A 230,686-nucleotide genomic window follows, 5' to 3' on the forward strand; every position below is an offset into this window, starting at 1 on the left:
CGCCGGGCCCCGGAACGTCTCCTTCGCCGAAGCTGCCATCGTAGTCGCCGCCGGCGCCGGTGCCGGTGCCGGTGCCGGTGCCGTTCTGCGAGCCGCCGCCGCCCGCGGTGCCCTCCGGAGCCCCGCTGCAGGCGGCGCTGGCCAAATTCACCATTGACAAGGCAATGGCCATCGTAGGCAATCTCATAAGTCGACTCCTCTTCGAGCGCGTGTCAGGCGCGGTACGCCGGCACGACGCACATAGAAACGAGAGGCCACCTGAGGCGGAATTTTTTAGAGCCGCGCCTCGCTGAAACCCCGTGATCGGCGAGGAGTATAATCGATGACGCTGCTCTTTGCGCGGTATACGGTCCGAAAAGCGGCCGCATCATAGTGGGACCATCACGGCGCAATGCGGCGAGCGTACAAGGTACTTGTAGTCCACCCGGGCCGTACGCGCTGGATGACCGATAGGGCCGTGGCGATCCGCCCTCGTGGGAAGGCGACGCTCTATCAATAATCAATCTACGCATCGAGGGCACGATCCGACCGAGGTTGACGTAGCTGAGGTAGCTCAGTATTGGGAGGGCCGGCTACGCCGGAGGGCCCAGTCCGGTCGGGGCACGCGACAGCGAGACGAGCAGGAGCCGGCGCCGACGTCGGCGCGCCGTCGTGGGAGTGTGCGTTTGCGTACCGGCAGGCGAGCCCGGCTCGACCGGCCGACCCGGGCTGCGTTGGGGGCTAATCGCAGGTGTTGGCGCGCGTGTTCACCAGCGTGAGATTGCTGAAGGTGCTGTTCGTGGCGCAGGGATTTTCGTTGACGGCGGTGTTCGTGAGCGTGAGGTTCTGAATCGTGATGTCGGAGGAGTTCGCGAACTCGTCGCGTGCGGCGAGCCGGATGTCGCCGCCGCCGGTGACGGTCCCGGACTCAGCGGCGACGTTCACGTTGTGACAGTTCTCGATCAGGATCGAGTTACTGCCCGTGTCGGCGACGTCGATGCGGTCGATCGTGAAGCCCCCGCTCTCGGACACGCAGAAGATCCCGCGCCCGCCGCCGCGGGCGATGACCTCGCCGACGCGGATGTTGGTGGGGTAGCTGCTGCCGATGCGTCCTGCGCGGTTGGCGAGGCGGAACGCCGCGTAGCCGGTGCCCGCGCCCGCGTTCACGGCGTCGACCGTCCCGATCTCGGCGTTGACCGTGTCGTTCAGGAGGAGACCACATTCCCCGGTGTCGCGCGCGATGACGGTGCCGATGCGGAGGCCGTCGACGCCGTAGGTCTCCACGCCGTGTGAGCTGGTCCCCTCGGCGTACACATGGTCGATGTCGATGTTCGTCACCTTGTCGGCGCGGTCCGAGCGACCATGATTGTCGATCCGGATCCCGAGGCCGCTCGAGACGCGCAGCTCGACGTGGCCGAGGCGCAGGTTCTCGACGTCGCGGAAGAACATGGCGTAGAGCGGGGTGCCGCTGATCGTGACGTTCGGGATCTCGATGTCGGTCCGGCCGCGCGCATAGAGGGGTGCCATGTCGCCGGACCCGCTGCCGGTGACGTCGATCGTGCCGCAGATGTTGAGCACGGTGTAGCTGGGGACGCTCAGTCGCGAGCTCGCGCTCATGGTTCCCGAGCCCTGAACCAGGACGCTCTCCTTGCTGGTACGGCCGGAGCTGAGGCTATCGAGCGCCGCCTGGATCGCGGATCGCATGTCATCACCGCTGTAGACGTTACGGCTGCCGTTCTGCGCGACCCAGCTGGATCCCGATCTCGTCGCCACGGCGTTGTAGCCGCTCGCGTCCCCATCGCAGGGATACGCCGCATCGCCACCGCCGCTGCCGCCGGCTCCCGCTCCACCGGTGCCCGTTTCGCCAGCACCCGCTCCACCGGTGCCCGCATCGCCAGCGCCCGCTCCACCGGTGCCCGCTTCGCCAGCCCCCGACCCTCCGGTGCCCGTTCCGCCCGAGGCGTCGAATCCACCCGAACCAGGCGCGCCAGCTCCCGATGTGCCGCCGATCGTGACTCCCCCGCCCGCGCCCGAGCCCCCGCTCGAGGTCGCGCCCGTCGAGGCCGAGCTGTCATCGTCTCCCTCGGGGTCGCTGCCAGCGCCCGATCCGCAGCCTGCTGCCACGAGCAGCCCGACGAGGGTTGACATCACCGAAATTGTGCGTGTTCGAGTGTTCATCATCGGCTCCGAACGGTGAGAGGGACCTGCGGTCCCCTGGTCGACGCTCGCGCTGGGGCTTGACGCCCGGGCCCCTGATGGGCAGCGCTGAGCGACTATAGACCTACGGTCACCGTGACGGTGTCGACGTGAGGACGAGCGCCAATGTCAGCTCGTGGTTCAGCGTGCCCGCTGCCTGCGCGCCGGCGGCGGCGGCCAGGATCGCGCTCTGCGCGGGCGTCGTCAGGTCTCCTGCGGCGTAGATCCCGGGCCGCGAGGTCTGCTTGTGGCCGTCGACGACGACGAATCCCTGATCATCCAGCGTGAGCCCCAGCGCGCCGACGAGCGGCCCTTGTCGCTGCGGTGGCCTGGCGAAGAGCACATCTCGATGGACCTCTGCGCCTCCTTCGAGCTGCACGGCCGCGAGGTGTCCTTGGCGCGCGCGGAGCCCGGCGAGGCGCCGCTCTTCGATGCGCACCTGCGCCCGATCGAGCTTCCGACGCGCCTCGTCGGGAACTGCGAACGCGCCGTCGGTGAAGGCGACAACGTCGCCCGTCCACCCCTTCAAGAACATCGACCACTCCAGCCACTCGGCTGCGGGCACGAGATAGCCGAACGCGCTGCCGCGCACCTCCCAGGCGTGGCAGTACGGACACTGGAAGACGCTCCGGCCCCAGAGCTCACGGTACCCCGGAAGGGAGGGGAGCTCGTCGACCATTCCAGTGCAGAGGAGGACGCGGCGGGCTTCCACGGAGCCCGCTGAGGTCCTCACGACGAACCGCCCTGCATCGCCGTCGATGCCCTCGACCCGCACGTCGCGCGCGTCGACCGAGTCGTAGGGCGCGAGCTGCTCACGCGCGATGCGGCGAAATTCGGACGGCGGCGTTCCATCGCGCGTGGCGAAGCCGTGGACGAGGGCCGCCGCGGCGTTGCGGGGGGGACCGGCGTCGCACAGAAGGACGCGCTTCCGGGCTCGACCGAGGGTGAGCGCTGCGGACAGGCCCGCGGGCCCTCCTCCCACGATCACGACGTCATACGGCATGAGTTCTCTCCTTTGCACTGGTGTAACAACGGGGTTGGGCACAGCGGTCGAAGCGCGGGAGCATCCAAGCGCGAGGAGCGCCAGACCGAGAGGTGCGCCCGTCTCGAGCCATTCGCGGCGGGTCAGCTCAACGCTCATGTCGGGATCCTCATCGAGCCAGGATGTAGCTTCCGACGCCCGCCCTCGTAAGAGGCGGTGTTTCGGCAGGATGGGCGGTTCTTTCGATGCGCGATGGCACGAGGGGCGTGAGCGGGAAAGGGGGGCTTCTTCCGTGATGGCTCGGAAGGTGCATCCGGTCACAGTCCGCCGTCGTCACGCGATGGGGGGGCATGCCGTACCGCCGCTTGCCCCCCGGAACTCGTCACCTGCTCGCGCTCGCGCTCGCGTTCACGTTCGTCGCGACGCTCGCCGCTCCCGCCGCTCCCGCTCACGCCGAGACCTGCACCTCGACCGAGCGCAAGGCGCTTCCCGACGCGCTGCCGATGCGCGACTTCGCCACGCGCCTCGGCGCACGCATCGACGCGTGCGCCACGGAGGCGCGCCGCCCTGATGCGGAGCGCTTCTGCGCGGAGCACAGGATCGAATGCAGCGCCGCGCGTGTCCGCGACTTCGTGCGCGTCCGGACGCTGTTCGAGATGACGCGCGACGGTGGCCCCTTTCGGTTGCGCTGGAGCATCACGGATCGCGACCCGACCGCCAGGCACATCTGGGCCGCGTGGAGGCAGAAGCCGCCGCTGGCGTCGTCAGATGCATCCTCGGCGACCGCGGAGTGCGACGAGCTCTCTGCGCTCTTCGCGGGGCTCGCGCGCCGGCTCGACGTCCGAGGCGTCGGCCTTTTCTGGCCGACGAGCAATCACACGATCGCCGCGTGGGACGTGACGCCGGCAGTACGCGTGCTGGTCCCGACGTCGCAGATCTTCCTCGCGTGCGACGCGACGTTCGACCGAACCACGTTCTTGCCGTCGAAGCAGCGTGTCGTCTACGAGCTCCGTGCGACCGACGTGCCCGACGCGGTCCCCGTACCGCGAGCGTTGGCGACGTTCCTGCTCGATCAGATCGCGCATTACGCGGGCGCGTCGCTCGACGTGCTCGCGATGCTCCGGACGCACCGGGCGCTGCGCTTCGACTCGAGCGTCCCCGCAGCATGCGGCGCCGACGCCGCCGCGGCGGCGAAGTCGCTTCGCGCGCGGCCGCTCTCCCCATCGGACCGCCGGGCGCTCATGCGCTACGGGTCGACGGAGCTCGGGCTCGCCGCACCATCGGTCGAGGAGACGCTCGAGCGGCTCGCGCGGTAGCACCTCGGACGGGCGGCTTCGCCCCGCGAACCCAACCTCGCGAACCCAACCTCGCGAACCCAACCTCGGTCGGCGCAGCGCCGCGCCGCAGCCGCGCAGCGCGGCGCGGCGCGGCGCGAACCCAACCTCGGTCGGCGCCGGTCCCGGTCGGCGCAACCTCGGTCGGGGGAGGGCCAACCTCGGCGCGGCGCGAACCCAACCTCGGTTGGCGCAGCCTCGGTCCGGGGGGGCAACCTCGGTCGGGGGTATACGTGCCCCAGGTTGGCAGCGCAGCGCAGCGCCGCAGGGCGGGTTGGGGCAGCGCCGGGTACATAGGACGAGCGTGGCGGGCACTGGCGGAAATCGGCCGCCGCCACCCGCCCCGCGGGGCAAGTCCTTGAAATAATTGCCACTGACTCGCGGCACGGCGCTTGTTTCTGCGCTCCGGCCATGAGCCAGCCTCGTGAGATCGCTCCCGGCGCGACGTACCTGCTGACCCGTCGGGTCCTTCGGCGGCACTTTCTGTTGCGGCCCGATGTGGCCATCAACCAGCTGTTGATCTACGCCCTCGCAGTCTCGGCCCGCCGCTTCGGCGTCGAAGTTCACGCGCTTTGCGCGATGTCGACGCACCTGCACCTCATTGTGACCGATGTGCAGGGCGTGCTGCCGCGCTTCCTGCAGTTCTTTCATCGCCTGGTCGCGCTGGGCACGAAGGTGCTGCGCAAGTGGGAAGGGCCAGTATGGGACCACGAGGCCACGAGCGTGGTACGGCTCGCGACGCCGGCGGCGGTGGTGGAGAAGATGGCCTACGTGCTCGCGAACCCAGTGGCCGCTGGCCTGGTCCGGCATGCGAGGGAATGGCCGGGCGTCAAGGTGGACGTGGGGGAGCTCGGCCGAGGGGCGCTGCACGCGAGGCGCCCCTCGGCGTATCTCGACCCGGAGAATCCGCAGTGGGTCGAGGACGCGACGCTGCCGCTGGCGCTGCCGCCAGGCATCGAACAGGAGAGCGCGGAGGGCTTTCGGCAGCAGGTCGCTGCCGAGCTCGAGCGTCAGGAAGCGCAGGCCCGTGCGGAGGTGGAGCGGCGAGGGCTGCGCGTCTTGGGCGCCGAGCGGGTCAGCAAGGTCTCCCCCTACGACCGAGCGAAGAGCTCCGAGGGACTGCGCGAGCGCAATCCGACCTTCGCCGTCGGCCATGAGCAGGGTGAGGCATGGCGAACCGCTGCGGCCGCTGTGCGAGCGTTTCGCGCGTCATACCGCGCCGCGCTCGGACGATGGTGCGTCGGCGTGCGCAGCGTCATTTTCCCGGCGGGGACGTGGTGGATGCGCACGTTTCATGGCGCCAGCGTGACGGATGTGGCGCTCGCAGTGTAGAGCGGCCCACGGGAGCGCGACAGCGAGGCGGACGGGAGCAGGCCATGGCTTCGACGCGTCGTTGGGAGGGAATGTACGTTTGGATGCGGCGGAGCGAGTGGCGCATCCTTGAGGCAGGATGCGAGATTGAATGCGCATCCGTCATGTCGCGCCGGGAGCGCATGAAGCGGCGCGAAGGTAAGGCCGTCGGAGGCGCTGCTGGGCCGAATGGGCCGGATAGAATTGTTTTGTACCGGATGACGGACGTGGATTGATGGGGCAGCCCGGGTTCGTCGATTCGGCGATCGATCAACCGGGCGACCGGCCAACCCGGGTCCGTTGATCTTCAACCCGGGTCCGTTGATCTTCAACCCGGGTCCGTTGATCTTCAACCCGGGTCCGTTGATCTTCAACCCGGGTCCGTTGATCTTTGCGACCACCGCCATTGCTTTTCCAGATAAAACGGAGCATGTTCCGGGGGCTACGGGCGGACAGCAAGGCTCTCCCACGACGGCGCGGCAGCCGGTCGGCTCTCGAACCAGCCGCAAGCGGCCGTACGCGGTGGAGCGGAGATTCCGATGACGATCCACTGCGAGGCAGAGAGTCCAGGCGAGCTCGTCCAGTATCTTCATGTTAGCGGGCACACATTTCACGTCGACGTCCCGGAGGCGGCCGGGAGGCGCGACTTTGGGCTGGGACCGCACGACTACTTCGACGCGGCGCTCGCCGCGTGCAAGACGCTGACGGCGACGCTGTACGCGGAGCAGAAGGGGATCGCGCTTGAGCGCGTCGAGGCCCACGTCGAGCGCGACGATAACGAGGAGCGCCGTGGGAAGTCTGTGCTCAAGATCCGCCTCGCGTCTCACGGCCCGCTGGCGGAGGCCGCTCGGTCGCGGCTCCACGCCATGGTCGCTCGCTGCCTGATCCACAAGCTGATGACCACGGCGGACGTGGTGATCGAGACCGCACACCTTGAGGGCTCCTCTGGAGCCAGCGTCGATCCGGGGGAGCCGTGAGAACCAGGAGATCTCGATGAGCCGATATCCCGACAAGGAGCCGGAGTGCCTGTACGCAGACAGCTCGGTCATCGAGCTCGTGATCGAATCGCGCCCGCGGGATCTGGGCGGCTTCGCGGTGCGACGCACGCTCCCATCGACGCAGCGAAGGCAGGTCGGGCCGTTTCTTTTCTTCGATCACATGGGGCCGGTCGATTTCGGGCCGGGTCAGGGGATCGACGTTCGACCGCACCCGCACATCGCGCTCGCGACCATCACCTATCTCCTTGACGGGGAGTTCGTGCATCGCGACAGCGTCGGCTCGGAGCAGCCGATCCGGCCGGGCGACGTGAACTGGATGGTCGCGGGGCGCGGCGTGGTCCACTCGGAGCGGACGGCGCCCGAGGTGCGGGCGCGCGGCGCACGGATGCACGGGATCCAGACGTGGGTCGCGCTCCCGCAGCGTGACGAGGAGATCGAGCCGCGCTTCGAGCATCACCCGCGCCTGACGATGCCCGTCGTGAGCCGCCACGGCGCGGAGCTGCACGTCATCGCCGGGACCGCGTACGGCGCGGAGGCGCCCACAGGGGTCCTGTCGCCGACGCTCTACGTGCATGCGCAGCTCGACGCCAGCGCGACGCTGCCGATCGACGACGAGCACGAGGAGCGCGCCATCTACGTGATTGACGGGGCCATCGACTGCGACGGCAAGCGCTTCGGCGAGGGCGCGATGGTCGTGATCCGTCCGCGCGCGCACGTCGCCGTGCAGGCCATCAGCAAGACGAACCTCATGCTCATCGGCGGCGCCCCGCTCGACGGACCGCGCCACATCTACTGGAATTTTGTGGCAAGCTCGAAGGAACGCATCGAGCGAGCGAAGGCCGACTGGCGCGAGGGCCGTTTCCCCAAGATCCCCGGCGATGACACCGAGTTCATCCCCCTCCCGGAGGGCGGCTGACGTGAGCATGCGGCCGGCTCCGGGATCACGGGGATACGAGCTGGCGGCGTCCTTGGCCGCCTTTTCGATGGCCTTGGCCTCGTTTCGGTCGCCGCACCACTCGCGCAGCCAGGCCCACGAAGAGGTGGTACGCTCCGCCGATGAGCCACGATGATCTCGGCCCCATGCCGATCCGGTTCATGCGGCATGCGGGCTCCGGCGACACCACGCTACCGATGCGGCGCCCGGCGGTCCACACCTACGTCGCCCTCGCCCTGCACGTCGGAGGCCGTATGCGGGTCGAGCATCGCGGCGAATTCGAGCTGCGGGCCGGACATCTCCACCTCATTCCCGCAGGCGACGCGCACCGCGTCCTGTCCGCGAGCCGCCCGGATGTGTGGGGGATCGGCTTCTGCCGGACGTGTCTCGACCCGGCGCGCTATGGCGGCCTGCTCGCCCCGCTCGACCGCGTCCGCCACGGGGCATCTCCTGTGGTCGAGCTGCCGGGGGCGCGGCAGGCGTACGTGCTCGATCTGCTCCGGGAGCTCGAGCGCGAGCAGCAAGCTGCGGTCGCGCTGCCGGTCGTCGCCGAGAGCCTGCTCGCCCTGGTGCTCGCGGAGGTCGTGCGCGCGAGCGGCACTGCCCGGGCCGCCCCGACGCCGCGTCCTTCGATCGTGGCCGAGGCTCTGGCCGTGATCGAGGCCCGGTGCCTCGGACCGCTCTCCTTGAAGGAGGTCGCGGCGGCGGTGCGCCGGACGCCTGCCCACGTCACGACCGCGGTCAAGCAGGCCACTGGGCGCACGGTGGTCGCGTGGATCGTGGAGGGACGTCTGGCCGAGGCGCGGCGCAGGCTTCTCGCGACCGACGAGTATGTCGACGTGATCTCCGAGCGCGTCGGCTATGCCGACCCGAGCCACTTCGTGCGGCTGTTCCGGCGCCACCACGGCGTCACCCCCGCCGCCTGGCGTGCCCAGCACCGCCGACCTCAGCTGACCCGGGTTGAGCGAGCCAGCGACGCATCCAGGTAGCAATCCGACCCAGCAATCCGACCCAGGTTCGGGTTGGTTGCTCCCAACCTGGGTCGGGTTGAGCTTCTTCTAACCTGGGTCGGGTCGCAGGGACCCAGCCTGAGTCGGGTCGCAGCGCAGGGCCCCCAACCTGGGCCGGGTCGCAGCGCAGGGCCCCCAACCTGGGTCGGGTTGGGCTGGGCAGCGGCCGCGCCCGCGCCACTGACGTGCAGCCGCAACTTAGCCGCGAGGTGGACGCAGATCCTGGTAACATCTGCTCAATGCAAGAAGAGAGAAAGGAAGCAGCTGAGCCCATCCATCTCGCGCCTTTGCCGATGTCGCTCCGCTGGGAGCCGCCGCCGAAGAGCTGGAGCGCCGGGGACGGATCGAGCCTGACGATCACGGCAGGCAGCAAGACCGACCTGTTCATCGATCCGGAAGGCACGGCCGAGGCGCTGACCGCGCCGCGCTTGCTCGGCACCCCGCAGGGGGACTTCATCGTCAGCGCCCGGGTGACCGTCGGCTTCTCGGCGGTCTACGACGCTGGCGTGCTGCTCCTCTGGGCGCACGAGCGCGCGTGGGCCAAGCTCTGCTTCGAGCTCTCGCCGCAACGCGAGCCGACGATCGTCTCCGTCGTCACACGCGGCCTGTCGGACGACTGCAACGCGTTCGCCGTCGGCAGCGACCACGTCTGGTTGCGCGTGGCGCGGCTCGGTCGAGCCTACGCGTTTCACGCCTCCGTCGACGGGACGGCGTGGCGGCTCATCCGCTATTTCGCCTTCGACAGCGCCGGGGACGCCGCTGTCGGCTTCTCGGCGCAGTCGCCGACGGGCGGTGAATGTACGGCGGTCTTCGAGGATATCCGCTTCGCGCCGCGGAGGCTCGGCGATATCCGCAGCGGAGAGTGACGCCGCGAGCGCCGGCGCCATGGCCCCTGGTCAGCCCGCCGTCGACCGGCTTTCGCATGCGCTCGCGCACATGTCGTCAACGGCGCATCACGCGCTGGCGCGCGCGGCTTCCCCACACCCGCGGAGGACCGGGGCGCATGAGGGGTACCGCGTCTTCGGCGCAGCGCGCGGCGGCCCTCACCGGGTCGTGAGCGCCAGCCATCGGCAGCCGTCGGCGCGTGCTGCAAAGGTGCACCTCGCGACGCTGTACGTGTGGGTTTGCAGGTACCCATGCGCGACCGATCCCGGGTGTTCGCGATTCAAAGGCCACCGCGTTCGCGATACGCTGCGGACATGTCCCGGCCTCTCGCCTCAGGTCGTCCCTCTTTGGGCACACTCACCGGTTTGGGACACGGGGGCGGTACGAAGGTCACGGGCGTGCTGCAGCCGCCCGCTCTGGGTCAACAGCCCGATGCCCCGGCGACGGACGTCGCGCGCGACGCTGCCACGCTCAGCGAGCAGGCGGTGCCGTCGTCGCAGCTGCGTCCCGCCGCTCCGCGCGGCGCCGGACAGGACGAGACCCGAGCGGTGCTCCGGCCAGACCGCATCGTCGCCGGACGGTACAAGCTCGTGCATCCGCTCGGCCACGGCGCCATGGGCGAGGTCTGGCGCGCACACGACCGCGTCCGGCGCTTCGATGTCGCGCTCAAATTCCTCGTGCTTCCTCGCCAGAACCTGGCCATCGACTTCATGGAGCGCTTCCGCTTCGAGGCGCAGGTCGCGGCGCAGCTCGGGCGGAAGACCGACCTCATCGTTACCGTGCACGACGCCGGCGAGGATCCTGAGACAGGCCCGTACCTCGTCATGGAGTACGTGCGCGGCCGGTCCCTCCGGCAGTTGATCCAGGAGCGAGGGCCGGTGCCGGCGGTCGAGCTCGCTGCGCTCCTCTGCCAGATCGGAGAGGCCCTCTCGGTGGCGCACGGCCTCGGGATCGTGCATCGCGACATCAAGCCATCGAACATCCTGCTCCGCAACGGACGCGACGGCCGCCTGCGGGCCAAGGTCGCCGACTTCGGGATCGCCAAGTGGATCCGCCAGGATCTGGCGGCCGACTTCCCCCGCCAGACCGCCGAGGGCGTGGTGCTGGGCACGCCGGCCTACCTCAGCCCCGAGCACACGTGCGACGGGCACGCGGATCCGCAGCTCGACATGTGGGCCCTCGCGGTGGTCGCGCACGTGGCGCTCACCGGTCAGCAGCCCTTCGCCGGCCGCAACATCGCCGATGTGCTCGCCTCCATCCTCTCCAGCGGGCGACCCCCGCTGTCGACGCTGTCCCCGGGGGCGCCGCCGCAGCTGGAGAGCTGGTTCGCGCGCGCCTTCGCCCTGGATCCTGCAGAGCGATTCCCGTCCATCAAGCCGATGATCGCCTCCTTCGTTGCCGCGGTCGGGGCGCCGGACGCGCCTGGCACGCTGGCGCTTGCTGCGCCGGCGCTCGCTGCGCCGCCGCGGCGGACCAGGGTGCACCTCGCGGCGGCTGGCCTCTTCGTCGCGCTCGGGCTGGGGATGGCGATCGCGGCCGCGCTGCCCCGGCACCGTCCAGAGGGCACCTCCGCCGCGCTGCGGGCGGTCGGCGACGAGGTGCGCGCCGTGGTCCGCCACGCTCCCGCGGCGCAGACGCCGAGGGCGCCCCCGGCGAGCGCGCGCTCGACGGTCCCGACGGCCGGACCCACGGCAGCGCCGCTCGCGACGACGGCGCCCCTGACAGCGCCGCTCCCCGCCACGACGCCGGTGGAGCCCGCGCCGCGGCTCGCCGCGACGCCGCCGGAGCCTGCGCCGCGACCCGCCGCGGCGCGTCCCGTCCGCGCGTCCGAGGCGCCGCGGAGCACGGGCGGAGCGCCCCCGCGACAACGCTCGACCGACGCAGGTGTGCGGAAAAGCGCGATTTTCTGAGCAGCGACGGCGAGCCATCCCGCTCGTCGGCCTGAAGTCGAGCGCGCCCGAGGTGCTGGTATCGACGTTCTTGAAGGACACGATCCTGCCGCGCCATGCCGCAACCTGGGTCGGGGCATCGCCAACCTGGGTCGGGGCATCGCCAACCTGGGTCGGGGCATCGCCAACCTGGGTCGGGGCATCGCCAACCTGGGTCGGGGCATCGCCAACCTGGGTCGGGTCATCGCCAACCTGGGTCGGCTATCCCGCCAACCTGGGTCGGGTCATCGGGGTCGGGTCATCGCCCCAGGTTGGGTCCGGCCACGCTTTGGCCCACGACGAGCGCCGGTGCGCTCAGCGCGGTCGCGTCCGTCATGCCGGCCTGGACGCGCGCGTAGATGCCGCACGCCTCGCCGGCGATGAGGTAAATGCCGTAATTGACCGACTCCCGCCGCTCGTTCTCCAGGGCCGCGAAGTACCGCTGCGCGATCCACCGGCCCTCGCGGGCCTTGGCCAGAGAAGCGCGCCAGACGTCGTCGGACGTGTGGCGCCCGAGGATCACCTCTTCCCCCTCGGCGCCGTAATCGCTCTTCAGGACCCAGTCCTCGCGCTGCGCGCGGAGCAGCTCGGGGTGCACCGTCTCCAGCCGCGACGTCACCGGCACGTGGCGCTGGATCACCGACTGCGCCTGCGGCGAGAAGCGGTGGAGGTGCTCCCACATGAACGCCATCGAGCGCTTGTTCTGCGGCAGCACCGCGCCGAGCGGGTTCAGGATCGCGGCGCGCCCGTCGGCCGCCGCCGAGAGCACGGCGCCGAGCGGGCCGGCGAGCGGCTCGGCGTCGGGGATCTGCTCGTCGGTCCACACGCTCGATCGCTCCCCCCACCAGTCCGTCTTGTAATGGCGGAGCAGGATCGAGAACGGGACGTCGAACAGGGACAGGCCCCGATCGTCGTGACCGAGGTTGTACGGCGAGCCGAGGAATACCGCGTAACCGCGCTCCTCGAGCCAGCACCGGTAAAGGCGGATCACCGAGAGATCCTCGGTGAACTCCGTGGGATAAACGAAGCCGAGGCGCCGCGTCGCGGCCTCGCCGAGGAGCGCGCGGGCGACCTCGTCCACCATCGCGCAGAACCGGGCGCCGAGCTCGCGGTTGGGGTCGAGCGCGCCCGGGTGGTCCGCCGCCGCGAGCGCGCTCAGCACGACCGCCTCCGCCTCGCCCGTCGGCGTGTCGCAGTTCAGCTCGGCGATCGCGGGGCCCTCGTCCGTCAGGAAGACGTCGGCGCGCGCGATGCCGTGCCACAGCGGCTGCGACGAGAGCCACATCGCCTTCTGGCAGGGCGTCAGACAGAAGAAGTCGTCGAGCAGCGACGGCTCGTCCGCGACGAGCAGGCACAGCTCGTTGTACACCGCCGCGACCTCCTCGGCGGCCCGGTACAGGGCGCGCTGCTCCGCCGCCGTGACGAGCACCGGCTCCTCGCGGAAGCGCGGCGCGCCGTCGATCCAGGGGTCGGTGATGAGGCCTGTCTCGACGATCCTGGCGGCGAAGGCGTCGTAGGCCCGGACAGCGTCGCTCATAGGAGGCGCGCGATGGCGATCGAGGTCGCGAGGTAGGTCGCCGCCTCGAGGGCGCCCATGCCCTCGTTGCGGTCGGCCGCGATGCCCGCGTCGAGGCGGCCGCCGCGCAGCGCGAGCGGCGCGCCGAGCAGCAGGCTCTGCACGAGGAGCTGCCGGACAGGGTAGAGCGCGAACAGATAGAGCAGCACGCCGCCATAGCCCTTCAACGAGACGAAGAGGCCCTCGAAGTCGCCCTCGAGCGCCCGCGCGATGATGATCGCCACGGCGATCGAGACGCCGGCGTAGCTCAGCGCGGCGGCGAGGTTCTCGCCCTGGATCTGCTCGGCGTCGTCGTAGGTGGTGAGCGCCCGGAAGAGGGTGATGAACACGTGCAGCGTGATCTGCGCGAGCAGGAAGAAGCCGAGAGAGATCGCGAGATCGCCGAGATCCTTGCCCGCTATCGCGCGCGAGGTGATGAGCCCGGTCGCCACGTAGTGCGCGCCCGCCGCGAGCCCCGCGGCCGCGTTGCCGCGCTCGATTTCGGCCGGGAGCCGCGCCTTGAGCAGGAGCCGGATCCCGAGCTGGCCGGTCGCGATCACGAGGAGCAGGCCCACGACCGCGAACGCGCTCACCCAGAGCAGATCGCGCGCGAAGCCCGACCCGTCGAGGCAGTTCTTGACGGCGTTCGCGGCGACGAGGAACACCGCGAGGACCTGGCCCACCGTGAGCAGCCGGCGCGCGACGTTGCTCTCCGTGAGATCGCGGGCGACCGTGTGCGCCGGCGAGAAGATCCTCTGCCCGATGCGCAGGAGGGCGAGCAGAGCGAGCGTCGTGCCCAGCCCGAACCCCATGACGTAGGACAGATCCATGGGACGCACGCTACAGAACGCGCAGCGCCGTCACAAGCCCCAGCGCGCGCCGCGAAAGGCCCGCGCGAGGCGCTTTCCGGCCCGCGGGTTTGCGGGGCGGCCCGCCCTTTGTGATATGGGTAGGTCCACCGGCCGGCGACGGCCCGGCTTCCGCGACGGACCATGGTCGAACCTCCTTGCGACTCCGGCACTCAGGGCATCCAGGGCATCTTCGCGCGGCCCTATATCGACCTCGAGCCGTACCTCGATCTCGCCCCGCTCGGCGAGATCCACGAGGAGATCTGCCTCGGGCTCACGCAGGTGCCGATCGATTACACGGGCGGCAGCCACCGCACGATGGGCATCATGCCGCCGTCGCGCCTCGGCGAGGCGCTCGGCGACTACGGCGAGGTGATCCGCGGCCTCAAGGACGAGGAGTTCGCCACGTTCCAGCGCCTCTCGGACGACCCCTCGGCCATCGACCGCTCGACGCGCGACGCCCTCGAGTTCGGCGAGGAGCGCGACATCCCGCTCTCGCGGCGGCAGATGCTCTGGCTCAAGTTCCGCCATGGGGTCTACTTCCCCTGGAAGGTCTATGTCGAGCTGATCCCGAACCGCCTCTGGAGCGACAAGAGCCGGAGCGAAGGCAAGGACTTCACCCGGCTCGCGCGGTCGTTCTTCCCGAAGACGATCGACTACGTGAAGCGCTTGCCGTTCTCGTCGATCGGGCGCTGCAACATCATGGGTCTCGAGGCGAACGATCACGGCACGGTGCACCGCGACGGGGACGGCGTGGCAGGGGAGGGGCAGAGCGTCGAGCGCGAGCCCGATCACTTCATCACCCTCTGTCCCGCGGGCAACAAGCGCCTGTTCCTGTGGGACGAGCGGGCGCGGCGGAGGACGCCTGTCGCCGGCCGGGCTTACTGGTTCAACGATCACGATTACCATGGTGTCGAGGCGGATCCGTTCTTCAGGTACTCGGTGCGCATCGACGGCACGTTCACCCCGGAGCTCATCGAGGCGCTCCGGCGCGACCACGGCCGGGCGCCGGGGGCCGCCGCGCGGGCGGCTGACGCGGGCGCGCCGCGCGACGCCGGGGAGGCCGCCGCGTGAGCCGGCTGGACGAGCCGTTCGAGCGGGCCGAGGTGCTCGACAAGCCGGGAATCGTCGGCGCGCGCTGGTGGCACAAGGGCCTCACCGAGGCGCCGAAGGACGCCTCGCGGAGGAGCGCCATCATGGTCGCGCTCGGCGTGGTCGGGCTCGCCGGGTTCGCGGCGGCGATCGCCGTGGCCGCCGACGGGTGCTCCGACGACGAGCACGAGGTCCAGAGGAAGCGGGCGCTCGACATGCAGCGGACCTTCGGCTGGAGCTTCGGCGCCGCGCAGGAGAGCGTGACGTTCGACGGCGAGTCGAAGAAGCCGTTCGACCAGGCGGCGATCGCGAGGATGGCGACGGACCTCAGGCCCGGAGACGAGGCCCTGCGCGCCTACTACGTGCCCGCGCTGTTCGAGTCGCCCTCCGCCGTGCCCACGCTCGTCGCTCAGGGAGATCCGGCGCCGATCACGCCGCTCGGCAACGTGCTCCGGCCGATCTTCACGGCGGCGATGGAGCGCGCCTACCGGAGCGGCAAGGCGCTCGCGTCGCTGCTCCTCGCCGCCCGGACGGCCAGCGGCCTGCGCCGGGACATCGCGGTCATCGTGGATCTGGACGGCCCCGAGTCGGTGGCCTTCGCCGCCGGCGCGGCGGAGGCGTTCGATCCGGTGTTCACCTTCGACAACTGGCCGCACCCGCGCGGCGTCGTCAAGGCGCACCAGACGCTCGCCGCGGCGGCGTACTATCAGCCGCTCTTCGCCCGCCCGCACCCCGGCCCGCGCGCGACGATGTTCGTCCTCGATCGCCAGCGGCTCTCGCCGTATTCGGACGACGCGACGCAGTTCGACAACCGGCATGTCGCGCGGCTGCCGTCCGCCGACGCGCTCTGGGACCGCGGGGTCCGACATGTGCTGTACGTCGTGCCCACGGAGGCGGATACGACCGAGTCCGACGATCTCAACGACGATCTCGTGGCCTACCGGATGCGCCAGCTCCGCGTGGGCATGATGGCCGCGAGCGCCTTCGCGCCTGACCTGACGGAGGCGAAGCCCGCGGACGCCACCGAGGACTGGCCTCCGTACTACTACGGTGGCAGCGCAAGGTCGCACGGCTGGTTCTGGGTGGACTATCCGTGGGGGCCGCCCCCCAAGCCGGCGCCGGTCGAGCCCGCCGTGCGGCGGCCGGGCAGGAGCTATGCGCCGGCGGCGCGCGCGACGCCGTTCTCGACCAGCAGCGCCGCAGGCGCGACGCCGCCGAGCCCGGACGGGTTCGGGACGGTGCCCGTCGTCGTGGCGCTCGGCACCGGCGCGATCCTCGGGGCGGCGCTCAGCCGGAGCGGCTCGTGGAACCGGGCCTCGGGCGGGTACGGAGGCTAGGCGTGGAGCACTCGATTTTCGCGATGGAGGTGTGCGCGCGCCTGGACCCCGGGAGCGCACTGCAGCGCACGCTGCACGAGTCCATCCAGGGTCATTGCGAGACGATGAGCCTGAACCAGAAGTGGCACCAGTACCGCCGCGCGCAGGTGGCGCTGCTGTCCAACCTGCCTGTCCTCGAGAAGGGGTGCTGGGACTATTTCGACGACGACTCCCGCGCGCTCAACGACTACGGCATGTGGGCCCGCGGCATGATCACCGAGGAGGGGGCGCGCAAGGGGCCGTCGGGGACGGCGGACCCGTACCGCGGCCAGCCGCGCTACCTGACCTTCACGATGGCGTTCCTCCTGCTCCACGGCTCGCCCACCGATCGGATGATCCGCACCATCTGCGACGTCCCCAAGGACCGCCTCTGGCGTCGCGACGTGTTCGGCCACATCCTCCAGAACCTCGGGCACGTGAGCTTCGCCAGCGTCAAGTCGGACGTCATCTACCTGATCCCGCGCGACGAGGGCTGGGCGCTCACCGCCGAGGATCTGACCGATCCCAAGTTCCACTACCTGCGGAAGATCGTATAGAGCGGCGCTCGCCCGCGCCTGGCGGATAAGAAAACCGCCAAGGACGCCAAGGACGCCGAGGACGCCGAGGACGCGAGGGGGCAGAGAACAGAGGGTCTTATCCTGGCGTCTTGATTTTTATATAAATTTATACATCGCGTTGGAGCGGCGCCTCAGAACCACGTTTCCCACCGGCCGCGGTCGATCTCTGCGGCATGCACCGTCGCGGAGATGCGGTCTCGGTCGCCGCGAAACGGCTGTATCTGGTGCAGGCGATAGCTGTCGATGACGAGCGCGCCGCCGGGGCTGTAGCCGGCGATGAGGCTCCGCGTGGAGAGCGCCTCGTCGCCCGGGTCGTCCCGCCCGTCGTAGAGGACGTCCCACAGCTTGAGCCCGCCGTCCGCGTCGGGGAGATCCAGCATCACGACGACGGTGATCGCGCGGAGCCGCCGGGAAAGGTGGTAGTCGGAGAGCCCTTCCGTGTCGAAGTGGACGACGCCGCCCTCGCGCGCGACCTTCTCCCCCGCGGGGAAGATGTGCACCCCGGGCCCGCAGAAGCCGCGCCGGGGCTGCGCGAGCCCGCCCGTGAGCGCCGCGACGAGCTCGCGCATCCGGCGCTGGAGCCCGGGGAGGCGGCGCTCGACGCGGGCGTCGGAGGCGGCCGCGTCGGCGAAGTACAACCGGGAGCGCCCCTGCTCCAGGTGCGTGTAGAAGGCGCGCCCCAGCGAGAACTGCTCGCCGCCGAAGTCGGCAGTCCACTCGTCGCGGGCGGCCTCGACCCCCGCGACGAGCGCCGCGCGCTCCGCCTCGGAGAACACCCGGGGTATCTCCAGGGCGAAGTGGCGATCGAGCGCGTCGACGGGCGGATCCCCCGCGCGCGGGCAGGAGGAGGAGGACGAGGAGGCCGACGAGCCGAGATGAGGGTCGAGCCGCCGTACGGAGGCGCGGCGCGCGGTGGGCATGGCCAAACCACCGTTAGCATCGTCCGCGGCGACCAGCCAACCGGCGACCCGCCGGCCCGCCGGCCCGCCGGCCGTGACGGCGGCGGTGACGGCCGGAGAGCCCGCCGGTTTTTCCGGCGCGCGCCGCCGGATCCGGGGTACAGTGACGCGGCGGAAGCACCTTTTTGCGAGCGAGGACAGCGATGGTGTCGGGCAGGCGAGGGGAGAAGCGGCAGGAGCAGCAGGCATTTGCGCTCAAGGGCACGATGCCCGCGATGACGATGCTCTGTCTGCGGACGGCGGATGTCTCGGCCATCGAGCGTCAGCTCGAAGGCCACATCTCGCAGATGCCGCACTTCTTCCTGCACCTGCCGATCCTGCTCGATCTCGACGCCCTCGGCGACGAGCCCGTCGACCTCGGCGCGCTCGCCGGGCTGCTGCGCAAGCACAACCTCGTGCCCATCGCCGTGCGCAACCCGACGGACGCCCAGCGCGAGCGGGCCGTCGCCGCCGGCCTCGGCGTGCTGCGGACGCCGCTCACGCGCTCGCCGCGAAAGGACGCGCCGGCCGAGGGGAACACCCCCACGCCGGGGCCCGTGGCGGTAGGGCCTGCGGGGGCGGACCGCGGAGCGGCAGGGGCGGCCGCGGACCGCGGCGCGGCCGGGCCCGCCCGGCGCTCGAGGGACGCCGCGCCGGCGCCGGACGCGGCCGGCGAGCCGCCGCCCGCGGGCCTCACCGTGCGGCAGCCGGTGCGCAGCGGGCAGGTCATCTACGTCCCCCACGGCGACCTCGTGGTCCTCTCGCCGGTCAGCTCGGGCGCGGAGCTCATCGCCAACGACAACATCCACGTCTACGCGCCGCTCCGCGGCCGCGCCATGGCCGGCGCCCACAACAACGCGGACGCGAGCATCTTCTGCATGAGCCTCGAGGCGGAGTTCGTCTCGATCGCCGGCCGCTACCTCATGGCCGACGAGATCCCCGACGAGCACCGCGGCAAGCCCGCCCGCATCTCGGTGCAGAACGACGGGCTCGTGATCACGCGGCTGTAGCGCTGAGGCGCCCTCCGGCGGGGATCCCAGCGCCGACGGCGTTCCGTCGAGCCCGTCGAGCCGTTCGGGACGCCGCGGCTCGCCATCCGGGGCGATATGCCCGCCGGGGCCTCGCCGTCATGGGCTCTCGAGCCTCCTCCACGGAGGTCCACCCGGGACGAGCGCGTTCGTACTGGCAGCCTTCGCCCCAGATCCGCCGCTCACACACGGCGGCTGACGTTCGGCTCGAACGCCCTCTGCCGGACCAGAGACGGTCGACATCTCGCGTCCGGACCACCGCGGAGGCACCGGTGACAGATCTCGACAGGCGCGATGGTGCGAGGACAAACCCCGTGTTCCCGCAAGCTGGCGACGCTGGAACAAACAGTTATCGTCCAGCGCGACTACCCTGAAACAAAACCACCAGCTGAAAAAGCTCTTGCACCGGCGCAGTCGTGGAATAGCTTACCGCTCGCTGTCACGCAGAGCTCAACGGAGCGCGTGACCGCCTTCGGGCCCGCAAGAGGCAGGTGAGCTGGCGACAGACGTCCCTGAAGCTTATCGGCCGATGCGGAGCCGTGCGCCGGGAGAGCTTTCCCGGCGCGGGATCGTTCATCTGTGGTGATGATTGGAGGGGTTCCATGCAGAAGATGCTCGTTTCGTCTCTCGTCCTCGTTGCCGCGACGCTCTCCGCCAGCGCGATGGCGCTGGACATCAAGAACAACAAGTTCGATGTGAAGCTCGACGTCGGCGGCGATCTCATCGACGGAGGCACGCTGAAGTGCGATTCCTTCTGGACCGAGTACAGGGAGGATGTCACCGGTTACCCGGCCGACTTCTGTGCGTACGAGTGCACGCTCAGGTTCGATTGGGGATGGCTCGAGAGAACAAACGTCAACCTCTTGGAACTGGCGACGCGCGGCCACAAGGATTGCGACAAGAACCGCAAGGAAGGGTTCCTTACCAACGTCTTCAATGATCCTGAGAAGGACAGCAAGCTCATCGTCAAGAAGGACAAGAAGAAGGTCAAGGCGCTCGTGCTGGGCGAGAGCAGGGACAGCAACATGTACGGCACGGTCGTCTTCAAGGAGCACAGTTACTATCCCACCGGCATCGAGTTTACAGCGGTGCCGGACGGCGACGACCATTACGATGACGAGGACGAGGGCGACGACGACGTGGACGGGGAGCCGGCGGAGTCGGAAGAGGGAACCTGATCCTCGACGCATGACCCGGAGCGCCGCTGAGCGGCAGCCGGCCGGAGCTCCCGGGTGCACACGGGAGCTCCGGTGACCGACTGCAGCACGCTCCGGTCTGCAGCGGAGAGAAAGAGCCGCCGGCACTCACCGGCGGCTCTCCCATTTTGTGCCAGGCGTCTGTCGCGCGACCATGCGCTCGCCGGGGTACGCCACCTGGAGACACGACGATGCAACAGCACAGCTCACGAACACGCTCCCTCTACCGGTTCAGGCTCTTCCTGCTCGCCCTGCTCGCCCTTGCGATCGCGGCCACGGTGCTGATGCTCGCCCGCCCGAGGGCCGAAGAGAGCCCCGCCGCGAGCCGCGAGGAGGCTCCAGGCGAGACGCGGAAGGGAGCGCCCACCTACCGGAACCGGGCCGTCCTGAGGGGCCCCGCGCCGTCCGGGCCGCGCGAGCCCGAGGGCACGCGGATCGTCGGCGAGGTCTACGACACGGACGGCAACACGCTCGCGGGCGCGACCGTCATCGCAACGACGTTCGAGGTCGCCGGCAACATTCCCTCGACCGCGAGCGCCATGAAGAGCGACGAGCTAGGGCGCTTCGAGCTCAGCCTGCCGGACGGGACGTACCAGCTCAACGCCGATCTGGCCGGTTACGGCCCGACCAACGCGGTCGCGCACAGCGGCGACACGGTGAGCCTCGTCCTCTCGCGGAGCGGCGTCATCACCGGGCGCGTCGTCGACGAGCGCAAGGAGCCGGTGCGCCGCTTCACCATCGACGTCCTGTCCGCCGCTCCCGACGACGTGCCGGCGGCGCCGCCGATGTACTCGAGGACGTTCGATAGCCCCGATGGGACCTTCCGTATCGACCAGATCCCCGCCTGGAGCGTGATCCTCAAGGCAACGGCCGAGGAGCGCGCGCCGGCGTTCTCTGACGCGCTCTCCGTGGAGGCCGGCGATACGAGCTCGGTGGAGCTCGCGCTGTCCCGTGGGTGCGCCCTCTCGGGGAGGGTGGAGGACCCGCAGGGCACCCCGCTGCCGGGCGTGTTCGTCGACGCCGAGTCGCGCCTCGCCGTCGGCTCCCTGAGCGAGATGGCCATGAAGTCCTCGGCCGACGTGCAGCAAACGCAGACAGGGGACGACGGCACCTTCCGGCTCGACCATGTGCCCACGGGCGACGTCCAGGTGCGCGCCTACGACGGGAGCCACGCGGTGACCACGGTGGCCATGATCCTCTCCGACTGTGGCAGGGTGGATCCGGTCAAGGTGGTCATGTCCCCGGGCGGCAGCCTCCGCGGCGTGGCGCGCCGGGATGACGGCTCGCCGATCCCGCACGCAAAGCTCACGCTCCTCTCCCGATCCGTCGGCTTCGTGAACGTGATGGCCGATGCCGAAGGGCGCTTTCAGATCGACGACCTGCCCGCCGGGAGCGTGCGCCTCGAGCTGCGCGAGGGGAGCCGGGCGACCATGATGTCCGTGAACGTCAAGGAGGCCAAGGTGGTGAACCGCGACATCTCCCTCTTCGGCGAGGGGACCGGCGAGATCCGCGGGCGCGTCACCGCCGGCGACAAGCCCCTCGCCGGGATTCGCCTCCTGATCGCCACCAACCACGGCCGCAAGCGGGGCTTCGAGCGCCACACGCCGGTGACCGACAAGGACGGCAGCTTCCGTGTGCCCTCCCTCGCCGCGGGGGCCTACGTGGTCACCGCCCTGGCCACCGCGGTGGGCCAGGGCACCCACGTCGAGGAGGGCGGCGTCACGACCGTGAACCTCGACGTGACGCCGAGGCCCGCCTCCGAGGACACGAATTGAGCCGCCGACCCCGGCCCGGCCGGGGCCTTCACCTCGGCCGGAGCTCGGTCAGGACGAGCAGGTACTCCGGCGGGTTGTTCGGCGTCAGCTTGGCGTACGGGTTCTCCGTGGTGGGAAAGCCGGTGAACCGCTTCGTGCTGTACTCGCCCCACGACGGGTTCTTGAAGAGCGGTATCACCGGCGCGGCCTGCACGAAGATCATCTGCAGCGCGTCCAGGATGCGCTTCTGCTCGGCAGGGTCCGTCGCGGACTCGAACGCATGGAAGAGCCCGTCGGCCTCCCTGGCGCCGAAGCGGTGCCAGTTGCGCGCCGAGATCTCGCCGACCGGCTTCACGAGCTCCGCGCTCATCAGGTCGCGGTAGAAGTTGTACGGCGTCGGCTCGACCGTGGTCCACCCCATCGACATGTCGAACGTGCCCTTCTGCAGCGCCGCGAAGAACGCGCTGAAGTCGTACGTCTTCATCGTCGCGTCGATACCGATGCTCTGCAGGTTCTGCGTGATGATCTGCACCGCGCGGACCCAGTCGGACCAGCCGCTGACCACGTTGATCTCGAAGCGCAGCGGCTTGCCGTTCCTCGTTCGGATCCCGTCGGCGCCCCGCGGGTAGCCCGCCTCGTCGAGGATCTGGTTCGCCCGCTGCGGGTCGAGCTTCACCCAGTCGCCCGCCGCCACCGCCTTATCGCTCCGGAACCGCTCGTACGAGTCGTCGAGCCCCGTCGCGTCCGCGCCGTGCGTGTAGTTGTCGGCCGCGAGTTTGACGATCTGGTCCCGGTCGATGGCCATGCTGATCGCCTTGCGCACGCGCACGTCGTCGAACGGCTTCCTCGTCGAGTTCGGGTACAGCGTGGCCGTGCCGCCGACGAGCGGGAACCAGTAATGATGGTTCGCCGGATCCTTGGCGACGAAGACCCGCTCGATGTCGGGCACGAACGCGCCCGCCCAGTCGATCTCGCCGTTGACGAGCGCCAGGGTGACCTGATCGTTGCCCGGGTACGCCGGGAAGCGCAGCCCCTCGACCGCCGGCTTGCCCTCCTGCCAGTAGTGCGGGTTCTTGCCGAGCTCGTACACCTGGTTCTGGAAGACCTTCACCTCGGTGAAGGGCCCTGTCGCCACGGGGTTCTCGTTCGCGAACGTGACCGGGTCGGCGACGTCCTTCCAGATGTGCTCCGGCACGATCGGCTGGTGGCCGATGTAGCTGAGCCCAGGGACATACGGCCGCCTCAGGATGAACTCGACGGTGGTCTCGTCCTCCGCGGTCACCGCGCCGAGGAACCTCCATACACCCGCGAGATCGAGCGCCGGATGCTTCTTGATCAGCGCGAACGTGAACGAGACGTCCTTCGCCGAGAAGGGCTTTCCGTCCGACCACTTGACGCCGGTGCGGGTCGTGAACGTGAGCTTCCTGTTCCCGTCGCTCCACGCATACCTGGTCGCGAGCCACGGCGTGTAGTCGGTCCTCATCGTGTTGTAGACGAGGAGCGGCTCGTAGATGCCGGCGACCGTCGGAAAGCGCACGTTCCCCTCGGCGAGCAGAGGGTTGAAGTTGCGCACCCAGGTGGCCTGCTGCTCCCGCGCGATCGTGACCATCGTCGCGCCCTTCGCGGGCTTCGGCGTGGGCGCCGCCGGCGCCGGCGTCGCCGCCTGCTCCGGAGCGGCGGAGGTGCTCTGCGTCCCTCCCTTGGAGCGACAGCCCGCCGTGGCACCACCCGACAGGACCAGCGCCGACAGGATGAAAGCATGGCGCGGCATGGCTCGACTCATCCCAGGCATCAAGTTCTCCACGCGGGCGATCTCGGTCTCCCCGCGACGCTCCATTTCAATGACAGCACCCGATCCCGCGCCCGCTGAGGCACCAATACATCACGCTCGCCCGAGGACCCCCGGGGCAGTGCGCGACGCCCCCGTGGTCACACTCTATCGGTGCGTGTGGGCGCGTGTCAACTTACGCGCCTTGCCTGATTTCTGGATCTCCTCGCGTCCTTTCGCGAAACTGGCGGCGGCTCGGGGACCCGACCGGGCGGACAGGAGGCCCCGTACGCGTGGAGGCCCTCCCAAGGAGCGGACCGTGACCACCCCCGTCTCGCGACTCTTCGTCGACCTGAGCCACGCCGTCGAGGACGGCATGATCACGTACAAGGGCGTGCCGGCGCCCGTCCTCTGCGATTTCCTCTCGCACGAGCAGTCGCGCGGCGTCTACGCGGAAGGCGTCGAATTCCACATCGGCCGCATCGACATGGTCGCGAACACGGGCACCTACGTGGACAGCCCGTTCCATCGCTATGCAGAGGGCAAGGACCTCGCCGGCCTGCCGCTCGAATCGCTGGCCGATCTGGAGAGCGTGGTCATCGAGGCGCGCGGCCGGTCCGGGCGCGCCATCGACGCCGACGCCTTCGAGGGGCTCGATCTCGCCGGGAAGGCCGTCCTCGTGCGCACGGGGTGGAGCGCCCACTGGCGCACCGACCGCTATTTCGAGGGGCACCCGTTCCTCACGCGGGACGCGGCGCAGCTCCTCGCCGGCGCCGGCGTCGCGTTCGTGGGCGTCGACACCTACAACATCGATGACACGGCCGATCCCGCGCGGCCGGTCCACTCCGTCCTGCTCGGCGCGGACATCCCGATCTGCGAGCACATGACCGGGCTCGAAGCGCTCCCCGCCGCCGGGGCCCGCTTCTTCGCCGTTCCGGTGAAGGTCCGCGCCCTCGGCACGTTTCCGGTGCGCGCGTTCGCCATCGTGTGAATCGCACCGGCCGCGCGCGCCGTGCGGCCGACTGCGATAGACGCACGGCGCACCGCGGAAGCGGCCGTGAGCGGCTCAGTCGCCGTCGAGCGGGAAGAGCTGCAGATTCACGACGACCACGCGCTCGGGCGGCCGTGACTCGGCGATCACCGCGCGCATGTTCTGAAAATAGCTCACGTGGAGCTCGGAGAGCTTCACGAGGTCGGCCGCGGAGACGGTGAAGACGTTGAACGAGAAGCGCCCCTCGGCCTTGCGCGTGAGCCGCGAGAGCCCGACGCCGGCCCAGAAGGACTTGAGCCGGTGCTCTGCGTCCGGGTCGGGGCGCGTGTCCACCGTCCGGATCGGCGCGACGGTCCACCGCCCGCGGCTCTTCCGGATCTGGCCGGCGTCGGCGAGCCGTTCGAGGCAGCGCGCCTCGTCCTCGACGGGGAACCCGAGCCGCCGCGCGATCCAGCCCGGCTCGTGGCGCGGCAGCGCGCGGTACGACGGCATCTCCAGGGCGAGCAGCACGGCGGGGAGCAGCGGCTCCTCGTAGACGGCGCGGCGCTGGGCCTCGAGCGTGCGCCACGCCGCGCTCGCGGCCGGGAGCGCCGCCGGATCGGCGAAGAGCGCCACGAAGTCGAGCAGGCGCAGCGAGCAGGCCTCGACCATCCGCAGGAAGTCCGGGAGCCGCGGCTCGGCCTCGCCCGAGAGCCAGCGCGCGACCGCATAGCGGCTCCTGTCCGCGCGCCGCGCCACGTCGACGATGGGCGAGATCGAGCGCATCTCCGAGAGGAGCGCCGCGACGCCCTCGGCGGACGCCGGGTCGGTGTGCGCGAGCCAGGCGGGCATCGAGGGAAAGAAGCGCCCCACCGCCCCCGCGACGTCGACACCAGCGCGTCGCGCCGCGACGAGGAACGTGGCCGCGGTCGGCCAGCGCCTGCCGGACTCCCACGTGTAGACGACGTTGGTGCGGAAGCCGAGCCGGCGGCTGAAGCCGAGCTGCGAGCGCCGTCCGCGGAGCGCGCGGATCAGCTCTTTTGCGAGGGATTCATGGTCCACATATCGCAGTTTCGCACATCTGAAGGCCTGTTTGCGGTATGAAATGTGCGAAGCTGAGCTGGCGTCTCCTCGAGAGCGAACGCAAGGTAGCCCGCAGGAGGTCATGAACATGAGCGAGCGGCGTTGGCTTTCTTTGGCTTTTGCGGCGGCGACGGGCGTCGGGCTCCTCGGGTGCGTCGACGGCGCGGGCGGCGGCCCCCAGGGCGGCCAGATCGGTGGAGTCCAGGTCGAGGAGGGCGGGTGTGACGAGGAGAGGGAGGACATCGGCGCAGACGACGTCTCCCCGCTGGGCTTCTCGGCGCGAGAGGCGCTGTCTGCCATCTCCGGAGAGCGCTCCGCCCCGCTCACGTGGGCGAAGGGCGGCAGCACGACGGCGACCGTCTCCGTGGGCGAGCTCGTCGCCTCGCGCTTCGTGCGATCCACGCTGGCGGACAGCGAACCGGGCGGCGCCGAGACAACGCTCGCCGTGGACTGCTCGGATCACCTGCAGATCGATGTCCCGCTGGCCTTCTCGACCGAGGATGGCGCGTTCGACGAGTCGTTCGCGGTCACGCTCAGGATCTCGCAGATCGACGACGTCAGCTTCTATCACAAGATCGATCTCGCCGCGCTCCAGGGCTCGTACGAGGTGACCGAGGTCGATCCCGCGGAGTTCAGGAAGGTCATCGTGTACCTGAGCGGCACGCTGAGCAGCAGCGCCGTCTCCGGCATGATCAGCGGGATCGCCGAGAGCCACCCGACCGGGAGCGGACCGGACTCGTCGGTCTCGGCGCGGCCGTTCAGCGTGGCGGAGTTCTGAGCGCCGCGCCGCGCCCGGGCCCCGCGTCACGCGTCACGCGGAGCGGCGCAGCTGCTCGCGGATCTCCATCAGGATCTTTCCCAGCATGTTCCGCCCGCTCCCGTCGCCGCCGTCGGCCCAGTAGGCGTCGTTCTTCGTGTGCTCGACCAGCTCGGCGTCCCCGGTGTCGAGCAGGGCGCGCCGGAGATCCTCGTGCTGGGTGAACTTCGCCAGCACCACCTCGCGCATGATGTCGTCCTTCACCTGCTCCCAGTCGGGGCGCAGCGGGCGGCTCCGCTGGCGGCCCATGCGGGCCGCCTCGCCGGGGCCGGGGGCGTTGCGGATCACCTCCTCGTGCTCCGTGCCGGCGAACTTCTGGGCCTGGAAGTAGTGCTCGGTCGTGGGCCACACCTTGCCTTGCAGCGAGATCGGGTGGCGCGAGAAATTGGAGAAGGCCCCGTGGGCGTCGCCGGCGCGATAGAAGCGGATGACCGTCATGGCCCCAGTCTATCCCACGGCGCCCGCGACGCCGGGCGGGAACCGCGCGGGGCGGCCCCTGCCCGGCGGGCTGCGCGAGCCGCTCGCGGGGCGCGCGGTGGGGCCCCCTGCGCCTCCTCGGCGCTGCCGGGCCGGACCCAGGATCCTCGGGCTTCGAGCTGCTGACGGCGCCGCACGAGGCCTTTCGCGAGCTGCGACCCCGCTACTGAATCACGCCGATCGTGTAGAGGAAGTCGTTGTAGGCGTCGATCTTGTCCGACGGGACCACGTCGAAGCCGGTGTTGACTTTATTCTCCTCGTCCATCAGCGGCGCGAGGATCGCCTTCGTCGCGTCGAGGCCGATGGTCTTGATGCCGTAGAGGATATAAGGCACGAGGTAACCCTCGTAGTACTGCCGCTGGGTATGTGTGGCCTTGATGCGCTCCTGGCGCATGTAGTCGACGGTCTTCGGGTCAAAGTCGAACGCGACGATGGGGACATCCGGTATGCCCGCGGCGTCGGCGGCCATCACGCACCGGTACGAGATGTTGAACAGGCCGAGGAGCCCGATGACGGGCGGGTCCGCGGTCTCGATCTGGGACTTCATCCAGTCGACGTCGAAGGCCTCGTAGTCGGGGATGAAGACGGCCTGGGTCACCAGGGGCGTGTAGCCGGCGTTCGCGAACACCGCCTGGGCGGCCTGCGTTCGTTCGTATCCGTCGATCCAGTCCGCTCCGACGTTGCCGTGGATCATCACCGTGCCTGGCGGCGGGGGCAGCATCGCGAGCAGGGTGTTCCCGGCCGTGGCTCCCGCGGAGCTGTTGAGGCTCCCGACGAAGAGCGAGCGCTTCGAGGCCGCCACGTCGCTGTCGAGCGTCACCACGTGGACCCCCTCCGCGACCGCCGCATCGACGGCGGCTGCGTTGCCGTCGCTCAAGGGCGACACGGCGATCCCCTCGGCGCCGTCCGCCACCGCCTGTGCGATCTGCTGGTTCTGGAGCTCCAGCGACGCCTCGACATTGTCCGTCGAGGTAGTGAGCCCGGTCACGTTCCCCGTGACCTCGAGCTCCCCCACGGCTCGGTTCGCCCCCGTGGCCATCGGCTCGAAGAAGTCGGAGAGTCTCTTCAGCAGAACCACCATCTGCATCGGCTCGCGCGCGCCCTTGTTCATCTCGGCGACGAGGCTGTCGACGGTCGCCTCGAGCTCCACGGGAGTGAACTCGCTGGCCGGCGTCTGCGCTCGCGTGATGGGTGTGACGTCCGTGCCCTCGTCGGCGACATCGCTCGATCCGCACGCCGCCGTGGTCAGCGTCAGCCCGAAGGCTGCCATCCAGCATCGTCCAATCGTCGTCATGAGATCCCTCCTCGTCCGTGAGCACGCTCGGTCGCGGGCGGTGTCCCAGCGTGCCTGCTCGATCTTTCTTGTTACGAGGTCCGGGAACCGGCCGTCAAGGGGCATGAAAACAATCATGCGAGCAGCGAAATGAAGATCGCAGCGGGCTTCAAGTTGTTGATGTAATTCGGGCCACGATGGCGGGCATTCGTCTTCGGAAAGCGCGCTCCATGTCCATGTCCGTGGATCACGGTTGTTAGGCCGAAATGTGAGCATGGGGGCGAGAGGAGAGGGACCCCTGGGCGGCCGTACGTCTCTTACGGTCTCTCTCGCCTGCTCAGCATGGCCGTCGACGGGATGCCGGCGCAGTAGTGCTAGGGCGCGTTGACGAACGGGTCGATGAAGTCGAGGTAGAGGTCGACCCGTGTATGCCAGCCGTCGGTACAGATGCTGGGGGGGCTCGCGTTGCCGAACGACGTCACACCGACGATCGTGGGGACGCCGTTCACGTCCATCAGCGCAGGCCCGCCCGAGTCTCCCTGGCATGTGTGGTGATCCGCGTCGCCGAGACCGAGAAGAAGCGGGGTGACGGTGCTGACGATGGTGGACACGTGGAGCTTGACGCCGCTCCACCCGAAGATCTCGTGATCATCGCCGAAGCCGATCAGCCGGACCGGCTCGCCGACCCTGTCCTCAGTCATGGGCGCCCGGTTGTAGGGCAGCGGCTGGATGGCGACGGGCTCCTCGAGAATGGCCACCGCGATGTCGTGCCCCGCGTGGGTGGCTTCGTGGTCGTACTCGGGGTGGAAGTGGGTCTCTGCCACGTTCACCCAGGTCTCCTCCTCACTCCGGGAGTCGGTGCCGAAGAAGGCCCTGACGGTCGCGCCTTCCACCATGTCCGGTTGCACACAGTGGGCTGCAGTCAGAAGCACCTTCGGAGCGATGACCGAAGCGGTGCAGATGGTCGAAGAGTCCCCATGGGTGATCTGCAGCATCGCCACGGCCGGATCGCCCTCGTCGATGGTGCCCCCGATGATGCCTGCGGGCGTGGCGTCCGTCTCGGTCAGGGGTAGGTCGTCCACCTCACCCGTGCACGCTGAAAGGATTGCTGCCGCCACGAAGATGATGCCTTTTCTCATGATAAGCTCCGCTTGGTTGTTGAGCTGGGCGAGAGGGGTCCAGGAATGGACGTGAGCTGCCCCGAGAGCTCCCCGAGGGCCGGAAAATGACGCTCCTCCGGCAACCCCGGCGGCCTCGGTTCTCGAGGCTCGGCTGGATCCTGCGCCGCCGCTCGATCGTTACCTTGTGGATGCCGGCGACCCCGGTCGTCCTTCGCTCGAATCGCACAGGCGGTTATCTTTCTGCGGTGCGCATCACGACGATCCTATCGATCGGAAGCGCGGGGCGCCCTGGATGAGCACGCTGGGCGCCAGCGGGGGACCGCGCTCCGGCACGGCGAGACGCGCGGCGGATGCGCGGCGGACGCGTGCACAGAGGCCTCGCGATACCGCCGTGGACGGACGCACGCGGAGCCGGGCAATCATCGAGCAGACGAGCACCTCATGAACGGCCACATGCGACGGCGACCTTGACGCTCGTCGCGAAGCACGCTCATACTCGGCCGTGCTTCGCTCCGGTGCTCAGCGATCCCGAGACGCGATGTAGCGCCCATGCGTGATGCGAACGAGCACAGCGCCTTCGTCGATGCATGGATGCAGCGGGCCACCGAGGGCTTGCCAGCCGAGCGTCTCGTCCAGGTCTTCGAACGCGCCTTCGCCTCCCTGTGGCGGCGCGCTCTGGTCACCCTCGGAGAGGTCACGCTCGGCGCCATCTTGAATCGCGTGCTTTACAACGCCTCCGAGCGATACACGATGCTCTCGTCTCTACGTGTGGAGTCGACCGGGCTCTGCTGCGAGAAGCTCCACGAGCGCGCGGGCGGCCTGCGCCGCGACCAGCTCGCGGCGGGGATCCGGTTCATCCTGATCGAGTTCCTCGTCGTCCTCGGAAACCTGACGGCGGAGATCCTCACGCCGGCGCTTCACGCGGAGCTCTCGAATTTCACGCGGCACGAGGAGGCGGGCGGGACCGAGCGAGGGACGGCGAGCGCGCCCGGGCCCCACGAGGGCGAGGACGGCGAGGGAGCTGAGTCATGACGAAGAAGACGGCCATCGCGCGCATCGAGACGGGAGTGCGAAATCTGGACACGCTGATCGACGGTGGGCTGCCGAAGGGCTCGGTCATCGTGATCGCCGGCCCGCCGGGCGCGGGCAAGACGATCCTCACCCAGCAGATCTGCTTCCACAACGCCTCGGCCACGGCACGGGTCCTCTACTTCAACACGCTCTCGGAGCCCACGGCGAAGACACTGCGCTTCCTGAGCCAGTTCGACTTCTTCGACGCCAAGCAGCTCGACGAGGCCATCCAGTTCGTGGACCTCGGCGCCATCTTTCGGACGGAGGGCCTCGACGGGACCTCGGCGCTCATTATGGAGCACGTCAAGAAGGTCAAGCCGGCCATGGTCGTCATCGACAGCTTCAAGGTCTTCGACGACCTCGCGAGGTCGAAGGAAGAGCTCCGGAAGTTCGGCTACGAGCTCGCGATCAGCCTCATGGCGTGGGAGACCACCACGTTCCTCATCGGAGAGTTCGGGCAGAGCGAGATCGAGACGAACCCCCTGTTCTCGATCGTCGACGGGCTGATCCTGGCCCACCAGCGCCAGGAGTCCGGCGAGCACCGGCGGGTCCTCCAGATCGTCAAGATGCGCGGCACCGACCACAGCCGTGACGAGCACTCGTTCATCATCACGCAGGCCGGCATCGACGTGTTCGCGCCTCGCCTCACCATCCACCGGGAGGACGTCGGGGGCAACGAGCCGCGCCTCAAGACCGGCATCTCGCGGCTCGACGACCTCCTCGGAGAGGGGATCCCGCGCGGCTCCAGCCTCCTCATCGCCGGCGTGGCGGGGACCGGCAAGACGGTGCTCTCGCTCGAGTTCATCTACAGGGGCGCGAAGGCCGGCGAGAGAGGGATCTTCTTCTCCTTCGAGGAGAGCGAGGCGCGGCTGCTCGCGACCGCCCGCGGCCTCGGCTGGGACATCGACGCCGAGATCGAGCGCGGGATGCTCGAGATCGTGTTCATCCCGCAGCCCAACATCATGGTGGAGGCGCACCTGCTCATGATGAACGAGCGGATCGTCGGCATGAAGGCGAGGCGCGTGGCGGTCGATTCGGTCTCGGTCTTCCTGCACAAGGTCAAGGACCCGCAGATCGACCGGGAGAAGATCTTCCAGCTCGCGAGCGTCGTCCACAACGCGCAGGCGGTCGGCTTCTTCGCCACCGACATCCCCTACGGCGCCAACCAGATCAGCCGCTTCGGCGTCGAGGAGACCGTGGTCGACGGGGTCGTCCTCCTCTCCTCGACGGAGGAAGGGCTCGAGCGCCAGCGCTACATCGAGATTTACAAGCTGAGGAACACCGCCCACCTCAAGGGTCGACACAGCATCATGATCGGCCCGAGCGGGATCATCATTTATCCCCGATACAGCGCGGAGGCGGCGTTCGCCGAGCCGCCGCTACCCCTGGTGACGGAGCTGCGCCTGCCCTCCGGGGTACCCGGGTTCGACGCGCTGCTCGGCGGAGGGCTGCTCGCGCGCAGCGTCACCCTCCTCTCCGGGAGCGCGGGCATCGGGAAGAGCACCCTGTCGCTGCAGTTCATCCTCGAAGGCTGCAAGCGCGGGGAGCCGGGGCTCTACGTGGCGCTCGAGGAGGGGCCCGCACAGATCATCCGTGGCGCGGGCGCCCTGGGGCTGCCCCTCCAGGAGGCGACCGAGCAGGGGCTCGCCGAGGTCATCTATCTCTCGCGGGAGCGTGTCCGCCCGAGTCAGCTCCTCTCGCTCCTGACCGACAAGATCCGCGCGCAGAAGACGCGTAGGTTCGTCCTCGACAGCGTGAGCCAGCTCGAGACCGAGGGCATCGCGGAGGATGAGCTGCGGCAACTCCTCTACGCGCTGGTCACGCGGTTCAAGGCGCTCGACGTGACCTGCCTGCTCACGCTCGAGTCGAGCGCGATGTACTCCAGCGAGACCGTCACCGACCGCCATTTCTCTCCGGTGGCCGACAATCTCGTCGTGCTCCGGTATACGCGCCTGCCAGGAGAGATCCGGCCGACCCTGGTGGTCGTGAAGACGCGCGGCAGCGAGCACGACTTCGGCGCCTACTACTTCTCCGTCGGGAAGGGAGGCGTCCGGATCGGAGAGCGCGCCGGCGAGTCCTCTCCCTTGCTCGAGAAGAGCAAGGCCTAGGGGGCGGGGATGAGCGCCGGTCGTCGGACGAACGAGCCGCCAAGATCTCCCCAGGAGGAGCGGAGGCGCGGCGACCAGCGCACGGAGGAGCAGCCGGAGCGGCGCGGCGACGACAGCTCGGCCTCCGGAGGTCTCGATCGCGCGTATCCTCGCGTCCAGTACCTCTACGAGATCAGCAAGCAGCTCACGCAATTCGAAGGCGCCCGACGGACCGTCCCGGCGATCCTCGCGATCGTCGCGCGGGCGCTCCCCCTCCGCACCGCGCTCCTCATCCTGGAGATCCCAGGCCGCCCTCAGCCAGAGACCATTGTCTGGAACGCCGAAGAGGTCAGCGCCGATCGACTCGACGCCGCGAAGTCTCATGCCAGGACCTCGTACGCCTATCTCGCCGGATCGGATGCCGCGCGGTCGGTCGATCTGGAGGGCGAGCCGACCACGACGACCGTGCCTTTCGGAGAGCCTGCCAGGGGCCAGCGGGCGGAGGCAGGGGAGCGCGGGTACTTCGTCCTCCTCCCTCTCGTCGTCGAGCGGCGGCCGATCTTCGGCGCTCTCCAAGTCGAGGGTGCTGCCCGTCTGGGGGAGCCGGACCTCGTGTTCGTGAACGCGGTGGTCAACCAGCTCGCGATCGCGCTCGATCGCCAGGCGGCCATCGACGCCAAGCAAGCGGCCGCGGAGGCGGAGCGTGAGCTCGCCCAGCGGAGACAGGCCGAGTCCGACGGGCACCGGGCCGCCGCCGAGGCGCTGCGGCAGCGCTACGAGGCGCTGGTGGACAACCTCGATCGCTCGTTCGTGTGGGAGGCCGACGCGCGCACGTTTCAGGTCTCCTACGTGAGCGCGCGCGCCGAGGAGCTCCTCGGCCATCCGCGCGGGCGGTGGCTCGCGGAGCCCGACTTCTGGAGCCGCTGCGTCCACCCGGACGATCGCGGCGCGCTCGAGCAGACGTTTCGAAGGACGCTGGCCTCCGAGCGGGACCAGCGCTGCGACCATCGCTGTCGGACGGCGGACGGCGGCGTGCTCTGGCTCCACACCCGCGTGCACCTGGAGAAGGACGGCGCCGGCGGGCCTCGCCTTCAAGGCGTCTCGATGGATGTCACCGCCGCGAGGGGGGCGGAGGAGCGGGTCCGTGACCAGCTCGAGTTCACGCGCGCGGTGACCGGCAGCATCGTCGAGGGCGTGCTCGCGATCGATCTCGAAGGGCGGATCACCTTCTTCAACCCCGCCGCCGAGCGCCTGCTCGGCTGGACAGAGGAGGAGGTCCTGGGGCGAGGCGTTCAGGAGGTCATCCGGATTCAACACGCGACCGGGACGTCCATACCTGACGAAGAGCACCCTGCGCTGCGAGCGATCCGGACGGGCGAGCCGGCCCGGGACGACGAGGACCTGTTCCTACGCCGGGATCGAGCGGCCTTCCACGTCAGCTGCACGTTCGCCCCTCTGAAGCGAGAAGGGCAGGTGTCGGGGGCGGTGCTCGTCTTCCAGAACATCATGGAGGTGAGGCGCGCAGAGAAGGCGCAGCGATTGTTCGCGGAGGTCAGCTCGGTCCTCGCCTCGTCGCTCGACTACGCAGAGACGGTCGCCGCGATATCGCGTCTGCTCGTGCCCGCCCTCTCCGATCTCTACTTCGTCGATCTGATCGAGGAGGACGGCCGCGTCGAGCGCTTCCAGCAGACCTCCGTCGACCCCGCGAAGCAGGGGATGGCCGAGCGGATGGAGCCGATCGGCGGACGGCCGGGCCGGGAGACGCCGCAGGCAAGGGTGCTGCGGACGGGCGAGCCGCTCCTCATCCTCTCCGCGAGCACCGAGTTCGCCCTGAAGAGCATCGCCGGCGACCAGGGCCATCAGGAGGCCCTGCACGCAGGAAGCTCGGGAACGGTCATGGTGGTGCCGCTCCTGGCCCGCGGGCGGACCATCGGCGCGCTCACGTTCGTGGGGACGGAGTCGGGCCGCCGCTACTCCATCGCCGATCTGGCGGTGGCCGAAGAGGTGGCGCGCCGGACCGCCATGGCCCTGGAGAACGCGCGCATGTACCAGAAGGCGCGGCGGGCCATTCGCACGCGGGACGATCTCCTCGCCATCGTCTCTCACGACCTGAGAAACCCGTTGAGCACCGTCCTGGTGGCCTCGGCTCTCCTCATGCAGACGTTGCCAGCCAGCGAGTCGGGAGCGCAACACAGGAAGAAGGCCGAGATCATTCGCGCCGCTGCGCAGCACATGCTCCGGCTGATCGGCGACCTGCTCGACGTCGCCGCCATCGAGGCGGGCCGGCTGTCGATGGTGATGCAGAGGCACGCGGCGGACGCCCTCGTCCACGACGCTCTCGCGATGCAGCAGACGCTGGCGACGGAGAAGCACGTGGTGCTCGAGGGCGAGCTCCCGGGCGGGGGCAGCTTCGAGGTGCTGTGCGATCGCGAGAGGGTCCTCCAGGTCCTGGCGAACCTGATCGGCAATGCCATCAAGTTCACGACGGCGGGAGGGATCATCACCGTTCGAGCGGAGCCACGCGGTAACGAGTCGCTCTTCGCCGTGGCGGACACAGGGCCGGGGATCCCTCCGGAACAGCTCCCTCACATCTTCGACGAGTTCTGGCAGGCGGCGGAGACGGCGCGTCTGGGGACCGGGCTGGGGCTCACGATCGCGAAGGGCTTCGTGGAGGCCCACGGCGGGAGGATCTGGGCGGAGAGTCGGCCCGGAGTTGGCACCACGTTCTTCTTCACGCTCCCGCTGGCCCCGCCGGAGCAAGCCGCAGGGGGCGCCGCCCCATGCGATCGACGCTGACCAGCGCGAAGGACGATCCTCATTGCATGAGGGGCGCGTCACCGGGCGCGCGCAGGGGCAGCGGGGAGACGGAGCCCGAGATCCAGGCGTCCAGGCCGCCTCAGCATCGCGAAAATCCCGCAAGATCCGCGGGATCTAGCGCGTGCCTACATGTAGGGAATTTGGGTCCAGGTTGCCGGTCGGGGTACGCTGCAAGTTTCGCCGCAAAAAAGTTGTTCGTTCGGCGCGCCATGACGTACCCAGTCGAGCGCGCCCCCGGCCTCGATGGAATCGGGTGGGCGCCGAGCTCTCACCACGTCGACGGCGCCTCCTCAGCGCCGGAGAGACGGGCATCCGAGCGGGCTCGGCCGTCGGATAGCCACGTCTTTCGAACCATTATCCAAGGAGGTTTCTGGTGTCAAAGGTAGTCGTCGTCACCTCGGGCAAGGGCGGAGTCGGCAAGACCACCACGACCGCAAACCTCGCGTCCGGTATCGCGGCTCTCGGTTACAAGACGATTGCCATCGATTTCGATGTGGGGTTGCGCAACCTCGACCTCGTGATGGGGTGCGAGCGCCGCGTGGTCTACGATCTGGTCAACGCGATCCGTGGCGAGGCGACGCTCCGCCAGGCGGTGATCAAGGACAAGCGGATCGAGACCCTCTACGTGCTCCCCGCCTCGCAGACGCGGGACAAGGACGCCCTGACGCTCGACGGCGTCGGGCGCATCCTGGACGAGCTGCGCGCCGCGGGCTTCGAGTACATCTTCTGCGACTCGCCGGCGGGCATCGAGTGGGGCGCCCAGATGGCGATGTATTTCGCCGACGAGGCGATCGTGGTGACGAACCCCGAGGTCTCCTCGGTGCGCGACTCGGACCGCGTGCTCGGCCTGCTCGACGCGAAGACGCGCAGGGCGGAGCTCGGCGAGGAGGCGATCAAGACGCACCTCCTGCTCACGCGGTACGCGCCGGCGCGCGTCGCCAAGGGCGAGATGCTGGCGTACCAGGACGTGCTGGAGCTCCTCGGCATCCCGCTGCTCGGCGTGATCCCGGAGTCGACGGCGGTGCTCCAGGCGTCGAACGCCGGGACGCCCGTGGTGCTCGATCCGACGAGCGACGCGGCGCAGGCCTACCTCGACGTGGTCCAGCGCTTCCTCGGCGAGGAGCGCCCGCACCGCTTCCTGGAGTCGGCCAAGAAGGGGTTCTTCAGCCGAATTTTCGGCGGCCAGGCGGCGACCGCCTAGGGGGATCTGCCATGTCGATCATGGATTATTTCCGGAGGACGCAGCCGAAGTCGGCGACCCTGGCGAAGGAACGCCTGCAGATCATCGTGGCGCGCGAGCGCGTGCGCACGACGGGCGAGCCGGACTACCTGCCACGGCTCAAGCAGGAGCTGCTCCAGGTCATCTCGAAGTACGAGCGGATCGATCTGGATCAGGTGAGCGTGAACGTGGAGCGGAGCGGCGATTGCGACGTGCTCGAGCTGAACGTCGTGCTCTCCGAGTCGGAGCGGGCCGCCGTGCGCGCCGCCGTGTCCCGCGGGGGCGCCCCCGCCTCGCGGAACTGCTGACGCGAGGCGCGCCGGGCGCGCCTCGACCCGGCTCCAGTGCTCCACAGAAGATCGGCGAATAGCGCCGTCATTCTAGCGTCGGAGCTTCCCAGTCTACCCAGTCCGACATGCTGAGCGAGCCGCCCGAGCCCACGACGAGCTCTCCGGCGGCCTCGCCCTCGTGCTTCAGGAACTTTGCAATATTGCTGACGAGGAGATCGGTGTATTCGCTCTTGTACGAGCAATGCGCCGTGTCGGCGACCTTCGAGTGGTAGCTGATATTCTTCTCCACGCCCAGCGCCTTGTAGACCTCTGCTCCGGCCACGGTGGCTGTATGGCCCGCCGGGGCGCCCATCTGAGCCTGATGCGGATTCTCGAGGACGAGCAGGCCGCGCGGCGCGATCATGGCGATCAGGGCATGCGTGTCAATGGGGAGCTTGACGGCGTTCGAGACGTTGTTCCTGAAGACAAATGGATCGAAGTCGTTGCTGAGCCAGTTTAGTCCGAAGTAGTTGTGGTCCGTCCGCTCCCTGCCCAGCACGTCGGCGATGCGGTAGGCCGGAACTCCGGCGGTGCTCGTTTCGTGGGGGATCGTCAGCGCGATTCGATCGTCGAGGACGCCGATGGCAAATGCGCCCTTGCCGTTGCGCGAGCATCCCGTGACACCGATGCCGGTTGGATCGATGATGTCGCCCCCCGACGTCTGGAGGACGTCGAGGATTCGACTGGCCCCCCAGGCCCATGCCATCAAGAGGCCTGCGGAGTGGTCGCCGCCGTAGATGTCATAGAACTTCCCCGGGTTGGGTTTGCCTCTGGATTGCTCCGGCGTGCCCTCCCTGCCGAGCTCATTGTGGTTGTAGTAGATGACGGCGACGCCTTGATCCAGGATGCGGCCTTCGCCCAGCGTGATGCCGCCGAACCCGCCTTTCGTGCCCACGTTGATGATCGCGGGGAAGGGGGCTTGTCCCTTCGAGGGCAACACGATGTCGGCGCTGAAGTCGATCTCCTTGCCCTGGGCCTCGACGTGTACAGAGACTCTGTTCTCGGTGACGGTGCCGGTCACCACGTCGGGCGTCGGCTTCTCGCCGTAGATATACTTCTCAGCTTGCTTGCGTATCTCCTGCCTTCGGCAGTGCCATTCTGCTTTTGTGGATATGCGATTTCCGTCGAGCTTCGTGAACGGGTCGGGTAATTTGGGGATCTGATTCAGGGCGCTTGCTTCCGGCAGGGCAGCAACTTCGCAATCGGCGCTCTCGTTCTCGACAGCGGTTTCGCCCGAGCCCGAGCCCGAGCTGGAGCTGGAGCTGGAGCTGGAGATCGAGCTCGACGTCATGTCGCCGCCCGAGCCGGAGCTCGACGTCATGTCGCCGCTGCTTGTCGCGCTCTCGCCGCCCGAGCCGCCCGCACCTCCTTGCCCGGGCGGGCTCGATTCGGACTGCCCGCAGGCAGCGGCTGTGAGGCAAAGACCGAGGGCAACGCCGGTGGTTCGAGGGGCAAACGTTCGCATGGATGGACCTTCTGGAGTGGGCATAATCAATGTTCATCGGCTGGACTTGCACTCGCCGGAGCGGCGGCAAGCATCGCTGCGCGATACGACATTCAAGCGTGTTTCGATGTCAAGCACAACGTGATGCCTTCATTCGGCTCACGGCGCGACGGGACGACCGTCGTGCGATCCTGAACGGTGAGTCCCGGTCGAATGACAGCGCCGGAAGATTCAGTGAGAATGGTGAACTCCAGTCCAGATACAGCGCCGCGTGGCCTGAGTTCGTCCCTGGTTGCACGCGCTCGTGCGGTGCTTGTCGCGGGGGGGACACCCTGGCGGCGGACACGGCGACGACAGCGGCGAACGAGGCGCCGCAGCAGGCGTGGGTACGCCCAGATCACTCGGTGATTTCTCTGCCCTCCGCCATCGCGATCTCCCGCGCCCGCTCGGACGCCGCCCGGATCAGCGGGCCGAGGAGCTCCGCGGGCGATCGCTCCTCGGTCCAGCCCGGCGGCGCGCCGAGCTGGGTCAGGAGCGCCGCATGGGCGGAAGGCGGATCGAGCGTCACGTCGAGCGCCGGCGGCGCCTCGCGCCAGGCGTCGAAGTCCTTCGCCTCCATGGGGCCGAGCGTCACCGTCGCCACGGGCGGCGCCTCGGCGGCGCAGGGAGCGCCCTTCCGGCCTCCACGCGCTCTCTTGCCGCCCGGCGCGCTGCCCCGGGCGGCGCGGAGCGCCTCGATCACCTGCTCGCGCGTGCGCCCGCGGAGCTCGAACAGCAGGAACGGGTCCTTGTCGAGGGCCTCTCCGAGCACGTAGTGGGTCGCGGCGACGTGCTTGCAGGGGTTCGCCCAGTCGGGGCACGAGCAGGCCGTGGTGAGGTCCTCGGACCGCTCCGGGAACAGGCTCGCCCCGGCGCTCCGGAACGCCTCGTCGATCTCCTCCGGCATCCGGCCCGCGAGCAGGTCCGCCGCGAACTTCGCCCGCTCGGCCATGGCGGCGATCGCCTTCGCCCACGTGGCGTCGTCGAGCCGCGCGAGCGTGAGGATCACCTTGTACGGCTGCGGCCGCGAGCCGGTCACGCGCGCGGTCACGAGGCCCGGCTTCACCGTGAGGTCGTGCGTCCGCCCGGCGCGCGCGTACGTGCGCCCGCGCGCGAGGCGGGCCGCGTCGTCCGGCGACATCCGCTCGAGCGCCTCCACCCAGCGCTTGCCCCACCAGGTCGCGCCGGCCCGCTTCATCCGGATGCCCCGCGCGGGCGGCGGCGGCTTCGGGCCGGCCTCGCGGTGGAACGGCACCCAGCGCGCCGGCGGGCTCATGTCTGCGCTTCTCCTCGCGCACGCGGCACGCGGCGCACGGCACCCCGCCCCCGGGCACCGCGTGGCCCGCGCCGCTCCTCCGGCTCGCCGTCCGGCGTGTCGTCATCGCCCCGCTCGCCCCGCTCGCCCCGCTCGCCCTCCGGCTCGTCGCGGTCGTCCAGCTCGCCCGCGATCGCCACGGCGTCCCGCGACAGCGCGAACAGCTCGCGCAGCGATGCGTTGTCGAGCTCGGTGATCCACGCCTCGCCCTGGCCCACGACCTGCGCCGCCAGATCGCGCTTCTGCTCCAGCATCCGGTCGACCTTCTCCTCCACGGTGCCCGCGCACACGAGCTTGTGGACCTGCACCGCGCTCCGCTGCCCGATCCGGTGCGCGCGATCCGTCGCCTGGTCCTCCACCGCGGGGTTCCACCAGCGATCGAAGTGGAACACGTGGCTCGCCGCCGTCAGGTTGAGCCCCGTGCCGCCGGCCTTGACCGAGAGGACGAAGACGCGCGGCCCCCGCGGATCGCCCTGGAACCGCCGCACCATCTCGTCGCGCGCGAGCCTCGGCGTGCCGCCGTGCAGGAAGAGGACCTCCGTGTCGAGCGACGACGCGAGGTGCCGGACCAGCCGGTCGCCCATCTCGCGGAACTGCGTGAACACGAGCGCGCGATCCCCTCCCGCGAGCGCCTCCTCGAGCATCTCCGTGAGGCGCGCGAGCTTGCCCGACCGGCCCGCGAGCGGCCCCGCTTCCCCGAGGCACTGCGCGGGGTGGTTGCAGATCTGCTTGAGCATCGTCAGGAGCGCGAGCACGAGCCCGCGCCGGGCGATGCCCTCGGCCTCCTCGATGCGGCGCATCGCCTCGTCGAGCGCCGCCTGGTAGAGGGTCACCTGCTCGCGCGTGAGCGTGCAGAAGACCCGCGCCTCGATCTTCGGCGGGAGGTCCGGAACCACGGCCGGATCGGTCTTGACCCGTCGCAGCAAGAACGGCCCGACGATGCGCCGGAGCCGCTCTGCGGCGTCCCGGTTGCCGTAGCGCTCGATGGGCACCGCGTAGGTGCGCCGGAACGCCTCGAGCGGGCCGAGCAGGCCGGGGTTCGCGAACTCGAGGATCGACCAGAGCTCGGCGAGGCGGTTCTCGACGGGCGTGCCGGTCAGCGCGATGCGGTGCGGGGCGCGGAGGGCGCGCGCGGCGCGGGCCGTGCGCGAAGCGGCGTTCTTGATGTTCTGCGCCTCGTCCAGCACGACCGCGGCCCAGTCCACGCCGGCGAGCATCGCGGCGTCCCTGCGGAGGAGGCCGTACGTGGTCACGACGAGCCCGCCGCCCGTGTCGCGGGCGCCCTGAGCGCCGCCCGCGCGCTGCGCGCCATCTGCGCCGGAGGCCGCGCCGGAGGCCCGCGCCGCGAGCTCCTCGGCGGAGCGGGCGCGCCCCTCGCCGTAGTGGCGCACGAGGGGCAGGGCAGGGGCGAAGCGCGCCGCCTCCCGCTCCCAGTTGCCGACCACCGACGTGGGCGCGACGAGCAGCGCCGGGCGCGCGTCCTCGGGCGCAGCCGCCCGCCGGCCCGCCAGGAACGCGAGCAGCTGGACCGTCTTGCCGAGGCCCATGTCGTCGGCCAGGCAGGCGCCCAGGCCGAGGGTCGCCATCGTCTGCAGCCAGGCGACGCCGCGCGCCTGGTACGGGCGCAGCGTCCCCGCGAACCCCTCCGGCGGCGCGGCGGCGCGCTCCGCGCCCGAGCGCAGCCGCGCGATCGCCTGCGCGAGCGCCCCCTCGGCGACCACGGAGACCGAGAGGCCGTCGACCTGAGCCTCGCCCGCGAGCGCGACCTCGAGCGCCTCGCGCGTCGAGAGGCGCCCGCCGCCGGCCTCGAGGCGCCGCTTGATCTCGGCGAGCTCCTCGGGCACCACGACGACCCAGGCCCCGCGATGCCGGACGAGCGGCGACTTCTGCCGCGCGAGCGCGGCGAGCTCGCGCGCCGAGAGCGGCTCGTCGCCGAGCGCCGCTTCCCACGCGAAATCGAGCGCCTCGTCGAGGCCGAGCCCGGCGCCGCCCGCGACCACGCCGGCCGTGCGGCCCGTCGCGCCGACGCGCATGCGGAGGCGCAGGCGGCGCTGCCCCGAGGCGAGGAGCTCGCCCGGCACGACCACGCCGAACCCGGCTTCGCCCAGCGCCGGGGCGGCCTGCGCGAGGAACGCCCATGCCTCCGCGGGATCGAGGTCCACGCGCTCCGGCCGCGCTTCGCCGAGGGCCCGCGCGATCGGCGCGAACAGCCGCGCCGCGGCGCCGAGCGCAGCGAGGAGCGCCTCTTGCGGCTCGGAGAACGCGCGCCCGAGCGCCTTCAGCGTGCGCCCTCGGGCCTTCCACACGTCGGCGGCGGGGACGAGGAGGCTCGGATCGTCGGTGGCCTGCAGCAGGAAGCGGAGCACGAAGCCGCGGTCGCCCTCGGGCAGCTCCAGCCGGAAGCAGGCGCGCAGCGCGTCGCAGGCCCCGAGCGCGGGCCGGACCCAGGCGTCGAGGTCGGCGACGAGCGCGCGCTCGGCGAGCCCCTCCGTGGCGAGGGCGGGCTGCGCGCCCGTCAGCGCGAGGACCAGCCGGTGCTCCCAGGGCGCGTGCGCCCGCCGCGGCGGCGCCTTCGGGCGGTTCGTCGCGCTGCCGCGCGCGAGCGCGTCCGCCACGGCGTCCAGGAAAGCGCGCAGCAGGGCCTCGGCGGACCAGACCTCCGGGGCGCCGGCCGCGCGGGGGCGCCCGCGGCCTTCGCGGCGGCCTTCGCGATCGACCGCGGCCTGCGCGCCCGCCGGCACCGCGTGCGCCGCCGGCGGCATGGCGCGGGCGAGCGCCGCGACGCGCGCGGCGTCCTCCGGGGCGGCGAGCGACGCCGCCCAGCGGGCCTCCGCGCTGCCGCCGGTGGCGCCTGCGGGCGTGACGCGAGGCACGACCCGCTCGCGCACCACGAGGTCGAGCGCGAGCTTGCTCGCCAGGCTCCACGCGGCGACGGACGGCGGCGCTCGGCCGAGGTCGTCCTGGGCCATGCGGGCGAGGGCGGACACGCCGTCAAGGAGCGGCGCGGCCTCTCCAGCCTTCCTCACGGCGCGGCCCGCCTCGGAGACCACGACCGCCTCCGCCGGGGTCGTCGCGCCGAGCGACCGGGCCGCAAGCCGCTCAGGGGCCGTGTCGTCCCACAGGAAGAAGCGGAGATCGTCGGGCAGAAAGACGAGCGGCATCGACGCGCAGATTCATTGCACAACCGGGCAGGACGAAAAGGGGCTTCGCGCGTCGCGAGGTGAAAAATAGCGGTTGGCCGGGCGGGAGCGCACCCGCGGAACCCAGGATGTGACCCATTCCGTCATGAACCAGTAAATTGCCAGAATTTGTTTGGAACCTCCGATTAGCGGGGTCGGAGAACCTATCGTGGAAAAAGAACATGGCTTGATGGAATGAGCGCCGTGGCGCGCTGGGCTGCATGCACGACGAGCTCGATCGGCTGGCAGGCGAGGCGCGCGGCGTCACGTGGTCCGCATCCGGCGCCCGCGCCACCGGCCGTTCCTTTCGCGCCGATTTCTTTCACCCACACCATACGTGTGCGTCTCTGCGCCCAAGGCGCCGCGCGGAGGGCTCGCGCGGCTGGGGGTCGAGGCGCCTGTAGCGCCTGCGGCCTGTAGCGCCTGCGGGTGGAGAGCTTCCTCAGCATTTTAGACCTCGAACGATGCGCGGGGAGTGATAGTCTCATGGATCATGACAAGACATCATTGGGCGACTCGCTTCTGCGCTGGGCTCGCATCCTTCTGGCTGCCCGTCATCGCTTGTTCGGCGGGCGCCGGTGGCGGCGAGGGCAACACCACGGGAAATGGCGGTGGCGGCCAGAGCACGAGCGGCGCCGGTAGCAGCAGCAGCACCAGCAGCGACGATTTTGGCGACGATTTCGGGCTGACGACCTCGGGCTCGGGCAGCACGTCGCCGGCTGACGCCGGTCACCAGACGACCTGCGATGACGCAGGCAACTGCTCCTGCATCAACATCGCGTCGATCGGCCACGAAGGTGTCTGGGGTCCGTGCAGCAGTGACAGCACCACGGCGCTTCAGAATTGGTTGAACACGCAGAGCACGGCCCAGGTCGACAACTACAACACGGAGAAGCCCACGCTCACGCCGGAGTTTCTCGCCAAGTACGACGTGATACTCCTTCAGTGGATGGTGACGAAGGGCGTACAAAACGACGACGGGGCGCCCTGGCAGTTCACGGCTGACGAGGTGAACGCGCTCAAGGACTGGGTCAATAGCGGCGGTGGTCTCATCGCGCTGAGCGGTTATCAGTGCAATGGACAGGGATGCACCGTCCACGACGTCACGGCGACCAACCAGCTCCTCTCGTTCACGGACATCCAGTTCAACGCCAACGGCGTGCTGGACCCTGCGCAGAACGGCTGCCCGAATTGCAACTGCTGGGGCGGCCCGGTGCCGGTCGGCGGACCCCTCCCCGGGAGCGTGGGCACCTGGAACCAGGACACCCCGATCGGCAAGGACATCCAGAGCGTAGGCGCCTACGTCGCGCGCTCGATCAAGTCGACGACCGCGATCGTCGATTGCACCGACGGCACGAACAATTTCGCGGTGCATGAGGAGGTCGGCAAAGGCCGTGTCGTCGCGTATGGCGATGAGTGGGTGACCTACTCGGGCCAATGGCTCGGGACGGCGTCGTGCCTCAACCCCCAGATGTTCACGGACCCGAACAGCCCCTGCTATCAGAGATCAGCGGCGCAGGTCTTTCAGATCCCGCAGTTCTGGTACAACGCGGTAAAATACGCGGCGTCGTCGGTCGAGTGTTTCACGATCGAGGATCCGGCCATCATCAAGTAATGCCGGGTGATCGGACGGCAAAGCACGCGCCTTCTGCGAGCGCGAACGCTCCGCGAGTTCCATCCTTGCTCTCAGGCACGGTTGGCGCGATCGGACTGGTCGTGATCCCGATGCCATCATATCAGCGAGAGTCGTCTCGCCTGCGGCTTCGCCTCCGTGGGCCTCGTCGCCTCCGTCTCGCGGCTCGCCGCTGCTACGTAGTGATTTCGGAGCAATTCATCCCTTGGCCTCAGCGCCAGGGAGATGAAGTGGCCTTCCACCTCGAGCGCGAGGCGCCGCTCGACGAGCTCACCAAGCAGCCGCAGGACCTTCTCCTGCTGGAGCCCGGCGGCCGCTGCCGCTCGCCCTGGCTCCATGCCGGCGTGGCACAGATCATAGATGCACGCCAGCTCTCCCTCAAGAACCGTCTCGACGAGATCCCCGGAGCGCTCGTCCCTGATGAGAAGCTCGCCCGGGCTCACCCTGTGAACTTCCATGGCCGGTATCCCGCGCTTCCACTGGACGAGCTCCTCGTACCACCCGGCAAAGCTACGCCAGCCTTCCATCACGCCGGGCTCGAACCACTCCTCGGGCGCCGAGTAGCCGTAGTACGGCACGAGGAATCGCTCGACGCCCTCCAGTCCTTCCAGATAGGTATCGGGCCTGAGCCGCGCCATTTCATCAGGACCGAGCTGGTTGAAGAGCGGGCTTCCATAAGATAACGTATAATCCGACAGGCTGTAGCTCCCCAGGTGAGGCGTCTCCTTGATGATCCGCCGTGTCTCGGCGATGTCATCCATCGTCGAGCGGGGGTGCCCGATGATCAGATTCGAGAGCGAGCGGATGCCCAGCTCCTTCAACCACTTTTGAACGAGGATGTTTTGCCGCGCCCTGGTCCCCTTGTTCATTCGTCGGATCAGGGACGAGGACAGGGACTCGATCCCGACCTGAGCAGCATCGACCCCGGCCAGGACCAGCTTTGTCCAGAACCTCTCAGGGTGGTGCGCCCGGAGCTCCATCGTCGCCGGAATCTGGATATTGAGCCGTATCAGCTCATCGGCATAGCCCTCCGCCCACGTGTCGCAGACGTTGTCCATGAACAGGATACGCCGCACCCCGTAGCGCTTGACGATGGACAGCACGTCCTTGACGATGTCCGCCGCGAGTCGCTTTCTGAAGCCCTCCCAGTTGACGTTGATGCCGCAAAAATCGCACTTGGCGAAGCATCCCCGGCTCCCCTCGACGGGGACCATCACGTTCTTGCTGAACGGCCGGATCGCCTCCGCACCCCGGAACACTCTCCTGATGGCCCGGAAATACTCCTCCAGATCCGGGACGCCGAGGTCTCGGATGGATGCGAGCTGCGAAGCGAAGTTCGCCGGATCTCTCCTGAAGAGATCCATCTGGTTGGTCTGGATGTCATAGATGCCCTGCACCTCGCCGGGGATGCTTTCGTGGAGACGATCCATCTCGCTCAGGGGGGTCCGCAGGTAGGCCCCCGCGAGCCGCTCGAGCTTCTTTTCCCCCTCTCCGAGCACACCAAACCCGCGAATACCTAGCCGTTTCAGCACGTCGGCGACGCTGGTCGCTGCCGCGCTCGCTCCCCCGAACATGAAGACGCACCTGTGATCCGGGTACCTCTGGGTCAGGTAGAGGGCGCAGTAAATGGATGAATAGACCTGATTGTAATTGAGCGTGAAGCCGATCAGGTTCACGCCATTCCGGATGAGCTCCGGCCCCAGCGCTGCGTCGATGTACCTGTGCGTCGCGCTCCTCAGGCGGGTCAGTGAGCGCTTCGTGAGCTTGACGCGGCCGCGCTTCGGAGCGTTCACGATCGAGAGCAGCTCGTCGAGAGAGGGGGCTCCCTCGACGGACGCGCGCGGCCGGATGAACCGCTCCAGAGCGAGGAGGAAGTACGGGAACTCCCTGAACTCCGAGAGCTCCGAGTACAGGTCCGACTCGCCGGCGTCGAGGAACACCGAGCAGAATGCAGAGTACGTATGGGTCGTGAAACGGCCAGGGAACGCGACATCAAGATGCGCCTTCAGCGCGCCGAGCTGGACCGAGGGGACATAAACATCGGCCCACGGCATCGACACCAGGTGTATCTTGATCCTCATGGCGATCACCCAATCGATTGAATGCGTATTTTCGTGTCGCGAATCGCCGCTCTGTCCCTGAGCACGGAGCCTCGATCACGCATCTCGCGGCCTGATCGAGCGGTACTCCCGCGCGTCCTTCGCGGACAGCGTATACTTCATGGCCAGCGTGAACCGCGACACGGGGCACACTCTGCTCGGAATGCCCGCGCAGTGCCATGTCGCGCCCGGGAAGATCAAGACGCGCCCAGGAGCCGGCAAGACGGCCAGGTTGAAGGCCCCCGAGTCGTCGTAGAGCATCGTCTCTCCTCCCCATTCGCGGTCCCAGCGCGGATTTGCGTAGTAGAGCACCGTCATGTCTCGGCGACGCGGCTTGCAGTCGACGTGCGGGTAGTTGACGTCGCCGTAGCACGTCTGATTGACGTACGCCTTGTAGAGGTGGAGGGGCACGTCCGCGTAGCACCGCTTCATGAGACCGAAGACCTCCTCGTAGAAGAAGAGCATCTGAAACGCCTCGAGGTCCACGAAGTGCGCCACCATCTTCGGGAAATGATCCGCGCTCGAGCTGAGCTGCCCTCGGTAGTAGACGTAGGACTCCGAGAGGGTCCGGTAGACCTGCTCGATCTTCTTCTTGCGGAAGAGGTGATCCACGAGGATGACCTTGCGTCCGTTGACCGTCGTCTCTTGTATCTTCATCGCCAGCGATACCTCAGGGAGCAGCGGCGAGCATCCGGGAGGGGAGGGGAACGCGGTGGAGCCCTATGCGCTGACGAATCCATGGAACATGGTATGTAGATCCTCGATGTACTCGTCGAAATCTTCCCACATGCGCGAGAGGAGGAGACCACGACGCCCGAGCTTCTCCGCCTCCCCGGGGTTCTGCGCGACCCATTCGAGCTTGCTGGCCAGCGCTTCGTGGTCCCTGGGATCCGGCACGAGGAGGCAGTTCTCCTCGTCGACGAGGCCCTCCTTGTAACCTCGTTTCTTGTGGATATCGCCCGACAGGATGAGGCAGTTGCCGCACGCGAGCACCTCTCTCGGTACGCCCGGCGTGTGGTAATCGATGAAGAAGTCTCGCTCCAGGAAGCACGTCGCTGTGGTGGCGTTGATGAAGCTCGGGATCACCCAGTTCGGCATGAACGGGAGCAACCAGACGTTCTCCTCCACCCGGTTTTCGCGGATGAACGCGGCGAGCTCGCGGCAGCTCCTCTCGGCGCCGCCGCACATCATGATCGCCTGAACGTCGACGCGCCGACGCTTCACGATTCCGAGCGCTCGGATGAAGTCGAACATGCCCTTCGCATGATCGATCTTGCCGTACATCCCGAGCGTGGGGACACGGGGATCGAAGGTCTTCGGGGCGGATTCGCGGAAGCACGCATGGAGCCAGTCATCGCTGGCGAGCGCCTGCGCCAGGCGCTCGTTCACGTCGAGCCTCGGCGCGCCGGGGCGGAAGCAGTGCGTGGGGAGGGAGTCGGAGCCGAGGTGGTAGAGCCGCCTCTTCTTCACTCCGAGCCCCACGAAGAGGTCATCGAAGTGCTTCGCCGTCACGACCCTGTGCGCCCGCTTCAGGATCTCGGCGTAGGAGGTCCTCAGCCACGGCCTCGTCATCAGGACCGATATGTCGCTCCCCGCGTGCGCCAGGACGCAGGGGACCCCCGTCCATTGCGCCGCGAGAGATGCAGCCATCCCGTACGGTTCCAGGTAGTAGGCGTAGATCAGATCGCAGGAATGTTCCCTGACGGTGTCCGTCGCCATGGAGGCCAGCTTGGTCACGTACGGGTTCGCCCAGGGGACGTAGAGGTCGTACGCAGGGCGCTCCGACGAGACGCAGCGGACGGAGCCACCATTCGCGAAGCGGACGTGTAGCCGCCGCCTGTCGGATGGGGTCATGACCATCCGGTAATCTGCCTCTGCTTCGTCGGCGTTCGTGACGACCCAGACCTGATCGCCGCGCTTGGCGAGCGCATACGCCATCCAGTAGGTCCGGGTGCTGACGCCCCCTTGAATGGGTGGGAACTTGCTGATGATGCAGATCTTCATCGCGCAAATCTCCTCGATGCAGGCGCAGGCGCAGGCGTGCCCGGCGTCCGCCTCAGCTCAACTCACCTCTCAACAGATTGCCGGGATCCTCGGCCGCTTGCCGCGAAAGCCGGTGCGTCATCACGCTCTGCCGGTCGCGCGAGTAGTAGATCGCGTAGATGGATTCTTCGCTGCCCTGTAGGACGCTGATGCGATCGATGGCTGGATACAGGTCCATGACGTTCGATGCGAGCTTCATGCAGTAGAGGTGGCCGCTGTCATGGATCCCGAAGCGGGAGGTGTCTATCTTGAAGCGCCCCGTGATCCGGGGCCGCGCCTGATGAAACTGCGCGAGGGCGACCGCCCGCTCCACCCTCAGGAGGTCTCTGTAGAGACATGCGCTGTCCAGGCGCTCCGCCCATGAATACAGGACGCCGAAGATCTTCTTGATCATGGCTCCTCGATCGGTATCCATGCTGACTTGAGAAGTGACGCAGTCCCAGAGCCGCCGCCTCCTCGCCGTGAGGCCGCAGAACACCGGGTAGTGGCTCTTGACCGAGTGCTGTATCGAAGCCCTGAATGACGTCGCGATGCTCGCCAGGCACGATTCGCTGTACCGGGATAGCTCGCCCCTGAGATCAGCTCCTTCGACAGGCCCACCATGGACGAGGCTCTTCAGGTACCGCTCCTGCCAGCGGGCGACGCTCGCGCGATTCATCGCTGGCACATCCCTCGAATCCGGACGAGATCATCCCACACCCTGGGGAGGTCCTTGAAGCGCGCCTCACGCTCCAGGATCACGGCCTCCGGGGTCACCCGGGCCAGGAGGTACTCCAGCAGCTCGAAGACGACCTCGGGGACCGAGTGATCGTGGCCATCATAATAGTAACCGTCGTGCGAGGAGCCTCCGGCGAGGTGGAGCTGCCTTATACGGCGCGCCGGCATGCGATCGATGAACGCTCTCGGGTCCAGCCCGTGGTTGAGCTGGTCGGCGTACAGGTTGTGGAGGTCGAGCAAGATGCCGCAGTCGGCCATCTCGACGGCCCGGGCAAAGAAGTCGTCGTAGGCGATCGTCGATCGCTTCAGCTCCCACATCAGGGCGATGTTTTCGAGCAGGAACGGCGCCGCGAGGCCCTCCTGAAAGAGCTTTATGTTCTCCACGAGGATCTGCAGCGTCTCGTCGGTCCGCAGCAGGGGTAGGTTCTTCTCGAGGTCAAAGTCGCCGATGCGGCACGACGTCAGGTGATCCGAGCACCACCTCGGGGCCAACCGATTGACGATGCTTCGACGCTGCCGCGCGTTGCGATCGAGGCGATAGTCGGCGCTGCCCAGCGAGTTGCAGGCGAAATGAAAGCAGTACGACGTGCCGAAGTCGGAGAGTAGCCGCTTCATCTGGCCCCTCTCGAAGTGACTGTAGATGTATCGCTCCGGCTGTATTTCCAGGAAGTCGACGAGCCCCTCGTCCCTGGCTCGCCACAGCAGGTCGTGAAGAGCCGGATGGTAGCTCATGCCGATGTGAACAGCCATCGGATCACTCCCGTGAGGAGGCCGCCGCCGCGGGCGATGAGACGTTCCGGGGGTCTACAACGTGTGCACGTGAATCGGTGAATCCGGCTCGCCCGTCGCCGTGCGACGACATGGGCCGGAACGGGCGAGCTCGCGCGAGCTGCAGGAGGAGTCCCTGCAGGCGGTCGTCCCCTCCGGGGCGTGTCGTGTCACCCAGCGGCCGGAGGGAATGGCGACTCACCTCCAGCACTACGGCGAAATTTTGGTCTTCTTGCTCGGCGTCGGGTCGTGCCGGCAAACGTGGGCGCTGGCGGCGGGCTTGGGGACGTTGATCTTCCGCGTGACAGGCGTCGGATCATGTCGGCAAACGTGCGCGCTGGCGGCGGGCTTGGGGACGTTCACCTTTCTGGATCGGTTCGTTGTAGACATCTGTGGTCTCCTTGGAGCAGTGGGCCATGACCAGTACGCGGCGTTGCAGCGGCCGCAGGGGAGATAGCCCTTACAGATTACCGAGGGTTCGCACCCAGCCGCAAGAAAAAGCGCCCCGCGCGAGCGGATCCGGGGCTCGCTCTCTAGCTCTCTAGCTCTCTAGCTCAGATCGCTCCCATCCCCGTCGGCCGGCTCGGTGAGGGACTGGAGCACCTCCGCTGCATCGATCGCGCGGAGCCGCTTCACCAGCGCCTCGACGCGGGGCGCGATCCCCTCTCGGACCGTTGCTGCGAGGTGCGCGCCGCCCGCGGGGCAGTCTCCCCGGAAGGTCAAGTCCTCGGCGCACTCGCGCAGCGCGTCAGCCACCATCACCTCCACGAGGCGGTGCCAGGTGATCCGGTGGATCCCGGAGGAAATGTGGAGGGAGGGGCCCCCGACAGCCGTGGCCTCGTGGAGATAGCCGCGGGGGATGTACAGCGCTCCACCCGGCTGCATTTCGATCTCGCCCCAGCGCGGGGTCATCTCGCGGAGCTCGGCGGTGCGGCAGGCGTGGTGGCGGTGCAGCGGCGCCTCGAGGAGGGGCTCGTAGAGGATCCACCGCTTGCGTCCCTCGAGCTGGAGCACCACCACGTCGTGGGTATCCCAGTGGCGGGGGAAGGTCTGCGCCCCGCCCGGCGTGAGGTAAAGGTTCGTGTTGGCCTGGGCCAAGAGCGCTCCGGACAGGGCGCTGGTGAGCGCACCGACGGCCGGGAAGCAGTCCTGCACCCCCGTGAGGAGCAGGCTACCCCCCTCCGCCTCGAAGAAGCGCCGCACCGCCTCACCGTCGAGCTCCGCATCGGGCTCCGCCCGGAGGAAGCGCTTGGCGTCCACGTACTCCGACGTCGCGTCGATGAAGAACACTTCCCCGGAATGCACCCGGCCTTCCGCTATCGCCTCCAGCACCGCCTCGACGGTGGGCAGGCCGGCGAGCCCATCCACGCCCTTCGGCGGTGAGGCGAGGGGCCGGCTCGGCGAGCGCCCGGAGGTACGAGCGCCGCTGAGGAGGTCGTCGAGCGAGCCGGGGATCAGCAACTCCATGGGGCTGGGCATGAAAAACGCCGCGGAGGACAGGAGACGCCAGGGCTCTCGCTCCTGTCAAGCATGGCCTGCCCGTGGGACCTCGGGGCGACTGCCCCCGGGCGATGGATTCGAGGCCAGGGCGCTCTTCGACGGCTATCGCGCCGCGGGCGATAATTGAATCCCGGTGCATGGAGGTCCCAAATCCCTTGCGTCGCGCGTGGCTCGCCTCTACGCAGGCGCGACTTTGGGTGCTCTCCGCGGCAAGCTCACCTTCTCCCGGTTCTTCGTGCTCGGCGATCCGCCCGACAACCTCGCCGGCACGTCGATGAGGCGCGTCCGCGCCGCCGCCTCGCAGCCGCTCGTCCCGGAGGAAGACGAGAGCGAGCGCCACGGGTGGTGCTCGATCGAGGACCCGATGGATGTGGACCTCGACCACGAGAAGGTCTTCTTCAACGAGTACGTCTGCCTCGGCCTGCGCGTCGACCGCTGGGTCGTGCCCAAGCCGCTGCTGCAGGCCCACCTCCGGGACGCGGAGGCGGCGCTGCTCGAGAGAAAGGGCCTGGAGCGGCTCGGGAAGAAGGCGCGCGCCGATCTCAAGCTCTTCGTGCTGAAGAAGCTCCGGCGGCAGCTCATCCCGGTCACCAGGAGCACCGACCTCGTCTGGAACACGGGGACCGGCATGGCGCGCTTCTTCAGCCAGTCGCCGCGCGTGCACCTCCTCGTCCAGGATCTCTTCGAGAAGACGTTCCGCCTCAAGCTGGTCCCGGAGAGCCCCGGCACCGCGGCGGAACGGCGCCAGCTGGACGCGCGCGCGGAGAAGCTCTGGGAGGCGCTCGAGCCGACCTCGCTCGCGCGGGCCGGAGCTGCGGAGTGACGGATCTCGTCGAGCGCATCGAGCGCAATCGCTTCGTCGGGCGCGAGTTTCTGCTCTGGCTCTGGTTCGAGAGCATGCTCTTCGAGACGAACCTCGCTCCGACGGGCGAGCCAGCGTGCGCGCTCTGGCTGGAGGCGCGCCTCACGCTCGCCTTCGAGAAGGATGAGAGCGTGCTCAAGACCGCGGCGCCGGGCGCGGCGCCCGAGGCGAAGGAGGCGCTGCGCCAGGGCAAGCTCCCGCGCGAGGCGCGCCTGCGGCTGGTGTCCGGCGAGCGCGAGTATGCGTGGCTCTTCAAGGGGGACACGCTCGGTCTCGCGAACCTGTCGATCCCGGCGGAGCTCACGAAGAAGGACGACGAGGTCCACGAGGTGCTCTACGAGCGGATGCGCCTGGTCGAGGCGCTCGAGGCGACGCTCGACGCGCTCTTCAGCGACTTCCTCGCGCTCCGCCTCACGGAGGCGTGGGAGGCCGCGGTCGTGCCCGCGCTGGTCCGCTTCGCGCACGACGAGGCGGTCGACGAGGCGGCGTACCTGAAGGCGAAGCAGCGGGCCCAGTCGGCCGGCGGAGGCGGCGCGGGCCGCGGGCGCGCGGTCCGCTCGCGGCCATGAGGCGCGCCGCCCGGTGCGCCGCTCACCGCCCCGGGCCGTCGTCGCGGATGAGCAGCGCGACCGCGTTCTGCTCGATCTCCGCCGCGGTGAGCGCCTTCGCGTAGAGCGCCGCATAGTACATCGCGCCCGAATACGACCGTCCGCCGAGCTCGCGGTTGCCGAGGACGAGGTGCCTTCCCTCGGCGAGATCGAGCGTCGTGTCCACCCCGGGCACGCGTTTGTGCATCGCGCAATAGCCGACTACCGGGTTGCTCCGCGGGGCCGTTGCGCCGTTGATGTAGAGTCGGACCCGATCTTCCGCGGGCTCCTGGACGGTCGTGTCGAGCACGACGTGCACCACCGCGCGCGCCGGGAGCTGGGCGTCCCACGCGCCGCCGCAGTTGTTGCCGTTCCACCAGAGCTCGATCTGGCCAAGCTGCTCCGAGCGGAGCGTGAAGCGACCGGACTCCGTGCCGCTGCCGATATGGAGGATGCGCGAGCCGTCGACGACCACCTCGGCGATGCTGAGCACAGCCTCCATCGTGCCGGTCCGGGACCCGTGCAGCGCGGTATGGATCTTCGTGCCGTCGATCGCCGCGGAGGCCCGGCTGTCGGCCGCGACCGCCGTCCAGGAGAGCCCGCTGTGCGCCGCGCCGTCCGCCGCGAAGCCCATCTCCTCCCCGTACGTCAGCGCGAGCGGCATCGGCGCTCCGGCGGCGTCCTCGACCTGCGTGGGCGCAGGCCCGTTCGCCGCCTCGTCGAGGAAATACCGCGCGACGAGGCCATCGCCGCTGAGGCAGGACGAATCGCTCGCGCAATCGCGCCCTCCGGCACCTCCGCCCCCCGAGCCGCCTTCCCCCTCGCCGGCTCCCGCGCCGGGCTCCGCGGTGCCGCCGCCCGCCGCGCTGCTCGACCCATCGCCCGTCGTTGAGCCGGAGGCGGCGGTCCCCCCGCCGTCGGCGCCGCCGGCGCCGCCGGCCGCTCCAGAACCGGAGCCAGGGAGTTCACCGAGCCGCAACTCGGGGGCACATGCGACGAAGAGCTGGAGCGAGACAATCAGCAGGGACATCCGCATAGGCCACATCCTACCGCTGCGCGCTCACCGGGAGAAGGCAGCGCGCCGCGCCGGCGCTGGAGGCGCCGCCGGCCGACGACCCCGAGGAGCATTGGCTCGCGCCGACCCGAGCGGCCCCGTCTCCGGGCATCGCCGGCTGGCGCTGCTGACCTCGCGAGGCCGCAGCGCGGTTTCCTTCTTCGCGCCGGCTGGTATTCTGGCGGCGTACCGTGGACAACCTCGACATCATCCGCCAGCGGCTCCACAACGAGCGCCTCGTGGGGCCCCCGTGCGAGCGGCCCGAGGACGTGGTTCAATGGCTATGCGCGGTGCAGGCCCAGGACTACGCCGGGGCGAAATGGGCCATCGCGCAGCGGACCACCGGCGTCACTGACGCCGAGCTCGACCGGCTGTTCGACGACGGCAAGATCCTCCGCACCCATGTCCTGCGGCCCACATGGCATCTGGTGATGCCGCAGGACATCCGCTGGATGCTCGGCCTCACGGCCCCGCGCGTGAACGCCGCGAACGCCTACCCGTATCGACAGCTGGAGCTCGACGATGCGGTGTTCGCGAGGAGCAACGACGCGCTCGTGAGGGCCTTGCAGGGGGGTGCCCAGCTCACACGGACGGAGATCGCGCGGGTGTACGAGGAGGCCGGCATCCGCGCGAGCGGCCTGCGGCTCGCCTACCTCCTGATGCGCGCCGAGCTGGACGCGATCCTCTGCAGCGGCCCGCTCCGCGGCAAGCAGTTCACCTATGCCCTGCTCGACGAGCGAGCCCCGAGGGCGAAGGCGCAGGGGCGCGACGAGGCGCTGGCCGAGCTCACGAGACGGTACTTCGCGAGCCACGGGCCAGCGCTGGTGAAGGACTTCGCCTGGTGGTCGGGGCTCACCCTGACCGAGGCCAGGGCCGGCATCGAGATGGCCAGCGCACACCTTCAGCACGAGACGGTCGACGGCAAGGTCCACTGGTTCGCGGCCAAGCAGGCGCGCTGCGGCGAGCTCGAGACACCGCTCGTTCACCTCCTGCCCAACTACGACGAATACGTCATCGCCTACAAGGACCACAGCGCGACGCTCGACCCCGCGCTGCTGCGCGCTGCCGGCGACGCGCTCATGGCGCACATCGTCGTGCTCGACGGCCGGGTCGTCGGCGGCTGGCGCCGCACGATCCAGAGAAGAGCGGTCACGGTCACGATGAATCTCCCGCTGCGGCCAAGGAAGAGCGAGAAGGCCGCCCTGCAAAGGGCGATCGAGCGGTACAGCCGGTTCCTGGGGATGCCTGTCACGGTCGCGAGCTAGCGCTACAGCGAGAATTTGCCCACCTCCGGGCCACCATAAACGTCCGAGTCCCGCACCTGAGCTGGGCTGGCCCGAGCTCCATCCCGACCTCGCTACCAGGGCGTCCCCGTGGTCAGCGCGAAGAAGATCCCCCTCGTGAACGGGACGGGGATGTTATGCTCGCCCGCGTCGAGCGCGCGCGGCGAGGCGCCGTGCCGGGAGGTCAATTCATGTCATCTGTGAGGGGCTTCACCCTCGATCCGTCGCGGATCGAGCACGTTGGGCAGGGGCTTGTCCGGCCGGAGTGTGTGATTGCAGAGGCCGACGGCACCCTCTGGAGCTCGGACGCCCGCGGCATCGCGACGCGCATCGATCCGGACGGCAGGCAGGCGACCCTCGGCCCGGACGTGGGCGAGCCGAACGGCATGGCGATGGACCGGCAGGGGAACCTCATCGTCGCCGCCCTGTCCGGCGGCAAGGTCTACAAGCTCCACCGCGACGGCCGGTCCGAGGTCCTCCTCGACTCCATCGACGGCAAGCCGCTCGGCGCCGTGAACTTCTGCTTCATCGACTCGCGGGACCGCCTCTGGATCTCCGTCTTGACACGGCAGCTCCCGTGGTGGAACGCCGTCGCGGGCAACCTCCGCGACGGGTACATCGTGCTCGTCGACGAGAAGGGCCCGCGCATCGTGGCCGACAACCTCAGCATGACCAACGAGGTGCGCCTCGACGCCGCCGAGGAGTTCCTCTACGCCGTCGAGACCATCCCCGGCCGCCTCCTCCGCTTCCCGGTGCGAGACGACGGCAGCCTGGGCGATCCCGAGCAGTTCGGCCCGGACAGCCTCGGCGTGGGCGGGTACATGGACGGCTTTGCCTTCGACGCCGAGGGCAACCTCTGGGTGGCGGCCGTCTGCCGCAACGGCCTCGCCGTGATCTTCCCCGACGGCAGCTACCAGACCGTCTTCGAGGACCCGCGCCCCGCGGTCCTGGAGGCGATGACCGTGAAGCAGCGGAGCGGCACCATCGAGCCGGCCGATCTCGGCGCCTGCGCCGGAGACACCGTGCAGCTGCCCACGAGCATCACGTTCGGCGGGCCCGATCTCCGCACCTGCTACATGGGGTCGCTGGCGATGCCGCGGCTCCTCACGTTCCGCGCGCCCGTCGCGGGGCTCCCGCTCGCGCACCTGCGGTGATCCGCGCCGTCCGGCTCGCCGCCGCTCGCCGCGGCGGCCGGCCGGGGGGGACGACAGCGGACGTCGTCGAGGCTACGCGCTGACTTCGACCGGTTTGCCGGGGGAGCCCTCGCTCCGGGCGCCGGGCTGCGGGCCGCGCCGCTCGTCGCCGGCGCCTCTCGCCGACGCCTGCCGCTTCAGCTTCTCCTCGACCCGCGTGCCCTTGAAGAAGCTCGCGTTGGCCTCGGTGTAGAGCTTGTACGGGTTCTCGAAGACATACGCCTTGAAGTCCTCGGCGCTGATGACGCCCTCTTCCACGAGGCTCCAGCTCTCCGCGAGCGCCTCGGTCAGGTCGGGGACGTCCCAGTGGCCGACGTCCGACGAGTAGATGGCGTTGATCTTCGCGCCGAGCGGGTTCGCCTTGTCGTTGAACGCGGCGGCGAGGGTGCGGTCGTCCGACTCGGACCCGAAGAAGAAGTTGTTCACCCAGCGATCGCGGATGTCCTCCACCTTCTCGATGCCCGCCGCCGCGAAGTCGTTGCGGTGCTCCGGCCCAGGCTGGCGCGCGTCGCTCGTGTAGTTGGCCCCGAGCGTGTCGGCGATCAGCTGCTCGCCCTCGATGGAGCGCCCCTTCACGAGATCCGCGCCGTGCCGCCGGAACAGCTCGGCCAGGAGCGCGCGATCGGTCGCCGCCGGGTCGTAGTGCTTCAACCCCTCGGGGCCGCGCTTGTGGAACCGGTCGACCAGGTGGATGTAGACCCGCGCGCCCCAGTCCGCCCCGCCCTCGAGCATGCCGATGCGCAGCCCCGGGAAGCGGCGGGTGACGCCGCCGAAGAACAGGGCCTTGGCGAACGCCTCCGAGCCGTCGGCGAAATGGCCGATGTGGTTGTTCATGTAGTTGCTGATCGACGAGCGCCCCGTCCAGCCCTGGCTGCCATAGTGGGTGAGCACGGGCACCCCGAGCTCGACCACCTTCGCCCAGAAAGGATCGTAGTTGTGCTCGCTGTCCAGACCGTAGAAGTCGATGTAAGTCGCGTACTTCGCGATCTCCGGGTGCTGGTCCGCCGGGTACTTCTCGGCGATCGCCTTGATCGGACGGCGCACGCCGCCGGCGATGTTGATCGCCTTGAGCCCGAGCTTCTTGACGGCGAACTCCAGCTCTTCGATCCCCTCCTGCGGCGTGTTCAGCGGGATGCCCGCCACCGGGGTGAGGCGGTCGCTGTACTTGCGGAACAGCTCGGCGTGATAGTGGTTGATCGCGCGCTGCAGCGCCTGCCGCGCGCTCGGGTCCTTCACGGCCAGCGGCGCGAGGGTATTGTTCGGGAACAGCACCGAGTAGTCGGAGCCCTGCTCCTCCAGGCGCTCGGCGAGCAGCGACGGGAGGTGGTACGTGGCCACGTCCAGCGTGTTGCGCGTCACCCGCGCCCACCACGGGGACCTGACCGTGCGGTGATGCTGCCGCTCCTCGGGCGTCTGGCTGTACCAGTCCTTGCCGCTGCTGTTCTCGGCGTTGCGGCGCCGGGAGCTCAGCGCCTTGCGCAGATCGTCGACGAGCTTGGCGCCGCCGTACGTGGCGACGAAATCCTCGAGCGCCGGCGAGTAATCGTTGGTGTGGATGTCCGTGTCGATGACGGGGTAGTCGAGCTTTTCCTTGACCGCCACGGAGCGGGAGGCCTTGAGACGAGCGATACGGTCGGTCATGAAGACTCCGGAGAAGGGTAGAGGCGCGCCGACGTCGCCGGTGAGGGACGATGGCCGCGCCGGAGCGCCGTCAGCTGCGCCGTCAGCTGCCAAACGTTGGGTGCAACGCGCGTGCCTCGGCACCGGCCCCGGTGGGTCTTGCCCTCCTGGCCGCAGATCTCGGCGCCCCTCCGGCGCGCTCGCCCCGCGCGCTGCTCGGATCCGAGCAGCGGTTCAGCGGCGCTGCTTCCTCAGCAACAGCCCCCGCGCGCAGAGGCCCGGGGGCGAGCCCGCCAGTCCCGAGCGCGCTACGCCTGGCCGAACAGCGCGAGGCACTGATCGTCGAGGACGCCGCCGACCAGAGCGACGGGCGCGCCGGAGTTCTCGTTCATCCAGCGCGCCGGGACGGCCAGCTCGCGCTGCGCGCCGCCCGTCGCCGCCGTGACCTCCCGCATCGTGCAGCCGAAGACGACGCGGCTGATCCGGGCGAGCCAGGCCGCGGTGAAGCACATCGGGCAGGGCTCCACGGTCGTGTACAGCGTGTATCCCTGCAAATCCGGCCCGACGGCCGCGCACGCGCGGCGAACGGCGCCCACCTCGGCGTGGTACGTGAGGTCGCGCTGGCCGTTCACCTCGTCGGTCGCCTCCGCCACGATCGTGCCGTCCGGGGCGACCACCAGGGCGCCGAACGGCGGCTCGCCCGCGCGCTGCGCGCCGCGCGCGAGCTCCAGCGCCCGCGCCATGAGCTCCTCGTCGCGGCTCATCGGATGAGCCTCGGGTCGAGCAGCGACTCGGGCGCCGGCGCCTTCTTGACGAGCTTGGACTGGACGGTGAAGTCGACCACCGACTTCAACGATGCATAGACGGGACCGGCCTTGTCCGCGGTGCCGAAGAGCTGCTTGTTGTCGGCCAGGTCGTAGATCTTGTCGCCGCTCAGCATGCCCTTCACGTCCTCGGGCGGAGCGTTCAAGTACTTGCCGATGATGGGATATGCCTTGTCGGGCTCGCTCCGCAGCGTCCGGACCCCCTGATCGATGGCGCCGAGCAGCCGGGTGTAGGCCTCGCTCCCCGACGCGAGCTTGGACCTCTGGACGACCACAGAGTTCGTGATCGTGTCGGGCATGCTGGCGCTCGTGAAGATCACGTGGCCTCCGTGCTTGGTCGCCTTGGTGATCCACGGCTCCCAGGTGACCGCGGCGTCGACCTTCCCGGCGACGAACGCGGCGCCGGCGTCGTCGGCGCTCATGCTGGTGATCTTCACGTCGCCGGGGCCGATACCGCTCTTCTCGAGCCCGAAGAGGAACAGCATGTGGTTGACCTCGCCGAGCGTGAGGGCGACCGTCTTGCCCTTGAGATCGGCCATGGTCGCGATACCCTCCTTCGCCACCACGGCGTCCGCGCCGTTCGAGCTGTCGACCAGGGCGATGGCCACCACGTCGGTCTCGCTGTTGCCGTTCAGCACCGCGAGGTTCTGCAGGGTGGTGAGGCCGACGTCGAGCTGGCCCGAGGCCAGCGCCGCGAGCGTGTCGCCGGGGTTCGAGAACGGCTTGAGCTCGACGCTCAACCCGGCCTTCTTGAAGAGCTCGAGCTCGTTCGCGAGGAAGACGCCCGAGTAGCCGATCCACAGGTCGTGACCGACGGTGAGCTTGATCTGCGCGGGAGGCGGCGCCGCGGCCCCGGCGCGCGCGCTCGACCCGGCGGCGGCGCCCGGGTCGCTCGGCGCCGCGTCCTTGTTCGAGCAGCCCACGGACAGGACGAGGCAGGCCAGCGCTGCCCCGAGCTCTTGCAAGACGGTCCTTCGTTTCATGATCCCCCTTCTCCCTGTTCCAGTTGCGTGTTGGTGAGCCCGAACAGCAGGCGGTCGCGCTGGGTCTCGGAACGAGGGCGCCCGCGCAGCAACGCCATGATCTCCCGCTTCTGGTGCAGGAAGGCCTCGTCGAGCTTGAGCTCCGACGAGCGGGCCGCCCGCGCGAAGGTCACGTCGAGCGTGGCCAGGACGCGGCCCGGCCGCTCGGAGAAGACGACGATGCGATCGGCGAGGAGCAGGGCCTCGTCCACGTCGTGCGTGACGAACAGCGTCGTGATGCGGTGGTGCTGGATGAGGTGGAGCAAGAGCTCCTGCATCTGCTCGCGCGTCTGGGCGTCGAGCGCGCCGAACGGCTCGTCCATCAGCAGCACCTCGGGCTGCACGACGAGCGCCCGCGCGAGGGCGGCGCGCTGCTGCATGCCGCCGCTCAGCTCCGCGGGGTAGCCGTCGCGGAAGTCCCAGAGCCCCACCAGGCGCAGCAGGCTCTCGACCCGGGCCGCCTGCCGGTCGCGAGCGCCCCCGGGCGCGCGCGCGCGGTTGCGGGCGAGGGTCAGGGGAAAGCGGACGTTCTCCCGCACGCTCAGCCAGGGGAACAGCGTCTGCTGCTGGAACATGAGGCCGATCTCGGCGCCGGGGCCGAGGACGCGCTCGCCGTCGAGCTCGATGGCGCCGGCGGTCGCCGGCTCGAGCCCGGCGACGATGTGCAGGAGCGTCGATTTGCCGCACCCGGAGGGGCCCACCAGGCTGATGAACTCGCCCTCGCGGACGTCCATGTCGAGCGGCGCGAGGGCGTTCGTCTCGCCGCGGCGACCGGAGTACGTCTTGCCGACGCCGCGCAGCGACAGCTTCATGCCCCGCCCCCCGGCGTCCAGCGGAAGAGACGGCGCGAGGTCGCGCGGAACACCCAGTCGAGCCCGAGGCCGAGGAGCCCGAGCACCAGCAGGTAGGCGTAGATGCTCGGCGTCTGGAGGAAGCGATAGAAGCGCAGGATGCGAAAGCCGAGGCCCTCGGTCGCCGCCACGAGCTCGGCGACGACGACGTAGCTCCACGCCCAGCCGTTGCACATGCGCAGCGCGCTCCAGATCCCGGGGAGGGCGGCCGGGGTCAGGACGCGCCAGACGATCTCGCGCCGGTTCGCTCCCAGGCTCCGGCTGACGTGGAGCAGGGGCGCCGGGACCCGCCGCACCTCGCCGGCGGTCATGAGCAGCAGCTGAAAGAAGGTGCCCAGAAACACAAGGAGGACCTTCGCGCCCTCGCCGATGCCCGCCACGATCATGACCAGCGGGATCAGCGCCGGCACCGGGACGTAGCGGAGAAACTCGGTCGGCGGCTCGAGCAGCGCGGCGATCGACCGGAACGCGCCGGCGAGCACGCCGAGGGGGACCGCGAGGATCGCGGCGGCGGCGAACCCGGCCGTGACGCGCAGGAAGCTGTGCTGGACGTCGATCCAGAGCTCCTTCGCGACGAGCGCGTCGGCCGTGGCGCGCGCGATGCTCGCGAGCGTCGGCACGATGGCGGCTCTCGCCCCGTCGCGATCCGGGAGCCAGGCGTAGACCGCGATCATCAGCAGAAAGCCCGCCGCCCCGAGCGGCAGGCGAGCCCGGCCCGGGAGAGCGCGGCCCAGCGCGAGCCAGCGGGGCGGCGCCTGTCCGCACTGTCGCGACGGCGCGCGCAGCTTCGGGTCGACAAGCATCCTCGTGAAGGCCTCCGTGCCTCGCATCGTGACGTTCATTCGATGCAGATCGAGCCCAGCCAGGAGGCGATTCAGCCCCGAAGACGAGCTCTGGTCCGCGCCTGTGCGCCAGGCGATCAACCGACCTTCCAAACGACCTTCGTGAGGATGATCCCGAAGCGATGTCACCAGTCCGGCGGCAGACCGTCAAGTGAGATCTGGCGCATCGACGCGTCGTTGAGCCACGCCGCCACGCGGCCGCGCGCCGGTGGACTCCGCCGCGGCGTGGGCTCGCGTCCAAAGTCGCGCACGCTGGGTGGAGGTGCGAGGAGAGAGGTTGAGTCCCACCGATGGCCTCCCGACGAGCGGGTGAGCGGGAGAGCGGGGCGGCGTGGCTCGCCGTTTACCGGTGCGTCATCGGAGGGGGGTGGGCCATGGCCCTCCGCCGCGCCATCGCGTAGCGCACGCCGGCCCGGAGGTCTCTCAGGAGGATGAGCTCGTCGAGCGCCTCGCCGGTCTGCACGAGCGAGCCGGCGGTGCTCGCGGACATGCCGACCAGGACGCACTGCGCGCCGAGCAGGTACACGGCCTGCACCGCGCGCAGGAGGTGATCCGCGACGTCGCTGTCGATGAGCGGAACGCCGGTGAGATCGAGGATCACGAGCTCGGCGTCATGGCGCTCCACGCCTTGCAGCAGCGCTGTCATGAGCTGGCGGCACCGCGCCCTGTCGAGGTGGCCGACGAGCGGCAGGACGAGGACACCCTCGTCGATCGGCAGGAGCGGCGTCGAGAGGGCGGCTATCGTCTCGAGCAGCCGCGACTGGCTGGCGAGGAGGTCGGACTCGATCTGCCGCAGCGCATCTTCCGTCCTCTTTCGCGCGGTCATGTCGACCACGACCCCGACCATCCCGATCACGCGGCCGCTGGCGTCGCGGAAGGGGACGTTGTTCTCCAGCGTCCAGCCGTCGCTCCCGTCCTCGAGCTTCCACCGGAGCTCCACGTTCAGCCGCGGGACTCCGTCCGACATGATGATCTCGTCGTTCTCGCGGTAGCTGCGCGCGACCTCCGGGACGAAGATCTCCTCGTCGCGCTTCCCGACGATCTTCTCGGCCGAGAGGCGATAGTGATCGGCGTAGGCCTTGTTGACAGCGAGGTAGCGGTGCTCTCGATCCTTGAAGAACACCATCGCCGGGATCGCGTCGAGAAGCGCGGCGTGGCCGGAGGCGTCCACCGAGAAGAACTGGGCCAGCAGCCCATGCGGCTGCTCGGAAGGCCTCTGCGCGCGCGGCCGTCGCGCCTCGGCCAGCTCCTCCTCCAGCTCCGCGACGCGCCTCCGAAGCGCGGCTACCTGTTCGTCAAGCGCCGTATCGTTGTCTGGCTCGGACTGCATTCAGGGCACCACGTGCTGACCGCCACATTTAGCGCATGATTGTCTGAAGCGCAACGCCTGTCAAGCGTGGTCGATGTCCCGTGTCGGCGCTCTCAGTCGGCGCTTGTTCATCACCGGAGCGCATCACCGGAGCGCATCACCGGATGCGCATCACCGGAGCGGGTGGGCGGAATCTGTGGATCTCGACCAAGACGTTCCTCGCCCTCGTGGAGATCCGACCCTCGCGGTGCGCGATGTTCAAGCTGTAGCTTGAGCACATCTACCAGAGCCGGAACCGCGGAGTACTACGGCTATTGTTTCGCGGAGCCCGTGAGATCCAGAGCGGTGCTCAGAAGATAAGGAGCCAACCGCCGACTCGCCGCGGTTCACACTACGGCACCTGCTCACCCATTCTTCGGGGCTGCCGCGGCTCGGTCGGCTCGTCGGTTCGATTGCTCGGATTCGACACGCGAGGTCACCGCCGCCGAGGTGCGCGCGGCGGTGACCGGCGCGGTCCTCGAGTACGTCCCCGGGACGAAGAGTACGTCCCCGGGACGAAGGACGTCTATCAGAGCTTCGGGGTCCGCGGCGCCCGCTCCGGACGGCGCTCAGGGAGCGCCGCCGGTGGGGCTCGCGCCGGCGAGGGTCATCCAGCCTTGTCGATGCGCCCGTCGGGGTACCGCGCGAACCGGCCGGCCGCGCGCGCGTGAACAGGGTCGTCGCTCGGCCACGGCCACCCGCCGAAGCCGGTCCGCCGGTAGTCGATGAAGGCCTGCTGGACCTCGGCCATCGAGGTCATCACGAAGGGGCCCTGCTGCGCGACGGGCTCGCCGATGGGTCGGCCCTGGAGGAGCAGGATCTCGGCCTCGTCGGGGCCGTTCTCGAGGAGCGCTGAGGCGCCGTCGCGGAGCGTGATCCTGTGGCCCGCGGGGACGCGGCGGGCGCCGACGCGCAGCTCGGTGCCGCGGAAGAAGTAGAGCGCGCGGCCCGCGCCGGGCGAGGCGGCCGGCAGCGCGAACCGCGCGCCCGGCGCCATCGTGAGCGTCCAGATCGCGACGTCGGCGTCCGCGCGCGCCGCCCACGACCTCGGCGGCGGCGCCGGCGGGCGGAGCTCGCCGAAGTTGCCGGCGACGACGGTGATCTCGGTCGCCCTGCCCGCGGCGTCGCGCACGAGCTGCTTCGGGATCGTGTCGCCCCACATCATCACGAACTGCGGGTCGGCGAGCTTGTCGGCGCGCGGGAGGTTGAGCCAGATCTGGAAGAGCTCGAGCGGGTTGGGCCCGTCCTTCTCGATGAGCGGGAACATCTCCGCGTGGACGACGCCGCTCCCCGCCGTGAGCCACTGGACGTCGCCGCGGCCGTAGCGCGCGGCCGCGCCGAGCGAGTCCGAGTGATCGATGAGCCCGCGCCGCACGACCGTCACCGTCTCGAAGCCGCGGTGCGGGTGCTGCGGGAAGCCGGGGACCCCGCCGCCGTGGTACATGCGCCAGCCGTCCTTGCCCGCGAAATCGCGGCCGATGGCGCGGCCCGCGAGCGAGGCGGCCGGCCCCATCCGCTCGTTGCCGGCCGGGTACGCGTCGTGGTGGTGGACGCAGAACAGGAACGGGTCGAGCGTCTCCCAGGGGGACCCGAGCCCGAGCGGCGCGACGTCGCGGACCACGTCCTCCGCGGCGAGCGCGGCTTCATCGGTGCGGCTGGGCGAGGGCTCGGTGCGGGCGCACGCGGCGACCACGGGCGTCGCGGCGAGGGCACCGAGGGCAGTGCGGCGATCCATGGCAGCCATTGTAAAGTGCCCCACGGGGAGGGACAACGGTGCGCGCGCGCAACCTGGCGTTGCCCCGGGGGCAACCACCGGCGCCGCCCGCGCCCCGAACGATCCTGGCGCCTCGGCGGCTCGTATCCTCTCGTCCGAGCGTCGCTCTGACGTTAGAGTGGATCCTTGTGTCCACACGTCGCTCCGAGCGGAGCATCATCTTTCTCGTCGCTGCGGTCCAGTTCATCAACGTCCTCGACTTCGTGATGGTGATGCCGCTCGGGCCCGACTTCGCGGTCGCCCTCGGCATCTCGATGTCGGATATCGGCCTCATCGGCGGTAGCTACACGGCGGCGGCCGCGCTCTCGGGCCTCGCCGGCGCGTTCTTCCTCGACCGGTTCGACCGGCGCAGCGCGCTCGCGGTGGCGATGCTCGGCCTCGTCGTCGGCACCGCGGCCGGCGGCTTCGCGACCGGATTGCCGAGCCTCATGGCGGCGCGCGTGCTCGCCGGGGCGTTCGGCGGGCCCGCGACCTCCGTCGCGTTCTCCATCGTCGCCGACGTCATCCCGCCCGAGCGGCGCGGCAAGGCGATGGGCGTCGTGATGGGCTCGTTCTCGGTCGCCTCGGTGCTCGGCATCCCGGCCGGGCTGGAGCTCGCCCGGCGCGGCGGCTTCCAGCTGCCGTTCTTCGCCGTCGCGGCGCTCGGGCTGCTCGTCGCCGGGCTCGCGATCTTCCTGCTGCCCTCGATGCGAGATCACCTCGCCGGCGCGCGGTCATCGGGCAGCGCCCCCAGGGAGCTCCGCGCCCTCCTCGGCCGGCCGCTCGTGATGCTCTCGTACGCGACGACGGCGATCGTGACGATGGCGTCGTTCCTGGTGATCCCCAACATCTCCGCCTACGTGCAGTACAACCTCGGGTACCCGCGCGAGCGGCTCGGGCTGCTCTACTTCGTGGGGGGCCTGGTCAGCTTCGTCGCGATGCGCGCCGTGGGCCCGCTGGTCGATCGCTTCGGCGCGTTCCAGACGGGCTCCGTGGGAGCGGCGGTGCTCGTGGGCGTCCTCTACGCCGGGTTCTTCTCGTACGTGCCGGGGCTGCCGGTGCTCGGCATCTTCATCGTCTTCATGCTCGGCATGACGTTCCGCAACGTCTCGTACAACACGCTCACGTCGAAGGTGCCGCGCCCCGCCGAGCGGGCGCGCTTCACCTCGATGCAGTCGGCCGTGCAGCACATGGCGGCCGCGATCGCGGCGTTCTGGTCGGCCAGGTTGCTCCACGAGCTCCCGGACAGGCGCCTCGACGGCATGCCGGTCGTCGCCGCCCTCTCGATCGCGTTCACGCTCGCGATCCCGCTCCTGTTCCTCGGGATCGAGCGGCGCGTCGCCATTGCCGCGGCCCAGCGCACATAGCCCTGCCGCCGCGTCCCCCGGCGCCCGGCGGCGGCGCGCCGGGGTGGGCTCGGGGCGCGGGCGTCAGCGGGCGGGATTCATCTGCGAGAGGCGATAAGCCCCCACGGTGGCGGCGAGGGACGAGAGGATGAGGAGCGCGAGCGCCAGCGCGACGTTGTTGAGCGACTCGCCGAGGCCGACGATCCAGAGCCAGCGCGAATCGGGCGGCACCGCGCCGATGAACGTGAGCGACTTGATGGTGCCGCTGATGAACCCGAGGCCGCCGGACACCAGCGTCAGAATACCGAGGCTGATCTGGAGCGGCACGAACCGCCGCTCGGGCGAGAGGGCATAACGGACGGATGCGGCGAGGAGCAGGAGCCCGAAGACGAGCGTGGGGTACATGCCCCAGCCGCCCATATGGAAAGCTTCAGCCATGACGAGTGCCTCCTTGGATAGCGCTCTTGACAGGCGCCGGCAGCGAAGGTTCCGGGGCGGGGAGAGAGAATTCCTTCGAAACGTCGCGGTCATATCATCGGCGCTTGAGCTGCTGAAAGCGCTGTAGCCCGGCGCTGACCCGAGAGGCCCGCAGCTTGCATGCGCAAGGGCTTCGACTATAGCTTCGGGCTGATGATCGGCCCCGCGAGCTCGCCGTTGACGACGCAGACCTTCGAGCTGCGGGAGTCCCCGGACAGCCCAGGGATCTACTCCTACCTCCTCGTCATCGGCGCTTCCTCGTCGTACCGGCGCGCCCTGCCCGACGACGGCGTGCTCATCGTGGGGCGCAGCGACGAGGCAGACGTGAGGCTCGACACCGCCGCTGTGTCCCGGCGGCACGCCGAGCTCGCCTTCTCCAGAGGCGAGATCCGGATCGCGGATCTCGGCAGCCACAATGGGACGCTCGTCAACGGCGAGCGCATCGAGGGCTCGCGCACGCTCGGCTCCGGCGACGTCATCACCATCGGCGATACCACGCTGATCTTCCGGCGCGAGCTGCCGTCGAGGGGCAGCGCTCTCATCGAGATGGGCCGGCTGCGCCGGCGCGTCGAGGAGGAGATCGAGCGCGCCGCCGACTCGGCGCGGCCGTTCGGCCTGGCGGTGGTGTCCCTCGGGCCCGTGCAGATGCGCACGACGCTCGAGCAGCGGGCGCTCTCGGCGCTCCGGTTGATGGACATCGTCGCCTGGGACGGGGCCTCTCACCTGGCCATCGGGTTCCCCGAGCTCGGCGGAGCGCTGGCGCGCGGCGCGGTGCTCCAGGTGCTCGAGGCGATCGCGCCGCTGGCCCCCGAGGCGCGCGGCGGACTGGCGTGCTACCCGTTCGACGGCGGCGACACCGAGACGCTCCTCGCGGGCGCGCGGACCGCCGCGTCGATCGCCGCTCCAGGGGCGATCGCCTCCGCCTCGGAGACGGCCGTCCGGCACGTCATCGGCGAGCGCACCGTCGTGGTGGCCGATTCGGCCATGATCCGGCTGTTCGAGCTGATCCGGCGCCTCGCGGCGAGCGATCTGCCGGTCCTCGTCCTTGGCGAGACGGGTGCGGGCAAGGAGAACGCCGCCGCCGCCATGCACCACTGGTCTGCGCGGGCCCAGAAGCCGCTGATCACGCTCAACTGCGCCGCGCTCCCGGAGACGCTGGTGGAGAGCGAGCTCTTCGGCTACGAGAGGGGCGCGTTCTCGGAGGCGCGGGCGCCCAAGCCCGGCCTGCTGGAGCGGGCGCACGGCGGCACCGTCTTCTTCGACGAGGTCGGCGAGCTGCCCCTCGGCGTGCAGGCCAAGCTGCTCCGCGCGCTCGAGGCGAAGCGGATCACGCGCCTCGGCGACGTGCGCGAGCGCGAGGTGGACATCCGGATCGTCGCCGCCACGAACCGCGATCTGGAGGCCGAGGTCCGCGCCGGCCGCTTCCGTCAAGACCTGCTCTTCCGCCTGAGCGCCGCCGTCGTCGAGCTGCCCCCGCTCCGGCACCGGCCGCGCGAGCTGCCGATCCTGGCCCGCCTGTTCCTCGCCGAGGCGCGCGCCCGGACCGGGCGGCCCGCGCTCGATCTCTCGGAAGCCGCGCTCGCCGCGCTCTTCGCGCACCCGTTCCCCGGCAACGTGCGTGAGCTCAAGAACGCCATGGAGTACGCCGCCGCCACGGCGGACGGCCCCGTGATCGAGCCATGGAGTCTGCCGGAGCGCATCGCCGGCATCGATGTCCCGCCGCGCCCCGCGGCGGACACCGCTGCGCCGCCCGCCGCGGGTCCTCCCCGCTTCACGCCCATCGCCGAGGAGCTCCGAGAAATCGAGTGCACGCGCATGCGTCAGGCGCTCGACGCCGCGGACGGGGTCCAGAAACGGGCGGCGGCGCTCCTCGGGATGCCTGTCCGCACCTTCACCTTCAAGCTCAAGCAATTCGGTATCCTCGCGCGGGAGGGGAAGCGGAGCCCGTGATGGGGCTCGGCTGCCCGCCCGTGCGGGGCTGATCACTGGGCCTCGTGTTGCGTACAGCGCCGGGGAACGAGCGATCGGAGCATCGCCCAGGGCGAGTTTCGTCGATGCTTCAGGGATCTGGAGCCCTGATGGTAGTCTGTCGCCGACCGGCCTCGCCGTGGCCGCGCGATCAGAACACGAGCCGAGCCGACAGCGCCGCAGTATCGGGCGACGCGGCGGGCCGGATCTCGATCTTCACGCCGCCGCGATCCTCGGTGCGGTCGTGTTGCGTGTTCATGAAGAGCAGGGCCGTCCCCGTGATCGCGGCGGCTCCGCTGGCGACGAGGGCGCCGATCGCCAGCCGGTTCTCGAGGACGCTGCGATCGTACGCGTCACGGGCGAGCGCCTCGCACCACGGAGCGCAGCCGTTCCGAAGGCGCCGGTCTGTCGCTTCGTGGTCCGCGTAGGCATGCAACATCAGCCCGCCGCCTGCGATGCCCAGGGCCGCGCCTGCACCGAGCGTGGCCCACGGGAGCCACGTGGCCCACCGCTGCCTGGTGACGACGGTATCGACGCTCAGGGCGATCTGTCCCGAGGCCTCTTTGCCGGCGAAGACGAGGATGGGCTTGACGACCGTGAAGTGGCCGTTCTTTCTCGCCGTGATGACATGCTCTCCCGGCATGACCATCCGGCGCTCGGCGCCGGGGCCGTCGAACCAGGGCTGGCCATCCATCAGCACGACGGCGCCCGGCTCGTCACAGCGGATCTCGATGGCGGCGAGCTCCCGCTCGACGAGCGCTCGCATCGCCGCGCGCGCCTCCTGCTCCTTCTCGGCATCGAGCGAGCCGGGCCCCCAGCGGAGGGAGAGGCGCAGGTTCTCGTGGGCCAGGAGAGGCAGGCCAATGAGCTTCAACACCCGCCCAAGATAAAGCCGGAGCTCGGGGTGCTCCCAGGCAGCCAGCGCCTCCTCGTACTGGGCCCGCGCCTCGGCGAGCATCCCGCGCCGGTGCAGCTCGCGCGCCTCGGCGAAGAGCGCCTGCGCCCGCTGCCGTCGCTCCTCGGAGACCCCCTGGTGCCATGGCGGCAGCGGCGTCTGGGCTCGCGCGGGCGCAGCGCACAGGCCCGCGAGGGCGATGGGCAGGAGGAGCTGCGCTGTCGAGAGCGCGATTCGAGCGGATCGATTGCGGGTCGTCGTCATGACAGCCGAGCGCCTCTCCTTCGGGGCGTCCGTGGGACCTCCGCTCGCGCACCCGTCCAGCGCGCGCCCAGGCTCGCCGTGCACGTCGCGCGCACATCGTGTTCGACACATCGAGCACAAACGTAGGATAGGGCGACGATCGCACGGGGGCTCCTGCCAGGCAAGCCGGCGCCCGGCTGTGCCGTCGGGGGTCTGGGCCGCTCGGAGCCGGGGGATCTATCCGGAGGCCGTGTGGCAGGGACGCGGATGGGCTCCGCCGGGTGAAAGGAGTACAGGCGCGCGCTGGAACGGCTATATCTCCCGGCGTGGTCGCCGGGGCTCGCGAGATGATGAGGACCCAGACGATGCGCGCGACGGTCGACCCGCCGTCATCGTCGGAGCCGGCCAGGTCGCCGCCGTCGGCCGGCGGCCGCATAGGCCATTACGAGCTCCTGCGCGAGCTCGGCCGGGGGGGTATGGGGGTCGTCTTCCTGGCGCGTGACCTCCGGCTCGCGCGCCTCGTCGCGATCAAGCTCCTCACGAAGCTGAGCAGCACCGGAGTCCAGCGCTTCCTGGCCGAAGCGCAGGTCACCGCGCGCTGCAAGCACGAGCATATCGTGACGATCCACGAGGTGAACGAGCACGACGGATTCCCGTACATGGTGCTCGAGTACATCGAGGGGCAGAGCTTCCGTGCCTGGATGAAGCAGCGCAAGCCCGCCGATGCCCCCAGCCGGGCGTCGACGGTGCCGGTCCCGCCCGGCCTGGCCGTCGAGATGATGGTCCCCGTCGTGCGCGCGCTCGCGAGCGCGCACGCTTCCGGCATCGTTCATCGCGATCTCAAGCCGGAGAACGTCATGCTGGACGCATCGGGCGCGATCAAGGTGGTCGATTTCGGCATCGCCAAGCTGCGCGATGACGAGGCGAGCCTCGTCGCCGAGCCCCCTGTCGCCGGGGACATGGGCCTGACGCACCCGGGAGCGCTGGTCGGCACGCTGCCTTACATGTCCCCCGAGCAGTGGCAAGCCCAGGAGGTCGGCCCGTCGAGCGATGTCTGGGCCGTGGGCATCCTGCTCCACGAGCTCGTGCTCGGCGCGCATCCGCTCGCGCCGTGCAGGATGCCCGACCTCGTCGCGGTGCCGCGCCTCGACGAGCCGATGCCCGAGGTCAGCGCGCGCCACCCGGAGGTCGGCGCGCTCGGCGCGATCATCGATCGCTGCCTGCGCAAGCGCAAGGCCGAGCGGTTCGCCTCGGCGCAGGAGCTCCTGGCCGAGCTGTTGCCCCTCCTGCCCGGACGCCGGGAGATCCATCTCGGCGCCGACGAGAGCCCGTTCGCCGGCCTCTCGTCCTTCCAGGAGGCCGACGCCGACCGCTTCTTCGGCCGCGCGCAGGACCTCGCGGGCGTGGTCGCGCGCCTCCGCAGCCAGCCGCTGCTCGCGATCGCGGGCGCGTCGGGCGTGGGGAAGTCGTCGCTCGTGCGGGCCGGGGTGATCCCGGCGCTCAAGCGCTCCGGCGAGGGCTGGGAGGCGCTCGTCCTCCGGCCCGGGCGCGAGCCGCTGGCGGCGCTCGCGGAGCTCTTCATCAGCCCTGCCGTGACCCTGAGCACCGACTTGCTGGCGCTCGCTCCCGACAGCGGCGCGGCGACGCGCGCGGCCCTGAACGAGCGGCTGCGCGCCGAGCCCGGCGTGCTCGGCGCCGCGCTGCGCGGGTGGGCGGGCCGCGCGCAGCGGCGCCTCTTGCTGTTCATCGATCAGTTCGAGGAGCTCATCACGCTCGGCGCCCCGGCCGGCGAGCGCGCGGCGTTCCTCGCGTGCCTCGAGGGCATCGCCGACGACGCGTCCTCTCCGCTCCGGGTCGTCCTGTCGGTGCGCTCGGATTTCCTCGAGCGGATGGCCGAGCACGAGCATTTCATGGCGGCGATGACCCGAGGCCTCGTGTTCCTCCGGCCGATGGGGCGCGAGGGGCTGCGTGAGGCGCTGGTGAGGCCGGTCGAGGCGGCCCGGCACGAGATCGAGGATCCGGCGATGGTCGAGGGCATCCTCGACGCGCTGGAGACCACGCGCGGGGCCCTGCCGCTGCTCCAGTTCACCGCGGCGAGGCTCTGGGAGATGCGCGATCGGGGGCGCCGGCTGCTCACGCGGGCGAGCTACGAGGCGCTCGGCGGCGTGGCGGGCGCCCTGGCGAGCCACGCCGACACGCTGCTGGCCGGGATGAGCGAGCGACAGGCGAAGCTCGCGCGGGCGGTCCTGGAGCGCCTTGTGACGCCGGAGCGGACGCGGGCCGTGGCCAGCCTGGGCGAGCTCTGCGAGCTGCCGGGGGACCCGGGCGAGATCGAGCGGGTGGTGGGGCGGCTCGCCGACGGGCGGCTCCTGGCGATCGAGAAGGGGAGCGACCGCGCGGGCAGCACGGTGGAGCTCGTCCACGAGTCGCTCATCGAGCGGTGGCCGACGCTCAAGCGCTGGCTCGACGAGAGCCAGGAAGACGCCGTGTTCCTCGACCGGCTGCGCGCCGCGGCCCGGCTCTGGGACGCGAGCGGTCGCGCCGCGGACACGCTCTGGCGGGGCAAGGTCGCCGCGGGGGCGCGCGGCTTTCGCGAGCGCTACCGGGGCGCGCTGCCGGAGCGCGAGCGGCTCTTCCTCGAGGCGGTGCTCCGGCTGGCCGACCACACGCAGCGAAGGCGACGCCGGCTCGTCACCGGGGTCATCGCGGCGCTGTCGATCCTGGTCGGCGTGGCGGGGGCGGGGATCGTGAAGCTGACCCGCCAGAACGGGGTGATCTCGGCGCAGCTCGACGAGATCCGGAGGAAGGAGGACACGCTGAAGGAGGCGCTCGCGAGCGAGGAGGCGCAGCGGAGCGCGGCCGAGAGGGCGCGGCAGGACAGCGAGGCGGAGCGGCGGCGGGCCGAGCGGATGCAGCGCGAGGCGGAGGAGGCCCGGGAGCGCGCCGAGGCCGAGGCCGCGCGGGCCCGCGTCGCGGCGGGCGAGGCGCGGGCGGCGCGGGACACCGCGCAGCAGTCCGAGACCGAGGCGCGCGAGGCCGAGGGAAAGGCCACCGAGCAGGAGCGGAAGGCGAGGGCGGCGGCGGAGGCCGCGCTGCGGAGCAAGCGCGAGCAGGAGGAGCTGATCGAGCGGACGGTGGGGAAGGTCGGGGCGAGGTTGAAGTAGCGGGCGCCACCGGAGGCGCGCCGCGGGCAGGTGGGTGACGGGCCTCGGCAGGTCGCGAATGTCGTTTCGAGGCTGTGCGGCTACCGCGGCAGTACCGTTCGGGTGTGACGGTAGATGGCGCCGCCCTCGCCGACTACAAAGGACGATTTCCCGGCGCCCCACACCGCGAAAAGGATGCGATCCGTCGTGGAATTGAGCTTGAGCCAGGAGACTCCGTCGTAGTGCAGGAGCTGGCCGAACTCACCCACAGCAAAGACATCCTTCGGCCCGCTCCCCCACACGCCATTCAACGTTGTCAATGTGGTCGAGCTCATGGCCTGCCAGTCCTGGCCGTCGTAGTGCAGGATCGTGCCGTTAACACCCACGGCAAAGACATCCTTCGGCCCGCTCCCCCACACGCCGCTCAACGGTACCTCCATTGGGGGCGAGGTCATGGCCTGCCAGTCCTGACCGTCGTAGTGCAGGATCGTGCCGAAATCACCCACGGCAAAGACATCCTTCGGCCCGCTCCCCCAGACGCCATTCAGAGTTGTCAATGTGGTCGAGCTCATGGCCTGCCAGTCCTGGCCGTCGTAGCGCAGGATCGTGCCGAAATCACCCACGGCAAAGACATCCTTCGGCCCGCTCCCCCAGACGCTATTCAGTGTCAATGTGGTCGAGCTCATGGCCTGCCAGTCCTCGCCGTTGTAGCGCAGGATCGTGCCGTTCGTACCCACGGCAAAGACATCCTTCGGCCCGCTCCCCCACACGCCACGCAAAAGTGCCGACGTGGTCGAGTCCATGGCCTGCCAGCCCTGATCGTTGTAGTGCTGGATCGTGCCGTTAGCACCGACGGCAAAGACATCCTTCGGCCCGCTCCCCCAGGCGCCGTTCAACCATTCCACCGATGTGGACGATGTGAGCAAGGTCATGTTCTGCCAGTCCTGGCCGTTGTAGTGCAGCGTGTTGCCTTGGTCAGCCACGGCAAAGACATCCTGCGGCCCGCTGCCCCACACGCCACGCAACGGTACACCCTCTGTGGACAACGGTACCTCCGCTGCGGAGAACGTCGTGGGCAAGGTCATGGGCTGCCAGCTCTGGCCGTCGTAGTGCAGCATCGTGCCCTCGACACCCACGGCATAGACATTCTGCGGCCCGCTCCCCCACACGCCGGACAGCGCTTCCGACGTGGGCGAGGCCATGGCCTGCCAGCCCTGGCCGTCGTAGTGCAGCACCATGCCCCCGTCACCCACGGCAAAGACATCCTGCGGCCCGCTCCCCCACACGCCACGCAAATCTGCCGACGTGGTCGAGGTCATGGCCTGCCAAGAATCGCCGTTATAGCGCAGGATCGTGCCGTTCGTACCGACGGCAAAGACATCCCGCGGCCCGCTCCCCCACACGTCAGCAAGCCCTTCCGCCGATGTGGGCGAGGCCATGGACTGCCAATCATGGCCGTTGTAGCGCAGGATCGTGCCGAGAGTACCCACGGCAAAGACATCCTGCGGCCCGCTCCCCCACACGCCATGCAACGTTGTCAACGTGGTCGAGCTCATGGCCCGCCAGTCCTGGCCGTCGTAGCGCAGAATCGTGCCGAGCGTACCCACAGCAAAGACGTCCTTCGGCCCGCTCCCCCACACGCCGGACAACCTTTTCGATGTGGGCGAGGGCATGGCCTGCCAGTCCTGGCCGTTGTAGCGCGTGATCGCGCCGTTATCGCCCACGGCGAAGGCATCCTGCGGCCCGCTTCCCCACACGCCCCTCAACGTTTCCAGTGTGGCGCGCTCCTGCCGACGCCAGTTCCAGCTTCCGCACGGAATGGCGGACAGGTCATCGCAGGAGCTGATGCACCCCGGGCGGCCGAAATCGTAGTTCATGGCGATGCAGGATATCGTGACTGGCAATCCGGGGTCGCAGATTTCGTCCTTTGCCAGAACCCCGTCGCCGCAATGTACGCAATCGCTGCCGCAGCCATCGCCGCCTTCCCGGTTGCCGTCATCGCAGTCTTCGCCGTCATCCACGATGCTGTTGCCGCAGGTGTTGACGCTGGTTGGGACGACGCACGCAGGGGCATCGTCCTTCTCGACGACGCAGATGAGGCCGGACGGGCAAAACCCCTCGCCGCACGCGATCGCACCCTGGAGGCAGGCACCCGAGATGTAGATCAACGCCAGCACGAACGCCGCCGCCGCTGCATGACGGATCGCTCCTCCGCCTCGCCGTCGACCCGAGAGCGCTGGGCTCGGCTCCGTGTCCCGCCTTCGCATTCTACTCTCGCCTTTCCCTCGCCCAGCGGCCGTGCACCTCGCTCCGGCGAGCGCCCTGCTGGGGCTTGTTCGATGCCATCGATGACACCTCAGGATCCAAGGAGTCGGTTGCCCCGTTCGTGACTGGAACGACGTCCTCGCCTCGCCGGGGGCACCCCGAGCGGCGCACGCAACGAGCGTACCACGGAGATCTCATCGGTCGCGATCCGGCTCAACGAGGGGCGCCCGTCCCGGCGGAGGGCGGGAACGGTCGCCTCGGCGTGTCCGGGGCGCGGGCATCGGCGCGCCATGGCAATTCTTGCCGCACCTTCGGCTCCCGGGGCTGGCAAGCTTTGCCACGACGGCAAAGCTTGCCATACGCGCACGCCGGTTTGGCTGCCTCCTCGGCGTTGCATTGGGCAGGGTGGGCGCGACGGCTCCGCCACCCGGCTCGGAGTGAACGACGGCTGAAGACCGCCCGGAGATCCAATGTCCGGGCGTCCTTGGTACGGGCTCTGGTTGCTTGAACGGAAGACGACGCGTGCGAGTGAGCGCGAAGCTCGAGCCCGCCGTGGCGGGGCGCGCTCCCGCGTGATCTGGATGAGCCTCAGGCCAGCGCAGGTCCGAGCTCAGCAAGCCTGAGCTCGGACGCCGGTGCCCGCCTCAGCGCTGCTGCGCCCCGAACCGCGCCTTCACCGCGTCCACGGCGGCCTTCGTCCACCGATCGACCTCGTCGTCCGTCAAGGTCCGCTCGGGCGACCTGAACCACAGCGCGAACCCCAGCGAGTGCGTCCCCGGCGGGAGCTCGCTGCCGCGGTACCGGTCGAACAGCTCGACCTTCTCGCAGCGCTCCCCGGCGGTCGCCCGCAGCAGCTCGAGCACCTGGCCCGCCGGCACGTCGAGCGGCAGCAGCAGCGCCACGTCGTGCCGCATCGCCGGGAACCGGCTCGGCTTCGCGGCCGCCGGCGCCTTGTACGCCGCCGCCACCGCCGCGAGGTCGAGCTCCGCCACAACGGCCCCGGTCGTGATCTCCAGCGCGTCGCGGACGTCCGGGTGGAGCTCCGCCACGTACCCGACCGCGCGACCGTCGAGCGTGACGCGGGCGCCCTTGCGCGGGTGCGCCCACGGCGGGGGCTCGCCCCCGAGGTCGAACTCGGGCGCCACGCTGCCCGCGAGCTCCGCCAGCACCGCCTCGACCACGCCCTTGCCGTCGTAAAAATCGACGTCCTCGGGCCGCGTGAGGTAGCTGTCGCGCGGCCCCGCGAGGAGCACCGTCAGCCGGGTCGGCTCGTCGACCGGCGGTCGCTCGACCCGCGCCGGCTGGCCCGCGCCGCCCGCTTCGCCCTGGCGCGGCAGGAACACCTGGCTCACCTCGAACAGCCGCACCCGCGGCACGTTGTACCGCTGCGAGCGCTGCGCGACCGTCAGCAGCCCCGGCACGAGCGACGGCCGCATCACCGACTTCTCCTCGGAGAGCGGATTGACCAGCCGGAGGAGCGACGCGCTGTCGTAGCGCGCCGCCTTCAGCTCCTGCGGCGACAGGAACGAGTACGTCACCGCCTCGTGCAGGCCGATGCCGGTGCAGATCTGGCGCACCCTGCGCCGGAGCCGGTAATCGCCCTTCGCGCCGGCGGGCGCCGCGCCCACGCGCGGGAGCCGGCTCGGGATCTGATCGTAGCCGGCGACGCGCGCGACCTCCTCGATGAGGTCGATCTCCTCCGCGATGTCGGGCCGGTGCGCGGGCACATCGACGAGCAGCCGATCCGCCTGCTGCTCCACGATCGAGATCCCCAGCGTCTCCAGGATCTCGCGCGTCCGCGCCGGGGCCTCGGCCCCGATGATGCGCTGGTACCGCGGCAGCCGCAGCGTCAGGCGGCGCAGGGCGCGGGGCGCGACGTACGCGTCGATCGGCTCGCCCGCCGCCTCGCCGCCGGCGAGCTCGCAGATCAGCGCGCTGCCGCGATCGCGCGACAGCGGGACCCCGGAGAGGTCCACCTCGCGCTCGAAGCGGTGCGACGCCTCGGTGTGGAAGCCGTACCGGCGCGCCGACCTGCGGATCCCGCGCGGCTCGAAATACGCCGACTCGAGGAACACCCGCCGCGTCGTCGCGGTGACGCCGCTGTCCGCGCCCCCGATCACGCCGGCCAGGGCCACGGCGCGCTCCGCGTCGGCGATCACGAGGTCGTCCTCGTTCAGGGACAGCGTCTGCCCGTCGAGCGCGACGAACGTCTCGCCCGGCCGGGCCTTGCGGATCTCGATCGGCAGCCGCAATTTGTCGAGATCGAAGGCGTGGAGCGGCTGCCCCCGCTCGAGCATCACCAGGTTGGTCGCGTCGACGATGTTGCTGATCGGCCGGACCCCGAGGCGGCTCAGCCGCACCCGCGTCCAGAGCGGCGAGGGGCCCACGCGGATGCCCTCGATCACCTGGCCGGCATACCGGGGGCACCGCTCCTTGTCGCGCACCTCGACCGACGCCCGCGCCCCGCCGCCGCTCGCCTGCGCCGGCGTCGCGACGGCCGGCGGCTGGAAGGGGATGCCGAGCACCGCGGCCACGTCCCTGGCGACGCCCAGGTGGCCCAGCGCGTCGGGCCGGTTCGGGGTGACGCTGAGCTCGATGATCCAGTCCTCGAGGCGCGGCTCCCAGTCGAGCAGCGATTGCCCCGGGCGCCCGCCCTCGACGGTCAGGAGGCCCTCGTGGCTCGACCCGAGCCCGAGCTCGTCCTCGGCGCAGAGCATGCCGGCCGAGGTGAAGCCGGCGACCGCCTTCTCGGTCAGCGTGACGAGCGCGCCGCTGCGATCGACGACCTGCGCGCCCACGGGCGCATAGCAGACGAGCGCGGGCGCGGCCGGGATGACCGGCGCGCCGCACGCCACCTCGACGCCTTCGCTCCCTGCGCCGCCGCCGACGACGACGTCCACGCGGACCAGGGTGAGGCCCTTCTTGCTGGGGTGCGGCCGCGTCGCCACGACGCTCGCGAGGACCACCGGGCGCAGCGCGGCGCCGACGTGCGTCACGCGATCGACCTCGAGCCCGCCGCGGCCGAGCGCCGACGTCACCGCGTCGACACCGGGATCGGCGCCGAGGATCTCTTGAAGCCACTTGTAGGATATCAACATGGGGAGTCAGCGCTGCAGCGAGGGGAGAGCCGCCTAGAGGCTTCCGAGGAAGCGGACGTCGTTCTCGTAGAAGGCGCGGATATCGTCGACGGCGAACTTCATGTTGGCCGTGCGATCGACGCCGATGCCGAACGCCAGCCCCGTGTAGATCTCCGGGTCGATTCCGACGTTCCGGAGCACGGTCGGGTGCACCATGCCGCACCCGAGCACCTCCAGCCAGCCGGTCCCCTTGCACTGCGGACAGGCGCGGTTCGCGCCGAAACAGACGAGGCACGACACGTCGAGCTCGGCGCTGGGCTCGGTGAAGGGGAAGTAGCTCGGCCGGAAGCGCGTCCTCGTGTTCTCACCGAACATCCGGCGGCTGTAGACCTCGAGCAGGCCCTTGAGGTCGGCGAGGGACACGTCGCGGTCGACGACGAGCCCCTCGATCTGCACGAACATGGGGCTGTGGCTCGCGTCGTCGTCGCGCCGGTACACGACGCCGGGCGCGACGATCATGACCGGCGGAGGGTGGGAGAGCATCTCGCGCACCTGCACCGGGCTCGTGTGCGTGCGGAGGAGCACGTTCTGGGCCGGATCGCCCGCCACGTAGAACGTGTCGTGCATGTCCATGGCCGGGTGATCCGCCGGGAAGCCGAGGAGATCGAAGTTGTAGCGCGCGAGCTCGATCTGCGGCCCCTCGGCCACGTCGAACCCGAGCCCGACGAAGATATCCACGATCTCGTCGAGGGTCCGCATGATGGGGTGCGGCCGGCCGGGCGCGCGCCAGCGGCCGGGCAGGGTGATATCGAGGGGCGGCGCGGAGAGCTCGCGATCGCGCGCGGTCCGCTTGATCCGAGCCGTCGCCTCCTCGCGGGCGCGCTCCACGCGGCCCTTGACCGCGTTGAGGCGCTGGCCGAGGAGCTTGCGCTCCTCGGGGGCCGCCCCGGGCAGCTGCTTCATCAAGGCATTGAGCGAGCCGCGGCGCCCAAGCAGGCTGGCATACAGGCGGTTCAGCTCATCGAGATCGCCGACGGCGGCGAACTGGACGTCCACCGTGCGATCGACCTCGTCGATGAGGCGGCCGAGTTCGGGACCACTCATTGCCGCCCCCCTTACCTCAGAGGCCATGGCAACGCAAGACCGTGACCTCCCGCCCTGCGCCAGCCCGCGCGGGACGTCCGGGGCTCGGGCGGCGGCGACGGAGCGCGCCTCGTCACGAGGCGCGGGCCGCCGGCGCACGAGGAGCCGGCCCGATCGGCGCCACGCCCCACGCGCAACAACGGATGTCCACTCAGTCAACTCGAGGTTGACGGCGCTCCGCCAGCGTCGGCACAGCCTGCATGGGGCTCTCCGCCGTGCCGCTCTCCCGCCGGCGCCGGCGACGAGCGATGACGCCGCGTCGCGCCGCCGACTCTGGTGGTGCTCATCGAGCCAGGTCAGGCGGCCGAAGCGAGAGGACCCGCGAAGCGCTCGGAGAGCGCGGGAGAGCGCAGCTCCCTTGAGGCGCGGCCCTGCGCCCGCGACGCTCAGCGCACCACGTCGACAGGGTGGGAAGAAGAGATCAAGGATCTTCCCGCCTTCATGTGAACTCTCTCCACGCAAATGTGAGCACCACCCGCGCGTCAACCACGGCTGTCGCCCGTGTCAACCCGGGGTTTACGGCGTTCCGGGGGAAACTGCCTCTCGTCCAGCGTGAGCATGCCAGAACGTTGCCGGGGCGCCTCAGGGCACGTCGCGCGCTCGGGTCGGATCCGGCGCAAAGCCGGCTGCGGACGAGCCTGGTCTGGAATTCGACCAAGGCGCGCGCCATGGCGTCGCGAACACCCTGTGTGCCCTTGGCTCGTCGTTTGCACTCAAGCGTCGACGGCGTGGACGGCGTGGACGCTACCAGCGCACCACACGCTGAGCGAGCCACAGGACGTGCTGTCGGGTCTCGCTCGCCGCGACGACAGCCCCGCTGCTCGCGCTGGCGTAGCTCCAACCCTCCACGAGATCGGCGCACCCTTGAATTCGATCGTCAATCCCTGTTGCCACCCTGGGCATGATGTTCAGCGCGATCCACAGCGCGGCTCGTGCTCGACAGACGCAGACGCGTCCGTGCCGTCTACCCGCCTCGCGGGCGGGAGAGGATGGGCGAGCGCGCGCAACCTGGTCTGTGCCCTGCTCGGCGCGGCCCTCTGCGTGGCTCCAGCGGTCGTCCATGGACAGCCGCTGCCTACTCCCGCGACGCCGACGCCCTCGCCGGGCGAGGCTCCCGCCGACGCGACGGCTCCGCCGTCGGAGGCGCCGGCCGCGGCTCCGGCCCCCGACGCCGGGGGCGCGGGGTACGCCGCCGCGGCCATCGCCTCCTCTCAGCAGCCGCAGCAGAAAGAAGACCCCTCAACGCCACCGGCGCCGGCGGAGAGCGGGTTCTTCTTCGGCGGCGTCGGCCGCGCCGTGGCGGCCACCGACGGCGAGCTGGGGCCGGGGCGCGACGCGGACATCGTCTGGAGAGGCTCGCGCCTCGACGAGTCCACGTTCGTCCAGATGGACCTGGAGCGTCAGGATTACTGGGAGTCCACCGGCGCCACCACGCGCGTCGCCGTTCGTCTGGTCGTGGACGCCCCGGTCCTCCACTACAACAACGCGAGGCCGTGGAACATCAACATGTCGCTCCGCAACGCCTTCGTCGAGGAGCGAGATCTCGGCGTCAAGGGGCTGTCCGTGTGGATCGGCTCGCGCCTGTACCGCGGTGACAACTCCGAGCTGCTCGACTTCTGGCCGCTCGACTGGCTGAACACGCTGGGCGGAGGCGTCCGCTACGATCTGCCCTCGAAGCGCACGTACTTCGCGGCGCACGCCGGCATCAACCGGCCGCTCACGCCGTATTACCTTCAGACGGTAGATCGCGCGCCGGCGCTCAACCAGCCCGGCACGGCGACCGTCAATCTCCTCGATCGCCAGCGGCTCATCACGAGCTTCAAGGCGAGCCACACCGTTCCGGTCGGGGAAAAAGGCGGCGTCAAGGGCGTGCTCTACGGCGAGCTGCACCAGATGCCGTCGGGCACGCGCGAGACCGCGGAGGCCGGCGTGTCCGAGAGCCTGCCGCGCGACTCCGGGTACGTCATCGGCGCGCAGGTCAGCCCGTTCACCGGCGTGAACAACGGGCACCTGCACCTCTTCCTCCGCTATGCGGGCGATCTCGCGGCGCACGGCGAGTTCGGCTCCCCCTCCCAGCCCGCGCCGGACGGCACCGCGAGCGGCGCGCACGAGCTCATGTTCACCATGAGCGCCAACTACGAGACGGGGCCACTCGGGCTGATGGCCTCGGGGTACGTGCGCTCGTTCCGCAACGCCAGCGAGCCGTTCGACTTCGCCGATCTGGACGAAGGTATTCTCGTCGTGCGGCCGCATTACTTCCTGCGCGACTGGGGCGGTATCGCCGTCGAGGCCTCTTACCAGGCGCAGCGGCGCGGGAGGGTCCCGCCCCCCGCCGATCCCGCGGCGCCGGGCGCGCGCGCCGCAGCCAGCCACCACAGCGCGAGCCTCGTGCGCTTCGGGCTCGTGCCGTTCCTGAACGCGGCGGGCAGGGGCGACTTCAAGCGCCCGCAGTTTCGCTTCATCTGGCTCGTGACCCGGCGCGACGAGGGCGCGAAGGCGCTCTATCCGCAGGACGACGTGTTCAGCCAGCGCACGTGGGAGCACTTCATAGGCTTGAACGTCGAGTGGAACATCAAGGCGAGCCCGGCCTTCTGACGGAAATACGCAGTTTCGGAGCTTCGCCGCGCGAGCGCGCCGCTGCCCTCGAGGGCCCGGCGCCATCGCGCGCGCTCCCTCTCGGGCACGGCAGTCGACGTGACACGCAAGCGAACTCATTGGGTCTGAGCAAAAGAAAGAAGATCTTGAAGCGATGAAACCAGTCAATCCTCAGCAGGTCGTGGTCCGCGCAACCGCGTCGCACAAGGGGCGGAGGCTCTCCGTGACGCCGGCCGATAGCCCCATGAAGCGCCTGTATTACGGTCGGATCCTGCTCGACGGGACCGCGCCGACGGTGCGCTTCGAGACCTCCGGGCGCGAGGTGGGGCTCCTCTGCATGGCCGGCGAGTGCGCCGTGCAGGTGAACGGCGGGGAGACGATCGCGCTCGGGCGGTACGACGCCATCTACGTGCCTCGCGGGTCGACCGTCGAGGTGAGCACGAGCGCGTCGGTCGACCTCGTCGAGTGCGGCGCCGAGGTGGAGGGGGACTACCCCCTTCAGGTCGTGCGCTACAGGGACGTCGAGGAGGACCCGGCGCTCAAGTTCACGGCGGGCGGCGACGCCACGACGCGCGAGCTCAGCATCCTGCTCGGCAAGAACGTGCAGGCGGGCCGCATCGTCGCGGGGTTCACGCGATCGGCCCCCGGACACTGGACCAGCTGGCCGCCGCACGAGCACACCGACATCCTCGAGGAGATGTACGTCTATTTCGATATGCCGCCTCCGGCGTTCGGCGTGCAGCTCGTCTACACATCTCCGGAGACGCCCGAGGTGGTCACCGTGGTGCGGGACGGCGACGCCGTGCTGATGCCGGCCGGCTACCATCCGAACGTCGCGGCGCCCGGGCACCCGATCAACTTCGTCTGGCTCATGGCTGCGCACCGCGAGCGGGAAGATCGGGTGTTCGGCGTGGTCAATGTCCAGCCGGAGTTCAGCCAGCGCGGCTCCGGCCTCGAAGCGAGCCTCAAGTAGCGATTGCCGGAGCGAGCCAGCGTCACGCCGGCTCCAGTGAGGAGAATAGCTTCATGGTCATGAAATCGGAGCCCACGATGGGCATCGCTGACGTACCTGCGGAGGCGCCGCGCGGCGCGGGCGCCGGCATCGGGCGATACCGCTGGCTGATCTGCTTCCTCCTGTTCACCGCCGCGACGATCAATTACGTCGATCGCCAGGTGCTGGGCGTCCTGAAGACGACGCTCCAGAAGGAGCTCGGCTTCAACGATATCGATTACGGCAACATCGTCACGGCGTTCCAGGCCGCTTACGCCATCGGGATGCTGACGATGGGCCGCCTCATGGATCGCATCGGGACGCGGCGCGGGTTTTCGTTCGCCGTCGGGTTCTGGAGTCTGGCGGCGGCGGCGCACGCGCTCGTGGGCAGCGTCGGTGGGCTCTCCGCGGCCCGCTTCGCCCTCGGTATCGGCGAGGCCGGGATGTTCCCGGGCGCCCTCAAGACGATCGCGGAGTGGTTCCCGAAGAAGGAGCGCGCGCTCGCGACCGGGCTGTTCAACTCCGGGACCAACATCGGCGCGATCGTGTGTCCCCTCGTGGTGCCATGGATCGCGGTGACCTGGGGCTGGCGCGCGGCCTTCGCGCTGACCGGCGCGCTAGGGGCGCTGTGGATCATCGCCTGGATGATCTTCTACACCCCCCTCGCGGAGAACCCGCGCGTCACGCCGGCGGAGCGGGCGTACATCACGAGCGAGCCGTCGCCGGAGCCGGGCAAGATCGGATGGCTCACCCTCATCCCGCACCGCCAGACGTGGGCGTTCGCGATCGGCAAGTTCATGACCGACCCGTTCTGGTGGCTGTACCTGTTCTGGGTCCCCGACTTCCTCAACCGCAAGCACGGGCTGAACCTCCTCCAGATCGGGCCGCCGCTCGTCACGATCTACCTGCTCTCCGACGTGGGCAGCATCGCCGGGGGCTGGTTCTCCTCGATGCTGATGCGCCGCGGCTGGACGGCGAACGCGGCGCGCAAGACAGCGATGCTCGTGTGCGCGCTCGGCGTCGCGCCCGTCTTCCTCGCGACGCGGACCGACTCGCTGTGGGTCGCGGTGCTCCTCCTGGGCCTCGCCACCGCCGCGCACCAGGGCTTCTCGGCGAACCTGTTCACGCTCACCACGGACATGTTCCCGTCCCAGGCCGTGGGGTCGGCCGTCGGGTTCGGCGGCATGGCCGGGGCCATCGGCGGGATGCTCATCGCGCAGATCGCCGGCCGCGTCCTGCAGCTCACCGGGAGCTACTCGACGCTGTTCCTCATGGCGGCGTCTGCCTACATCCTGGCGCTCGCCATCATTCACATGCTCGTGCCGCGGCTCGAGGCCGCGCGATTGAAGAAGGCATAGGACAACGATGAACGATCCGTTTCGTTTGGACGGCAAGGTCGCGCTCGTGACGGGCTCGGCCGTGGGGATCGGCGCGGCCATCGCGACGGCGCTCGCGGCCGCCGGGGCAGACATCGCCTGTCACGGGAAGGACGAGCCGGGCGAGGCCACGATGGCCGCGGTGCGGAGGCTCGGGCGGCGCGCCACCGGGATGGCCGCGGATCTGGCCGATCGCGCGGCGCACGAGGAGCTCGTCCGGAGGACGAAGGCGGAGCTCGGGCGTATCGACATCCTGGTGAACAACGCGGGGCTGATCCGCCGGTCGCCGGCCGTCGCGTACTCGGACGAGGACTGGGACCTCCTGATCGAGGTCAACCTTACGTCCGCGTTCCGGCTGTCGCGGCTTACCGGGGAGCTCATGCTCGAGCAGGGGTCGGGCAAGATCGTCAACATCGCCTCGCTGCTCTCGTTCCAGGGCGGGATCCTGGTCCCCGCCTACGCGGCGTCCAAGGGCGGGATCGCCCAGCTGACCAAGGCGCTCGCGAATGAGTGGGCGGTCAAGGGCGTCAACGTGAACGCCATCGCGCCCGGATACATCGCGACGGACAACACGGCCGCGCTCAGGGCCGACGAGGCGCGCAGCCGCCAGATCCTCGAGCGCATCCCCGCGGGCCGCTGGGGCGAAGCCAGCGACATCGCGGGAGCGGCGCTCTTCCTGTGCGCGGAGGCGAGCAAGTACATCCACGGCCACGTGCTGGTCGTCGACGGCGGCTGGATGAGCCGTTGAGGAGTATGAATATGCAAATTCGCAGCGCAAAAGGGTGTCAGTGGGACGAGGTGAGCCTCGGGGAGGTGATGCTGCGCCTCGACCCGGGAGAGCGCCGCGTCCACACGGCGCGGACGTTCGACGTCGGTGAGGGCGGGGGGGAGTACAACGTGGCGCGGGGGCTCCGGCGCTGCTTCGGGCTCCGGACCGCCGTCGTCACGGCGCTCGCGGACAACGCCGTCGGGCGCCTCATCGAGGACCTGATGCTCCAGGGCGGGGTCGACACGTCGAACCTGCGCTGGGTCGATTACGACGGCGTGGGCCGGGAGGTGCGGAACGGCCTTAACTTCACCGAGCGCGGCTTCGGTCCGCGCGCCGCCGCCGGGTGCTCGGACCGCGGCCACAGCGCGGCGTCCCAGCTGAAGCCCGGCGATCTCCCGTGGAAGGCCATCTTCGGCGAGCGCGGCGCGCGCTGGTTCCACACGGGCGGCATCTTCTGCGCCCTGTCGGAGACGACCGCCGCCGTGGCGCGCGAGGCCATGGAGGCCGCGCGCGAGCACGACGTGCGGATCTCCTACGACTTCAACTACCGGCCCTCGCTGTGGAAGAACTTCGGCGGCCAGCAGAGGGCGCGCGAGCTCAACCGCTCCCTCATGCCGTACGTCGACTGCGTGTTCGGGAACGAGGAGGACTTCGTCGCGGGCCTCGGCTTCGAGGTCTCCGGCGTGGACAGCAGCTACAGCCAGCTCGACACGAACGGGTTCCGCCGGATGATCTCGGAGGTCGTCTCGGCGTACCCCAACATCTCGGTCGTCGCCACGAGCCTCCGGACGGCCAGGACCGCCAGCGTGAACGGCTGGGGCGGCATCCTGTACACCAAGGGCGAGTTCTACGAGGTCCCCCAGCGAGACATCGAGATCATGGACCGCGTCGGAGGCGGCGACTCCTTCGCGTCGGGGATCATCTACGGCCTCCTGGCCGAGCAGAGCCCGCAGTGGGCGCTCGAGTGCGGCGTCGCGCACGGAGCGCTGGCGATGTCGACCCCGGGGGACACCTCGATGGCCTCGCTCGCCGAGGTGCGGAGGGCCATGAACGGCGCCGGCGCGAGGATCGAGCGATGAACAGGGAGCAAGTCGTCCGCCGTATCGAGGAGATAGGCGTCGTCCCCGTGGTGCGCGCGCCGAGCGGGGCGCTCGCCGTGCGGGCCGCTCGCGCCCTGCGCGCGGGCGGCATCGAGGTTATCGAGATCACGATGACGGTGCCGGACGCCCTCTCCGTCATGCACGAGATCGCCTCGCGGATGGGGGGCCATGTCCTCGTCGGCGCGGGCACCGTGCTCACCGCGGACGCCGCCCGCGGGTGCATCGAGGCCGGCGCTCAATTCATCGTGAGCCCGGGGCTCAACCTGGAGGTCATCCGCGCGGCGCACGATCTCGGGAAGGCGGTCTTCCCCGGGGCGCTCACGCCCACCGAGGTGATCGCCGCGTGGAGCGCCGGCGCCGACGCGGTGAAGGTGTTCCCGTGCTCCGCGATGGGGGGCGCGAAGTACCTGCGCGCCCTGCGCGCGCCGCTCCCGGACGTGAAGATGCTCCCGACCGGCGGGGTCAACCTGACGACGGCCAGAGATTTCATCGAGGCCGGCGCCGTGGCGCTCGGGGTCGGCGGCGAGCTCGTCGACGCCGCGGCGCTCGCGGCCGGCAAGGACGAGGTCCTCACGGAGCGCGCGCGTGAGTTCATGTCCGTGGTCAGGTCCGCGCGGGCCGAGCTCAAGAACGGCGCACAGGCGTAGTCGTCCCGAGGAGCCAGAAGACGCATGATCCACGTTCAAAAGAGAGATGTTCCGGACCTTGTGCGCGTGTCCAGCCGCGAGGTCGTGTTCTTCACGCCGGAGCCGGGGCTCAAGCGGCGCATCCTCGCCCAGAACCCGAACATGATGCTCGTCGAGCACCACATGGAGCTCGGCTGGGCCGGCGCGCGCCACAGCCACCCGCACGACCAGCTGGTCTACGTCATCTCCGGACGCCTCAAGTTCTCGTGCGGAGACGAGGAGTTCGAGGCGCGCGCCGGAGACAGCTTCGTGGTGCGCGGGGGCGTCGAGCACCAGGCCTGGGCGTTCGAGCCGAGCGTCGTGCTCGACGTGTTCACGCCGGCGCGCGAGGACTACAGACCCTGAACGCCGGGGACCGGCCGGCGTCTCCAGCTCACCATTCACAATGACGTCTTATCGACGGTCCCTGCGGCCGACGCAGGGGATCCGTGCGACCGAGGAGCCTATGAAACGCAGAACGTTCGCGATGTCGATTCTCTTGCCCGTCGTGCTGGCCGCCTGCGGCGGGGACAGCGACCCGGAGCCCGGTCCAGGTCCAGGTCCCGGCCCGGACGTGCCCCCGGAGATGGTGCCGTTCTTCGACGCGATGAGGCGCGCGGCCACCTTCATGAGCGAGAAGGTCGCGTACAAGGGCGGTTACGTGTGGAGCTACCTCCCCGATCTCTCCCAGAGCTGGGGCGAGATGGAGGCGAAGCGCACCATGCTGTGGGTGCAGCCGCCCGGCACGCCGTCGATGGGTCACCTCTACCTGGACGCCTACCACGCGACCGGCGACGAGCTCTATTACAAGGCCGCCGAGCAGGTCACCCTCGCCCTGATCGAGGCCCAGCACGAGGCTGGCGGCTGGAACTACATCCACGACTTCGAGGGCGAGGAGTCGCTCAAGGACTGGTACGAGACCATCGGCAAGAACGGCTGGCGGCTCGAGGAGTTCCAGCACTACTACGGCAACGCGACGTTCGACGACGCCGGCACCGCCGTGGCCTCGCAGCTCCTCCTGCGCATGTACCTCGAGAAGAAGGACGAGCGGTTCCGCGATCCTCTCTACAAGGCGATCAGCTTCGTCACCACGAGCCAGTACCCGGAGGGCGGCTGGCCGCAGCGCTTCCCGCTGATGGGCAAGGACGACAAGCCCGACTACACGAGCCTCATCACCTTCAACGACGACGTGGCCGGAGAGAACATCAAGTTCCTCATCATGTGCCACCTCTCGCTGGGCGAATCGCAGCTGCTCGAGAACGTCGAGCTCGCCATGAACAGCTTCGTCGCCCTGCAGCAGCCCGCGCCGCAGGCCGCGTGGGGCTTGCAGTTCACGCGCGACGGCATGCCGGTCGGCGCGCGCACGTACGAGCCCACGGCGCTGACCACGCACACGACGACCAACAACATCCAGCAGCTCCTCAATTTCTACAACCTGACCGGGAACGAGAAATTCATCGCCCGCGTGCCCGAGGCGCTGGACTGGCTGGACAAGGTCAAGCTGCCGCCGGAGGCCGCGGCGATCTTCCCCGACTTCACGCATCCCACGTACATCGAGATCGGGACCGACGTTCCGCTCTACGTCCACCGGCGCGGCTCGAACGTCGTCAACGGCGAGTATTACTTCGACAAGAACCCCGAGAAGCCCATCGGCCACTACGGGCAGGCGCGCAAGCTCGACGTGGCGGCCATGCGCACCCGCTACGAGGAGCTGAAGGCCATGTCGCCCGACGAGCTGACGGCGGGCTCGCCCCTCACGATCACGGGGCCGGTGGAGCTCCCGCGGTACTTCTCGCTGCGCGAGGTGAAGCTCGACGACCTCTACGCCGGCCGCGCCATGACGACCCCGGCGGTGACCGAGGAGGAGGCACAGAAGCTCGTCACCGAGCTCAATGCAGAGGGCTACTGGCCGACCACGATCAAGATGCTCACGAACCCCTATATCGGCGCTGGCAGCGCCGAGCCTTACCTCGAGGACACCTACGCCAAGACGCACGTCGGCGACCGGAACGACACCTCGCCCTACGATCCGGTCAAGGCGCCGGCGACGTACGAGGCCGAGGTGTCGCCGACGGGCATCTCGGTGGAGAGCTTCATCAAGAACATGGGCGTCCTCATCTCCTACGTCTCGCCGGTGCAGTGAGCATCAAGGACCAGGGATGGACCTGGAGATGCGGCATCGGCCCTAGCCATGGAGACATCGGAATGCGTTCTTTCATCTTTGCCGCGCTCGGCGCCGGCTTCCTGCTCGCATCGACAGCCTCTTGCGGCGAGGTCGGCGACCCCGGCGGCCAGCCCGATGGATCCTCCGGCGGCACCGGGGGCGCGGGCGCCGGCGCGGCAGGCGCAGGCGCAGGCCACACGGCCACCAGCGCAGGACAGGGCGGCTCGACCGCCACCACCGGAGGCCCGGGCGGGCCGGGCGGCTCGACGGCCGTCTCCTCCGGCACCGGCCCGTCCGCGGGCGCGGGCGGCATGGAGCAGCCGCCCTCGGAGGACGACCTCTACGTCGCCCCCGACGGGGCGGACGACAACCCCGGAACCATCGACTCGCCCACCACGCTCTACAAGGCGGTCACCGTGGTGCAGCCAGGCCAGACCATCTACCTGCGCGGGGGCGAGTACCTCTACGTCCCGACGGTGGAGATCGCCCACGGGAACGACGGGACCCCGGAGCAGACGAAGCGGCTGTACGCCTATCCGGGCGAGAAGCCCGTGCTCGAGTTCAAGGACCAGTACTACAAGAAGGGCGACCCGGCCAGCCCGCGCGGGGTCGAGCTACACGGCAGCTACTGGCACATCAAGGGGATCGAGATCGCCAACGCGGGCGACAACGGCATCTTCATCTCGGGGCACCACAACGTCATCGAGCGCTGCGTCTTTCACAACAACCGGGACTCGGGCCTCCAGCTCGGCGGCCGGCTGGGCGAGCTGGATACCCCGGTCGAGGAGTGGCCCTCCTACAACAAGATCATCCACTGCGACTCCTACAACAACTTCGACCCTCCCGACGGCGGCGACGCGGACGGCTTCGCGCCGAAGCTGAACGTCGGCGAGGGGAACGCGTTCCACGGCTGCCGCGCCTGGAACAACTCGGACGACGGCTGGGACATGTTCAACCGCAACGGCAAGCCGCTGAAGCCGGTGCTCCTGGACCAGTGCTGGGCCTTCGACAACGGCTACGAGGAAGGCGGGTACATGAGCACGCCGCCGCCGGTCCCGTACATGGGCAACGGGAACGGCTTCAAGATGGGCGGGAGCAACGGCCTCGCGTCCGAGCACGTGATCACGCGCTCGGTCGCGTTCGGCAACAAGGTTCGCGGCTTCGACGAGAACAACAACGTCGGCAACATCACGGTGAAGAACTGCACGGGGTGGCTGAACGGATCCATGAACTTCGCGTTCGGTGAGGGCGGGCACCACACGTTCATCAACAACATCTCGCACGCGAGGAAATCCGGCGACGAGCCGGTCGGCACGACAATCTCGAACGCGTTCGAGGGCGCCACCGACGCCGACTTCCTCAGCTTCGATCGCGCGCTGGCCAAGGCCCCCCGCAACCCCGACGGCAGCCTGCCCGCGACCGACTTCCTGCGGCTCGCCCCGGCGAGCCAGCTCGTCGACGCGGGCTCGACCGAGGGCCCCGCGTTCCCGTATTCCGGCGCCGCGCCCGACCTCGGCGCCTTCGAGGTCGAGTGAGGCTCCGCGCAGGCGCGCGTGAGGGTGGATCGCGTCACGTTCAGCACAGGAGTCAGGAGACCGCCATGGGGTATGAGACGTCGAATCGGTTCAAGCCGTGGATTGCAGCCCTCGTCGCGTTGAACGGGGCGCTCGGCTGCGCGGCTGCAGGGGACGGCGACGAGGCCTCCGGGGGGAGCGGCGCGACGTCGGCCGGGCCCGGGGCGAGCGGGCCGTCGTCGACGTCGAGCAGCGCTGGGCCGAGCGGCACCGGGGGTGGCGCGAGCGGCGCGGGAGGCGGGGGCGCCGGAGGGAGCGGCGGCGGGCAGGGCTCGGGCGGCGAGGGCACCGGCGCCGGCGCGGGCTCCGGCGGCGGCACCGCCTCCGGCTGCCCGGCCAGCGCGCTGATCGGCTGGGGGGGTGAGAGCGGCCACGGCGTGGCGACCACGACGGGCGGCCTCGGCGGGATGACCGTCACGGCGACCACGACCGAGCAGCTCGTCGAGTACGCCGAGAGCCCCGACCCGCTGGTCATCCAGATCTCCGGCGACATCGACATCAGCGGCGTGGACATCGACGTGGCGTCGAACAAGACGCTGATCGGGATGGGCCCCGGCGCGACCCTCCGGGGCCGCCTCCAGGTCCGGGGGAAATCGATCGACGCGCCGATCCAGAACGTCATCCTCCGGAACCTCAAGCTCGACGCCAGCTCGACCGAAGATGACGGGATCCAGATCCACTTCGCCCATCACGTCTGGGTCGATCACGTGGAGATCTGGGACGGGCTCGACGGCAATCTCGACGTCGTCCACGGCTCGGACCTGGTGACCGTCTCGTGGTGCAAGTTCCACTACACGAGCAACGCGCCGGATCCCGCGCACCGCTTCTCGAACCTGGTCGGCCACAGCGACAACAACAGCGGCGAGGATACGGGTCGGCTCCGCGTCTCGTTTCATCACAACTGGTGGGCCGACGGCGTGATCGAGCGCATGCCGCGCGTCCGCTTCGGCGAGGTCCACGTCTTCAACAACTACTACTCGGCGGCCGGAAACAACTACGCCATCGGGGGCGGTCTTCAGGCCAGGCTCCGGGTCGAGAGCAATTACTTCGACGGGGTGAAGGACCCGCACGTCTTCTACGACGGCGAGCCGACCGCCCAGATCGTGGCGAGCGGGAATGCCTACATCGGGAGGTCGGACACCACCCGGAAGGACACAGGGCAGGGGAGCGCGTTCACCCCGCCTTACACGGTCACGCTGGATACGGCCGACGCCTCGCTGAAGGACGTCGTGACACGGTGCACTGGCCCGAGATAGCGGCGCCTGCGCCCCGCACACCCCATCGACGACGGAGCCTCACGCGCCCTGGCACCCCGTGTGCTTTGGAGGCCTGGGACCACGCGCAATCCCGGTGACTCGTTGCTGGCGGCACGACCCCGGCACGCGGTGGTGCAAGGAGCCGACGACATATGAGAGTGCTTACAGTTGCCATGGCGATGCTGAGCGTGGCTGCGGTCGGGCTCGGGTGCGGCAGCAGCCCGAGCGATGGGGGAGAAGAAGGTGAAGGGACGAGCTCCGGCGGCACCTCTGGCGAGGGGGGCTCGCTCGATATCGGCGGCGCGGCCGGCCCCGGATCGAGCGGCGCGGGCAGCGGCAGCCCCACGGGCGGAGATGGAACGTGCGCCACCCAGACGGCGGCGGCTTCCCTTCAGCCGGTGTATCTGGCCTTCGCGTTCGATGTGTCGGGGAGCATGGGCAAGGGTGACAAGGACTGGCACGACAAGTCGCTCAAGTGGGATCCCGTGGTCGCGGCGACCAAGCAATTCTTCGCGGATGCCGGGGCCGAAGGGCTCACGGCGTCACTCACGTTCTTCCCCGCCCAGGATGACAAGTGCGAGACCGGGATCTACACGACGCCGGACGTGCCGCTCACGCCGCTCCCCTCTCCGGCGTTCGGCGCGGCGCTCGACCAGATCGAGCCGATGACCTCGAGCGACTGGCGCGGCGGCACGCCGACCGCGTGGGTGATGCGGGGCACGAGCGCGTTCATCGGGGCGCAGCGACAGCAAAACCCCGGGAAATACGCGATCGTGCTCGTGACGGACGGCTACCCGCAGGGCTGCGACGAGGCCTCCGACACGATCGACGCCGTCGTGGCCGACGCTCAGGCGGCGCTCGCGGCCAATATCCTCACCTACGTCATCGGGGTCGAGAACCCGCCGATCCCGGGCGCGCCGGATACCCTCGACGACCTGCACAAGATCGCCGCCGCCGGCGGCACGGAGAGCGCCGTTCTCATCGACACCGGCGATCCCTCGCAGACCACGGCCGCGTTCAAGGCGGCCGTCGAACGGATCCGCAGCGCCGCGGTCTCGTGCACGATGGCGATCCCGCTTTCCCCCGACGGGAGCAGCTTCGACAAGGAGAAGGTCCGTGTGGTCTACACGGACGGCTCGAATGCGACCACGGAGCTCGTGTACGATCAGAGCTGCGCGACCGAGGACGCCTGGCGCTACGACGAGCCCGCGAGCCCGACGCAGATCGTGCTCTGCGTCGACACGTGCACGACGGTCCAGGCGGACGTGGCGGCGGAGCTGAGCGTCGACTTCACGTGCGAGAGCGTGATCGAGGTTCCCCTGTAACCGGAGGCCGCCGCGCTCGCGCGCACCGCTCAGCCCGCCGCCGGCCCGACCCGTGTCAACCGGGAGTTGACACTGTGGACACGCGCAGTTGCACCTCCACCGACCGCGCACCTCGGCAGGGTGGCCGAGCACCGATCGCTCGCGCCGCGCGCCCGCCGCGCTGCTCGGCGCCCTCTGCCGCCGGACGCGCGCGCGTAGGTTACCGTCCAGCAACGCTGCCGAGATGTTGTAGAACAGGGCAATCATGGCAACTGCTCAGGAGCGCGAGCGGCGGACCCTTGATCGATACACGCTCCACGGCGTGATCGCCTCCGGGGGAATGGCGTCCGTCCACTTCGGGCGGCTCGTCGGTGCCCATGGCTTTGCCCGTACCGTCGCGATCAAGCGCTTGCACCCGCAGTTCGCCAGGGACCCCGAGTTCTCCTCGATGCTCCTCGACGAGGCGCGGCTCGCGGTGCGCATCCGCCACCCGAACGTCGTCGCCACGCTCGACAGCGTGCAGGCCGACGGCGAGCTCTTCGTGGTCATGGAGTACATCGCGGGCGAGGCGCTCTCGAGCCTGCTGCGCGAGGCCGGCAGGCGAGGGGTCCAGGTGCCGCAGCCGGTCGGATCGGCCATCCTCGCCGGCGCGCTCGCGGGCCTGCACGCGGCGCACGAGGCGACCGACGAGGACGGCGCCGCGCTCCAGATCGTCCACCGCGACGTGTCGCCGCAGAACATCCTGGTCGGCGAGGACGGGACCTCGCGCGTGCTCGATTTCGGCATCGCGCGCGCGGCGGTGCGGAGCCAGGTGAGCCGCGCCGGGCAGCTCAAGGGCAAGCTCTGCTACATGGCGCCCGAGCAGCTGCGCGGAGCACCCCTGACCCGCCGCGCCGACATCTACGCCGCCTCGGTGGTCCTGTGGGAGGTGCTCACCGGGCGGCGGCTGTTCACGGGAGAGTGCGACGCGGAGATCTTCGGGCGGGTCCTCGAGGGGGTCGTCCAGCCGCCGAGCGTGTACGGCGACGTGCCGAAGGCGCTCGACGAGGTGGTGCTCCGGGGCCTCGACAGGGATCCCGAGCGGCGTTACGCGACCGCGCTGGAGATGGCGGCTGCCCTGGAGGAGGCGCTGCCGCCGGCGAGCCCGCGCGCGGTCGGGGCGTGGGTCGAGGCGACGGCGGGGACGCTCCTCGAGGCGCGGGCGAGGAGCCTCGGCGCCATCGAGACGTCGCAGCGGAGCGCGGCCCCGGTGCCGCCGCCGTCGAACCCCGCCGCCGTGGAGCATGAGCCGCTGCGGGAGGTCGACACGCGCCCGGCGCTGCCGTCCAGCAACCGCGCGCGCGCGCGGCGGGTCTCGGTGACGGTTGCGACGATGACGAGGACGGTCGAGGACATGGCGCGGCCCGTGGCGTCCGCGCTCGCGACGCCGATCGTCGCGGCGGCGCCGGCGCGGCGGGCGAGCGCGCAGCTCGTCCGCGCCTCCACGCTGGCGATCGGGGCCGCCGCGCTCGCGCTCTCGCTGGCCGTCGGCAGGGGCTGCGGCGCGCCTCCGGAGCTCGCGCCGGCCGAGCACGCCAGCGTCAGCGAGTCCTCGCCGCCCGCCGTCGCCTCGGCGCCGGGGAGGCCCGCCGCGGGCGCGGCCGTTCAGGAAGGCTCCACGGCCGTTCAGGAAGGCTCCACGGCCGTCCAGGAAGGCTCCACGGCCGTCCAGGAAGGCTCCACGGCCGTCCAGGAGGCGCCCGCCGCGAGCGCGTCCGCGCGGGTGCCTGCGGCCTCCTTGAACGCCGCCGCGGCGCCGAAGTCGGTCGCGCGCGGGGCTGCGCCGGAGCGCGCTGCGGGCGTGCGCGCCGCGCCCGCAGCGCGCAGCGCGCGGCCACGCTCGCGCTGCGTGCCCCCCTACTACCTGGACGGCAAGGGCATCCGTCGGATCAAGCGTGAGTGCTTGTGAACGACGGAAGCGTGTAGCTTACGCGACGATGAAACGGGGCCTCCTCGTCGCCTTCGCCGCGGCGGTCACGCTGCTCACGAGCGCGCGCGCGCGCGCTCAGGGCGTGGGCGAGACGTGCGCTGCGTCGTACGAGCAAGCGCAGCAGCTCTTGCGCGACCGCGCGCTGCTGCGCGCCCGGTCCGAGCTCCGCGTCTGCGTGAGCTCGTGCCCGGCGATGCTCGCCCGCGACTGCCAGAGCTGGAGCGAGGGGGTCGAGCGCGACATGCCCAGCGTCGCGCTGTCGGCCACGTCCGCCGAGGGCCGCGCGCCGAGCCGCGTGCGCGTGCTCCTCGACGGCGCGCCGCTCGTCGAGGCGCTCCCGAAGGATCCCATCGAGGTCGATCCCGGGCGCCACACGCTGACCTTCGAGGACGCGGCCGGGACGCGCGTCGCCACCGTGGTCACGGTGTCGCCGGGCGACAAGGCGCTGCCGATCGCGGTGCGCTTCCCCGCGGCGGCGCCGCCGCGCCCCGCGGCTGGCACCGCCGCCGCGCCGGTGCGGCAGCGCTGGCCGCTCGTGCTCGCCGGCGCCGGCGCGGTGGGGCTCGGCGTGGGCGCGTTCCTCGGCGTCAAGGGGCACCTCGACCGGAGCGAGCTCCGCAGCAGGTGCGCGCCCGGGTGCACGGCGGAGGAGGTCGAGGCGATCGATCTCGCGTGGAAGGCCGGCGGGATCTCCGCGGGCGTAGGCCTCCTCGCGGCCTCCGTGGGCGCGATGCTGTACTTCCAGCTCGACCCGGTCGTCCCCGCCGCGCCGGTCGCGGGCTTCTCCTTCTCGCCCGAGGGCCCCGGGCTCTCGCTCCGCGGCTCGTTCTGACGCCGCGCCGCGCGCCCTGAGCGCCGCGCCGTGTGCGCGCGCCGCCCGGCCTGTCAGCCCTTGCTGCGGATGCCGTAGCGCTCCATCAGCCGGTGGACGAGCTGCCGGGAGACGCCCATCGACGCGGCGGCCCGCGCGACGTTGCCGCCGTTGTCCCGGAGCTTCATGGCGATGAAGGTCCGCTCGAGCTGCTCGACGACCATGTCGCGCGCCTCGCGGAGCGGCAGCGCGGCGAACTGGCCGACGCCCGTGTCGGTGGGCCGCGGCGCCACCTTCACGATCGCCTCCTCGGCGAGGTGCGGGAAGAGCACGAGGCGCGCGACCGTGTTGCGGAGCTCGCGCACGTTGCCCGGCCAGTGGTGCCCGCGGAGGAGCTCCAGCGCGTTGGGGGGAAGGTCGGCGAGCGAGCGCGGGGGCACCTGCGCCGCGAGGAAGCGCTCGACGAGCAGCGGGATGTCCTCCTTGCGCTCGCGCAGCGGGGGCACGACGGACTCGACGACAGCGAGCCGGTAGTAGAGGTCCTCACGGAACGTGCCCGACGCGATGCGGCCCTGGAGGTCGCGGTGCGTGGCGGCGATGACGCGGGCGTCGAAGGACGTGTACGCGGCGGCGCCGATGCGGCGCACCTGGCGGGCCTCGAGGGCGCGCAGGAGCTTCGGCTGGAGATCGAGCGGGAGCTCGCCGATCTCGTCGAGGAAGAGCGTGCCGCCGCTCGCCTCCTCGATCAGGCCGGCGCGCGCGGTCTGGGCGCCCGTGAAGGCGCCCTTCATGTAGCCGAACAGCTCGGCCTCGATGAGGTTGGGGGCGACCGCGCTGCAGTCGAACACGACGAACGGGCCGCCGCCGCGCGGGCTCGCCTCGTGGATCGCGCGGGCGAGGACCTCCTTGCCGGTGCCGGACTCGCCGAGGAGGAGGAGGGTCTCCGACGTGGCCGCGGCGCGCTCCAGGCGGGCGAAGAGCGCGCGCATGGGGACGCTGCTGCCGAGGGCCTCGCCGAAGCTGGCCGAGGTGGAGAGCGGGACGACGACCGGGGCGCCGCCGACGCGCACGGTGAGGGGGACGCCGCCCAGCGAGGCGACGGCGCTCGGGGTGAGGAAGCCCTCGATGATCAGCACGTCGTTGATGAACGTGCCGTTCTTGCTGCCGAGGTCGGTGAGGACGACGCCGCGCGGCGTGAACCGGAGCTGGCCATGGCGGCGCGACACCCGGGAGTCGGGGATGACGACATCGCACTCGCCGCTCGTGCCGAGGACGAGCGGCGCGACGCCGAGGGTCGCCTCGATCGGGGGGCTCTTCTGTGGGGTGACGAGGACGCGCAGGTCCGGGAGCTCGACCGCGTCGCTGCGGAGGGTCGTGATCGTCCGGGTGAGGTCGTGCATTGAACGGGCGGGGAGGGAGAGGGGCAGCATCTCCGAATTCAGCGCGGATTTCCAGCGCGCGGTGCGTCCCGGGCGCTGGACGGCTCCGCTGCCGGGCTATCCTCACGGGGATGCCCGAGTTCACGCCGTCGGAGGCCAAGACCCTGTCCCAGTGCGTCGCCCGCTTCACGGACGCGTTCCGCCGCGACGTCGCCGACGTGATCCGGCAGGAGTTCCGCGGCTACGAGCCGCCGGAGGTGACGGAGCTCATCGGGCAGCTGAGCCTCCTCGGCCGGCAGCTCGAGCTGCGCCAGCCGCAGGTGCAGATCCACGACACGCAGGGCCCGCTGCTCAAGCGCATCCTGATAAGCCTCCGGCGCGACAGCGCCACGGCGATCGAGGAGCCGCTGCAGAAGGCCGTGAACGCCGACACGATCCGGCACCTCAGGCGCGAGGTCCACGGGCTGGAGCAGCTGATGGCCGCGCCGTGGTTCGCGGCCACGCGCGCGCTCCAGGTGCCGCAGCTGACGGACTACATGTCGATCCGGCACGCCGAGGCCGTGCTGCCGGAGGCGCCGCCGCTGCGGCCGCGCGAGTACGACGAGAAGTTCCACATCCTCGAGGCGCCCGGGCTCTTCCTGCCGGATCTGTCGCACTACCGGGCGCGCTGCGCGCTGCGCGGCGCCGCGATCGCCGTGGCGTTCATCGACATCGACGACTTCAAGGCGTTCAACGTGCAGCACACCGAGACCGCGGTCGATCTGCACGTGCTCCCGCCCTTGATGGAGAGCATCGAGGCGCAGGTCTTCGCGCACGGGCACGCGTACCGGTTCGGCGGCGACGAGTACATGATCACGCTGCCGAACGCGACGCGCGCGTGGGCGGTGGAGTTCCTGCGCGCGCTGCAGGAGCGGCTCGCCCGCCGTCGCTACCGCCGCATCGAGCGGTCGCTGACGGTCTCGGCCGGGCTGTGCGTCGCCGACGTCGACTGCTTCCTGACGGATCGCGAGATCCAGGGGCGCGCCAACCTGGCCAAGAACCACGCGAAGGTCGTCGAGAAGGGGCGCATCGCGACGTACGACGGGGAGCGGTTCCGCCCCGAGGACCTGGTGCTCGTGTGAGGCCGGACGGCGCTTCCGGGGAGGGCGAGGCGCGCGCCGACGGGGACGCGGTGGATGCGCCGCCGGAGGCGCCGGGCGGGCTGGTCCTGCCCGAGCCGCTGTGGAGCGCGGTGCGCGCGGCGTACGGCGAGACAGGGCGCGCGTACCACGACCTCGACCACGTGCGCGAGGTGCTCCGCCGGGTGGACGAGGTCGGCCGCGACGTCGGCTGGGGGAGGCCGCGCGAGGTGTTCCTGGCCGCGCTCTTCCACGACGCCGTGTACGCGCCCGGCCGCCGCGACAACGAGGCGCGCAGCGCCGAGCTGGCGCGCGACGCGGTGGCGCGGTGGTTGCCGGGCGAGGGGCTCGACGAGGGCCTCATCGCGCGGCTCATTCTGCTCACCGCGCGCCACGGATCGCTCGGGCCGGCCGACGTCGGCGAGGACGAGGCGCTGTTCCTCGACTGCGACATGGCGATCCTGGGCAGCGACGCGGCGGCGTTCGACGCGTACGACCGGGCGATCGCCGCGGAGTACAGCGCCGTTCCGCCCGAGCTCTACGCCGCGGGCCGGCGGAGCTTCTTCGAGAGGCTGCTCGCGGCGGAGCACATCTTCCTCTCGCCGTATTTCCGGGAGCGCCTCGAGGCGCGCGCCCGCGACAACCTGCGCCGGAAGCTCGGCGCGGGCGCGTAGCGGGGCGGAGCGGGCTCGGCGCTCACCAGCTCTTGATGTCGCTCTTGCTCACGCGGCACGTGTCGGTGTTCCACTGGCTCGCGCCGCCGTGGAGCTTCTCCGACTCGCCCATGTGATCGGTGACGGCCCGGTACTCCTGGCAGATCTTCGGCTTGTCGTCCTCCTCGTCGTATCCCCCCTTGACGTAGAGGTTCGTGATCGTGACCGTGTCTCTGTAGTTCTGGTTCGCGCCCGCGATCGTCGTCTTCACGCCGTCCACCCGGACGTTGTCGATGATCAGGTTGCGCGGGCCGCCGTTGGCGGTGCAATCGCCGCAGGAGCGCCAGAGCTTCCCGAAATCGGCGATGTACGAGTTCGTGACGATGGTCGTGGAGCCGCCCTTGGCGTTGTGCTGGAAGATCTTGTCGGCGGAGTGCAGGGCGATCGAGCTGTTGATGCGCATCGTCGCGCCGTCGACGCTGTTGGTCGCCGCGTCCTCGCAGACGTCCTCCCAGTAGACGTGATCGAGCGTGCAGTCGCCCTTGCAGACGATGCCGTTGCCGCCGGGGAGGCCGCCCGCGATGATGAGGTTCTTGACGGTGACGCCGTCCTCGACCTCGAACACCGTCTTCTGGCCCTCTCCGTCGTCGCAGTCGGCGGTGTTGTTCACGCCGATCTTCTGGTTGTTGAAGTCGTGGACGTTCTGGCCGCCGTTGGCGGCGTTCTTCAGCACCGTCGTCGAGGTCCTGATCTCGCCGTCGCCGTTCGTGGGCGTCGGGATCTCCGTCGGGATCTCGTTGCCGAGCGGCTCCTCGCCGCCCGCGCCGCCCGTGCCGCTGCTCGTGCTGCTCGTGCTGCTCGCGGCCGTGCTGCTCGTGGTGCCGCCGCCGGTGCCGCTCGCGGCGCTCGTGCTCGTGGTCGTGGTCGTGGTCGTGCTGCTCGAGCTGCCGCCGCCGGCGCCGGTCGCGGCGCTCGTGCTTCCGCTGGTCGCGACGGTGCTGCTGCTCGAGCTGCTGCCCCCCTCGCCGCCGTCGTCCGGCGTCCCCGCGTCGTCCGAACAGCCGAGCTGGGAAGCTCCGGCGGCGCCGATCACGAGCAGCAAAGTGAAAGCTGACTTCATTCCGAATCTCATCTCGCTACCTCTCGTTCTGGATTCACGATGGACGACCCGCGGCCCGGAAGCGCCTGCACGACGCCTGCCGGCGCCGTCGATTCCTCGACGCAACCCCGTCGAGGGGGCAACCACGAACCCACGCTTCACGTCGTTCAGCTGGCCTCTGCGTCGAGGTGAATGCAAGCGGCGATCCAGGACGCGCGGCGGCACGTCGGGCCGCCGCGCGGACGTGTGCTGCGGTCGACGTGTCAACGCGAGGTCGACACCGGTTGACGATCGCGGTTGACGCGCAGGGGCTCCGCGCACGGGCCGATCGCGCTCGCGCCGCACGGGAACAGCGCGCCGTGACGCGCCGGCAGGAGACGCGCATCGGCCGGCTTTGTGCACGAGAGCTCCGCGCCATGAACAAGGATCAAACCATGAATCGGAGAGACCCCAACTACCCCTGTACCGCAGCGGAGGAAGGGACGTCGTGTATCGGGAACGAGACGGGCAGCGCCCGGGGCTGTGTCTGCTGGGATCTCGGGGCCGGCTCTCCGTGGGAGTGCGGCTCGGTTAACAAGTGGTTTGCCAAGTAGTCACGGGCAGGCGCGGATGACTCCTTGAATGAGCGCGGAGCTCCGGGGGAGGGCGCCCCCAGGGCGACGGCGATTTCCCCCATCGGATCCGCGCGCCGGCCGAGGACGGCGCCCGGCCGGCGCGCGTACGGCAGCTCAGAAGATCGGGTCGTCCTTGCAGCCGAAGATCACCTTGACGGAGCCGGCGCCGCTGCTCGCCACCTGCTCGCACGCGGAGCCATACAGCTTGATCGTCATCATGTCGGGCCCCGTATAGTTCCAGCCGTCCGCGCCCGTGGTGTCCTGCGCGACCGCTTGTTCCCCCACGAACACGCCGACGTGGTCCGGGTTCGGCGGCGGCGCGCTCAGCGGGAACAGGCAGGTCGAGACCTCTCCGGTGATCGTCATCAGCGACGTCACGAGCTGGTCCTTCGTGGCCGCGAGGTAGAACTTGGGCGCGAGCGGATCCGGGTCCTGGCGCGGCTCGAGCCCCGCGACGGCGAGGCCGTTGAGGGCCTCGATCTTGCTCGCGCTTGCTGCGATCCCGACCACGAACGTGTGGAAGCCGGCGGCGGCCGCGTTCGTTATCGCCTGCACGGCGAACTCGTCCGAGTCGCTCTTGGGGCACGACGGGTCTCCGTCCGTCGCGAGCAGGATGTACTTGGGGTCGTCGCTCTGGATCGACCGCAAGTACTCGACCGCCGTGTTGATGGCATCCCCTGTCGGCGTGCCGTCGCCTTCGGCGGTTGTGCTGGAGATCGCCTGGTTCACCGTGGACGCGTTGTTCATCGCGATCGGGATCAGGATGTCGCTCGGGAAGCTCTCCGCGCTGCAGCTGCCCGCCCTGTCTCCCTGGGGAAACACCTTCAGGCCCCAGGAGGCGGACGGGTTGGTCGCCGTGATGACCTCCTGCAAGGCGGGCACGACGATGTCCCATTTCGACGGTGTCCCCTCGTCTCCGTTCGGATCGTCCAGCATCGACGCCGAGCGGTCGAGGACCAGCAGGAGGCTGGCCGGTTTGCGCTCGACGTTGAAGTTCTGCCGCCCGCAGTCCACGTTTTCGCCGGTACCGCCGTCGGGGCTGCTGAAGTCTCCGGGCACGCCGCCCGGGTCCTCCGTCCCGTCGCCGTACCCGGGACCGCTGCCGGCGCCCGGCCCGCCGGCGCCCGGCTCGCCGCTGCTGCCGCCGCCTTCGTTGCTCGACGCACAGCCTGATAGCGCTGCCAACATGACGACGGAACAGATCAATGATGCTTTCAGCATGCTGCCTCCTGTAAGCGGAATCCTGGTGATGTCATCGCGAGCACCGCGCCGGCGCCTGCTCTCCACGAGCAGCGGCCTCGCCCAGCGGGCCTCGGCGACAGGGCGGGCGACGCCCGCTACTCGATCTCGTCGGCGAGACGCTCGAGCCATCCTTCGATGTCCTCGGCCGGGACCTCCAGCGACCGCGAGGTCGGCTCTGCCGTCGGGTAGCCCCCCACCTCGTCCTGGCTGTTCACGAACATGCCGCCCCCGGACAGGACGTCTGCGGCGATGCGCAGATCGACCTCGTCGCGATCTCTGGGCCTCGCGCCCGCGTTCGCGAGCACCGAGTCCAGGACCGACGCAGCGGGGAGCGCCACGAGGCCCTCGGGCCACACGGGCTTCTCGGGGAGGATGACGATCGCCGGGGAGGCGATGGGCACCGCTGCGCCGAGGGCATCCACGGCGAGGTTGTCCTCGAGGTAGGCGGATCCCAGCGAGTTGGTGTCCACGAGCGGGAGTCCAGGCTTCGTGTTGACGCCGTGCCGCATGTAGTTGCCGACGATGCTGACCCTGGGGGGCTCCGGCGTGACGCCCGAGCTCTCCCACTCCCGGAGGACGGGGCCGAGCCGCATGGCCCACTTGCCGGGGTTGTAGACGACGTTGTTCACGATCGCCCCGGTTGCGAACCCCTTGTACCAGGGGTTTCGCTCGTTGTTGTGGGCGTAGAGATTGCCGACGACGGTGACGTCGGTGCAGTGGTCGTGCACCAGGGTGCCCATGGAGTGGGAGCCCTTCTCGTGGACGGATTCGAGGAGCCCCTCGGCGATGATGTTGTTGCTGAGGGTGACGCGGCGCGATGTGCCGGTGGGGCCGTCGAAGCGAGGGCCCGAGACCGACAGGTTCTCGTCAACGCCCCACGCCACCGAGCAGTGGTCAATCACGATGTTGTACGCCGAGGCGCCGTCCGTCGTGACGTCGGGCTCGAACCCCGACGCCGGCGCAGCCCCGGCGTCGCCCATCCGGAAGCGGAGGTGCTGGATCCGCACGTCGTGCGTGCTGATCCTCATCCCGCCGCGGATCAGCGTGATGCCCGGCGAGGGCGCCGTCTGGCCGGCGATCGTGACGAACGGCTCGGTGATGTTGAGGCGGGCCTTGTTCAGATCGATGATCCCGCCGACCTCGAACACGACAGTGCGCGGCCCCGGCGTCTCGATCGCCTCGCGCAGCGAGCCCGGGCCGTCCGCGTCGAGGGTCGTCACCTTGAGGACCGTGCCCACCTCCCCGACGGGCCCCGAGCCGCCGGAGCCGCCGGAGCCGCCGGAGCCTGTGGTGGCCGAGCCGCCGGAGCCGCCGGAGCCTGTGGTGGCCGAGCCGCCGGAGCCGCCGGAGCCCGTGGTGGCCGAGCCGCCAGCGCCCCCCGAGCCACCGGCGCCGCCCGAGCCACCGGCGCCGCCAGCGCCCCCTCCTCCCGCGGAGCCTGTGGTGGCCGAACCGCTCGTGCCGCTCGCCGAGCCTGTGGTGGCCGAGCTGCCGGCGCCGCTCGTCGAGCCGGTGGTCGCCGTTCCGTCATCGGGGTCGGTCGAGCATGCCGCGAGGAGCATGAGCATCGCGAGGGCGGCCGCGTCGGACGCCCTGCGAGCGCGGAGGAATCGAATGTGCACTGGTATCTCCGTTGTTGAGGCGGGTCCTGCTCCGAGAGGTCCGCCTGTGAAGGGAAGCGTCAAAGGTCGATCTTGCCCACGCCCGCGCCGGCCATCACGAGCGCCGGGACATCCACGCTGCTGTCCAGCGTGTAGTCGTAGTAGGTGCTCGGCTCGACGACTGGGCCGGCCACCTCGATCTCGTGGTTGCATTCGATGAGGGTGTTGTCGCGGGCGAGCATGCGGCCAGGGTTGTTGTCCTCGAAGATCACCCGGCCGGGGTTGTTGACGCTGAAGAAGTAGTTGCCCTCGGCGACCACCCCGGCGTTCCAGGTGGAGGCGATTCCATAGCTGTTGTCGTTGTAATAGTTGTTGTAGACGTGCACGGGGTCGCCGAAGCGGACCCGCGGGTTGCGCTGATCCGAGCGATCGAAGAAATTGTGGTGGTAGGTGACCCGGAGCCGCCCGATGTCCTGAGAGGCGCCGAGCTCGTCGTGCCCGAGCAGGCAGGTCTTCGTGTGGTCGTAGAAGTGGTTCCAGGACACGGTGACGAGGTCCGAGCCTCGCTTGATATCGAGCGCCCCGTCGCCCCCGTTCGAGAGATCGCAGTGATCGATCCAGATGTGGTGGGAGAACATCTGGATGTTGATGAGATCGTCCGACGCCTCGGTGATCTTGATGTTGCGGATGATGATGTTGTGGACCGCGTCCGGCGGGGTCGAGGTGATCGCGTCGTCCACGGGCAAACCGATCTTGAGGCCGCCGCCGGTGAGCGTCGCGTCCGCGCCGAGGCCGAGGATCGTCTTGTGCGACGTCACGTCGTGCATGCCGTCGGTGGTGCCGGTCGGCAGCGTGATCGTCCCGGCGACCTGGATGACGTACGGCCCCGGGCGCGCGATGTAATCGAGGAACTCCTCGGTCGTGGTGACCGTGACGACCGGACCGCCCGCGCCGCCGGTGGTGGTCCTGACCCCGTACCCCTCGACGGCAGCGAACCCGTCCGGCCCGTCCCCGAGCACCGGAGGCGCGCCGCCGGCCCCGCCCTGGCCGCCCGAGGTCGCGCCGCCGCCCTGGCCGCCCGCACCTGCGCCAGCGGCGCCGCCGTGAGCACCCGCTCCCACTGAGCTGCCGTGGCTGCCCGAGCCCGGAGCGCCGCCTCCGGCGCCGCCCTGTCCGGCCGTCTCATCGCTCGGCCCCGGCGAGCTCGCTGCGCCCGAGCAGCCGGCCAGGACCGTGCAACCGAGGAAGACGAACGAGAGAACAGCGGCTTTCATGCAACAACTCCTTTCGAATCGAACCACTCCGCTCGCGCGCTCAGGCGCCGAGCTCGCGCAGTCGACAACAGCGCACCGCAGATGACCGTCGCTGCGCGATGCACGCGCGCCCCGGCGTGGCGCCCTGTGCATCGCGTGGTCCGGGCAACGCGTGAGGTGCCGGCCGACGAACCGGGCCGGCGCCGCGCCTCATCCGCGAGCCGCGAGACAAGCAACTACGATGCCGCCCTCTCGAAGCCGCCTGCCGGCGGTCACTCTCCCCTGCAGGAAGCCGCGTTGCGCTCGTGTCGTGAAGACCCTTGTCGCAGCGCGCCGTGGCGACGCCGAGTCAACCACCGGTTGACGTGCTTGACGAATCCGACGCACCACGTGTCAACAGCACGTTGACCGGCGGGAGCTCCAGTGGCGCCTCGTGGACAGTCCGTGACGCCTTCGCCACCGCGCCACCGCGCCACCGCGCCAGCGAGCGCCGGTCGCAGCCACTTCCACGGAATATTACAGAAAATCGAGCAGTCGGGCCGGCATGGCGGCGAGGACGGTCCCGTCGGGTTCGCGTCGCTGAACGGCGGAACGACCGGCGGCGAAGGTGGAATGGTGGTGACGGTCTCGGACGCGGAGTCGCTCACGGCGGCCATGGTGGGCTCCGGCGACGCCGGTCTGCGAGACGCGCGGCGCGGCGTTCGACCCTGCCGCGATGTACTCCTACACCGCGGACCCGGCGGAGAACGTTCCGGCGCTGGTCATGTGTCCGGCGCTCACCCCTTCCAGCCGGGCGGCGGCTTGGCGAAGCCGGTCTCGGCGGGGAAGGGGCTGGCGGTCTCGCGCTGGTGGAGCCCGTCCACGTCGATCCCGAGCGCCCGCAGCCCCTCGCGCTGCTCGTAGCGGATCACCAGCACGGCGGCGGGCTTCGGGGTCGCCCGGTCGAACTGCGTCGACGTGATGCGCGACTCACGCCGCTCGCCGAAGGTCGTGCCGAGCCCCTTCGGCGCCGCGGGCGCCGGCACGAATCCCGGGGCCGGGGCCGGCGGAACAGCGGGCGCCGGCGGGCCGAACCCCCCCGGAAGCGGCGCCGGCGCGCGCACCGCGGCCGGCGGCGGCGGCCCGCCGAACGCCGGCGGCGGGGCCGCGCGGGAGACCGTCCCCAAATCGAACGGCGGAGGCGGCGGCGTGAAGGGGGGTGGAGGAGGCGGGGGCGGGGGCGCCAGCTCCTCGAACACCGCCAGGCCGATGACACCCACGTTGCGGGGCTTGCCGATCTTCGTGGCGTACGACTGCTCGATGCTCCCGAACCGGAACGTCGCGACGTCGGTGTCGCTGATGCGGAACCCGGTGAACTCGAACGAGTCGTGCGGCCTGATCACGATGCCTCGCAGGTCGAACGAGGCGTCCTTGCCGCTCTGCACGTCGAGCCCGTCGACCGAGGGCAACACCTCCACGCGCCCGCCCGTCAGGTTCCGCACGCGCAGCGCATAGCGCTGGCCCGAGCGCCCCTCGACGTACGTCGTGTCGCGGTGACCGTACTCCCGCGCCGGCGTGAGCGCGCCGTTCTCCTCGACGAGCAGCTCCACGTCGACGATCCCCTTCAAATCCCGCATCGCGATGCCCCTCTCTTCCTATCGCCGCGCTCCCCGGCGCGGCGCCATGCGTCCGGGAAATACGTGAACCCGCGCGGCGCGCGTGTGTCAAGGCGACGACACGAATCGACCGTTTCCAGCGAGCCCGCTCAGCTCGCGGCGGACGCCGCGTCGCGCGCCAGCAGGCTGATGGCCGCGATGCCGCGCTCGGAGTCCTCCTCGCTCAGGAACATGCGCAACGTCTCGTGGATGGCGGGCAGCGCGCGGTGGAGTTCCTCGGGCGACATCGACCACGGCTCGATGCCCGCGCGCCGGCACGCCCTCACCATGGTGCTCGGCCCGATCACGCTCGAGAGCCCGCTCACGGCGACCACCCGCTCGAACAGCGAGCCGGCCGCCGGGATCACGCTGCGCGCGCCCGTGCCGGCGCGAGAGCTCGGCGGCGCCTGGTCCGGGCTGCTCCCCGCGCGCCGCGGGGGCGCCCCACCGCCCGCCCCGCCCGTGGCCGGAGCAGGCCTGTTCCGGAATAAGCCCCGCAGCCGCGCCCGCAGCATCGTCAGCTCGGGCGCCTTCAGCACGAAGTCCTCGACGCCGATGCGCGCGCCCTCCGCCCGGGTCGCGGGGTCGTCGTGCCCGGTCAGGATGACCACGGGGATGTGGCTCGTGCCAACGGATTGCTTGATCCGCCGCGCGGCCTCCAGGCCGCCCATCCCCGGCATCAGGAGGTCCATGATCACGCAGTCGACCCCCTCGACGGAGAGCAGGCTCAGCGCCTCCTCGCCCGACTGCGCCGGGATGACGTCGCAGCCGTCGTGCCGAAGGAGCTGCGCGAGCGAGGTGCGGTACGTGGGGCTGTCGTCCACGACGAGGATCTTCTTGCCGATCAGCGCCGAGCCGCTGCCCTCCGCCGCGCGGCGCGCGGTGCTGTGCTGGCTCGCGAGCTCCGTCGCCCGGAGCACCAGATAGCTCCCGTCGTACGGCTTCCCGACATACTCGTCGGCGCCCATGCTCAGGCCCTGGATCCGGTGCCTCACCTCGACCTCGGTGGACAGGAGGATGACCGGAGTCTGCGCGAGCTCGGCCGACGATCGGAGCTCCCGCAGGATGTCGAGCCCATCGCCGTCCGGCAGGATCACGTCGAGGATCACCAGGGAGAACGCCCTCGTCCTCAGGACCTTCTGGGCAAGCGCCTTGCTCTCGCACGCCGTCACCACGAACCCAGCGCCGCGGAGCAGGCTCCGGAGGTCCATGCGTATCGTGAGGCTGTCGTCGACGATCAGGACGTGCGGCTTCATGGCGATTCCCTTCTGCTCCTGGACAGCGCCAGCAAGGTAGGGCCGATAACTCCTGCGGATAAGATGCGCTGCGCCGCGCCCCGCGCGATGGCCTCTCGCGGCATCCCGAACACGGTGGACGAGGACTCGTCCTGGGCGAGGGTCATCGCCCCCGCGCGCTTCATGGCGAGCATCCCCTCGGCGCCGTCGCGGCCCATGCCCGTGAGCAGGCAGCCGACGGCGCGCTCGCCGATCTCGACGGCCACCGACTCGAACAGCGCGTCGACCGACGGGCGGCACGAGTGCCGCTCCGGACCGGTGGTCAGGCGGAGCCGCCCCTGCTGCACAACGAGGTGCCGGTCCGGCAGCGCCAGCCTCACGCCGGGCTGGCCGGCGCGCGGGAGCGGCTCCCCGTCGGTCGCGATCGAGACCGGGATCGAGAGCCGCCCGGCCAGCCACTCCGCGAACGCGGCCGCGAACGGCGCGCCGATGTGCAGGACGAGCAGGATGGGCACGGGGAACGACGGCGGCAGCGGGCTCAGCGCCTCGACGATGGCGGACGGCCCCCCGGTCGAGGCGCCCATCGCGATGAGCCTGTACCAGCCGTCGTCCGCGCGGGGCTCGCGCGGCGCCTCCGCGGCGGGCGTCGGGCGCGCGGGCCGCAGCTTCTTGCGCAGGTGCGTGATCACCTTGATGCGGGCGACGAGCTTCACCGCCGTCACGAGCCGCAGATCCCAGGCGCCGCCCTCGTCGCCGGCCGCCGGCTTGTCGAGCACGTCCACGGCGCCCGCGGCCAGCGCATCGAACGTCCCGAGCGCCTCCCCGCGCTCGAGCGAGGCCGAGACGATGAGGATCGGCGTGGGGCAGTAGGCCATCACGTGCTCGGTCACCGCGACCCCGCTCGCCTTCGGCATCATCATGTCGAGCGTGATCACGTCGGGCCGCAGCTGCTCGCACAGCGCGATCGCGGCCTCCCCGTCGGCGGCCTCGCCGACGACCTCGATCTCCGGGTCCGCCTCGAGCGCGACGACGATGCGCCTGCGGACCGTCCGCGAGTCGTCGGCGACCAGCACGCGGATCTTCCGCGAGGGGAGGCGGGGCTCGGCCTTCGGCGCGCCGCTCATGCCGGGGCCCCCCGCGCGCGAAAGAGGAGCCCGGCCACGGTGTCGAGCAGCCGCCGCTGGTCGAACTCGCCCTTCACGATGTAGTCGTCCGCGCCCGCCTCCCTGGCGCGGCGGCGATCGGCCGCCGACGACAGCGACGTCACGATGACGAGCGGCGTCTCGCGCAGCGTCGGATCGGCGCGGACGCGCTCGGTGAACTGGAAGCCGTTCATGCCCGGCATCTCCACGTCCACCAGGAACAGGCCGTAAGGCCGCTCGGCCGCCTTCCGCAGCCCCTCCTCGCCCGAGGACGCGAGATCGACCTCGTACCCGCCGGACTCGAGGATGCTCTGCTCGAGCATCCGGGTCGTGAGCGAGTCGTCCACGACGAGGATCGGCGGCGGCGGGCGCCGCTCCCGCCGGGGCGCCGCGCCCGGCCTGGCGGCGCGCACCAGCTCGACCACGCCCCGCGGATCGAGGACCAGCACCGGGTTGCCGCGCACGTCGAAGCTCGCCCCCGACACCGCGGGCGGCGCCCCCGCCGCCGCGGGGAGCGGCTTCACGATCACGGGCACGGCGCCGAGGAGGCGATCGGCCCCGAGCACCGCCTGCGACAGGCCCGCGCCGACGACCACGGCGCAGCGCGGCTCGCCGTCCGGCTCCGTCGCGCCGAGCACCGAGGCGAGGCGCGCGAACGGCACGACGCGATCCTCGACCACGATCGCGTCGCGCTCCGGGCCGCGGACGATCGCGTCCGCCCCGAGCCGGAGCGCGCACCGCACCGAGTCGAGCGGCAGCAGCGCCGTGTGGCCGCCGTCCTCGATCCGCAGCGCGGTCACCGACGAGAGCGAGATCGGGACCACGAGCTCGATCGTGGTCCCGCGCCCGGGCTGGCTCTGCGCGCAGGCCGTGCCGCCCAGCTTCGCCGCGGTCTCGCGCACCACGTCGAGGCCGACGCCGCGGCCCGAGAGCGAGGTGATCGCCTCGCACGTGCTCACCCCCGGCCCGAAGATGAGCTCCAGCGCGTCCTCCGCGGTGAGGTCGTACGCCTCCTCCTCGCGGCGGAGCCCCGCGCGGACGACCGCCCTCCGGACCGCGGCCACGTCGACGCCGCGGCCGTCGTCGCTGCAGATCAGGGCGACCCGGCTGCCCCGCTGCTCGACCCGGAGCCGGATCTGGCCAGCGGCCGGCTTCCCGGCGGCGCGGCGCGCGGCCTCGGGCTCGATCCCGTGGCCGACCGCGTTCCTCGCCATGTGCAGCGCGGCGTCTCGCAGCGCGGAGATCACCGCGTTGTCCAGCCGGATGTCGCCGCCGCTCGCCTGGAAATCGATGCGCTTGCCGAGCGACTCCGCCGCCTCGCGGACCGCGAGCTCGACCGCCTCGAGCGCGCCGGCGCATGGCAAGAGCTGCAGCTCGCGCGTGCGCGCCTGCGCCTGCCGGAGCTCGGCAGAGAGCCGGTCGATTCCCCCCGCGAGCTCGACGCGGGCGAGCCCGAGCGCCGCGCGCAGCTCGCGGTACAGCGAGCCCGCCCGCCTCGCGCCGAGCTCCCCGAGGCCACGCGCGGCGTCCTCCGGCGAGCCCACGGCCCCCAGCGCCGCCGCGGCGCGCTCGGCCCGAACGAGCGCCTCCGCGCTGCTCCGCAGCGACTCGAGCTGCACGATCGCCTCGCCGATCTCGTCCGCCAGCGCGCTCACGTGGGCGAGATCGACGCGCGCCACCTCGTCGTGCGCGCTGCGCCGGGACGGGCGGCCGCGCTCGGGCTCGCCGGGCTCCTCCGTGGCGAGGCGGGACACCTCGTCGCGGATGAGCCCGATGAGCCGCATGAGCTCGCTCATGTGCTCGGCCGGGATCGGCTGGTGATCCCGGCGGAACGGCGTGAGCACGTCCTCGACCGTGTGGGCGAGCTCGGCGACCTTGAGCTGCCTGGCCGCGCCGGCGGCCCCCTTGAGCGTGTGCGCCAGCCGGAAGCACTGGTCGAGCGACTCGCCCTCGCCGCCCTGCTGCTTGAGATCGAGCAACCTCCACGCGAGCCCGTCCGCGAGCTCCTGGGCCTCCATCCGGAAGTATTTGTAAAGATCGCTTACCAACGCTCGCTCCTACGCCCCGGCTGGCCGCTGGATGAGGCGGACGAGGTCCTTCGAGAGCGTCGCGAGCTCGGAGGACGTCTTGAGCGTGACCGACGAGCTCGCCTCCGACTCGCGCGCGGTGCGCGCCACGTCGAGCAGCGCCGCGTTGACCTGCTCGACCGCCGTGGCCTGCTGCTTTGTGCTGAGCTCGATCTCGCGCGACGCCTCGGCGGTGCTGCTGACGAGCTCCGAGATCTGCCGGAAGCTCGTGGCGACCTCGCCGAACTGGCGCGCGCTCGCGTCGACCGCCTTCGAGCCGCTCTCCGTCGCGATCACGGTCGTGTTCGCGGATGCGCGGATCTCCTCGATGAGCGCGCGGATCTCCTTGGTCGAGCCGCCCACGCGGTCGGCGAGCTTGCGGATCTCGTCGGCGACCACCCCGAAGCGCCGGCCCGCGTCCCCGGCGCCCGCCGCCTCGATGGTCGCGTTGATCGCGAGGATGTTCGTCTGCTCGGCGAGCTCGTTGATGATCTGGAGGATCCCGCCTATCTCCTGGGATTTTTTGCCGAAATCGAGCATGTGCAGGACGATCTGCTCGACCTGCCGCTGGACCCCGTCGATGCCCTCGTGCGCCCGCTTCACGGTCTCGTCGCCGGCGCGCGCGGCCGCGGCGGTGTCGGCGGCGATCTGCGTCACCCGCTGCGTGCTCTCGGCGATCTGGTGGGACGTCGAGAGCAGCTCCCGCATGGTGGCGGAGACCTCGCTCGAGGTGGTCGCCTGCTCCTTGGAGCCCTGCGCTTGCTGCGTGGCGGCGGTCTGGAGCTCCGTCGCGGAGCTCTCGATGCGGCGGGTCGCCGCGTGGATCCGGCGGTTGATGCCGCGGATGATCAGGAAGCCGACCGCGGCGACGGCGAGGACGGTGAGCGTGGATCCGGCGGTGAGGGTGACGAGCAGGCGCCGCTCGCTCTCCGTGGCCTGCTGCTCCCGGGCCTCGAGGACGCGCGTCTCCTCGGCGCGGAGCTCGCCGGCGACGGCGCGGAGGTCATCCATGGTCCGCCGGCCCCGGCCGCTCGCGATCGTCGCCGCGGCGGCCTCGGCGCCCTCGCGGCGGCGCTGCTCGACCGAGAGGCGCATCTCCTCGAGCTTGTCCCGCATGAGCGGCCGGAGCCGCTCGAGCCGCTCCTGCGCGCCCAGGTTGCCCTCGGTCATCCTGCGCAGCTCCTCGTAGTCGGCGTCGATCGAGTGCAGCGCGATCTCGTAGGGCTCCAGGAACGCGTCGTCGCCGGTGATGATGAACCCCCGCTGCCCCGTCTCCGCGTCGAGGAAGTGGGCGTGGAGCTCGTCGAGCTCGGTGAGCACCCGGTAGGTCTGCTTCAGCTCCTGGCTGATCTCGACCAGGCTCGCTGTCTTGTGGACGGAGACGACGCCCAGCAAGATCAGCACGACGAGGGGGAAGAGCAGGCTGGCGGCGATCTGCTGCGGGATGGTCCACGTGGTCTTCATCGATCTTCCTCGAGACGTTCTGCCCCTCGCTGGGCCCTGCGCAGGACGGTGGCCGCGACGGCGGCGACGCGGAGGAGGCCCCGGGGCGCGCCGTCGATCTCGACGGCCTCCGTGACGTGCTCGCCAGCGCCTTCGCCGCGCTCGTCGTCGGCCGAGCGCACGTCGGCGAGCGAGAAGCTTTCGTGGCTCTCGATCTCGTCGATCGCGAGCGCGATCTCGGGGTTCTCGGCGCAGACGAGGAGCCAGCGCAACGCCGGCCCCGCGGCCGCCCCGTCCACGCCGGCGCGCGGCCGGCCGGAGACGAGCGCGGCGAGGTCGTATGCCGCGACGAGCCGGCCGCGCAGGCCGGCGAGCCCGAGCAGCCCCGGTGGGCCGCCCGCGAGCGGCACGATCCGGCGGCACGGCTCGACGGCGGCGAGCTCCTCGATGCGCACGAGGAGCCTGCGGTCGCCGGCGCGGATCGCGAGCGCGCGCGCCGGCTCCTCGGCGCGCGTCCGCGCGGGCTCGGCGAAGGAGGCGTCGAAGGCGCCCCGCAGCGCGGCGAGGCGCTCGGCGAGGAGGGCGCGGCTCATCCGGCGCGCCCTCCTCGGGCTTCCAGCTCGGCCTGGCAGAGGCCGATCAGGGTCGACCTCGGGAAGCCGCCGCCGAACAGCACGAGGCGCTCCTGCCGCTCCGAGGCGAGCAGCGCCGCGGCGCGGCCGAGCTCGTCCCGCGTGGTCGCGAGGTCGCCGGCGCGCTTCGCGAGCAGCCCGAGCCGGAGGTGTGGCATGGCGAAGCCGGGATCGCGCGACGCCGCGGCCCTGTAGTGCTGCGCGGCGCCCGCGGCGTCGCCCGCCTGCTCCTGGCAGAGGCCGAGCACGTAGTGAGCCGCCCCGCTGTCGCTGGCGTCGCCGGCGTCGCCCGCGTCGAGCGCGCGCTGGCAGGCGCGCTCGGCGGGCGCCAGGTCGCCCTGCTGGCAGAGGATCACGGCGCGCAGGAGCTCGACCCGGGCGCTCGACGCGGCCCGCTGGGGCAGCGCCGCGAGCGCCGCCATCGCGTCGGTGAACCGCTCGCCGCCGATGAGCGTGAGCGCCCTGTCGATCGCCGCGAGCTCGGCCGCCGCCGGGGGCCTCGTCGAGGGGGACGAGCGCGGCGCGGGCGGCACGGCCGGCGCGGCGCGCCGCGGGGGCGGCGACACGCGCCGGGCCACCTCGGCGACGCGCGCGGAGGCCTCGTGGATGCTCGCGACCCACCGGCTCGCGCGCGGGGCGTCGCCGGGCGCGGGGTGGCGGGGCGCGGCGCTCCGCCGGTAATAGAAGATGCCGTGCGAGTGCGCGGCCTCGAACGCCGCGTTCGCGGCGCGGAGCGACTCGCTCGAGGCGAGGAACAGGAAGCCGCGCGGCGCGAGCGCGCCGGCGAAGCGGCCGAGCACCTCGGCCATCTTCTGCGGCGCGAAGTACATGAGGACGTTGCGGCAGAAGATCGCGTCGAACGCGCCCGGCCTCCAGAAGGCGGGGTCGTCGTCGAGGAGGTTCCTGACCTCGAACGCGACGAGCCTGGCGATCTCCTTGCGCAGCGCGACCTCTTCCCCGGCGCGCACGAAGAAGCGCTTGCGCATGTCGTCCGGGACCGCCCGCAGGGCCCACTCCGAGTACCGCGCCCGCTGCGCCTTCTGGATGGCGCCCGGGTTGACGTCGACGCCGACGACCTTGATCCGGTGCGGCAGGAGCCCCGGATAGGCCGTGTGGAGCGCGATCGCGAGCGTGTACACCTCCTCGCCCGAGGCGCAGCCCGCCGAGAGCACGGTGATCGGCTCGCCGTCGGGGCGCGCGGCGAAGCGCTCCGGCAGGGCGATCTCGACGCAGGCCTCGATTTGCTGCCATTCCCGGAAGAAGTACGTCTCCCCGACCGTGAGCTGGCCGGCGAGGACGTGGAGCTCCTCGCGGGCGAACTCGGGCCGGTCGAGCGCTCGCCGGTAGTCGCCGAGGTCGGAGCAGCCCCGGGCGCGCATCCGCTCGCGCAGGACGGCCTCGAGGTCGGCGCCGAGGTGCAGGGACCCGCGCGAGAGCCCGAGGCGCTGTTCCAGGAGCTCTTCCAGCGGGCCGAGGTCGTGCTTCATACCGCGCCTCGGAGGGCGGACCACGCGGCCTCCGGCAGGAGCCGCGCTGTCTCGAGCAGCGCCATCGACTGTCCGTCGAGCGTGCCGAGGCTGTCCACGCACTCGGGCAGGGCCCTGGAGAGGAGCGGCGGAGTCCGCTCGAGGGCGGCCGGGTCGAGCTCCCTGATGCCGAGCACCTCGTCGACCTCGAGCGCCAGCGGCCGTGCCCCGGCGCGGACCGAGACGAGGCGAGCCCCGCGCTGTCCGTCCGTGACGCCGAGCAGCGCCGCGAGGTCGACCACGGGCACGTGCGCGCCGCGGAGGACGGCCAGCCCGCGCACGAACCGCGGCGCGCCGGGGACGCTCCGGACGTCGAGGGCGCGCAGGGTCTCGGCCACGGCGGTGAGCGGGAGCGCGCAAACCCACGAGCGGACGCGGACGACCAGGGCTCTCAACCGCCTCTCCCAATCCTACGCGCAGGTCTCGGCGGCGCGGTGTGGGCTCCTGCAACTTGCCTCATGAGGGACCTGCCGTGCGCGGGCGCGGCGTCTCATGATGTTACCCAATTCCCGAATGCTTTTGAAGATGTAGACGAAGCCTGGCGCCTTTCGCGGACGGGCCTGCGCGAGCCACGACTCGTGGATTTCCGTCGTCGCGGTGGGCACGGCGCGCTAGTTTCTGTTCGGTTTCTGTTCCTTGTATTCGTTCCATATCTGCGGGTTTCGTCCGCGTCCCGTGCTCCCCGTGAGCCTCTCGCGGGTCGCTCGATGATGTGGCGTGAGGCGACGTCACGGCGCGGTGGCCCGCTGCGCCGGCGCGGGGTGGACCTTGAGATCGTCGAGCTGCCTCACATCGCCTTTCCGTTCGCGAGCCCAGGTCTCTGCGTAGTCTTTGGACAGGAAGGCGTCGAGGTCACCGTCCGGCGCTTCCGCGTACCACGCCTGCTCGGCCAGGAGCTTCAGCCCCGTGTGCCGGTCGTGCACGAACATGGCGCGTATCCGCTTTCCCTGGGCTCCCAGCTCCTGGCGCGCCGCGAGCGCGGAGGCCGCGTTCTCGTACGCTCGGACCTTGCTCTCGCCGTGCGCCCAGATCTGCGCTGCGCGCTTCGGCTCCGCGATCGGCGCCCCGGTGCGCGCGTCGCGCTCCGCGAGGGGCACCTTGGTGTAGCGTCCGACCCGCTCCTCGTAGCTCACGCCGGACGCCGCGCAGGCCTGCCGGATATAGCGATCGTCCACGAACCGGTCGACGTCGAGCGAGGCGTTCGTGCGCTTGAGGAGCACCAGCGTGTCCGCCGCGACCCGCAGCCCGCGCAGGAACTGGGGCTTGAGCGTGAAGTCGCGCGTCTGGATGCCGAGGGGGCCGTGGAACATATAGGCCACCTCGGCGTCGACCCCGGTCGCGTGCTCGATGAGCTCGCTGTACCGCTCGGGGTCGCGCTCGAAGATGCGGTCTGCCTCGATGATCGCGCGGAGGAGCCCGACGACGACCTCGGGGTGCTCCTCCGCGTACGCGGCGCGCACCAGCATGCCGTGCGAGGTGGGGATCTGCGTGGTGGCGCCGTCGTAGATCTTGCGCGCGGCGCCGCGGAAGGGGAACAGCTCGGCGAAGGGGACGAAGCCGGCATGGGCGTCGATGATGTTCTCTCTCAGCGCGGCCTCGGCCTCGGCGGGCTGCTGCGGGACGAGCGTGACGTCCAGCTCCGGGTCGAGGCGGATGTCGCTCAGCGCGCGCAGCAGCATCCCGTGGGCGGTCGAGCCGAACGGCACGGAGACGCGCTTGCCCTTGAGATCGGCCACGCTGTGCACAGGGGAGTCGATCGGGACCACGATCCCGTTCCCGGCGCCGGCGGCGCTGCCCGACAGCGTCGCGATGTAGAGGTTGCGCTTGCCCGCCTGCTCCGACGCGATGCCGTTCAGGACCGCGGGAAAATCGGCCATCATGCCGAAATCGAGGTTGCCCGCGATCATCTCGGCCGTGATCGGGGGCCCCGACGAGAAGTCCCTCCATACGATGTCGTAACGGATGTCCTCGTAGGGGCCCTCCCTGGGGAGATATCGCTTGAGCAGGTCGAGCTCGCGGAGGAGCAGCCCGCCCGTGGCGCAGTTGATCGTCGCGTTCTGCGTGCCGATCGCGATGCGGATCGCCTTCTTTTCGGACGGGGTGCACGAGGCGCCGACCACGGCGATGACGAGGCAGAGCACCCACCGCCACGAGCAGAGCTTCGTCATAGGCAGGGTGGCCAATCCTTGCAGAGCGTCGATGGTTGCAGCGGGGGCGAGCGGCTGTCAAGCGCGGACAGGAGATCTGGAGTCGACCGATGTGTGGAGTGTCAGGCGCGCGGATGACGTCGTGGTCACTGTCGTCATTCGAGAACGACCCGTGTCCACACGCGATGCGCGACGCGCGATGTGTCACGACGGTGCGCAATCGATGTCGACCGCGTTTCGAGCGGCGGTCGGAGGCCGCGTGGGATGTGCGCTGGCCGTGCTGTCATCGGGGCATGGAGGCGGGAAGGGGAGCACCCCGAGCCTCATGCTGCCTTCCCGCCGTCGTGCGAGATCTCTCCGGGCGAATGACGGCGCCACCTGCATGAGCCCGGCGCCGCTCGCGGCCGCCCGGCCCGGCCGGTGATCGCCCGGCGCGGCGCATGGCCGCCGGAGCGCAGGCCTCGCCGTCGGCGCGCTTCTCCATACCGCCCGGGCGCGGCACGCGCTATCAACGCCCCGCGGGAGGCGCGGCGATGCCCGTCGCCCCCGGGTCGTCGCATGGTTGCCGCATGATCGCCGTGGTCGCAGAGAAGCCCGCCGTCGCCCGCGACATCGCCGCGGTGCTCGGGGCCTCGCGGCGCGCCGAGGGCTTCCTCGAGGGCGGCGGCTATGTCGTCACGTGGGCGGTGGGGCACCTCGTCGCCATCGCCGAGCCGCACCAGATCGACCCCGCCTGGAAGCGCTGGCGCCTCGACCTCCTGCCGATGCTGCCCGCACAGTTTCCGCTCGTCGTCCTCCCCGGGACGCGGGCGCAGTTCGAGATCGTCCGGAAGATCCTGGGCCGGCGCGACGTCGAGCGCGTCGTCTGCGCGACCGACGCGGGCCGCGAGGGCGAGCTCATCTTCCGTTACCTCTACGAGGCAGCCGCCTGCAAGAAGCCGGTCGAGCGGCTCTGGATCTCGTCGCTCACCCCCGACGCCATCCGCGACGGGCTCCGGCGGCTGCGCGACGCGCGCAGCTACGACGGCCTCGCCGACGCCGCGCGCGGGCGCAGCCGGGCGGACTGGCTCGTCGGCATGAACCTCTCGCGCGCCTACAGCCTCGTCTTCGACCAGGATCTCTCGGTCGGCCGCGTGCAGACGCCCACGCTGTCCATGGTCGTCGAGCGCGAGCTCGCGATCCGGCGGTTCGTTCCGGAGCCGTACCTCGAGGTCGTCGCGACCTTCTGCCCGCTCCGGGAGGACGGCGCGGGCGCGGCGGACGCGTCGTACAAGGGCACGTATTTCCGCGACAGGCCGCCCCCAGGCGAGGCGCCGGGCCCCGCGGGCGGCGACGAGAAGGGCGAGACGGCGCCGTCGCGGAGGCGCCTGCCGCCGGACGGCGAGGAGGCGCGGCGCATCGTCGAGCGGGCCCGGCGCGGCGAGGCGCGCATCGACGCGGTGAGGTCCGAGTCTCGCCGCCTCCCGCCGCCGCTGCTCTACGACCTGACCGAGCTCCAGCGGCACGCCAATCGCCTTTACGGCTTCTCCGCGCAGAAGACGCTCGAGGTGGCCCAGGCCCTGTACGAGCGCAGGAAGCTCATCAGTTATCCGCGCACCGACAGCCGGCACCTCTCGACGGAGATCGCCTCCACGCTTGGCGCCGCGGTGCAGGCGATCGAGGGCTCGTACCGGGGCATGCTCGCCCCGGGGACGGGGGCCCGGCCGCTCGGCAAGCGCTTCGTCGACGACGGCAAGGTCGGCGATCACCACGCCATCATCCCCACGGGCGCACGGTCCTCGCGCGCGGAGCTCTCGTCGGACGAGCAGAAGATCTTCGATCTCATCTGCCGGCGCCTGCTCTCGGCGTGGCACGAGGATCACGTCACCTCGATCACCACGGTCATCACCGCGATCACCACGCGCGCCCGGGGCGAAGGCGCCGGCGCGCCGATCGTGGACCGCTACCACAGCGCGGGCAGCGTCGTGGAGAAGGTCGGGTGGAAGGTGCTCGACATCGGCTTCGGCAAGCAGCCGGCGAGGCCGCGCAGGAAGGCGGAATCGAGCGGCGCGGGGCACGAGGAGCGCGAAGGGGGCGAGGGGGAAGGCGAGCGCGAGACCGCGGATCAGGTGCTCCCGCCGGGCCTCGCGCGGGGGCAGGTGCAGCTCGTGCTCGACGCGCAGGCGCAGTCCAAGAAGACGCGCCCACCTCCGCGCTTCACCGAGGCCACGCTGCTCACTGCGATGGAGACCGCGGGCAGCAGCCTCGACGAGAAGGAGCTCTCCGAGGCGATGAAGGACTCGGGCCTCGGCACCCCGGCCACGCGGGCTGCGATCATCGAGACGCTCCTCCGGCGCGAGTACATGGTGCGCCAGGGCAAGCTGCTGCACGCGACCGACAAGGGCGTCGGGCTGATCGAGGTCGTCCACGCGGACGTGAAGAGCCCCGCGATGACGGGCGCCTGGGAGGCGAAGCTCGCCCGCATGGCCCGGGGCGGCGGCGATCTGCCCTCGTTCATGGAGGGCATCGAGTCGTACGTGCGCCATGTGGTGGAGGAGGTGAGCGCCGGGCGGCGCCCGGCAGGCGGCGCTGCGCCTCGGCCGGAAGAGCGGGCGTCTCCGTTTCCGGAGCGCGGCGAGCCGCGGGCCTTCGGGAGCGGCCGCGGCGCTGCGTCCGCGGCGCCGGATGTCCGTCGAGACCGCGAGGCGCCGAGCGCGACGCCCCGCCGCGCTCCAGGTGGCAGCGCGGTGAGCGCGGCGGGCAGCGCGTCGCGCGGCGTCCTTCAGACGGCCGCGGCGGCGGCCGTCGCACCGATGCCGGCTCGGGCGCCGGCGCGCGCGGCGGCGGTGGCATCGACTCCGGCGCGCGCGGCTGCCGTGGCATCGACTCCGGCGCGCGCCGCTGCGGTGGTGTCGACTCCGGCGCGCGCAGCGGCGGCGGTGGCATCGACTCCGGCGCGCGCCGCTGCGGCCGCCGCGCCTTCCGCGGCGCGCGTGGCGGCCGTCGCATCTCCTTCGCCGCGCGCCGTGCTCGCCGCGCCGTCGCCGGCGCGCCGGCCGGCGGATCTCCTCGAGCTGCTCCAGCAGTGCTTCGGCTTTCGCGCGTTCCGCCGCTACCAGGAGGCCGTCTGCCGGACGGCGGCCGCGGGGAGCGACGTGCTCCTCGTCATGCCCACCGGCGCCGGTAAATCGCTCTGCTACCAGCTCCCCGGGATCGCCCGCGGCGGCACGACGCTCGTCGTGAGCCCGCTCATCGCCCTCATGGAGGATCAGGCCACGAAGCTCCGGGCGTGGGGGTTTGCCGCCGAGCGGATCCACTCCGGCCGGAGCCGGGCCGAGTCCCGGAAGGTCTGTATCGATTACCTGGACGGCGCGCTCGACTTCCTGTTCATCGCCCCCGAGCGGCTCCGTGTGCCCGGCTTCCCCGAGCTGCTCGCCCGCAGAAAGCCGGTGCTCGTCGCCGTCGACGAGGCCCATTGCATCTCCAAGTGGGGCCATGACTTCCGCCCTGATTACCGCATGCTCGGCCAGCGGCTCCCGGCGCTCCGTCCAGCGCCCGTCATCGCGCTCACCGCGACAGCGACGCCGGTCGTGCAGGACGATATCGTCGAGCAGCTCGGGCTCGCGTCCGCGGCGCGCTTCATTCACGGCTTCCGGCGGAGCAACCTGGGTATTGAGATCCTCGAGGTCAGCCCGGGAGAGCGCCCCGCCCGGGTGCGCGCGCTGCTCGGGCAGGAGGGCCGGACGCCCGCGATCGTCTATGCGCCGACCCGGAAGGACGCCGAGGCGCTCGCCGCCGGCCTCGCGGAGGACCTCCCGGCCGAGGCGTACCACGCGGGCCTCGCCGCCCCGGTGCGCGACCGGATCCAGACAGCGTTCCTCGACGGCAGCACCGAGGTGATCGTCGCCACGGTCGCGTTCGGCATGGGCATCGACAAGCCCGATGTCCGCACGGTCATCCACGCTGGGCTGCCCGGGAGCCTGGAGGGCTATTACCAGGAGATCGGCCGCGCCGGCCGCGATGGGCTCCCGTCGCGGGCCGTGCTGATGCACTCGTATGTCGACCGGCGAATGCACGAGTTCTTCCACGAGCGCGACTACCCCGATCCGGCGATCTTGCAGCGGATCGAGGGGACCCTCTCCGCGGAGCCGCGCCCGCGGGAGGCGGTCCTGGGCGATCTCGACATGGATCCCGAGGTCGCGGACAAGGCCCTGGAGAAGCTCTGGATCCACGGCGGCGCGCGCGTGGATGTGGACGGGGGCGTGGCCCTGGGCGAGCCGGGGTGGCGCGGGCCTTACGAGGCGCAGCGGCGCCACAAGCTCGCCGAGCTCGTGCAGATGGCGCGGTTCACCGAGAGCCACGGCTGCCGCATGCTCCACCTGGTCCGCCATTTCGGCGACCAGGAGGACACCGGCGAGCCCTGCGGCCTGTGCGACGCCTGCGCGCCGGCCGCGTGCGCGGCGCGGGAGTTCCGGGCGCCGAGCCGCGACGAGGCGCAGGCGATCGCGAGGATCCTCGCGGCGCTGCGCGACGGCGAGCAGCCGACCGGCCGGCTCCACCGCGAGGCGTTCGCCGACGGGTCGCTCGAGCGGCGCGACTTCGAGCACCTCCTCGGCGGCCTCGTGCGCGCGGGCCTTGTCGAGGTGCGCGACGAGTCGTTCGAAAAGGCGGGCGAGCGCATCGCCTACCAGCGCGCATCGCTGACGCCGCGCGGCCGCCTCGGCGAGCCGCGCGGCGTCAGCGATGTCCCGCTCGCGAAGATCCCGCCGAAGGTGAAGAAGCGGCAAGGCGCGAAATCGTCGGACCCGCGGCGGGCGTTCTTCGCTCGCAAGGCGCAGCGGAAGAAGGGCCGGTCGAGCTGAGCGACGCGGGGGCGGCGCTCAGCGGAAGATGCCGAAGTGGCCGAGCACCCACCAGAGCAGGACGAAGATGAGGATGGTGCTGAAGCACCCGCCTCCGAGCTTCTTCGCGCCATAACCCGCCGCAATCCCACGCAGAATCTTGCTCATCGATGGACCTCCGGCCCCGTGTCGGGGTGCTCGACGAGCGAAGCAACGCGGGTGCCACCTCGCGCAGGGTGCGCTGTTCCCGCGTCCGGGCGATGGTTCCGATCGCTCGTGGGTGCGCACCTGGGTGCGCGCGCCACACTGGGGCGTTTCGCTACGAGCTCACCTGCGCGACGTCCTGCGATTGCAGCGGCGTGAGGCGGCGAGCCCGATCGCGGCGAGGGCCGCGGCGACGCCGGTCGTGGCGAACGGCGAGGTCCGCCCCGGCTCGGCGGTGCAGCCGGACAGGGCCTTGCCCGCGCCCGGCACGACCTCGACGTCTCCCGAGCAGCCCGAGAGATCGCAGGACACGTCGCCGCGCGCCTCGACGTTCACCTCCGGCGGGTTCAGGTTGGTCAAGCCCGATATGCCGCGGTCCCCGTGAGCCAGCTGGCGTTTCTGAGATATGACCTGCTACCGGCCGAGCTTGGCGATGAAGACGCGCGTCCGATCCCCGTCGCTGGTGCCGGGTAGCGGTCCCGTGCCGAAGTCGGCGTCCGGAGCCGTCGTCGCGCCCGAGACGAGCGTCTCGCCGTCCTGTGAGGCGGCGACCGCACGCAGGTCGTCTTGGCCTGTAGTGCCCATGAGGTGGCTCCAGACGAGCTCTGCGTCGGGCGTGAGCTTGGCGACGAAGCCGTTCGGACGGCCCTTCGCTTTCATGGGACCGTTGCCGAAGTCGATATGTCCTTCGACCACGCCGACGACGACGAGGTTGCCAGATGGATCCCGAGTGACTCCATATGCCTCCTGCCGCTCGACGGCATCCCCGAATGCACGCATCCATCGGGGCGTCCCGTCTGCCTCGAGCTGCACAACGAAGGCATCCTTGTTGCCGCCGCTTCCAATCAACGTGCGTTCATCAACATGCATCTCACCCGTAAAAGAACCTACCACCACAGGGCGGCTCGCCAGGTCCACGGTGATGCCCATCGGTTGCCCGCCGAACCCCCTGGCCCACACCGACTCCCCGGCCGGTGTTATCTTCAGGAGAAACTGGCCCGCATCAACTCGGATCGGCGTCTCGCCGGTGCTTAGGTTGATCGTCTGCGTGGACCAGCCGAGTACGAAGATGTTCTTCGAGCTATCTACCGCGGCCGCAGTGGCAGCTTCGTACGATGACGTGCCGTTGAACGTGCGTACCCAGCCGCCTGGCTCGATCACGCGCCCGGTGGCACCGTCGAGCTTCGCCACGAGGATGTCCTCGCCGTCAGGCGTGATCGGCCCCTCGCCAAAGTTGATGGTCTGGCTGAATCTTCCCACGACCACGATGTCATCGCTTGCATCGATCGCGACGTCAGTGAATGCGCCGCGACCCCCCAGGCCTGTGCTCCAGACATGATCGCCCGATGCGCTGAATCGAGCGATGAACGGACCTGCGGGGAGTGGCCCATCGCCGAAGTCGATGCCTCCTTGAGCGCTCTCGCCGGCCAGCACCGGACTTCCCTCGGAGCCGACGGCGAGGCTCGTTGCATAATCTGCGCCGAGGTCACCGAACTTCTTGGCCCAGATGGGATCGCCGGCCGGGCTCAGCTTGACGAGCAGCACGTCGGATACGTCGCTGGCCGAAGAGAAGGATTTGCCTCCGATCGCGATCGTCCCCGAAAAGTTGGCGGCGACGAACACGTTCCCCTCAGCGTCACTCGCAATGGTGAAAGCCCAGGCGCTGCCATTTTGCTCGAACCCGGTCGCCCAGACAATGCATTGGAACCCGTCGCAGTTCTCGTCGTCCGCTGCATCGCAGCGCTCCACCGCGGGGAGGACCTCACCATCGCAGGCACCCCAGGTCCCGTCGGCGCCGCATGTGCGCATTCCTTCCCGGCACGCGCCCCTATTCCTGGTGCCCAGTGGGCCGGCGTAGCACACCTCCGACACGTCCGGCGTGCATGCGGGGGCCTCATCCTCAGTGCCTCCCGCGCCGCCGGTACCCGTGCGGCCAGAACCCCCCATACCTTCGGCACCCCCCGTGCCGCCTGGAGCCTGGTCGGAGAACTCGTCGAGACCGAGAACTAGCGCGCACCCGCTGGCGCACAGGCCCAGGCCGAGGAGGGAACCGAGCGCGTAAGGTCGTGCTTGTCGTTGCATGGGCTCGTGCGCGCCCGGAAGCCGCAAGGAGAGGGCGCCGACGCTGGCGCGGAGGCTATCACGCCCACGGGGCGTGCAGGGGCCTGGTTCCGATGCCTCGGCCGGGACGAGCCGGCGCTCTCGTCCTAGCCTCGGGCACCTCGCGGCAGACCGCCATAGCCGAGGATCGAGAGCCCTATCCGCGCCGAGAGCCGGCGTATCACCGCACGAGGGAGGACGCGGGAGAGCTGGGCCGTGGCCTTGCTCAACGCGGTCGGGACGGCGACCACGTCACCCCGATCGGCCGCCGCGATCCCGTACGCGGCGCATTCCTCGGCGGAGATCTCGAACGGCGGCTTCTTGCGCGGCACGCCGGGCGCGCCCGCGTCGAAGATCTCCGTGGTCACCGGCCCCGGGCACAGGGCCGTCACGGTGACGCCGGTCCTGTCGAGCTCCACGGCCAGGCTCTCGGAAAACGAGAGCACGAACGCCTTGGTGGCCCCGTAGACCGCATGCCCCGGGGTCGGCTGGAACGCGGCGAGCGACGCGACGTTGAGCACGCGCCCACCGCCGCGCGTCACGAGATCGGGGACGATCGCCGCGCACAGCGCGACGACGCTCTCGCAGTTGAGCCGCACCAGCATGGCCTGCTCAGCGGGATCGCCTTCCAGAAAGGGCCCGAACCGCGTCGTGCCGGCGTTGTTGACCAGCCAGGCTGCCCCGCCCAGCTCGCGCGCCCGATCCCGCACCAGGACGCCCGCGCCCTCTGCGGTGACGTCGAGCTCGAGAGGGTGGATGGGCGCGTGCGAGGCGGCGCGTGCCCGCGCGGAGAGCTCTTCCAGGCGGTGCGCTCGCCGGCCGATGGCGAGCACCGGCTGCCCGCGCGCCGAGAGTTGCCGTGCGATCTCCGCGCCGATGCCGGACGAGGCGCCTGTGACGATGGCGATGCCCGAGGTAGTCGTCATGAAGCGATCCTTTAGGCGGCTTCGTCCAGGATCGCGAGCGGGCCGTGCCGCTGACCAGCGGGTGCCCCGGCCAGCGCTCTTTCCGCACAATCTTGCCGCAACGCAGCAAGAACGCGCGGGTGCCCCGTGCGCGTCATCGGCTCAGGGGAGCCGCAGGTCGCGCGTGGGTGTCGATCTCGTGCCGTTCCCGTCACCAGACCATCCGCTCCAGGCGTGTGCGGCCGATCGCCCGTGCTGTTGGCCAGCCGTCTCGCGCGTATGGCAGCATCGCACCATGGGGCGGTAGAGGACCGTCGCCTACATGCGGAGCGGGCTTTCGCAGCCTTCCTCTTGCAGATCGCGGCGCGGAGCGGCTAGCCTTGGTCTCGTGCTTCAGACTTCGGGTGCAGAGGACTCGCGGGCGACGCAGCGGACCCGCGAGCGAGCCGTGCGTATTCGAGGCATCGCTCTGGCGACTGTGGCCCTGTCTGCGGCGCTGTCGTCGCCCCTGCGCGCGCAGGAGGAGCCGCCGCAACCGGTCACCGTTTCAGAGCCCGCCATCGAGCAGTTGCCTGAGGTCGAGGGCACCGGTCTCTGCGCCGCGTCGGTCATCCCGAAAGACAGGCCGGCGCAAGTCTTCCTGCCCGACTTCGTCGGCGGGACCAACGGGCTTATCGATGATCCCACGAAGCACAGGGACGGGGAGCCACGTCTCGACTACGTCATTCGAAGCCTCCTGGATCTGAGCAACAACAACATCGCTGGCGACGTGAACAACCCGCGGAGCTACGGCGACTTCAGGGAACTGTCGCCGGCCTGCGAGGTCGGCGGTTGCAGCTTCCCGTGGGACGATCGTGACAACGACACGGAGATTCCCTTTGGCTCCCGCCTCCGCGGGTTCCTGGCCGTCACGGAGGCTCTCGCGCGCCAGCCCGTCCATATCGGCTTCTACGCCGATGATGCCGTGAGCCTCACGTTCTACGACGGCGTCACGACCGTGAAGACGGTCATGACCCGGCCGCCGGAGCTCGGCCTGCCGACCTGGCGCCTCACGAACACCGTCACGTTCGAGAAGCCAGGCCTGTACCCGATCGAGATCCACCACGCGGAGGTCGCCGAGCACGCGGCGCTCGAGATGTCCTATTTCGTCGGCGAGTTCCAGGACTTCCACCGCGCAGCGGACGAGCCGCCCGTCGTGAAGCTGAACGAGAACGGCTTCACCGTCTTCCAGCCGACGCAGTTCTTCCAGACGCTCTTCGGCTCGCCGTCGTTCCCCGATCTCGATCAGTGCTTGCAGTGCGAGCGCAGGTTCGTCGGTCACGGCGGGAACAACGGCTGTCCTGGGAGCTACTACTGCAACGAGGCCGCCCTCTGCGCCCCGTGCGACACGGCGTTCTATTGCGGCGAGGAGTGCTCGCCCTGCAAGGGTGACACGCCGTTCTGCATCAACACCAACGCGGGTCGTGAGTGCGGCCAGTGCCGCACCAGCGCCGACTGCCGCGACGGCTTCGTCTGCGACCCCGAGACGCACGAGTGCAAGGAGGAGTACGAGTGCGACGAGGACCCGGACTGCGCGCGCGGCGAGATCTGCGTCGAGCGCACCTGCGTCCCTTGCGACACGGCCGACCAGTGCGCGGGCAACTCCTGCAACTGCTGCCCTAACGGGATCAACGGCACGCAGATGAACTGCGCCGCGGTCGAGCCGGGCGGCGTCACGATGTGCGTCGAGTGCCTCGTCGACGCGGAGTGCCCCGACGGCAAGAAGTGCCACACGCCGACGGGCCACTGCGTCGACGAGATCCCGACGAACGCGCAGCCGAACTGCTGCGGCGAAGGGTGCGTCGACTGCATGCGCCCCGAGGACCCGAACGACCCGGAGACGCCCCCGGTGCCGTTCTGCCTCCCCGGGCCCGTCGGGACGGCGTGCGCCGCGTGCCGCAACGACATGGACTGCGCCGCGGGGCAGTACTGCCTGAGCGGCGAGTGCAAGACGTGCGTCGAGGACCGACGCTGCGGGCTGCGCTGCGAGAGCTGCGGCGGCGACACGCCGTTCTGCATGGGCGATTTCCCCGAGACCGCCGCCTGCGTGCGCTGCACCTCGGACGAGCAGTGCGCCGGCACGACGTGCAACGCCGAGACCCACGAGTGCGACCCCGGGTGCATGGCGACCTGCGCCGAGGACACCCCCTACTGCGACGGCCAGGCGTGCGTCGAGTGCTACGCCGACACCCAGTGTCCCTGCGGCAACACCTGCGACCTCTCGACGAACACCTGCGACATCTCCTGCAAGTCGAACGTGGACTGCCTCGGCAACGAGCACTGCCGCTGGACCGACGAGGCCGACGCCAAGGAGTGCGCGCTCGGTCCGATGCCGGACAACGTCGCGTGCGGCGGCACCCTCGCCGACATCTGCAGCGTCTCGGTCGTCGGCGACAGGAACGCCGATCCGCGGCCGTTCGGGATCATCGCCCTGGCGATGCTCGCGTTGCTCGAACGCCAGCGCCGGCGGTACGGCGGAGGTGCCTCGTGAAAAGGCGCCCGCACCTCCTCGCGCTCTCCGCGGCCCTCACGCTCTCCGCCACCGTCACCGCGCGCCCCGCGCTCGCCGAGGAGGGGCGCTTCGACGCCCAGGTCTTCCGACCGGCGGCCGCCCCGCGCGACCTCGTGATGGTCCAGAAGTCCGAGGTCATCGGCAACCTGTCCCCGACCATCGGCCTCTACAGCGACATCGCGGCCGACCCGCTCGTGCTCTTCCTTGCGGGCGACGACACGAACAAGGCCGTCAACGCCATCACCGGGCGTCTCGAGCTCGCCTTGCTCGCGGGCATCGGCTTCTTCGACGTGTTCGACGTCACGATGGCCATGCCGCTCATCCTCTTCCAGGAGGGCGGCAACATGCGCCGGTTCGGCACCGAGGGGTCGGTCAAGAGCACCACCGTCGGCGATCTCCGCCTCTCCACCAAGATCTCGCTCCCGTACCTGAACCGGAAGGAGCAGGTCAAGGAGGGGTTCGGGATGGCGATCTCGGGCAACCTCAACTTCCCCACGGGCGACCAGAACGCGTTCGCCAGCGACGGCGCGCTGAGCGGCGGCGCGACGCTCATCGCCGACTACCGGTTCAACTTCGGGCTGCTCCTCGCCGCGAACGCCGGCATCTGGCTGCGGCCCGACAACCAGTTCGCCGGCGTGCGCGTCGGCGACATGGCGCAGTTCGGCGTGGCGGCCGAGCAGTACGTCGTGCAGCGCTGGGGCCTGTCGGTCATCGGCGAGGTGTACGGCTACCCGTCGCTCACGAGCTACCCCGACGACCCCGGGCAGGTCCCCGCCGAGGCGCTCCTCGGCCTGCGCTGGCAGACCAAGCACGGCATCACGATCACCTTCGGCGGGAGCTTCGGCGCGGCGTGCGGCTTCGGCGCGCCCGCGGTCCGCTTCTTCAACGTCATCACGTGGCAGCCGAAGACCTCCCAGGAGCAGGAGGAGATCAACCGCCTGCAGCAGCGCGACAACGACGATCCGGATCGCGACGGCCTCATCGGCGCGGCCGACCGCTGCCCCGACGTGCCCGGGAGCCCCGAGAACTTCGGCTGTCCGGACCTGGACACCGACGGCGACGGCGTCTTCGATCGCGACGACCAGTGCCCCGACAAGCCCGCCGGCCCGCACGGCAAGAACGGCTGCCCGCTCGCCTTCATCAAGGGCGACGAGATCGTGATCACCGAGCAGGTCCACTTCGCGACCGACAGGGACATCATCCTCGAGGACTCGAACCCGACCCTCGAAGCGGTCGCGCAGGTGCTGGTCGACAACCCGGACATCCGCGAGGTGCGGATCGAGGGCCACACCGACGTGCGCGCGACCGACCTGTACAACATGGCCCTGTCGCAGCGCCGCGTGGCGAGCGTCATGGCGTACCTGATCGCGAAGGGCGTCGATCCTTCGCGGCTCCAGGCGGTCGGCTACGGGCACACGCAGCCGATCTACGACGACGCCGGCTGCGTCGGGCCCGACGACCGGCTGACGCCAGACTGCCAGTTCATGACGTCGAAGAACCGGCGCGTGGTCTTCCGCATCCTGCGCTACGGCAACGCGGGGCCGAAGCCGCTCACCGGCTCGCCCGAGGGGAGCGAGCAGATCTTGCCGTCGGGCGGCCTGCTGCCGCAGAAATCGCAGGGCACGCTGCCGACCCAGGGGACGCTGCCTGGCCAGGGGGTCCTCAAGTCGAACGTGCTGCCGAGCGGCGGCTCCGCGCTTCCGCCGGCAGGCGGGGTGCCCGGCGGCGCAGGGCCGCTGCCCAACCGCGGCGATGCGGGGGGGCTCCCGAGCAACTCGGGCGTGCTGCCGCGCTCCGGAAGCCCCGCGCCGCCGGCGCCCTCGTCGTCGAGCCAGCCGCCGGCGGCGCCGCCGAAAGGCACCGCGCCTGCGCCGGCTCCCGGGGCTCGTTAGCCAGGAGAGCGTCGACCCAGGGGGGGCGAGCGCGCCAGATTGCCCGGCCCACGGGGACCGTGTTCTTCGCGCGGCGCGGGGGCCCCGCCGGACTCGCCTGAGACAACGCTCCTCCGGCTGCGCCGGAGGAGCGTTGTCAATTGGGCTCGGACATCGGCCCTCCCCGCGCCGCGCGAAGAACACGGTCCCCGTGGGCCTACGGACGTCGACGGGGCTGTTCTCCAGCTACCTTGTCTACACCGGCGAAGAACACTGCCTCTGTAAGGTCGCAGAGGTCGATGGGGCTGTTTGGATAGAAGCCCTGTCCACGCGAGACGCACGGCCTACCACCCTCAGCGCGTCTCGCAGAGGACAGGGCAGATCGAGCGCCGAGCCGCGGCGGTGCGAAGAGCGCAGCGGCTCTTGCTGCGCTGTGTCGCGCTACTTCTTCGGCGCGGGCAGCGACGAGGGCTTGGCCGACGAGGGCGGGGTGGGCGACGAGGGCGGGGTGAGCGAGGAAGGCTTGGCCGACGAGGCCGCGGCGGCGGCCGGCGACGAGGGCTTCGCACCTGGCTTGGCCGGCTGTCCAGGCTTGCCCGGAGGAGCCGAGGCCGCAGGCGCAGGGGCGTCCTCGTACGGCTCTTCCGAGGGAGGCGCAGCCTGATCCGGGGGCGGCGCCTCCGGCTCGGCGGGCGCCGCCGACTCGGCGGGCTTCGTCGCCGGATGGAACGTCAGCGGCTTCGCCTCGCCGTCCGTGCGGCGGACCCAGATCACCGCGGTCCCGCTCGCGACGCTGGCATAACGGCCGTCCTCGGTGCGGATCTCCTCGTTGACCGCCTCGATGACCGCATCGCCGCCGACCATGCACGCGGCCTTGCGGAGCGACTCGAGGCGCTCTGCCTCCGTCCGGGCCTCGGGATCGCTCGCGATGGGCTGAAGGCGATGGTACTCGCGATCGGGCAGCTGACCTGCCGGTACCACGTGCATGTCGCTGCAGAACTCGCCGGAAGGCGTGCGTTTGTCCCGAAAGGGGGTGCTGCAACCGGCGATCAGCGCGGCACCCAGTGCCGCCGAGAGGAGGAGGCGCTGCATGATGCCTTCTTACCAGCGATGCGACGCGCGATGCAAACCCCGCGCATCACGACCGATGCTGATCCGCAGGACAGCCGCTCCCTGGCAGGAAGACCCCCCCGCGGGTCGCCGCGTACGCCCCATGTTCCGATCTCGTGAACGCCTGGCTATGCTCGCGGACGATGCGCCCGCCCGAACGACGCTCTCCTCTCGCCCTTTTTCTCGGCGCGGCGCTCGCCGCCGCGTGCGGCGCGCCCCAGGCCGCTCCGGGCGCCGCTCCGGGCGAGGCCGCCCCCGCCGAGGTGAGCGCCCCGAGCGCCGCAGCATGCCTCGCGGCCGCCAACGCGAAGCGGCAAGCCCGCGCCGACGAGCCATCGCGCATCGGCGTGAAGCACGTCCTCGTCCGCTACGCCGGCGCCGACCGCGCCGAGGGCGCGACGCGCACGCGCGAGGAGGCATGCCTGCGCGCGATGGAGGCGCGCGACAAGATCCGCGGCGGCGCCGACCTCGACGTGGTGGTGGCGGAGTACAGCGAGGAGGCGGGCGCTGCGTCGCGCGGCGGCTCGCTCGGCACCGTGGAGCGCGCCGACGTCCTGCCGCCCTTCGCCGACGCCGCGTTCGATCTCGACCTCCATCAGCTCAGCGACGTCGTGGAGACCCGCTATGGATTCCACGTGATCTTCAGGACCGAATAGCCCTCCTGCCGAGAGCTGGGCCCTGTCGATACCCCTTTGCGCGCGCCTCGATCTCGCGCCGCAACACGCTACCTCTGGAGCCAGCCGGCCGACGGGGTGAATCACGCGCCGGCCCGGGACGTCCTCCAGCTCCCGCACGTCGACTGGAGCGCCGCGCGCGAGGGTTGCCTTCTCGGCGGAGGCGCAGCATGAAGCACCCATGCGTGCCCACAAGCTCGTCGTTGCCCTCGCCGTGATGATCGCCTCGCCAGCGCTGCTGATCGCGGCATGCAAGTCGAGCGACGACCCCGAGGAGGTGGCCCCGGCGCCGACCGACGTCCCCGCGCCGACCGCGACGGCGCCGCTGCCAGCGGCGACCGGGACCGTGCCCGCCGCGACGCCGACCCCGATCGCGCCCCCGGCGACCGCGAAGGCCCCCCCGGCGCAGCCTGCCGCGCCGGGCACCAAGACGGACGCGGGCGCGCCTCTGGACGGCGGCGACGGCGGCGCGCCGAAGGACGCGGGCGCGACCGCCACGCCCGACGCGGGGGCGCTCTCGGGCAAGCTCGCGGCGTGCGCCACAAAGTGCCAGTCGATCCTCCAGACCTGCCTCACGCCGCAGTTCCCCGCGGACGGCGGCCTGCCGAAGCTCGCCGATCCGGCGGCGTGCCAGAAGTCGTTCGACGACTGCCGCACCGCCTGCGCGCCGTGAGCGCCCGCCCCGCCGCGCGAGGCCGGCAGCGCGGCGCCCGGGCTACCTCTGGGCGCCGTCCGCCGCGCTCGGCAACGTCACCCGGAAGAGCGCGCCGCCCGCGTCGCCGGTCGCCACCGTGATGTCGCCGCTCATCGCCTCGACGAGGTGCTTCGCGATCGACAGGCCGAGCCCGCTGCCGCCCGAGGCGCGGGAGCGCCCCGGATCCACGCGGTAGAACCGCTCGAAGACGCGACCCTGGTGCACCGCGGGGATGCCCGGGCCGTCGTCCTCGACCTCCACGATGACGCGCCCGTTCACGGACCTCGCGCGCACCTCCACGCGCGAGCCCTCCGGCGTGTGGTGGATCGCGTTGTCGACGAGGTTCGTCAGGACCTGGTCGAGCGCGCGCGGATCCGCCGCGACGAGCGTGCCCGGCGCGACGTCCACGATCACCTCGCTCCGTTTCTCCAGGGCGCGCCCGCGCAGGAGCGCCACCGCCGTCTCGGCCTGCACCGCGAGATCGAGCGTGCCCGGCGACAGCGGCCGCTCGCGGCCCTCGATGCGCGACAGGTCGAGCAGATCGTTCACGAGCCGGTGCAGCCGGGCCGCGTTCCGCTCGATCACCTCCACGAAATCCCGCGCGGCCCCCGCGTCGTCCAGCGCGCCGCCGAGCAGCGTCTCGCTGCTCGCGCGGATCGACGCGACCGGCGTGCGCAGCTCGTGCGACGCGTTGGCGATGAAGTTGCGCTGCAGCCCCTCGATGCGCCGCAGCTCCGTCACGTCGAAGAAGACGGCGACGACCCCCGCCGCGCCGCGGCCCTGCGCCGGCAGCGCGAGCGGCGCCGCGTTCACGAGGAGGATCCGGCGCCCCGGCGGCCCCGCCGCGCCCGGCGCCGCGGGCGCGATCTGGATCTCGCGCGTCGCCGCCGCGCGCGCGAGCGAGACCTCCTCGATGAGCTCGTGCAGGCTCGCGGAGCGGAGCACCTCGATCGGCGGGCGCCCGACCGGGTCCCCGCGGATGCCGAGCAGCTGCGAGAGCGACGGGTTGACCAGCGTGATGTCGCCCCGCTCGTCCGTGACGAGCACGCCCTCGCGCATCGACTCGAGCACCGCGCCGAACCGCTCGCCCTCGCCCCCGAGCTCGCGCCGCGAGCGCTCCAGGCTCTCGGCGAGGTCGTCCAGCGCGCCGCCGAGCGCGGCGATCTCGTCGCGCCCCTGCACGCGCGCGCGCCGGCTCAGGTCGGCGCGCATCTCCCGCGCGATGCCTGTCAGGTAGACGAGCCGCCCGGAGAGAGCGCGCGCCCCGACGAGCGCCGCGCCCACGGCGAGCACGAGGGCCAGGATCGTGCCCTCCACGACGCGCGTGTGGGCGGCGGACAGGCTGCGATCGATCGCGATCGGCTCGAACGCGAGCCGCACGACCCACGGCCCGTCCGGCCGGTCGAGCCGCCGCGCCGCGTAGAGCATCCGCATCCGCGTCGTCTTGCTCACGCGCTCGCTGCGCCCCGCGCCGTGGTGCCGCGCGTCGGCGACCTCGTCGCGCGTCGCGTGGGCCTCGAGCTCGCCGAGCCGCTCCGGCGCGACCGACGAGTCGCCCCGCACCGCGCCGCTCGGATCGATGAACGTGACGCGCGCCCCCGCGCTCGCCGACAGCGCCTCCGCGAGCGCGGGCGCCTCGGCCGCGAGGTCGACCGTCCTCGCGGCGCTCTCGGTGACGATCGCCGTCCGCGCGGCCAGATCGGCCTCCGTGTGCTCCCCGAGCTCCGCGCCGAGCGTCTTCACGACGTAGACGTCGAACACCACCGCCGCGAGGACCGCGATCCCCACGGCGAACGCGATGAGCTTGCTCCGAATACCCATGTCACCCGCGTGCCGAGCGCCCGGCGCGCGCCTCGTGCGCGACGGGGGCGAAGAGGATGATGTTACCTGGTTTTGTCTGCTTCGTGACGACTCGTTGACGTGATGCGCGGAGACGGGTAAACGCCCCGCTGCATGGGACTGACCCGTGATGCCGTCTTCTTTGACGCGCTGGCCAACCACGCGCAGCGGAGCGTCGCGGCGAGCGAGCTCCTCCTGGAGATGCTCGACCGGCCCGCCGACGCACCGGCGCTGGCGAAGCGTATCTCCGACCTCGAGGACGAAGGCGACAAGATCACCCACGGATGTCTGGCCGCCCTCCACCAGACCTGGATCACCCCGCTCGATCGCGAGGAGATCCACGCGCTCATCACGAGGCTCGACGACGTGCTCGACTGCATCGACGCGGCGAGCGTGCGGCTCGTGCTCTTCGAGGTCGGCGACACGCTGCCAGAGGCGCGGCAGCTCGCGCAGGCGGTGGTCGACTCGTGCACCGTCACGAGCGCGGCGGTCCAGTCGCTCCGGGACCTGAAGCGGCAGCCGCACCTCCTCGAGCTCTGCGTCGAGATCAACAAGCTCGAGAACACGGCCGACGGGCACTATCGCACGGCCCTGGCGGCGCTCTTCAAGAAGGGGAACGACCCGCTCCTCGTGATGAAGTGGCGCGACATCTACGACCTCCTGGAGAGCGCGACCGACCGCTGCGAGGACGTCGCGAACATCATCGAGGGCATCGTGCTCGAGCACGCATGACGACCTATATCCTCGCCATCCTCGTGATCGCGCTGGTGTTTGATTACATCAACGGCTTTCACGACGCCGCCAACTCGATCGCGACGATCGTCTCGACGCGCGTCCTGTCGCCCCGCACCGCGGTGATCTGGGCCGCCACCTTCAACTTCATCGCGTTCGCCCTGTTCGAGCCCACGGTCGCGCGCAACATCGCGAAGGGCGTCGAGCCGGCGTTCATCACCCCGAACGTCATCCTGGGCGGCCTGCTCGGCGCGATCATCTGGAACCTGCTCACATGGTGGTGGGGGCTGCCGTCGTCGTCGTCGCACGCGCTCATGGGCGGCTTCGCCGGGGCCGCGGTGAAGAGCGCGGAGCGGCTGTCGGTGCTCGACGCGACGGTCTTCGGCAAGACGGCGGCGTTCATCCTGGTGTCGCCGCTGCTCGGCGCGATCATCGGGTTCGCGCTCATGCACGCCATCCGGCTGCTCGCGCGGGGCTGGACGCCCGGCAAGGTGGGGTCCCGCTTCCGCCGGCTGCAGCTGGTCTCCGCCGCCGCCTACTCGCTCGGGCATGGCGGCAACGACGCCCAGAAGACGATGGGCATCATCACGGCGCTCCTCATCTCCACCGGGATCCAGCAGGGCGGCGACAACCCGGAGCCGATGCTCTGGGTCGTGCTCGTCTGCCACGCCGCGATGGGCCTCGGCACGCTCTCCGGCGGCTGGCGCATCGTGAGGACGATGGGCATGAAGATCACGAAGCTGAAGCCGGTGGGCGGCTTCGCGGCCGAGACGGCCGGCGCGGCGACGCTGTTCAGCGCCACGGCGCTCGGCATCCCCGTGAGCACGACGCACACGATCACGGGCGCGATCGTCGGGGTCGGCGCCACGAGCGGGCGCCTCTCCACCGTCCGCTGGGGCGTCGCCGGCCGCATCGTCTGGGCCTGGATCTTCACGATCCCCGCCTCGGCCATCCTCTCCGCGACCGTCTACACCATCGCGCGCATGATCAGCGGCGAGCCCTGACCGCCCGGCCGAGCGCCACGCCGAGCGCGTGGCGGCCGGCGATGTGAGCACGACCCGCGGTCGCCTGAGCCGCGCCGCTCAGCCGAGCGGCGCGGGCGCGCGGCTCGGGCGGCTGGCCCCGAGGCTGACGAAGTGGTCGAGGATCCAGGTCTTGAAGCGCTGCAGGTCGAGCCGGTCGAGCAGCGGCAGGAAGGCGCGCTCGACCCCGTCCTCGCGGCGTATGGAGGCGAAATCCAGCACGCCGACGTCGTTCGCGGCGAGCACGTACGGCATCACCTCGGTGCGCCCCTCATCGAACGCCGAGAGGAGCAGCGACGCCTTGAGGAAGGCGGCCGACACGTCGAGGAAGGCGGGGCGGATGCCGCGGATGTAGCGGCTGAACGGCTCGGCGATGACGCGCTTGTCCGAGGAGTCGCGGAGCCCCGCGCCCTCGAGCTGCTGCTTCAGGAACACGCTCGCCGACACGCCGGGGTGCTCCTTGCGGCGGCGCTCGGCCTCGTAGCCCTCCGCGACGATCACGAGCGCGTAGTCGGCGCGCCCGAGGCTCTCGGCGAGCTCGCTCAGCACGTCCTGGGGGAAGCGGAAGAAGGGGAGCACGATGAGGTGCGCCCGGGCCGCCACCGCGCAGTGCAGCGCGTGCCGCCCGCTGCGGTTGCCCATCATCTCGAGGAGGTAGATGCGCTTGTGCGTGTACGCGTCCTCGTAGAGCCCGCGCGCGATGTTGGCGCCCGTCTCCACGCCGGACAGGAAGCCGATCGCGCGATCTCCCTCCAGGTCGTTGTCGATGGAGACGTTGACGAAGCCGGATTGCGGGCGGACATCGAACTCGTCGAGCCACGCCTTGATGCCCTCGAACGTGCCGTTGCCGCCGACGCAGATGAGGTGCGTGAACCCCTGCTCCTTGAACGTCACGGCGGCCTGCTTGCGCCGCGCGCGATCGAGGAAGCCGCTGTAGCGCTCGCTCCGGAAATCGCTGCCGGCGTCGAGCACGCGGCGCCCCATCGAGCGCGCCGGGATGCCTTGCGCGAGCAAGGAGTAGCGCTGGCGGCGGCTCATGATGAGGCGCTCGAACTGGGGCTGAGTGCGCGCGTCCGCGGTCAGGGAGCGGAAGCCCTCGGTCGCGGCCCACACCTCGAAGCCTCGTCGCGCCGCCTCCTCGGTCAGCGCGACAGCGACCGAGGAGTAGCCGGGGGCATTGCCGCCGTCGAAGACGAGCAGCAGGCGCTTGTCCGATGCCGGGAGGGTGTCGGGACGTCCGAACTCGACGATGCTGGTCATGGCGCCGGCCTTCTACCACGCGGCGCCAGCGTTGGCCGAGCGATTGTCACGCGTTCGATGCAGTCGCCCGACGACGCCCGGCGTTGAACGATCGTGCCGCGCCGCGTGGCGCTCGACGAGCGTGCCGCGTCGCGCGACGACGCGGCCTGGACGAGCGCGCCGCGTCGCGCGGCGACGATTACCCCGTGTTCCGCATGCCGGCGGCGATGCCGTTCAGCGTGAGCAGGAGCGAGCGATCGCACCCGGAGTCCCCGCCGCGGCTCGCCCGCAGGAGCTCGACTTGCAGGAATGAAAGAGGGTCGACGTATGGATTGCGCAGCGAGATGGACCGCTGGAGCGTCGGGTTGCCCTCGAGCAGCCGCCGGTTGCCCGTGAGCCGCTTGAGCCACGACCGCGTCAGCCGGTACTCCGCGATGATCCGCGGCGCGACCGCCTTCCGCGCCGCGGCCGGCGCGAGCTCGGCGTAGCCCGCGAAGATCGTCATGTCCGCCTTCGCGAGCACCATCTCCACGTTGTCGATGACCGCCCGGAAGAACGGCCACGACGCCATCATCTCCTTCAGCAGCTCCGCGCCCTCGGGGCGCTGGCCCATCGCCTCCAGGCCGCTGCCGACGCCGTACCACCCCGGGAGGATGGCGCGGTTCTGCGTCCACGCGAAGACCCACGGGATCGCGCGCAGCGACTCCAGGCCGCCCGCGCGCCGCTTGCTCGGGCGCGAGCCGAGCGGCAGGCGCGCGATCTCGTCGATCGGGGTCACCGCCGTGAAGAACTCCACGAACCTGGGCTCCTCCCAGACGAGCGCGCGGTAGACGCGCCGGCCCGACTCGGCGAGCTCGTCGAACGCGGCGGCGTAGCGCAGCTCGGACGCGGTGGGCGGCCGCGGCTGCGCGCCCAGCGTGTGCAGGATGACGCCGCTCAGCATGAGCTCCAGCGTGCGCATCGCGAGCTCGGGGCGGGCGTACTTGTGGTCGAGCGCCTCGCCCTGCTCCGTCGCCTTGTACCGGCCGCCGACGCTGCCGGCCGGCAGGGCGAGCAGCGCCTGGTGCGCCGGACCGCCGCCGCGCGCCACCGACTCGCCGCGGCCGTGGAAGACGCGCAGCGGCAGCTCGGCCTCCGCGGCGATCTTCGGCAGCGTCTCCTGCACGCGCCGGAGCGCCGCGCTCGCCGCGAGCAGGCCGACCTCCTTGCCGGAGTCGCTGTAGCCGATCATCACCTCTTGCACGCCGCGGGCGAGGACGTGCGGGCGGTATTCCGGGTGCGCGAGCAGCGCGCGCAGGATCCGCGCGCTGTCGTTCAGCGCGCCGAGCGACTCGAACAGCGGGACGACGTCGATGCGCGCGCACGACCGGGCCTCGTCCCACAGGCCGGCGGCCTTCGCGCACGCGAGCGCGGCGAGGATGTCGTTCTCGCTCTGGGTCATCGACAGGACGAGCGTGCGGCAGGCCGACTCGCCGCCGTCGCGCTGCGCGGCGGCGATGCGCTGGAGCGCCTCGAAGACGCGGCGCGCCTCCGGCCCCATCTGCGCCGGCTCGACGCGGCCCGCCGCGACGTCGGCCGCCGCGGCGCGCGCGTCCTCGGCGGGGGCGCGCATCTCGAGCTCCGCGAGCGCGAACCCGAGCGCGCGCACCTGCGAGAGCAGCGCCCGCGCGCGGCGCTCGCCGGAGTGCGCGCAGCGCGCGCCCTTCAGGCTGTCGGCGACGAGCGCGAGGTCGCGCTCGAGCTCCGCGGGCTCGCGGTAGGGGACGGCGAGCGTCGGCTCCTCCGGGCGCACGAACGCGCGCCCCTCGCGCGCGGGGCCCTGGCCCGAGCGCGCGCGGGCCTCGGCGCGACCGTGCTCGGCGTGCTCGAGCGTGGCGGTGAGGCGCGCCTCGATGAACCGCAGCTTGCGGCGCCACGGCTCGCCCTCGGTGCGGGGCCCGAAGTGCGCGGCCGCCTCGGGCATCGCGGCGGCGTCTTCCTCGATGGAGGCGAGCAGCCAGGGCGGCGGCGTGACGTGGCGGAGCGACTGCGAGAGCGCGCCGCCGAGCTCGCGCGCCGCCCGGATGAGCCGGCGCAGGCCGCGGACGCGGTAGGCGAACAGCGCGTCCTCGAGCACGGCGGGCACGACGAGCGGGTTGCCGTCCATGTCGGCGCCGACCCACGAGTGGATGCGGAGCGGCACGATCTCGGCGGCGAGCGGCTCGCCGTACGCGGCCTCGAACGCGCGCCCGATCGCGGCGGGGAGATCGGGGAGCAGATCCCAGAGGATCTCCTCGATGTACCAGGCGACGTTCTTCACCTCGTCGCCCACGGTGGGCCGGTCGCGGCGCACCTCGTCGGTCTGCCAGACCGCGGCGATCTCCTCGCGAATCTCGGCGAGCTTGCTCGCCGACTCGTCCGGCGTGAGCTGGCAGCGGTCGCGCTCCTCGAGGTTCTTCGCGATGCGGTAGAGCTTCTCGAGGACGGTGCGCCGCGCGGCCTCGGTCGGGTGCGCGGTGAGCGTGAGCGTCACGTCGAGCGTGCGGAGCGCGGCGCGCACGCGCTCCGCGGGCACGCCCGCGTCCTTGAGCGTGCGCATCGCGGCATCGAGCGAGCCGCGCTGCGGGCGCGCGTCGGGGTCCCTCGCGTAAGCGCGCGCGCGGCGGATGCGGTGGTGCTGCTCCGCGAGGTTGACGAGCCGGAAGTAGACCGTGAAGGCGCGGATGACGGGCTCGATGCGATCGTGCGGCAGGCTCGCGAGCAGCTTCGTGAGCTCCGCGGACGCGTGCGCGCGCCCGTCGCTCGGGCCGCGGCGCCGGCGGATGGCGAGCGTGCGGATGCGCTCTTCGAGCGCGAAGAGCTCTTCACCCTCCTGCTCGATCAGCACTTCACCGAGCAGGCGGCCAAGCAGGCGGACTTCTTTGCGAAGAGGTCGATCGACCTCACGTCGACGCGGTGGCATGCGGCGAGCCTAGCGCGACGCGGCGTAAAACGGACCACCGAGTGTGGCTTGGGCGGACGACCAGGGCGCTCCCGAGGGCACGGGCGGGGGTGGGGCTGGCGGGGGCGTGAGGGGTGCGGTTGGGTGCCGCGGGGTGGGGGAGCGAGGGAGAGCGAGCTGTGCGCGGGGCGGCGGCGGGGGTGGGAGCCCGTGGGTGGGGCGGCATCGGGAGCCCGTGGTGGGGCGGCCGTGGGAGAGCCCGTGAGGCGAGCGCCGGGGGCCCTGTTTTGCTGAGAGGAGAGATTTTACATGATGGCAGAAGCCATCAAAATGATTGCTCTTTTTCTCTTGCATTCTCGCCCCGATGTCTCGCCGGCAGCGCGCTCGGAGCGGGGGCGCGCGCGGCGGGGCGAGAGCCGACGTTTGTGGGCGGGAGCCCCGGTCTCGGAGGCGCTCCTGGTTCGCGCGGGTAGGGTAGGCGCAGGCAGGCGCCGCGGCGAAGGCCGCGCTTCCGGTCCTTTCGAAGCCGCGTCGAGCTCGTGTACGCTCCGGCGGATGGCCGATGACGTCTTCGGGATCGTCGGTACGACCCAGGGGGCGTTCAAGGTGGAGCGGGTCGTCGCCGAAGGAGGCTTCGGCGTCGTGTACCGGGCGTACCACGAGGCGTTCCGTGCGCCGGTCGCGCTGAAGTGCCTCAAGGTCCCCGGGGCGCTGCCCGAGCAGCTGCGCGCGCAGTTCCTCGACAAGTTCCGCGAGGAGGCGGAGCTCCTGTTCCGCCTCTCGGCCGCGATCCCCTCCGTGGTCCGGCCGCTGCACCACGACGTGATCTCGGCCGCGACCGGCGTCTTCGTCCCGTTCATCGCGCTGGAGTGGCTCGAGGGCAGCACGCTCGCGAGCCACATCGCCGCCCGCGCGGCAGAGCGGCTGCCGCCGCTCTCGCCGGGCGAGGCGATCCGGCTGCTCACCCCGGTCGCGCGGGCGCTCGAGGCGGCGCACCATTTCCCCGGGCCGAGCGGTCCCACGTGCGTGGTGCACCGCGATCTCAAGCCGGCCAACCTCTTCCTCGCCCAGCTCCACGGCGCCGAGGTCGTCAAGATCCTCGATTTCGGGATCGCCCGCGCGCGCGACGCCGCGACGGTCATGGCCGGCCAGACCGCCACCACGTCGGGCGGCCTCTCGACGGCGTTCACGCCCGCGTACGGCGCGCCCGAGCAATGGGCGCCGAAGCGCTTCGGCAAGACGGGCCCCTGGACCGACGTCTGGGGTCTCGCGGTGACCCTGGTCGAGGCGCTCGCCGGCCGCGAGATCATCGCCGGCGATCACGTCGCCATGATGGGCACGGTGCTCGACGAGAAGCGCCGCCCCACCCCGAGGAACGAGGGCGTCCTCGTGCCCGACGCGCTGGAGAGCGTCTTCCGGCGCGCGCTCGCGGTCGATCCGCGCGAGCGCTTCCGGGACGTCGGCGCATTCTGGGACGAGGTCGAGCAGGCGCTCGGGTTGCCGCAGAGCGCGCCGCCGATCGCGCTGCCCGGCCGGAGCCACGCGCCGCCCGCGGCCCGCCGCCCCTCGGCATCGCCCGCGGCGCCGAGATCCACGCGCGCTTTGCATCTCCCGGGCGCGGGCCTGACGTGGCCGGCGGCGCTCGCGGACATGGAGACGCGCGAGATCGATCTGCCGGAGCAGCGCGGCGGCCGCTCCCCGCCGCTCGGCGATCTGCCGGAGCGCGGCGGCCGTCTCCCGCCGCACAGCCTGCCGACCGAGCCGGTCGTGCCGCTTGCGCTCGACTGGTCTCCCCCGTCGCCCGCGCCCTTCGCGAGGCCGTCCCACGCGCCGTCCAGGATGCCGCCCCCGAGGATGGACCGCGCGCCCGCGCGCCACAGCCTGAGCACGGCGGAGCTCATGGCCATGTTCGCGTTGCCGGTGCGGCTCGCGGGCGCGGCCGTCGTCATCACGCTCCTCGATCTCGGGGCCGCGTCGCTGCTCCTCGACGGCCAGCGCATCGGCGTGGGCCCGCTCCGGCTCTTCCACCTCGCGGTGGGCCTCGTGGTCCTGGGGATCGGGATCGCCGTGGTCCGGCTGTTCGCGTCGGATCGGTAGCGCGCTCGGTGGCCGCGCGATCCCAGGACCTCGGCGACGAGCGCTGGGACGACGTGCGGACCTACGGCTCCCGGCGCACGCCCGTCGATCCGTAACCGCCTGCGCCGCGCGCCGTCGGCGCGAGCGCGGGAACAAGGACCACGTCGGCGAGGGCGACCGGGCAGATCACGAGCTGGGCGATCCGATCGCCCTGGTTCACGGTGAACGGATCCGCACCCAGGTTGATCAGGACGATCTTGATCTCCCCGCGGTAGTCCGGGTCGATGGTGCCGGGCGAGTTGAGCACGGTGATCCCGTGGTGGAGCGCGAGCCCCGAGCGCGGGCGCACCTGCCCCTCGTGGCCGTCGGGGAGGGCGACGGCGTAGCCCGTGGGCAGGAGCTTCCGCTCCCCGGGCGCGAGCGTCACCGGCGCGTCGACGGCGGCGCAGAGATCGAGCCCGACGGCTCCCTCGGACTTGTAGGCGGGCGGCGGGACCTCGACCGGTCCCACCCGGAGGAAAGATACCTGGATGCGCACGCGCCGGAGCCTAGTCCAGCGCGCCGGAGATCCCGTCAGGGATTTCGGCTCACGGGCGCGGCAGCACCGTCTCGAGCGCCGAGCCGCGGAGCGCCTCGAACGCCGTGTCCGACCACGCCCGCGCCCGATCCGAGAAGCCGGCCGCGACCGCGCGCCGGAGCAGATCGAGCGCCGCCTCCTGGTTCCCGTCCTTGGCGCTCGCGCGCGCCGCGCCGTACGCGTCCTCGCTCTTGCCCGCACGGCGGAAGATCGCCTCGTAGAGCCGCGCCGACCAGTCGAACGCGCCGTGCGTGAACGCGATCTCCGCCATCCTCCGCGCGTCTTCCTCCGAGAGCTGCTCCACGATGTCGAGCGCGACCGCCGCTGCCCGCGCCACCTCGCCCAGCTCCACGAGCACCCGGATCAGCGGTCCCGCGACCTCCTTCCGGTCGTCGCCGGCCTCCCGGGCCGCCTCGAGCGCCTTGCGCGCCTGCTTCAGCTCCCCGAGCGCGAGGTGCACCGCGCCGACCAGCGCCGGATCCGGCTCGCCGTGCTTGCGCGCCTGCGCGATCGCTTCCCCCGCGCGCTTGGCGTCGCCGAGGAGCAGGTGCGACCAGCCGATGAGCTCGTGCGCCTCCCGGAGCGCGTGCTTCGGCGGCGCCGGGGACTGCGTGAGCACCTCGTTCGCCAGCGCCATCGCCTCGCCCGTCTGCTCGCCCTCCACGGCCCGGCGCGCCCGCTGGAGCAGGACCGCCGTCTCGGGCGGCAGCGGCTCCTCGTGGATCGCGGCGCGCCGGCGGTTCACCACGGGCGACGAGATCGCCGGCTCGCTGCGGAACCGCTGCAGGCTCTGGAACGCGGACATGACGAGGATCAACGAGAAGAAGAAGAACCCCATGCGCAGGAAGAGGATGGCGAGGAGGACGGCGGCGACGCCCGAGATGGCCGCCGTCAGCCGGGCGCGCCGCGGGCCGAGCGCGTGCTCGAGGACGTGGCCGCCGTCGAACGGGAGCACCGGGATCAGGTTGAGGATGCCCCAGACCACGTTGACCTGGATGAGCGTCTCCATCCCGTGCAGCACCATGACCGGGAGGGCGGAGAGCGCCGGGACGTAGAGGAGCACCACGTGCAGGATTCCGGCGACGAGGAATCCGGCGAAGGGGCCGGCCAGGCTGATCAGGATGTGCTGGAGCCGCCCGAGCGGCAGGAGCGACCGCCAGGTCGTGGTCCCTCCCATGAAGTGCAGCGTGATCTCCGGCTCGATCTTGTGCCGCTTGATGGCGAACGCGTGACCGAACTCGTGCATGAGGACCGACAGGAAGACCACGACGATCCACACGAGGAACTGCTGGTACTGTTCCCTGGCCACGATCCCGTACCCGAGCAGCGCGGCGGAGAGCCAGAACCCGAGCTGGACGTCGACCGAGACTCCAAACAGACGGAAGCTCATGCGCATGTAATAAGGCCTGGGAGCCCTCCGCTCAATGATTGCCGTGCGGACGCCCCCTGCCCTAGAGTGCGCCGCGCGACCTTTTCGCGCGGCCGCGTGCCCCTCCGGCGCCTCCGGCCGCCCGCTGGACGCGGCCGTGGGAGCGAGCATGGGCAGGGAGATCCGGGTCGGGAGATGGGCGTTCGCCGGGGTGGCCGCGGCGGGGTTGGCGTGCGGCGCCGCGCCGCCACCCGGGCCGCCTTCGCCGGGGAGGGCCGCGCCGGCCGCGGTCCGCGTCCAGGAGGCCGCGGCGGCGCCCGCGCCGTCCGGGGCTGCTGTCGCGCCGCCGCCCGTCGCGCCGCCGGCGTTCACGGTTCCGCCCAACACGGCGGTCCTCCACATCGGCGACTCGTTCGCGCTGGCGGGCTTCGCGCAGGCGCTCCGTCCGCGGATGGAGGAGCACCGCGTGCGCTACGCGGTGAAGGCGGAGACCAGCTCGTACACGGTGACCTGGGCTTCCAGGATGGAGCTCCTGGTCGCGAACTACCAGCCGGACCTCGTGATCATCAGCCTCGGTGCGAACGAGGTGGAGAACGTCAACCCCCCGGCCCATGCCGGCGCCATCCGGCGGATCGTCAAGGCGATCGGCGGCCGTCCGTGCGTGTGGGTTTCCCCTCCGCTCTGGCGGAAGGACACCGGCATCATCGACGTGATCCGGACGAACTCGGCCCCGTGCCGCTTCTTCGACTCCGACGCGCTGGTCCCCGGCCCCCTCCCGCGCAAGAAGGACAAGATCCACCCGAACGAGGTGGGCGGCGCGCGCTGGGCCGACGCCTTCTGGTCCTGGCTCATGGCGGAGCACCTTCCGCCCGGCGAGGAGGAGGGCGACCCGGCGGCGAGGCGCAGCCCCTGGTCGCTCCGGCTGCCTCCGCCGGAGGAGCACCGCTCCAGGGCGCAGCCGCCGGAGGGCACGGCCCAGCGGGAGGGCCCGGCACCCGTGCGGGAAGTAGAGAGATTTTGAGCTCCGGCGGCCCGGAGAGCCCACCGTTCCCCCGGCGCCGGAAGCCCTACGCCGGTGGTGCAGTCATTGGAACCTGAAGGCGGGAAGAAAACCTGAAGGATCTTCCCGCCTTCCCGCCTTCATGTGGAATCTCTCTGAGCCAGTGACCGCACCACCCCTACGCCGGTGACGAAGTCGCCACCCCCGCTCCGCGGTGGCTCAACCCCGGGTCGTGTCCGAGGGCTCCCGCGATCGCGGCGCGCACGTCCCGCATGAGGCGGCTGCGGCCGCCCGCGCCGTACGGCGCCGGATCGATCGGCGGCATGATCGTGACCACCACCCGGTGGTGCTCCTGCACCACGAAATCCTTCGCCTTCAGCACGTGGCGCGTCCCGTCGATCGCGACCGGCAGGATCGGCGTGTTCGTCTCGATCGCCATCCGGAAGCCCCCGCTCTTGAACGGCAGGAGCGCGCCCGTCTTGCTCCGCGTGCCCTCCGGGGCGATCCAGACCCGGGTGCCGTCCTGCAGCATCGAGGCGCCGACCTGCAGGCTCGCGCTGGCCTGGACGTGATTGCCCCGGTGGATCCGGATGAACCCGGCCGCCTTCATCGCCTGGCCGAAGACCGGCACGCTGAACAGCTCCTTCTTGGCGATCATCCGCAGCCGCCCGGGGATCGCGCGGAACACCACCGGGATGTCGAAGAGGCTCTGGTGGTTCGACATCACCACGAACGGCCGCGTGCCGGCGGCATGCTCACGCCCGCGCACCACGAGATCCACGTCGGCGTCCTCGAGGACCTTGCGCGCCCACCAGTCCAGCCGCTCATCGCAGCGCTCGAGCGTCACGCGCCCCATCACCGCGTCCACCACGGTCGGGACGCAGATCCGGGCCGTGTCGAGGATCCCCATGAACGTCGTCTGAAGGCTCATCGCTCTGTTTCCGCTGAAGGGTGAGGGGTCGCGTGGTGCGCTCGCCCCGCGGGCAGGCCCTGCCGCGCGCGGCGGACGAGCAGCCCTCGGAGGGCGCCGAGCTCATCCAGGAGTCGAACACCTCGAGTATACCACTCAACCCGCAGCTGTGGTGCCGGTTACGGTCACGACCACACTGCGCGCGTGGGGAGAACTACGGTGCTCCCAGACATACAGGGCTTGCCATGTCCCGAGCCCGAGGCGGCCGCCGGAGATCGGGATCACCTCGCTCGATCGGGTGACGGCGCTCCGGAGGTGACCTGGCATGTCGTCGGGGCCCTCGTCGTCGTGCTCGTAGTCGCGGCCCTCCGGCGCGAGGCGCGACATCCAGCGCTCCAGATCGCGGAGGACGGCCGGATCGGCGTTCTCCTGGATGACGAGGCTCGCCGAGGTGTGCTGGAGGAACACGGCGCAGAGCCCGACGTCGACGCCGGCGCTGGCGACGACGCGCGCGACCTCGCGCGTGATGTCGACGAAACCACGGCCGCTCGTGCGGACCTCGAGCGTGCGCTGAACGATGGTGGTCACCGCGCCCATCTTAGCCGCGTTCGGCGCCGGCGCCCCGCACGACGTCGGCGATGAGCCCCCAGCTCGTCCACTGCTGGAACCAGGCGCCGACCCGCGCGCCAAGCGTCACGCCCGCCGCCTCGCCCGCCGCCACCGCCTCGCACGCCGCGACGAGCGGCACACCCCGCCCGAGCGCCTCGAGGAGCGCGAACGCCGGGGGCTCGAGCTCCTCGTAGCGGATCGTGAGATCGGCGGCGCTGCGGAAGACGGCGAGGCGGACGGCGCGGGGCGCGGGCAGCGCCGGTGATCTGCCCTGCCGGAGCTCGCTGCGGAGGACGTGCGCCGGGTAGCGGAGCTGCATCAGCGCGAGCAGCGGGTGGAGGACGATCCGGGCGGTGGACCAGCCCTCCTCCGGCATGCCCGTCACCTTCGCCGGATCGAGCGGCGGCGGCGAGGCGCCGTCGAACAGATCGACGAGCGCGTGCTCGTAGCGCGCCACCTCGCGCGCGAGCTCCGCCAGGGCAGGGGGGAACCCCTCGTGCGCGGCCGCGAAGCCGGCGACGTGGCGCCCGAGGTCGCGCAGGCTGAAGCTCGCGGGCGGGTGCGCCGCGAGGTACGCCCGGGAGAACGCGTCGAAGCCGTCCTCGCCGAGGACGTGCGCGAGCGCGGGGTAGTCCTCACGGAGGGCATCGCGGTGGCGCAGCCAGAACTGCCGCCGGTAGATGTCGGCCTGCTCGGCGGGCGTGAGCCGCTCGTTCCCGGCGACGTGCTCGCGGCACCTGCCGGCGAGCTCGGCGTCGCCGGGGAGCGGCGCGCCGGCCATGAACAGGCGGGCGAGCTCGCCCATCAGCGAGGCGAGCCCGGCCGGGGGCGCGGCGTCAGGCGGCGCGCGCACGCGCCACCTCCTCGCGGATCGCCCGCGCCTTCTCCGCCTCGGCCGCGAGGACCTCGAACGCCGGCAGATCGTCGTCCCACTCGATCAGCGTCGAGACGTCGCCCGTGTGGACGAGCGCGCGCCGGTACAGCGCCCACACGGCGTCGGCCACGTGATCGCTGTGGGTGTCGAGGATGTACTTGCCGTGGTGCGTGTGGCCGGCGAGGTGGACCTGCACGATCCGGTGGTGCGGCACGCCGTCGACGTAGGCGCCCGGGTCGAAGCCGTGGTTGTACGCGGAGACGTAGACGTTGTTGACGTCGAGCAGGATGCCGCAGTCGGCCTCCTCGACGACCGCCGAGAGGAACTCCCACTCGCTCATGCGGCTCGAGGTGAAGGTCAGGTAGCTCGACACGTTCTCGAGGGCGAGCCGGACCTCGAGGAAGTCCTGCACCACGCGCACCCGCGCCGCGACGTGCCGCACGGCCTCGTCCGTGTACGGCAGGGGCAAGAGGTCGTGCAGGTTGAGCCCGTGCGCGCCGGTCCAGCAGAGGTGATCGCTCACCCAGGGCGAGCGCACCGTGCGGACGAGCGCCTTGAGCCGGCGCAGGTAGTCGAAATCGAGCGGATCGGTGCTGCCGATCGACAGCGAGACGCCGTGCTGGACGAGGCGGTAGCTCGCGAGGGCGCGCTCGAGGTTGGCGAGCGGCATGCCGCCGTCGACCATGAAGTTCTCGCTGATGATCTCGAACCAGTCGACCCGCGGCCGGTGCTCGAAGATGTGGCGGTAGTGCGGGATGCGCAGCCCGACGCCGACGCCGAGGTCGGGGAGCCCGAGCCGCATGCGTTCTAGGTTCGCCATGGGTCACCACGTCGCGGCGTCGCCCGGCCCCCGCGGGCCGGGCTGTCGCGCGCCTCAGCCGCTCAGTGGCCGCCGCAGTCGGCCGGCTTGCAGCCGCCCTTGCCCTTGCACTCGTTCTGGCCCGCGCAAGCGTGGGTATCGGACTTGCAGCCGCCCTTGCCCTTGCACTCGTTCTTGCCGGCACAGCACGCCTTGGCGCCGGCCTCGGGCGCCTCTGCAGCCGCCGGCTCGGCCGGGGGGGCCCCGGTCTCGGCGGTGGGCGGCGGCGCCGAGCCACAGCCCGCGAGGCCCGCCACCATGCCCGACACCGCCGTGAACGCCAACGACCTGCCCATATCCATTGCCATCTGAACCTCCACCTTCGTCATTCGTCGAGTGCACCGAGCCCAGCGCGCGTCCCGCCCGCATGGCGCGCCCGCGCGTCTGGGCTCATCGGGCCTCGCCGGTCTCCGCGACCGCGCCGAGCCCCTCGCTACGCGTCACTACGCCCGCCCGGTTCCGCGGTTTCACCTTGGACGCGTTGATTCTTCATCCAACTCCCCGTAAGTGAGCGGCGTTGACCTCCACGCCCACGCGAGTCCCCCCTGCGCGCACGGCGTCCGGCGGCGTGTCCTCTGCGGCCCGGACGCACCGCCACCGTGCAGCATTTCACGGACGACGTAACTCGCTTCAGATTGCAGGCGCAAGACAAAGCGTCCACGACGGCGCGCCGCGACCGGGTGGGTGCGGCGCGTCGCGGCTGGGTCGTTGCGGAGCGCCGCGGCTCGGGTGGCGCGGCCTCGTCGATCGGTCTCGCGCGGCGCTGTCTCGCGCGGCGCTCCCCGCGCTCGCGGCGCTCTCGCTGGGGGCAGCGGCTTGCGGGGGGGCTGCGCGCGAGGGGGCCGGCGTGGCGGGCGGCGCGGCCTCCGGGCGCGAGCTTCCGGTCGCGGCGGTGGCCGCGGAGCTCGAGGGGATGAGCGGGGCCCTCCTCGAAGGGCGCGAGGCCACGTTCCGGGACATCCTGGCCGACACGATCGCGAAGGACGCGTACCTGTGCCTGCCGGCTCCGCGCGACGTCTTCCGCGGGGAGGTGCCGGAGGGCGAGCGGCGGATCGCCGGGATGATGCCGCATTACGGCCTCTTCTTCGGTCCGATGAGCTACCTCGTGCGGCGGCGCGGCGGCGCGTGGGAGGTCGAGGTCCGCATCGCGGTCGAGCCGCCGGCGGGCGCGGGCTGGCTCGAGCTGCCTGACTGCGGGCTTTCCGGTGCGCTCGGGGGCGCCATGGTGTGCCGCGGGACGCCGTACGCGCGCGCCGCGTCGACGGACGCCTGCCCGGGCTCCGGCGAGTTCACGGCCAGGGCGACGCCGGCCGCGATCCGCGCGCTGCTCGCGCGCTGGTCGAGCGAGGTCGAGGGGTACTGGAACCGCGATGCGCGCGCCTTCGGGCTGCCCGTGCGGTACGACTTCGACTTCGTGCTCGCGGACGACGCGCGCGGGAGGGCGCTGCGGGTCGACCTCGCGGTGCCGCTCTCGCCGACCTGCGGGCGGACGCCCTACTTCAGCGCGATGCGGGCCGGCTGGTCGCTGCCGGTGCTCGCCCACGAGGTGGGTCACGTGCTCGGGCTGCTCGACGAATACGAGGCGCTCTCCGGGATCGTCCGCTGCTATCCGAAGACGCCGTTCCCGGGCGCCGAGATCAGCCGGATGGGGCTCTCGATGCGGGAGCAGACGCGGCTCCTGCCGCTCCACCATTACCTCGTGCTCCGCCGCTTCTTCTGCCGCGAGCCCGCGTCCATGGACCCCTATGCCGGCGCGATCCGCTGAGCGCCCCGCGCGGCCTCGCGCCGGCCGCCGCGACGCGAGAGCAGCTGCGGCGACGGCGCTCGCGCGCGGGGCGCTCGTCGCGGCGCTCGCGTGCGCGGCGCTCGCCGGCTGCCGCTCGGAGCGGGAGTCCGGCGCGACGGACGCGGGGGCCGGCGCCGTCGATGCCGGGGCCGGCGCGACGGATGCGGGGGCCGGCGCTGTGGAGGTGGCGCCGCCGCTCGTGGGGGCGCTGCCCGGGCCGAGGGCGCCGGCGCCGCCCGCGGAGCCGCGCTGCCCGCCGGAGATGGTGCGGGTCGAGCGCCGGTTCTGCGTGGATCGCTACGAGGCGGTGCTGCTCGACAGGGAGACGGGCCTCGAGATCTCGGCGTTTTATCCGCCCTCGCGGCAGGCCGCCTCATCGGTCGAGCGCGCATGGTCGAAGATGCGGCTTCAGCTCGGCGACGCGGAGGCGCGGCGCATGGAGCTGCCGCTCCTCCCCGGGTGGCAGAAGCAGCGCGAGTTCGAGCCGCGCGCCGTGTCGCGCCGGGGGGTGCTCCCGCAGGGCTACACGAGCGGCGCGCAGGCGGAGCTCGCGTGCCGGAACGCCGGCAAGCGGCTCTGCGCCCTCGAGGAGTGGCGGACGGCGTGCCGCGGCGAGCGCGACGAGCAGTTCCCGTACGGGCCGACCTACGCGGACGGGCAGTGCAACGTGTTCCGCGAGGGCCACCCGGCCGCCGTGCTCCACCGCGACGTGACCCTCGGGCACAGCGATCCGCGGCTCAACCTGGTGCGCGTCGGCGGCGCGCCGCTCCTGCGGCGGACGGGGGAGACCGCGACGTGCGCGAGCGCGTGGGAGGGCGATGCGATCGCCGACATGGTGGGCAACCTGGACGAGTGGATCGACGATCCGGAGGGCACCTTCGTCGGCGGGTTCTATGCGCGCGCGACAAGGGAAGGGTGCATGTCGCGCGTCGTGTCGCACGAGGTCACGCACTTCGACTACTCGACCGGCGTGCGGTGCTGCGCCGATCTGCGCGCGGCGCCGTGAGGGGCGCGCGCTCACGGCGCCGCGCTGCGATCTGGTAGCATCGCCCGCCGCGCGGAAAGACGTCGCGCTCGTGCGACGCCGCCGGGAGGTACATCGATGCTCGCAGCCCGATATCATGTCTATGATTCAGCGGTGGTGGATGCGCCGATCGAGGAGGCATGGAGAGAGCTCCGCGATGTGGTCAAGCTCCTCCCGATCGTCTTCGGCGACGCCGTCAAAGACTACCAGTACGTGGACGGCGGCTCAGCGGAGAAGATCCCGTCGCGCTTCGAGTTCACGCTCCACCCGTCGGGAGAGAAGGCCCTGGAGGAGGTGGTCGCGCGATCCGAGACAGAGCACTCCGTCACGTACCGGCTGCTCGGGCAGGTCCTGGGCGCCGAGGGGTACATCGCCACGTACCGGCTCCGCCGCGTCACGAGCGAGCCGGGCAAGACGTTCCTCGAGTGGTCCCGGGAGTTCGGCGTCGCGCCGGGCCACGAGGCCGAGAAGGTCGCCCCGTCGATCGCCGCCCTCACCGCGAAGGAGCTCGTCGCCATCAAGGAGTACTTCGCGCAGCGCCGCCGCACGGTGTGATGCACAGGGGAAGGGCTGGCGCCGGGGAGCCGTGACGGATCGCAACCGTCGGGAAGGGCTGGCGCCGGGGGTCGCAACGGTTCGAGTCCGTCGGGAAGGGCCGGCGCCGGGGGGGTCGCGACGGTTCGAGCCCGTCAGGAGGCGAGCGGAGCGCCGCCGCCGCGTTCAGGTCGTCGGGCGGCCGACGGCGACGAAGCTCTCCGCGCCCTTGGGGCGACGCCGGTCGCGCCAGACGAGCGCCGCGGGCAGCACCAGCACGGCGGCGAAGAGGCAGGCGAGCTCGCCGATCACGGCGGCCACACCGAGGCTCCGCACGGCGTGGTTCTGCGAGCGGATCAGGGCGAGGTAGCCCAGCGCCGTCGTGAGGCTGCAGAGGATCACCGCGCCGCCCGTCTCGCGCACCGCGGTGAGCGCGCCGCCGGCGCCCTCGCGCGCGTACCGCTGCACGATGTTCACGGCGTAGTCGACGCCGATGCCGAACGTCAGCGGCAAGGCGATGAAGTTCAGGAAGTTGAGCTTCACGCCCGTCAGCACGAGCAACCCCGCCATCCAGAAGACGCCCACGAGCAGCGCGCCGAGCACGGCGAACGCCGGGCGGCCGCCGCGGAAGGCGACGAGCACGACGAGGACCGTCGCGGCCAGCGAGAAGAGCACCGCCGGCGGTACGTCGTCGATGACCGCCGCCCACATGTCCGCGTAGATGACCGCGCGCCCCGAGCCGCGCACGACGCTGCCGTCAGGGAGCCGCGTCTCGCGGTACGCGTCGGCCCAGCGGAAGAGGTAGTGCGCGTCGTGCACGCTCTCGGACGTGATCGGGCTGATGTACACGATGCGACCGCGCGTCCCGTCCGTCTCCGTGAAGGCGCGCGCCACCCCCGCCGGCAGATCGTCGATGCCGAACGGCGCGAGATCGTCCGGCGGAACGACGGCCTGGATCCGGCTCCAGTCCTCGTCGCCGAGGAGGCCGCGCTTCCTCGCCCGGAGGACGCGCTCCTTGATCTCCTGGAGCAGCGGGATCTTCGCGTCCTGATCCCTCGGGACCAGATCCTGGAGGGCGTAGATCTCCTTGAACGGCTTCTCGCCCTCGGGCGCCGCGTCGCGCCGCGCGTAGAGCGCCGCGCGGAGCGGCTCGATCTGCTCGGGCCGATCCACGAGGATCGCCATGCCGTCGGTGCCCACGTAGCCCGTGATCTCCTCCGCGAGCGCGCCCAGCCGGATCTGCTCGGCGCGCACCCGCTCGTCGTTGCGGAGGTTCCGGAGGTCGTACTCCATCGGATCGGCGCGCACATAGCCGACCGCCGCGACGAGGCCGACCGCGGCCAGGGCGAGCCCCGCGACCGTCAGACCGGCCGGGCTCCGCGCCGCGAGCCGCGCAAACGGCTCGCCGAACGCGATGCCGCCCTGGGTGCGCCGCCGGAGCCTGCCGAGCAGCCCCGGCGACTCGCGGTCGAGGGGGCTGAGCCGCTCCATCACCGCGAGGACGCTCGGCAGCGCGACGAACGTGGCGACCCAGCAGAGCACCATGCCGGCGCCGCCGATGAGGCCGAAATCGTGGAAGCCGCGGAAGTCGGTGGCGAGCAGCGAGCCGTAGGCGGCCGCGGCGGCGCAGCCGGCCGTGAGCGTGGGCAGCCAGGTCTCGCGGTGGGCGACGCGCACGCCCTCGAGCAGGCTCGCGCCGCCGCGGCGCGCCTCGAGGTAGCGCGCCATGTAGATGATGCCGAAGTTGATTCCGTTGCCGGCGACGATCGAGAAGAGGAACCCGGTCGCCATGTTGAGGTGGCCGAGCGCGAGCTGGGTGACCCCGAACGTCCAGGCGACGCCGGTGCCGACCGTGATCAGCATGGCGACGAGCATGCGCACGCGCAGGTAGTAGAGGAACACGACCGCGGCGATGAGCGCGGCGCCCGCGACGCCGACGTCGGTCAGGTCCTCGTTGATCGCCGCGTACTCGGCGATCCCGGTCTGCAGATCGCCCGCGAGGCCGTAGGTGATCCCGGGATCGAACGAGGCGGGGTGCACGCGATCGACGACCTCGCGCACGCGCCGGATCGCCTCGGAGCCGGCGGCGAAATCGCTCGCCAGCACCTTCGAGCGGATGGCGACGACCACGGTCTTGCCGTCCTTCGACTGGTAGTAGCCGTCGGGGTAGCGCCCCGCGTCGATCCCCTGGAGCCCGAGGCTCTGCTCGATGGAGCGGGCGCTCACCTCGGGCGGCGGCTCGTCGTCGTCGAGCAGCGCGCCGGTCGCCTTGTTGACCTCGTAGGCGTAGCGCGCCTCGATGTCGTCCCGCAGCTTCGTGAGCCTGTCGCGCTCGACGTAGAGCCCGGCGCGCGGCGAGAGGTAGCTGAAGGCCTCGTGCACGCCGTCCTCGACGCTGCCGACCCACGGCGGCCCGAGCCGCTCGATCTCGGGCACGAGCGCGTCCGCGGCCTTCTGCAGCGCGACCGTGGGCGTGCCCTCGCCGCCCTGCAGCACGACGAAGAGCGTCGACACGCCGGCCGTCTTGGCCGCGACCCGGTCGAGCTCCTGCACGCTGGGCCGTGACGCCGGCAGGAGCGACTCGAACCCCGTCAGCACCTGGAGCCGCGTCGCCAGGAAGAGGGCGATGACGGTGAGGAGCCCGGCCGCGAGCAGCGGCAGCGCAGGCCGGTTCACCTGGAGCTCGGCGAGGCGCGCGGCGAGCCCGCCGCCCTTCGAGGAGGGCGGCGCGGCGCGGGGCGAGGGGTCCTGGGAGGGGGAGGTCGACGGGCGAGGTGCCGTGGGTGGAAGCTGCGGAGAGGGCATGGAGGAGATCAGGGGAGCCGGGGCTGAAGGAAACGGTGAGGGCGCGAGAGCGCCGGGGTGGACCACGTCCTAGGGAACGGGTTCCCCGCGGAACAGCGGATCGCGCGCGGCACAGCGGGTGGGCCAGGCCGAGATCCCTGCGGCGGCCGCGGAGCGCGGGGGAGCGATAGCAAGAAATCTGTGACGTGGCACGCGGAGCTCGGCGCCGAGCGCTCGGCCGAGCGGCTCGATCAGCTCCCCGGGGACGCGTTCGAACGGCTGCTCTCGTCTCTAGCCGGAGGCGATTGCCCGCGAGGCGCTGCCCGCGCGCTTCCGGACCCAGCGGCCGCGCGCGGGCGCGGCGCTCGGGGGGCGCGCGGCGAGAGCTCGATCGGCGGGGCGGACCGCTCGGCCTGCGCGACGTCGCGGGGGGAGGGACGGTGGAAGCGGAGCACGTAGGTCCGGAGCAGGTCGCCGAGCAGGCCCGGCTCGTTCAGCCCCGGATCGATGCGCGGCGCGACCTCGCGCCGGTGCGCCTCGGCGAGCACCGACCAGTGCAGCCCAGCCCGGTTGTGGTGGATCGTGTGGTGACCGTTGTTGCACATGATCCAGTTGAAGGCGCGTCCGACGAAGTTGCGCGAGTGGTTCCACTCGTTATGGACGTCGCACCCGTCGTGCTGGAGGAGGTTGATCCGGAGGACGCAGCGCGCGCCGTAGAGCTGCGGGAGCACGACGAAGAAGAGCGCCGTCCAGAAATCGACGAGCAGGAGCGCCCCGGTGAGCCCGAAGGCGGAGGCCATCTCGAGCCGGTATTGCCGGACGAGCTCGCGCCGGCCGGCGAGCGCGTTCCAGCGCGCGACGCCGGCGAAGGTGTTCGGCCCAGCCACGTTGGGGAAGTGGAGCAGATTGAGGAGGTTCCACCGAAACGAGACGTGCTCCGGCGCCGCCCAGTCGGGCTGGCCCTCGTCGTTGAAGTGGTGGTGAACCAGGTTGTGAGAGGGGACGTTGGCCGACGCCGGGTAGAGCGCGCCGAAGCTGAGCACGCAGCGCCAGAGCATGTTCAGCCGGCGGCTGCGGAAGATGCCCTGGTGCAGGTGGTTGTGGAGGACCACCGCGTTGAGGAAGCTCAGGCCGCAATTCTTGCCTGGCCCAAACCATGTTGAGAGAGCCGCGCGGAGGCGCCTCGCACGGCCGCGTCACCCGCGTCGCGCGTCTCCCGGGATTCCCGGCGAGCTGCGAACGGGCGTTCGCATGCGCGGGGTGCGCGCAGGGATCCGGCCGCGCGCGCCGAAATCCAGCCGAGCGGGGTGGGCGCATGGAGAGACCGTGGACGGAAGTGAGGAACCGGTGTATTCGAGGATCCTGGACTGGCGGTGTGCGAGTCCAGGCGGCAGCAGCCCGGGGCGCGGGGGGCGCTGCGCGGTCCGATCCGCGCCAGCGCTGCGCCGCCTCGGGCGCGGGGGAAGGGCTCAAGCACGTGTCTGTCATCGTCTCCACGTTGACGTCGCTGCCGTTCACGCAGCTCCGACGAAACCGGTATTTTTACCTCTATTACGACGGGTTCTACGCGCTCGCGTGCGCGACCCTCCTCGCGTGCATGCACCTCGGCGGGTACGAGCCGTTGATCGAGCGATGGGACAACCGCCTCTGGCTGCTCCTGCCGCTGGTCTGCCATGCGCAGATCCTCTGCAGCGTGTTCATCCACAACGCGACACACAACAATTTCCCCCGGCCGATCAACCGGCTCGTGGGCGAGCTCTGCGGGCTCGTGGCGCTCACGCGGTTCGCCTCGTGGGAGGTGATCCACCAGCGCCACCATCGCTACTCGGATGATGTCGACAGGGATCCGCACCCGGTCGTGGCCAGCTACTGGGTGTTCCTGGTGAAGACGGTGGTGAACGTGGAGCGCCAGCTCCAGCAGATCTACTTCGAGCTCTACGGCGATACGCCCGAGAGCCGCCGCTACGAGCGGATCCGCGCCTACGTGAGCTACGCGACGAACCTGCTGCTCATCGCGTGCTGGTACGTGGTCCTCGGCCCGATCGGGTTCTTCTTCCTCTTCGTGCCGGCGTCGATCGTCGGCTTTCTACACCTCGTGCACTTCAACTGGTCGACGCACAACGCGTTCTCGCCGGACGGCGACTTCAAGCCGGTGAACCTGAACCACGGGTACTACCGGATCGGCAACCTCCTCTGGCACGGGATCTACATGCACGCGAATCACCACAAACGCGCGGGCATGTTCAACCCGGCGAAGCTGGCGCCGGGGCTGCCGATCACGAAGCCCGGTGGGCGCAGCTAGGGCGGCGAGCGGCCAGAAGAGAAAAAACGCAAACACGCAAGGAGAAGAGAAAGAATCAAAGGACGCCAGAAGAAGAGAGAGCCCTGGCGTCCCGATGCTGCCCCGCTTCGCGTCTCTTGACCTCTTCTTGCGTCTTTGCGCCTTTGCGCCTTTGCGTTGTTTTCTCTTCTCCTTACGTCCCGGAGGGATGACCCCTCCGCGCCCGCTAGTCGCCCTGCGGGAGGGGACCCGCGTCGCTCCCGGCGGCGCGGGGGGAACCCGCGTCGCCCCCGGCGGCGCGGGGGAGCGGCTTGGCAGCGCCGCCTGCCCCCCCATCGCGCGAGGCACCCGCGTCCACCCGCGCCGGTGCGGCGGCGCCCGTGGCCGCCGCACCGGCGGCGCCCGCGTCGGCCGCACCCGCGCCCGCATCGGCGGCTACCGGCTCGGCAGCGCCCGCATCGGCGGCCGCCGGCTCGGCGCCCGCGTCGGGCGAGGGAGGGGCGTCGGCCGGAGGAAGCTCGCTCTCCCAGCACTCCGGCTTCGGCGGGGCCGCGAAGCGGACCGTGCGCGACGCGGCGTCGCCCTTCCGGGTGACGAGCTTGTCGGTCTTGTACACGGCCGCGTTGCCGCACTCGTACTCGGCGGCGTCCTTCGTGTCGCGCGCCTGCTTGCGCGCCCTCGGCGCGCGCTCGTTCTCGCACTGCGCCCACTCGATCTCGTACTCGGCGTCCTCGTCACCGAGGAGGATGCGGCTCGCCGGATCGTCCTTCGACCGGCGCCCGGTGAGCGTCGTCCGCGTGATCGGATCCTTGCCGTCGCGCACCGTCAGCGCGACCGGGAAGCGAAGGCTGCCGCGCATCGGCGCGCGCGCCGCGCCGATCTCGAAGTCGGGGCAGATCGGCTCGCCTTCGATCGGGGACGGCGTCGGCGGGCCGCCGCACGCGACGCTGGAGAGAAAGAGGAGGGCGAGAGCTCGGGCTCCAAGGCGGAGGTTCACGCCGGGATTAGTCGTTACCCCGGGTGCCCGCGTCAAGCGATCTTGGTCTTGCCCAGCTTCAGCACCCGATCGAAGTGCTCCTTCGAGACGGGCACCACGCTCAGCCGGGACCGCTTCAGGAGCGAGATCTCGACAAGCGACTCGTCGCCGCGGATCGTGTCAAGGGCCACCTGCGCCTTGAGCGGCGCGACCGGCTCGATGTCCACGACGCTCCAGTCCTCCTCCGCATCGGCGGTCGGATCGGGGTACGCCTCGCGCTTGACGCGCGCCACGCCCGCGACCGCCTTGCCCTCGCTCGAGTGATAGAAGAGCACGAGATCCCCCTGCTTCATGGCCCGCATGTTGTTGCGGGCCTCGAAGTTCCGGACGCCGTCCCACATCGTCTGGCCATCGCGCATGAGCTGCGCGAACGAATATTTCTGAGGCTCGCTCTTTATCAGCCAGTAACGGCGAGACATGCACGATCTCCCGGGCGGGCATGAGGGCGGCGCCGGTCGGGCCGTCGCGCTCCCATCATCGGCGGACAGCCCGTCGATGTGACCGGCTACCCTAGCACCCCCCCGTTCAATCAGTGATCACGATCTTGGCGCCGTCCGGCGTTCGCCGCGCGACCTCGTCAATCTCGTCGTCGTCGAGCGCGATGCACCCGAGCGTCCAGTCGCTCTCCTTGTGCACGCCGGCGCGTAGCACACCGCCGACGCCGTGGATCCCGATGCTGTGCCCGACGCCGCGGCCCGGCGGGACCTCGCCGCGCCGCCTGAGCTCGGCGAAGCGCCGGCGGTCTTCCTCGTTCGGGTAGCTGACGAGCAGGAATTGATGAAACAGGCCCTTGATGCGGCCGGCGACGCGGTACGTGCCGACAGGGGTCCGCCGGTCGCCCTCGTAGAGCTTCGGCCCCGGCCCACCCGGCCCCAGGGCGACCCGGTAGGACCGGACGATCTCGTCGCCCGCCACAAGATCGAGCGTGTGCTCGCTCTTGTCGATCCGGATCTCGGTGACCCGCGGCAAGGAGGCCCCCGGGGGGCGCGGCGCGCGGGCGGCAGCGGCCGGAGCGCCGAGGACGGGACCCACGGGCGCCCGCGCCGGCGGCGCCGCGCCAGGCGGGCCGTTCGAGACGGCGGTCAGGGAAGGGGCCGCGAGGGCGAGGGACGCGGCGAGCCACGCGGCGGCGAGGACAGCAGGGGGCGGGAGGACCATGCCCGACCGTCGGCCCCGCGCGACGGAGTGTGACGCCCACGCGAGGTCTGCCGTATTCTCGATCGGGCTCGTCACACTCCGCGGCCACCGCGCGATGCAGAGGTCGATGAGCACGACGATGACCACCGAGCGCAGCGCCCCCGCGACGAACCCCCTGGCCGAGCCAGGGATCCGCCGCGCCCTCGAGGAGTTCGTGCGACGGCGGGTGCCGAGCGGCGAGGTCGACGACGTGGTGCAGACCGTCCTCTGCGACGCGCTCGCCTCGCCCGCGCGCCCGGCCGATCCGACGGAGCTCCGGCGCTGGCTGCTCGGGATCGCGCGCCACAAGGTGGCCGACCACCACCGGCGCTCCTTCCGGGAGACCGCGACCGAGCTGCCCGACCTGCCGGTCGGTCCGCCGCCCGTCGAGGCGCGCCAGCTGGCGCGCTGGGCAGAAGAGCAGGCCGCGGCGACCGGCGACGCGCAGCAGACGCTCTCGTGGATGGCCCGCGAAGGGGAAGGAGAGAAGCTCGAGAGCATCGCCGCCGAGGAGCAGGTGCCCGCCGCCCGGGTGCGGCAGCGCGTGTCGCGGATGCGGCGGTGGATGCGGGAGCGCTGGCTCGCGGAGCTCGCCGCGGTCGCAGCCCTGGCGATCCTCGCGATCGTCCTCGTCCGGCTCCTGCGCTCGACGAGGGACCTGCCCGAGGTCGCGCCCCTGCCCGAGCCGCTGCCGAGCGCCCCGCCCATGGAGGCGCCGTCGCCGCTCGATCCGCTGGATCGCGCGCGCTCGCTGCGGGCCGAGGCGCTGCGCGCCTGCGACGAGGCGGCGTGGCGCCGGTGCCTCGACCAGCTCGACGAGGCGGACCGGCTCGATCCGCGAGGCCGCACCGCGCCGAGCGTCGCGGCGGCGCGCCAGCGCGCGCTCGACGCGCTCCGCGCGCCGACCGACGAGCCCCCGGCGCCGGGGCCCGTCAAGAAGCCGACAGAGCGGGACTCGAACGACGTTCGCACCTCGCCACAGCCCCGCCAGAAGGTCGCACCGCCGCCCACGCCGACGTCCACACCGACGCCCACGCTGTCGGCGCCCGTGGGACAACCGCTCAAGTCGAAGAAGCCGCAGGCGCCTGATCTGAAGGGTAAGGTGCCGCCTGAGACGATGGATTTCTCGTCCAAGAAACGCTAGTTCCGTCCGCCGGGAAAGCGAACGACGCGCCGGGGGCCGGGTCGATCTCGATGGCTCGCCAGCGGCGCTGTCACCTCCGGAGCGGGGTCCGACGCGCTACCGAGGGGGAGCCGCGCGCCTCGCCGTGCGATTAAATCTCGCAGTTTCCGGCGCAGTCGTCTAAACACGCTGGCGCTCGGCGCAATCAAGGACGCCAAGGAGAGGAGCCCCGGAGATGCGAACCACGAGATGGCTTGGAATGGCATTCGCAGTATCGCTGCTCGCCGCGAACGCCGGCTGCGCGAGAGAGCCCCAGATGCAGGCGCAGCCGCCGGCGCAGCCGCCCGCGCCGCCGCCGCCCCCGGCGCCGCCGCCGCCGCCCCCCGACGCGGACGCGGACGGCGTGATCGACGACGGCGCTGACAAGTGCGTCGCCGAGAAAGAGGACGGCCTGCCGCCCGACGCCAAGGACGGTTGCAAGTCCACCGACCCGGACGGAGACGGCATCGTGGCCGAGGCCGACAAGTGCCCGACCGAGGCCGAGGTCAAGAACAACTACAAGGACGAGGACGGTTGTCCCGACGTCCCGAGGGTCGCTCTCCTCGACAGCGAGGTGAAGCTCAACGAGAAGATCGCCTTCGCCGCCGGCAAGGCCGATATCGAGCCCGCCTCGCAGGAGCTCCTCGCCAACATCGCCCAGATCCTCAAGGACCATCCGCAGATCCAGTTCGCCGAGGTCGCGGCCTACTCCGAGAAGGTCGGCAGCGACTACGCCACCGTGACGCTCACGAAGAAGCGCGCGGACGCGGTGGTGAAGGCGCTCGTGGCGCTCGGCGTCGAGAAGAACCGGGTGCGGTCCGCCGGCTACGGCGCGCACTGCGCGACCGATCCGGGCGAGACCGAGGAGGCGAAGGAGAAGAACCGCCGGGTCGAGATCAAGATCATGCGGCTCGATGGCAAGGACACGGGCGTCGAGCTCGCCTGCGCCGCGGCCGTCACCAAGGGCCTCAAGCCGGCCGGCGTGCCCGCCTCCGCGCCGAAGGCCGCCCCGGCCCCGAAGAGCTCCGACGCGAAGCCCGCCGCGGCAAAGCCCGCCGAAGCGAAGCCCGCCGCGGCGAAGCCCGCCGAAGCGAAGCCCGCCGCGGCGCCGCCCGCGGCCGCGCAACCTGCTGCTGCCGCGCCGCCCGCGGCCGCGAAGCCCGCGGACACGAAGCCCGCCGCGGCGAAGCCCGCCGATCAGAAGCCGGCAGAGACGAAGCCCGCCAGCGTGAAGTAGGCGCGAGGCGACGGGCTGCGGGCAGGCGGCTACGGGGCGGCCTGCCCGCGCGCGGCGGCGAGCAGCCGCTCCAGCGCCTCCTTCGCGCGCTGCCGGCGCTGCGCCTCGGGCACGGCGCCGGCGCGCAGGCGCTGGATGTCGGCGCACATCGCGGCGCGGGCGCCGGGCGGAGGCTCGCCGCAGAGCTTCGCGTGCGCGCTGGGGTCGCGCGCATCGCGCGGCGGCGGCTCGCCGGCGAGCACGGCCGCGGCCGTCTCGATGAGGTGCGCGGTCGCCGCCGCCTCGGCGTTCTCCCCCCTCCACCGGTCGACGAATTCGGGCTGCTTCGCGAGCTTCGCGAGGACGTCCCAGCGCTCCGCGCGCACGGCGAGCTCCGTCGCGAAGAGCACGACGCTCAGGTTGCGGCCGAGGTCCGGTAGGGCGCGCGTCTCGCCGTCGAGCGCCAGCACGTCGTCGACGACGCTCCCGTCGAGCGCCGCGGCCGCGCAGCTCACCGCGACGCTGAGCAGGTCGGCGCGCAGCGCCGGGCCGAGGGAGGGCGCGCGGCCGAGCGCGCGCGCGGCGGCGAGCACGAGCGGGCCGCAGTGCCCCTCGCGCCGCTGCCGCGCCAGCATCACGCCGGCGTCGTAGAGCCGGCCGCTCCGGCGCAGCGCCTCCACGGCGGCCGTGAACGCGTCGGGATCGTACGTCCCCCGCTCCGCGGCCGTGAGGAAGCCGTCGAGGCTGCGCAGGGCGGGGCACGCCGCCGCGCTGCCCGCGCGCCGGAGGTGCGGGAGCTTGCCGAGCACGTCCGCGATGCGCAGCGAGAGCGCGAGCGGGTAGGCGTCGCAGGCGGGCTCTTCGTAGCGGCCGAGCTCGACCTTCGCCCCGGTGCACGCGAGCGGGCCGGCGACCACGGCGAGCGAGCGCGCGGTCCTCGCGACGAGCGGGCGGATGCCCGGAGCGGCGGCGAGCCCCGCCGGGAGCGGATCGAGCAGCGCCGCGACCGCGGCGTCGTCCGCGTCCGGCGGCAAGAGGCCGCGGACGAGCGTCCAGAGGTCGCCGGCCAGGAAGGGGTGGCCGGCCTCGGCCGCGAGCTGGGCGTCGATCGCGAGCAGCGCGCGCGCGTCCCGTCCCCAGGCGAGCGGCTGGTCCTGGTGCAGCGCCCGCTGCCCGAGCCGGAGGCCGAACGAGAGGGCGGCGATGGCCCGGCGCGCCGCGGCGGCGCCGCGCTCGGCGTCGCCCTCGAGGAAGTGGTAGGCGGCCGCGAGCGCCGCGGCGCCGACGTAGGCGCGCCCCGCGTCCTCGTCGCTGCGGGGCGAGCCCTCGGGCGCGAGCGCCGCGGTGAGGGCGCCCGAGGGCTCGCCGCGGGTGCGGAGGCCGAGGCCGAGCTGGAAGCTCGTCGACCTCTCGAGGAGCCCGGTGCCGTACGAGACGTCAAAGCTGAGCGAGAAGACGCGGGTCGCGGTCATCTCCTGGTAGCGGTAGGTCATGCGCGGCACGCGCAGGCCGCGATCGTCGGCGGCCGCGAGGACGCTGTCGAGCGCGTCGCGCGCCTCGGCGCGCCGGCCGCCGGCGAAGTCGCGCACGGCGCCCATGATCGCGAGCACGTCGCCCGCGTCGGCCGTCTGGCAGGCGTCGTCCGACGCCTTGCGCATCGCGTCCGCGTAGGCCGACGGGTCCGGGGCGACGCCGCGCCGGGCCTCCGCGATCTCGCTCAGGTACGAGAGCACCCACGCGACCCGGCTGCCGCTCTCGTTCGCGAGCGCGACGGCCTCCGGCGACGGCGGCCTGCCCACCACGGCCGCGCCGAGGAGCGAGGTGAGCAGCCCGAGGTCGGCCTGATCGCGCAGCCCGAGCGCCGAGAGCGCCCGGGCGTAGCCGACGAAGAGGCCCAGGAGGTCGCCCTCCGTCCGGGAGGCGGGCAGCGACGCGAGCGCGTCGAGGAGGGCGCCGCCGCCCGCGCCCTGCCCGGCGCCGGTCTGCGCCGTGTCCTCGCGGAACGCCGCGGCGAGCCCGCGGAGCACCCGGCCGAGCGGGGCGCCGCTCTGCGCTGCGAAGCGCTCCGCGGTGGCGGAGGAGAGGAGCGCGCGGGCGAGGGCGTAGCCGCCGGTGAGCGCGTCCGGGAGGCCGCTGTCGCCCCAGCTGGAGAGGCCCGCGGCGACGGCGGCCTCGGCGTCCGCGGTCGGGACGGTGAAGCGCACGCGGGGCTCCGATGCGCCGGCGCGCGGCGCGCGAGCCGCGCCGGCGTTGGGCGCGGCGAGCAGATCGATCGCGTCGGAGAGGAGCGTCACGAGGAGCCGCGCCCGGCGCACCCACGCGCCGTCGCCCTGCCTGTACCGCGGCGCGAGCAGGATCCGGCCGCGGACGTCGCCGAGCCGCGCGAGCGCGCGGCGCGCCTCGGGGCTCGGCCCGCGCCCCGCGGCGGGGCAGGCGCCCGTGGCCGGGGGCGGCTTGCGCGAGCGCTCGGTGAGCAGCACGGCGATGACGCCGTCGGCGAGCGCGGTGACGTCCTCCACGAGGCCGGGCGGCGGCGCCTCCACGTCGCCCGCCGCGCCCGCGACGGCGTCGCGCGCCGCGAGCCCCGCGACGGCGCGCCGGAGCGCGTCGCGCGCCGCGCGGCGCTCGGGAGGGAGCCGGGCCGCGTCGATCGCCCGCAGATCCAGCGCGCCGGCGGCGTCGAGCGCGGCGTAGCGCGAGAGGCTCGCGGCGAGCGCCGCGAGGCCGGGGTAGGGGAGCGCCGGCGCGGGCGAGAGCGCGCGCTCGATCTGCGCCGACGAGAACGCGAGATCGGGCGACCGATCCGAGAGGAGCTTGTACAGCGCGTCGGCGGCGTAGAGGCCGGCGACGCCCCAGCCGGTCTGCGCGGTGAGGTCGCCGCGCAGCTTGGCGGTGAGGGCGCCCTGGAGGGCCAGGAAGTGCGCGGGCTGCACCTCGGGCGGGTACGACATGCCCGCGAAGACGCCGGCGAGCGCCGCGCCGAGGACCGCCTCCGGATCGCGCGCATCGGCCATGCGGCGCTGCACGGCGACCTGCGTGAGGTCGACGATGGCGTCGCGGAGGCGCTCGTCGGCGAGCACCCCGGGGCTGTAGGCGAGGGGGATCTGCGCGAGCGCGCGGTAGCGGCGCGGCTCGGCCTCGGCGAGCGCGCGCAGCGCGGCGAGGTGCGCGAGGCCGAGCTCGGTGACGCGCCGGTGGACGGCGCTGCCCGCCTGGCCCGCGGCGGGCGCGGGGCCGCGCTCGTAGAGCAGGCTCGGCGCGTGCGCCCACGCGGTGCTCGTCTGATCGACGGCGCGGACGAGCGCCTCGTAGCGCGGCAGCCACGCGTCGAGCGGCAGCCGTCTGCCCGGCGCTGCCGCCGCGGCGCTCCCGGTGGCGGGTGCGGCGGGCGCGGCCGATGCAGCGGGCGCGGCCGCGGCGTCGCTCGGGGCGAGGGCGCCGGCGAGCGCCGCGGCGAACACGAGGTCGCGCGCGCCTTCCATGGGCGGGGCGACGTCCCGCCCGCAGCCCGGGGCCTTCCCGAGCAGGTCGTCGAGCGCGGCGCGCCGGTCCGCGGGCACGGCCCGCAGCACCGCCGCGCCGCGGGCGCGCCACGCCTCGCGGCTGTCCCGGGCCGTGCGCACGCGGAGGAGGTCGCCGTAAGGCGTGTCGCCCGGCGCGGGCGGAGGATCCAGCCGGGGGGCCGAGGGCGCGCCGGCGGCGCCGGTCGCGTCGCCGGCGTCCTCGAGCGCGACGCCGGCCGTCCCGAGCAGCTGGAGCGCGTACCGGCCGCGCAGCACCGGCTCGTCGTTCGGGTCGCGCCCCTTCAGCGCGGCGGCGAGGGCGTCGGCCGCGCGCGCGGCCTCGACGTAGCGGAAGCCGCCGGCGGCGCCGAAGGCGCGGCGCACGAGCGCCGCGAGCGCGATGTCGTCCGCGACGCGCGCGAGCGCCGCGTCGCCGCGCGCGATCGGCGCGACGCCGGCCATGAACGGCGCCAGCGGGTCGCTCGGGAAGAGCTGGACCGCGCCGCCGCCGCGAGCGCGCGCGTGGACGAGGTGCTCGACCCCGAGGGCCTCGCCGATCGCGAGGAGCAGCGCGTCGGCGCCCAGCGCGCCGGGGGCTGGCAGCGGCGCGGCGCGGATCCACGTCGCGTCCGCCGCGCCACCGCGCTGCGCCTTGCCGGCGGCGTCCGCGCCTGCCTCGACGATGACCGCGACGCGCGGCGTCGCCCCGCCGCGGCGGTCGAGATCGCGGAGCAGGAGCGCCCACGGGTCGCCGGCGTCCCGGGCGGCGCGGGCCTCGACGTAGCCCAGGGCGAGCTCGAGCGGCGCGCGGCCTTCGGCGAGGGCCGCGGCGAGGGCGCGCTCGCACGCGTCGAGGTGCGCCGGATCGCAGCGCGACGCCGGTGGGGGCGCCGTGCCCGGGGGGCTCGCGCCGCCGCAGCCGACGGCGAGGAGCCCGAGGACGAGCCCCGAGCAGACCGAGAGAGCGCGCGACGAGACGACCACGCGGGCGTGCAGCATGACGGGCGCGCGACCTTACACGAAGACCGCGGGCTGGCTGCGTTCGTCTCGCAGATCGGACGAGCGCCGCGCCCGGACCGGGCAGCCGCTGCCTTCCTGCCCCCCGGGCGCCGTGCTACTCCCGCGGCATGCGACGGGCTCCGGAGCGACGAGGTGCCGGCGGCGAGGGGGGTGGCGGGAGCGCCGGTTGCGCGGCGCGGGGCGCCCTCGCGGCGCTCGGGCTCGCGTGCCTCGCGCTCGCGGCGTGCAGCGAGGGCGAAGGCGGGTACGCCGGGACGACCGCGCGCGTCGGCAAGGACGAGGCGACGATCTACATCAACAACGGCGCGGAGCCCGAGTACGTCGACCCCGGAAAGTCGAACGACTCGGCGAGCTCCACGCTGATCCAGCAGCTGTTCGAGGGGCTGACCACCTACGGCGCCGGCGATCTCCGCCCGGTCCAGGGGGTGGCGACGCGCTGGGAGCAGAGCGACGATAACCGGATCTATCGGTTCCACCTGCGGCCCGAGGCGCGCTGGTCGGACGGCAAGCCGGTGACGGCGCACGACTTCGAGTACGCGTGGAAGCGCGTGCTGCGCCCCTCCACCGCCTCGCTCGCCGCCACGAACCTCTATATCGTGAAGAACGGCGAGCTGTTCAACCACGGCAAGCTCAAGGCGCTGCGCGAGGCCGCGCCGCTCCGCGTGGCCGCCCGGCCCGACGCGCCGTCCGCGCTCGAGCTCCCCAAGGGGTCGTTCGTCGTGGTGCTGGCGCGCTCGCCGATCCAGGTCGACACCGCGATCGCGCCGCTCGCGGCGCTGCCGGAGGGCGCCGCCGCGGTGACGTTCACGAAGGGCGACGCGAAGGCCGGCCCCGGAGACCGGCTCGTGTTCGAGGCTGCCGCCGGCGGCGCCGCGCCGCTCGGCCCCGCGCCCGGCGGCGGCTGGCAGGGCGCCGTTGTCGACATCGTCCGCGCGGGCCCGCCGTGCCAGTGCAACGGCGCCGCCGATCGCTGGTTCGAGGTCGAGCGGGGCGGCGCGCGCGGCTTCCTCCCGGGCTGCCTGCTCGTCCCCCCCGCCGCGGCCAAGGACGGCGCGGGCGCCGCGCCCCGCGAGACGTACGCGGTCGTCGCGCCGCACGCGGACCTCCCCACGTACGACGCCGCGGCGGCCCCCGCGGCCGCGCAGGGCGAGCCCCCGGTGGGGTTCGTGCCCGACGCGCTCCTCGTCGAGGACGACGGCGCCGTCGGCGTCCGCGCCAGGGACGACCTCACGCTCGACGTGCAGCTGGAGCAGCCCACGCCGTACTTCACCGATCTCACGAGCTACGTGACGCTCTTCCCCGTGCGCAAGGACGTGATCGAGGCGTTCGCGCAGCGCGGCGAGCCCGAGCTCTGGTTCCGCCCCGAGAACATCGTGGTCAACGGCCCCTACACGCTCGATGAGTGGAAGTTCCGTTACGAGATCACGATGAAGCGGAATCCGATGTACTGGAACCGCGACAAGCTGAAGATCCACCGCGTCGTCTGGCTGGAGATCGAGCAGTACAACGCCGCGATGAACATCTACAAGGCGGGAGATCTCGATTACGGAGGCGACAACTCCTCGCTCCCCGCCGAGCACCTGGACTGGCTGTCGACAAAGAAGGATTTCAAGCGGTTCCCCTACCTCTCCACGTACTGGCTCGAGTTCAACACGAGGAAGCCGCCGGTCGACGACGTCCGCGTCCGCTGGGCGCTCAACCTCGCGGTCGACAAGCAGCAGATCGTCGAGAAGATCACGCGGGGCGGGCAGACGCCGGCCACGCACTACGTCCCGGACTACACGGGCTCGGGCTACGACGAGGCGCTCGCCGAGGACAGGAGGCTCGGGGTCGACCCGTTCTCATCGCCGGACGTCCTGTTCAACCCGGAGCGCGCCCGCGCGAAGCTCACCGAGGCGGGCTACGAGGTCGTCCGGGAGGGCGACGGATACCGGGCGAAGAACTTCCCGGCCCTGGAGATCCTCTACAACACGAGCGAGGGGCACAAGCAGATCGCCGTCGCTGTCCAGGACATGTGGAAGCGTCACCTCGGCGTCTCCGCCACGCTGCGGAACGAGGAGTGGAAGGTGATGCTCAAGAACGTGCGCGACGGCAACTTCCAGGTCGTGCGGTTCGGCTGGATCGGCGAGTACAACCACCCGGCGACGTGGCTCGGCACGCTGCTCTCCTACAGCCCGCAGAACCGGACGGGCTGGGCCGACAAGGAGTTCGACGACCTGATGCGCACCGCCGCGGCGACGGCCGGTCGGAAGGAGAGCATCCAGGTGTTCCGCAGGGCGGAGAAGCGGGCCGTCGACCGCATGCCCAAGCTGCCGCTGTATTTCTACACGAAGTCGACGCTTGTGAAGCCCTGGGTCAAGGGGTTCAAGGGCAACGCGCGGAGCGTGCAGCTCGTGAAGTGGCTCTGGATCGACCCGCGCTGGCGCGACAACCCGTCGAACGAGATCGCGTTTCCCCAGCTCGAGTTCCCGGCGCCGGGCCGGCTCGGCCCGACGCTGGGTGGGCCGGCGGCGCCCTGACAGCCGATTCCCGTCCACCACGATCTCCGTCGCCGTCCGACAGCCGCTCCGCTCGGACGCGCGGCGCGACGCCTTCGCGCGGCCGAGCGGCCGCGGGGGGTGAGGGGACGTGCCCGTTGACGTGCTGGCCTGGGCCATGGCCTCATCCAGGGGAGAGCAGCATGGACCCTCTCGGGAGAACGACATGAGCAAGACGATCCTGGTCACCGGAGGCGCGGGTTACATCGGCTCGCATACCTGCGTGGAGCTCCTCCACGCGGGCTACCGAGTGGTCATCCTCGACAACCTCTGCAACAGCCGCAAGGCGGCCGTCGAGCGCGTGGAGCGGATCGCCGGCAAGCAGGTGACGTTCGTCGAGGGCGATATCCGTGACGCGGCGCGGCTCGATCGGTTGCTCGCCGAGCATCCCATCGACGCGACGATCCACTTCGCGGGGCTCAAGGCGGTCGGCGAGTCGGTCGCGAAGCCTCTCTCGTACTACGAGAACAACGTCGCCGGGACCGTGTGCCTGCTCAAGGCGCTCGACGCCCGGGGCGCGCGGAAGCTCGTGTTCAGCTCGTCTGCCACGGTCTACGGCGATCCGGAGCGCGTGCCGCTGGACGAGGGGTGCCGCCTCGGGCCGACCAACCCCTACGGGCAATCCAAGTTCATGGTGGAGCACATCCTGCGCGACGTCGCGGCCACCGGGGGCTGGTCGCTCTCGTCCCTGCGCTACTTCAACCCGGTCGGCGCGCATGCGAGCGGGCTTATCGGCGAGGACCCGAACGGCATTCCGAACAACCTGACGCCGTTCATCACGCAGGTGCTTGTGGGGCGGCGCGACAAGCTCCAGGTGTTCGGCGGCGACTGGCCGACGCCGGACGGCACGGGCGTGCGCGACTACATCCACGTGGTCGACCTCGCGCTCGGGCACCTCGCCGCGCTGAAGCGCATCTTCACCGTCGGCGACAGCTTCACCGTCAACCTCGGCACCGGGCGCGGATACTCCGTGCTCGAGGTGGTGGCCGCGTTCGAGAAGGTCAGCGGGAAGCGGGTCCCCCACGAGATCGTCGCCCGGCGCCCCGGGGACGTCGCCTCCGTGTACGCGGATCCGGCGCGCGCGGTGGAGCTCCTCGGCTGGCGCGCGGAGCGCGATCTCGAGACCATGTGCCGCGACAGCTGGCGCTGGCAGGAGCAGAACCCGAAGGGGTTTGCCGACTGACGCGGCATCTCCCGGGCGTGTTCCTGATCCCGTGATGGGGGGAATTTGAACCACAGAGAGGCACAGCGGGCACAGAGGAGAGAGAAGAAGATTTTTCATCTCTCTTCTCTTCTTGCCTCTGTGTCCTCTGTGCCTCTGCGGTTCATTCTCTTATGAAGCCCGGGCCCAAGGAACAGCGATGACGCCGTTCGCTCTCACCCACGAGCCACTGCGCCCGCGCGGCGCCCTCCTCGGTGCGCTGCTCGCGTTCGCGGCGTGCACGGGCGAGGGCGATGGGTACGTCGGAACGACGGCGCGCACCGGCAAGGACGTCGCGACCTTCTACGTCAACAACGGCGACGAGCCGGAGTACCTCGATCCCGGCAAGGCCGTCGACTCCGTGAGCATCACGCTGCTCCAGCAGATGTTCGAGGGGCTGACCACCTACGCTGCCGGCGATCTCCATCCCGTGCAGGGGGCGGCGACGCGCTGGGAGCAGAGCGACGACAACCGGATCTTCCGGTTCCACCTGCGGCCCGAGGCGCGCTGGTCGGACGGCAAGCCGGTGACGGCGCACGACTTCGAGTACGCGTGGAAGCGCGTGCTGCGCCCCTCCACCGCCTCGCTCGCCGCCACGAACCTGCACATCCTCAAGAACGGCGAGCTCTTCAACCTGGGCAAGCTCAAGGCGCTGCGCGAGGCCACCCTGCTGCGCACCGCGCCGCGGCCCGACGCGCCGCCCGCGATCGAGCTCCCCAAGGGGGCGTTCGTCGTCGTGCTCGGCCAGTCGCCCGCCCGGGTGGTGTCGGGGGTGCCGCCCCTCGCGGCGCCGCCTCCCGGGGTGGCCTCGGTGACGTACGCCGAGCCCGACGAGAAGACCGGCGCCGGCGAGCGGCTCTCGTTCGAAGCGGCCGGCGCGGCCCCGGTGCCCGCGCCGCTCGACGCGGTCCCCGGCGGCGGGTGGCGGGGCACCGAGGTCGCCCTCCTCGCGGCCGGCCCGCCGGTCGCCTGCAACGGCGCGGCCGACCGCTGGTTCGAGATCCAGGGGCCGCAGGGCCGCGGTTTTCTCCCGGGCTGCCTGCTCGCGCCGGCCGCGCCCGCGGAGGCCGCCGCGTACGCCCTGGTCGCGCCCCACGCGAGCCTCCCCACGTACGACCCCGCCGCGCCGCGGGGGGCAACGCTTCCCGTCGAGGCGGCCGGGTTCGTCGCCGCATCGGAGCTCGTCGAGGACGACACCGCCGTGGGCGTGCGGGCCCGGGACGACCTCACGCTCGACGTGGAGCTCGAGCAGCCCACGCCCTACTTCACCGATCTCACGAGCTTCGTCACGCTGTTCCCGGTGCGCCGCGACGTCATCGAGCCGTTCGAGGCGCGCGGCGAGCCGGAGCTCTGGTTCCGCGCCGAGAACATCGTGGTCAACGGGCCCTACCAGCTCGATGAGTGGAAGTTCCGGTACGAGATCACGATGAAGCGGAATCCGGCGTACTGGGCCCATGACGCGCTCAGGATCCACCGGATCGTCTGGATGGAGATCGCCCAGTACAACGCCACCCTGCAGCTCTACAAGGCAGGGGACCTCGATTCCCTGGGCGACAACTCCGAGCTCCCGTACGACCACCTCGGCTGGCTGTCCGGGAAGAAGGACCTCCGGCGGATCGAGTACCTCTCGACCGTGTACTACGAGCTCAACACGAGGAAGCCGCCGCTCGACGACCCGCGCGTGCGGTGGGCGCTGAACCTCGCGATCGACAAGCGCGAGCTGGTCGAGAAGGTCACGCGGATGGGGAAGCCCGCGACCCACTACGTGCCCGACATCACCGGATCCGGCTACGCCGAGCAGGTGGCGGAGGACAGGGCGCGCGGCGCGGATCCGTTCTCGAGCCCCGAGGTCGGCCACGACCCCGCGCGCGCTCGCGCGCTGCTCGCCGAGGCCGGATACGAGGTCGTCCGCGAGGGGGACACGCTCCGCGCGAAGGGGTTTCCGCCGCTCGAGGTGCTCTACAACACGGGCGAGGGGCACGGGCAGGTCGCCGTGGCCATCCAGGACATGTGGAAGCGCCACCTCGGGATCTCCGTGACGCTGCGGAACGAGGAGTGGCGGGTGATGCTCAAGAACCTCCGCGACGGCAACTTCCAGGTGATCCGGCTGGCCTGGTTCGCCGACTACAATCATCCGCAGACGTGGCTCGGGACGTTCCTGTCGTACAGCCCCCAGAACCGGAGCGGCTGGGCAGATGCGGAGTTCGACGAGACGATCCGCAAGGCCGCCGCGATGGCCGATCCGAGGGAGAGCATCCGGCTCTTCCGGACGGCCGAGCGGCGGGCGCTCGGCGGGATGTTCAGGATCCCGCTCTACTTCGAGGAGAAGCCGACCCTGGTGAAGCCGTGGGTGAGGGGGTACATCCCCAACGCGCGGAACACGCAGCTCGTCAAATGGCTCTGGATCGACCCCGACTGGCAGCACAGGCCGGCAGGCGAGCCCCCGCCGGCGCTGGAGATGCCGCCGCCGGGGCGGCTCGGAGGGGGGCAGTGAGCAAGCCTCCGAGACGGTGATCTGCAGGGACGTGGGGCCGTGACGAACGCCCCGGTCGATTCATGGTCCGGACGGCCACGCCCGGCTAGACTCGCGCCATGCACCTCACCGACGCCTCGCTCGGCGCGACTCACGTGCTCCTCTCGGGCGCCCGCGCCGCGATCGAGATCCGCTGTCCAGGTCCCGGTGTGCTGCGCGTGCGCCACGCCCCCTCGTCCGCCGTGACGGGCTTCACGCACCCCGATCTCCCCCCCAAGCGCTCCTTCGCCGTGGTCGCCGACGGCGCGCTGCCGCTCTCCACGCGCCGGGAGGGGGACACGCTCCACGTGACCGCCGAGGGCGCCTCTCTCGAGGTGTCGCTCGCCTCGGGCACATGGACCTTCGGCGAGGGACAGGGCCGCGCCCTCGCGCGCAGCGAAGGGGTCTCCGGGGAGGTCCGGCCGGCCTTTCCGGTGGACGAGCTCCGCTCCCGGCTCTCGCTCGCGGCGCCGCCGGGCGAGGCCTACCTCGGCTTCGGCGAGAAGGTCGGCCCGCTCGACAAGCGCGGCCTGCGCTTCACCTTCTGGAACACCGACGCTTTCCCGCCGCACGTCGAATCCGACCCGCTCTATGCCTCGATTCCCTTCTTCGTGGCCCTCCGCGGCGGGGTCGCCTGGGGCCTCTTCCTCGACGAGCCGTGGCGCTCGGAGGTCGATATCGCCCTGAGCGACCCGGATCGCATCGAATGGGAGTCGCGCGGGCCCGAGCTCGACGTCTACCTCATGGCCGGCCCGCACCCGGCCGACGTCGTCCGGCGCTACGCCGCGCTCACCGGGCGCCCGGCGATGCCGCCCCTCTGGAGCCTCGGCGCGCACCAGTCGCGCTGGGGCTACGAGACCGAGGACGACGTGCGCGGCGTCGTCCGCGGCTATCGATCGCGCGGCCTCCCCCTCGATGTAGTCCACCTCGATATCGATTACATGGATGCTTACCGGGTGTGGACCTGGGACCGCTCGCGCTTCCCGGACCCGGCGCGGCTCGCGCGCGACCTCGCGGCCGAGGGGGTCAAGCTCGTGACGATCGTCGACCCGGGGATCAAGGCGGATGTGGGCTATGCCGTCTACGAGGAGGCGCGCGCGCGAGACTTCCTCGTCCGGCTGTCGCGCGGCGACACGCTCGTCGGAGAGGTCTGGCCCGATCCCGCCGTCTTCCCGGATCTGACGCGCGAGGACGTGCAGCGCTGGTGGGGCGATCTCCAGAAGTCCTTCGTCGACGCCGGCATCGCCGGCATCTGGAACGACATGAACGAGCCGGCGTGCTTCTCCGTCCGACCCGACCGCGGCCTGCCCGCGCCGGACGGCGGGCGCACCTCGGGGCTCGGCACGATCGAGGGCAGCACGCTCCCCTACGACGCGCGCCACGGCGCCCGGCGGCACCTCGAGGTCCACAACGTCTACGGGCTCGGCATGTCGCGGGCCGCCTACGAGGGGCTCGCCCGCCACGCGCCCGACCGGCGCCCCTTCGTGCTCACGCGCGCCGCCTTCGCCGGCATCCAGCGCTACGCCGCTGTGTGGACCGGCGATTTTGCCAGCAATTTCACGCACCTGGAGGCGTCGATCCCGATGCTCGTCGGCCTCGGCCTCTCGGGCGTGCCGTTCGTCGGCGCGGACATCCCTGGCTTTGCCGGCCGCGCGAACGGCGAGCTGCTCGTGCGCTGGATGCAGGCGGGGCTGTTCTATCCGCTGATGCGCAACCACGCGGCGAGGGGCAGGCCGGCGCAGGAGCCCTGGCGCTTCGGCGAGCCGTACCTCGGCCTCGCGCGCGCGGTGCTCGAGCAGCGCTACCGGCTCCTGCCGACCCTGTACACGCTGATGCGCGAGGCGGCGGAGACGGGCCTGCCGGTCATGCGGCCGCTGTCCTTCCTGGCCCCGGAGGATCCCGAGGCGCTCCATGCCTACGATCAGTTCCTCTTCGGCGACGACCTGCTCGTCGCGCCGGTGGTGCGGCCGGGGCAATCGAAGCGGCTCTCGTACCTGCCCGCCGGCGCATGGATGGACTTCGCCAACCTGGAGCGCGCAGGGAGGGTCGAGGAGGGTGGGCGCCACGTCATCGCCGATGCGCCGCTCGGGGTCGTCCCCGTGTGGCTGCGCGCCGGGGGCGCTGTGGCGCTCACCGCGCCGCGGATGCACACGACGAGCGCGCGCTGGGAGGAGATCACGTGGCACGTGCACGCCGCGGGGCGGGTGAGCGGCCACCTCTACGAGGACGCGGGCGACGGGCACGGCGCGTCGCGCACGACGCGGCTCTCGGGCGGATTCGACGGCACGACGTTCACGCTGGAGCGCCGCGTCGAGGGCGATCTGCCGCCCGCGCGCGAGGTGGAGACGATCCGGATCTACGGCGCGCCCCCGCCGCACGCCGTGGCCGGGGCCATGTCGCACCGCGTCCTGGAAGGGGTCGTCGAGATCGAGGTCGCGGCCGACTGGCAGCGGATCGAGCTGCGGGCGTCCTGACCCGGGAGGCGCGGAGACGCGCGGCGGCGCAAAAGCAAGGCGGGAGCTCAGCACAAGCGAGCTCCCCGAGCTAGTACAGCGTTCCCGAAGTTCGTCCCTGGATCGGCGGGGGGCGGGGTGCCATCCGGCTACGGTCCTGGCTGGCCGGCCGGGCTTGTGAATGAAGCGAAGTCGTCGCGGGACGCGGACGGAACGCCCCGACGACGCACCACCATCGCGGCGGGGGTTATTCGATCGGCGCGAGAGTCCAGGGGAAGTCGGTCATCAGCAGCTTGAGCAAGTCCTGCCACAGGCCGCGGAAGCCGGTCTTCTCCCACCTGCCGGTGTGGGTCGCGATCTCGAGCGTCCAGAGGTGGACGGTGTCGCGGCGCAGCCTGGCGTGGGCGATCGGGTCGGCTTCAGGACCCGACTCCATGATCACCATCTGCCCGTGCTTGCGGGCCCGCAGGTGGGAGAGCCCCTGGGCTGCGAGGTAGGAGCGGACCGCGGCGGCGTGCTCAGGGGCGGCATGCTGCTTCGTCATGAGCTTGCACCGAAGCCCAGGCTGCGTAGGACGGCAAGGTCGCCCTCCACTGGCCCCGAAATTTCCACCGAAAAGGTCGCGCGTCGTGCTCGTTCCAGTGGCGCACGAAGTCGAGCACGCGACGGCTCAACTCCTCGGCGGAGCCGAAGGAGGCGTTCTTGAGCACCCGACGGCTCAGGATGCTGAACCACAGCTCGATCTGATTGACCCACGACGCATGCAGAGGCGTGTAGACGAAGTGAAAGCGCCCGCCGTGCCGCGCGCTGAACTCGTTCCACCTGGCACCGTGGTGAATGTTGAGGTTGTCCCAGACGATGTAGACGTCGCCCGTGGGGTAGCGCTCCGCCACCTTGTCCATGAACGCGAGCAGATCGGCGGCGGTGCGCGTCGGTTCGCAGCGCGCCACCACCTCGCCCGTCTTGACGTTGAAGGCACCGATCAGCGTGCGCGTGCCGTTGCGCTTGTACTCGAACTCCTTGCGCGCGGCTTGGCGGCTACGACACGGCTGCATGACGAACCGATGCTCCAGCGCCTGCATGCCGGTCTTCTCGTCGACGCAGAGCACGGTGACGCCTGCGGGAGTCTCCAGGTACAGCTTGCAGATCGCCTCGACCTTGGGGCGGAAGTCCGGGTCCGGGCTGTGCAGCCACAGCCGGACGCGATGCGGTCGGAGGCTGGCTCCCCGCAGCACGCGCCAGATCTCGGTGCGGCTCAGCTCCACCTGGGTCTCGAGCTTCAGGGCCTTCGCCAGCTGCTCCAGCGTCCAGACCTGCTCGAACGGGACCTTGTGTTCGTCGGGACGGCTGCAGGCCAGCTTGATGAGCTCGTAATGCACTGCGGTCGCCACGCGCGGCGGTCGGCCTGAGCGCGCTCTGTCCTGCAGCATCGCCTCGTCAGCAACCTCCGCGATCCGGTTGCGCCACTTGCGCACCGTCTTGATGTCGCAGTCCAGCTCGCGCTGGATTTGCTCGTTGCTCCATCCCTCATCGGCCAAGAGCGCGATCCTGGCGCGCTGCGCATCGCGCTGCGAGGCCTTGGGCGAGCGCGTCGTGTGCTCCAGCTTCTGGCGCAGCGGCGCAGGCAACAGGACCGATCTGGCGCGAGCGTGGGCCACCTACGCGCGTGGGACTTGCCCGGCGCTGAGGGCTTCAAAAGCGCAAGCGGTCCTGCATGGGCTGGGAAAACCGCCTCGCGCTCCGGAATCTACCGTGCGTACGCTCGCCGCGCTCGGGCCACGAGCTACCGCGAGCGCCTGGGCTGGCGCGCCGTAGATCCAGGGACGAACTTCGGGAACGCTGTACTAGCTTGTCTTCAGCGGCGGACCGACCCACCTCGCCCTGAGCCGCCTGCGTGAGAGCGACGCACCGCATTACGCTTCTGTCCCGTCGAACAGGGCACGTTCCGCGGGCTGCAGCCGGACTGAATTAAACGATCATCACGAGATCCGGCGGACAGTGCCACGCGATCTCGCGTACAGCGTCCATGGGACGCGGTTGACAACTTCCACCAAATGTGGTTGTCCTACCTTCTCACTGGAGTACTCTATGTCCCCTCGATCCTTCTTTCTTGTCACCTTCGCAGTCGCTGCCCTGGCGTGCTCTTCGGGGTCCGGCGAGAGCGGCAATTCGACCTCCGGCTCCGGCGGCAGCAGCGGGACGACCACCGGCGGCACCGGCGGGACGCCTTCGGGGGGCAATAGCAGCTCGAGCGGCGACGACTTCGGGACCATGGCGGGGGTGACGGTCGGCGCCGGCGGCGCCGGGGGGAGCGAGTGCAAGAGCACGCTCGAGGTCCTTTACCGCGACTTCAACGACACGCACCCCGACTTCGAGATGGACTTCAGGGGTGACGTGGTTCGCCGCGAGCTCGTCGAGCCGGCGCTCGACAGCGACGGGAAGCCGGTGTTCCTCGACTCGATCGGCTGCCAGGCGGACCTGCAGACCCCGCTCGCCTGCGGGGGTGGGACCCCCAATCAGGTCGTCATCAACAGCAAGGCGTCGTTCGACCAGTGGTACCGGGACGTGCCGGGCGTGAACATGACCTTCCCGAAGCAGCTCGAGCTCGAGGAGTCGCCGCCCGGCTCGGGTCAGTACGTCTTCGACAGCATGGATTTCTTCCCGCTGGCGCCCGAGGAGGGGTTCGGGATCACCCCTCAGAACCACAAGAACCAGAACTTCCTCTTCACCACCGAGATCCACCTGAAGTTCGGCTACGTCGCCGGCCAGGAGTTCAGCTTCCGGGGCGACGACGACATGTGGATCTTCATCAACGGCAAGCTCGCCCTCGATCTCGGCAGCATGCACGGGCCCGAGTCGGGTGTCATCGACTTCGATGCGCAGGCCGACTCCCTGGGCATCACTCCGGGCAACAGCTACACGATGGATATCTTCCACGCCGAGCGCCACACCGACGGGTCGAACTTCCACATCGAGACGAACATCTCCTGCTTCGTGCCCGTCGACGTGCCGAGGTGAGGCGCGCCGGCGCCTCGGGCGCTGGCTGACGACGAGCGCCTCGAGCGACCCGAGCCCCTCCGGTTGCTGGGCGAAGGACGCCCGCGCTGACCTGCGCGCGTTCTCGCTGCACGTTGACATGCTCCCAGGTGAACCGGTAAAGTTCGCCCCCTGATGTGCCGCGTCCGGCGCGACCGGTCGGTCCCGGTGTCGCGTTTTCCGCCGCACGGGGCGGCGGTGCGGCGTGCCGGGGCTGAAGTGGACTGTCGCGGGTCCTGATCGCCCGCGTGGAGCATGCTGATGAAGAGTCGAACGATGACGCGCCGCGTGTTCGCGGTGGCGGCGCTGGCCCTGTCCGCCGGCGTCACGGCGGGCTGTCCTTCCAAGCAAGAAGCGCAGCCCTCACCCGGCGCCAGCGCCTCGGCGGCCGCGCAGAGCGGCGCGGCGCCCGCGAAGAAGGGCGCGGCGTTCGTGACGATCTCCAGGGAGCAGCAGGCCTCCTGGGTGCGCAACTTCAACCCGCTGCTCGCCGAGGGCAGCGTTCGCTTTCCCACGGTTGCCGGCATCTACGAGCCGATGCTCGTCTTCAACACGATGAAGGGCGAGTACACGCCGTGGCTCGCGACGAAGTACGCGTGGAGCGACGGGAACAAGAAGCTCACCTTCACGATCCGCTCCGGCGTCAAATGGTCGGATGGACAGGCATTCTCGGCGAAGGACGTCGCGTTCACGTTCGAGCTCCTGAAGAAGCACGCCGCGCTCGACCTCTCGGGGGTGTGGAAGTTCGTCGAGTCCGTCAAGGCGACGGACGACACGACGGTCGAGTTCGCGCTGAAGCGGGCGTACGTCCCGGGGCTCAGCTACATCGGCCACCAGCCGATCGTGCCGGAGCACAAATGGAAGGACGTGGCCGATCCGGTCACGTACTCGAACGAGAACCCCGTGGCGACAGGGCCCTTCACCGAGGTCAAGGTCTTCCAGAACCAGGTGTACGAGCTCGGCAAGAACCCGAACTACTGGCAGCAGGGGAAGCCGGCCGTCGACGGGCTCCGCTTCCCGGCGTACCCGGGCAACGACCAGGTCAGCCTGGCGATCATGAACGGCGAGGTCGACTGGGCAGGCGCGTTCGTGCCCGAGATCGAGAAGGTCTACGTCGCCAAGGACCCGGCGAACCACCATTTCTGGTTCCCGCTCGTCGGCGGCATGGCCACGCTCTACCCGAACAGCACGAAGAAGCCGTTCGACGACGTGCGCGTGCGCAAGGCGATCAGCATGGGCATCGATCGGGAGCAGATCGTGAAGATCGCGTCCAACAACTACACAAGGCCGGCGGACGCGACCGGGCTCGACGACTCCTACGAGCGCTGGCGCAACCCGAAGGCCGCGGAGGCGGGCGACTGGGTGAAGCTCGACGTGGCGAGGGCGAAGCAGCTCCTCGACGAGGCCGGGTACACCGCGGGCCCGGACGGGATCCGGGTGAAGGACGGCAAGCCGATGCGCTTCGAGATCAACGTCGTCACCGGCTGGTCCGACTGGGTCCGCGCGGTCCAGATCATCACGCAGAACCTCAAGCAGCTCGGCATCGACGCCTCGCTCAAGACCTACGATTTCAGCGCGTTCTTCGAGGCGCTCCAGAAGGGCACGTTCGACATGTCGATGGGGTGGACGGTCGTCGAGCCCACGCCCTACAACTACTACCGCGAGCTCATGTCCGCGGAGCTCGTGAAGCCCGTCGGCGAGGCGAGCGCGCGCAACTGGCACCGCTACGGCGACAAGGGGGCCGACAAGCTGCTCCAGCAGTTCGAGGTAGCGACGGAGTTCTCCGAGCAAAAGCGCATCCTCGACGAGGTGCAGATGCTCTACGCGCAGAACGCGCCGGTGATACCGCTCTTCAAGAACCCATCCTGGGGCGAGTACAACACGAAGCGCTTCACGGGCTTTCCCACCAAGGAGAACCCCTACGCCAAGCTGTCGCCGAACAACCCGCCGGAGTACCTGCTCGTCCTGACCGAGCTCAAACCGAGGTGACTCCGATGGGCGCGCGCCGGCGCGCGCCGGCGGGGGATGCGAGCCTGCGTCTCGCCGGTCAGCTGCCCGAGGCCGACACGATGCAGGCGTCGAGCTCGGGGGTGTTGCGCCAGCCGCACTGTCCGGACGCGTCGCGCTCGCAGACGCCGTGCTCGCCATAGCAGGCGTACTCCTCGCGCCACTCGCACGTGGTGGCCACGTGCTCGCTGGCGCAGACCTGCCCGCTGCAGCCGGTCACGACGCAGGCCGTGGGCCCGCCGCCCGCCGCCGCGCCGCGGAGGGCCGCGCCGCCGTCGAGGCACGCCTCGAGCTCCGGCGTCTCGCGCCAGCCGCACTGTCCGGACGCGTCGCGCTCGCAGATGCCGTGCTCGCCATAGCAGGCGTACTCCTCGCGCCACTCGCACGTCGTGGCCACGTGCTTGCTGGCGCAGACCTGCCCGCTACAGCCGGTGACGACGCATCGGCCGGGACGCACGGGGCCGGCGGCCTCCTCGACGCCGGGCGCCCGGAGCTCGTCGAGCGCGGGGGCAGGGCGGCCGCAGCCGCTCTCGTCGGCGCCGGTGAGCGCGGGGACGCAGAGAAGGAGCACCGAGAACGCGAACCGATGACGCTTGACGAATGAGCTCATTTTGAGACCTCCTTGATAGAGACGCAGCAATGCCCCGAGCAGGGCGAGTCGCCGCCTGTGTACCACGCGGCGCCCCTCGGCTCATGCGCTCTGCGCGTCGAGCGATGCGGTCGTCCGGGGGTGGGACCGGTACGAGATCTGCGCTGCCCCTGACGACACGATGGGATCGTCGCGGTCCACGCCGGGTCGCGCCGCGCGATCGTCTGACAAATCATGCGCCTGAGCGACGGGCGCGCCCTCCCGGAGGAGATGGTTCATGCCGCGCCGGCCATCGGCCCGCTCGCGCTCACCTGGGTGCTCCCGACGGAGGCGGTGTTCGGCCAGGCCCTCCCCCTGCTGGACGCGCGGCTGCGCACCGCGGAGCAGATCGACGCTGTCCAGCGTCGGCGAGAATGGAACCAACGGCGGTCCGCGCGTCGCACGCGAAAGGCGGGTCGGGGGCGGCGACGAACTCATCGTCGCGCGGCGGGGACGGTCCTAGTCTTCCGGGCAGGCGGGCTTCGGATCAGGGCACGTTTGACCCTCGACCCAGGGGCGCGTCTGCTTGCAGCCGCTCACGTCCTCGAACGCGTTCCCGGCGACGAAATCGGGCCCGGCCGTGCCGACCCACCCGCGGGTGACGCCGTGGCCGGCGACGTGGCGGAACGTCGATCCCTGGATGAACGCGCTGGCCGGCGCCTCGCTGAAGATGACGGCGCCGTTGAACGTCGTGAGGTCGTTGCAGCTGAGCAGGATGCAGCCGCAGTCAAAGCCCGCGTACTCGATGATGACGTTCTCCAGGACGTTCTCGTCACGCGGGATGCCGCCGAACCAGAGCCCGCCCCAGTCGCCGGGCGCCGGGTTCTCGGCGGCCGAGGTGAAGACGATGGGCCTCTCCGGCGTGCCCAGCGCGCGGAGGGCGCCGCTCGCCGCGAACTCGCCGGTGAAGCGCTCCATCTGCATGAAGTTGCCGGGCTCGAACCGGATGGTGACGCCGGGCTCGATGGTGAGCGTCGTGAGCGGCGCGCCGTCGCCGCCCGCGCCGATGTTGAAGCGGGCGTCGCGCCAGTCGCCGAAGTGATAGGGCACGCCCCGGTCGCGCAGCGTCGTGTCCTGCTGCAGCCCGGAGGTCTGATTGGCGCCCTCGTCCTGGATCAGGATCTCGTCCCTTCGATTGCCGGTGTACTCGCCGACAGGGATCGAGCCGATCGCCTGCTCCCCGAGCTCCAGCGGATACGGGTGCTCCTCGCTGCCGCTCTCCGTGATCACGAGGTCCGTGGAGCCCTCGGCGAACGACGACGCCCGCAGGAGGAGCACCCCGGCGCCGAGCGATCCGCGCACCGTCACGTGATCGACGAGGAGGGCCGGCGCCGCGGGGGTCACGGACGCCCCGTACGCGGAGAGCGTCGCGTTCGCGTGGAAGCGATCGCCGCCGCCCCCCTCGAGGATCACGTGCCGGAGGGTCGCCCTGGCCGGCCACGCGACGTGGACGTCGTTCCACCGCGCGCCCTCGCTGCCGCGAAACGCGATGGGCTGCGCCTCGGTGCCCTCGGCCTTCAGCTCGGCGCCCTCGTCCATCGCGGAGATGCCCGTGTCCTCCTCGAGCAGCACCTCGGCGCACGGCTCGATCGTGAGGGTCACGCCGGCGCGGAGGCGGACAGGGAAGCTCACGATGTGCGGGCTCCCGTCCGCGGTCCAGGTCTCGCTCTCGCTCAGATCGCCCTCGTGGACCGTCGGGCCGCCGGAGGGCGCGCGACACCCCGGCTCGACCGTGCCGCCCGAGCCTCCCGAGCCGGAAGCCCCGCCCGCGCCGCCAGCGCCGGAAGAGGGCGGGTCGCCGGGATCGCACGCGGCGAGGAACATCCCACCTGCCGCGGTGAGCGTGACTACAACGTTGCGTAGAGCCATATCCTTGTATTCCTTGTGAGCGCCTGTGCGTTCACACGCACCCAGGTAAAGGCGCAGAGAGTAGCTCATCCGCGCCCGATCCGCAGAGCCTTCGCAAACATCTCTGCAAGCTTGAGCCCGGCCTCTCGCGGCTGGCCTCGCATTGCGAATCTGCCGAGCCAAGGTGTTCTCCGGGACGGTGGACAGCAGCGCTCGTGTGACGGTCGACGCCCGGCTCTCCCGCGGTCGCGCGGTCGACCGATGGGCTTCAGCGCCGCGGCGCCGGCTGCGCCATGCGGAACGACGCGAACCTCGCGGAGGCCCCGCTCGGGCCGCGCACGAACAGAGCCGCGCGCACGCCGCGATCCCAGGGCGGCAGGTCGGGGCCGGCCTCGGCGTCCACCACGTCGCCGACCGGGACCCAGGCGGCGGCCCCGCCGGCGCGGATCGCGAAGCGGAACAGGTGCCCGTCGGCGACCGTCATCCGGAGCTGCGCGCGGTCGGGCGCGCTCGTCTCGGCCACCACCGCGAGGGCGCCGTTCGCGAGGCGGAAGACGGCGGCGCGCCCGCCGCCCACCGAGATCCCGACCGCGTTGTCGCCGTCGCCGTAGGCCGCGAGACCCGCCTGGACGTCCGGCGGGGCCGATACCTCCGTGATCACCTCGTAGTCGCCCCGCAGCGTCGGGCGCCCGAGGACCGCGCCGAGGTGGCTGCCCGGGGCCCCCGGCATCGCCTGCAGCGCGAGCCAGCCGCCGTCGCCGGGGTCGAGGGTGGCCTCGGGGCGCGCCACCACGGGCCACTGCCAGTGCGGATCGAGCGCGTCGCCGTCGAGCTCGTCGACGATCTCGGCGGGCCATGGCGCCTGGGGCGCGATCGGCGCCTCGGCGGCGGCGCTGGGTCCGCCGTCGCGGATGACCGGCCAGCCGTCGGGCCCGAAGATCACCTCGTCGAGCAGGCCTTGCCGGCCCACGTACACCGAGTCCTCCACGCTGTACGCGTGGTAGAGGAGGAAGAGTCGCCCGCCGCCGTCGTCCACCAAGCTGCCGTGGCCGGGGCACTTCCAGACGTCGTTGCTGGCGAGGATTGGGTTCGCCGGGTTCTTCTCCCAGGGCCCGAGCAGGCTCGTCGCGCGCGCCACGCCGAGCGCGTAGCTGCACGCCCTGCCGCAGCAGCCGGCGCCCGAGTAGAAGGCATAGAAGCGGCCTTCGTGCCGCATCAGGTAGGGCCCCTCGACGAGGTCGGCCTCCCACGAGGCGTCGTTCTGGAAGAGCACGACCGGCGCACCGAGCAGCGCGGTGCCGTGCTCCGAGAGCTCCTGGGCCCAGAGGGGCGTCGGCTTTCCGACGCTGTTCCCGTCCTCCTTCCAGACGAGGTGGCGCACCCCGTGCTCGTCGCGGATCGAAAATCCGTCGATGGAGCCGACCTCCATGCACGTGAGCGGCCCGTGATCGGTGTACGGCCCGCCCGGCGCGGCGGCGCTGGCCGCGGCGACGCACAGCGGGCCGCCGCGCTGCCGGGCCGTGTAGAAGACGTAGTATCGGCCGCCATCCTCGCTGATCTCGGGCGCCCAGAGGCTTCCGGTGGCCCAGGACGGGAGCTCGGGGAACACGGTGTCCACGCGCTCCCAGTTCACGAGATCGGTCGAGCGGAGGAGCGGAAACGGCGCGCCCCACTCGGAGCTCGTCGCGGTCGCCCAGGATTCGTGCCCCACGCGGATGACCGACGGGTCGGCGAAGTCCCCGGGAACAACCGGGTTCGTGTACACAGCGGCGGTGCCGCCGCCCGTCCCGGCGCCGCTGTGCCCCGCGGCGCCGGTGGACCGCGGCGAGCCCGCGAGGTCGGTATCCTCCCCGCAGCCGCCCAGGAGCAGCAGGGAGACAAGAATTTGAACCACCAGGGCGCCAAGGACGCCAACGAGAGATATCTCCGATGCCGCGTCGCTCGGGCTCGTTCCTGGTTGCATGAGGGAAGGAATGACAGAGCCGGCACCGAGCCCGGCGAGGTCACGGGGTGAATTTGACGAGGATCATCGATTCCTTCTCGTCGGGGCTCGTGATCGGTCCGGCGCCGAAATCGATCGTTCCCTTGAGGTTCCCGATGACGACCGGGGCTCCGGCGGGATCGACGGCGATCCGGGACAGGCGTCCGTACTCCGAAGGCTCGAAATGGACGCTGCAGAAGCTGCCGCCTCGCGGGTCGAGCCCGGCGACGAAGAGCCCCTGGAGGCTCGCGATCAGCGGACCGCAGCCGAAGTCCGCTTCGTAGGGGAAGGCGCCGGTCAGCCAGGTGTTGCCGGCAGTGTCGGCGGCGAGCGCCTGCACTCTATCGAAGCTCCTGGCGAACATCGGCACGCCGCCGGCGGAGAGCTTGGTGACGAACGCGTCGGGGCCATCGCCCGTCAGCGTGTCGCCGCCGAACTGGAACGTCCCGCCGAAGGAGCCGAGCGTGATCACGCTGCCTGCCCCATCCACGATCGTATTGCGGTGCTCCTCAGCCTCGACGCCGCCGAGCCTCTGGCTCCATCGGTGCTCGCCGTCCGGACCGAGCGAGGCGACGAAGACGTCGGACGCCATGGGCATTTCCGAGCCCCTTGCGGGCCTGAGCGGGCCGCCGCCGAAGTCGACGACGTCAGCGAAGACGCCTCCGAGCACGATGTTCCCCACCGCGTCCAGCGCGACGGTGGAACCGTTCGCGAAGCCCGGCCGGCCGAAGCTCCTGCTCCAGAGGTGGCCGCCTGAGGAATCGAGCCTGGCGGCGAAGACGTTGTACGCTCCCCTGCTGGTGGTGAAGGGCCCCCCGCCGAGATCCAGGGTTCCCGTGTAGTCGCCGGTGAGGACGACGCCGCCCGCCGGACGGAGGGCGACGGCGCGGACGGCCACGGTCGTGTGGATCCCTCCGAGCTGCTTGCTCCAGAGGTGCTGTCCCGAGGCGTCGAGCGCGACGATGAAGCCGCTCCACGCGCCCTCGCTCGTCACGGGGCCGCCGCCGAGATCGGTTGTTCCAGCGAATAGGCCCCCAACCACGATGTTTCTTGACGCGTCGGCCGCGATGGCCAACCCGGTCTGGGTCTCGATCACGGAGGAGACATCGCCGAACCGCCGGCTCCAGACGTGGTTGCCGAGCGGATCGAGCTTAAGAACGAATGCGTCACCGTTGCCCGTGCTCACGAGAGGGCCGCCCCCGAAGTCGACGGTGCCTTCGAAGTATCCCGTCACGAGGATGTTACCGTGAGCATCGACGGCGAGGTCGTACGGTTCGGCGTTGTCGAATTGACGGGCGAAATCGAGCTGGAGGCAACCAGCCTCGCACGCGCGAGGGCCACCGCCGGCGCCGACGCTGCTGCTAGCGCCGACGCTGCTGCTTGCGCCGACGCTGCTGCTTGCGCCGACGCTGCTGCTTGCGCCGCCTTCCCCCGCCTCCGGGCCGCTCGCCGGGGCCCATGCCATGTCGTCCAGGCTGCTCCTCGCGCCGCATCCGCACGTGGCCACCGCGGCCACCAGAGAAAGACGCCTCAGCTCGGACCCTCTTTTGTTCATCCCTGCCTCCCCACGCCGCCACGGTATCATCGTTCAAGACGGCGCAAGGAGAGCACGTCGGGAAAGCCGGAGCTCGACGCCGGTGCGCCCGAGGGCCGCGCTCGGGACCACGGGGGTGATGAGGAGCAGGGCGCAGGAGAGCGCCCGCCGCGCGGCCCGAGGGGGAGAATCGGGCCGCGGGCCTCCGGGATCAGCCGGTCACGTTCTCCCAGGCGACGGCGGTCGGCCCGAGGAGCGAGCGCCCGTTGGTCGCGATGACCTCCTTGTACCAGGAGAAGGAGTCCTTCGGGATCCGGCGCTGGGTCTGGTAATCGACGTAGACGAGCCCGAAGCGCTCCTTGTAGCCCTCGGCCCACTCGAAGTTGTCGAGGAGCGACCAGGCCCAGTACCCGACGACGGGGACGCCCTCTTTCACCGCCCGTGCGAGGCCGAGCAGGTACCGGTGCATGAGGTCGATGCGCTGCGGGTCGTGCACCTTGCCGTCGAGGAAGACCTGGTCCCTCGTGGAGGTGCCGTGCTCGGTGATCCCGATCGGCAGCTTGTATCGCTCCCAGAAGTACCTCGATCCCCAGTACAGGGTGCTGGGGACCACCTGCAGCCAGTCGAGCGTCGCGCGCGGGTAGCCGGGCGGGGAGGCGACGCGCTCGGGCTTGCCGTCCTTGCCTTGCCGCCACGTGCCCGCCGAGTACATGTTGAGCCCGAGGTAGTCGATAGGCCGCTTGATCTGGTCGAAGTCGCTGGCGGGGAAGTCGGGCATGTCGTTGCCGAAGAGCCGGAGGCCGCTCTCCGGATACCGCCCCTCGAGCACCGGCGCGATCCACCAGGCGTTGTTCCACGGGTGCCGCTCGTAGACCGAGAAGATCGCCTCGCGCGCCGCCTCGACGTCGCCCGGGTCCTCCGTCGCGGGGCGCTGCACCTGGGTCGCGAGCACGTAGCCGATCTTCGCGGCTTTGACCGCGGCCCGCAGGGCGTCCACCTGCTTGCCGTGGGCCCGCATCTGGTTGTGGGCCGCGGTCAGGTACTCCCGGTACGGGAGCTTGAGCCCGGGGGCGAAGTGCCCCTCGAGGAGCGCGTTGCCGATGAACGCCTGGGGCTCGTTCTGCGTCACCCACCACGGTACGCGATCCCCGAGCCGCCTGGCGACGACCGTCGTGTAGTCGGCGAACCAGTCGGCGACGTCGCGCTGGAGGAACCCGCCGCGGTCCTGGAGCGCCTGGGGGAAGTCCCAGTGGAACAGCGTGCACATCGGCGTGATGCCGAGGCGGAGGAGCTCGTCGACGAGCCGGTCGTAGAAGTCGAGCCCCTTCGGGTTGACCTTGCCCGTGCCCTCCGGGAGGACCCGTGTCCATGAGACGCTGAAGCGGTAGCTCTTGGCGCCGAGCTCGGCGAGCAGCCCGAAGTCCTCCTTGTAGCGGTGGTAGTGGTCGCACGCGACGTTGCCTGTGTGCCCTTCGAAGACCTTGCCGGGGGTGTTCGAGAAGACGTCCCACACGGAGGGGCCGCGGCCGTCCTCGGTGGCGGCGCCTTCGATCTGGTAGGCCGCGGTGGCCGAGCCCCACAGGAAGCCCGCGGGGAACGGCGCGGCCGTCGCGCCTGCTGGGTCCGCGCCGGCCGAGGGGGGCGGCGACGCGGGCGCGGAGGTGGACGAGGCTGCCGCGACGGGTGGCGCCGCTGCCGTCGCAGCGGACGGGGCGGACGCGGCTCCAGAGGCGTTGTTCTGGGGGAGCGACTCGGAAGGCGTGGAAGCAGACATGGGGACGCATCATCCACAGCGCCCGGTGGGCAGCAATGGGGTCGTGCCTGCGCCGGTTGCTTGACGGCCCGCTCCGGGTCGACAACATGGGCGACATGCTCGCGATCCGTCCCATGGCCGCCGGCGGCCCCGAGGTGATGCAGCTCGAGGAGCACCCGACACCCGCGCCTGGCCCGGGTGAAGCCGTGGTCCGCGTCGAGGCAGCGGGGGTGAACTTCATCGACATCTACCAGCGGAGCGGCCAGTACAAGCTCGATCCGCCGATCCCGCTCGGGCTCGAGGGCGCGGGGCGCGTCGAGGCGGTGGGGCCCTCCGTCACCGAGGTGAGGGAGGGGGATGAGGTCGCGTGGACCGGCGGCCCCGGCTCGTACGCCACGCACGTCCGCATCCCGGTCGCGAAGCTCGTCCCCGTGCCCGCAGGCGTCGGCGCGAGGCGCGCGGCGGCCGCGATGCTCCAGGGCATCACCGCGCAGTACCTCGCGCGCTCCACGTTCCCGCTCGGGCCCGGCCACACGTGCCTGGTCCACGCGGCCGCGGGCGGGGTCGGCCTGCTCCTCTGCCAGATGGCGAAGCGGCTCGGCGCGCGCGTGATCGGCACGGTCTCGACCGAGGAGAAGGCGCGGCTCGCGCGCGGCGCCGGCGCCGACGAGGTGATCCTGTACACGCAGGCCGATTTCGAGGCCGAGGCGCGCCGGCTCACGGGCGGCGCCGGCGTCGACGTTGTCTACGACGGGGTCGGGCACGACACGTTCGCGAAGAGCCTCGGCGCGCTCCGCCCGCGCGGCATGATGGTGCTCTTCGGTCAGTCGAGCGGGCCGGTGTCCTCGTTCGACCCGCAGATCCTGAACCAGAAGGGGTCGCTGTACCTCACGCGACCGAGCCTCGCGCACTACACGGCGACGCGCGAGGAGCTGCTCCAGCGCGCCGCCGACGTGCTCGGCGCGATCGCGCGCGGCGAGCTCACGATCTCCGTCGGCGCCACGTACCCGCTCGCCGAGGCGGCCGAGGCGCACCGCGCGCTCGCCGGGCGAGCGACGATGGGGAAGGTGCTGCTCCTTCCGTAGCGCGCAGGCAGGGGGCGAGCTGCCAGGGCGCCAGGTGGAGAGGGAGATCTGGCCGCCACGAGGCCAGAAGAAGATTCAAACGCCAAGGCGCCAGGGCGCAAAAAGACGATAAGCGATCTGGCGTGGCATGGGCACGAGGGTCCGCGGCGAGATCGCGTGGGAATGCGGCGCGTTCGATCGGGACCGCGAAGCGCGGTAGCGCCGTCCGGCTCCGATGTTGACCGCGCGTCCTCCGCGCCAGTACGCTGCCGGCGCAGAGGTGCACATCTCATGATTGAACGTCCCACGCTTGTGCCCGAGAAGGTCTCCGAGGCGGTGAAGTCGCAGCTCGCCAGCTTCCATCGCGCCGTCGTCGATGAGGTCGCGGCCGCGGTGAGCCGCGACCGGGTCGTCGTCGTCGGGATGGCCCAGAATCCCATCGTGAAGAAGGCGCGGCAGCTGCTCGATGGAGAGGGCGTGAAATATACCTACCTGGAGTACGGGAGTTACCTCTCCAAGTGGAAGGAGCGGCTCGCTCTCAAGCTCTGGGCCGGCTTCCCGACGTTCCCGATGGTGTTCGTCGACGGGGTCCTCGAAGGCGGCCACAGCGACCTCGTGAAGCTCCGCGACCAGGGCAAGCTCAAGGGGCAGTCCTGACGAGGCGCGGCTGAACGTCGGGCACAGAACGCGCCAACACGCAAACGCGCCACCACGCAAACGCGCATCAGCGCGCCGCGCGCGCGGCGGCGGGCCAGCGCGCAGGCCGCCTCGACCGCGGCGCGGCGCGCGAAACGACGCGCCGGCCGGTGATTCCGTGATATGCGGGAAGGCGCGGCGCGCCCTCGCGGCCGTCGCCGCGCTGAAGGACGGCAGCTCGGAGGCACCTCGTGACATCGCTCGGGATCCACGGAAGACGGCGGGATGACGAGGGGAGCGGCGCGGCTCGACGGCCCGGAGGCGGCGCGCCGTGAGCACCTACGCGATCAAGCGGCTGCTCTCCATCATCCCCACGCTCTTCCTCGTCGCCACCCTTGTGTTCATCCTGGTGCGCATCGTGCCGGGCGGCCCGTTCGACCAGGAGCGGGCCGTGCCCGTCGAGGTCCAGCGGCAGCTCGACGCCAAGTACCACCTGAACGATCCGGTGCTGAAGCAGTATGGCGACTGGCTCCTTGCGCTCGTCACGAAAGGCGACCTGGGCCCGACGTTCAAGTACCCGAACCGCACCGTCAACGAGATCATCGCCCTCAGCCTGCCCGTGTCGATGCAGCTCGGGTTCTGGGCGATGCTCTTCGCCCTCGCGATGGGCATCCCCCTCGGCATCGTCGGGGCGATCCGCCAGAACACCTGGAAGGACACGGCGGCCATGGCGGTCGCCATGGTCGGCCTCAGCGTGCCGCGGTACGTGCTCGCGCCGCTGCTCATGCTCGTCTTCTCGCTCAAGCTCTACTGGTTCCCGGTCGCCCGCTGGGAGACGTGGCGGCACATGGTGCTCCCGATCATCTGCTCCGGGCTCCCGGTGGCCGCCTACATCGCCCGGCTGACGCGCGGCGGGATGCTCGAGGTGATCCGCTCCGACTTCATCCGCACCGCGCGCGCCAAGGGGCTCTCCGAGCGCAAGGTCGTCCTGAAGCACGCGCTCCGGGGCGGGCTGCTCCCGGTCGTGAGCTTCCTCGGCCCGGGCTTCAGCGGCCTGCTCGTCGGCTCCCTCGTCGTCGAGAAGATCTTCAACATCCCCGGCATGGGCCGCTACTTCGTCGAGGCGGCCACGAACCGCGACTACAACCTCGTGATGGGGGTCATGCTCGTTTACGGCTTCCTGCTCATGCTCTTCAACGCGATCGTCGACGTGGCGTACGCCTTCATCGACCCGCGGGTGGAGCTGCGCTGACCATGCCCGCCGCCCCCCCGCCGCACGCCGCCGCGCCCGCCGACGCCTCGCCCGCCGACCTGCCCGCCGTCCCCGGCGGCGCGGCGCCGCGCCCGGCCGCCCCGCTGCGGCTCGACGCGCTCGAGCAGGGGTCGAGCCTCGGGCGCGACGCGTGGCGGAGGCTCCGCAAGAACCGCGCGGCGGTCGCCTGCGGCGTCGTGCTCGTCGCGATGATCCTCGCCTGCATCCTCGTCCCCGAGCTGTCGAGCTACCAGTACGACAAGGCCGACCTCAAGCTCGGCGCGCAGCCGCCGTCGCTCGCGCACTGGATGGGCACCGACTACTTCGGCCGCGACCTCATGGCCCGCGTGTTCTTCGGCGGGCGCATCTCGTTCGCCGTCGGCATCGTCGCGACGCTCGTCAGCTTCGTCATCGGCGTGAGCTGGGGCGGCGTCGCCGGCTACTTCGGCGGCAAGGTCGACGCGATCATGATGCGCATCGTGGACGTGCTCTACACGTTCCCGTTCCTCATCCTCGTCATCCTGCTCATGGTCTTCTTCGCGAACGACCAGACGGCCCTCTACCGCGCCTGGAAGGTCGCGCTCGGCCTGTTCGTCCAGGATCCCTCGGATCCGAGCTACTTCCCCATCTTCCAGATCGTCGTCGTCTTCGCGGCCCTCGGCGGCATCTCCTGGCTCACGATGGCCCGCATCGTGCGCGGTCAGGTGATCGCGCTGCGCAGCCAGCCGTTCATCGAGTCGGCGCGCTCGATCGGCGTCGGCCACACCGCGCTGATCTTCCGGCACCTCGTGCCGAACGCGCTCGGCCCGATCATCGTCTACACGACGCTCACCATCCCCGAGGTGATGATGACCGAGGCGTTCCTGAGCTTCCTCGGCCTCGGCACGCAGGAGCCGCTGTCGAGCTGGGGCCTGCTCGCGTCCACGGGCGCCGACGCGATGGACCTCTTCCCCTGGCAGCTCATCTTCCCGGCGCTGATGCTCGCGCTCACGCTGATCTGCTTCAACTTCCTCGGCGACGGGCTCCGCGACGCCCTCGATCCACGCATCCGAAAGGACTGAAGGGACGCCGCTCCCACGGCGCGCGCCCGCACGGACCATGCTGCTCGAGGTCAAGAACCTGAAGACCCACTTCTTCACCGAGGAAGGGGTGGTGCGCGCGGTCGACGACATCTCCTTCAGCCTCGATCGCGGCGAGGTCCTCGGGATCGTCGGCGAGTCCGGCTCGGGCAAGAGCGTGACGAGCCTCTCGTTGCTCCGGCTCATCCCCGACCCGCCGGGCAGGATCGTCGGCGGCCAGATCCTGCTCGAGTCCGAGGGGGGCGTCGTCGAGGACCTCGCGGAGGCGAGCGAGGCGCGGATGGAGCGCATCCGCGGCGACCGCATCGCGATGATTTTCCAGGACTCGATGACGTCGCTGAACCCCTATCTCCGGGTGAGCGAGCAGCTCATCGAGGTGCTGGAGCTGCACCGCGGCATGCGGCGCACCGAGGCCCGCCGGCGCAGCGTCGAGATGCTGCAGGCGGTGGGCATCCCCGCGGCGGCGTCGCGGATCGACGACTACCCGCACCAGCTGTCGGGCGGGATGCGGCAGCGCGTGATGATCGCGATGGCGCTGCTCTGTGACCCGGACCTGCTCATCGCCGACGAGCCGACGACGGCGCTCGACGTCACGATCCAGGCGCAGATCCTGGATCTCATCCAGGAGCGGAAGGAGGCGCTCGGCGCGGCGGTCCTGCTCATCACGCACGACCTCGGCGTCGTCGCGAAGATGGCCGATCGCGTCGCCGTCATGTACGCCGGGCGCATCGTCGAGGAGGGCCCGGTCGGCGCCATCTTCCACGCCCCGCGGCACCCGTACACGATCGGCCTGTCGCGGTCGATCCCGCGGCTCGACGGCGCGCGCGGCGACGACCTCGTCCCCATCCCGGGGATGCCGCCGTCGCTCGCGCGGCTGCCGCCGGGCTGCCCATTCCACCCGCGCTGCGCGCACGCGGTCTCCGTGTGCCAGGAGGAGGCGCCGCCGCCGCGGGTCGTCTCGGGCGCGGGGGACAGGAGGGCGCTGCACGTCGTGCGGTGCCACGTCGAGGACGTCGCCGGACGAGCGCCATGACCACACCCGCCACACCCCCGCCGCTGCTCTCGGTGCGCGATCTCAAGGTCCACTTCCCGGTGCGGCGCGGCCTGCTCCAGCGGCAGGTCGGCACGGTGCGCGCGGTCGACGGCGTCTCCTTCGACGTCGAGCGCGGCGCGACGCTGGGCCTCGTCGGCGAGTCCGGCTGCGGCAAATCGACGACGGGGCGGGGGATCCTCCGCCTCGTCGCGCCGACGTCGGGGAGCGTGAAGATCGACGGCCGGGAGGTCCTGACGCTCGACCCGCGCGCGCTGCGCAAGGCGCGCCGCGAGATGCAGATGATCTTCCAGGACCCGTACGCGAGCCTGAACCCGCGCATGACGGTCCACGACCTCATCGCCGAGCCGCTCTCCACCCACGGCCTCGTCTCGTCGCGCGACGAGTCGCTCCGCGAGGTGGCGCGCCTGATGGAGCTCGTGGGGCTCTCGCCCTCGTACATGCGGCGCTACCCGCACGAGTTCTCCGGCGGCCAGCGGCAGAGGATCGGCATCGCCCGCGCGATCGCCCTGCGGCCGAAGCTCGTGATCGCGGACGAGCCGGTCAGCGCGCTCGACGTGAGCATCCAGGCGCAGATCGTCAACCTGCTCGCCTCGCTCCAGCGCGAGCTGTCGCTCACGTACGTGTTCGTGGCGCACGACCTCGCGGTGGTTCGCCATCTGTCAAGCGAGATCGCGGTGATGTACCTCGGCCGGATCGTCGAGCGCGCTCGTCCAGATGCATTATTCCGCTCACCGCAGCATCCGTACACGCAGGCGCTGCTGTCGGCGATCCCGATCCCCGATCCCGACGTGGAGCGCAAACGGCGTCGCCTGACGCTCGTCGGCGAGGTGCCGAGTCCGCTGAACCCGCCGTCCGGTTGCCATTTCCACACCCGCTGTCCCTATGCGATGGAGCGGTGCAGCATCGAGGTGCCTCCGCTGGAGGAGCGCCGTCCTGGTCACTGGGCTGCTTGCCACCTCACCGAGTTACCCACGGTACCTATGCATCCGTGAGGGTGATCCAGCAGCGCGCAGTTCCCGACAGCAGTTCCCGACATCGGTTGAGCTCGCTGTCCAGACATGACGGGGAATGTCCGATGACAGGATTTTCCTGACCTCTGCTTGGGCCGGGGAGGTTAGGATTCTTGGACCGATGCCGCGAATTTCTGACGCCACGCTTCGCGCCCAGATCCCGACGGCCCTTCTCATCGGCGGCGATCAGGCGCTGCTGGAGCGCTGCCAGGCGGCGGCGATGGACGTGGGGATCGTTGTCAAGGCGTGTCCTGTCTCGATGGCTGCGGCGCTGGCGGAGGAGCGCCGGCCGGTGGTCATCGTGGTCACGCCGTCGACCTACGCGCTGGCTCCCGAGGCGTTCGAGGAGATCGCGCGCGAGGTGGTGAGCACGCTCGTGCGGGTCGACGAGACGCTGAAGGACGACGAGCTCGGGGCGATGCTCGGCACGGCGGCGCGCGAGAGCCGCAAGCAGCGCTCGTGGCAGCTCACGCCGGGGCGCTACTCGCTGACGCCTGGGGACGATGGGTCCTCGGCGCCGCGCTCGGAGCGCTGGACGCTCGGGGTGATGACGGCGGATGCGTCGTCGCGGCGCGACGCCGAGTCGACGCCGCTGCCGCGCTCCGGGCCGCGGAGCGCGGGCGCGCACGAGCTTGCGTCCCGCGAGCGCGTGGCGGCTGCCGTGGCCGCGCACCGACCGGAGCGCTCGGGTGCCGGGGCGTCCGGGGAGGCGGCGTACCGGCCGCTCGATCCGGCTGCGCCGCGCTCGGAGCGTCTGGGCGTCATGACGCTGGCGCCGTCCTCTTCGCGCGCGCGCCGTGAGGTGCCCTCGTCGCCGCCGGCGCCGGCCGGCGTGGTGGTTGCGCGCCGGGACGCGGTGCCGCCCGCGGCCAGAGGGGGCACGTACGCGCGGCGGGAGACGCCGCTGCCGGGCTCGCAGCCGGCGGGTGGGTACGCGCGGCGGGAGGCGCCGTTGCCGGGAGGGTACCCGCGGCGGGACACGCCGGTGGCGGGCTCGCAGGAGGCCGCGATGTATTCGCGGGGGGCGACGCAGCCGGCCTCCGCGTATGCGCGGAGGGACACGCCGGCGCCGCTGTCGCAGCCGGCCGCGGTGTACCCGCGGCGAGAGGTACAGCCGGCCGCGGCGTACGCGCGGCGGGACACGCCGGCGCCGCTGTCGCAGCCGACGGCGCCGAGCTCGCGGCAGCCTGCCGGGGCGCCTCCCCGGCGGGACACGCCGGTGGCGGGCTCGCAAGCGGCAGCGCCGAGCTCGCGGCGGGAGACGCAGCCTGCGGGGGCGCCTCCTCGGCGGGAGATGCCGGCGCCGGCGTCGCAGCGGGGGGCGGGGCACCCGCGGCCGGAGACCCTGGGGTCGCAGCCGGGAGCGGCATCGCCTCAGCGAGAGGCGCTCGCGCCGGGCGCACAGGAAGGTGAGCCCTACGGCGGTCACCCCACGCCGCCGCCGAGCTCACACCGGGCGCCGCCGTCCTCCCGCAGAGCTCAGTTCCACGTCGACATCGCTCTGCTGTTCGATGAGCGAGGCCTGCCGCGCGCCGATCCGCAGGCGAAGTGAAAGGTCTCCGAGCGTTCGGCTCAGCCGCCGCCTGAGCCACCTGCGCCAGTCGAGCCACCTGCGCCGTCGGAGCCGCCTTCGCCGCCCGAGCCGTCGGAGCCGCCTTCGCCGCCCGAGCCGCCTTCGCCGCCCGAGCCGTCGGAGCCGCCTTCGCCGCCCGAGCCGTCGGAACCACCTTCGCCGCCCGAGCCGTCGGCGCCGCCGTCGCCGCCCGAGCCGTCGGAACCGCCTTCGCCGCCCGAGCCGCCCTCGCCGCTGCCGTCTTCACACGACTCCGCGATGGTCAGCGACAGGCTTCGGGTGAGCGGCTCCTGCTTGCCCTCGCCGCCGAGGAGCGGCTCGCCCGTGTCGCTCACGGCGGTGAGGGTGATCGCGAGCTCGCCGTAGCGTTCCTCGGGCTCGAGCTTGTCGAGACGCACGTCGATCACACGGCCGGCCGCGGCGTTGTTCTCCTCGCCGTTGACGCTGAGCTCCAGGTGCCCGCACTGCCGGTACGTCAAGCAAGTGCCGGGAGGGCGGAGGAGGAGCTCCGAGACCGTGACGCTGATCGGAATCGTCGGCCCGTCGCCGGAAGAGGCGGTCGAGCGCGCCCCGATCGCGACGCATGCGCCGTCCTTCGGGCTCACGATCTCGATCTGGGGCGTTCCGGTCGGGCCGGGGGCGCTCGACGTCCCGTCGTCGCCGCAGCCGGAAGCGCCGGAGAGCCCGGCGACGAGGACGAGCGCGAACCGCGCAACGATCGGGGATGCCATGCCGCGCGGTTTATCCGTTGGCGTGGCGCCGGGCAATCCCTTCGTCCGCGAACGGCCCCGCCCGTGGCCCGCAGAGGGCCCCCGCAGGCACCGCCAAGGGCCGCGCCGGCATCGCCAGGGGCCGTTGCAGGCACCACCGAGGGCCCCGCGGGCACCCGCGGAGGTTCTGCGGGGACGGCGCCGCGCCCCGGCGGCCGCGGACCGCGCTCCGCCTGGGCCCCGGCGGGCGGACGCGCCGCCGCCTTCCCGGCGACGCTCACCCGGTGACCGGTGGGGCGGCCGAGGCTAAGCTTCGCGCGGCCATGACGACAGCGACCAGGCAGGAGTCGATCCAGAGCAAGCTCGCTCGCGCGCTCGATCCCGTGCACCTCGAGGTGGAGAACGAGAGCCGCATGCACAGCGTGCCGGCGGGCTCGGAGACCCACTTCAAGGTGCTCGTGGTGAGCGAGGCGTTCCGGGGCATGAGCCCCCTCGAGCGCCACCGGCGCGTCAACGACGTCGTGCGCGAGGAGTTCGGCGCCGGGCTGCACGCCCTGACGATCCGCGCGATGACGCCGGACGAGTGGGAGCGACAGGGCGGCGCGGATTTCCGCTCTCCCGCGTGCCTGGGCGGCTCCAAGGCGGCGCCGGGCTCCGGCGCGAAGTCGAGCTGAGCGGCGAGCCGCGCATGGAGCTCGTCGTCGCGCTCGTCTCGGACCTGCACTTCGGCCCGCAGGCGTCGTTCGGGGGCAAGCTGCGCAAGCTCACGGGCGAGGCGCCCGCGCTCACGCGTGCCTTCGTGGAGCGGATGAACGAGCTCACGCGGCCCGAGCTCGTCGTGAACCTGGGCGACGACATCGAGGACGAGGGGCCCGAGGCCGATCGGGCGCGCTACGGCGAGTGCATCGCCGCGCTCCGCGGCGTGCGGGCCGAGCTCTTCCACGTCGCCGGCAACCACGACGTCGTCCACCTGAGCGAGGCCGATCTGCTGTCCGCCTGGGGCAGGCCCGAGGTGACCCGGCTCCACTACGCGTTCGACCGCGGCGGGTTCCACTTCACGGTCCTGCACACGCGCGAGCGCAAGGATCACGATGTGTCGGTGGGGCCCGAGCAGCTCGCCTGGCTCGCCGAGGACCTCGCGGCGTCCTCGCTGCCCAAGGTCGTGCTGATGCACCACAGCGCGGCCGATCAAGACCTCCGGGGCAACCGCTGGTTCGAGGGGAGCCCGCACATCTGCCTCGTGCGCGAGCGACGGGCGATGCGGAAGCTCTTCGAGGAGCACGGCGTCCTCGCCGTCTTCAACGGCCACCTGCACTGGAACCACCTCGACGTGATCCGCGGTATCCCGTACGTGACGCTCCAGAGCCTGATCGAGAACCTCGACGACGACGCGCCGGGCCGCCCCGCCGCCGCGCACGCCGTCGTGCGGCTCGGCCCGAAGCGCATCGTTGTCGAGATCGAGGGCGCCGAGCGAGCGCGGTACCAGTTCGAGCGGCGGTAGGCGGCCGGCCGGCGCGCTCACCGCGCTTCACCGCCGGCTGGCGGGCCCAGCCGAGCCGGTGGCCGCCTCCGGTCGAGCGGTGGCGGCGTTCCTCGGGTCAGCTCCGCCGAGCACGTTTGCGTGCCGCAGGGCGCCGCGCCGGTGCGGGGCGCTTGCCGTCCTCGACGAGGACGTCCTCCGGCGTCGGGGCGGTGAGCACCCGCGTCGTCCATGCGACGAGCGCCGCCTCGTTCGCGGCCAGGATCCGGGCGCTCACCTCGGCCGGCACGGCGCCGAACCGGGCCGTGAGCAGCTCCAGGAGGGTCTGAGCGCGCCCCTGAGCGCGCCCCCTGCGCTCGCCCTGAGCGCGTCCTCTGCGCTCGCCCCTGCGTTCGATCTCGTCCAGCGTCGTCACGATGGCCTCCTGGGCCCGCGGGCCCGCCGCCTTCTCCAAGAGCCGACCGATCTTCCGCACGCTGAAGCGCGCGTGCGTGGCCACAAGATAGCGCAAGAGCGCCTCCAGGGCAGCGAGCCCGTTCGGCGCCTGCAGCACCTCGTCCAGCGCCGCCGCGGTGCGCGCGATCTCCCGCTCGAGCCGCGCGTCGTCGCCGGACACCGACAGGCACCACAGCACCACCTTCCCCAGCGCCGTCAGCGCCTGCTCCACCAGATCGCCGGCCCGCCCGCCGCTCACGTCGATCAGACGTAGCTCGAAGCACGGGACGTGCGGCAGGAGCGCCGCCCGCTCCGGGCCATCGACCGCGACGACATCCTGGAAGGCTCTGGCCGCCGTCCACCCCGTGTCGCTGTGGTGAATCAGCACCGGCATGATCGGAGGCAGCTTCTTCAATCCCGGCTGATCGCGGACGATCTGCTCCCACAGGCGCATCATGTACAGGCCCATGCGAAAGACCATCAGCGCCTCGACGTCGCGCTGCTGCTCGACGATGACGTAGAAGTAGACGCGCCCCTCGCCGATCCTGGCGGAGAGCACGAGGTCGCTATGACGGCTGCGCAGTGCGCGGTCGACGAAGCTGCCCTTCTCCACGCGCAGCGTGCTCCAGCGCACGGCCGCGGCCAGCGACGACGGCAACGCGGCCTTCAGCAGGCCGACGGCGTGCTCGCGCTGGGAGAAGGTCCACTGGAACAGCGCATCGTGGGGGGAGCTCAGCGCACGCTTGCGCGGCGACTTCGGCATGAGGCAACCCTCGAGGACCGACGCGCAGGAGGCAAATCTTCAGCAGATCGGTCGCAGCATGGATTCCAGCTCTCCATTTCATCGGCTGCGAGCAGGAGGTATCCAGCGCGATGCACAAGAAGACTCCCGCGTCTGCTGGAGCGGATCGGGCGCGGCCTGAAGCCGCTCCAGCGTTCTCAGAGACACAGGTGGACATCGCTCCCAACGCGCCGGCGCCGATGGAGAGGGGAGAGCGATGAGCTGCCCTCCGGGGGCCCTTCGCCTCAGGCGGAGGCCGGCGGGAGCGGCAGCACCCGCTCCACGAGATAGCGCAGGATGTCCTGTGGCGTGATGATCCCGACGAGCCGCCCCTCGCGCACGACCGGCAGATGGTGGATCCGGTTCTCGCGGAGCAGGGTCATCACCTCGTCGGTGGGCATGAACTCGTCCACGCAGATGGGCGGGGTGCTCATCACGTCCGCGGCCGTCATGCCCTCGTACTCCTTGCGCAGGAGCACGCCCAGGAGATCCGTCTCGCTGACGAACCCGACGATGCGGTGGCCCTCGTCGATGACCGGCGCGCCGCTCAGGTGATGCTTCGCGAACAGCTGCAACATGTCGGTGACCGGCGTGCCCTGCTCCAGAGCGATCACGCGCTCGGTCATCAGATTGCGCGCATGGCCCTTCATGGTCTGCGGCATGTAATGATCAACGTGCAGCGGCGTCAAGGGCGCAGCGACGCACCGCGCCGAGCAGTCCGTCCAGCCGCCGTTCATCCTCCCCACCGTCCCTCCCTCGGGCGAACGCCGCAGAGAGCAGCGCGCGCCCCGGCCCGGACGAGCTCAGCGCGGCCCTCCCGGCCGACCCCGCAACCCGGCGGGCCGCCCCCGCAGGCCGGTAGAAAGCTGTCATCCACCCCCCGACGACGCCAGCGCGGCGAACGCCCCCCGAACGCCGCCCGGCAGGGGTAGTGGTCACATTCGCCCAGAAAGAATTCACATGAAGGCGAGAAGACGGGAAGATCATTGATTTTTTCTTCCCGCCTCCCCGCCTTCATGTTCAATTTTGACCACTACCCCGGCAGGAGGGTGGCTGTCAGCGACAGGACCCCGCCTCGCCGCTCATCACGGCGACGTCGCCCATCGCGCCTCCGTCCCCGGTACCAGCATCGCTGTTCTTGATACCGTGGACAGAGCGGGAGTCTCGCGCCGACAGCGCCGACAGAGCGATCGCGCCGCGACACAAAAAAAGAGCATATTGCGTGCGCGTCGGTCTTTGCCGCGCGATTCATCAGTGACATCTTTCCATGGGTTGCTGTGGCGGAGATGACCGACATCGGCCGCTCCGGCCTTGTTGGCTTCTTCGCGGCTCGTGCACTTGAACCAAGATCTACGTACCGGCGTTCGATGCGAGCACCCGTGGCCCGCGTCGCGGCGCCGGTCGTTTCGGGAGCTCACGGGCGAAGAGCTCATGGGCATCCCAGGGGGGCATTCACCATGGAGCATTCGCCGAAGCTGGCTGCACTTGTCCTGGCCGTCGCCGCGCTGTTCACAGGCGCATGCGCGGCCCCGCTCGACCCGGAGGCCGAGGCCGCGGACGACGCCGCGTCCCAGCCCGTCCGGTCGCACAACGCGCTGACGTCGAACGCGCTGACGTCGAACGCGCTCACGGCCGAGGCGCTGACGTCGAAGGCGCTGACGTCGAACGCGCTCACGGGCCAGGCGCTCTCGGACAACCCGCTCACGGCCGAGGCGCTCCGCGACCCGTCCGCACGCACCGTGCTGCGGTACATCGCGAGCTGCGCGCTGCCAGCAGGCGAGCGCCTCACCGTCGCGCTCGACGACGACGAGCTCTCCTTCCCGGGAGAGCTCGGCCTCGCGCCGGGCTGGGGCCAGGAGGGCGGCTCCTGCGACGGCGCGTGCCGGACCTGGGTCAGCGGCTGCGTCCTCGCCCGCGTCAACTACCTCGGACAGAAGGTGAGCCTCTCCCTCCGCGGCGATCGCGCGGAGCTCCGCGCCGACAAGGTCGAGCGCTCCGCGTACCCCACGCGGGAGGCGACGTACTACGGCGACATCTTCGCGGAGGTGCCCCGCTACCACGCATGCCTTCCTCCGGAGGCCTCCGCCATCCCCCGCGTCTGCGGGCCGTCGCTCGAGACGTGCGCGATCGAGGTCGCCGGCTCGTGCGACAGCCTGTGCGACGCGCCGAGCGGCGACGGCAGCTTCCCGAACTGCCGCGGCAAGGTCCGCGGCCGCTCGGGCAAGCTCTCGGTCGAGAAGACGCCGCACCCGGGCTCGGTCACCGCGTTCCTGCGCTGACGTGGGCCACGCGGAGATCATCGCGGGGCGCTTCGTCATCGAAGGAGAGGCCGCCGCGGGCGGGATGGGCACCGTCTACAAGGCGCACGACCGCCTCGGCGGCGTTTCGGTCGCCCTCAAGATCGTCCGCCTGAGGAGCGCGATCCAGGTCGAGCGGTTCGAGCGGGAGGCCGCCCTCCTCGCCGCGCTCGTCCATCCGGGCATCGTGCGCTACATCGCGCACGGCAGCACGCCGGAAGGCGACCGCTACCTCGCCATGGAATGGCTCGACGGCGAGGACCTCGCCGCGCGCCTCGCCCGCCGCTTCCTGCCTGCGAGCGAGGGGCTCTCGCTCGTGCGCCGGGCCGCCGACGCCCTCGCGTTCGCGCACGCGCGCGGCATCGTCCACCGCGACATCAAGCCGAGCAACCTCTTCCTCCCCGGCGGCGACGCCGGGCGGGTCAAGCTCGTCGACTTCGGCATCGCGCGGCCCAGCGCGGACGCGGGGCGCGTGACCGTCACCGGCGGCGTGCTCGGCACGCCCGGGTACATGGCCCCGGAGCAGGTCGAGGCCAGGTGCGCGCCCGATCCGCGCAGCGACGTGTTCTCCCTCGGGTGCGTCCTGTTCGAGTGCCTCACCGGCCAGCCCGCCTTCGCAGGCGCGAGCCCGATGGCCGCGCTCAGCAAGATGCTCCTCCAGGAGCCGCCCCGCCTCCGCGACCTGCGCGCGGACGCGCCCGCGCCGCTCGACGAGCTCGTCGCGCGCATGCTGTCCAGGCTGCCCGGCGACCGCCCGCGCGACGGCGCCGAGGTCGGGGCGGAGCTCGACCGGATCGTCGCGATGGATGGCGTGTGGACCGCGCCGCCCGACGCGCCGACGCTCTCGGGGAGCGAACCGCCCGGCGCGCCGACGCTCGCGGGGGGGAGCGCGCCGGTCCGCGGCGCCGGCCCGCGCGAGCGCGCCGCCCTCACGCTGGACGAGCAGCGCGTCGTGAGCCTCATCTTCCTCGGCGAGGCCGACCACGGCGCGGTCCGGGCGCCGCGGCCGGCCGCGCAGGCCACGGAGACCCCGAGCTCGCCGCCGCCCCGCTCGGCCGGCTCGCCGCCGCCCGCGTCGGCCGGCTTGCCGCCCGCGTCCACATCGCGCGCCGCCGAGCTCCGCGCGCTCGTCGAGCTCCACGGCGGCAGGCTCACGCAGCTCGTCCCGGGCGTCGACCTCGTCATGATGTCCGGCCCCGGCAGCGCCGTGGATCGCGCCGAGCGCGCCGCCCAGTGCGCGCTCGCCCTCCGCGCCGAGCTACCGGACGCACCGCTCTGCGTCATCACGGGGCGGGGCGTCTTCTCCGCGGGCCTCGCCGAGGGCGACGCCATCGACCGCGGCCTCGCCGAGCTCCGCGCCGCGCCCACCGGCGCCGTGCGCCTCGACAGCGCGACCGCCGACATGCTCGGGCCGCGCTTCGTCGTCGCGCGCGTGGTCCACTCGATGACCCCCGCCCCCTCGACACCGGGCGAGCCGCTCGTCCTCTCCGGCGAGCGCGCCGTCGACGAGATCGCCCCCGCGCTGCTCGGGAAGCGCACGCCCTGCGTCGGCCGCGCCCGCGAGCTCTCCATGCTCCACGGCGTGCTCTCCGGCTGCATCTCCGAGTCGCTCGCGAGCGCCGTGCTCGTCCTGGGGCCGCCCGGCGCCGGCAAATCCCGGCTCCGCCTGGAGCTCTTCGCCGCCCTGCGGCAGCGCGACGAGCCGGTCGAGATCCTCTGGGGCCGCGCCGACTCGGGCTCCGCCGGCTCGCCGTTCGGCATGGTCGCCGACGTGCTCTGCCGGGCCGCCGGCCTCCGCGCGCGCGACCCGGCGTCGGCGCGGCACCGCAAGCTGAAGCAGCGGCTCGGACGCCACCTCGGCGGCCCGGCGCTCGAGCGCGCGGCGGCGTTCCTCGGCGAGATCGCCGGCGCGCCGTCGCCGGAGCACGCCCGCTTGCTGCGCGCCGCGCGCCAGAGCGCGGCCGGCGTGAGCGACGGCGTGTGGGCCGCGTGGGAGGACTGGCTCGCGGCCGAGTGCGCCGCGCGCCCGGTGCTCGTCGCGCTGGAGGACCTGCACTGGGGCGACGCCGCCACCGTGCGCCTGCTCGACGCGACCCTCCGGAACCTCCGCGAGCTGCCGCTCATGCTGCTCGCGCTCGCGCGCCCCGACGTCCACCGGCAGTTCCCGAGCCTGTGGGCCGAGCGCGAGGTGCAGACGATCAAGCTCGGCCTGCTGCCGCGCCGCGCGAGCGCGGAGCTCGTGCGCGCCGCGCTCGGCGCGTCCGCGGCCGAGGGCGTGGTCGCGCACCTCGTCGAGCGCGCCGGCGGCAACCCGTTCTACCTCGAGGAGCTCATCCGGGCGGTCGCGAGCGGCAAGGGCGAGCTCCTGCCCGATTCGGTGCTCGGCACGGTCGAGGCGCGGCTCGACGCCGAGGGCAACGAGGGCAAGCGCGTGCTCCGGGCGGCCAGCATCTTCGGCGATCGCTTCTCGAAGCGCGGCGTCGCGGCGCTGCTCGGCGGCGAGGGGCACCTCGCCGACGTGGAGGCCTGGCTCAGGGCGCTCGCCGACCGCGAGCTCGTCGCGCCGGCCTCCGGGTCGGGGAGCCTCACCGACGCCGCCGACTACGTCTTCCGCCACACGCTCGTCCGCGAGGCCGCCTACGCCATGCTGACCGAGCCCGATCGCGCGCTCGGCCACCGGCTCGCGGGCGCGTGGCTCGAGCGGGGCGCCTCCGCGGATCCGAGGGTCGTGGCCGAGCACTTCCGCCGGGGCGGAGAGCCCGGCCGCGCGGTGCGCTGGTACCGGCGCGCGGCCGAGCAGTCGCTCGAGGCGAACGACCTGCGCGCCGCGCTCGAGCGCGCCAACTGGGGCGAGGCGTGCGGCGCCGCGGGCGAGGACCTCGGCGCGCTCCGGCTCGTCGCGGCGGAGGTCAAGGTCTGGGAGGGCGACCTCGCCGCCGCCGAGGCGCTGGGCGCGTCCGCGGCCGAGCTGCTCCCCGCCGGCTCCCCCGGGTGGTTCCGGGCCGTCACCCAGATCGCCGCCGCGGCGGGGAAGCTCGGCGCCGTCGACCGCGTGGCGGGGTGGGCCGCCGTCGCCGAAGGTCTGTCCGCGGCGAGCGATCCGGCCGCGTCGCCGCCCTCCAGCGCGCTCGCCTCGCCGCCCTCCGCGTCGCCGCCCTCCGGCGCGGCCGCGCTGCGGCGCGCGCGGATCGCGTGCTTCTGCGAGTGCGGCGCGCAGCTCGTCTTCGGCGGCCGTTACGCCGAGGCCGACGCCCTGCTCGCGCGCATCGACGAGGGCCTCCGCGCGCTCCCGCCGCCGGACGCCGAGCTCGTCGCGATGGCGCAGCAGCTCCGCGCGATCCGCGCCTCGGCCGGCGGCGACCCCGAGGCGTGCCTCGAGGGCCTGGAGGCGGCGCTCGCGGCCTTCGAGCAGGCCGGGGACAGGCGCAGCGCGTGCGTGATCGGCGCGAACCTCGGCTTCATCTACGCGGAGCTCGGCGAGCTCGGGGCGGCCGAGTCCGTCCTGCGCGCCGCCCAGGAGGCCGCCGATCGGATGGGGCTGCGCGAGCTCGCCACCGTGGCGTTGCACAACCTCGGCCACGTGCTCGGGCAGCTCGGCAGGCTCGACGAGGCGCTCTTCGTCGAGCGGCGCGCGGTGGAGGCGTTCCAGCTGCGGGGCGACCTCCGCATGGAGGGCGTGGCGCGGACCTACCTCGCGAAGATCGCGCTGCTCTCGGGCGACGCCGCGACGGCCGAGCGGGAGGCGAGCGCCGCCGAGGCGGCGCTGCACGTGGCCCCGCGGCTGCGCGCGCCCGCCGTGGCGGTGCGCGCGCGCGCGCTGCTCGCCGGCGGCCAGGTCGCGGCGGCGCTCGACGCGGCGCGGGAGGCGTTCGGCGAGCTCGCGGCGCTCGGCTCCCTGGAAGAGGGCGAGTCGCTCGTGCGGCTCGCGTACGCCGAGGCGCTCGCGGCGTCCGGCGCCCACGGCGAGGCGGCCGCCGTGCTCGCCGACGCCAGGGAGAGCCTGCTCGCGCGGGCCCAGCGGATCGCAGACCCACGGCGGCGCGAGCGGTTCCTGACCGCGGTGCCGGAGAACGCGCGCATCGTCCTGGGCGCCGCAGCGACGTAGTCCTGGGCGCCGCAGCGAGCTGGCCGGCCCGAGGGGTGCATGCCGCCTCCGCCTCGCCCGCCCGTGCGCATCCGCTTCCCGGGCGACTCGGCGCGACAGGGACGGTTTGAAGCCGCTGCGCTGATGGCCTGTCGCGCCGCCTGGACCAACGTGACCCATGCGAGGGAGGCCACCAGCCTGCCGATTGTCCAGGATGAGCGAGGTGCTTGTTGCGCTGAAAGCCTGTGAGTTCCTCTTGATTCGAATTAAAAAAATACTCTATCAGAGGTGACAGGTGATCAGACGAGCTCATTCCTCCAACACGCGCGCTGCACTACCTACCACCGTCACACCTGCTCGAAATCAGCAGAGAGTCGAGAGAAAACGAGGGGCTGGGTGCCGAATGTGGATTGACGCATTGCGCTGTGCGGCGGGAGCTGCCGTTGTGCTGCTCTCGCAAGGATGCGTTGCGTCGATGGATGAGGCGATTGACGCGGAGCGCGCCGAGGTCGGCGAGGCGGCTCTGTCGTTGAAGAGCTATGCAAAGACGCAGTATCCGATCGTGCTCTGTCACGGGATGGCCGGCTTCAGGGCAATGTTCGGTGTGGTCGACTACTTCGGGGGGATCGCGTCGACGCTGCGCTCCGGCGGGGCGGAGGTGTATGCGACCGCGGTGCCGCAGTTCGACAGCACCGAGGCGCGCGGGGAGGCGCTGCTCGCGCAGGTCGAGGAACTCGTCGCGCGCACCGGGAGCGGGAAGGTGAACCTGATCGGGCACAGCCATGGAGGGCTCGACGTCCGGTATGTCGCCGCGGTGCGGCCGGATCTCGTCGCCTCGGTGACCACGATCGGGGCGCCGCACCAGGGGGCCGAGCTCGCCAGCTATCTCCAGGAGAACCTCCGCGACGGCGGGCTCGCCCAGGGGGCGCTCTCGTTCCTCGCCAACAGCCTCGGCTCGGTGCTCAGCCTGCTCAGCGGGCGCTCGACGGCTCAGGACTCGATCGCCGCCGTGAGGTCGCTCTCCGCCGAGGGGATGCGCGAGTTCAATGCGCGTTACCCGGACGGGCTGCCCGACGGCCGGTGCGGGCAGGGCGCCGCCGAGGAGAACGGCGTGCGCTTCTTCTCGTGGTCCGGGACCGGGATCGTCACGAGCCTCCTCGATCCGACCGACCTGTCGCTCGGGCTCATCTCCAAGCTGTACTCGGAGTCGAACGACGGGATGGTGGGCAGGTGCAGCTCCCACCTGGGAGAGGTGGTCCGCGACGACTACGGGATGAACCACCTCGACGAGGTGAATCAGCTCTTCGGGTTCATCAACCTGTCTGGCCCGAACCCGAAATCCGTGTTCCGGGCGCACGCGAGCCGCCTGAAGAACGTCGGTCTCTGAGCCGGCGAGGGCCCTCGTGGAGCGTCGTGGAAGGAACATTCTCCTCGCGGCGATGGCGCTCGCCGCGCTGCTCTGCGCCGGGCAGCTCGCCTCGCGGGAGCGGCCCAGGCCGTCCGCGCCGAGCGCCCGATCGAGCGGGCTGGCCGCGCGCCGCTGGCGGACGGAAGCGCTGCCGGCGCTGTCGACGACGCCGGCCCCCGCGCGCCTCCGGCAGGCGCTGTCGGTCGCGCCGCCCGCCGCGGCGCCGCGGCAGGCCGCAGCGCCCTCGCTTCGCGGCACCGACGTCGACGGCGCGGTGCTCGTCGACGCGAACGGCGATCTGATCGTCGGCCCCGAGCTCCTTTCGCTGTTCGACTACTTCCTCAGCGCGACCGGCGAGGAGCCGGCGGCGGCGATCAAGGCCCGCATCGTGGCGGCGATCCGGGAGCGCGCCACGGGCCGCGCGGCGGAGCAGGCGATCGCGCTGCTCGACCGGTACCTCGGCTACCGCGAGGCGGCCGGCGCGGCGCGCGTCGCGCAGGCGGCCGATCCGGCGGAGCGGCTCGCCGCGCTGCGCGAGATCCGGCGAGAGCATCTCGGCGCGGAGGTCGCGGCGCAGCTGTTCGGCGACGAGGAGCGGGAGGGGGAGGCGGCGATCGAGACGTCCCGCCTCCTCGCGGACGCGACCCTCTCGCCCGAGGAGCGCGACGCGCGGATCGCGGAGGTCGAGGCGGCGCTGCCCGAGCACCTCCGCGAGGCGCGGGAGGCGGCGGTGCGCCCGCTCGTCCAGCGGGCCGAGGAGCAGGCGCTCCGCGACGCGGGCGCCTCGGACGAGGAGCTGCACGCGCATCGGGTCGCGACCGTGGGCCCCGAGGCCGCCGACCGGCTCGCGGAGCTCGACCGGCAGCGGGCGGCGTGGCAGCAGCGCCTCGACGCGTTCGCCGACGCGCGCGCGGCGATCGCGGCGACCGAGGCCGATCCGGAAGCGCGGCGCGCCGCCGAGGAGGCGCTGCTCGCGCGCGCGTTCACGCCGGAGGAGCGGCTGCGCGTGCGGGCGATCCTGGGCGCCGCGCCGTGACCCGCGCGCCGGCGCGGCGCGAACCCGCCGCGGCGAGGTGCGTCCCGCGATCGGGCCGCCAAGCGGCACCATCGAGCCGTGGCTACATCGAGCCGTGGATCGAGAGCCCGAGCCCGTCGGCGGTGACGAGCGGCGCTGCGCCCATCTGGAGCACGCGGCCGCGCTGCACCGGCACGCGCACAAGCCGCGGCAAGGCGACGCCGCCGAGCAGCATCCCGAGACCGACGGCCTGGCCGGCGCCCAGGACGGAGAGGCCGACCGCGCCGGCCGCCGAGTGCCGCCCCGTGCCGAGGTGGATCCAGGGGCCGGCGACGGGGATGAGCAGCGAGGTGGGGCTGGGCGCGAGCCTGCCGCGTTGCCGGACGACGGAGCAGGCGCACTTGGTGCACTGGGAGACGAGGCGGGCCTCCGGCCGCTCGAGCGAGAGGGCGGCGCCGTAGAGGGCCGACGCGGTCCAGAAGCCGCCCAGCGTGGACGCACCCGTGATGATCCAGCGCCTCCTCTCGGGATTCGCGACGTAGGTGGTGGCGGCGGCGCTCTGCTGCGTGGTGATCGCGGCCCGCTGCGGCCCGAGGCTGCCTTGCGCCGAGGCCTGAGGCGAGACGACCTGTGTGGCGTCGCCCGCGGAAGCGCTGGAGATGCCGAGACAGACGCCGAGCCCGAGAAGCCCGGCGAGCCCCGCGACGACGGCTCTCCCTCCAGTTGACCTACGGCTGTTTCTCCCCATCTTCGAAGTCCGCATGAGCCCCTCCCGGTGCCATGAAACGCACCTGCGCTGGAGAGAGCAAGCCCCGGGCCCCCTGGAGATGCCTGGAGCACAGGTCGGCTCCAAAGCCCGAGATCCGAGCCACGGAGGCACAGAGAGCACAGAGGGCAAGGAGAGCACAGAGGCTCTCTGCGATTCCCGTCGAGTCCTCTGCGCCGCCGGGATTCCTCTTCCTGGAGGGGAGACGCCGGGCTGGGGAATCCCCTCATTTTGTGCCCGTATACAGCGGGAAATTGAACAGGGAGGCGGGGAGGCGGGGAGGCGGGGAGTTTTTCTGAGATTTTACTCCCCGCCTCCCCGCCTCCCTGTGAATTTTCCGAAGAGTTTGAGGGGATTCCTCAGGACGCCGGGTCCTGCGTCCGGGGAGGACCTGGAGAGCGACGCTCGGCTCCGACAGGCACACCGGCCCGGTTCTCGTCCCGGCGGAATACACACCTCACGAGAGGAACCGCGGGGAGCGCGGCGCGCTGCGGGCGCTTGACTTTCGAGAAAGCCTGTGGAGTTCCTCTCCCTCATGCACGGGATCACCGCGGGTCTCCGGCTCGCCGTTGCGGGGTGTCTCCTGAGCCTCTCGTGCACTGTCGACTCGCTGCGGGAGATCGAGAAGAACGTCGCCCGGGTCCAGTCGACGATCCCGGCCAACCTGGGCTGCGCGCCGCGCGGCGCGCCCGGTATGGTGCCCGAGCCGCCGGGGCCGCAGGAGGGGCTCAACGAGAACGACAGCACGGAAGCCGGTGAGTACAGGCACGACGATCACGCGAACGTCATGATGGATCTCCTCGTCATGGCCATTCAATGCGACGTGACGCGCGTCGTCACCCACATGCTGGACGACGCTCGCTCCGAGTTCGCGATCTCCGGGGCGAGCCGAACAGGCTGCTCGAGGAGATCCTGCGGTAGCCGAACGGCAGCTGACGCGCTCGCGCGCGCTCGATGGCTATCTGGCCGAGGACGACAGGCTACACAGCGCCCTCGCGGAGCCACTCGCCGAACCGCTCGCCGATCATCAGCGCGGTCAGGTTCGTGTTCACGCTCGGGATGGTCGGCATGATGCTCGCGTCCGCGACGATCAGCCCCTCGACGCCGCGGACGCGCCCGCGCCCGTCGACCGCCGCCGCCGGGTCCCCCTCGGGCCCCATCGGGGCCGTCCCGCACGGGTGGTAGCCGGAGCCGCAGCTCCGGTAGATCCACCGCTCCAGCGCCTCGCGCCGCATCAGCGTGCGCTCCGTCGGCCAGAGAAACCAGCCGAGCTCGCGCATCGGCGCCGTGCGGGCGACCTCGTACGCGAGCTGCATCGCGTCGACCGCGCGCGCCAGGTCGTCGCGGTCGACGAGCATGTTCGAGACGATGCGCGGCCGCGCGTGGGGATCGGCGCTCAGGTGCTCGATGCGGCCGACGCCGCGCGGCTTGCCGATGCAGCACGCGATGGCGAACGCCGGGATCGTGAAGCGCGGGTGCAGCGGGAAGAAGGAGCCCGGCTGGAGCTGCATGTCGTTCGGGTACGGGCTGCCGCGCGATGTGTAGCGGAGCACCGTCTGGACGAGCGGCTGGCGCAGGACGTCGATCAGCCCGCGGCGGCGCGGCCACAGGCCGATGGCCGCCCCCGGATGGTCGAGCAGCCGCGCCCCCACCGCGGGCACGTCGGACACGGGCGCGATCCCGAGGCGCGCGAGCTCTGCCCGCGGCCCGATCCCGCTGCGCAGGAGGATCCCGGGCGTCGCGATCGCGCCCGCGCTCAGCACCACCTTCCGCGTCGCGACGACCTCGACCCGCCCGTCGGTCTCGATCTCGACCCCCTCGACCCGGCGGTTCCGCACAAGCACCCGCCGCACCGTCGTGCGCGGCCGGAGCCGCAGGTTCTCCCGCCGGCGCACCTCGGCGGTCAGGTAGCAGCGCGCCGCGCTCATGCGCTGGCCGTCGATCTTGTTCATCGCGTGCGGCCCGACGCCGCCGGGCGCGCGCGGATCGTTCGTGTCCGCGCACTCGGGGTGGCCGAGCTCCCTGCACCCGTCGACGAACGCCGCCTGCCACGGCACGAGCTCCTCGCGCCGCGCGCGGCGGATGGGCACCGGGCCGCCCTGGCCGTGCCAGGGCTCGCCGAGGTCGCGGTCGTCCTCGAGGCGCTTGAAATAGGGGAGGCAAGCGTCGAAGCCCCACTCGGGCAGGCCGAGCGCTGCCCACTCGTCGTAGTCGTACGGCTGGCCGCGGATCGCGATGCACGTGTTCACGGCCGACGAGCCGCCGACCACCTTGCCGCGCGGGAAGAGGAACATGATCTGCCCGGGCGTCGGCCGGTGGCGGTAGCCCCAGTCGTGCGCGAGCCACGAGTTGCGGGTGCCGTCCCGCAGGTCGGCGGGCAGGCGCGCCGGGTCCGGGTAGTCCGGGCCCGCCTCGAGCAGCAGGACCTCGCGATCCGCGCGCTCCGTGACGCGCGCCGCGATCACGGCGCCCGCCGAGCCGGCCCCGACCACGACGAGCTCTGCGGCGCTCTCAGGGCGGGACGAAGTGGACAACGACGTTCGAAACACCTTGGAAACTCGACCTACACGGGATCGCGTCGCCCGGCAACGTGCCCTCGAAACTGGGTGCGCTGTATGACTGTCGTGCAGTTGCATCGCGTCCCACGCGGCGCGCGCCCACCCGACGGCGGAGCGCGCCCGTCTGCCCACTCGCCCGGGAGGCCACATTGGAAACACCGAGGTTCATACAGGGTGTCTACGCGTTCGAGGGGCAGGGCCTGGAGCAGCCGGTCCCCCTTCGTCCCGCGATCGGGTACACCGTCCCGCGAGACAAGCGCGCGCAGCTCATCTACCTGCGCGCGGGCAACTCCACGTCCGAGCTCATCTACCTGCTCCTCAAGCGCGACGGCCAGCCGATGCGCTACTTCCCGATCGGCGCCAGAGGCGCCATCCACGTGCCGCTCGTCATCGTCGAGGACATCCACCCCGAGAGCGTGCTGGAGCTGTCCGTGGGCGCGCCCGAAGGGGTGCGCGGCCTCGCGACGATCGACATCGGCCTGGCGGAGATCTGAGCCATGCAGAAGAAGCGCAAGCTCGTGGTGATCGGCAACGGGATGGCCGGCGTCCGCACCGTGGAGGAGATCCTCGCGCGCGGCGGCGCAGAGCAGTTCGAGATCACCATCTTCGGCGACGAGCCTTATGGCAACTACAACCGTATCCTGCTCTCCGAGGTGCTGAACGGCTCCCAGGACGCGAGCGAGATCTTCCTGAACCCCCTCGCGTGGTACCGGGAGAATCGCATCCAGCTCCACGCGGGCGTGCGCGCGCGGGCCATCCACCGGCACTCGCGCCAGGTCACCGGCGAGCACGAGATCGTCGCGTCGTACGACAACCTGATCATCGCGACGGGCAGCTCGCCCTATATCCCGCCGATCCAGGGGGTGCGGCTCGAGGGCGGCCGGGAGAAGCCGGGCGTGTTCGTGTTCCGCACCCTGGACGACTGCCACAGGATCGCCGCCTACGCGAAGGGGAAGCGGCGCGCCGCGGTCATCGGCGGAGGGCTCCTCGGGCTCGAGGCGGCGCGCGGGCTGCAGAACTTCGGGATCGACGTCCACGTGGTCCACATCAGCGGCCACCTGATGGGACAGCAGCTCGACGCCACGGCGGGCGCCATCCTGAGGACCACGCTCGAGCAGCTCGGCGTGACGGTGCACCTCAACAGGAGCACCAAGGAGGTGCTCGGCGACGACCGCGTGACCGGGCTCCGCTTCGCCGACGACGAGGTGCTCGACTGCGATCTCGTGGTGATCTCCGCGGGCATCCGGCCGAACGTGGACCTCGCGCTGCGCGCCGGCGTCACCGTCGAGCGCGGGATCGTGGTGGACAACCACATGCGCTCGCCCGACGACCCGAGGATCTACGCCGTCGGCGAGTGCGCGCAGCACCGCGGGCACGTCTACGGGCTCGTGGCGCCGCTCTGGGAGCAGGGCAAGGTGCTGGCCGACCACATCACGAAGCGCAACGAGAAGGCGACCTACTCGGGCTCGAAGGTCGCCACGAAGCTGAAGGTCATGGGCATCCAGCTCGCCTCGATGGGCATCACCGAGCCGGCCGACGATCGGGACGAGATCGTGCAGTTCCTCGAGCCGAAGAAGGGCACGTACAAGAAGCTCATCATCCGCGACGGGCGGCTGCTCGGCGGCATCCTCCTCGGCGACGTCAGCAAGGCCGCGTACCTGATGCAGGCCTTCGACAAGAATACCCCGCTCCCGGACGAGCGGCTGTCGCTGCTGTTCGACCTCGGCGCGCCCTCGACGAAGGCGACCCTCGAGGAGATGCCGCCCGAGATGCAGGTCTGCAACTGCAACGGCGTCAGCAAGGAGGGCATTGTCGCGTGCGTGCGCTCCGGCAAGCGGAGCTCCCGGGCCATCATGGACGCGACGCGCGCGGGGATGGGCTGCGGCGCCTGCAAGCAGCTCGTCTCGGAGATCGTGGCGTGGGCGTGCGGCGGCGCGGCGGAGCAGGACCCCGCGGCGAGCTACTACGTGCCCGGCGTCCCGCTGAGCAAGCCGGAGCTCATCCAGGCCGTCCGCGAGCGCGGGCTCCGGTCGGTGTCCGCCGTCTTCCGGGAGCTCGCGGGCGGGGTCGAGGACCCGGGCAGCAAGCCGGGGCTCGCGTCGCTGCTCCGGACGGTGTGGCACCACGAGTACGAGGACGAGCGCGACGCGCGCTTCATCAACGACCGCGTGCACGCGAACATCCAGAAGGACGGCACCTTCAGCGTGATCCCGCAGATCCCGGGGGGCGTCACGTCGGCGGCGCAGCTCCGGAAGATCGCGGACGTTGTCGACAAGTACCGCGTGCCGCTCGTCAAGCTGACCGGCGGCCAGCGCATCGACCTCCTCGGCGTGAAGAAGGAGGACCTGCCCGCCGTGTGGCGCGACCTCGACATGCCCTCGGGGTTCGCTTACGGAAAATCGTACCGCACGTGCAAGAGCTGCGTCGGGACCGACTTCTGCCGGTTCGGCCTCGGCGACAGCATCGACCTCGCGGTGAAGATCGAGGATCGCTTCCGCGGCATGGACACGCCGGCGAAGCTGAAGCTCGCGACGGCGGGCTGCCCGCGCAACTGCTCGGAGGCGATGGTGAAGGACGTCGGCGCCGTCGCGGTGGAGGGCGGCAAGTGGGAGATCTACGTCGGCGGCGCGGCGGGCGCGCACGTGCGCAAGGGCGACGTGCTCTGCGTGGTCGACGCGCACGCCGACGTGCTCCGGCTCATGGGCCGCTTCATCCAGTACTACCGCGAGAACGCCAGGTACCTGGAGAGGACGTACGGCTTCGTCGAGCGCCTCGGGATCCAGAAGATCCGCGCCGTCGTCGTGGACGACAGCGAGGGCATCGCCGCGCGCCTCGACGCGGAGATGCAGAAGACGGTCGAGGCGTACCGCGATCCGTGGAGAGAGGCGTACTCCCCGGCGACGCCGAACCAGTTCCGGTCGGTCCTGCCGATCGTGCAATGAAGGGGCGCGACATGGAGATCACCCTGGGCCCCCTCTCGACGATCCCGCCGGGCGAGGGGCGCGCGTTCGACGTGGGCTCCGAGCGCATCGCGGTCTTCCTCGCGCGGGACGGCCGCGTGTTCGCCACGCAGGCGGCCTGCCCGCACCGCGGTGGCCCGCTCGTCGACGGGCTGCTCGGTGGCTGCACGCTCGTGTGTCCGCTGCACGCGCAGAAGTTCAACCTGCAGACGGGAGAGGCCCTGAACGGCGGGCCGGGGCTCAAGACCTATCCGGTACGTCTGAGCGCGACGAACCAGATCGTTGTGCGGATCGAGCGAGACGGGGGCTGACCGCGCCCGGCGCGACGGGGGCCCGAGCCTGGCGGCGGCGGCGGCATCGGGCGCTTTGCGGCGCCCCTGGATTGCGCGTCCGGGGGTACGCTACCGGGGCGCGTCGCCCGCGACGCCGCTCGAAGGGTTCCCTCTCGCCATGGCCGACTTCACGACAGCCGCACCGTTCGCCCCCGGCACCGTCCTCGGGGGCGATTTCCGTATCGTTCGTCCCCTGAGCCAGGGGGGCATGGGCGCCGTGCTCGTGGCCGAGCAGCTCTCCACCGGCAAGCCGCGCGCGGTGAAGCTGATGCACGCGCAGCTCGCGCAGGACCCGCGCTTCCGCGAGCGCTTCGAGCAGGAGGCGAGGGTGGGGGCGCGCATCGAGAGCGACCACGTCGTGGAGGTGGTCGCGGCCGGCGTCGATCCGGCGACGCAGACCCCCTGGCTGGCGATGGAGCTGCTCGACGGCGCCGACCTGTCGGCCGTGGTGGCGCAGCGCGGCGCGCTGCCGCCCGACGAGGTCCGCGAGCTGATGGGGCAGCTGTGCCACGCGCTCGCGGCGGCGCATCGCGCGGGCGTCGTGCACCGCGATCTCAAGCCCGAGAACATCTTCATCGCGCGGCCGCGGCAGCAGAACGTCCGCTTCAAGGTCAAGGTGCTCGACTTCGGCGTCGCGAAGATCGTGGCCGAGGCGCGGGCCACCACGGCGGTGACCGCGTCGGTCGGGACGCCGCTCTGGATGGCGCCCGAGCAGACCGAGGCTGGCCAGCACGTCACCCCGGCGTCGGACGTCTGGGCGCTCGGGCTGCTCGCCTTCACCCTGCTCACCGGGCGCATGTACTGGCTCGAGCCGACCCGCGGGCCGAGCGCCTCGGTCATGTCGCTCATGCGCGAGGTGCTGTTCGTCCCGCTGGAGCCGGCGTCCGCCCGCGCCGCGCGCCACGGCTGCCAGCACCTGATCCCCGCGGGCTTCGACGCCTGGTTCGCCGCGTGCGTCGCGCGCGACGTCCGCGCTCGCTTCGCCGACGCGGCGCACGCGATGGCGGCGCTCGATCCCGCGCTCGCCGCGGCCGTCCCCCGGTCCGCGGCCCCGCCGCCGGGGCCGTTCGCGCCGGCCCCGCCGGGGACCACGGGCTCGCCGCCGGCGTACCCGGGCCCGACCTACCCGACGATGGCCGGCACCGACGTCGGCGGCATGTCCGGCGGCACCCTGGCGCTCGTCCAGGCCCGACCGGTGCGCAAGGCGCCCTGGGGCCTGCTGCTCGCGATCGCCGGCGGCGGGCTGCTCGCCGTCGCCGCCCTCGTCGTCGGCGGCATCGTGGTCGTGGAGCGCCTGCGCGCGACCGAGCCCACCGCCCTCCCGCCGCTGTACGGCAGCGCCGGCAGCGCCGGCGCGACCCCCGGCAGCGCCCCGACGGCGCCGCTCAGCCCATCGAGCACCGCCACGGCCAGCGACATCCACCTGGCCGGCACCTACGACATCACGTCGTCGCGCAACCCGGGCGGGCAGGGCAGCTATGCGGGCAACGTCCTCCTGTCGAGGAGCGGGGACACGTACCGCATCGCCTGGATCATCACGAAGGGCGCCGGTTACGAGGGGATCGCGCTCGTGCAGGGGCAGACCGTCGCCGTGGGCTGGGCGAGCGGCGGCCCGTACGGCGCGGCCGCCTACCGCATCGACGGCGATCGCCTCCGCGGGCAGTGGATCTCCACCGACCGGCCGGGCCGGATCGAGGTCGAGACGCTGCAGGGGTCCGAAGGGCTGGCCGGCAGCTACAGCATCGTCGAGGGTCCCCGGAGAGGCACGGTCGTGATCGCGCGCACGGGCGACACGTACGCGGTGACCTGGACGCTGAGCACCGGCGGCATGCTGAAGGGGGTGGGCCTCCGCTCGGGCGACCAGCTCGTCGTGGGCTGGTCGCCGGGCCAGCAGGTCGGGGTGGTGAGCTATGCGATCGAGGGCAGACAGCTCACCGGGCGATGGGCGAGCCTGGGTGGCACGCTGGCGGGGACGGAGACGCTGCTGCGCCGCTGAGTCGGGCCCTCGGGACGGTCCATCCGAGACGAGAGACGAGACCGGAGCGCCCGCACAAGCACGATGTCGCGCTGGCGGTTGCGGCGCTGAGGAATCTCCTCAAATTTTTCGGAAAATTCACAGGGAGGCGGGGAGGCGGGGAGGCGGGGAGGCGGGGAGTAAAATCTCAGAAAAACTCCCCGCCTCCCCGCCTCCCTGTTCAATTTCCCGCTGTATACGGGCACAAAATGAGGGGATTCCCCAGGTTGCGGCGGGGTGCGAGCCCCATGTATCTTTTTATAGGATCATGGCCTCCTTGCCCGCGCCGAACACCCTGCTCCGCGATCTCGCATTGCCCGCGCTCAGCCCGCCGGCGCACGAGCAGCTCAGGCGCGTCTGCGCGTTCCTTTACGTCGTGGGTCTCCCGGAGGTCCAGACGCGCGCGCTCCTCGCGGGGTACACGCCGGAGATTCATGCCGAAGGCGTCTATCACGCGAGCGTCGTTGGGGGGCAGCGCTCGTTCGGAGAGTGGCGTCAATGGCGGTCGTTGCGGCCTCCGCGCGACCCCGACCTGCCCGACCTCGTGGCGGATCTCGACCGGTTCGTGAGCCGGTGGCGACCGCGGGCGCTCTCGGCCGCCGCCGAGGTGCCTGACGTCGGCGACCGCGGCGAGCTCGAGGACTACCTCGGCGCATCCATCGAGCGACCGAGCCGGACGTGGCGCGCCAAGGCCTGCGTCCAGCGCATCGAGCACCTCGCCGAGGTACCGGTCCCCTCGTATCAGGCCACGTGGGCTGCCCTCGTCGCGGAGGGCATCCAGACCGAGCTCGCGCGGTTCCACGAGGTCCTCGAGACGGTGCAGGACTTCATCGCCACGACGTCCCTCGATGCCGACGAGCTCGCCGACATCCAGGCGGCGCGCGAAGAGGGCGCCGCCTCCATCGACGCGTGGTTGACCGCGCGGCGGCGCCAGTTCGCGGGGCACTTCACCGAGGAGACGCTGAGTCTCCTCGCGCTCGGCGAGGCCGTGCCTCCGCCGCTGCCCGACGTGCCCCTTTCCTTGCTCGCCCGCTTCCGGCCAGCGGCGCGCGCTTAGATCGTGCTCATGACAGGCTGCGGCTTTCTGGCGGGATCCGCGCCGAGTGGTGCGAGATCGAATCCATGTGGGCCAGGACCTCCGCCTGACCCCAGCGCTCGAGCGCGTCCATCTCCGCCGGGCCGAGCAGCCGCTGAATCGCACCCCAGGTGCGCTCGAACGCGAGCGCGGCCAGGTGCTGCGATAGCCCGGTGAGGGGGGTCCGGTCGGGCTCGTCGCCCCGGTAAGCCGCGTAGGCCTCGGCGTCCCATCCCTCCAGCGGGAGCGCTTCCGTCTCGGCGATGCGCCGATCCAGCGCGTCCGCCGTCTCCGCCCACGCTCGGGCGATCTCGAAGAGCTTGGCGAGCTTGCCGAGCGGCAGGCCGAAGCTCGCGACGCGGTGCTCCTTGCGGCGCGGCAGCCACGCGACGAGCACGTGCCACATGATCCGCCAGTCCGGCTCCTGTCCGAGGACGAAGAAGCGCTCCTCGATCCACGCGCGAAGCTGCGCCGCAGCCGTCGAGCCCTGGGTGCGCTCCACGTCGGTGAGGAACGCCGCGATGTGCACCGCGAGCATGCCGTCATCGTCCCGCTCATCGTCCTCCAGCGCCTCGAGCTCGATCTCCGCCCGGAAGCAGCGACGCGCGGCCGTCTTCACCTCCTCGACGTCGTCGATCCGGAGCCCGAGCTCGGGCCAGAAAGGCGTTACCCTGTCCAGGCTGAGGAGCCGGACAGCCGTTGTGTAAGCATAGGATACATGGAGGTCATCGAGATCGAGGGTGGGGTTCATGGGCAGCGCAGCTCGGGTTGGTCTGGAGCGGCCAGCCTAGCCGCGCCGGGGGTGAGCAAGTAGGTCGCCGTGCACACGACACACGACGGTGAGCCGAGAGCCACCCGTCAGGGACGGCCATGCACCAGGGCCTGCCGGGCCGCATCCAGGAGTAAGAGAGTCGACAGCCGTGGCTCCGGGAGCGCGGCCGGAAGCAAAAAATCAGGCAGATCAGGCTGTTGTGAAGGCCGTGCGCGAGCACCTGCCCGGGATCGCGGTCGACGAGCTCATGGAGCTGCCGGACCTCGCCCGGGCGCTCCGGTTCGCCGTGCGCGAGGCGCTGCCCCGGGCGGCGGGCCCGAAGGAGATCGAGAAGGGCGGACGAGCGAGTGGCTGCTCGAGAACCTGACCCCGGCCGGACGCCTGAGCGAGAGCGACAAGGCGAGCGGCGTCCCTGTCGCGACCGATCAGAGCTGCCCATACTCACGGATCCGGTCGCGCTCTTCTCCCTTGTCTCCCTTGTCGGGCTCCAGATCGATGACGATCCCGAGGCGCGATTCGACATAGGCCGCCCAGAGGGTTCCATGCGTTGGAACGCTGGTCCAAGCGTTCATCTCCGTGATCGACAGGAGCCCGTCCATGCTTCGATCGAAGATTCTTATGTCCTTGAAGCGTAATCCGGACGTGAATCCGAATTGGACGTTGAGATTGCGGGAATAGACGTCTGCACCGAGGAACAGATCGACATGCGTGGTCCGGACAAGGGTCCCCTGTGGCCTCAAGGTCGTGGTGAACATGGGAAGAACGGCTCCGATCAGTTTGTAGAATTGAAGGCTCGTGGCCGCGCTCGCCCGGAACGCTCCGGCTTCGAACGTGGCATGGACCCCCAATTCCTTGTCTTCTATCGTCGAGATGTTCTCCTTGCCCACTCCAACGCCTATGAGATACCCGATGTTGAGCTCCTGGGTGGGGCTCGCGGTCTGTCCGAAGCTCACCATGACCGTATGGACAGCCCCCGGAGGCGTTCCGCCGCCGTAAGTGACTCCGAGTCTTGCAAGATGGGGGAGCTTCGTCTGAACAATGCCGTTGAGGTAGAGGCCGTCCCAATGGAATTTCTTTGGGGGCCGTCGCTCTTGCGCAGATGCCAGAGCGGCAAGAGAGAACACTCCAAGCCCTGATAGCGCGCGCAAGAATGGCTGCCATGGCCTGCTCGAACGGCGGGTCGATGGCTCCCACGAGATGAACGGCGGCGTGAAGTATGTTCGAGTCATTCGGTCTGCATGCGGGCTATGCACGCTGGGTTCTTCACCAACTCATCGATGTCGACGTCACCGTGCTCGCTCTTGAACACATAAGCGTTTTCCATCGCACTGAGGCCGAGGATGCTGCTCGTGACATCTGGCTGCGACGGGTCCTCTAAGAATCTTATAATGGCGGTGCAAATCGATTGTTGCGATCGGGCCAGATCTCGGATGCTCAGGACGGTTTCGCAGTCGATCGTGCTGCTGCCCAGTATTTCCTCGTATGCGTTGAATAGCCACCAGAAGTCTCTGCAATCCATGGACATATTATGCAGATCGTTCGGTTGCGATGCGATGATGCATTGCTCCAAAAGCTCTGGCTCAGATGAAGGAGTGGGTTTGTCTTCGTTGGCGTGGGGCTTTCTCTCGCTGTTCTGAAGATGTGGATCGCTACGCTGGAGGGCCTTTTCGCAGTTGGCCAACCGCTTCCGGGTGACGCTCAGAGTCGACTGAAGATAGGGGGCGTTCTTGCTCGCGGCGTCCTGGCGTGATCGAGGCTGGTTGTCGCTCTCTGCCGAGATTCTTCCGAGGTTGTATGCCGCCGCCAGTGCGGCGACCGCGATGACCCCAAATCCAATCCATGTTGTTGGCTTCGGTGAGGTTCCCATGTGTCGAACGTTGCGGGTTGAAGTCCTGATGGCGTGCGCAAGCACGGCGGCCCTGGCCTGTTCGAACAGCGGGTCGATGGCTCTCGCGAGATGGACGCCGCGTGAAATAGGTTCGAGTTATTCGGCCTGCATGCGATTTATGCACTCTGGGTTCTTCACCAGATCATTCATGTCGATGACGCCATGCTCGCTTCTGACTATATGGGCATTTTTCATCGCGTCGATGCCGTGAGGATCGCTCGTGGGATCTGGCTGCGATCCGCCATCGAAAGATCTTGTAACGATGGCGCAAATCGAGGATTGTTTTATAGCCAGTTCTCGAATGCTCAGGACGGTTCTACAGTCGAGCATGCTGCTGCCCAATATTGCCTTGTATGCGTTGAAATGTCTCCTGAAGTTGGTGCAGTTGGCGGTCAGATCCGTCGCTTGCGATACGACGATGCATTGCTTCGGGACCTCTGGCGCAGGTGAGACCGTGGGATTATTAGCGTTAGTGTGTGGCTTTTCCTCTCTCTTCTGAAGATGGTGGTCGCGACGCTGGAGGGTCTTTTCGCAGCTGGCCAACCGTTTCCGGATAGCGCTCAGAGTCGACCGAAGATCGGGATCGTCCTTGCTGGCGACGTCGTGGTGTGATTGAGTCCGGTTGTCGCTCTCTGCCGAAATTCTTCCCATAGTGTATGCCGCCGCGAGTGCGGCGACCGCGATGGATCCCGATAAAATCCATGTTTTCGGTTTCGGTGGGGTTCCCATCTGTCGAGTGTTGCGGGGTGATGATGATCGTCGCCTGAGGGCAGTTGGTATGGTGAAATGGGTCTTCAGGGTAGTGTGGGCTAGTAGTAGCAGGGATCCTTCTCGATCGGCGTTATTCCAACCATTTGAGGGGTGATGATTAGACTGGGGTCATCGCTGGGGGGTAGTGACTCGCGCCATTCATTGCATTTTTTTGTGCCTAGGATATTCATAAATTGTTCTTGTCGCGGCGTCGTTCTCCCGCAGTAAATCGGCTGAGGGAATCCGGGTCCCTGTACACACAGCGCTTGGCACGTGGGGGATGGATCCATGCACGTCGGTGGTGGTTTTTCATCGAAGATCGTGCATCCGTTTTGGGATAGTACCGTCACGGAAATGAGTTGGGCGAGGCTGGGACGGAATGTCCTTGAGCGACGAAGTGCTGCGGTCATGGTTTCTTGCTCTCATGGGCATCTGGTGGGGTCTCGCGTTTGCCTCAAGAAGGAGCCAAGAGGATACAGAAAAGGCCGTCGTTCTTCGATGAATCCGTGCACACGGTCGCGGCCGGGCGCCGCGAGCGAGCGCGTCGAGCTCGCCAGGGCACGCGCGCGATGCCCAGGACGTCGCGAGCAAGCGATGACTCGCGCGGCCGGTCGCGGACGATCTCGCTTCGCTTCCAGGGGGATCGACGGGGGGGGCCGATCGGTGCGTGCGGTTCACGTCGCGAATGCTCGTTGGCAGCGCTCCCACGCCGCGCTTCAGAGAGCACCTTGCTGCGCAGCGCGCCCTTGTCGGCGAGCTCCGCGACGACGGCGGCGTAGCGCTCGATCGGGACCGGCTCCTCGAGGGGCGCTGCGCCTGCCGCGACGGACGGCGACGGCGCTGCGGCAGGCGCTGGAGCTACGGGCGGCATGGGCACCGCGACGGGCAGCGACGGCGCTGCGGCCGGCGGTGAGGGCGCCCGGGCCATCGCCGCCGTGGCGCTCCTGATGCCCACGCCGGCGACCACCATCAGGCGCTCGCGCTGCGCGAGGTCGCGCAGATCGACGTGGGCGCGCCAGGTGATCGTGCACAGCAGGCGGTCGGCATCCACGTGGAGGCCGTCGGCATGGAACGCGAGCCGCCTCGGCGCGTCGGGGTCGGCGTCGTCGAGACCGTACATCGCCCCGGCGACGCGCGCGTCCGGCAGCGCGCTCTGGATGCGCGGGCGCTCCGCGTGGAAGCCCTCGAGCACGACGACCGCGTTGCCCTGCAGCGCGCTGACCCACGGGTCCCGCGGAGCGCACTGGAAGTACGACCCGTCGACGCCGCTCGGCACCTCCACCACCTGCGCGTCGAGCCCCGCGCGCGCGCAGCGACCGCGCCGCAGGACCGAGCTGCTGCTCCAGGGCGAGCCCGACGGGCGCCGATGGATCGCCTGGGTCATGAAGCGCACCTACCGGATCCACAACGGGCGGTGCGATCTCGACGCCCCGGGGCGGGAGGAGGTCCTGCACGACGACGAGATCCCGTACAGCGATTGCGTCGGCGAAGGACACGATCCTCGCCGTCAAGACGTGGAAGAAGGTGACCGAGCAGAACCTCCTCCGGTCGAGGAAGGTCAGCGGCGTCCTCAAGTACACGGCCCTTGCGAACGGGTTCAAGTACTCGAAGAAGATCGGTGGGAAGGTCTACAGCGCGGTCGACGCGCAGCACCACGACCTCGGGGACCTCGACGCGGGCTCGGACGGCCACAGTTTCGGGCCGTTCGCGCTCGGAGACCGGGGCGGCGTCTACGACGCCATCGCGGGGGAGGACGCCGACGTCGAGATCGACGAGACCTCGGGCGGCGACCGGTTCGCCTGGAGGGGAGAGGCGTCTGCGAGCGTGAAGGCGCGCGGGAGCGGGCGCTTCGCTTGGGCCGAGCGGGTCAGCGAGGAGAGCGGCGGGAGCGCGGGGGTCGACGATCGCTTCGCGTGGGCCGCGAGCCAGCCCGGCGCCTGAATTCCGTCGCCCGCCAAATCACTTCCGCGGCGTACGGGAATGATCACGGGGATCGGTCAACCGCCGGTACTCCTCGGTCATCTGTTCCGGACCCATACCGACTTACGCCGATGTTTTTACACAGCATGAAGGTGAGAACGCACATGAAACTCCAGCGAGTCCTCCTGATCTCGGCCCTTGTGCCCGCATGTGTCGCCCTTGCAGCTTGCGGTGACGCCGGCTCAGGCGACGCCGGCGCAGGCACCGGCGGCGCGCAGACCAGCGGCTCAGGCGGGACCCCTGGGCCGACCTTCGTGGAAGACGAGGGTGCCGATTGTGAAGTCCCTGGTCTGCCGGATGCGGGCTCTCTACCGGGCATCGCCAAGCTGCCCGACCCCTTCGAGAAGCTCGACGGAGCGCGCATGTCCACCAAGGCCGAATGGCGCTGCCGAAGGCAAGAGATCAAAAAGCAGGCTGAGAAGTACATATATGGCGAAAAACCGCCGAAGCCCGAGACGGTTTCGGGGACCGTCTCCAGCACGGGCATCATCGTCAACGTGTCTTATCAAGGCAAGAGCACCAGCTTCGAGGTCAGCGTTGAATTGCCCAGCGGCGGAACGGGGCCTTACCCGGCGATCGTTGGCCTGGGAAGAGGCTTGTTTGGGTTTCCACTGGACATCAACCTCGTCAAGAGCGAAGGCGTAGCTATTCTCAACTACGACCCCTACGCCGTTGGAAGCGAATCCGGGTCTCGAGATAGCAAGCAAGGGGCGTTCTACGACCTCTACGGCTCGAGCAGCTCCGCAGGGCTCCTGGTCGCGTGGTCCTGGGGCGTCAGCCGGATCATCGACGTCATCGAGCAGTTGGGCGGTGACATCCTCAAGGCGGAGGCCATCGGGGTCTCCGGATGCTCCCGCTTCGGCAAGGGCGCCTTCACGATAGGCGCCTTCGATCAGCGCATCGCTCTGACCTTGCCGATCGAGTCCGGCAGCGCCGGCGTGCCGATATGGCGCGGGATCCCCGGGGAAGGAGCCCAGAATCCGGGCAGCGCTTATGGAGAGACCTACTGGCTGGGCGACGCGTTTGGATCGTTCACCAGCAACGTGACGGCTCTGCCCGTAGACACCCATGAGGTGGTGGCCATGGTCGCGCCGCGCGGGCTGTTCATCATGGATAATCCACATATCGCGAACCTCGGCCCCAGGTCTGCGCACGTGGCCGCCTTGGCCGGAGCGGAGGTGTTCAAGGCGCTGGGGGCAGGGGATAGCATCTCCTACGTCTCGGCGGTGGCGGACGGCGGTCATTGCGCGCAGAGGCCTGAATGGGCAGATCCATTGAAGAAGAGCATCCGCAAATTCCTGACGAATGCCGGGAGTGAGCCCGGCGTCATTTCGGCTTCGAGCAAGGCCACTGGCGACTTGTCGGAGTGGAAAGAGTGGGACACTCCTGCCCTGAATTAGCCTGATTCCGCGTCGCCGGGGCGCCCCCCCCAGGATCGCCTCTCGGAGCGACGATTCGCTGACCTTGTGGCAGTTACAGATCGTCCGCTCGTTCTGCGCCGCCGGCGCAGAGCACCTCCAGCGGGTCGGCCGGCAGCGGATCGTTGCGGTCGAACCTCTGCACGAGCGCCGCCGAAGCCGCGAGACGGAGGCGCTCCCGGTCGTCACCCGGGCAGCTGAGCTTTCCTCCGGCATCGGAGGCGGTCCTGCCGGGGCAGCTGAGCTTTCCTCCGGCATCGGAGACGGTCTTCCCAGGCGCCCCCTCACGACCACCGGCGAGCTGCCGTCGGGATCTTGCCAGGCCCGTTGACCGTACGGGACAGGTGCTTACTCCTGCCCGGAACGTCCGGCGGGGGCCGGACGCTCACAACGCGTCCAGCGCCGGGGGCAGGGGGATCATGTTCCTCCGCCGCCCGGCGAAGGGCATCAACGAGAGGTGTTCCCCTCATGGCCAAGCCTTCCACTCCGGTCAACAAGAAGAAGCCAGCTCCCACGAAGCCCGCGGCCCCGCCCCGGGCGGCGGCGGCGTTCGACAGGATCCTCCCCGAGATCGAGGCGCTGAGCCCGGATCGGCTCATCTCCATCAAGATCGACATTCCTCGCGCCGTCTCGCAGGTGCTCGGCGTGCTGCCAGGCCTGCTCGCGCTGCGTCCCGCCATCGTCGAGCACCTGCGGCAGCACGATGTCGCGGCGCTCGACCGTCTCGAGAGCTACGCGCTCGCCGCCTGGTACGCGCACCTTCAATGGCTGTCCAGCGGAGGCGCCGAGAACGCGCTGAAGCCGCTGCTCGCCGAGGCGGCCGCGCTGCGCGAGAACCTGCTGGGCGACGCCGAGGCGCTCGCCCGTCGCGGGCTGCTCGACGCGGACGCTGTCGCGGAGATCCGCGCGGGCCACGGGCACATCGACACGGCCAACGACCTCGTGGCGCTCTCGGCGCTCTTCGGCGGGAGCTGGTCCGACATCGCCGGCAAGACGGCGGCGACCGAGGACGAGGTGAAGCGCGCCGGGGAGATCGGGCCGCAGCTCCTCGCCGCCCTCGGCGTGCGGGAGCACGGCAAGGGGCCCGGACCGACCGAGGCCGCGGACAAGCGGGCGCGCGCGTTTGCGCTGCTCGCGCACGCCTACGACCAGACCCGCCGCGCCGTGGCCTACCTGCGCTGGAACGAGGGCGACGCCGAGACGGTCGCGCCGTCGCTCTACAAGGGCCGCGGCGGCCGCGGGGCGGCGCCCAGCGACGCCGCGCCCGAGCCGGAAGACACAGACGCGCCGCCCGTGGCGGCCGCGCCAGCGCCGGCTGCCGGCGCGGCGCCCGCCGCCGCACCGAACGGCGCGGCGCCCGCCGCCGCACCGAACGGCGCAGCGCCCGCCGCAGCACCGAACGGCGCCGGGGCGCCGCCGGCACCGAAGGGGACGTCCGAGGGCGCGCCGCCCACCGGCTAGCACCAAACGCCCCGGCAGCCCTTCGCGCTGCCAGAACCCACTTCCGCAGCACTTGGCAGCACAGGCCGTGCGTCTGACGGCAGCCGGCCCCTGGCGGCGAACCCCATCACGACGCGACACCCCAAAGCGCGGTCGGCCCCCGCGGCTTGTTGGGCGGGAGACAGAGCAAGAGAGAGTACACAGGGAGACGGGGAGACGGGGAGGAGAGAGAGATATACAGACCAAGGGGGAGAGGCGAGAGGTGGGGACCATCGTCCGAGCCTGCTCGCTTGGGGCCGACGGCTTTCAGGTCGCTCGTTTGTAGGGCGGTTCCCGGTGATGTCAAGTTCGCGCAACCAGAGCTGGTCCCGCGTCGATAGATAGCCATGAGCATCGACGGGGCACAGCGAGACAGGGAAACGAGAAGATTGTGGGAGCTGTCCGAGCGAGTCATCGGAGCGTGCATCGAGGTGCACCGCCACCTCGGCCCCGGGCTCCTGGCGTCTGTCTACGAACAATGCTTGTGTCATGAACTGTCGCTCATGGGCTTGAGCTTCGCGAGGCAAAGGTCACTTCCAGTGACCTACAAGAGAGCCATGCTCGACTGTGGTTATCGACTCGACGTTGTCGTCGAGGAGAGGCTCATACTGGAGCTCAAGGCCGTCGATCACCTGCTGCCAGTCCATGAAGCTCAGGTGCTCACATACCTGAAGCTGACGGACCTGGACGTCGGGTTGCTCGTCAACTTCAACACGCCGGTGCTCCGCCGCGGGATCCGACGCCTGGTACGCCGCGGTGCGGAGGCTGTCCGGTTCTCCCGATGTCGCACCGAAGACGACCACCCCGGCACCACCAGCCGCCCCGCATCGATGCCGCCCGAAGCCGTCAGCGCCGAGCCTGCTGGTTCGAATGACTGATCCCCATCTCTCGCCTCCCCGCCTCCCCGCCTCCCTGTGAATCTTTCCTTCTTCCTCTCCGCCCAACATGCATTGAGGCGGAAGTCGTCAGTGAACGCTCCGAAGGGCTCGGGGGCGTTTGGTGCTAGCGCCGCGCCGCCGAACAATGAGGCGGCCCCGAGGTCGGAGAGATCGCGACCGCCGAGCCGTCGCCTCGGGCAGCGGTGGTCGCCTCGCTCGCCAGCACCCCGAGCCGCGCCCTCGCGCTCGGGGATGAGGTGGCGGCCCGGGTCGGTCACGAGGCGATCGGTCGACTGCTCGGCCTGTTCAGGACGTCAGTTCCATCGGTAGGCGACGCCGAGCGGCAGAGACGCCGCCACGCCGTCCGCGCCGACGAGGAACAGCGGCGTGGCCTGCAAGAAGAGCGAGCCCGCCGGGCTGTCCATGAGCTTCATGCCGAGCTCGGCGCCCAGGCCCAGAGAAAATCCGAGAGGCAAATCGGTCTCGACCGGGCCTTCATCGCCGTAACCGGTGCTGGACCCATCCGGTAGATACCCGCCCTGCTCGTAGACCTCCGCGGTATGCGTCGCCGTGCCGAAGAGCAGTGTTGAGCCCACCCTGAAGCGCTCACCGAGCAGGTACGACGCCGAGGGGCCGAGCGCGAAGAGAATGCCCTCGCTCGAGTGAAGGCCGATCTGGGCGCGAAGGCCGAGATCGAGGCGCTCCATCGCCGTATATCCGACGAACCCCGTCGCCCCTGCGAGGAAGCTATCGGTCTCGGCATCGAAGGAGCATGTCCCGTACCTGGTGATGCAGCCATCGTTCTTGCCTGCTTCCAGCCAGAGAAAGCCGACGAGCACGCCCGCCTCATAGACGAAGCCGCCCGCTGCCCCCGGCGCGGCGGCGCGCGCGCTCCTCGCCTCGCGCGCTCCAGCGCGCGGCGCCGTGGGCCGCTGCTCCGGCCTCGACACGGCCGCGGGGGCCGGCTCCACCGGCGCGGCCGGCGGGACGGCGACGTCCGCGCGCTCCGACTCCCTCAGCGCCACCGTCGTCTGCCAGAACACCTCGCCGCGGTGCGCCGCGGCCACGACGTGCTCGCCCGGATCCACCGGCAGCTCCTTGTCCCACGCGACCGGATCGAGCGCCGCGCCGTCGATCAGGATCGCCACCTGATCCGCGCCGGCGTCGCCCGCCGAAACGCGCACCCGGAGCCAGGGCACGCGCGGCGCGATCGCCTCGATCCGGCTCCTGGCGAACGCCTCCCGCGCGGCATCTCCCTCGGTGCGCGCCGTGGTCAACGCTTCCTGGAAGCCGACCCAGGCCGTGGCCACGTCGCCGAGCCGCTCATGGCAGAAGGCCACATTGAGCTTCGTTCCCAGGCTCGGCTCCAGCCGCTGGCTCTCCTCGAGCTTGGGGCAGGCCTCGGCGAAGCGCTGCTCGACAAGGAGCGCGCGGCCCTCCCGGAACAGCTTCTCGGCGGCGCTCTCCTCGGCGGCGACCTGCCGGCCCCAGAGCAGCGCCGAGGCGCCGAGGAGCGCAGCGGAGAGGGGAGCCCAGAGCGTGCGGCGAAACGGACGGAGCGGGTTCACGTTGTCCTCCGGAGCGGGTTCACGTTGTCCTCGGGGGGCGCTAGCGGTCGGAGGGGGTCGGAGCATCGCTCGGGTCCGGGAGGCCGCTCTGCGGGCACCCGCCCTCGGCCGGAATGCCCAGCACCGTGAAGGTAACCTGCTCCCCATTCAAGTCGACAACAAACGAGTCCTGGCCGCCGGACTCTCCGAACGCGCTGTCGTAGGTTCGCTCCGCGAGGACGGGCCACCTCGCCTCCTCGTCGACCGCAGTCGCGTCGGACACCCGCACATGGTAGACCTGCTCGTCGGAGTCCGACTCGAACTCGAACTTGTAATGGGGCCGCGGCGGCTGCTGTGCGTCGTCGAAGACGGTGAGACTGCCGATGGTCTCGGTCTCCCCTGCAAAAGCGCAGTGAGATGCCGAAAACTCGGGATCGTACGCCTGGACGTCGATCCCGAATGCCATCCTTTCTTCTTCTTCACACGCGGTGAGCAGCAGGGCGAGGACCAAGAGAGATGCCTTTTTCATGTTCTGTTCTCCTCTTCTTCACGGAAGGTTGGATCCAGCGTCGAGCGCCCCCGAGGCCGCGCCGCGGCGTGGCCGCGACGAGCGCCCGCAGCGCGCAGCGCAGCGCAGCGCCAGTGCTCGGAGCGCCGGCAGGCCCGTGATGCGTCCTGCGCCGGCGGCCCGCCGGAGCTCCCGTCCGGGGTCGGCCTGTGGTAGCTTCGCCTCGTCGATGATCCTATTCCGCGCGCCCCCCACGTTCCTTTAGACATGGACGACGATTTCTCGCGCGGGGCCCCGCGAGGCAGGTTTCCGACGACCCACAGGTCGGCCGTCGTCGCGGTCGGCAGCGATGACCCGGCGGAGCGGGCGCGCTCGTTCGAGATCCTCGTGCGCGCCTACTGGAAGCCGGTGTACAAGCACCTCCGCGTCCGCTGGCGCATCGAAGGCGAGCGCGCGGCCGATCTGACGCAGGGCTTCTTCGCTCGAGCGATCGAGCAGCGCACGTTCTCCGCGTACGACCCTTCGCTGGCCCTGTTCCGCACCTATCTGAAGATGTGCCTCGACCGCTTCGTCATGAAGGAGGCCGAGAGCAGCGGGCGACAGAAGCGCGGCGGACATGCCGTGACGCTCAGCCTTGACTTCCCCTCTGCCGAGCGGGAGATTGATGTGCTCGCCGTGCCAGCGCCCGACTCGCTCGACACGTACTTCGACCGGGAGTGGACGCGGCACCTGGTCGGGACGGCGGTCGATGCCCTCCGCGAGCGCTGCGAGCGGGGCGGCAAGCAGCTCACCTTCCGCGTCTTCGAGCGCTACGTGCTCGAAGACGGCCCGGAGGACCGCCCCACTTATGCTGAGCTCGCCGCGGAGCTCGGGATCAAGGTCACCGACGTGACCAACTACCTCGCCTTCGCGCGGCGCGAGTTCCGCGGTCTGCTCCTCGAGAAGCTGCGGGAGATCACCGGCTCCGAGGCCGAGTTCGAGGCGGAGTCCCGCGCCTTGCTCGGGGGCGTCCGATGACCTTCCTCGACGACGCGCGCGTCGGGCGCCTCGTCTCGCTCGCGGCCGAGCCCGAGGTCGTCGCGGGCAGGTTCGAGCTCGACACGCTGCTCGGCGAGGGCGGCATGGGCGTCGTCTTCGAGGCGTGGGACCGCGAGGGGCACCGCAGCGTGGCGCTCAAGCTCCTGCGCGACGTCGACGAGGCGACGAGCGCGCGCTTCGACAGGGAGGCCGAGGCGCTCGCCGCGCTCTCCCACCCGGGGATCGTCGGCTACGTCGCCCACGGCAGCACCGCGCTGGGCGAGCGGTACCTCGCGATGGAGCGGCTCGTCGGCGTGACGCTCGCGGAGCGGCTCGCCGAGGGCCCGCTCGGCGTCCGCGACGCGGCGCGCGTCGGGCACGGCGTCGCGGACGCCCTCGCCGCCGCGCACGAGAAGGGGCTCGTCCATCGGGACATCAAGCCGAGCAACGTCTTCCTGCAGGACGGCGCCGCCGATCGGGTCAAGCTCCTCGATTTCGGGCTTGCGCGCGGGAAGGACAACGCGCCGGCGGTCACGGGCCCAGGGACGCTCGTCGGCACGCCGAGCTACATGGCACCCGAGCAGGTGCGCGGCGCGGCGACGCCCGACGCGCGCACCGACCTGTTCGCGCTCGGCGCGGTGCTCTTCGAGTGCCTGACCGGCCGGGCGCCGTTCATGGGCGCGGACACCGAGGCGGTGCTGGTCAAGATCCTTGTCGAGCGGCCTCCCGCGGTGCGGGAGCTCTGTCCGCTCGCCCCGCCGGCGTTCGAGGCGCTCATCGCGCGGATGCTCTCCAAGGACCCCGGCGGCCGCCCCGCGAGCGCCGCCGAGGTCGCGCGCGAGCTCGCCGCCCTCCTCGCCGACAAGGGCCTCGACGCCGCCCCGGCCGCGGCGGCCGGCGATCCGGCGCAGCCGACGGCGCCGGGGACGCTGATCGCCGGCAAGTACCGGGTGATCCGGACGCTGGGCAGCGGCGGGATGGGCGTCGTGCTGCTCGCGTGGCACGAGCCGCTCGACCGGAACGTGGCGCTGAAGCTCCTGCGCGGCAGGAAGAGCGGCGGGGACGTGGCGCGCTTCCTCCGCGAGGCGCGGGCGACGTCGCGGCTCGAGAGCGAGCACGTCACGCGGGTGATGGACGTCGGCACGCTCGACGACGACACGCCGTTCATCGTGATGGAGTTCCTGAGCGGCAAGGACCTCGGGCAGGTCCTGCACGACAGGAAGCGGCTGCCGGTCGGGGTGGCCGTGGACTATGTGCTCCAGGCGGGGGAGGCGATCGCCGAGGCGCACGCGCTCGGCATCGTCCACCGGGATCTGAAGCCTTCGAACCTGTTCCTCACCACCCGGAGGGACGGCTCGCCGCTCGTCAAGGTGCTCGATTTCGGCATCTCGAAGATGTCGCGCGCCAGCGACGCTGCGCGCTCGGAGACGCTCCCTGTCGACGCGAGCATCACGGCGCCGGACGCGGTCATGGGCTCTCCGCTCTACATGTCGCCCGAGCAGCTCGAGAGCACGAAGCGCGTCGACGCCCGCGCGGACATCTGGTCGCTCGGCGTCGTGCTGCAGGAGCTCCTCACCGGCCGTCCGCCGTTCGAGGCGGAGAGCTTCATGGCCATGGGCGCGAAGATCGCCGCCGGCGCTCCCGTGAGGCTCCGCGACGGCTGCCCGGAGGCGCCGGAGGGCCTCGCGGCGGTGGTGCTCCGCTGCCTGGAGAAGGATCCGGCGCGGCGCTTTCAGAGCATCGCCGAGCTCGCGCAGGCGCTCGGGCCGCACGCGCCGGAGGGGTCTCGGCTCTCGGTGGAGCGCATCACCCGCGTCGCCGGGGCCGGCGCCGCGGTCGCTGACGAGCCGGCCGCGCGCCCGGAGGGCGTCGTCTCGGAGCGGGCGATCACCGCGCGCACCTGGGATGCGCCGGCCGCTCCCAGGGGGCGGCGCGGCGCGCTCATCCTGGGCGTGGGCGCGGCGCTCGCGCTCGGCGCCGTGCTGCTCGCCGCGCAGCGCGCGCCGGGGGTCGCGGACGGCACGCCCGCGGCGTCT

Annotated in this window: 176 protein-coding genes and 1 pseudogene (2 of these 177 cut by a window edge); 90 read left to right on the plus strand and 87 right to left on the minus strand. The window is 71.0% G+C overall.

Translation table 11 applies throughout. The annotated features are described in order from the left end of the window. From WMF36_RS17730 to WMF36_RS17740, 3 genes are all read right to left on the minus strand, one after another. A protein-coding gene (locus tag WMF36_RS17730; protein ID WP_437580790.1) for a vWA domain-containing protein crosses the window boundary here: on the minus strand, window positions 1–154 show its start. Its footprint begins 1,019 nt before the window's first position; 154 of the gene's 1,173 nt are visible here — the first part of the coding sequence; it begins with the start codon at window positions 152–154; its stop codon lies off the left edge, out of view. A 566-nt stretch (window positions 155–720) separates the two neighbouring features. Next, a complete protein-coding gene (locus WMF36_RS17735) occupies window positions 721–1,683 on the minus strand; it encodes a hypothetical protein (protein ID WP_437580791.1) in 963 nt (320 codons plus the stop codon). 583 nt (window positions 1,684–2,266) lie between these two features. Next, window positions 2,267–3,178: an NAD(P)/FAD-dependent oxidoreductase gene (locus WMF36_RS17740; protein WP_437580792.1), complete on the minus strand. Its 912-nt coding sequence runs from the start codon at window positions 3,176–3,178 to the stop codon at window positions 2,267–2,269. A gap of 329 nt (window positions 3,179–3,507) precedes the next feature. On the opposite strand from WMF36_RS17740, the gene WMF36_RS17745 reads away from it, so the two are divergent. From WMF36_RS17745 to WMF36_RS17775, 7 genes are all read left to right on the plus strand, one after another. Next, on the plus strand, window positions 3,508–4,473 hold the full coding sequence (locus WMF36_RS17745; RefSeq protein WP_437580793.1) for a hypothetical protein: 966 nt from the start codon (window positions 3,508–3,510) through the stop codon (window positions 4,471–4,473). 429 nt (window positions 4,474–4,902) lie between these two features. Next, complete coding sequence (locus WMF36_RS17750; protein ID WP_437580794.1) at window positions 4,903–5,823, plus strand: transposase; 921 nt, start codon at window positions 4,903–4,905, stop codon at window positions 5,821–5,823. 557 nt (window positions 5,824–6,380) lie between these two features. After that, window positions 6,381–6,818 (plus strand): OsmC family protein, encoded by a 438-nt coding sequence (locus WMF36_RS17755; RefSeq protein WP_437580795.1) that lies wholly within the window; start codon window positions 6,381–6,383, stop codon window positions 6,816–6,818. A 16-nt stretch (window positions 6,819–6,834) separates the two neighbouring features. Next, the gene (locus tag WMF36_RS17760; RefSeq protein ID WP_437580796.1) at window positions 6,835–7,755 is read left to right on the plus strand and encodes a pirin family protein; all 921 of its coding nucleotides are present in this window, start codon (window positions 6,835–6,837) and stop codon (window positions 7,753–7,755) included. A 140-nt stretch (window positions 7,756–7,895) separates the two neighbouring features. Next, the gene (locus WMF36_RS17765; protein ID WP_437580797.1) at window positions 7,896–8,762 is read left to right on the plus strand and encodes a helix-turn-helix domain-containing protein; all 867 of its coding nucleotides are present in this window, start codon (window positions 7,896–7,898) and stop codon (window positions 8,760–8,762) included. Between the two features lie 260 nt (window positions 8,763–9,022). Continuing rightward, window positions 9,023–9,649: a DUF1349 domain-containing protein gene (locus WMF36_RS17770; RefSeq protein ID WP_437580798.1), complete on the plus strand. Its 627-nt coding sequence runs from the start codon at window positions 9,023–9,025 to the stop codon at window positions 9,647–9,649. 417 nt (window positions 9,650–10,066) lie between these two features. Beyond that, window positions 10,067–11,578 (plus strand): protein kinase domain-containing protein, encoded by a 1,512-nt coding sequence (locus WMF36_RS17775; protein WP_437580799.1) that lies wholly within the window; start codon window positions 10,067–10,069, stop codon window positions 11,576–11,578. 277 nt (window positions 11,579–11,855) lie between these two features. Here the strand turns inward: WMF36_RS17775 and WMF36_RS17780 are convergent, their stop codons facing one another. After that, entirely contained in the window at window positions 11,856–13,133 is a 1,278-nt protein-coding gene (locus WMF36_RS17780) for a glutathionylspermidine synthase family protein (RefSeq protein ID WP_437580800.1), read from the minus strand. Beyond that, window positions 13,130–13,981: a DUF350 domain-containing protein gene (locus WMF36_RS17785; protein ID WP_437492216.1), complete on the minus strand. Its 852-nt coding sequence runs from the start codon at window positions 13,979–13,981 to the stop codon at window positions 13,130–13,132. Before WMF36_RS17785 ends, WMF36_RS17780 begins: the two co-directional genes overlap by 4 nt. A 162-nt stretch (window positions 13,982–14,143) precedes the next feature. Between WMF36_RS17785 and WMF36_RS17790 the strand changes: the two genes are divergently transcribed. The 3 genes from WMF36_RS17790 to WMF36_RS17800 are packed head-to-tail and all read left to right on the plus strand — an operon-like array spanning window position 14,144 to window position 17,003. Next, window positions 14,144–15,073 carry a hypothetical protein gene (locus WMF36_RS17790; protein ID WP_437580801.1) on the plus strand — a complete coding sequence of 310 codons (930 nt, stop codon included), beginning with the start codon at window positions 14,144–14,146 and terminating at the stop codon, window positions 15,071–15,073. Next, window positions 15,070–16,428, plus strand: coding sequence for a hypothetical protein (locus tag WMF36_RS17795; protein WP_437580802.1), 1,359 nt, complete (start codon window positions 15,070–15,072; stop codon window positions 16,426–16,428). The genes WMF36_RS17790 and WMF36_RS17795 overlap by 4 nt, the downstream gene beginning before the upstream one ends. A gap of 2 nt (window positions 16,429–16,430) precedes the next feature. Next, window positions 16,431–17,003: a hypothetical protein gene (locus WMF36_RS17800; protein WP_437492221.1), complete on the plus strand. Its 573-nt coding sequence runs from the start codon at window positions 16,431–16,433 to the stop codon at window positions 17,001–17,003. A 152-nt stretch (window positions 17,004–17,155) separates the two neighbouring features. Here the strand turns inward: WMF36_RS17800 and WMF36_RS17805 are convergent, their stop codons facing one another. Next, window positions 17,156–17,944, minus strand: coding sequence for a hypothetical protein (locus tag WMF36_RS17805; RefSeq protein ID WP_437580803.1), 789 nt, complete (start codon window positions 17,942–17,944; stop codon window positions 17,156–17,158). Window positions 17,945–18,126: 182 nt separating this feature from the next. Between WMF36_RS17805 and minC the strand changes: the two genes are divergently transcribed. The 3 genes from minC (at window position 18,127) to WMF36_RS17820 (ending at window position 21,961) form a co-directional block, all read left to right on the plus strand. Continuing rightward, window positions 18,127–18,972, plus strand: a complete 846-nt coding sequence (minC, locus tag WMF36_RS17810) for a septum site-determining protein MinC (protein ID WP_437580804.1) — start codon at window positions 18,127–18,129, stop codon at window positions 18,970–18,972. Between the two features lie 620 nt (window positions 18,973–19,592). Then, on the plus strand, window positions 19,593–20,168 hold the full coding sequence (locus WMF36_RS17815; protein WP_437580805.1) for a hypothetical protein: 576 nt from the start codon (window positions 19,593–19,595) through the stop codon (window positions 20,166–20,168). 209 nt (window positions 20,169–20,377) lie between these two features. Further along, window positions 20,378–21,961 carry an MSCRAMM family protein gene (locus WMF36_RS17820; protein ID WP_437580806.1) on the plus strand — a complete coding sequence of 528 codons (1,584 nt, stop codon included), beginning with the start codon at window positions 20,378–20,380 and terminating at the stop codon, window positions 21,959–21,961. A gap of 28 nt (window positions 21,962–21,989) precedes the next feature. Here WMF36_RS17820 and WMF36_RS17825 read toward each other — a convergent pair whose 3' ends face one another. Further along, complete coding sequence (locus WMF36_RS17825) at window positions 21,990–23,711, minus strand: ABC transporter substrate-binding protein (protein ID WP_437580807.1); 1,722 nt, start codon at window positions 23,709–23,711, stop codon at window positions 21,990–21,992. A gap of 316 nt (window positions 23,712–24,027) precedes the next feature. On the opposite strand from WMF36_RS17825, the gene WMF36_RS17830 reads away from it, so the two are divergent. Next, entirely contained in the window at window positions 24,028–24,699 is a 672-nt protein-coding gene (locus WMF36_RS17830; RefSeq protein WP_437580808.1) for a cyclase family protein, read from the plus strand. Window positions 24,700–24,774: 75 nt separating this feature from the next. Here WMF36_RS17830 and WMF36_RS17835 read toward each other — a convergent pair whose 3' ends face one another. Continuing rightward, window positions 24,775–25,740, minus strand: a complete 966-nt coding sequence (locus WMF36_RS17835) for a DUF4423 domain-containing protein (protein WP_437580809.1) — start codon at window positions 25,738–25,740, stop codon at window positions 24,775–24,777. Between the two features lie 109 nt (window positions 25,741–25,849). Here WMF36_RS17835 and WMF36_RS17840 point away from each other — a divergent pair, with 109 nt between their 5' ends. Then, a complete protein-coding gene (locus WMF36_RS17840; RefSeq protein ID WP_437580810.1) occupies window positions 25,850–26,539 on the plus strand; it encodes a hypothetical protein in 690 nt (229 codons plus the stop codon). 33 nt (window positions 26,540–26,572) lie between these two features. On the opposite strand, the gene WMF36_RS17845 is transcribed toward WMF36_RS17840, so the two are convergent. The 3 genes from WMF36_RS17845 to WMF36_RS17855 form a co-directional block, all read right to left on the minus strand. After that, entirely contained in the window at window positions 26,573–27,016 is a 444-nt protein-coding gene (locus WMF36_RS17845; protein ID WP_437580811.1) for an NADAR family protein, read from the minus strand. A gap of 202 nt (window positions 27,017–27,218) precedes the next feature. Beyond that, the gene (locus WMF36_RS17850) at window positions 27,219–28,349 is read right to left on the minus strand and encodes a substrate-binding domain-containing protein (RefSeq protein ID WP_437580812.1); all 1,131 of its coding nucleotides are present in this window, start codon (window positions 28,347–28,349) and stop codon (window positions 27,219–27,221) included. 353 nt (window positions 28,350–28,702) lie between these two features. After that, window positions 28,703–29,467, minus strand: coding sequence for a S1 family peptidase (locus WMF36_RS17855; protein WP_437580813.1), 765 nt, complete (start codon window positions 29,465–29,467; stop codon window positions 28,703–28,705). A gap of 531 nt (window positions 29,468–29,998) precedes the next feature. Between WMF36_RS17855 and WMF36_RS17860 the strand changes: the two genes are divergently transcribed. The 5 genes from WMF36_RS17860 to minE all read left to right on the plus strand — a co-directional run bounded on the left by WMF36_RS17860 (window position 29,999) and on the right by minE (window position 36,951). Further along, window positions 29,999–30,481 (plus strand): hypothetical protein, encoded by a 483-nt coding sequence (locus WMF36_RS17860; RefSeq protein WP_437580814.1) that lies wholly within the window; start codon window positions 29,999–30,001, stop codon window positions 30,479–30,481. Next, a complete protein-coding gene (locus WMF36_RS17865; protein WP_437580815.1) occupies window positions 30,478–32,628 on the plus strand; it encodes an ATPase domain-containing protein in 2,151 nt (716 codons plus the stop codon). The genes WMF36_RS17860 and WMF36_RS17865 overlap by 4 nt, the downstream gene beginning before the upstream one ends. Window positions 32,629–32,637: 9 nt before the next feature. Beyond that, a complete protein-coding gene (locus tag WMF36_RS17870; protein ID WP_437580816.1) occupies window positions 32,638–35,403 on the plus strand; it encodes a sensor histidine kinase in 2,766 nt (921 codons plus the stop codon). Between the two features lie 394 nt (window positions 35,404–35,797). Beyond that, complete coding sequence (minD, locus tag WMF36_RS17875) at window positions 35,798–36,625, plus strand: septum site-determining protein MinD (RefSeq protein ID WP_437492252.1); 828 nt, start codon at window positions 35,798–35,800, stop codon at window positions 36,623–36,625. An 11-nt stretch (window positions 36,626–36,636) separates the two neighbouring features. After that, window positions 36,637–36,951, plus strand: a complete 315-nt coding sequence (gene minE, locus WMF36_RS17880; protein ID WP_437492254.1) for a cell division topological specificity factor MinE — start codon at window positions 36,637–36,639, stop codon at window positions 36,949–36,951. Between the two features lie 67 nt (window positions 36,952–37,018). Here the strand turns inward: minE and WMF36_RS17885 are convergent, their stop codons facing one another. The 3 genes from WMF36_RS17885 to WMF36_RS17895 form a co-directional block, all read right to left on the minus strand. Continuing rightward, window positions 37,019–38,293: a glucuronyl esterase domain-containing protein gene (locus tag WMF36_RS17885; protein ID WP_437580817.1), complete on the minus strand. Its 1,275-nt coding sequence runs from the start codon at window positions 38,291–38,293 to the stop codon at window positions 37,019–37,021. A 520-nt stretch (window positions 38,294–38,813) separates the two neighbouring features. Next, window positions 38,814–39,731 (minus strand): SWIM zinc finger family protein, encoded by a 918-nt coding sequence (locus WMF36_RS17890; RefSeq protein ID WP_437580818.1) that lies wholly within the window; start codon window positions 39,729–39,731, stop codon window positions 38,814–38,816. Next, complete coding sequence (locus WMF36_RS17895) at window positions 39,728–42,931, minus strand: SNF2-related protein (RefSeq protein ID WP_437580819.1); 3,204 nt, start codon at window positions 42,929–42,931, stop codon at window positions 39,728–39,730. Before WMF36_RS17895 ends, WMF36_RS17890 begins: the two co-directional genes overlap by 4 nt. 511 nt (window positions 42,932–43,442) lie before the next feature. Between WMF36_RS17895 and WMF36_RS17900 the strand changes: the two genes are divergently transcribed. Then, window positions 43,443–44,564, plus strand: coding sequence for a hypothetical protein (locus tag WMF36_RS17900; RefSeq protein ID WP_437580820.1), 1,122 nt, complete (start codon window positions 43,443–43,445; stop codon window positions 44,562–44,564). Window positions 44,565–44,680: 116 nt separating this feature from the next. Here WMF36_RS17900 and WMF36_RS17905 read toward each other — a convergent pair whose 3' ends face one another. The 6 genes from WMF36_RS17905 to WMF36_RS17930 all read right to left on the minus strand — a co-directional run bounded on the left by WMF36_RS17905 (window position 44,681) and on the right by WMF36_RS17930 (window position 51,676). Then, the gene (locus tag WMF36_RS17905) at window positions 44,681–46,663 is read right to left on the minus strand and encodes a radical SAM protein (protein WP_437581931.1); all 1,983 of its coding nucleotides are present in this window, start codon (window positions 46,661–46,663) and stop codon (window positions 44,681–44,683) included. A gap of 75 nt (window positions 46,664–46,738) precedes the next feature. After that, on the minus strand, window positions 46,739–47,338 hold the full coding sequence (locus tag WMF36_RS17910; protein ID WP_437492265.1) for a 2OG-Fe(II) oxygenase: 600 nt from the start codon (window positions 47,336–47,338) through the stop codon (window positions 46,739–46,741). A gap of 63 nt (window positions 47,339–47,401) precedes the next feature. Then, the gene (locus WMF36_RS17915; RefSeq protein WP_437580821.1) at window positions 47,402–48,685 is read right to left on the minus strand and encodes a glycosyltransferase; all 1,284 of its coding nucleotides are present in this window, start codon (window positions 48,683–48,685) and stop codon (window positions 47,402–47,404) included. A gap of 52 nt (window positions 48,686–48,737) precedes the next feature. Beyond that, window positions 48,738–49,118 carry a hypothetical protein gene (locus tag WMF36_RS17920; protein ID WP_437580822.1) on the minus strand — a complete coding sequence of 127 codons (381 nt, stop codon included), beginning with the start codon at window positions 49,116–49,118 and terminating at the stop codon, window positions 48,738–48,740. Window positions 49,119–49,378: 260 nt separating this feature from the next. Continuing rightward, a complete protein-coding gene (locus WMF36_RS17925) occupies window positions 49,379–50,191 on the minus strand; it encodes a multinuclear nonheme iron-dependent oxidase (protein ID WP_437580823.1) in 813 nt (270 codons plus the stop codon). A gap of 567 nt (window positions 50,192–50,758) precedes the next feature. Continuing rightward, complete coding sequence (locus WMF36_RS17930; protein WP_437580824.1) at window positions 50,759–51,676, minus strand: JmjC domain-containing protein; 918 nt, start codon at window positions 51,674–51,676, stop codon at window positions 50,759–50,761. 226 nt (window positions 51,677–51,902) lie between these two features. On the opposite strand from WMF36_RS17930, the gene WMF36_RS17935 reads away from it, so the two are divergent. Then, on the plus strand, window positions 51,903–52,532 hold the full coding sequence (locus WMF36_RS17935; protein ID WP_437580825.1) for a hypothetical protein: 630 nt from the start codon (window positions 51,903–51,905) through the stop codon (window positions 52,530–52,532). Further along, window positions 52,529–53,140 (plus strand): hypothetical protein, encoded by a 612-nt coding sequence (locus WMF36_RS17940; protein WP_437580826.1) that lies wholly within the window; start codon window positions 52,529–52,531, stop codon window positions 53,138–53,140. Before WMF36_RS17935 ends, WMF36_RS17940 begins: the two co-directional genes overlap by 4 nt. A gap of 22 nt (window positions 53,141–53,162) precedes the next feature. Here WMF36_RS17940 and WMF36_RS17945 read toward each other — a convergent pair whose 3' ends face one another. Beyond that, window positions 53,163–54,188, minus strand: a complete 1,026-nt coding sequence (locus tag WMF36_RS17945) for a LamG-like jellyroll fold domain-containing protein (RefSeq protein WP_437580827.1) — start codon at window positions 54,186–54,188, stop codon at window positions 53,163–53,165. A gap of 215 nt (window positions 54,189–54,403) precedes the next feature. Here WMF36_RS17945 and WMF36_RS17950 point away from each other — a divergent pair, with 215 nt between their 5' ends. Together WMF36_RS17950 and WMF36_RS17955 are read left to right on the plus strand one after the other, a co-directional pair. Beyond that, a complete protein-coding gene (locus tag WMF36_RS17950; protein ID WP_437580828.1) occupies window positions 54,404–55,477 on the plus strand; it encodes a winged helix DNA-binding domain-containing protein in 1,074 nt (357 codons plus the stop codon). A gap of 209 nt (window positions 55,478–55,686) precedes the next feature. Continuing rightward, window positions 55,687–56,649: an SMP-30/gluconolactonase/LRE family protein gene (locus WMF36_RS17955; protein ID WP_437492284.1), complete on the plus strand. Its 963-nt coding sequence runs from the start codon at window positions 55,687–55,689 to the stop codon at window positions 56,647–56,649. Window positions 56,650–56,721: 72 nt separating this feature from the next. Here WMF36_RS17955 and WMF36_RS17960 read toward each other — a convergent pair whose 3' ends face one another. The 7 genes from WMF36_RS17960 to WMF36_RS17990 all read right to left on the minus strand — a co-directional run bounded on the left by WMF36_RS17960 (window position 56,722) and on the right by WMF36_RS17990 (window position 64,939). After that, on the minus strand, window positions 56,722–58,329 hold the full coding sequence (locus WMF36_RS17960) for an amidohydrolase family protein (RefSeq protein WP_437580829.1): 1,608 nt from the start codon (window positions 58,327–58,329) through the stop codon (window positions 56,722–56,724). Between the two features lie 287 nt (window positions 58,330–58,616). Further along, the gene (locus tag WMF36_RS17965) at window positions 58,617–59,072 is read right to left on the minus strand and encodes a nucleoside deaminase (RefSeq protein WP_437580830.1); all 456 of its coding nucleotides are present in this window, start codon (window positions 59,070–59,072) and stop codon (window positions 58,617–58,619) included. Further along, window positions 59,069–60,115: an ABC transporter substrate-binding protein gene (locus WMF36_RS17970; RefSeq protein WP_437580831.1), complete on the minus strand. Its 1,047-nt coding sequence runs from the start codon at window positions 60,113–60,115 to the stop codon at window positions 59,069–59,071. Before WMF36_RS17970 ends, WMF36_RS17965 begins: the two co-directional genes overlap by 4 nt. Then, window positions 60,112–60,966, minus strand: coding sequence for an ABC transporter ATP-binding protein (locus tag WMF36_RS17975; protein ID WP_437580832.1), 855 nt, complete (start codon window positions 60,964–60,966; stop codon window positions 60,112–60,114). Before WMF36_RS17975 ends, WMF36_RS17970 begins: the two co-directional genes overlap by 4 nt. Continuing rightward, window positions 60,963–61,835 carry an ABC transporter permease gene (locus tag WMF36_RS17980; protein WP_437580833.1) on the minus strand — a complete coding sequence of 291 codons (873 nt, stop codon included), beginning with the start codon at window positions 61,833–61,835 and terminating at the stop codon, window positions 60,963–60,965. Before WMF36_RS17980 ends, WMF36_RS17975 begins: the two co-directional genes overlap by 4 nt. Before the next feature lie 355 nt (window positions 61,836–62,190). Next, window positions 62,191–63,177, minus strand: coding sequence for a PAS domain-containing protein (locus WMF36_RS17985; RefSeq protein WP_437580834.1), 987 nt, complete (start codon window positions 63,175–63,177; stop codon window positions 62,191–62,193). A gap of 625 nt (window positions 63,178–63,802) precedes the next feature. Further along, window positions 63,803–64,939, minus strand: coding sequence for a pirin family protein (locus tag WMF36_RS17990; protein WP_437580835.1), 1,137 nt, complete (start codon window positions 64,937–64,939; stop codon window positions 63,803–63,805). Window positions 64,940–65,097: 158 nt separating this feature from the next. Here WMF36_RS17990 and WMF36_RS17995 point away from each other — a divergent pair, with 158 nt between their 5' ends. After that, entirely contained in the window at window positions 65,098–66,315 is a 1,218-nt protein-coding gene (locus tag WMF36_RS17995) for an MFS transporter (protein ID WP_437580836.1), read from the plus strand. 63 nt (window positions 66,316–66,378) lie between these two features. Here WMF36_RS17995 and WMF36_RS18000 read toward each other — a convergent pair whose 3' ends face one another. Continuing rightward, a complete protein-coding gene (locus tag WMF36_RS18000) occupies window positions 66,379–66,732 on the minus strand; it encodes a hypothetical protein (protein ID WP_437580837.1) in 354 nt (117 codons plus the stop codon). 159 nt (window positions 66,733–66,891) lie between these two features. On the opposite strand from WMF36_RS18000, the gene WMF36_RS18005 reads away from it, so the two are divergent. Continuing rightward, the gene (locus WMF36_RS18005) at window positions 66,892–68,721 is read left to right on the plus strand and encodes a sigma 54-interacting transcriptional regulator (RefSeq protein WP_437580838.1); all 1,830 of its coding nucleotides are present in this window, start codon (window positions 66,892–66,894) and stop codon (window positions 68,719–68,721) included. A gap of 169 nt (window positions 68,722–68,890) precedes the next feature. Here WMF36_RS18005 and WMF36_RS18010 read toward each other — a convergent pair whose 3' ends face one another. After that, window positions 68,891–69,898: a hypothetical protein gene (locus WMF36_RS18010; RefSeq protein WP_437580839.1), complete on the minus strand. Its 1,008-nt coding sequence runs from the start codon at window positions 69,896–69,898 to the stop codon at window positions 68,891–68,893. Window positions 69,899–70,242: 344 nt separating this feature from the next. Here WMF36_RS18010 and WMF36_RS18015 point away from each other — a divergent pair, with 344 nt between their 5' ends. Then, the gene (locus WMF36_RS18015; RefSeq protein WP_437580840.1) at window positions 70,243–73,041 is read left to right on the plus strand and encodes an nSTAND1 domain-containing NTPase; all 2,799 of its coding nucleotides are present in this window, start codon (window positions 70,243–70,245) and stop codon (window positions 73,039–73,041) included. 80 nt (window positions 73,042–73,121) lie between these two features. On the opposite strand, the gene WMF36_RS18020 is transcribed toward WMF36_RS18015, so the two are convergent. The 3 genes from WMF36_RS18020 to pheS all read right to left on the minus strand — a co-directional run bounded on the left by WMF36_RS18020 (window position 73,122) and on the right by pheS (window position 79,466). Beyond that, window positions 73,122–75,197 (minus strand): glucosyltransferase-I, encoded by a 2,076-nt coding sequence (locus WMF36_RS18020; RefSeq protein WP_437580841.1) that lies wholly within the window; start codon window positions 75,195–75,197, stop codon window positions 73,122–73,124. A 732-nt stretch (window positions 75,198–75,929) separates the two neighbouring features. Continuing rightward, entirely contained in the window at window positions 75,930–78,383 is a 2,454-nt protein-coding gene (pheT, locus tag WMF36_RS18025) for a phenylalanine--tRNA ligase subunit beta (protein ID WP_437580842.1), read from the minus strand. Window positions 78,384–78,416: 33 nt separating this feature from the next. Further along, on the minus strand, window positions 78,417–79,466 hold the full coding sequence (pheS, locus tag WMF36_RS18030) for a phenylalanine--tRNA ligase subunit alpha (RefSeq protein WP_437580843.1): 1,050 nt from the start codon (window positions 79,464–79,466) through the stop codon (window positions 78,417–78,419). A gap of 996 nt (window positions 79,467–80,462) precedes the next feature. Between pheS and WMF36_RS18035 the strand changes: the two genes are divergently transcribed. The 13 genes from WMF36_RS18035 to WMF36_RS18095 all read left to right on the plus strand — a co-directional run bounded on the left by WMF36_RS18035 (window position 80,463) and on the right by WMF36_RS18095 (window position 96,100). Further along, the gene (locus WMF36_RS18035; protein WP_437580844.1) at window positions 80,463–82,100 is read left to right on the plus strand and encodes a carbohydrate porin; all 1,638 of its coding nucleotides are present in this window, start codon (window positions 80,463–80,465) and stop codon (window positions 82,098–82,100) included. A gap of 154 nt (window positions 82,101–82,254) precedes the next feature. Continuing rightward, complete coding sequence (locus WMF36_RS18040; protein ID WP_437580845.1) at window positions 82,255–83,073, plus strand: 5-deoxy-glucuronate isomerase; 819 nt, start codon at window positions 82,255–82,257, stop codon at window positions 83,071–83,073. An 83-nt stretch (window positions 83,074–83,156) separates the two neighbouring features. Further along, window positions 83,157–84,449: an MFS transporter gene (locus tag WMF36_RS18045; protein ID WP_437581932.1), complete on the plus strand. Its 1,293-nt coding sequence runs from the start codon at window positions 83,157–83,159 to the stop codon at window positions 84,447–84,449. 7 nt (window positions 84,450–84,456) lie between these two features. Then, window positions 84,457–85,215: a 2-dehydro-3-deoxy-D-gluconate 5-dehydrogenase KduD gene (gene kduD / locus WMF36_RS18050; protein ID WP_437580846.1), complete on the plus strand. Its 759-nt coding sequence runs from the start codon at window positions 84,457–84,459 to the stop codon at window positions 85,213–85,215. A gap of 5 nt (window positions 85,216–85,220) precedes the next feature. After that, complete coding sequence (locus WMF36_RS18055; protein ID WP_437580847.1) at window positions 85,221–86,315, plus strand: PfkB family carbohydrate kinase; 1,095 nt, start codon at window positions 85,221–85,223, stop codon at window positions 86,313–86,315. Further along, window positions 86,312–86,983, plus strand: coding sequence for a bifunctional 4-hydroxy-2-oxoglutarate aldolase/2-dehydro-3-deoxy-phosphogluconate aldolase (locus WMF36_RS18060; protein ID WP_437580848.1), 672 nt, complete (start codon window positions 86,312–86,314; stop codon window positions 86,981–86,983). Before WMF36_RS18055 ends, WMF36_RS18060 begins: the two co-directional genes overlap by 4 nt. A gap of 24 nt (window positions 86,984–87,007) precedes the next feature. After that, on the plus strand, window positions 87,008–87,367 hold the full coding sequence (locus WMF36_RS18065) for a cupin domain-containing protein (protein WP_437580849.1): 360 nt from the start codon (window positions 87,008–87,010) through the stop codon (window positions 87,365–87,367). 100 nt (window positions 87,368–87,467) lie between these two features. Next, a complete protein-coding gene (locus WMF36_RS18070) occupies window positions 87,468–89,144 on the plus strand; it encodes a pectate lyase (protein ID WP_437580850.1) in 1,677 nt (558 codons plus the stop codon). Window positions 89,145–89,206: 62 nt separating this feature from the next. After that, complete coding sequence (locus WMF36_RS18075; RefSeq protein ID WP_437580851.1) at window positions 89,207–90,700, plus strand: right-handed parallel beta-helix repeat-containing protein; 1,494 nt, start codon at window positions 89,207–89,209, stop codon at window positions 90,698–90,700. Between the two features lie 65 nt (window positions 90,701–90,765). Then, window positions 90,766–91,995, plus strand: coding sequence for a pectate lyase family protein (locus tag WMF36_RS18080; protein WP_437580852.1), 1,230 nt, complete (start codon window positions 90,766–90,768; stop codon window positions 91,993–91,995). Between the two features lie 152 nt (window positions 91,996–92,147). Next, a complete protein-coding gene (locus tag WMF36_RS18085; protein ID WP_437580853.1) occupies window positions 92,148–93,320 on the plus strand; it encodes a vWA domain-containing protein in 1,173 nt (390 codons plus the stop codon). 244 nt (window positions 93,321–93,564) lie between these two features. After that, window positions 93,565–95,247, plus strand: coding sequence for a serine/threonine-protein kinase (locus WMF36_RS18090; protein ID WP_437580854.1), 1,683 nt, complete (start codon window positions 93,565–93,567; stop codon window positions 95,245–95,247). Between the two features lie 28 nt (window positions 95,248–95,275). After that, window positions 95,276–96,100: a hypothetical protein gene (locus WMF36_RS18095; RefSeq protein WP_437580855.1), complete on the plus strand. Its 825-nt coding sequence runs from the start codon at window positions 95,276–95,278 to the stop codon at window positions 96,098–96,100. Window positions 96,101–96,153: 53 nt separating this feature from the next. Here WMF36_RS18095 and WMF36_RS18100 read toward each other — a convergent pair whose 3' ends face one another. Then, window positions 96,154–97,509, minus strand: coding sequence for a sigma 54-interacting transcriptional regulator (locus WMF36_RS18100; protein ID WP_437580856.1), 1,356 nt, complete (start codon window positions 97,507–97,509; stop codon window positions 96,154–96,156). Between the two features lie 80 nt (window positions 97,510–97,589). On the opposite strand from WMF36_RS18100, the gene WMF36_RS18105 reads away from it, so the two are divergent. Both WMF36_RS18105 and WMF36_RS18110 read left to right on the plus strand, forming a co-directional pair. Beyond that, window positions 97,590–98,579 carry a diguanylate cyclase gene (locus WMF36_RS18105; protein ID WP_437580857.1) on the plus strand — a complete coding sequence of 330 codons (990 nt, stop codon included), beginning with the start codon at window positions 97,590–97,592 and terminating at the stop codon, window positions 98,577–98,579. Continuing rightward, window positions 98,576–99,250: an HD domain-containing protein gene (locus tag WMF36_RS18110; protein WP_437580858.1), complete on the plus strand. Its 675-nt coding sequence runs from the start codon at window positions 98,576–98,578 to the stop codon at window positions 99,248–99,250. Before WMF36_RS18105 ends, WMF36_RS18110 begins: the two co-directional genes overlap by 4 nt. A 22-nt stretch (window positions 99,251–99,272) precedes the next feature. Here WMF36_RS18110 and WMF36_RS18115 read toward each other — a convergent pair whose 3' ends face one another. The 13 genes from WMF36_RS18115 to WMF36_RS18175 all read right to left on the minus strand — a co-directional run bounded on the left by WMF36_RS18115 (window position 99,273) and on the right by WMF36_RS18175 (window position 116,884). Continuing rightward, window positions 99,273–100,349 carry a pectate lyase gene (locus tag WMF36_RS18115; protein WP_437580859.1) on the minus strand — a complete coding sequence of 359 codons (1,077 nt, stop codon included), beginning with the start codon at window positions 100,347–100,349 and terminating at the stop codon, window positions 99,273–99,275. A 707-nt stretch (window positions 100,350–101,056) separates the two neighbouring features. After that, complete coding sequence (locus WMF36_RS18120; RefSeq protein ID WP_437580860.1) at window positions 101,057–102,130, minus strand: vWA domain-containing protein; 1,074 nt, start codon at window positions 102,128–102,130, stop codon at window positions 101,057–101,059. A 149-nt stretch (window positions 102,131–102,279) separates the two neighbouring features. Next, the gene (locus WMF36_RS18125) at window positions 102,280–103,806 is read right to left on the minus strand and encodes a pectate lyase family protein (RefSeq protein ID WP_437580861.1); all 1,527 of its coding nucleotides are present in this window, start codon (window positions 103,804–103,806) and stop codon (window positions 102,280–102,282) included. 59 nt (window positions 103,807–103,865) lie between these two features. After that, a complete protein-coding gene (locus WMF36_RS18130; protein ID WP_437580862.1) occupies window positions 103,866–105,059 on the minus strand; it encodes a pectate lyase family protein in 1,194 nt (397 codons plus the stop codon). Window positions 105,060–105,814: 755 nt separating this feature from the next. Further along, window positions 105,815–106,654 (minus strand): hypothetical protein, encoded by an 840-nt coding sequence (locus WMF36_RS18135; protein ID WP_437580863.1) that lies wholly within the window; start codon window positions 106,652–106,654, stop codon window positions 105,815–105,817. Window positions 106,655–106,782: 128 nt separating this feature from the next. Then, window positions 106,783–107,928, minus strand: coding sequence for a response regulator (locus tag WMF36_RS18140; protein ID WP_437580864.1), 1,146 nt, complete (start codon window positions 107,926–107,928; stop codon window positions 106,783–106,785). Next, window positions 107,925–109,031, minus strand: a complete 1,107-nt coding sequence (cheB, locus tag WMF36_RS18145; RefSeq protein WP_437580865.1) for a chemotaxis-specific protein-glutamate methyltransferase CheB — start codon at window positions 109,029–109,031, stop codon at window positions 107,925–107,927. Before cheB ends, WMF36_RS18140 begins: the two co-directional genes overlap by 4 nt. Continuing rightward, window positions 109,028–111,097, minus strand: a complete 2,070-nt coding sequence (locus tag WMF36_RS18150) for a hybrid sensor histidine kinase/response regulator (protein WP_437580867.1) — start codon at window positions 111,095–111,097, stop codon at window positions 109,028–109,030. Before WMF36_RS18150 ends, cheB begins: the two co-directional genes overlap by 4 nt. A 9-nt stretch (window positions 111,098–111,106) precedes the next feature. After that, window positions 111,107–112,579, minus strand: a complete 1,473-nt coding sequence (locus WMF36_RS18155) for a CHASE3 domain-containing protein (RefSeq protein WP_437580868.1) — start codon at window positions 112,577–112,579, stop codon at window positions 111,107–111,109. Continuing rightward, on the minus strand, window positions 112,576–113,151 hold the full coding sequence (locus tag WMF36_RS18160; protein WP_437580869.1) for a chemotaxis protein CheW: 576 nt from the start codon (window positions 113,149–113,151) through the stop codon (window positions 112,576–112,578). Before WMF36_RS18160 ends, WMF36_RS18155 begins: the two co-directional genes overlap by 4 nt. Further along, window positions 113,148–114,677, minus strand: coding sequence for a CheR family methyltransferase (locus WMF36_RS18165; RefSeq protein ID WP_437580870.1), 1,530 nt, complete (start codon window positions 114,675–114,677; stop codon window positions 113,148–113,150). The genes WMF36_RS18160 and WMF36_RS18165 overlap by 4 nt, the downstream gene beginning before the upstream one ends. After that, the gene (locus WMF36_RS18170) at window positions 114,674–115,111 is read right to left on the minus strand and encodes a chemotaxis protein CheW (RefSeq protein WP_437580872.1); all 438 of its coding nucleotides are present in this window, start codon (window positions 115,109–115,111) and stop codon (window positions 114,674–114,676) included. Before WMF36_RS18170 ends, WMF36_RS18165 begins: the two co-directional genes overlap by 4 nt. 333 nt (window positions 115,112–115,444) lie before the next feature. Continuing rightward, the gene (locus tag WMF36_RS18175) at window positions 115,445–116,884 is read right to left on the minus strand and encodes an ABC transporter substrate-binding protein (protein WP_437580874.1); all 1,440 of its coding nucleotides are present in this window, start codon (window positions 116,882–116,884) and stop codon (window positions 115,445–115,447) included. 548 nt (window positions 116,885–117,432) lie between these two features. On the opposite strand from WMF36_RS18175, the gene WMF36_RS18180 reads away from it, so the two are divergent. Next, the gene (locus tag WMF36_RS18180; protein ID WP_437580875.1) at window positions 117,433–121,704 is read left to right on the plus strand and encodes a DNA topoisomerase 3; all 4,272 of its coding nucleotides are present in this window, start codon (window positions 117,433–117,435) and stop codon (window positions 121,702–121,704) included. Between the two features lie 18 nt (window positions 121,705–121,722). Here WMF36_RS18180 and WMF36_RS18185 read toward each other — a convergent pair whose 3' ends face one another. The 4 genes from WMF36_RS18185 to WMF36_RS18200 all read right to left on the minus strand — a co-directional run bounded on the left by WMF36_RS18185 (window position 121,723) and on the right by WMF36_RS18200 (window position 124,913). Beyond that, complete coding sequence (locus tag WMF36_RS18185) at window positions 121,723–121,851, minus strand: hypothetical protein (protein WP_020736078.1); 129 nt, start codon at window positions 121,849–121,851, stop codon at window positions 121,723–121,725. Between the two features lie 159 nt (window positions 121,852–122,010). Continuing rightward, window positions 122,011–122,247, minus strand: coding sequence for a hypothetical protein (locus tag WMF36_RS18190; protein ID WP_437580877.1), 237 nt, complete (start codon window positions 122,245–122,247; stop codon window positions 122,011–122,013). A gap of 54 nt (window positions 122,248–122,301) precedes the next feature. Next, window positions 122,302–123,636, minus strand: a complete 1,335-nt coding sequence (locus WMF36_RS18195; protein ID WP_437580878.1) for an SBBP repeat-containing protein — start codon at window positions 123,634–123,636, stop codon at window positions 122,302–122,304. A 458-nt stretch (window positions 123,637–124,094) separates the two neighbouring features. Further along, the gene (locus WMF36_RS18200; RefSeq protein WP_437580879.1) at window positions 124,095–124,913 is read right to left on the minus strand and encodes an SDR family NAD(P)-dependent oxidoreductase; all 819 of its coding nucleotides are present in this window, start codon (window positions 124,911–124,913) and stop codon (window positions 124,095–124,097) included. 457 nt (window positions 124,914–125,370) lie between these two features. Between WMF36_RS18200 and traA the strand changes: the two genes are divergently transcribed. Beyond that, a complete protein-coding gene (gene traA / locus WMF36_RS18205) occupies window positions 125,371–127,422 on the plus strand; it encodes an outer membrane exchange protein TraA family protein (RefSeq protein ID WP_437580880.1) in 2,052 nt (683 codons plus the stop codon). Further along, entirely contained in the window at window positions 127,419–129,335 is a 1,917-nt protein-coding gene (locus tag WMF36_RS18210) for an OmpA family protein (protein WP_437580881.1), read from the plus strand. Before traA ends, WMF36_RS18210 begins: the two co-directional genes overlap by 4 nt. Before the next feature lie 420 nt (window positions 129,336–129,755). Here WMF36_RS18210 and WMF36_RS18215 read toward each other — a convergent pair whose 3' ends face one another. Continuing rightward, complete coding sequence (locus WMF36_RS18215) at window positions 129,756–130,406, minus strand: hypothetical protein (protein WP_437580882.1); 651 nt, start codon at window positions 130,404–130,406, stop codon at window positions 129,756–129,758. A gap of 161 nt (window positions 130,407–130,567) precedes the next feature. Here WMF36_RS18215 and WMF36_RS18220 point away from each other — a divergent pair, with 161 nt between their 5' ends. Beyond that, window positions 130,568–131,080 (plus strand): peptidylprolyl isomerase, encoded by a 513-nt coding sequence (locus tag WMF36_RS18220; RefSeq protein ID WP_437580883.1) that lies wholly within the window; start codon window positions 130,568–130,570, stop codon window positions 131,078–131,080. Window positions 131,081–131,279: 199 nt separating this feature from the next. Then, on the plus strand, window positions 131,280–131,771 hold the full coding sequence (locus WMF36_RS18225) for a hypothetical protein (protein ID WP_437580884.1): 492 nt from the start codon (window positions 131,280–131,282) through the stop codon (window positions 131,769–131,771). Between the two features lie 42 nt (window positions 131,772–131,813). Here WMF36_RS18225 and WMF36_RS18230 read toward each other — a convergent pair whose 3' ends face one another. Then, a complete protein-coding gene (locus WMF36_RS18230; protein ID WP_437580885.1) occupies window positions 131,814–133,613 on the minus strand; it encodes an ATP-binding protein in 1,800 nt (599 codons plus the stop codon). Between the two features lie 132 nt (window positions 133,614–133,745). Between WMF36_RS18230 and WMF36_RS18235 the strand changes: the two genes are divergently transcribed. Continuing rightward, entirely contained in the window at window positions 133,746–134,363 is a 618-nt protein-coding gene (locus WMF36_RS18235; RefSeq protein ID WP_437580886.1) for a DUF47 domain-containing protein, read from the plus strand. Then, window positions 134,360–135,367 carry an anion permease gene (locus WMF36_RS18240; protein ID WP_437580887.1) on the plus strand — a complete coding sequence of 336 codons (1,008 nt, stop codon included), beginning with the start codon at window positions 134,360–134,362 and terminating at the stop codon, window positions 135,365–135,367. The genes WMF36_RS18235 and WMF36_RS18240 overlap by 4 nt, the downstream gene beginning before the upstream one ends. Window positions 135,368–135,445: 78 nt before the next feature. Here the strand turns inward: WMF36_RS18240 and WMF36_RS18245 are convergent, their stop codons facing one another. Both WMF36_RS18245 and WMF36_RS18250 read right to left on the minus strand, forming a co-directional pair. Beyond that, window positions 135,446–136,645, minus strand: coding sequence for a 6-phosphofructokinase (locus WMF36_RS18245; protein WP_437580888.1), 1,200 nt, complete (start codon window positions 136,643–136,645; stop codon window positions 135,446–135,448). 178 nt (window positions 136,646–136,823) lie between these two features. Beyond that, a complete protein-coding gene (locus WMF36_RS18250; protein WP_437580889.1) occupies window positions 136,824–139,565 on the minus strand; it encodes a phosphoenolpyruvate carboxylase in 2,742 nt (913 codons plus the stop codon). Window positions 139,566–140,099: 534 nt separating this feature from the next. Between WMF36_RS18250 and WMF36_RS18255 the strand changes: the two are divergent. Further along, window positions 140,100–140,984 (plus strand): annotated as a pseudogene (locus WMF36_RS18255) (serine/threonine-protein kinase); the annotation flags it as partial. A 718-nt stretch (window positions 140,985–141,702) separates the two neighbouring features. Here the strand turns inward: WMF36_RS18255 and dut are convergent. Both dut and WMF36_RS18265 read right to left on the minus strand, forming a co-directional pair. Beyond that, the gene (gene dut / locus WMF36_RS18260; protein ID WP_437580890.1) at window positions 141,703–142,158 is read right to left on the minus strand and encodes a dUTP diphosphatase; all 456 of its coding nucleotides are present in this window, start codon (window positions 142,156–142,158) and stop codon (window positions 141,703–141,705) included. 49 nt (window positions 142,159–142,207) lie between these two features. Next, on the minus strand, window positions 142,208–143,587 hold the full coding sequence (locus tag WMF36_RS18265) for a site-2 protease family protein (protein ID WP_437580891.1): 1,380 nt from the start codon (window positions 143,585–143,587) through the stop codon (window positions 142,208–142,210). A 148-nt stretch (window positions 143,588–143,735) separates the two neighbouring features. On the opposite strand from WMF36_RS18265, the gene WMF36_RS18270 reads away from it, so the two are divergent. Next, the gene (locus WMF36_RS18270) at window positions 143,736–144,587 is read left to right on the plus strand and encodes an SGNH/GDSL hydrolase family protein (protein WP_437580892.1); all 852 of its coding nucleotides are present in this window, start codon (window positions 143,736–143,738) and stop codon (window positions 144,585–144,587) included. 157 nt (window positions 144,588–144,744) lie between these two features. On the opposite strand, the gene WMF36_RS18275 is transcribed toward WMF36_RS18270, so the two are convergent. From WMF36_RS18275 to WMF36_RS18295, 5 genes are all read right to left on the minus strand, one after another. After that, window positions 144,745–145,497: a lysophospholipid acyltransferase family protein gene (locus WMF36_RS18275; protein WP_437580893.1), complete on the minus strand. Its 753-nt coding sequence runs from the start codon at window positions 145,495–145,497 to the stop codon at window positions 144,745–144,747. Window positions 145,498–145,632: 135 nt separating this feature from the next. Then, window positions 145,633–146,064 carry a secondary thiamine-phosphate synthase enzyme YjbQ gene (locus WMF36_RS18280; protein WP_437580894.1) on the minus strand — a complete coding sequence of 144 codons (432 nt, stop codon included), beginning with the start codon at window positions 146,062–146,064 and terminating at the stop codon, window positions 145,633–145,635. Between the two features lie 10 nt (window positions 146,065–146,074). Continuing rightward, window positions 146,075–146,938 (minus strand): HvfC/BufC family peptide modification chaperone, encoded by an 864-nt coding sequence (locus WMF36_RS18285; RefSeq protein WP_437580895.1) that lies wholly within the window; start codon window positions 146,936–146,938, stop codon window positions 146,075–146,077. Continuing rightward, window positions 146,922–147,779, minus strand: a complete 858-nt coding sequence (gene bufB, locus WMF36_RS18290) for an MNIO family bufferin maturase (protein ID WP_437580896.1) — start codon at window positions 147,777–147,779, stop codon at window positions 146,922–146,924. The genes WMF36_RS18285 and bufB overlap by 17 nt, the downstream gene beginning before the upstream one ends. Window positions 147,780–147,841: 62 nt before the next feature. Next, window positions 147,842–148,126: a hypothetical protein gene (locus WMF36_RS18295; protein ID WP_437580897.1), complete on the minus strand. Its 285-nt coding sequence runs from the start codon at window positions 148,124–148,126 to the stop codon at window positions 147,842–147,844. Window positions 148,127–148,665: 539 nt separating this feature from the next. Here WMF36_RS18295 and WMF36_RS18300 point away from each other — a divergent pair. The 3 genes from WMF36_RS18300 to WMF36_RS18310 all read left to right on the plus strand — a co-directional run bounded on the left by WMF36_RS18300 (window position 148,666) and on the right by WMF36_RS18310 (window position 151,183). Continuing rightward, on the plus strand, window positions 148,666–149,583 hold the full coding sequence (locus WMF36_RS18300; protein WP_437580898.1) for a hypothetical protein: 918 nt from the start codon (window positions 148,666–148,668) through the stop codon (window positions 149,581–149,583). Continuing rightward, window positions 149,564–150,610, plus strand: coding sequence for a hypothetical protein (locus WMF36_RS18305; protein ID WP_437580899.1), 1,047 nt, complete (start codon window positions 149,564–149,566; stop codon window positions 150,608–150,610). Before WMF36_RS18300 ends, WMF36_RS18305 begins: the two co-directional genes overlap by 20 nt. 96 nt (window positions 150,611–150,706) lie before the next feature. Further along, entirely contained in the window at window positions 150,707–151,183 is a 477-nt protein-coding gene (locus tag WMF36_RS18310; RefSeq protein WP_437580900.1) for an SRPBCC family protein, read from the plus strand. A 165-nt stretch (window positions 151,184–151,348) separates the two neighbouring features. Here the strand turns inward: WMF36_RS18310 and WMF36_RS18315 are convergent, their stop codons facing one another. Together WMF36_RS18315 and WMF36_RS18320 are read right to left on the minus strand one after the other, a co-directional pair. Then, on the minus strand, window positions 151,349–153,967 hold the full coding sequence (locus WMF36_RS18315) for an efflux RND transporter permease subunit (RefSeq protein ID WP_437580901.1): 2,619 nt from the start codon (window positions 153,965–153,967) through the stop codon (window positions 151,349–151,351). 230 nt (window positions 153,968–154,197) lie between these two features. Next, window positions 154,198–155,058 carry a fatty acid desaturase family protein gene (locus tag WMF36_RS18320; protein ID WP_437580903.1) on the minus strand — a complete coding sequence of 287 codons (861 nt, stop codon included), beginning with the start codon at window positions 155,056–155,058 and terminating at the stop codon, window positions 154,198–154,200. A 365-nt stretch (window positions 155,059–155,423) separates the two neighbouring features. Here WMF36_RS18320 and WMF36_RS18325 point away from each other — a divergent pair, with 365 nt between their 5' ends. After that, window positions 155,424–156,248: a fatty acid desaturase gene (locus tag WMF36_RS18325; RefSeq protein ID WP_437580904.1), complete on the plus strand. Its 825-nt coding sequence runs from the start codon at window positions 155,424–155,426 to the stop codon at window positions 156,246–156,248. A 205-nt stretch (window positions 156,249–156,453) separates the two neighbouring features. On the opposite strand, the gene WMF36_RS18330 is transcribed toward WMF36_RS18325, so the two are convergent. The 3 genes from WMF36_RS18330 to WMF36_RS18340 form a co-directional block, all read right to left on the minus strand. After that, the gene (locus WMF36_RS18330) at window positions 156,454–157,224 is read right to left on the minus strand and encodes a hypothetical protein (RefSeq protein WP_437580905.1); all 771 of its coding nucleotides are present in this window, start codon (window positions 157,222–157,224) and stop codon (window positions 156,454–156,456) included. Window positions 157,225–157,256: 32 nt separating this feature from the next. Continuing rightward, a complete protein-coding gene (locus tag WMF36_RS18335; protein ID WP_437492403.1) occupies window positions 157,257–157,682 on the minus strand; it encodes an EVE domain-containing protein in 426 nt (141 codons plus the stop codon). Window positions 157,683–157,788: 106 nt separating this feature from the next. Next, window positions 157,789–158,421, minus strand: coding sequence for a L,D-transpeptidase family protein (locus tag WMF36_RS18340; RefSeq protein WP_437580906.1), 633 nt, complete (start codon window positions 158,419–158,421; stop codon window positions 157,789–157,791). A 106-nt stretch (window positions 158,422–158,527) separates the two neighbouring features. Between WMF36_RS18340 and WMF36_RS18345 the strand changes: the two genes are divergently transcribed. Continuing rightward, a complete protein-coding gene (locus tag WMF36_RS18345; protein WP_437580907.1) occupies window positions 158,528–159,583 on the plus strand; it encodes an RNA polymerase sigma factor in 1,056 nt (351 codons plus the stop codon). A 238-nt stretch (window positions 159,584–159,821) separates the two neighbouring features. Beyond that, window positions 159,822–160,838 (plus strand): OmpA family protein, encoded by a 1,017-nt coding sequence (locus WMF36_RS18350; protein ID WP_437580908.1) that lies wholly within the window; start codon window positions 159,822–159,824, stop codon window positions 160,836–160,838. A 29-nt stretch (window positions 160,839–160,867) separates the two neighbouring features. Here WMF36_RS18350 and WMF36_RS18355 read toward each other — a convergent pair whose 3' ends face one another. Continuing rightward, window positions 160,868–165,319: a hypothetical protein gene (locus WMF36_RS18355; protein WP_437580909.1), complete on the minus strand. Its 4,452-nt coding sequence runs from the start codon at window positions 165,317–165,319 to the stop codon at window positions 160,868–160,870. Between the two features lie 128 nt (window positions 165,320–165,447). On the opposite strand from WMF36_RS18355, the gene WMF36_RS18360 reads away from it, so the two are divergent. The 4 genes from WMF36_RS18360 (at window position 165,448) to WMF36_RS18375 (ending at window position 174,064) form a co-directional block, all read left to right on the plus strand. After that, the gene (locus WMF36_RS18360; RefSeq protein WP_437580910.1) at window positions 165,448–167,859 is read left to right on the plus strand and encodes a peptide ABC transporter substrate-binding protein; all 2,412 of its coding nucleotides are present in this window, start codon (window positions 165,448–165,450) and stop codon (window positions 167,857–167,859) included. Between the two features lie 184 nt (window positions 167,860–168,043). Next, window positions 168,044–169,060 (plus strand): UDP-glucose 4-epimerase GalE, encoded by a 1,017-nt coding sequence (gene galE, locus WMF36_RS18365; RefSeq protein WP_437580911.1) that lies wholly within the window; start codon window positions 168,044–168,046, stop codon window positions 169,058–169,060. Between the two features lie 178 nt (window positions 169,061–169,238). Continuing rightward, window positions 169,239–171,572 carry a peptide ABC transporter substrate-binding protein gene (locus WMF36_RS18370; RefSeq protein ID WP_437580912.1) on the plus strand — a complete coding sequence of 778 codons (2,334 nt, stop codon included), beginning with the start codon at window positions 169,239–169,241 and terminating at the stop codon, window positions 171,570–171,572. A 98-nt stretch (window positions 171,573–171,670) separates the two neighbouring features. Further along, complete coding sequence (locus tag WMF36_RS18375) at window positions 171,671–174,064, plus strand: glycoside hydrolase family 31 protein (protein WP_437580913.1); 2,394 nt, start codon at window positions 171,671–171,673, stop codon at window positions 174,062–174,064. 226 nt (window positions 174,065–174,290) lie between these two features. On the opposite strand, the gene WMF36_RS18380 is transcribed toward WMF36_RS18375, so the two are convergent. Together WMF36_RS18380 and WMF36_RS18385 are read right to left on the minus strand one after the other, a co-directional pair. Further along, window positions 174,291–174,587 carry a hypothetical protein gene (locus WMF36_RS18380; RefSeq protein WP_437573530.1) on the minus strand — a complete coding sequence of 99 codons (297 nt, stop codon included), beginning with the start codon at window positions 174,585–174,587 and terminating at the stop codon, window positions 174,291–174,293. Beyond that, window positions 174,562–175,671, minus strand: a complete 1,110-nt coding sequence (locus WMF36_RS18385; protein WP_437573529.1) for an IS630 family transposase — start codon at window positions 175,669–175,671, stop codon at window positions 174,562–174,564. Before WMF36_RS18385 ends, WMF36_RS18380 begins: the two co-directional genes overlap by 26 nt. A gap of 460 nt (window positions 175,672–176,131) precedes the next feature. Here WMF36_RS18385 and WMF36_RS18390 point away from each other — a divergent pair, with 460 nt between their 5' ends. Both WMF36_RS18390 and WMF36_RS18395 read left to right on the plus strand, forming a co-directional pair. Further along, window positions 176,132–177,061 carry a fibro-slime domain-containing protein gene (locus tag WMF36_RS18390; RefSeq protein ID WP_437580914.1) on the plus strand — a complete coding sequence of 310 codons (930 nt, stop codon included), beginning with the start codon at window positions 176,132–176,134 and terminating at the stop codon, window positions 177,059–177,061. Between the two features lie 279 nt (window positions 177,062–177,340). Continuing rightward, on the plus strand, window positions 177,341–179,068 hold the full coding sequence (locus tag WMF36_RS18395; RefSeq protein ID WP_437580915.1) for an ABC transporter substrate-binding protein: 1,728 nt from the start codon (window positions 177,341–177,343) through the stop codon (window positions 179,066–179,068). A 58-nt stretch (window positions 179,069–179,126) separates the two neighbouring features. Here WMF36_RS18395 and WMF36_RS18400 read toward each other — a convergent pair whose 3' ends face one another. From WMF36_RS18400 to WMF36_RS18420, 5 genes are all read right to left on the minus strand, one after another. Further along, window positions 179,127–179,696 carry a hypothetical protein gene (locus tag WMF36_RS18400; protein ID WP_437580916.1) on the minus strand — a complete coding sequence of 190 codons (570 nt, stop codon included), beginning with the start codon at window positions 179,694–179,696 and terminating at the stop codon, window positions 179,127–179,129. A gap of 477 nt (window positions 179,697–180,173) precedes the next feature. Then, window positions 180,174–181,583, minus strand: coding sequence for a hypothetical protein (locus WMF36_RS18405; protein ID WP_437580917.1), 1,410 nt, complete (start codon window positions 181,581–181,583; stop codon window positions 180,174–180,176). 247 nt (window positions 181,584–181,830) lie between these two features. Further along, window positions 181,831–183,456, minus strand: a complete 1,626-nt coding sequence (locus tag WMF36_RS18410; protein ID WP_437580918.1) for a family 43 glycosylhydrolase — start codon at window positions 183,454–183,456, stop codon at window positions 181,831–181,833. 109 nt (window positions 183,457–183,565) lie between these two features. Next, window positions 183,566–185,008 (minus strand): hypothetical protein, encoded by a 1,443-nt coding sequence (locus WMF36_RS18415; protein WP_437580919.1) that lies wholly within the window; start codon window positions 185,006–185,008, stop codon window positions 183,566–183,568. Window positions 185,009–185,288: 280 nt separating this feature from the next. Continuing rightward, window positions 185,289–186,851: a GH1 family beta-glucosidase gene (locus WMF36_RS18420; RefSeq protein ID WP_437580920.1), complete on the minus strand. Its 1,563-nt coding sequence runs from the start codon at window positions 186,849–186,851 to the stop codon at window positions 185,289–185,291. 95 nt (window positions 186,852–186,946) lie between these two features. Between WMF36_RS18420 and WMF36_RS18425 the strand changes: the two genes are divergently transcribed. From WMF36_RS18425 to WMF36_RS18455, 7 genes are all read left to right on the plus strand, one after another. Then, window positions 186,947–187,915, plus strand: a complete 969-nt coding sequence (locus WMF36_RS18425) for a quinone oxidoreductase family protein (protein ID WP_437581933.1) — start codon at window positions 186,947–186,949, stop codon at window positions 187,913–187,915. A 270-nt stretch (window positions 187,916–188,185) separates the two neighbouring features. Then, window positions 188,186–188,551, plus strand: coding sequence for a glutaredoxin domain-containing protein (locus tag WMF36_RS18430; RefSeq protein WP_437580921.1), 366 nt, complete (start codon window positions 188,186–188,188; stop codon window positions 188,549–188,551). 310 nt (window positions 188,552–188,861) lie between these two features. Further along, window positions 188,862–189,782: an ABC transporter permease gene (locus tag WMF36_RS18435; protein WP_437580922.1), complete on the plus strand. Its 921-nt coding sequence runs from the start codon at window positions 188,862–188,864 to the stop codon at window positions 189,780–189,782. Between the two features lie 2 nt (window positions 189,783–189,784). Beyond that, window positions 189,785–190,843 carry an ABC transporter permease gene (locus WMF36_RS18440; RefSeq protein ID WP_437580923.1) on the plus strand — a complete coding sequence of 353 codons (1,059 nt, stop codon included), beginning with the start codon at window positions 189,785–189,787 and terminating at the stop codon, window positions 190,841–190,843. A gap of 37 nt (window positions 190,844–190,880) precedes the next feature. After that, window positions 190,881–191,894, plus strand: coding sequence for an ABC transporter ATP-binding protein (locus WMF36_RS18445; protein WP_437580924.1), 1,014 nt, complete (start codon window positions 190,881–190,883; stop codon window positions 191,892–191,894). Then, the gene (locus WMF36_RS18450; RefSeq protein WP_437580925.1) at window positions 191,891–192,907 is read left to right on the plus strand and encodes an ABC transporter ATP-binding protein; all 1,017 of its coding nucleotides are present in this window, start codon (window positions 191,891–191,893) and stop codon (window positions 192,905–192,907) included. The genes WMF36_RS18445 and WMF36_RS18450 overlap by 4 nt, the downstream gene beginning before the upstream one ends. 139 nt (window positions 192,908–193,046) lie before the next feature. Beyond that, on the plus strand, window positions 193,047–194,477 hold the full coding sequence (locus WMF36_RS18455) for a hypothetical protein (protein WP_437580926.1): 1,431 nt from the start codon (window positions 193,047–193,049) through the stop codon (window positions 194,475–194,477). Window positions 194,478–194,497: 20 nt separating this feature from the next. On the opposite strand, the gene WMF36_RS18460 is transcribed toward WMF36_RS18455, so the two are convergent. Beyond that, entirely contained in the window at window positions 194,498–195,229 is a 732-nt protein-coding gene (locus WMF36_RS18460) for a hypothetical protein (protein WP_437580927.1), read from the minus strand. A 302-nt stretch (window positions 195,230–195,531) separates the two neighbouring features. Here WMF36_RS18460 and WMF36_RS18465 point away from each other — a divergent pair, with 302 nt between their 5' ends. Both WMF36_RS18465 and WMF36_RS18470 read left to right on the plus strand, forming a co-directional pair. Next, a complete protein-coding gene (locus WMF36_RS18465; protein ID WP_437580928.1) occupies window positions 195,532–195,882 on the plus strand; it encodes a BolA family protein in 351 nt (116 codons plus the stop codon). Window positions 195,883–195,896: 14 nt separating this feature from the next. Then, window positions 195,897–196,709, plus strand: coding sequence for a metallophosphoesterase family protein (locus WMF36_RS18470; RefSeq protein ID WP_437580929.1), 813 nt, complete (start codon window positions 195,897–195,899; stop codon window positions 196,707–196,709). Window positions 196,710–196,806: 97 nt separating this feature from the next. Here the strand turns inward: WMF36_RS18470 and WMF36_RS18475 are convergent, their stop codons facing one another. Both WMF36_RS18475 and WMF36_RS18480 read right to left on the minus strand, forming a co-directional pair. Beyond that, window positions 196,807–197,886: an Rpn family recombination-promoting nuclease/putative transposase gene (locus WMF36_RS18475; RefSeq protein WP_437580930.1), complete on the minus strand. Its 1,080-nt coding sequence runs from the start codon at window positions 197,884–197,886 to the stop codon at window positions 196,807–196,809. 263 nt (window positions 197,887–198,149) lie between these two features. After that, on the minus strand, window positions 198,150–198,641 hold the full coding sequence (locus WMF36_RS18480) for a CBS domain-containing protein (RefSeq protein ID WP_437581934.1): 492 nt from the start codon (window positions 198,639–198,641) through the stop codon (window positions 198,150–198,152). A 720-nt stretch (window positions 198,642–199,361) separates the two neighbouring features. Between WMF36_RS18480 and WMF36_RS18485 the strand changes: the two genes are divergently transcribed. The 4 genes from WMF36_RS18485 (at window position 199,362) to WMF36_RS18500 (ending at window position 206,729) form a co-directional block, all read left to right on the plus strand. After that, on the plus strand, window positions 199,362–200,183 hold the full coding sequence (locus tag WMF36_RS18485) for a hypothetical protein (RefSeq protein ID WP_437580931.1): 822 nt from the start codon (window positions 199,362–199,364) through the stop codon (window positions 200,181–200,183). Between the two features lies 1 nt (window position 200,184). Further along, the gene (locus WMF36_RS18490; RefSeq protein ID WP_437580932.1) at window positions 200,185–204,306 is read left to right on the plus strand and encodes a serine/threonine-protein kinase; all 4,122 of its coding nucleotides are present in this window, start codon (window positions 200,185–200,187) and stop codon (window positions 204,304–204,306) included. A gap of 454 nt (window positions 204,307–204,760) precedes the next feature. Then, window positions 204,761–205,672 carry an esterase/lipase family protein gene (locus WMF36_RS18495; RefSeq protein WP_437580933.1) on the plus strand — a complete coding sequence of 304 codons (912 nt, stop codon included), beginning with the start codon at window positions 204,761–204,763 and terminating at the stop codon, window positions 205,670–205,672. Between the two features lie 16 nt (window positions 205,673–205,688). Further along, complete coding sequence (locus WMF36_RS18500; protein WP_437580934.1) at window positions 205,689–206,729, plus strand: lipase secretion chaperone; 1,041 nt, start codon at window positions 205,689–205,691, stop codon at window positions 206,727–206,729. Window positions 206,730–206,811: 82 nt separating this feature from the next. Here WMF36_RS18500 and WMF36_RS18505 read toward each other — a convergent pair whose 3' ends face one another. After that, window positions 206,812–207,471 carry a hypothetical protein gene (locus WMF36_RS18505; RefSeq protein ID WP_437580935.1) on the minus strand — a complete coding sequence of 220 codons (660 nt, stop codon included), beginning with the start codon at window positions 207,469–207,471 and terminating at the stop codon, window positions 206,812–206,814. Window positions 207,472–208,009: 538 nt separating this feature from the next. On the opposite strand from WMF36_RS18505, the gene WMF36_RS18510 reads away from it, so the two are divergent. Further along, entirely contained in the window at window positions 208,010–208,546 is a 537-nt protein-coding gene (locus WMF36_RS18510; RefSeq protein WP_437581935.1) for a DUF1552 domain-containing protein, read from the plus strand. Here WMF36_RS18510 and WMF36_RS18515 read toward each other — a convergent pair. Beyond that, a complete protein-coding gene (locus WMF36_RS18515) occupies window positions 208,455–210,008 on the minus strand; it encodes a GMC family oxidoreductase (RefSeq protein WP_437580936.1) in 1,554 nt (517 codons plus the stop codon). The genes WMF36_RS18510 and WMF36_RS18515 overlap by 92 nt on opposite strands. Window positions 210,009–210,181: 173 nt before the next feature. Between WMF36_RS18515 and WMF36_RS18520 the strand changes: the two genes are divergently transcribed. The 5 genes from WMF36_RS18520 (at window position 210,182) to WMF36_RS18540 (ending at window position 216,395) form a co-directional block, all read left to right on the plus strand. Beyond that, window positions 210,182–210,526, plus strand: coding sequence for a molybdopterin oxidoreductase (locus WMF36_RS18520; protein ID WP_437580937.1), 345 nt, complete (start codon window positions 210,182–210,184; stop codon window positions 210,524–210,526). A 3-nt stretch (window positions 210,527–210,529) separates the two neighbouring features. Next, window positions 210,530–212,974: a nitrite reductase large subunit NirB gene (nirB, locus tag WMF36_RS18525; protein WP_437580938.1), complete on the plus strand. Its 2,445-nt coding sequence runs from the start codon at window positions 210,530–210,532 to the stop codon at window positions 212,972–212,974. Window positions 212,975–212,985: 11 nt separating this feature from the next. After that, window positions 212,986–213,303 carry a Rieske (2Fe-2S) protein gene (locus tag WMF36_RS18530; RefSeq protein WP_437580940.1) on the plus strand — a complete coding sequence of 106 codons (318 nt, stop codon included), beginning with the start codon at window positions 212,986–212,988 and terminating at the stop codon, window positions 213,301–213,303. A gap of 139 nt (window positions 213,304–213,442) precedes the next feature. Further along, window positions 213,443–215,320: a serine/threonine-protein kinase gene (locus WMF36_RS18535; RefSeq protein WP_437580941.1), complete on the plus strand. Its 1,878-nt coding sequence runs from the start codon at window positions 213,443–213,445 to the stop codon at window positions 215,318–215,320. A 286-nt stretch (window positions 215,321–215,606) separates the two neighbouring features. Next, window positions 215,607–216,395: a hypothetical protein gene (locus WMF36_RS18540; protein ID WP_437580942.1), complete on the plus strand. Its 789-nt coding sequence runs from the start codon at window positions 215,607–215,609 to the stop codon at window positions 216,393–216,395. 7 nt (window positions 216,396–216,402) lie between these two features. Here the strand turns inward: WMF36_RS18540 and WMF36_RS18545 are convergent, their stop codons facing one another. Further along, window positions 216,403–217,164, minus strand: a complete 762-nt coding sequence (locus WMF36_RS18545; RefSeq protein ID WP_437580943.1) for a hypothetical protein — start codon at window positions 217,162–217,164, stop codon at window positions 216,403–216,405. 220 nt (window positions 217,165–217,384) lie between these two features. On the opposite strand from WMF36_RS18545, the gene WMF36_RS18550 reads away from it, so the two are divergent. Continuing rightward, window positions 217,385–217,552 carry a hypothetical protein gene (locus WMF36_RS18550; protein WP_437580944.1) on the plus strand — a complete coding sequence of 56 codons (168 nt, stop codon included), beginning with the start codon at window positions 217,385–217,387 and terminating at the stop codon, window positions 217,550–217,552. Window positions 217,553–217,610: 58 nt separating this feature from the next. Here the strand turns inward: WMF36_RS18550 and WMF36_RS18555 are convergent, their stop codons facing one another. The 4 genes from WMF36_RS18555 to WMF36_RS18570 form a co-directional block, all read right to left on the minus strand. Next, on the minus strand, window positions 217,611–218,309 hold the full coding sequence (locus WMF36_RS18555) for a hypothetical protein (RefSeq protein ID WP_437580945.1): 699 nt from the start codon (window positions 218,307–218,309) through the stop codon (window positions 217,611–217,613). Between the two features lie 101 nt (window positions 218,310–218,410). Next, a complete protein-coding gene (locus WMF36_RS18560) occupies window positions 218,411–219,052 on the minus strand; it encodes a hypothetical protein (RefSeq protein WP_437580946.1) in 642 nt (213 codons plus the stop codon). 117 nt (window positions 219,053–219,169) lie between these two features. Continuing rightward, complete coding sequence (locus tag WMF36_RS18565; protein ID WP_437580947.1) at window positions 219,170–219,802, minus strand: hypothetical protein; 633 nt, start codon at window positions 219,800–219,802, stop codon at window positions 219,170–219,172. A gap of 475 nt (window positions 219,803–220,277) precedes the next feature. Beyond that, window positions 220,278–221,207 (minus strand): DUF2169 domain-containing protein, encoded by a 930-nt coding sequence (locus tag WMF36_RS18570; RefSeq protein ID WP_437580948.1) that lies wholly within the window; start codon window positions 221,205–221,207, stop codon window positions 220,278–220,280. 140 nt (window positions 221,208–221,347) lie between these two features. On the opposite strand from WMF36_RS18570, the gene WMF36_RS18575 reads away from it, so the two are divergent. The 4 genes from WMF36_RS18575 (at window position 221,348) to WMF36_RS18590 (ending at window position 225,578) form a co-directional block, all read left to right on the plus strand. After that, window positions 221,348–221,764: a hypothetical protein gene (locus tag WMF36_RS18575; protein ID WP_437580949.1), complete on the plus strand. Its 417-nt coding sequence runs from the start codon at window positions 221,348–221,350 to the stop codon at window positions 221,762–221,764. A gap of 143 nt (window positions 221,765–221,907) precedes the next feature. Then, window positions 221,908–223,203, plus strand: coding sequence for a glucuronyl esterase domain-containing protein (locus tag WMF36_RS18580; RefSeq protein WP_437580950.1), 1,296 nt, complete (start codon window positions 221,908–221,910; stop codon window positions 223,201–223,203). 486 nt (window positions 223,204–223,689) lie between these two features. After that, window positions 223,690–224,682, plus strand: coding sequence for a hypothetical protein (locus WMF36_RS18585; protein WP_437580951.1), 993 nt, complete (start codon window positions 223,690–223,692; stop codon window positions 224,680–224,682). A gap of 365 nt (window positions 224,683–225,047) precedes the next feature. Continuing rightward, the gene (locus tag WMF36_RS18590) at window positions 225,048–225,578 is read left to right on the plus strand and encodes a GxxExxY protein (RefSeq protein ID WP_437580952.1); all 531 of its coding nucleotides are present in this window, start codon (window positions 225,048–225,050) and stop codon (window positions 225,576–225,578) included. Between the two features lie 314 nt (window positions 225,579–225,892). On the opposite strand, the gene WMF36_RS18595 is transcribed toward WMF36_RS18590, so the two are convergent. Together WMF36_RS18595 and WMF36_RS18600 are read right to left on the minus strand one after the other, a co-directional pair. Next, a complete protein-coding gene (locus tag WMF36_RS18595; RefSeq protein ID WP_437580953.1) occupies window positions 225,893–227,146 on the minus strand; it encodes a hypothetical protein in 1,254 nt (417 codons plus the stop codon). A 40-nt stretch (window positions 227,147–227,186) separates the two neighbouring features. Continuing rightward, on the minus strand, window positions 227,187–227,654 hold the full coding sequence (locus WMF36_RS18600) for a hypothetical protein (RefSeq protein WP_437580954.1): 468 nt from the start codon (window positions 227,652–227,654) through the stop codon (window positions 227,187–227,189). Window positions 227,655–227,900: 246 nt separating this feature from the next. Here WMF36_RS18600 and WMF36_RS18605 point away from each other — a divergent pair, with 246 nt between their 5' ends. After that, complete coding sequence (locus WMF36_RS18605) at window positions 227,901–228,650, plus strand: RNA polymerase sigma factor (protein ID WP_437580955.1); 750 nt, start codon at window positions 227,901–227,903, stop codon at window positions 228,648–228,650. Beyond that, window positions 228,647–230,686, plus strand: partial view of a serine/threonine-protein kinase gene (locus tag WMF36_RS18610; RefSeq protein WP_437580956.1) — the 5' portion only. The gene runs 405 nt beyond the window's last position; the window shows 2,040 of its 2,445 coding nt (coding positions 1–2,040); it begins with the start codon at window positions 228,647–228,649; its stop codon lies off the right edge, out of view. The genes WMF36_RS18605 and WMF36_RS18610 overlap by 4 nt, the downstream gene beginning before the upstream one ends.

This window comes from Sorangium sp. So ce887, assembly GCF_051521455.1.
GTDB lineage: Bacteria > Myxococcota_A > Polyangia > Polyangiales > Polyangiaceae > Sorangium.

Coding starts and splice junctions, on each gene's coding strand:
- WMF36_RS18075 (WP_437580851.1), top strand. CDS start 89,207: ATGCGTTCTTTCATCTTTGCCGCGCTCGGCGCCGGCTTCCTGCTCGCA.
- WMF36_RS18580 (WP_437580950.1), top strand. CDS start 221,908: ATGAAACTCCAGCGAGTCCTCCTGATCTCGGCCCTTGTGCCCGCATGT.
- WMF36_RS18215 (WP_437580882.1), bottom strand. CDS start 130,406: ATGCAGCGCCTCCTCCTCTCGGCGGCACTGGGTGCCGCGCTGATCGCC.
- WMF36_RS17910 (WP_437492265.1), bottom strand. CDS start 47,338: ATGAAGATACAAGAGACGACGGTCAACGGACGCAAGGTCATCCTCGTG.
- WMF36_RS17975 (WP_437580832.1), bottom strand. CDS start 60,966: ATGAAGCTGTCGCTGCGCGGCGTCGGCAAGACGTACTCCGGTCGCCGC.
- WMF36_RS17815 (WP_437580805.1), top strand. CDS start 19,593: ATGCAGAAGATGCTCGTTTCGTCTCTCGTCCTCGTTGCCGCGACGCTC.
- WMF36_RS18130 (WP_437580862.1), bottom strand. CDS start 105,059: ATGAAAGCCGCTGTTCTCTCGTTCGTCTTCCTCGGTTGCACGGTCCTG.
- minC (WP_437580804.1), top strand. CDS start 18,127: ATGGTGTCGGGCAGGCGAGGGGAGAAGCGGCAGGAGCAGCAGGCATTT.
- WMF36_RS17805 (WP_437580803.1), bottom strand. CDS start 17,944: ATGCCCACCGCGCGCCGCGCCTCCGTACGGCGGCTCGACCCTCATCTC.
- WMF36_RS18380 (WP_437573530.1), bottom strand. CDS start 174,587: ATGACGAAGCAGCATGCCGCCCCTGAGCACGCCGCCGCGGTCCGCTCC.
- WMF36_RS17905 (WP_437581931.1), bottom strand. CDS start 46,663: ATGAGGATCAAGATACACCTGGTGTCGATGCCGTGGGCCGATGTTTAT.
- WMF36_RS17970 (WP_437580831.1), bottom strand. CDS start 60,115: ATGAAACGAAGGACCGTCTTGCAAGAGCTCGGGGCAGCGCTGGCCTGC.
- WMF36_RS17750 (WP_437580794.1), top strand. CDS start 4,903: ATGAGCCAGCCTCGTGAGATCGCTCCCGGCGCGACGTACCTGCTGACC.
- WMF36_RS18585 (WP_437580951.1), top strand. CDS start 223,690: ATGGCCAAGCCTTCCACTCCGGTCAACAAGAAGAAGCCAGCTCCCACG.
- WMF36_RS18155 (WP_437580868.1), bottom strand. CDS start 112,579: ATGAAGACCACGTGGACCATCCCGCAGCAGATCGCCGCCAGCCTGCTC.
- WMF36_RS18430 (WP_437580921.1), top strand. CDS start 188,186: ATGATTGAACGTCCCACGCTTGTGCCCGAGAAGGTCTCCGAGGCGGTG.
- bufB (WP_437580896.1), bottom strand. CDS start 147,779: ATGGCGAACCTAGAACGCATGCGGCTCGGGCTCCCCGACCTCGGCGTC.
- WMF36_RS18095 (WP_437580855.1), top strand. CDS start 95,276: ATGAAACGGGGCCTCCTCGTCGCCTTCGCCGCGGCGGTCACGCTGCTC.
- WMF36_RS18375 (WP_437580913.1), top strand. CDS start 171,671: ATGCACCTCACCGACGCCTCGCTCGGCGCGACTCACGTGCTCCTCTCG.
- WMF36_RS18295 (WP_437580897.1), bottom strand. CDS start 148,126: ATGGCAATGGATATGGGCAGGTCGTTGGCGTTCACGGCGGTGTCGGGC.
- WMF36_RS18250 (WP_437580889.1), bottom strand. CDS start 139,565: ATGCCACCGCGTCGACGTGAGGTCGATCGACCTCTTCGCAAAGAAGTC.
- cheB (WP_437580865.1), bottom strand. CDS start 109,031: ATGAGCGGCGCGCCGAAGGCCGAGCCCCGCCTCCCCTCGCGGAAGATC.
- WMF36_RS17965 (WP_437580830.1), bottom strand. CDS start 59,072: ATGAGCCGCGACGAGGAGCTCATGGCGCGGGCGCTGGAGCTCGCGCGC.
- WMF36_RS17765 (WP_437580797.1), top strand. CDS start 7,896: ATGAGCCACGATGATCTCGGCCCCATGCCGATCCGGTTCATGCGGCAT.
- WMF36_RS17820 (WP_437580806.1), top strand. CDS start 20,378: ATGCAACAGCACAGCTCACGAACACGCTCCCTCTACCGGTTCAGGCTC.
- WMF36_RS18360 (WP_437580910.1), top strand. CDS start 165,448: ATGCGACGGGCTCCGGAGCGACGAGGTGCCGGCGGCGAGGGGGGTGGC.
- WMF36_RS18140 (WP_437580864.1), bottom strand. CDS start 107,928: ATGAAGCCGCACGTCCTGATCGTCGACGACAGCCTCACGATACGCATG.
- pheT (WP_437580842.1), bottom strand. CDS start 78,383: ATGTTGATATCCTACAAGTGGCTTCAAGAGATCCTCGGCGCCGATCCC.
- WMF36_RS18370 (WP_437580912.1), top strand. CDS start 169,239: ATGACGCCGTTCGCTCTCACCCACGAGCCACTGCGCCCGCGCGGCGCC.
- WMF36_RS17945 (WP_437580827.1), bottom strand. CDS start 54,188: ATGTCCCTGCTGATTGTCTCGCTCCAGCTCTTCGTCGCATGTGCCCCC.
- WMF36_RS18065 (WP_437580849.1), top strand. CDS start 87,008: ATGATCCACGTTCAAAAGAGAGATGTTCCGGACCTTGTGCGCGTGTCC.
- WMF36_RS18355 (WP_437580909.1), bottom strand. CDS start 165,319: ATGCTGCACGCCCGCGTGGTCGTCTCGTCGCGCGCTCTCTCGGTCTGC.
- WMF36_RS18270 (WP_437580892.1), top strand. CDS start 143,736: ATGGGCAGGGAGATCCGGGTCGGGAGATGGGCGTTCGCCGGGGTGGCC.
- WMF36_RS18055 (WP_437580847.1), top strand. CDS start 85,221: ATGAATATGCAAATTCGCAGCGCAAAAGGGTGTCAGTGGGACGAGGTG.
- WMF36_RS18070 (WP_437580850.1), top strand. CDS start 87,468: ATGAAACGCAGAACGTTCGCGATGTCGATTCTCTTGCCCGTCGTGCTG.
- WMF36_RS18350 (WP_437580908.1), top strand. CDS start 159,822: ATGGCATTCGCAGTATCGCTGCTCGCCGCGAACGCCGGCTGCGCGAGA.
- WMF36_RS17920 (WP_437580822.1), bottom strand. CDS start 49,118: ATGATCAAGAAGATCTTCGGCGTCCTGTATTCATGGGCGGAGCGCCTG.
- WMF36_RS18265 (WP_437580891.1), bottom strand. CDS start 143,587: ATGAGCTTCCGTCTGTTTGGAGTCTCGGTCGACGTCCAGCTCGGGTTC.
- WMF36_RS17840 (WP_437580810.1), top strand. CDS start 25,850: ATGAGCGAGCGGCGTTGGCTTTCTTTGGCTTTTGCGGCGGCGACGGGC.
- WMF36_RS17990 (WP_437580835.1), bottom strand. CDS start 64,939: ATGGCTGCCATGGATCGCCGCACTGCCCTCGGTGCCCTCGCCGCGACG.
- WMF36_RS17985 (WP_437580834.1), bottom strand. CDS start 63,177: ATGCAGTCCGAGCCAGACAACGATACGGCGCTTGACGAACAGGTAGCC.
- WMF36_RS17925 (WP_437580823.1), bottom strand. CDS start 50,191: ATGGCTGTTCACATCGGCATGAGCTACCATCCGGCTCTTCACGACCTG.
- WMF36_RS18060 (WP_437580848.1), top strand. CDS start 86,312: ATGAACAGGGAGCAAGTCGTCCGCCGTATCGAGGAGATAGGCGTCGTC.
- WMF36_RS17850 (WP_437580812.1), bottom strand. CDS start 28,349: ATGACGACGATTGGACGATGCTGGATGGCAGCCTTCGGGCTGACGCTG.
- WMF36_RS18005 (WP_437580838.1), top strand. CDS start 66,892: ATGCGCAAGGGCTTCGACTATAGCTTCGGGCTGATGATCGGCCCCGCG.
- WMF36_RS18160 (WP_437580869.1), bottom strand. CDS start 113,151: ATGAGCCGCGCCCTCCTCGCCGAGCGCCTCGCCGCGCTGCGGGGCGCC.
- WMF36_RS17735 (WP_437580791.1), bottom strand. CDS start 1,683: ATGCGATCCGCGATCCAGGCGGCGCTCGATAGCCTCAGCTCCGGCCGT.
- WMF36_RS17865 (WP_437580815.1), top strand. CDS start 30,478: ATGACGAAGAAGACGGCCATCGCGCGCATCGAGACGGGAGTGCGAAAT.
- WMF36_RS18015 (WP_437580840.1), top strand. CDS start 70,243: ATGCGCGCGACGGTCGACCCGCCGTCATCGTCGGAGCCGGCCAGGTCG.
- WMF36_RS18245 (WP_437580888.1), bottom strand. CDS start 136,645: ATGACCAGCATCGTCGAGTTCGGACGTCCCGACACCCTCCCGGCATCG.
- WMF36_RS18220 (WP_437580883.1), top strand. CDS start 130,568: ATGCGCCCGCCCGAACGACGCTCTCCTCTCGCCCTTTTTCTCGGCGCG.
- WMF36_RS18310 (WP_437580900.1), top strand. CDS start 150,707: ATGCTCGCAGCCCGATATCATGTCTATGATTCAGCGGTGGTGGATGCG.
- WMF36_RS17890 (WP_437580818.1), bottom strand. CDS start 39,731: ATGAGCCCGCCGGCGCGCTGGGTGCCGTTCCACCGCGAGGCCGGCCCG.
- WMF36_RS18000 (WP_437580837.1), bottom strand. CDS start 66,732: ATGGCTGAAGCTTTCCATATGGGCGGCTGGGGCATGTACCCCACGCTC.
- WMF36_RS17745 (WP_437580793.1), top strand. CDS start 3,508: ATGCCGTACCGCCGCTTGCCCCCCGGAACTCGTCACCTGCTCGCGCTC.
- WMF36_RS18240 (WP_437580887.1), top strand. CDS start 134,360: ATGACGACCTATATCCTCGCCATCCTCGTGATCGCGCTGGTGTTTGAT.
- WMF36_RS18200 (WP_437580879.1), bottom strand. CDS start 124,913: ATGACGACTACCTCGGGCATCGCCATCGTCACAGGCGCCTCGTCCGGC.
- WMF36_RS18165 (WP_437580870.1), bottom strand. CDS start 114,677: ATGAAGCACGACCTCGGCCCGCTGGAAGAGCTCCTGGAACAGCGCCTC.
- WMF36_RS18480 (WP_437581934.1), bottom strand. CDS start 198,641: ATGAACGGCGGCTGGACGGACTGCTCGGCGCGGTGCGTCGCTGCGCCC.
- WMF36_RS17855 (WP_437580813.1), bottom strand. CDS start 29,467: ATGAGAAAAGGCATCATCTTCGTGGCGGCAGCAATCCTTTCAGCGTGC.
- WMF36_RS17885 (WP_437580817.1), bottom strand. CDS start 38,293: ATGACGTCGAGCTCCGGCTCGGGCGGCGACATGACGTCGAGCTCGATC.
- WMF36_RS17930 (WP_437580824.1), bottom strand. CDS start 51,676: ATGGAGTTGCTGATCCCCGGCTCGCTCGACGACCTCCTCAGCGGCGCT.
- WMF36_RS18340 (WP_437580906.1), bottom strand. CDS start 158,421: ATGGTCCTCCCGCCCCCTGCTGTCCTCGCCGCCGCGTGGCTCGCCGCG.
- WMF36_RS17980 (WP_437580833.1), bottom strand. CDS start 61,835: ATGCGAGGCACGGAGGCCTTCACGAGGATGCTTGTCGACCCGAAGCTG.
- WMF36_RS18530 (WP_437580940.1), top strand. CDS start 212,986: ATGGAGATCACCCTGGGCCCCCTCTCGACGATCCCGCCGGGCGAGGGG.
- WMF36_RS17760 (WP_437580796.1), top strand. CDS start 6,835: ATGAGCCGATATCCCGACAAGGAGCCGGAGTGCCTGTACGCAGACAGC.
- WMF36_RS18345 (WP_437580907.1), top strand. CDS start 158,528: ATGAGCACGACGATGACCACCGAGCGCAGCGCCCCCGCGACGAACCCC.
- WMF36_RS18175 (WP_437580874.1), bottom strand. CDS start 116,884: ATGACGAAGCTCTGCTCGTGGCGGTGGGTGCTCTGCCTCGTCATCGCC.
- WMF36_RS18505 (WP_437580935.1), bottom strand. CDS start 207,471: ATGCGGACTTCGAAGATGGGGAGAAACAGCCGTAGGTCAACTGGAGGG.
- WMF36_RS18440 (WP_437580923.1), top strand. CDS start 189,785: ATGCCCGCCGCCCCCCCGCCGCACGCCGCCGCGCCCGCCGACGCCTCG.
- WMF36_RS17790 (WP_437580801.1), top strand. CDS start 14,144: ATGGTCGAACCTCCTTGCGACTCCGGCACTCAGGGCATCCAGGGCATC.
- WMF36_RS18235 (WP_437580886.1), top strand. CDS start 133,746: ATGGGACTGACCCGTGATGCCGTCTTCTTTGACGCGCTGGCCAACCAC.
- WMF36_RS18405 (WP_437580917.1), bottom strand. CDS start 181,583: ATGGCTCTACGCAACGTTGTAGTCACGCTCACCGCGGCAGGTGGGATG.
- WMF36_RS18535 (WP_437580941.1), top strand. CDS start 213,443: ATGGCCGACTTCACGACAGCCGCACCGTTCGCCCCCGGCACCGTCCTC.
- WMF36_RS18010 (WP_437580839.1), bottom strand. CDS start 69,898: ATGACGACGACCCGCAATCGATCCGCTCGAATCGCGCTCTCGACAGCG.
- WMF36_RS17915 (WP_437580821.1), bottom strand. CDS start 48,685: ATGAAGATCTGCATCATCAGCAAGTTCCCACCCATTCAAGGGGGCGTC.
- WMF36_RS18545 (WP_437580943.1), bottom strand. CDS start 217,164: ATGAACCCCACCCTCGATCTCGATGACCTCCATGTATCCTATGCTTAC.
- WMF36_RS17740 (WP_437580792.1), bottom strand. CDS start 3,178: ATGCCGTATGACGTCGTGATCGTGGGAGGAGGGCCCGCGGGCCTGTCC.
- WMF36_RS17780 (WP_437580800.1), bottom strand. CDS start 13,133: ATGAGCGACGCTGTCCGGGCCTACGACGCCTTCGCCGCCAGGATCGTC.
- WMF36_RS18090 (WP_437580854.1), top strand. CDS start 93,565: ATGGCAACTGCTCAGGAGCGCGAGCGGCGGACCCTTGATCGATACACG.
- kduD (WP_437580846.1), top strand. CDS start 84,457: ATGAACGATCCGTTTCGTTTGGACGGCAAGGTCGCGCTCGTGACGGGC.
- minE (WP_437492254.1), top strand. CDS start 36,637: ATGTCGATCATGGATTATTTCCGGAGGACGCAGCCGAAGTCGGCGACC.
- WMF36_RS18100 (WP_437580856.1), bottom strand. CDS start 97,509: ATGCTGCCCCTCTCCCTCCCCGCCCGTTCAATGCACGACCTCACCCGG.
- WMF36_RS18040 (WP_437580845.1), top strand. CDS start 82,255: ATGAAACCAGTCAATCCTCAGCAGGTCGTGGTCCGCGCAACCGCGTCG.
- WMF36_RS18315 (WP_437580901.1), bottom strand. CDS start 153,967: ATGCCCTCTCCGCAGCTTCCACCCACGGCACCTCGCCCGTCGACCTCC.
- WMF36_RS18400 (WP_437580916.1), bottom strand. CDS start 179,696: ATGAGCTCATTCGTCAAGCGTCATCGGTTCGCGTTCTCGGTGCTCCTT.
- WMF36_RS18135 (WP_437580863.1), bottom strand. CDS start 106,654: ATGCGGGATTTGAAGGGGATCGTCGACGTGGAGCTGCTCGTCGAGGAG.
- WMF36_RS18510 (WP_437581935.1), top strand. CDS start 208,010: ATGCACGGGATCACCGCGGGTCTCCGGCTCGCCGTTGCGGGGTGTCTC.
- WMF36_RS17955 (WP_437492284.1), top strand. CDS start 55,687: ATGTCATCTGTGAGGGGCTTCACCCTCGATCCGTCGCGGATCGAGCAC.
- WMF36_RS17960 (WP_437580829.1), bottom strand. CDS start 58,329: ATGACCGACCGTATCGCTCGTCTCAAGGCCTCCCGCTCCGTGGCGGTC.
- WMF36_RS18390 (WP_437580914.1), top strand. CDS start 176,132: ATGTCCCCTCGATCCTTCTTTCTTGTCACCTTCGCAGTCGCTGCCCTG.
- WMF36_RS18465 (WP_437580928.1), top strand. CDS start 195,532: ATGACGACAGCGACCAGGCAGGAGTCGATCCAGAGCAAGCTCGCTCGC.
- WMF36_RS17825 (WP_437580807.1), bottom strand. CDS start 23,711: ATGCCGCGCCATGCTTTCATCCTGTCGGCGCTGGTCCTGTCGGGTGGT.
- WMF36_RS18395 (WP_437580915.1), top strand. CDS start 177,341: ATGAAGAGTCGAACGATGACGCGCCGCGTGTTCGCGGTGGCGGCGCTG.
- WMF36_RS18335 (WP_437492403.1), bottom strand. CDS start 157,682: ATGTCTCGCCGTTACTGGCTGATAAAGAGCGAGCCTCAGAAATATTCG.
- WMF36_RS18570 (WP_437580948.1), bottom strand. CDS start 221,207: ATGACCCAGGCGATCCATCGGCGCCCGTCGGGCTCGCCCTGGAGCAGC.
- WMF36_RS18495 (WP_437580933.1), top strand. CDS start 204,761: ATGGATGAGGCGATTGACGCGGAGCGCGCCGAGGTCGGCGAGGCGGCT.
- WMF36_RS18085 (WP_437580853.1), top strand. CDS start 92,148: ATGAGAGTGCTTACAGTTGCCATGGCGATGCTGAGCGTGGCTGCGGTC.
- WMF36_RS18180 (WP_437580875.1), top strand. CDS start 117,433: ATGATCGCCGTGGTCGCAGAGAAGCCCGCCGTCGCCCGCGACATCGCC.
- WMF36_RS18425 (WP_437581933.1), top strand. CDS start 186,947: ATGCTCGCGATCCGTCCCATGGCCGCCGGCGGCCCCGAGGTGATGCAG.
- WMF36_RS17785 (WP_437492216.1), bottom strand. CDS start 13,981: ATGGATCTGTCCTACGTCATGGGGTTCGGGCTGGGCACGACGCTCGCT.
- WMF36_RS18105 (WP_437580857.1), top strand. CDS start 97,590: ATGCCCGAGTTCACGCCGTCGGAGGCCAAGACCCTGTCCCAGTGCGTC.
- WMF36_RS17860 (WP_437580814.1), top strand. CDS start 29,999: ATGCGTGATGCGAACGAGCACAGCGCCTTCGTCGATGCATGGATGCAG.
- WMF36_RS18540 (WP_437580942.1), top strand. CDS start 215,607: ATGGCCTCCTTGCCCGCGCCGAACACCCTGCTCCGCGATCTCGCATTG.
- WMF36_RS18305 (WP_437580899.1), top strand. CDS start 149,564: ATGCCGGCGCGATCCGCTGAGCGCCCCGCGCGGCCTCGCGCCGGCCGC.
- WMF36_RS17770 (WP_437580798.1), top strand. CDS start 9,023: ATGCAAGAAGAGAGAAAGGAAGCAGCTGAGCCCATCCATCTCGCGCCT.
- WMF36_RS18115 (WP_437580859.1), bottom strand. CDS start 100,349: ATGAAGTCAGCTTTCACTTTGCTGCTCGTGATCGGCGCCGCCGGAGCT.
- nirB (WP_437580938.1), top strand. CDS start 210,530: ATGCAGAAGAAGCGCAAGCTCGTGGTGATCGGCAACGGGATGGCCGGC.
- WMF36_RS18455 (WP_437580926.1), top strand. CDS start 193,047: ATGCCGCGAATTTCTGACGCCACGCTTCGCGCCCAGATCCCGACGGCC.
- WMF36_RS18080 (WP_437580852.1), top strand. CDS start 90,766: ATGGGGTATGAGACGTCGAATCGGTTCAAGCCGTGGATTGCAGCCCTC.
- WMF36_RS17870 (WP_437580816.1), top strand. CDS start 32,638: ATGAGCGCCGGTCGTCGGACGAACGAGCCGCCAAGATCTCCCCAGGAG.
- WMF36_RS18450 (WP_437580925.1), top strand. CDS start 191,891: ATGACCACACCCGCCACACCCCCGCCGCTGCTCTCGGTGCGCGATCTC.
- WMF36_RS18560 (WP_437580946.1), bottom strand. CDS start 219,052: ATGGGAACCTCACCGAAGCCAACAACATGGATTGGATTTGGGGTCATC.
- WMF36_RS18230 (WP_437580885.1), bottom strand. CDS start 133,613: ATGGGTATTCGGAGCAAGCTCATCGCGTTCGCCGTGGGGATCGCGGTC.
- WMF36_RS17845 (WP_437580811.1), bottom strand. CDS start 27,016: ATGACGGTCATCCGCTTCTATCGCGCCGGCGACGCCCACGGGGCCTTC.
- WMF36_RS18415 (WP_437580919.1), bottom strand. CDS start 185,008: ATGGCATGGGCCCCGGCGAGCGGCCCGGAGGCGGGGGAAGGCGGCGCA.
- WMF36_RS18605 (WP_437580955.1), top strand. CDS start 227,901: ATGGACGACGATTTCTCGCGCGGGGCCCCGCGAGGCAGGTTTCCGACG.
- WMF36_RS18590 (WP_437580952.1), top strand. CDS start 225,048: ATGAGCATCGACGGGGCACAGCGAGACAGGGAAACGAGAAGATTGTGG.
- WMF36_RS18445 (WP_437580924.1), top strand. CDS start 190,881: ATGCTGCTCGAGGTCAAGAACCTGAAGACCCACTTCTTCACCGAGGAA.
- WMF36_RS17895 (WP_437580819.1), bottom strand. CDS start 42,931: ATGCCGCTCGTCTTTCTGCCCGACGATCTCCGCTTCTTCCTGTGGGAC.
- pheS (WP_437580843.1), bottom strand. CDS start 79,466: ATGAGTGGTCCCGAACTCGGCCGCCTCATCGACGAGGTCGATCGCACG.
- WMF36_RS18565 (WP_437580947.1), bottom strand. CDS start 219,802: ATGGGAACCCCACCGAAACCGAAAACATGGATTTTATCGGGATCCATC.
- WMF36_RS18185 (WP_020736078.1), bottom strand. CDS start 121,851: ATGAGCAAGATTCTGCGTGGGATTGCGGCGGGTTATGGCGCGAAGAAG.
- WMF36_RS18470 (WP_437580929.1), top strand. CDS start 195,897: ATGGAGCTCGTCGTCGCGCTCGTCTCGGACCTGCACTTCGGCCCGCAG.
- WMF36_RS18225 (WP_437580884.1), top strand. CDS start 131,280: ATGCGTGCCCACAAGCTCGTCGTTGCCCTCGCCGTGATGATCGCCTCG.
- WMF36_RS18275 (WP_437580893.1), bottom strand. CDS start 145,497: ATGAGCCTTCAGACGACGTTCATGGGGATCCTCGACACGGCCCGGATC.
- WMF36_RS18420 (WP_437580920.1), bottom strand. CDS start 186,851: ATGTCTGCTTCCACGCCTTCCGAGTCGCTCCCCCAGAACAACGCCTCT.
- galE (WP_437580911.1), top strand. CDS start 168,044: ATGAGCAAGACGATCCTGGTCACCGGAGGCGCGGGTTACATCGGCTCG.
- WMF36_RS18600 (WP_437580954.1), bottom strand. CDS start 227,654: ATGAAAAAGGCATCTCTCTTGGTCCTCGCCCTGCTGCTCACCGCGTGT.
- WMF36_RS17900 (WP_437580820.1), top strand. CDS start 43,443: ATGACAAGACATCATTGGGCGACTCGCTTCTGCGCTGGGCTCGCATCC.
- WMF36_RS18485 (WP_437580931.1), top strand. CDS start 199,362: ATGGAGCATTCGCCGAAGCTGGCTGCACTTGTCCTGGCCGTCGCCGCG.
- WMF36_RS18120 (WP_437580860.1), bottom strand. CDS start 102,130: ATGTTGGCAGCGCTATCAGGCTGTGCGTCGAGCAACGAAGGCGGCGGC.
- WMF36_RS17755 (WP_437580795.1), top strand. CDS start 6,381: ATGACGATCCACTGCGAGGCAGAGAGTCCAGGCGAGCTCGTCCAGTAT.
- WMF36_RS18460 (WP_437580927.1), bottom strand. CDS start 195,229: ATGGCATCCCCGATCGTTGCGCGGTTCGCGCTCGTCCTCGTCGCCGGG.
- WMF36_RS18475 (WP_437580930.1), bottom strand. CDS start 197,886: ATGCCGAAGTCGCCGCGCAAGCGTGCGCTGAGCTCCCCCCACGATGCG.